Origin of the sequence: Brooklawnia cerclae, assembly GCF_011758645.1 — a bacterium.
GTDB lineage: Bacteria > Actinomycetota > Actinomycetes > Propionibacteriales > Propionibacteriaceae > Brooklawnia > Brooklawnia cerclae.
In genome coordinates this window covers 115,343-345,298 of sequence record NZ_JAAMOZ010000001.1, presented here as the reverse complement: position 1 = coordinate 345,298, position 229,956 = coordinate 115,343, and the positions used below count along the sequence as shown (strand labels likewise).

217 protein-coding genes, 1 tRNA gene, 3 pseudogenes and 1 riboswitch (2 of these 222 only partly in view) are annotated in these 229,956 nt (G+C 68.7%); of the genes and pseudogenes, 99 read left to right on the top strand and 122 right to left on the bottom strand.

Translation table 11 applies throughout. From position 1 onward, the window contains the following. The 6 genes in view from eutJ to FB473_RS01600 are tightly spaced (at most 25 nt apart) and all read left to right on the top strand, a layout consistent with a single transcriptional unit that may run on beyond the window. A protein-coding gene (gene eutJ / locus FB473_RS01625; RefSeq protein WP_167164226.1) for an ethanolamine utilization protein EutJ crosses the window boundary here: on the top strand, window positions 1–42 show its end. It extends 807 nt beyond the left edge of the window; the window shows 42 of its 849 coding nt (coding positions 808–849); its start codon lies off the left edge, out of view; the stop codon is at window positions 40–42. Further along, entirely contained in the window at window positions 29–916 is an 888-nt protein-coding gene (locus FB473_RS01620; RefSeq protein WP_167164224.1) for a flavoprotein, read from the top strand. The genes eutJ and FB473_RS01620 overlap by 14 nt, the downstream gene beginning before the upstream one ends. 1 nt (window position 917) lies before the next feature. Further along, entirely contained in the window at window positions 918–1,187 is a 270-nt protein-coding gene (locus FB473_RS01615) for a EutN/CcmL family microcompartment protein (RefSeq protein ID WP_167164222.1), read from the top strand. Between the two features lie 2 nt (window positions 1,188–1,189). Beyond that, on the top strand, window positions 1,190–2,206 hold the full coding sequence (locus FB473_RS01610) for a cob(I)yrinic acid a,c-diamide adenosyltransferase (RefSeq protein WP_167164220.1): 1,017 nt from the start codon (window positions 1,190–1,192) through the stop codon (window positions 2,204–2,206). Between the two features lie 2 nt (window positions 2,207–2,208). Next, on the top strand, window positions 2,209–3,615 hold the full coding sequence (locus FB473_RS01605) for an aldehyde dehydrogenase family protein (protein WP_167164218.1): 1,407 nt from the start codon (window positions 2,209–2,211) through the stop codon (window positions 3,613–3,615). 25 nt (window positions 3,616–3,640) lie between these two features. Continuing rightward, the gene (locus FB473_RS01600; protein WP_167164216.1) at window positions 3,641–4,621 is read left to right on the top strand and encodes a BadF/BadG/BcrA/BcrD ATPase family protein; all 981 of its coding nucleotides are present in this window, start codon (window positions 3,641–3,643) and stop codon (window positions 4,619–4,621) included. On the opposite strand, the gene pdxR is transcribed toward FB473_RS01600, so the two are convergent. Then, on the bottom strand, window positions 4,592–6,217 hold the full coding sequence (pdxR, locus tag FB473_RS01595) for a MocR-like pyridoxine biosynthesis transcription factor PdxR (RefSeq protein ID WP_167164214.1): 1,626 nt from the start codon (window positions 6,215–6,217) through the stop codon (window positions 4,592–4,594). The genes FB473_RS01600 and pdxR overlap by 30 nt on opposite strands. Window positions 6,218–6,345: 128 nt before the next feature. Between pdxR and pdxS the strand changes: the two genes are divergently transcribed. After that, window positions 6,346–7,194: a pyridoxal 5'-phosphate synthase lyase subunit PdxS gene (pdxS, locus tag FB473_RS01590; RefSeq protein ID WP_425546703.1), complete on the top strand. Its 849-nt coding sequence runs from the start codon at window positions 6,346–6,348 to the stop codon at window positions 7,192–7,194. Between the two features lie 2 nt (window positions 7,195–7,196). After that, a complete protein-coding gene (gene pdxT, locus FB473_RS01585) occupies window positions 7,197–7,796 on the top strand; it encodes a pyridoxal 5'-phosphate synthase glutaminase subunit PdxT (RefSeq protein WP_167168855.1) in 600 nt (199 codons plus the stop codon). Window positions 7,797–7,886: 90 nt separating this feature from the next. Here the strand turns inward: pdxT and FB473_RS18360 are convergent, their stop codons facing one another. After that, window positions 7,887–8,882: a DUF559 domain-containing protein gene (locus FB473_RS18360; RefSeq protein WP_167164210.1), complete on the bottom strand. Its 996-nt coding sequence runs from the start codon at window positions 8,880–8,882 to the stop codon at window positions 7,887–7,889. A 93-nt stretch (window positions 8,883–8,975) separates the two neighbouring features. Between FB473_RS18360 and FB473_RS01575 the strand changes: the two genes are divergently transcribed. The 17 genes from FB473_RS01575 to FB473_RS01495 all read left to right on the top strand — a co-directional run bounded on the left by FB473_RS01575 (window position 8,976) and on the right by FB473_RS01495 (window position 29,373). Next, complete coding sequence (locus FB473_RS01575) at window positions 8,976–10,031, top strand: LacI family DNA-binding transcriptional regulator (protein ID WP_167164208.1); 1,056 nt, start codon at window positions 8,976–8,978, stop codon at window positions 10,029–10,031. 253 nt (window positions 10,032–10,284) lie between these two features. Beyond that, complete coding sequence (gene speB, locus FB473_RS01570) at window positions 10,285–11,505, top strand: agmatinase (protein WP_167164206.1); 1,221 nt, start codon at window positions 10,285–10,287, stop codon at window positions 11,503–11,505. A 43-nt stretch (window positions 11,506–11,548) separates the two neighbouring features. Continuing rightward, window positions 11,549–12,769, top strand: a complete 1,221-nt coding sequence (speB, locus tag FB473_RS01565) for an agmatinase (protein WP_167164204.1) — start codon at window positions 11,549–11,551, stop codon at window positions 12,767–12,769. A gap of 76 nt (window positions 12,770–12,845) precedes the next feature. Then, window positions 12,846–14,414: an ABC transporter substrate-binding protein gene (locus FB473_RS01560; RefSeq protein WP_167164202.1), complete on the top strand. Its 1,569-nt coding sequence runs from the start codon at window positions 12,846–12,848 to the stop codon at window positions 14,412–14,414. Window positions 14,415–14,478: 64 nt separating this feature from the next. Beyond that, complete coding sequence (locus tag FB473_RS01555; protein ID WP_167164200.1) at window positions 14,479–15,924, top strand: MDR family MFS transporter; 1,446 nt, start codon at window positions 14,479–14,481, stop codon at window positions 15,922–15,924. Further along, complete coding sequence (locus FB473_RS01550) at window positions 15,921–17,942, top strand: dipeptide ABC transporter ATP-binding protein (RefSeq protein WP_208390396.1); 2,022 nt, start codon at window positions 15,921–15,923, stop codon at window positions 17,940–17,942. The genes FB473_RS01555 and FB473_RS01550 overlap by 4 nt, the downstream gene beginning before the upstream one ends. Then, window positions 17,942–18,817 (top strand): ABC transporter permease, encoded by an 876-nt coding sequence (locus tag FB473_RS01545; RefSeq protein ID WP_167164198.1) that lies wholly within the window; start codon window positions 17,942–17,944, stop codon window positions 18,815–18,817. Before FB473_RS01550 ends, FB473_RS01545 begins: the two co-directional genes overlap by 1 nt. A 3-nt stretch (window positions 18,818–18,820) precedes the next feature. Continuing rightward, complete coding sequence (locus tag FB473_RS01540; protein WP_167164196.1) at window positions 18,821–19,819, top strand: ABC transporter permease; 999 nt, start codon at window positions 18,821–18,823, stop codon at window positions 19,817–19,819. A gap of 36 nt (window positions 19,820–19,855) precedes the next feature. Further along, window positions 19,856–21,451, top strand: coding sequence for an ABC transporter substrate-binding protein (locus tag FB473_RS01535; RefSeq protein WP_208390395.1), 1,596 nt, complete (start codon window positions 19,856–19,858; stop codon window positions 21,449–21,451). After that, entirely contained in the window at window positions 21,448–22,479 is a 1,032-nt protein-coding gene (locus tag FB473_RS01530) for an ABC transporter permease (protein WP_167164194.1), read from the top strand. The genes FB473_RS01535 and FB473_RS01530 overlap by 4 nt, the downstream gene beginning before the upstream one ends. Continuing rightward, window positions 22,469–23,314 (top strand): ABC transporter permease subunit, encoded by an 846-nt coding sequence (locus tag FB473_RS18355; protein WP_208390394.1) that lies wholly within the window; start codon window positions 22,469–22,471, stop codon window positions 23,312–23,314. Before FB473_RS01530 ends, FB473_RS18355 begins: the two co-directional genes overlap by 11 nt. Further along, window positions 23,307–24,878 carry an ABC transporter ATP-binding protein gene (locus tag FB473_RS01520; protein ID WP_167164192.1) on the top strand — a complete coding sequence of 524 codons (1,572 nt, stop codon included), beginning with the start codon at window positions 23,307–23,309 and terminating at the stop codon, window positions 24,876–24,878. The genes FB473_RS18355 and FB473_RS01520 overlap by 8 nt, the downstream gene beginning before the upstream one ends. A gap of 9 nt (window positions 24,879–24,887) precedes the next feature. After that, window positions 24,888–25,559, top strand: coding sequence for an urease subunit gamma (locus tag FB473_RS01515; protein WP_167164191.1), 672 nt, complete (start codon window positions 24,888–24,890; stop codon window positions 25,557–25,559). 1 nt (window position 25,560) lies between these two features. Beyond that, entirely contained in the window at window positions 25,561–27,261 is a 1,701-nt protein-coding gene (locus tag FB473_RS01510) for an urease subunit alpha (RefSeq protein ID WP_167164189.1), read from the top strand. 23 nt (window positions 27,262–27,284) lie between these two features. After that, window positions 27,285–27,929 (top strand): urease accessory protein UreF, encoded by a 645-nt coding sequence (locus tag FB473_RS01505; protein ID WP_167164187.1) that lies wholly within the window; start codon window positions 27,285–27,287, stop codon window positions 27,927–27,929. Continuing rightward, the gene (gene ureG / locus FB473_RS01500; RefSeq protein WP_341770000.1) at window positions 27,922–28,671 is read left to right on the top strand and encodes an urease accessory protein UreG; all 750 of its coding nucleotides are present in this window, start codon (window positions 27,922–27,924) and stop codon (window positions 28,669–28,671) included. The genes FB473_RS01505 and ureG overlap by 8 nt, the downstream gene beginning before the upstream one ends. A 9-nt stretch (window positions 28,672–28,680) precedes the next feature. Continuing rightward, on the top strand, window positions 28,681–29,373 hold the full coding sequence (locus tag FB473_RS01495) for an urease accessory protein UreD (RefSeq protein ID WP_167164184.1): 693 nt from the start codon (window positions 28,681–28,683) through the stop codon (window positions 29,371–29,373). A gap of 297 nt (window positions 29,374–29,670) precedes the next feature. Here the strand turns inward: FB473_RS01495 and purQ are convergent, their stop codons facing one another. Both purQ and FB473_RS01480 read right to left on the bottom strand, forming a co-directional pair. Continuing rightward, window positions 29,671–30,345, bottom strand: coding sequence for a phosphoribosylformylglycinamidine synthase subunit PurQ (gene purQ, locus FB473_RS01490; protein WP_167164183.1), 675 nt, complete (start codon window positions 30,343–30,345; stop codon window positions 29,671–29,673). Continuing rightward, a pseudogene (locus FB473_RS01480) lies at window positions 30,342–31,602 on the bottom strand (phosphoribosylaminoimidazolesuccinocarboxamide synthase). Before FB473_RS01480 ends, purQ begins: the two are co-directional and overlap by 4 nt. Before the next feature lie 119 nt (window positions 31,603–31,721). On the opposite strand from FB473_RS01480, the gene FB473_RS01475 reads away from it, so the two are divergent. Next, window positions 31,722–32,759 (top strand): DUF2207 family protein, encoded by a 1,038-nt coding sequence (locus FB473_RS01475; protein WP_167164177.1) that lies wholly within the window; start codon window positions 31,722–31,724, stop codon window positions 32,757–32,759. A 287-nt stretch (window positions 32,760–33,046) separates the two neighbouring features. Here FB473_RS01475 and FB473_RS01470 read toward each other — a convergent pair whose 3' ends face one another. Continuing rightward, window positions 33,047–34,687, bottom strand: coding sequence for an FAD-binding protein (locus tag FB473_RS01470; protein WP_167164175.1), 1,641 nt, complete (start codon window positions 34,685–34,687; stop codon window positions 33,047–33,049). A gap of 54 nt (window positions 34,688–34,741) precedes the next feature. Here FB473_RS01470 and FB473_RS01465 point away from each other — a divergent pair, with 54 nt between their 5' ends. Further along, window positions 34,742–35,323: a TetR/AcrR family transcriptional regulator gene (locus FB473_RS01465; protein WP_167164173.1), complete on the top strand. Its 582-nt coding sequence runs from the start codon at window positions 34,742–34,744 to the stop codon at window positions 35,321–35,323. A gap of 7 nt (window positions 35,324–35,330) precedes the next feature. Here FB473_RS01465 and FB473_RS01460 read toward each other — a convergent pair whose 3' ends face one another. From FB473_RS01460 to FB473_RS01445, 4 genes are read right to left on the bottom strand one after another with little or no spacing between them, the layout of a single operon-like run. Next, the gene (locus FB473_RS01460; RefSeq protein ID WP_167164171.1) at window positions 35,331–36,422 is read right to left on the bottom strand and encodes a radical SAM protein; all 1,092 of its coding nucleotides are present in this window, start codon (window positions 36,420–36,422) and stop codon (window positions 35,331–35,333) included. 1 nt (window position 36,423) lies between these two features. After that, on the bottom strand, window positions 36,424–37,098 hold the full coding sequence (gene hypB, locus FB473_RS01455; protein WP_167164169.1) for a hydrogenase nickel incorporation protein HypB: 675 nt from the start codon (window positions 37,096–37,098) through the stop codon (window positions 36,424–36,426). A gap of 59 nt (window positions 37,099–37,157) precedes the next feature. Beyond that, entirely contained in the window at window positions 37,158–38,189 is a 1,032-nt protein-coding gene (locus FB473_RS18350) for a 4Fe-4S binding protein (RefSeq protein WP_167164167.1), read from the bottom strand. A gap of 11 nt (window positions 38,190–38,200) precedes the next feature. After that, window positions 38,201–38,551 carry a hydrogenase maturation nickel metallochaperone HypA gene (locus FB473_RS01445; protein ID WP_167164165.1) on the bottom strand — a complete coding sequence of 117 codons (351 nt, stop codon included), beginning with the start codon at window positions 38,549–38,551 and terminating at the stop codon, window positions 38,201–38,203. Between the two features lie 200 nt (window positions 38,552–38,751). On the opposite strand from FB473_RS01445, the gene FB473_RS01440 reads away from it, so the two are divergent. The 3 genes from FB473_RS01440 to FB473_RS17775 all read left to right on the top strand — a co-directional run bounded on the left by FB473_RS01440 (window position 38,752) and on the right by FB473_RS17775 (window position 41,211). Next, window positions 38,752–39,894 carry an FAD-binding protein gene (locus tag FB473_RS01440; protein WP_167164163.1) on the top strand — a complete coding sequence of 381 codons (1,143 nt, stop codon included), beginning with the start codon at window positions 38,752–38,754 and terminating at the stop codon, window positions 39,892–39,894. 10 nt (window positions 39,895–39,904) lie between these two features. After that, window positions 39,905–40,702 carry an SRPBCC family protein gene (locus tag FB473_RS01435; protein WP_167164161.1) on the top strand — a complete coding sequence of 266 codons (798 nt, stop codon included), beginning with the start codon at window positions 39,905–39,907 and terminating at the stop codon, window positions 40,700–40,702. A 62-nt stretch (window positions 40,703–40,764) separates the two neighbouring features. Next, complete coding sequence (locus tag FB473_RS17775) at window positions 40,765–41,211, top strand: helix-turn-helix domain-containing protein (protein ID WP_167164160.1); 447 nt, start codon at window positions 40,765–40,767, stop codon at window positions 41,209–41,211. 13 nt (window positions 41,212–41,224) lie between these two features. On the opposite strand, the gene purB is transcribed toward FB473_RS17775, so the two are convergent. The 5 genes from purB to FB473_RS01405 all read right to left on the bottom strand — a co-directional run bounded on the left by purB (window position 41,225) and on the right by FB473_RS01405 (window position 46,107). After that, the gene (purB, locus tag FB473_RS01425; RefSeq protein ID WP_167164151.1) at window positions 41,225–42,658 is read right to left on the bottom strand and encodes an adenylosuccinate lyase; all 1,434 of its coding nucleotides are present in this window, start codon (window positions 42,656–42,658) and stop codon (window positions 41,225–41,227) included. Window positions 42,659–42,669: 11 nt separating this feature from the next. After that, window positions 42,670–43,926 (bottom strand): phosphoribosylamine--glycine ligase, encoded by a 1,257-nt coding sequence (gene purD / locus FB473_RS01420; RefSeq protein ID WP_341769999.1) that lies wholly within the window; start codon window positions 43,924–43,926, stop codon window positions 42,670–42,672. A 10-nt stretch (window positions 43,927–43,936) separates the two neighbouring features. Further along, complete coding sequence (gene hepT / locus FB473_RS01415) at window positions 43,937–44,365, bottom strand: type VII toxin-antitoxin system HepT family RNase toxin (RefSeq protein ID WP_167164149.1); 429 nt, start codon at window positions 44,363–44,365, stop codon at window positions 43,937–43,939. A 77-nt stretch (window positions 44,366–44,442) separates the two neighbouring features. After that, entirely contained in the window at window positions 44,443–44,769 is a 327-nt protein-coding gene (locus FB473_RS01410; protein ID WP_167164147.1) for a nucleotidyltransferase family protein, read from the bottom strand. Between the two features lie 54 nt (window positions 44,770–44,823). Continuing rightward, window positions 44,824–46,107: an adenylosuccinate synthase gene (locus tag FB473_RS01405; protein ID WP_167164145.1), complete on the bottom strand. Its 1,284-nt coding sequence runs from the start codon at window positions 46,105–46,107 to the stop codon at window positions 44,824–44,826. Between the two features lie 426 nt (window positions 46,108–46,533). Between FB473_RS01405 and FB473_RS01400 the strand changes: the two genes are divergently transcribed. Further along, window positions 46,534–47,259: a DsbA family oxidoreductase gene (locus FB473_RS01400; protein WP_167164143.1), complete on the top strand. Its 726-nt coding sequence runs from the start codon at window positions 46,534–46,536 to the stop codon at window positions 47,257–47,259. A gap of 159 nt (window positions 47,260–47,418) precedes the next feature. On the opposite strand, the gene FB473_RS01395 is transcribed toward FB473_RS01400, so the two are convergent. The 10 genes from FB473_RS01395 to FB473_RS01350 all read right to left on the bottom strand — a co-directional run bounded on the left by FB473_RS01395 (window position 47,419) and on the right by FB473_RS01350 (window position 61,531). After that, window positions 47,419–48,105 (bottom strand): queuosine precursor transporter, encoded by a 687-nt coding sequence (locus tag FB473_RS01395; RefSeq protein ID WP_341769998.1) that lies wholly within the window; start codon window positions 48,103–48,105, stop codon window positions 47,419–47,421. A 53-nt stretch (window positions 48,106–48,158) separates the two neighbouring features. Next, window positions 48,159–50,063: an FHA domain-containing protein gene (locus FB473_RS17770; RefSeq protein ID WP_243863446.1), complete on the bottom strand. Its 1,905-nt coding sequence runs from the start codon at window positions 50,061–50,063 to the stop codon at window positions 48,159–48,161. A gap of 2 nt (window positions 50,064–50,065) precedes the next feature. Further along, window positions 50,066–51,373, bottom strand: a complete 1,308-nt coding sequence (locus FB473_RS01385) for a VWA domain-containing protein (protein WP_167164141.1) — start codon at window positions 51,371–51,373, stop codon at window positions 50,066–50,068. Between the two features lie 47 nt (window positions 51,374–51,420). Continuing rightward, window positions 51,421–52,749 (bottom strand): protein phosphatase 2C domain-containing protein, encoded by a 1,329-nt coding sequence (locus FB473_RS18165; protein ID WP_167164139.1) that lies wholly within the window; start codon window positions 52,747–52,749, stop codon window positions 51,421–51,423. Next, window positions 52,746–55,238 carry a serine/threonine-protein kinase gene (locus tag FB473_RS01375; protein ID WP_167164137.1) on the bottom strand — a complete coding sequence of 831 codons (2,493 nt, stop codon included), beginning with the start codon at window positions 55,236–55,238 and terminating at the stop codon, window positions 52,746–52,748. The genes FB473_RS18165 and FB473_RS01375 overlap by 4 nt, the downstream gene beginning before the upstream one ends. Continuing rightward, window positions 55,238–56,401: a hypothetical protein gene (locus tag FB473_RS01370; protein ID WP_167164135.1), complete on the bottom strand. Its 1,164-nt coding sequence runs from the start codon at window positions 56,399–56,401 to the stop codon at window positions 55,238–55,240. The genes FB473_RS01375 and FB473_RS01370 overlap by 1 nt, the downstream gene beginning before the upstream one ends. Further along, window positions 56,398–57,675, bottom strand: a complete 1,278-nt coding sequence (locus tag FB473_RS01365) for a hypothetical protein (protein ID WP_167164133.1) — start codon at window positions 57,673–57,675, stop codon at window positions 56,398–56,400. The genes FB473_RS01370 and FB473_RS01365 overlap by 4 nt, the downstream gene beginning before the upstream one ends. Then, complete coding sequence (locus tag FB473_RS01360) at window positions 57,675–59,465, bottom strand: AAA family ATPase (protein WP_243863445.1); 1,791 nt, start codon at window positions 59,463–59,465, stop codon at window positions 57,675–57,677. Before FB473_RS01360 ends, FB473_RS01365 begins: the two co-directional genes overlap by 1 nt. A 227-nt stretch (window positions 59,466–59,692) precedes the next feature. Next, window positions 59,693–60,232: a hypothetical protein gene (locus FB473_RS01355; RefSeq protein ID WP_167164131.1), complete on the bottom strand. Its 540-nt coding sequence runs from the start codon at window positions 60,230–60,232 to the stop codon at window positions 59,693–59,695. Window positions 60,233–60,244: 12 nt separating this feature from the next. Beyond that, a complete protein-coding gene (locus tag FB473_RS01350; protein WP_167164129.1) occupies window positions 60,245–61,531 on the bottom strand; it encodes a toxic anion resistance protein in 1,287 nt (428 codons plus the stop codon). A gap of 208 nt (window positions 61,532–61,739) precedes the next feature. Here FB473_RS01350 and FB473_RS01345 point away from each other — a divergent pair, with 208 nt between their 5' ends. Further along, the gene (locus FB473_RS01345) at window positions 61,740–61,997 is read left to right on the top strand and encodes a metal-sensitive transcriptional regulator (protein ID WP_167164127.1); all 258 of its coding nucleotides are present in this window, start codon (window positions 61,740–61,742) and stop codon (window positions 61,995–61,997) included. Between the two features lie 248 nt (window positions 61,998–62,245). Here the strand turns inward: FB473_RS01345 and FB473_RS01340 are convergent, their stop codons facing one another. Next, window positions 62,246–63,904: an FAD-dependent oxidoreductase gene (locus FB473_RS01340; RefSeq protein ID WP_167164125.1), complete on the bottom strand. Its 1,659-nt coding sequence runs from the start codon at window positions 63,902–63,904 to the stop codon at window positions 62,246–62,248. Window positions 63,905–64,016: 112 nt separating this feature from the next. On the opposite strand from FB473_RS01340, the gene FB473_RS01335 reads away from it, so the two are divergent. The 7 genes from FB473_RS01335 (at window position 64,017) to FB473_RS01305 (ending at window position 69,845) form a co-directional block, all read left to right on the top strand. Further along, a complete protein-coding gene (locus FB473_RS01335; protein WP_167164123.1) occupies window positions 64,017–64,196 on the top strand; it encodes a hypothetical protein in 180 nt (59 codons plus the stop codon). Window positions 64,197–64,366: 170 nt separating this feature from the next. Then, window positions 64,367–66,235, top strand: coding sequence for a translational GTPase TypA (typA, locus tag FB473_RS01330; RefSeq protein WP_167164121.1), 1,869 nt, complete (start codon window positions 64,367–64,369; stop codon window positions 66,233–66,235). Window positions 66,236–66,311: 76 nt separating this feature from the next. Then, the gene (locus tag FB473_RS01325; protein WP_167164119.1) at window positions 66,312–67,628 is read left to right on the top strand and encodes an MFS transporter; all 1,317 of its coding nucleotides are present in this window, start codon (window positions 66,312–66,314) and stop codon (window positions 67,626–67,628) included. Between the two features lie 176 nt (window positions 67,629–67,804). Then, entirely contained in the window at window positions 67,805–68,014 is a 210-nt protein-coding gene (locus FB473_RS01320) for a PLDc N-terminal domain-containing protein (protein ID WP_167164117.1), read from the top strand. A gap of 208 nt (window positions 68,015–68,222) precedes the next feature. Further along, entirely contained in the window at window positions 68,223–68,447 is a 225-nt protein-coding gene (locus FB473_RS01315) for a hypothetical protein (protein ID WP_167164115.1), read from the top strand. Next, complete coding sequence (locus tag FB473_RS01310) at window positions 68,441–68,887, top strand: hypothetical protein (RefSeq protein ID WP_167164113.1); 447 nt, start codon at window positions 68,441–68,443, stop codon at window positions 68,885–68,887. The genes FB473_RS01315 and FB473_RS01310 overlap by 7 nt, the downstream gene beginning before the upstream one ends. Before the next feature lie 649 nt (window positions 68,888–69,536). Continuing rightward, on the top strand, window positions 69,537–69,845 hold the full coding sequence (locus tag FB473_RS01305; RefSeq protein WP_167164111.1) for a hypothetical protein: 309 nt from the start codon (window positions 69,537–69,539) through the stop codon (window positions 69,843–69,845). Between the two features lie 1,330 nt (window positions 69,846–71,175). On the opposite strand, the gene FB473_RS01300 is transcribed toward FB473_RS01305, so the two are convergent. Next, on the bottom strand, window positions 71,176–71,829 hold the full coding sequence (locus tag FB473_RS01300; protein ID WP_167164109.1) for a hypothetical protein: 654 nt from the start codon (window positions 71,827–71,829) through the stop codon (window positions 71,176–71,178). A 484-nt stretch (window positions 71,830–72,313) separates the two neighbouring features. Here FB473_RS01300 and FB473_RS01295 point away from each other — a divergent pair, with 484 nt between their 5' ends. From FB473_RS01295 to FB473_RS01285, 3 genes are read left to right on the top strand one after another with little or no spacing between them, the layout of a single operon-like run. Further along, window positions 72,314–73,363, top strand: coding sequence for a peptidoglycan-binding domain-containing protein (locus tag FB473_RS01295; protein WP_167164107.1), 1,050 nt, complete (start codon window positions 72,314–72,316; stop codon window positions 73,361–73,363). 1 nt (window position 73,364) lies between these two features. After that, window positions 73,365–74,000, top strand: coding sequence for an ATP-binding cassette domain-containing protein (locus tag FB473_RS01290; protein WP_208390393.1), 636 nt, complete (start codon window positions 73,365–73,367; stop codon window positions 73,998–74,000). Continuing rightward, window positions 73,997–75,085 carry an ABC transporter permease gene (locus tag FB473_RS01285; protein WP_167164103.1) on the top strand — a complete coding sequence of 363 codons (1,089 nt, stop codon included), beginning with the start codon at window positions 73,997–73,999 and terminating at the stop codon, window positions 75,083–75,085. The genes FB473_RS01290 and FB473_RS01285 overlap by 4 nt, the downstream gene beginning before the upstream one ends. 243 nt (window positions 75,086–75,328) lie before the next feature. Here the strand turns inward: FB473_RS01285 and ygfZ are convergent, their stop codons facing one another. Genes ygfZ through FB473_RS18160 form a run of 3 tightly spaced genes read right to left on the bottom strand, consistent with a single transcriptional unit; the run spans window position 75,329 to window position 76,984 of the window. Continuing rightward, the gene (gene ygfZ, locus FB473_RS01280; RefSeq protein WP_167164101.1) at window positions 75,329–76,288 is read right to left on the bottom strand and encodes a CAF17-like 4Fe-4S cluster assembly/insertion protein YgfZ; all 960 of its coding nucleotides are present in this window, start codon (window positions 76,286–76,288) and stop codon (window positions 75,329–75,331) included. Further along, window positions 76,285–76,797 carry a heme-binding beta-barrel domain-containing protein gene (locus FB473_RS01275; RefSeq protein ID WP_167164099.1) on the bottom strand — a complete coding sequence of 171 codons (513 nt, stop codon included), beginning with the start codon at window positions 76,795–76,797 and terminating at the stop codon, window positions 76,285–76,287. The genes ygfZ and FB473_RS01275 overlap by 4 nt, the downstream gene beginning before the upstream one ends. Window positions 76,798–76,852: 55 nt before the next feature. After that, complete coding sequence (locus FB473_RS18160; protein WP_279588558.1) at window positions 76,853–76,984, bottom strand: hypothetical protein; 132 nt, start codon at window positions 76,982–76,984, stop codon at window positions 76,853–76,855. Window positions 76,985–77,065: 81 nt separating this feature from the next. Here FB473_RS18160 and dtd point away from each other — a divergent pair. From dtd to pstB, 9 genes and pseudogenes are all read left to right on the top strand, one after another. Continuing rightward, a pseudogene (dtd, locus tag FB473_RS01270) lies at window positions 77,066–77,497 on the top strand (D-aminoacyl-tRNA deacylase); the annotation flags it as partial. Window positions 77,498–77,582: 85 nt separating this feature from the next. Continuing rightward, window positions 77,583–78,254 carry a winged helix-turn-helix transcriptional regulator gene (locus tag FB473_RS01265; RefSeq protein WP_376837327.1) on the top strand — a complete coding sequence of 224 codons (672 nt, stop codon included), beginning with the start codon at window positions 77,583–77,585 and terminating at the stop codon, window positions 78,252–78,254. Between the two features lie 34 nt (window positions 78,255–78,288). Continuing rightward, window positions 78,289–79,206: a mycothiol synthase gene (gene mshD / locus FB473_RS01260; RefSeq protein WP_167164095.1), complete on the top strand. Its 918-nt coding sequence runs from the start codon at window positions 78,289–78,291 to the stop codon at window positions 79,204–79,206. 24 nt (window positions 79,207–79,230) lie between these two features. After that, a complete protein-coding gene (locus FB473_RS01255; protein WP_167164093.1) occupies window positions 79,231–81,330 on the top strand; it encodes an RNA degradosome polyphosphate kinase in 2,100 nt (699 codons plus the stop codon). 1 nt (window position 81,331) lies between these two features. After that, window positions 81,332–82,216, top strand: a complete 885-nt coding sequence (locus FB473_RS01250) for an NUDIX hydrolase (protein WP_167164091.1) — start codon at window positions 81,332–81,334, stop codon at window positions 82,214–82,216. Window positions 82,217–82,380: 164 nt separating this feature from the next. After that, window positions 82,381–83,481 (top strand): phosphate ABC transporter substrate-binding protein PstS, encoded by a 1,101-nt coding sequence (pstS, locus tag FB473_RS01245; protein ID WP_167164089.1) that lies wholly within the window; start codon window positions 82,381–82,383, stop codon window positions 83,479–83,481. A 119-nt stretch (window positions 83,482–83,600) separates the two neighbouring features. After that, window positions 83,601–84,596, top strand: a complete 996-nt coding sequence (pstC, locus tag FB473_RS01240) for a phosphate ABC transporter permease subunit PstC (RefSeq protein WP_167164088.1) — start codon at window positions 83,601–83,603, stop codon at window positions 84,594–84,596. Continuing rightward, window positions 84,593–85,696 (top strand): phosphate ABC transporter permease PstA, encoded by a 1,104-nt coding sequence (gene pstA, locus FB473_RS01235; protein ID WP_167164086.1) that lies wholly within the window; start codon window positions 84,593–84,595, stop codon window positions 85,694–85,696. The genes pstC and pstA overlap by 4 nt, the downstream gene beginning before the upstream one ends. Window positions 85,697–85,727: 31 nt before the next feature. Beyond that, window positions 85,728–86,507, top strand: a complete 780-nt coding sequence (gene pstB / locus FB473_RS01230; RefSeq protein WP_167164084.1) for a phosphate ABC transporter ATP-binding protein PstB — start codon at window positions 85,728–85,730, stop codon at window positions 86,505–86,507. A gap of 912 nt (window positions 86,508–87,419) precedes the next feature. Here pstB and FB473_RS01225 read toward each other — a convergent pair. The 10 genes from FB473_RS01225 to FB473_RS01180 form a co-directional block, all read right to left on the bottom strand. Next, window positions 87,420–88,622 (bottom strand): glycoside hydrolase family 3 protein, encoded by a 1,203-nt coding sequence (locus tag FB473_RS01225; protein WP_167164082.1) that lies wholly within the window; start codon window positions 88,620–88,622, stop codon window positions 87,420–87,422. Next, entirely contained in the window at window positions 88,619–90,103 is a 1,485-nt protein-coding gene (locus tag FB473_RS01220; protein WP_341769997.1) for a mycothione reductase, read from the bottom strand. Before FB473_RS01220 ends, FB473_RS01225 begins: the two co-directional genes overlap by 4 nt. A 47-nt stretch (window positions 90,104–90,150) precedes the next feature. Then, window positions 90,151–90,837, bottom strand: a complete 687-nt coding sequence (locus FB473_RS01215) for a histidine phosphatase family protein (protein WP_167164080.1) — start codon at window positions 90,835–90,837, stop codon at window positions 90,151–90,153. A gap of 206 nt (window positions 90,838–91,043) precedes the next feature. Further along, window positions 91,044–92,648: a uroporphyrinogen-III synthase gene (locus FB473_RS01210; RefSeq protein ID WP_341769996.1), complete on the bottom strand. Its 1,605-nt coding sequence runs from the start codon at window positions 92,646–92,648 to the stop codon at window positions 91,044–91,046. A gap of 111 nt (window positions 92,649–92,759) precedes the next feature. Then, window positions 92,760–92,861 carry a 30S ribosomal protein bS22 gene (locus FB473_RS01205; protein WP_084669282.1) on the bottom strand — a complete coding sequence of 34 codons (102 nt, stop codon included), beginning with the start codon at window positions 92,859–92,861 and terminating at the stop codon, window positions 92,760–92,762. A gap of 164 nt (window positions 92,862–93,025) precedes the next feature. Further along, window positions 93,026–93,841: a pyrroline-5-carboxylate reductase gene (proC, locus tag FB473_RS01200; protein ID WP_341769995.1), complete on the bottom strand. Its 816-nt coding sequence runs from the start codon at window positions 93,839–93,841 to the stop codon at window positions 93,026–93,028. A gap of 3 nt (window positions 93,842–93,844) precedes the next feature. Further along, window positions 93,845–94,876 carry an aspartate-semialdehyde dehydrogenase gene (locus FB473_RS01195; RefSeq protein WP_376837326.1) on the bottom strand — a complete coding sequence of 344 codons (1,032 nt, stop codon included), beginning with the start codon at window positions 94,874–94,876 and terminating at the stop codon, window positions 93,845–93,847. 221 nt (window positions 94,877–95,097) lie between these two features. Beyond that, window positions 95,098–95,823 (bottom strand): CPBP family intramembrane glutamic endopeptidase, encoded by a 726-nt coding sequence (locus tag FB473_RS01190; protein WP_243863626.1) that lies wholly within the window; start codon window positions 95,821–95,823, stop codon window positions 95,098–95,100. A 49-nt stretch (window positions 95,824–95,872) separates the two neighbouring features. Further along, a complete protein-coding gene (locus tag FB473_RS01185; RefSeq protein WP_167164076.1) occupies window positions 95,873–96,820 on the bottom strand; it encodes a proline dehydrogenase family protein in 948 nt (315 codons plus the stop codon). Continuing rightward, entirely contained in the window at window positions 96,817–97,692 is an 876-nt protein-coding gene (locus tag FB473_RS01180) for a sugar phosphate isomerase/epimerase family protein (RefSeq protein WP_341769994.1), read from the bottom strand. The genes FB473_RS01185 and FB473_RS01180 overlap by 4 nt, the downstream gene beginning before the upstream one ends. Before the next feature lie 139 nt (window positions 97,693–97,831). Here FB473_RS01180 and FB473_RS01175 point away from each other — a divergent pair, with 139 nt between their 5' ends. Genes FB473_RS01175 through disA form a run of 3 tightly spaced genes read left to right on the top strand, consistent with a single transcriptional unit; the run spans window position 97,832 to window position 101,002 of the window. Next, entirely contained in the window at window positions 97,832–98,470 is a 639-nt protein-coding gene (locus FB473_RS01175; RefSeq protein ID WP_167164072.1) for a VOC family protein, read from the top strand. 59 nt (window positions 98,471–98,529) lie between these two features. Next, window positions 98,530–99,930, top strand: a complete 1,401-nt coding sequence (gene radA, locus FB473_RS01170; RefSeq protein WP_167164070.1) for a DNA repair protein RadA — start codon at window positions 98,530–98,532, stop codon at window positions 99,928–99,930. 13 nt (window positions 99,931–99,943) lie between these two features. Beyond that, complete coding sequence (gene disA, locus FB473_RS01165; protein WP_341769993.1) at window positions 99,944–101,002, top strand: DNA integrity scanning diadenylate cyclase DisA; 1,059 nt, start codon at window positions 99,944–99,946, stop codon at window positions 101,000–101,002. Between the two features lie 14 nt (window positions 101,003–101,016). On the opposite strand, the gene FB473_RS01160 is transcribed toward disA, so the two are convergent. After that, window positions 101,017–101,718, bottom strand: coding sequence for a hypothetical protein (locus FB473_RS01160; protein WP_167164068.1), 702 nt, complete (start codon window positions 101,716–101,718; stop codon window positions 101,017–101,019). Window positions 101,719–101,779: 61 nt separating this feature from the next. Between FB473_RS01160 and FB473_RS01155 the strand changes: the two genes are divergently transcribed. Further along, window positions 101,780–102,643 (top strand): A/G-specific adenine glycosylase, encoded by an 864-nt coding sequence (locus FB473_RS01155; protein ID WP_167164066.1) that lies wholly within the window; start codon window positions 101,780–101,782, stop codon window positions 102,641–102,643. 33 nt (window positions 102,644–102,676) lie between these two features. Here FB473_RS01155 and FB473_RS01150 read toward each other — a convergent pair whose 3' ends face one another. Both FB473_RS01150 and FB473_RS01145 read right to left on the bottom strand, forming a co-directional pair. Beyond that, window positions 102,677–105,184: a glycoside hydrolase family 65 protein gene (locus FB473_RS01150; protein WP_167164064.1), complete on the bottom strand. Its 2,508-nt coding sequence runs from the start codon at window positions 105,182–105,184 to the stop codon at window positions 102,677–102,679. Then, a complete protein-coding gene (locus FB473_RS01145; RefSeq protein WP_167164061.1) occupies window positions 105,181–105,894 on the bottom strand; it encodes a beta-phosphoglucomutase family hydrolase in 714 nt (237 codons plus the stop codon). The genes FB473_RS01150 and FB473_RS01145 overlap by 4 nt, the downstream gene beginning before the upstream one ends. A 478-nt stretch (window positions 105,895–106,372) precedes the next feature. On the opposite strand from FB473_RS01145, the gene FB473_RS01140 reads away from it, so the two are divergent. Then, complete coding sequence (locus FB473_RS01140) at window positions 106,373–107,464, top strand: NAD(P)-dependent alcohol dehydrogenase (RefSeq protein WP_167164059.1); 1,092 nt, start codon at window positions 106,373–106,375, stop codon at window positions 107,462–107,464. A 10-nt stretch (window positions 107,465–107,474) separates the two neighbouring features. Here the strand turns inward: FB473_RS01140 and FB473_RS01135 are convergent, their stop codons facing one another. Next, window positions 107,475–109,112, bottom strand: coding sequence for a phospholipase D-like domain-containing protein (locus FB473_RS01135; protein ID WP_167164057.1), 1,638 nt, complete (start codon window positions 109,110–109,112; stop codon window positions 107,475–107,477). 288 nt (window positions 109,113–109,400) lie between these two features. Then, a riboswitch (TPP riboswitch) is annotated at window positions 109,401–109,510 on the top strand. A gap of 46 nt (window positions 109,511–109,556) precedes the next feature. Between FB473_RS01135 and FB473_RS01130 the strand changes: the two genes are divergently transcribed. The 6 genes from FB473_RS01130 (at window position 109,557) to aroD (ending at window position 114,344) form a co-directional block, all read left to right on the top strand. Continuing rightward, window positions 109,557–110,204, top strand: a complete 648-nt coding sequence (locus FB473_RS01130; protein ID WP_167164055.1) for an ECF transporter S component — start codon at window positions 109,557–109,559, stop codon at window positions 110,202–110,204. Between the two features lie 10 nt (window positions 110,205–110,214). Further along, complete coding sequence (locus FB473_RS01125) at window positions 110,215–111,699, top strand: ABC transporter ATP-binding protein (protein WP_167164053.1); 1,485 nt, start codon at window positions 110,215–110,217, stop codon at window positions 111,697–111,699. Further along, complete coding sequence (locus FB473_RS01120; RefSeq protein ID WP_167164050.1) at window positions 111,696–112,487, top strand: energy-coupling factor transporter transmembrane component T family protein; 792 nt, start codon at window positions 111,696–111,698, stop codon at window positions 112,485–112,487. The genes FB473_RS01125 and FB473_RS01120 overlap by 4 nt, the downstream gene beginning before the upstream one ends. Window position 112,488: 1 nt before the next feature. Further along, on the top strand, window positions 112,489–113,082 hold the full coding sequence (locus tag FB473_RS01115; RefSeq protein ID WP_208390391.1) for a nucleoside/nucleotide kinase family protein: 594 nt from the start codon (window positions 112,489–112,491) through the stop codon (window positions 113,080–113,082). A 184-nt stretch (window positions 113,083–113,266) separates the two neighbouring features. Then, window positions 113,267–113,503, top strand: a complete 237-nt coding sequence (locus tag FB473_RS01110) for a hypothetical protein (protein ID WP_167164048.1) — start codon at window positions 113,267–113,269, stop codon at window positions 113,501–113,503. 64 nt (window positions 113,504–113,567) lie between these two features. Then, the gene (gene aroD, locus FB473_RS01105) at window positions 113,568–114,344 is read left to right on the top strand and encodes a type I 3-dehydroquinate dehydratase (RefSeq protein ID WP_167164046.1); all 777 of its coding nucleotides are present in this window, start codon (window positions 113,568–113,570) and stop codon (window positions 114,342–114,344) included. A 41-nt stretch (window positions 114,345–114,385) separates the two neighbouring features. On the opposite strand, the gene FB473_RS01100 is transcribed toward aroD, so the two are convergent. The 19 genes from FB473_RS01100 to dacB all read right to left on the bottom strand — a co-directional run bounded on the left by FB473_RS01100 (window position 114,386) and on the right by dacB (window position 134,121). Further along, on the bottom strand, window positions 114,386–115,045 hold the full coding sequence (locus tag FB473_RS01100; RefSeq protein WP_167164044.1) for a cytidylate kinase-like family protein: 660 nt from the start codon (window positions 115,043–115,045) through the stop codon (window positions 114,386–114,388). 125 nt (window positions 115,046–115,170) lie between these two features. Beyond that, window positions 115,171–115,860, bottom strand: a complete 690-nt coding sequence (locus FB473_RS01095) for a hypothetical protein (RefSeq protein ID WP_167164042.1) — start codon at window positions 115,858–115,860, stop codon at window positions 115,171–115,173. 138 nt (window positions 115,861–115,998) lie between these two features. Next, window positions 115,999–116,874, bottom strand: a complete 876-nt coding sequence (locus tag FB473_RS17580; RefSeq protein ID WP_208390390.1) for a lytic transglycosylase domain-containing protein — start codon at window positions 116,872–116,874, stop codon at window positions 115,999–116,001. Further along, window positions 116,871–118,775 carry a protein kinase domain-containing protein gene (locus FB473_RS01085; RefSeq protein WP_167164040.1) on the bottom strand — a complete coding sequence of 635 codons (1,905 nt, stop codon included), beginning with the start codon at window positions 118,773–118,775 and terminating at the stop codon, window positions 116,871–116,873. The genes FB473_RS17580 and FB473_RS01085 overlap by 4 nt, the downstream gene beginning before the upstream one ends. Window positions 118,776–118,984: 209 nt before the next feature. After that, complete coding sequence (locus tag FB473_RS01080) at window positions 118,985–121,510, bottom strand: ATP-dependent Clp protease ATP-binding subunit (protein ID WP_167164038.1); 2,526 nt, start codon at window positions 121,508–121,510, stop codon at window positions 118,985–118,987. Window positions 121,511–121,682: 172 nt separating this feature from the next. Next, entirely contained in the window at window positions 121,683–122,003 is a 321-nt protein-coding gene (locus FB473_RS01075; protein ID WP_167164036.1) for a histone-like nucleoid-structuring protein Lsr2, read from the bottom strand. A gap of 118 nt (window positions 122,004–122,121) precedes the next feature. Then, the gene (folK, locus tag FB473_RS01070; RefSeq protein ID WP_167164034.1) at window positions 122,122–122,676 is read right to left on the bottom strand and encodes a 2-amino-4-hydroxy-6-hydroxymethyldihydropteridine diphosphokinase; all 555 of its coding nucleotides are present in this window, start codon (window positions 122,674–122,676) and stop codon (window positions 122,122–122,124) included. Next, a complete protein-coding gene (gene folB, locus FB473_RS01065; protein ID WP_243863444.1) occupies window positions 122,669–123,037 on the bottom strand; it encodes a dihydroneopterin aldolase in 369 nt (122 codons plus the stop codon). Before folB ends, folK begins: the two co-directional genes overlap by 8 nt. 50 nt (window positions 123,038–123,087) lie before the next feature. Beyond that, the gene (folP, locus tag FB473_RS01060; protein ID WP_243863443.1) at window positions 123,088–123,915 is read right to left on the bottom strand and encodes a dihydropteroate synthase; all 828 of its coding nucleotides are present in this window, start codon (window positions 123,913–123,915) and stop codon (window positions 123,088–123,090) included. Further along, window positions 123,912–124,565 carry a GTP cyclohydrolase I FolE gene (gene folE, locus FB473_RS01055; RefSeq protein WP_167164032.1) on the bottom strand — a complete coding sequence of 218 codons (654 nt, stop codon included), beginning with the start codon at window positions 124,563–124,565 and terminating at the stop codon, window positions 123,912–123,914. Before folE ends, folP begins: the two co-directional genes overlap by 4 nt. Before the next feature lie 97 nt (window positions 124,566–124,662). Next, a complete protein-coding gene (locus FB473_RS17575) occupies window positions 124,663–125,697 on the bottom strand; it encodes an LppU/SCO3897 family protein (protein ID WP_208390389.1) in 1,035 nt (344 codons plus the stop codon). Between the two features lie 203 nt (window positions 125,698–125,900). Next, on the bottom strand, window positions 125,901–126,911 hold the full coding sequence (locus tag FB473_RS01045) for a hypothetical protein (RefSeq protein WP_167164030.1): 1,011 nt from the start codon (window positions 126,909–126,911) through the stop codon (window positions 125,901–125,903). 118 nt (window positions 126,912–127,029) lie between these two features. After that, a complete protein-coding gene (locus FB473_RS01040; protein WP_167164028.1) occupies window positions 127,030–128,046 on the bottom strand; it encodes a hypothetical protein in 1,017 nt (338 codons plus the stop codon). An 83-nt stretch (window positions 128,047–128,129) separates the two neighbouring features. After that, window positions 128,130–129,122, bottom strand: a complete 993-nt coding sequence (locus tag FB473_RS01035) for a hypothetical protein (protein WP_167164026.1) — start codon at window positions 129,120–129,122, stop codon at window positions 128,130–128,132. Beyond that, window positions 129,119–129,883 (bottom strand): hypothetical protein, encoded by a 765-nt coding sequence (locus FB473_RS01030; RefSeq protein WP_167164024.1) that lies wholly within the window; start codon window positions 129,881–129,883, stop codon window positions 129,119–129,121. Before FB473_RS01030 ends, FB473_RS01035 begins: the two co-directional genes overlap by 4 nt. 104 nt (window positions 129,884–129,987) lie before the next feature. Beyond that, the gene (gene hpt, locus FB473_RS01025; protein ID WP_167164022.1) at window positions 129,988–130,539 is read right to left on the bottom strand and encodes a hypoxanthine phosphoribosyltransferase; all 552 of its coding nucleotides are present in this window, start codon (window positions 130,537–130,539) and stop codon (window positions 129,988–129,990) included. Between the two features lie 9 nt (window positions 130,540–130,548). Continuing rightward, window positions 130,549–131,541: a tRNA lysidine(34) synthetase TilS gene (gene tilS / locus FB473_RS01020; protein ID WP_167164020.1), complete on the bottom strand. Its 993-nt coding sequence runs from the start codon at window positions 131,539–131,541 to the stop codon at window positions 130,549–130,551. Beyond that, window positions 131,528–132,586: a zinc-dependent metalloprotease gene (locus tag FB473_RS01015; protein WP_167164018.1), complete on the bottom strand. Its 1,059-nt coding sequence runs from the start codon at window positions 132,584–132,586 to the stop codon at window positions 131,528–131,530. Before FB473_RS01015 ends, tilS begins: the two co-directional genes overlap by 14 nt. Window positions 132,587–132,693: 107 nt before the next feature. Then, complete coding sequence (gene dacB / locus FB473_RS01010) at window positions 132,694–134,121, bottom strand: D-alanyl-D-alanine carboxypeptidase/D-alanyl-D-alanine endopeptidase (RefSeq protein ID WP_167164016.1); 1,428 nt, start codon at window positions 134,119–134,121, stop codon at window positions 132,694–132,696. A gap of 61 nt (window positions 134,122–134,182) precedes the next feature. Here dacB and FB473_RS01005 point away from each other — a divergent pair, with 61 nt between their 5' ends. Further along, on the top strand, window positions 134,183–134,740 hold the full coding sequence (locus FB473_RS01005; protein WP_376837325.1) for an inorganic diphosphatase: 558 nt from the start codon (window positions 134,183–134,185) through the stop codon (window positions 134,738–134,740). Between the two features lie 23 nt (window positions 134,741–134,763). On the opposite strand, the gene FB473_RS01000 is transcribed toward FB473_RS01005, so the two are convergent. The 4 genes from FB473_RS01000 to FB473_RS00985 form a co-directional block, all read right to left on the bottom strand. After that, on the bottom strand, window positions 134,764–135,042 hold the full coding sequence (locus FB473_RS01000; RefSeq protein WP_167164013.1) for a hypothetical protein: 279 nt from the start codon (window positions 135,040–135,042) through the stop codon (window positions 134,764–134,766). After that, window positions 135,018–135,617: a NifU family protein gene (locus tag FB473_RS00995; protein ID WP_167164011.1), complete on the bottom strand. Its 600-nt coding sequence runs from the start codon at window positions 135,615–135,617 to the stop codon at window positions 135,018–135,020. The genes FB473_RS01000 and FB473_RS00995 overlap by 25 nt, the downstream gene beginning before the upstream one ends. Further along, a complete protein-coding gene (feoB, locus tag FB473_RS00990; protein WP_341770125.1) occupies window positions 135,617–137,491 on the bottom strand; it encodes a ferrous iron transporter B in 1,875 nt (624 codons plus the stop codon). The genes FB473_RS00995 and feoB overlap by 1 nt, the downstream gene beginning before the upstream one ends. Window positions 137,492–137,553: 62 nt before the next feature. Then, window positions 137,554–137,859, bottom strand: a complete 306-nt coding sequence (locus FB473_RS00985) for a FeoA family protein (protein WP_167164007.1) — start codon at window positions 137,857–137,859, stop codon at window positions 137,554–137,556. A gap of 195 nt (window positions 137,860–138,054) precedes the next feature. On the opposite strand from FB473_RS00985, the gene FB473_RS00980 reads away from it, so the two are divergent. Together FB473_RS00980 and FB473_RS00975 are read left to right on the top strand one after the other, a co-directional pair. Beyond that, window positions 138,055–139,083, top strand: a complete 1,029-nt coding sequence (locus FB473_RS00980) for a site-specific DNA-methyltransferase (protein WP_167164005.1) — start codon at window positions 138,055–138,057, stop codon at window positions 139,081–139,083. Then, entirely contained in the window at window positions 139,080–139,607 is a 528-nt protein-coding gene (locus FB473_RS00975; RefSeq protein WP_167164003.1) for a SixA phosphatase family protein, read from the top strand. The genes FB473_RS00980 and FB473_RS00975 overlap by 4 nt, the downstream gene beginning before the upstream one ends. Here FB473_RS00975 and FB473_RS00970 read toward each other — a convergent pair. After that, window positions 139,586–140,926, bottom strand: coding sequence for a hypothetical protein (locus FB473_RS00970; protein WP_167164001.1), 1,341 nt, complete (start codon window positions 140,924–140,926; stop codon window positions 139,586–139,588). The two genes, FB473_RS00975 and FB473_RS00970, sit on opposite strands and share 22 nt — an antisense overlap. Before the next feature lie 127 nt (window positions 140,927–141,053). On the opposite strand from FB473_RS00970, the gene FB473_RS00965 reads away from it, so the two are divergent. From FB473_RS00965 to FB473_RS00935, 7 genes are all read left to right on the top strand, one after another. Next, the gene (locus FB473_RS00965; RefSeq protein WP_167163999.1) at window positions 141,054–142,058 is read left to right on the top strand and encodes a hypothetical protein; all 1,005 of its coding nucleotides are present in this window, start codon (window positions 141,054–141,056) and stop codon (window positions 142,056–142,058) included. Between the two features lie 126 nt (window positions 142,059–142,184). Beyond that, window positions 142,185–143,546, top strand: coding sequence for an ammonium transporter (locus FB473_RS00960; protein WP_167163997.1), 1,362 nt, complete (start codon window positions 142,185–142,187; stop codon window positions 143,544–143,546). Next, window positions 143,543–143,881 (top strand): P-II family nitrogen regulator, encoded by a 339-nt coding sequence (locus FB473_RS00955; RefSeq protein ID WP_167163995.1) that lies wholly within the window; start codon window positions 143,543–143,545, stop codon window positions 143,879–143,881. Before FB473_RS00960 ends, FB473_RS00955 begins: the two co-directional genes overlap by 4 nt. 99 nt (window positions 143,882–143,980) lie before the next feature. Next, window positions 143,981–145,087, top strand: a complete 1,107-nt coding sequence (locus FB473_RS00950) for an adenosine deaminase (RefSeq protein ID WP_167163993.1) — start codon at window positions 143,981–143,983, stop codon at window positions 145,085–145,087. Window positions 145,088–145,404: 317 nt separating this feature from the next. Continuing rightward, on the top strand, window positions 145,405–146,139 hold the full coding sequence (locus FB473_RS00945) for an ABC transporter ATP-binding protein (protein ID WP_167163991.1): 735 nt from the start codon (window positions 145,405–145,407) through the stop codon (window positions 146,137–146,139). Beyond that, complete coding sequence (locus FB473_RS00940) at window positions 146,136–146,873, top strand: ABC transporter permease (protein WP_167163989.1); 738 nt, start codon at window positions 146,136–146,138, stop codon at window positions 146,871–146,873. Before FB473_RS00945 ends, FB473_RS00940 begins: the two co-directional genes overlap by 4 nt. Beyond that, window positions 146,870–147,451 carry a TetR/AcrR family transcriptional regulator gene (locus tag FB473_RS00935; protein ID WP_167163987.1) on the top strand — a complete coding sequence of 194 codons (582 nt, stop codon included), beginning with the start codon at window positions 146,870–146,872 and terminating at the stop codon, window positions 147,449–147,451. The genes FB473_RS00940 and FB473_RS00935 overlap by 4 nt, the downstream gene beginning before the upstream one ends. Before the next feature lie 62 nt (window positions 147,452–147,513). On the opposite strand, the gene FB473_RS00930 is transcribed toward FB473_RS00935, so the two are convergent. From FB473_RS00930 to FB473_RS00855, 16 genes are all read right to left on the bottom strand, one after another. Continuing rightward, a complete protein-coding gene (locus FB473_RS00930; protein ID WP_167163985.1) occupies window positions 147,514–148,857 on the bottom strand; it encodes an FAD-dependent oxidoreductase in 1,344 nt (447 codons plus the stop codon). A gap of 62 nt (window positions 148,858–148,919) precedes the next feature. Then, on the bottom strand, window positions 148,920–149,531 hold the full coding sequence (locus FB473_RS00925; protein WP_167163983.1) for a TetR/AcrR family transcriptional regulator: 612 nt from the start codon (window positions 149,529–149,531) through the stop codon (window positions 148,920–148,922). A 10-nt stretch (window positions 149,532–149,541) separates the two neighbouring features. Beyond that, window positions 149,542–152,277 carry a YhgE/Pip domain-containing protein gene (locus FB473_RS00920; RefSeq protein WP_167163981.1) on the bottom strand — a complete coding sequence of 912 codons (2,736 nt, stop codon included), beginning with the start codon at window positions 152,275–152,277 and terminating at the stop codon, window positions 149,542–149,544. A gap of 13 nt (window positions 152,278–152,290) precedes the next feature. Next, a complete protein-coding gene (locus tag FB473_RS00915; protein WP_167163979.1) occupies window positions 152,291–152,989 on the bottom strand; it encodes an ATP-binding cassette domain-containing protein in 699 nt (232 codons plus the stop codon). Window positions 152,990–153,353: 364 nt separating this feature from the next. After that, window positions 153,354–154,388 carry a ferrochelatase gene (hemH, locus tag FB473_RS00910; protein ID WP_167163977.1) on the bottom strand — a complete coding sequence of 345 codons (1,035 nt, stop codon included), beginning with the start codon at window positions 154,386–154,388 and terminating at the stop codon, window positions 153,354–153,356. 90 nt (window positions 154,389–154,478) lie between these two features. Next, window positions 154,479–155,750 carry a chloride channel protein gene (locus FB473_RS00905; RefSeq protein ID WP_167163975.1) on the bottom strand — a complete coding sequence of 424 codons (1,272 nt, stop codon included), beginning with the start codon at window positions 155,748–155,750 and terminating at the stop codon, window positions 154,479–154,481. 89 nt (window positions 155,751–155,839) lie between these two features. Further along, window positions 155,840–155,912 (bottom strand) — tRNA-Thr (locus tag FB473_RS00900). Between the two features lie 73 nt (window positions 155,913–155,985). Further along, entirely contained in the window at window positions 155,986–156,894 is a 909-nt protein-coding gene (locus FB473_RS00895) for a serine hydrolase (RefSeq protein WP_167163973.1), read from the bottom strand. A 276-nt stretch (window positions 156,895–157,170) separates the two neighbouring features. Continuing rightward, entirely contained in the window at window positions 157,171–158,814 is a 1,644-nt protein-coding gene (locus tag FB473_RS00890) for an alpha/beta fold hydrolase (protein ID WP_167163971.1), read from the bottom strand. 40 nt (window positions 158,815–158,854) lie between these two features. Continuing rightward, window positions 158,855–159,763 carry a DoxX family protein gene (locus FB473_RS00885; protein WP_167163969.1) on the bottom strand — a complete coding sequence of 303 codons (909 nt, stop codon included), beginning with the start codon at window positions 159,761–159,763 and terminating at the stop codon, window positions 158,855–158,857. A gap of 119 nt (window positions 159,764–159,882) precedes the next feature. Next, entirely contained in the window at window positions 159,883–160,815 is a 933-nt protein-coding gene (locus FB473_RS00880) for a DUF7973 family transport facilitator (RefSeq protein ID WP_167163967.1), read from the bottom strand. A 648-nt stretch (window positions 160,816–161,463) separates the two neighbouring features. After that, on the bottom strand, window positions 161,464–162,681 hold the full coding sequence (locus FB473_RS00875; protein WP_167163965.1) for a DNA polymerase III subunit delta': 1,218 nt from the start codon (window positions 162,679–162,681) through the stop codon (window positions 161,464–161,466). Then, entirely contained in the window at window positions 162,678–163,373 is a 696-nt protein-coding gene (tmk, locus tag FB473_RS00870) for a dTMP kinase (RefSeq protein WP_167163964.1), read from the bottom strand. The genes FB473_RS00875 and tmk overlap by 4 nt, the downstream gene beginning before the upstream one ends. After that, entirely contained in the window at window positions 163,366–164,823 is a 1,458-nt protein-coding gene (locus tag FB473_RS00865) for a hypothetical protein (protein ID WP_167163961.1), read from the bottom strand. The genes tmk and FB473_RS00865 overlap by 8 nt, the downstream gene beginning before the upstream one ends. Window positions 164,824–164,832: 9 nt before the next feature. Next, window positions 164,833–167,532: a type I DNA topoisomerase gene (gene topA / locus FB473_RS00860; protein ID WP_167163960.1), complete on the bottom strand. Its 2,700-nt coding sequence runs from the start codon at window positions 167,530–167,532 to the stop codon at window positions 164,833–164,835. Window positions 167,533–167,762: 230 nt separating this feature from the next. Beyond that, window positions 167,763–169,238, bottom strand: a complete 1,476-nt coding sequence (locus FB473_RS00855; protein ID WP_167163958.1) for a DUF7059 domain-containing protein — start codon at window positions 169,236–169,238, stop codon at window positions 167,763–167,765. 65 nt (window positions 169,239–169,303) lie between these two features. Here FB473_RS00855 and FB473_RS00850 point away from each other — a divergent pair, with 65 nt between their 5' ends. Genes FB473_RS00850 through FB473_RS00825 form a run of 6 tightly spaced genes read left to right on the top strand, consistent with a single transcriptional unit; the run spans window position 169,304 to window position 175,863 of the window. Then, the gene (locus tag FB473_RS00850; RefSeq protein WP_167163956.1) at window positions 169,304–170,539 is read left to right on the top strand and encodes a glutamyl-tRNA reductase; all 1,236 of its coding nucleotides are present in this window, start codon (window positions 169,304–169,306) and stop codon (window positions 170,537–170,539) included. A 41-nt stretch (window positions 170,540–170,580) separates the two neighbouring features. Continuing rightward, window positions 170,581–171,639 (top strand): uroporphyrinogen decarboxylase, encoded by a 1,059-nt coding sequence (gene hemE, locus FB473_RS00845; RefSeq protein ID WP_208390586.1) that lies wholly within the window; start codon window positions 170,581–170,583, stop codon window positions 171,637–171,639. Continuing rightward, window positions 171,632–172,753 carry a TIGR04053 family radical SAM/SPASM domain-containing protein gene (locus tag FB473_RS00840; protein WP_167163954.1) on the top strand — a complete coding sequence of 374 codons (1,122 nt, stop codon included), beginning with the start codon at window positions 171,632–171,634 and terminating at the stop codon, window positions 172,751–172,753. The genes hemE and FB473_RS00840 overlap by 8 nt, the downstream gene beginning before the upstream one ends. Further along, window positions 172,750–174,114, top strand: a complete 1,365-nt coding sequence (gene hemG, locus FB473_RS00835; protein ID WP_208390387.1) for a protoporphyrinogen oxidase — start codon at window positions 172,750–172,752, stop codon at window positions 174,112–174,114. Before FB473_RS00840 ends, hemG begins: the two co-directional genes overlap by 4 nt. 10 nt (window positions 174,115–174,124) lie before the next feature. Beyond that, window positions 174,125–174,787, top strand: a complete 663-nt coding sequence (gene hemQ, locus FB473_RS00830; RefSeq protein ID WP_167163950.1) for a hydrogen peroxide-dependent heme synthase — start codon at window positions 174,125–174,127, stop codon at window positions 174,785–174,787. After that, window positions 174,784–175,863 carry a ferrochelatase gene (locus FB473_RS00825; protein ID WP_167163948.1) on the top strand — a complete coding sequence of 360 codons (1,080 nt, stop codon included), beginning with the start codon at window positions 174,784–174,786 and terminating at the stop codon, window positions 175,861–175,863. Before hemQ ends, FB473_RS00825 begins: the two co-directional genes overlap by 4 nt. A 42-nt stretch (window positions 175,864–175,905) precedes the next feature. On the opposite strand, the gene FB473_RS00820 is transcribed toward FB473_RS00825, so the two are convergent. From FB473_RS00820 to chvE, 4 genes are all read right to left on the bottom strand, one after another. Then, window positions 175,906–176,937: a LacI family DNA-binding transcriptional regulator gene (locus FB473_RS00820; protein ID WP_208390386.1), complete on the bottom strand. Its 1,032-nt coding sequence runs from the start codon at window positions 176,935–176,937 to the stop codon at window positions 175,906–175,908. Between the two features lie 38 nt (window positions 176,938–176,975). After that, entirely contained in the window at window positions 176,976–178,151 is a 1,176-nt protein-coding gene (mmsB, locus tag FB473_RS00815; protein ID WP_167163946.1) for a multiple monosaccharide ABC transporter permease, read from the bottom strand. Then, a complete protein-coding gene (locus FB473_RS00810; RefSeq protein ID WP_167163944.1) occupies window positions 178,148–179,704 on the bottom strand; it encodes a sugar ABC transporter ATP-binding protein in 1,557 nt (518 codons plus the stop codon). Before FB473_RS00810 ends, mmsB begins: the two co-directional genes overlap by 4 nt. Before the next feature lie 84 nt (window positions 179,705–179,788). After that, window positions 179,789–180,970 carry a multiple monosaccharide ABC transporter substrate-binding protein gene (gene chvE, locus FB473_RS00805; RefSeq protein ID WP_167163942.1) on the bottom strand — a complete coding sequence of 394 codons (1,182 nt, stop codon included), beginning with the start codon at window positions 180,968–180,970 and terminating at the stop codon, window positions 179,789–179,791. A 374-nt stretch (window positions 180,971–181,344) separates the two neighbouring features. Between chvE and FB473_RS00800 the strand changes: the two genes are divergently transcribed. Beyond that, complete coding sequence (locus FB473_RS00800; RefSeq protein ID WP_167168796.1) at window positions 181,345–183,624, top strand: DEAD/DEAH box helicase; 2,280 nt, start codon at window positions 181,345–181,347, stop codon at window positions 183,622–183,624. Between the two features lie 14 nt (window positions 183,625–183,638). Here FB473_RS00800 and FB473_RS00795 read toward each other — a convergent pair whose 3' ends face one another. From FB473_RS00795 to FB473_RS00785, 3 genes are all read right to left on the bottom strand, one after another. After that, window positions 183,639–184,679, bottom strand: coding sequence for an NAD(P)-dependent oxidoreductase (locus tag FB473_RS00795; protein WP_167163940.1), 1,041 nt, complete (start codon window positions 184,677–184,679; stop codon window positions 183,639–183,641). Beyond that, window positions 184,679–185,926, bottom strand: coding sequence for an MFS transporter (locus FB473_RS00790; RefSeq protein ID WP_279588583.1), 1,248 nt, complete (start codon window positions 185,924–185,926; stop codon window positions 184,679–184,681). Before FB473_RS00790 ends, FB473_RS00795 begins: the two co-directional genes overlap by 1 nt. Before the next feature lie 167 nt (window positions 185,927–186,093). Then, a complete protein-coding gene (locus FB473_RS00785) occupies window positions 186,094–186,276 on the bottom strand; it encodes a hypothetical protein (protein ID WP_167163930.1) in 183 nt (60 codons plus the stop codon). 402 nt (window positions 186,277–186,678) lie between these two features. Here FB473_RS00785 and FB473_RS00780 point away from each other — a divergent pair, with 402 nt between their 5' ends. After that, window positions 186,679–187,380 (top strand): GntR family transcriptional regulator, encoded by a 702-nt coding sequence (locus FB473_RS00780; RefSeq protein ID WP_341769992.1) that lies wholly within the window; start codon window positions 186,679–186,681, stop codon window positions 187,378–187,380. Between the two features lie 22 nt (window positions 187,381–187,402). Here the strand turns inward: FB473_RS00780 and FB473_RS00775 are convergent, their stop codons facing one another. From FB473_RS00775 to FB473_RS00765, 3 genes are all read right to left on the bottom strand, one after another. Next, a complete protein-coding gene (locus FB473_RS00775) occupies window positions 187,403–188,383 on the bottom strand; it encodes a TIM barrel protein (protein ID WP_167163927.1) in 981 nt (326 codons plus the stop codon). Window positions 188,384–188,724: 341 nt separating this feature from the next. After that, window positions 188,725–189,900 carry an MFS transporter gene (locus FB473_RS00770; protein WP_167163925.1) on the bottom strand — a complete coding sequence of 392 codons (1,176 nt, stop codon included), beginning with the start codon at window positions 189,898–189,900 and terminating at the stop codon, window positions 188,725–188,727. A 918-nt stretch (window positions 189,901–190,818) separates the two neighbouring features. Next, a complete protein-coding gene (locus FB473_RS00765; RefSeq protein WP_167163923.1) occupies window positions 190,819–192,012 on the bottom strand; it encodes an AAA family ATPase in 1,194 nt (397 codons plus the stop codon). Between the two features lie 68 nt (window positions 192,013–192,080). Here FB473_RS00765 and FB473_RS00760 point away from each other — a divergent pair, with 68 nt between their 5' ends. The 4 genes from FB473_RS00760 to FB473_RS00745 all read left to right on the top strand — a co-directional run bounded on the left by FB473_RS00760 (window position 192,081) and on the right by FB473_RS00745 (window position 196,014). After that, a complete protein-coding gene (locus tag FB473_RS00760) occupies window positions 192,081–192,515 on the top strand; it encodes a RidA family protein (protein WP_167163921.1) in 435 nt (144 codons plus the stop codon). 119 nt (window positions 192,516–192,634) lie between these two features. Further along, window positions 192,635–194,116 (top strand): LuxR C-terminal-related transcriptional regulator, encoded by a 1,482-nt coding sequence (locus FB473_RS18345; RefSeq protein WP_208390384.1) that lies wholly within the window; start codon window positions 192,635–192,637, stop codon window positions 194,114–194,116. Window positions 194,117–194,524: 408 nt separating this feature from the next. Then, window positions 194,525–195,151: a type IV toxin-antitoxin system AbiEi family antitoxin gene (locus tag FB473_RS00750; protein WP_167163917.1), complete on the top strand. Its 627-nt coding sequence runs from the start codon at window positions 194,525–194,527 to the stop codon at window positions 195,149–195,151. After that, the gene (locus tag FB473_RS00745; protein WP_208390383.1) at window positions 195,148–196,014 is read left to right on the top strand and encodes a nucleotidyl transferase AbiEii/AbiGii toxin family protein; all 867 of its coding nucleotides are present in this window, start codon (window positions 195,148–195,150) and stop codon (window positions 196,012–196,014) included. Before FB473_RS00750 ends, FB473_RS00745 begins: the two co-directional genes overlap by 4 nt. 71 nt (window positions 196,015–196,085) lie before the next feature. Here FB473_RS00745 and FB473_RS00740 read toward each other — a convergent pair. The 6 genes from FB473_RS00740 to FB473_RS00715 form a co-directional block, all read right to left on the bottom strand. Next, window positions 196,086–197,350, bottom strand: a protein-coding gene (locus tag FB473_RS00740) for an IS3 family transposase (RefSeq protein ID WP_243863441.1) whose coding sequence is annotated in 2 segments (ribosomal slippage) — window positions 196,086–197,047 and window positions 197,047–197,350 — 1,266 coding nt in all. Because the reading frame shifts where the segments join, the coding sequence is not laid out codon by codon here. Window positions 197,351–197,450: 100 nt separating this feature from the next. Next, window positions 197,451–197,855 (bottom strand): Imm52 family immunity protein, encoded by a 405-nt coding sequence (locus FB473_RS00735; RefSeq protein ID WP_341770124.1) that lies wholly within the window; start codon window positions 197,853–197,855, stop codon window positions 197,451–197,453. 48 nt (window positions 197,856–197,903) lie between these two features. Then, window positions 197,904–199,081, bottom strand: a protein-coding gene (locus FB473_RS00730) for an IS3 family transposase (RefSeq protein ID WP_376837320.1) whose coding sequence is annotated in 2 segments (ribosomal slippage) — window positions 197,904–198,811 and window positions 198,811–199,081 — 1,179 coding nt in all. Because the reading frame shifts where the segments join, the coding sequence is not laid out codon by codon here. Window positions 199,082–199,215: 134 nt separating this feature from the next. Continuing rightward, a complete protein-coding gene (locus FB473_RS00725; protein ID WP_167163911.1) occupies window positions 199,216–199,803 on the bottom strand; it encodes an SMI1/KNR4 family protein in 588 nt (195 codons plus the stop codon). Next, a complete protein-coding gene (locus tag FB473_RS00720) occupies window positions 199,800–200,324 on the bottom strand; it encodes a NucA/NucB deoxyribonuclease domain-containing protein (protein ID WP_167163909.1) in 525 nt (174 codons plus the stop codon). The genes FB473_RS00725 and FB473_RS00720 overlap by 4 nt, the downstream gene beginning before the upstream one ends. A gap of 3 nt (window positions 200,325–200,327) precedes the next feature. Further along, window positions 200,328–200,786, bottom strand: coding sequence for a WXG100-like domain-containing protein (locus FB473_RS00715; RefSeq protein ID WP_167163907.1), 459 nt, complete (start codon window positions 200,784–200,786; stop codon window positions 200,328–200,330). A 313-nt stretch (window positions 200,787–201,099) separates the two neighbouring features. On the opposite strand from FB473_RS00715, the gene FB473_RS00710 reads away from it, so the two are divergent. The 5 genes from FB473_RS00710 to FB473_RS00690 are packed head-to-tail and all read left to right on the top strand — an operon-like array spanning window position 201,100 to window position 203,555. After that, window positions 201,100–201,351, top strand: coding sequence for a hypothetical protein (locus FB473_RS00710; RefSeq protein ID WP_167163905.1), 252 nt, complete (start codon window positions 201,100–201,102; stop codon window positions 201,349–201,351). Window positions 201,352–201,355: 4 nt separating this feature from the next. Further along, window positions 201,356–201,670, top strand: a complete 315-nt coding sequence (locus tag FB473_RS00705) for a hypothetical protein (protein ID WP_167163902.1) — start codon at window positions 201,356–201,358, stop codon at window positions 201,668–201,670. Next, on the top strand, window positions 201,670–202,152 hold the full coding sequence (locus tag FB473_RS00700) for a WXG100-like domain-containing protein (protein WP_167163900.1): 483 nt from the start codon (window positions 201,670–201,672) through the stop codon (window positions 202,150–202,152). The genes FB473_RS00705 and FB473_RS00700 overlap by 1 nt, the downstream gene beginning before the upstream one ends. Beyond that, complete coding sequence (locus FB473_RS00695) at window positions 202,149–202,661, top strand: GH-E family nuclease (RefSeq protein WP_208390382.1); 513 nt, start codon at window positions 202,149–202,151, stop codon at window positions 202,659–202,661. The genes FB473_RS00700 and FB473_RS00695 overlap by 4 nt, the downstream gene beginning before the upstream one ends. Window positions 202,662–202,673: 12 nt before the next feature. After that, window positions 202,674–203,555 (top strand): tetratricopeptide repeat protein, encoded by an 882-nt coding sequence (locus FB473_RS00690; RefSeq protein ID WP_167163898.1) that lies wholly within the window; start codon window positions 202,674–202,676, stop codon window positions 203,553–203,555. Between the two features lie 16 nt (window positions 203,556–203,571). On the opposite strand, the gene FB473_RS00685 is transcribed toward FB473_RS00690, so the two are convergent. From FB473_RS00685 to ssd, 7 genes are all read right to left on the bottom strand, one after another. Continuing rightward, window positions 203,572–203,955, bottom strand: a complete 384-nt coding sequence (locus tag FB473_RS00685) for an Rv3654c family TadE-like protein (RefSeq protein ID WP_167163897.1) — start codon at window positions 203,953–203,955, stop codon at window positions 203,572–203,574. Between the two features lie 11 nt (window positions 203,956–203,966). Beyond that, a complete protein-coding gene (locus FB473_RS00680) occupies window positions 203,967–204,278 on the bottom strand; it encodes a TadE family type IV pilus minor pilin (protein ID WP_167163895.1) in 312 nt (103 codons plus the stop codon). A 192-nt stretch (window positions 204,279–204,470) separates the two neighbouring features. Continuing rightward, the gene (locus tag FB473_RS17755; RefSeq protein ID WP_243863440.1) at window positions 204,471–204,728 is read right to left on the bottom strand and encodes a DUF4244 domain-containing protein; all 258 of its coding nucleotides are present in this window, start codon (window positions 204,726–204,728) and stop codon (window positions 204,471–204,473) included. A gap of 100 nt (window positions 204,729–204,828) precedes the next feature. After that, on the bottom strand, window positions 204,829–205,611 hold the full coding sequence (locus FB473_RS00670; protein WP_167163893.1) for a type II secretion system F family protein: 783 nt from the start codon (window positions 205,609–205,611) through the stop codon (window positions 204,829–204,831). After that, window positions 205,608–206,423 (bottom strand): type II secretion system F family protein, encoded by an 816-nt coding sequence (locus FB473_RS00665; protein ID WP_167163891.1) that lies wholly within the window; start codon window positions 206,421–206,423, stop codon window positions 205,608–205,610. Before FB473_RS00665 ends, FB473_RS00670 begins: the two co-directional genes overlap by 4 nt. Next, the gene (locus tag FB473_RS00660; RefSeq protein WP_167163889.1) at window positions 206,420–207,589 is read right to left on the bottom strand and encodes a TadA family conjugal transfer-associated ATPase; all 1,170 of its coding nucleotides are present in this window, start codon (window positions 207,587–207,589) and stop codon (window positions 206,420–206,422) included. Before FB473_RS00660 ends, FB473_RS00665 begins: the two co-directional genes overlap by 4 nt. Continuing rightward, a complete protein-coding gene (ssd, locus tag FB473_RS00655) occupies window positions 207,586–208,626 on the bottom strand; it encodes a septum site-determining protein Ssd (RefSeq protein WP_167163887.1) in 1,041 nt (346 codons plus the stop codon). Before ssd ends, FB473_RS00660 begins: the two co-directional genes overlap by 4 nt. A gap of 117 nt (window positions 208,627–208,743) precedes the next feature. Here ssd and FB473_RS00650 point away from each other — a divergent pair, with 117 nt between their 5' ends. Next, the gene (locus FB473_RS00650; protein WP_167163885.1) at window positions 208,744–209,520 is read left to right on the top strand and encodes a methyltransferase; all 777 of its coding nucleotides are present in this window, start codon (window positions 208,744–208,746) and stop codon (window positions 209,518–209,520) included. Window positions 209,521–209,658: 138 nt separating this feature from the next. Here the strand turns inward: FB473_RS00650 and FB473_RS00645 are convergent, their stop codons facing one another. Next, complete coding sequence (locus FB473_RS00645; protein ID WP_243863439.1) at window positions 209,659–210,684, bottom strand: zinc-binding alcohol dehydrogenase family protein; 1,026 nt, start codon at window positions 210,682–210,684, stop codon at window positions 209,659–209,661. 10 nt (window positions 210,685–210,694) lie between these two features. Further along, on the bottom strand, window positions 210,695–211,660 hold the full coding sequence (locus FB473_RS00640) for an EamA family transporter (RefSeq protein WP_167163883.1): 966 nt from the start codon (window positions 211,658–211,660) through the stop codon (window positions 210,695–210,697). Between the two features lie 163 nt (window positions 211,661–211,823). On the opposite strand from FB473_RS00640, the gene FB473_RS00635 reads away from it, so the two are divergent. Further along, a complete protein-coding gene (locus FB473_RS00635; protein ID WP_167163882.1) occupies window positions 211,824–212,327 on the top strand; it encodes a phage holin family protein in 504 nt (167 codons plus the stop codon). Window positions 212,328–212,551: 224 nt separating this feature from the next. Here FB473_RS00635 and FB473_RS00630 read toward each other — a convergent pair whose 3' ends face one another. The 5 genes from FB473_RS00630 to FB473_RS00610 form a co-directional block, all read right to left on the bottom strand. Then, on the bottom strand, window positions 212,552–213,202 hold the full coding sequence (locus FB473_RS00630) for an NUDIX hydrolase (RefSeq protein ID WP_167163880.1): 651 nt from the start codon (window positions 213,200–213,202) through the stop codon (window positions 212,552–212,554). Then, complete coding sequence (gene nth, locus FB473_RS00625) at window positions 213,199–213,867, bottom strand: endonuclease III (RefSeq protein WP_167163878.1); 669 nt, start codon at window positions 213,865–213,867, stop codon at window positions 213,199–213,201. Before nth ends, FB473_RS00630 begins: the two co-directional genes overlap by 4 nt. After that, entirely contained in the window at window positions 213,868–214,323 is a 456-nt protein-coding gene (locus FB473_RS00620; RefSeq protein WP_167163876.1) for an Atu1372/SO_1960 family protein, read from the bottom strand. It lies immediately after the preceding gene. Further along, the gene (gene sp36 / locus FB473_RS00615; RefSeq protein WP_167163874.1) at window positions 214,320–214,502 is read right to left on the bottom strand and encodes a Sp36 family protein; all 183 of its coding nucleotides are present in this window, start codon (window positions 214,500–214,502) and stop codon (window positions 214,320–214,322) included. The genes FB473_RS00620 and sp36 overlap by 4 nt, the downstream gene beginning before the upstream one ends. A 75-nt stretch (window positions 214,503–214,577) precedes the next feature. Continuing rightward, window positions 214,578–215,111: an Lrp/AsnC family transcriptional regulator gene (locus FB473_RS00610; RefSeq protein WP_167163872.1), complete on the bottom strand. Its 534-nt coding sequence runs from the start codon at window positions 215,109–215,111 to the stop codon at window positions 214,578–214,580. Between the two features lie 115 nt (window positions 215,112–215,226). Between FB473_RS00610 and ald the strand changes: the two genes are divergently transcribed. Next, window positions 215,227–216,324, top strand: a complete 1,098-nt coding sequence (gene ald / locus FB473_RS00605; RefSeq protein ID WP_167163870.1) for an alanine dehydrogenase — start codon at window positions 215,227–215,229, stop codon at window positions 216,322–216,324. Between the two features lie 119 nt (window positions 216,325–216,443). On the opposite strand, the gene FB473_RS00600 is transcribed toward ald, so the two are convergent. Continuing rightward, window positions 216,444–217,790, bottom strand: coding sequence for a GntP family permease (locus FB473_RS00600; RefSeq protein WP_167163868.1), 1,347 nt, complete (start codon window positions 217,788–217,790; stop codon window positions 216,444–216,446). 153 nt (window positions 217,791–217,943) lie between these two features. On the opposite strand from FB473_RS00600, the gene FB473_RS00595 reads away from it, so the two are divergent. Further along, window positions 217,944–218,693 carry an alpha/beta fold hydrolase gene (locus FB473_RS00595; RefSeq protein ID WP_167163866.1) on the top strand — a complete coding sequence of 250 codons (750 nt, stop codon included), beginning with the start codon at window positions 217,944–217,946 and terminating at the stop codon, window positions 218,691–218,693. A gap of 35 nt (window positions 218,694–218,728) precedes the next feature. On the opposite strand, the gene FB473_RS00590 is transcribed toward FB473_RS00595, so the two are convergent. Both FB473_RS00590 and FB473_RS00585 read right to left on the bottom strand, forming a co-directional pair. Further along, window positions 218,729–219,481 carry an FCD domain-containing protein gene (locus FB473_RS00590; RefSeq protein ID WP_208390381.1) on the bottom strand — a complete coding sequence of 251 codons (753 nt, stop codon included), beginning with the start codon at window positions 219,479–219,481 and terminating at the stop codon, window positions 218,729–218,731. A gap of 123 nt (window positions 219,482–219,604) precedes the next feature. Then, window positions 219,605–220,351, bottom strand: a complete 747-nt coding sequence (locus tag FB473_RS00585) for an alpha/beta hydrolase (protein WP_167163864.1) — start codon at window positions 220,349–220,351, stop codon at window positions 219,605–219,607. A gap of 60 nt (window positions 220,352–220,411) precedes the next feature. On the opposite strand from FB473_RS00585, the gene FB473_RS00580 reads away from it, so the two are divergent. Then, entirely contained in the window at window positions 220,412–221,245 is an 834-nt protein-coding gene (locus FB473_RS00580; protein ID WP_208390380.1) for a sulfurtransferase, read from the top strand. A 10-nt stretch (window positions 221,246–221,255) separates the two neighbouring features. Here FB473_RS00580 and FB473_RS00575 read toward each other — a convergent pair whose 3' ends face one another. After that, window positions 221,256–222,620 (bottom strand): FAD-dependent oxidoreductase, encoded by a 1,365-nt coding sequence (locus tag FB473_RS00575; protein WP_167163862.1) that lies wholly within the window; start codon window positions 222,618–222,620, stop codon window positions 221,256–221,258. A 61-nt stretch (window positions 222,621–222,681) separates the two neighbouring features. Continuing rightward, the gene (gene arsM / locus FB473_RS00570) at window positions 222,682–223,503 is read right to left on the bottom strand and encodes an arsenite methyltransferase (protein ID WP_341769991.1); all 822 of its coding nucleotides are present in this window, start codon (window positions 223,501–223,503) and stop codon (window positions 222,682–222,684) included. Between the two features lie 88 nt (window positions 223,504–223,591). Here arsM and FB473_RS00565 point away from each other — a divergent pair, with 88 nt between their 5' ends. Beyond that, window positions 223,592–223,954, top strand: a complete 363-nt coding sequence (locus FB473_RS00565; RefSeq protein ID WP_167163860.1) for an ArsR/SmtB family transcription factor — start codon at window positions 223,592–223,594, stop codon at window positions 223,952–223,954. A 58-nt stretch (window positions 223,955–224,012) separates the two neighbouring features. Here FB473_RS00565 and FB473_RS00560 read toward each other — a convergent pair whose 3' ends face one another. Next, window positions 224,013–224,387, bottom strand: coding sequence for a VOC family protein (locus FB473_RS00560; RefSeq protein ID WP_167163858.1), 375 nt, complete (start codon window positions 224,385–224,387; stop codon window positions 224,013–224,015). Window positions 224,388–224,465: 78 nt separating this feature from the next. Here FB473_RS00560 and FB473_RS00555 point away from each other — a divergent pair, with 78 nt between their 5' ends. Continuing rightward, window positions 224,466–224,909, top strand: a complete 444-nt coding sequence (locus tag FB473_RS00555; RefSeq protein WP_167163856.1) for a MarR family winged helix-turn-helix transcriptional regulator — start codon at window positions 224,466–224,468, stop codon at window positions 224,907–224,909. 110 nt (window positions 224,910–225,019) lie between these two features. Here FB473_RS00555 and FB473_RS00550 read toward each other — a convergent pair whose 3' ends face one another. Further along, complete coding sequence (locus tag FB473_RS00550) at window positions 225,020–225,634, bottom strand: LysE/ArgO family amino acid transporter (RefSeq protein WP_167163854.1); 615 nt, start codon at window positions 225,632–225,634, stop codon at window positions 225,020–225,022. 135 nt (window positions 225,635–225,769) lie between these two features. Here FB473_RS00550 and FB473_RS00545 point away from each other — a divergent pair, with 135 nt between their 5' ends. Next, the gene (locus FB473_RS00545) at window positions 225,770–226,207 is read left to right on the top strand and encodes an Lrp/AsnC family transcriptional regulator (protein ID WP_167163852.1); all 438 of its coding nucleotides are present in this window, start codon (window positions 225,770–225,772) and stop codon (window positions 226,205–226,207) included. Between the two features lie 137 nt (window positions 226,208–226,344). Here the strand turns inward: FB473_RS00545 and FB473_RS00540 are convergent, their stop codons facing one another. Both FB473_RS00540 and FB473_RS17750 read right to left on the bottom strand, forming a co-directional pair. Further along, window positions 226,345–226,581 (bottom strand): cold-shock protein, encoded by a 237-nt coding sequence (locus tag FB473_RS00540; RefSeq protein WP_167163849.1) that lies wholly within the window; start codon window positions 226,579–226,581, stop codon window positions 226,345–226,347. Between the two features lie 496 nt (window positions 226,582–227,077). Next, a pseudogene (locus tag FB473_RS17750) lies at window positions 227,078–227,335 on the bottom strand (WhiB family transcriptional regulator); the annotation flags it as partial. 224 nt (window positions 227,336–227,559) lie between these two features. Between FB473_RS17750 and FB473_RS00530 the strand changes: the two are divergent. After that, window positions 227,560–229,740, top strand: a complete 2,181-nt coding sequence (locus FB473_RS00530; protein WP_341769990.1) for a transglycosylase domain-containing protein — start codon at window positions 227,560–227,562, stop codon at window positions 229,738–229,740. Further along, window positions 229,737–229,956 carry the 5' end (the start) of a metallophosphoesterase gene (locus FB473_RS00525; RefSeq protein WP_167168766.1) on the top strand. 686 nt of this gene lie beyond the right edge of the window, so the window shows 220 of its 906 coding nt (coding positions 1–220); the start codon lies at window positions 229,737–229,739; its stop codon lies off the right edge, out of view. The genes FB473_RS00530 and FB473_RS00525 overlap by 4 nt, the downstream gene beginning before the upstream one ends.

The window sequence follows — 229,956 nt, the reverse complement described above, 5'->3', positions numbered from 1 at the left end:
CTGGGCATTCCAATGACGGAGTTCGCCAATGACCGAAACTGAACTGAAGACCCTGATCCGCCAAGCGATCGCCGACCTGCTGGCGCCCCGGCCACGCCGGGCGCTCGTCGTGTTCACCGGCGGCCTGCTCGGCTTCGAGGACGCTCTCGACAGCCTGCGCCGGCTGGCGTCCACCGGCGTCACGCTGGAGTACGTACAGACACCCAGCGCACGCCACGTCCTCGATCAGGACGCCATCAAGGGGCTCGGCCTGGCCGAAGCCGCCCCCCACGCCTACGGGCGCAACACGATGCTCATCGCCCCCACGCTGACCTCCAACATCGCCGCCAAGGTCGCCCACGGTGTCGCGGACTGCCTGGCCAGCAACCTGATCAGCGACTTCATCATGAACAACAGGCTGGTGGTGGCCTCGCGCACCCCGGTCTGCCCGGACGGCGCGGCCAAGCGCGCGCTGTTCCCGCAGATGCCACCGGCCTACGCCGACCTCCTGCGCGGCAACCTGACGGCGCTCGCGTCCTTCGGCGTGCACCTGTGCAACGCCGGCACGCTGTGCCGCACCGCCATCGCGGCCTGGGAGGCCCGCGACCGCGCCGATCGCGGGCCCTTGCTCGCCGCCCTCGGGACCTCGGCCGAAGGGCTCAGTGCAGCCAGGGCCCTCTCGCAGGGGGATCCGCACACCGCGCATGAACCTGTGGCCGCTTCCCCCACGTCGGCGCCCGCCGCACCCCGGAGCCCGAGCCCCGTGACCGCGGTGCCGGCCGGCGTGGTGGTCTGCGACCTCGGCCTGATCAGCCAGCAGGAGATCCGGCAGCTGGAACCCGGGGTGGAACTGCGCGTCCCGGCATCGGCCAAAGTGACCCCGCTGGCGCGCGACCTCGCGTCCCAGCGCTCGATTCGAATCTCACGGGAGGCCTGACATGTTCTTGGCGAAGGTGCGCGGGACAGTCGTCTCGACGAGCAAGGACGAGCGGCTGGTCGGCTTCAAGCTCATGGTCGTCCAGCGGATCGGGGTCGACGACGAGTTCATCGGCATGCCCGAGGTGGCCGTCGACACGGTCGGCGCCGGCATCGGTGCGACCGTGATCATCACCAAGGGCAGTTCCGCGCGGTTCGCCGCCTCCAGGTCGGACTCCCCCATCGACTCGACCATCGTCGGCATCGTCGACACCGTGGAGATCGGGCGATAGCCATGCCGAACGTCTACACGCGCACCGGCGACAAGGGCACGACAGGCCTGTTCGGCGGTTCGCGCGTCTCGAAGCAGGATGTGGCGGTGGAAGCCTACGGCACCGTGGACGAGGCCAACTCGTCCATCGGGGAGGCCAAGGCGCTGTCGCCCGACGAGGCGACCCGTGAGGCACTGCACGGCATCCAGCAGCGCCTGTTCATGCTCGCCGCCGAACTGGCGAGCGACGAAAAGGGACGCGAGCAGCTCACCGGCACCATCACCGGGGCCGACATCTCGAGCCTGGAGACCCTGATCGACCGCTGCCTGGCCGAGACAGGCCCCCAACGGGCGTTCGTCATCCCCGGCCGGGACGTGCCCTCGGCGGCACTCCACCGGGCCCGCACCGTGACGCGGCGAGCGGAGCGTCGGGTGCTGACCATGGCCGAGACGCGGCCGGTGCGTCCCGAGGTCGTCCGGTATCTCAACCGGCTGTCGGACGCCCTGTACGCGCTCGCGCGGCTGGCCGAACACCGCCATGACCTGGCCGGACTCGAACAACTCGTGCGCGAGGCGGTCACGCGGGCGCTGGGCGCGCAGGACGACGGCCCGGCCCCCGGCTACGACATCGCCCGATACGACCTCAGCGTGCTCAAGCAGATGGCCGAGGCTGCTGAAGCCAAGGCCGCCGAACTCGCCGTCCCGGTCGTCTTCGCGGGCGTGGACGCCGGAGGTCACCTGGTGCTGCTGCACCGGATGGCCGACTCGCTGCTGGGCAGCCTCGATCTCGCCATGAACAAGGCCTACACGGCGGCCGCCTTCAAGCAGCCGACCGCCGACCTCAAGGACCCGTCGACGCCGTCGGGTGAGCTCCACGGCATCCAGAACTCCAACAACGGCCGTGTGGTCGTGTTCGGGGGCGGGTTGCCGGTCTTCGTGGACGGTCGGATCGCCGGTGGGATCGGCGTCTCCGGAGGAACCGTCGAACAAGACGTCCGCATAGTCACGCACGCATTCTCCACAGTTCGGAAGGCGAGGTAGTTATGTCCACCATCAGCCCGGAGGTCGTCCGCCAGGTTGTCCAGGAAGTCGTCAAAGAGGTCGTCGGCCGCAGCCAGGCGGCGCCGACCCCGGTCGGCGACGGCATCTTCGCCGACATGGACTCGGCCGTCACCGCAGCCGACACGGCCTGGCGCACGTACCTGGAATGCTCGATGAAGGACAGGGCCCGGTTCATCCAGGCCATCCGCGACGTCACCTCACTCCCGGAGAACGTGGAGTACATGGCCCGGGCCACCGTCGAGGAGACCGGGATGGGCCGGGTGGACGACAAGATCACGAAGAACAGGGCCGCCGCGCTGTACACCCCCGGCATCGAGGACCTGATCACCGAGGCATGGTCGGGCGACGACGGACTGACCACGGTCGAGATCTCGCCGTTCGGTGTGATCGGTGCGATCACCCCCACGACCAACCCCACCGAGACCATCATCAACAACACCATCGGCATGCTCGCTGCCGGCAACGCGGTCGTGTTCAGCCCCCATCCGCGCGCCACGAAGATCTCCCACTGGCTGATCAGGAAGATCAACGCCGCGCTCGCCGAGGCCGGGGCACCCGCCAACCTGGTGGTGACGGTCGAGAAGCCCTCGATCGAGAACACCAACGCGATGATGTCCCACAAGCTCGTCCGCCTGCTGGTCGCCACGGGTGGACCCGGGATCGTGAAGACCGTGCTGTCCAGCGGTAAGAAGGCGATCGGCGCGGGCGCCGGCAACCCGCCCGCCGTGGTCGACCAGACCGCGGACATCGTCCGGGCCGCCAAGGACATCGTCGACGGTGCGAGCTTCGACAACAACCTGCTCTGCACCGCCGAGAAGGAGGTGCTGGCCGTCGAGTGCGTCGCCGACCTGCTGAAGTTCGAGATGCTCAAGCACGGTGTCTACGAGTTGAAGGATCCCGCGAAGCTGGCACAACTGGAAGCGCTCGTGGTGAACGGCTCACGTCCGGTGACCGACTGGGTCGGCAAGAACGCCACCGCGCTTCTGACCGCGGTGGGCGTCGAGGCACCGTCCGGTACGCGGTTGATCATCGCCGAGGTGCCGTTCGAGCATCCCTTCGTCCAGGTCGAGCTGATGATGCCGATCCTGCCGATCGTGCGGGTGAAGAACGTGGACGAGGCGATCGACCTGGCGGTCAAGGCCGAGCACGGCAACCGCCACACCGCGATCATGCACTCGTCCGATGTGAACGCCCTGACCAGGATGGCCAAGCGCATCCAGACGACCATCTTCGTCAAGAACGGCCCCTCGTACGCGGGCATCGGCCTGGGCGGCGAGGGCTACACGACGTTCACGATCGCGGGCCCGACCGGTGAGGGGCTGACGTCCGCACGCAGCTTCGCGCGCCGCCGCCGCTGCGTGCTCGTCGGCGGCATGAACGTGCGCTGAGAGTCCGGGCGCTAACGTTGTCCGGGTGGATGGCACGCGACGCCCACCGCGGGGCTCACGCGACACCGATCTGCTCTGTCTGGACGCCGGGCAGAGCGGTGCGCGCGCCGCGATGGCCGACGCCATCCACCCGGCTCTCGACCTTCCAGGGCTGATCACCGACCAGCCCGTCGTCCCACAGCTCGCCGAGCGCGTCCGCGCAGCCCGCGAACACGGATTGCGGGCGCAGGCGGTCGCCATCGGCTCGTCCGCCCTGCCCGCCGACGGCGGCGCCGACGAGTTGCTCGGGCTGCTCACCCCCGACGGCATCACACGTCTGTGGCTCGCCCACGACTCGGTCACCAACTACCTCGCGACCGTCGGGGACCGCCCGGGTGTCGCGGTCGCCGCGGGCACCGGAGTGGTCACACTCGCCTCCGGGCCCGGAGGCGTGGCGCGAGTCGACGGCTGGGGATATCTCATCGGTGACGCCGGATCGGGCTACTGGATCGGCCGGGCAGGCCTGGACGCCGTCATGCGCGCCGAGGACGGCCGCGGGCCCGCCACCGCGCTGACTCCCCTCGTCCGAGGCGACTTCGACAGCCTTCCCGGCGCCTACCTGGAGTTGCAGGCCGACGACGCCAAAGTCGCCCGCATCGCGTCCTACGCCAAAGTGATTACCGACCTGGCCGACCGGGACGACGTGTGTCACCGGATCTGTGCGTCCGCTGCGGCCGAACTCGCCCACTCGGCGCTCACGGGGGCCACCCGGGTCGGGCTGACGTCCGCGCCCGATGCTGTTGTGGGCATGTCAGGCAACATCTTCCGGTCGAAGGTGATCGCCGACGAGTTCGTCCGGCTCGTGTCGGCCGGGCTGCCGACCGCCCGGTTCACGCGACGCGACGCCGGGAGTCTCACGGGCGTCGCGCGTCTTTCCGGCCTCGGTGGGAGCTCGGCATTGGCGGGGTTCGTGCAGATGGCGGGCCCTTCGACAAGCTCAGGGACCGCTGATCGGCGCGACGGTTGAGTCCGTCGCAACGCCCGTTGAGCCTGTCGAAACGCCCGTTGAGCCCGTCGAAACGGTAGCTGAGCCCGTCGCAACGCCCGTTGAGCCCGTCGAAACGGTAGCTGAGCCCGTCGCAACGCCCGTTGAGCCCGTCGAAACGGTAGCTGAGCCCGTCGCAACGCCCGTTGAGCCCGTCGAAACGATGGTTGAGCCTGTCGAAGCCATCGCGGCCGCGATCAGCCTCAGCCCCCTCACCAGGTCCTCCTCGCTGACCGCGCCGAAACCGAAGACGATGCCCTGCCGGGTGCCGGTGCCCGCCCAGTACTCCGACAGCGGGCTCACCCACACCCCGGCAGCGGCGAGTTCGGCCACGACCTCGCCGGTGGGACGCGACGACTCGACGACGGCGTGCAGACCGCCGTCCATGGGGTGAACGTGCAGACCGGGGACGCCGGACAGCTCCGCGACGACGCGCGCCCGCAGCCGCCGGTAGCGATTGCGCATGCGCTGGGTGTGCAACCGCAGCGCACCGCTGCCGAGGTAGTCGGCCACCGCCCGTTGGGCGACCAGGCCGACCGGCTGCCCCAGCTCCCGACGAGTGTCCGCGACAGCCGGGACCAGCCAGTCGGGGAGCGCGAGGAAACCCACCGCAAGGGCCGGGGTGAGGATCTTCGACAGGGTCCCCAGAAGCACCACACGCCCGTCGGCGGGGTCGTCGAGTGCCGCCAGCGCCGGCAGGGGCTGGGAGGTGTAGCGCAGTTCGGAGTCGTAGTCGTCCTCGACGATCACGACCTGGTTCTGCCGGGCCCATTCGAGCAGGATCTGCCGCCGGTCGGCCGGGAGCGAGCCCCCGAGCGGGTACTGATGGCTCGGGGTGACCAGCAGCAGGTCGGGGACGTCCGGGCCCGAGGGCAGATCGTCCACGCGCAGCCCGTGATCGTCGACGGCCACCGGGACGATCGTCGCCCCGTATCGGGGAGGCACCCTTCGCAGGGAGGGGTAGCCGGGGTCCTCCACCCCCACCCGGAGCGGACGCCCTACTTGCCTGCCCAGGGCGAGCAGCAGCAGGGAAAGGCCTTCGCGGCCACCGGAGGTCACCGCTATCCGGCCGGGGTCGCATACCACCGCCCGCATTCGCCGAAGGTGCTCCGACCAGGAGTCTCTCAGCTCCGGGAGGCCCAGCGGCGGGACACTGGGAACCACCGGGAGCGCGGAGGCCCGGCGCCAGGCCGCCCGCCATGCGGGTCCGGTCACGTCACCTGTCCACGGCTGCCCGGGACGCAGGTCGAGTTCGGGGAGCGGGTCACGCGGTGCGGGCCGGGAGTGGCGGGCCGGACGCGGATGCACGCGGAGCAGTTGCGGGTTGACCACGGTGGAGCGCCCCGCCGCGGCGCTCAGGTATCCCTCGGCGAGGAGCTGATCGTAGGCCGCGACCACCGAACCCCGGGAGACGCCGAGGTAGGTCGCCAGAGCCCGGCTCGACGGCACCGCGTCCCCCGGCGCGAGCACCGCATCGGCGATCAGCGTACGGAACTGGCCGACGAGTTGGACGGGGAGCGGGTCGCGGAGGGCCGCGTCCACATGGAGCGGGACGGTGATCTCGGGAACGCTGCGCATCAGACCAGAATAGTGGTCCATCTATATCCGTCTGTTTCTGGATCTGGTGATGTACCAGTAAGGCGCACACGATGGAGCCCATGACGACAGTGACGGGCTCCCCCCTGGTCAAGCGGGGACTGGCAGACATGCTCAAGGGCGGTGTGATCATGGACGTGGTCACCCCCGAACAGGCCCGGATCGCGGAGGACGCGGGCGCGGTCGCGGTGATGGCGCTCGAGCGCGTCCCCGCCGACATCCGCGCGCAGGGGGGCGTGGCCAGGATGAGCGATCCCGACCTGATCAGCGCGATCATCGACGCGGTGTCGATCCCGGTGATGGCCAAGGCGCGCATCGGGCACTTCGTCGAGGCCCAGGTACTGGAGCACCTCAAGGTCGACTACATCGACGAGTCCGAGGTGCTCTCCCCCGCCGACTACGCACATCACATCGACAAGCATGCGTTCACCGTTCCCTTCGTCTGCGGAGCCACGAACCTCGGCGAGGCCCTGCGCCGCATCGCCGAGGGCGCCGCGATGATCCGCTCGAAGGGCGAGGCCGGCACCGGCGACGTCTCCGAGGCCACGAAGCACATCCGCACGATCCGGCACGAGATCGCCGTCCTCAAGGCCACCTGGGAGTCGCAACCGGACGAGTTGTACGTCGCAGCCAAGGAACTCCACGCCCCGTACGACCTGGTGCGCGAGGTCGCCCAGGCCGGGGCGCTGCCCGTGGTGCTGTTCACCGCGGGTGGGGTGGCGACCCCCGCGGACGCCGCGCTGATGATGCAGCTGGGCTCCGACGGTGTGTTCGTCGGATCCGGCATCTTCAAGTCGGGCAACCCGGCGGCCCGGGCCGCGGCGATCGTGAAGGCGACCGCCCTGTTCAACGATCCCGCGGCGATCGCGGAGGCCTCCCGAGGGCTCGGCGAGGCCATGGTCGGCATCAACGTCGCCGACCTCCCCGCACCCCACCGGCTGGCCGAACGGGGCTGGTGAGCATGACCACCGTCGGCGTCCTGGCGCTCCAGGGCGGGGTGCGCGAGCACGAACGCCTCCTGGAGTCGCTCGGCGTGGGCGTCGCGCCGCTGCGGACACCGTCCGACCTCACCGGGCCCGACGGGCTGCGGGTGGACGGGGTGGTGCTGCCCGGCGGGGAGTCGTCCACGATCGACAGGCTGCTGCGCACCTTCGGGCTCTTCGAGCCCCTGCGGGCGGCGATCGCCGGCGGCCTGCCGACGCTCGGCACCTGCGCCGGCCTCGTCCTGCTCGCCCGGCGTGTCCTCGACCCCGCCCCGGGGCAGCAGTCGCTCGCCGTGCTGGACGTGACCGTGCGCCGCAACGCCTTCGGGCCCCAGGTCGACTCCGCCGAGACCGATCTGGCAACCGCATACGGGTCTGCCCGGGTCGCGTTCATCCGTGCGCCGATGGTCGCCGCCCAGGGGACGGGGGTGCAGGTGCTGGCACGCCGGGGGGACGCGGTGGTGGCGGTGCGGCAGGGAGCGATCACGGGGATCGCCTTCCACCCCGAGCTCACCGGGGAACCTCTGTTCCACCGCAGGCTGCTCGACGACGTCGAGGGACGCGTCCAGGCTGCCTGACGAGGATCGGGATCTCGTCCGAGCCTTCCCCGGCGCGCCCCGCCGACGCGCCGGGGCGCGACAAAACGAGATCCCGATTCCCGTTGGCGGTCATCGTCCCAGCTGACGCGCCCTCACCTCGACGAGCGCGGCCACGGCGTCCGCGAACCCGTCAGGGTCGGCGAACACCCGGGAAGCCGCGAACCGGACGACCTGCCACCCCAGCAGGGCCAACCGCTCGTCGCGGGCACGATCGGAGACGAAGGCGTTGTCGCTGTCGTGGTATCCGCGACCGTCGATCTCGATGTCGAGCCACAGCAGCGGGAAGGCGACGTCCGCGTAGGCGACGATCCGGGACGACGATGCCGCCCTGACGGGATGGTTCGTCGCCCAGCCGTCGATTCCCCGGTCCCGCAGCGCGCGATGGGCGCGACGCTCGGCCGCCGACCAGGGGCTGTCGCGCGAGTCGAGCAGCACCTCACGCCGGACGGCGTTGCCGCGTCGGCCCGGCATCCGCTCGAAGGCCGTCCATAGTTCGCTCAGGCGCACGCCGCTGCGTAGTGCCACGTTGACGGCATCAGGCCCGCGCTCCGGAATCAACTCCACTGCGGTCAACGGCGCCGAGGTCACCGGAATGCCGTGAACCCGGCCGAGCAGCTCCGGGGGCACGTCCCGGCGTTCGAATCGGAAACCCGGACGCCGGCGCAGCACGTGGGTCGCGACGGCCACCTCGTCCGGCTGCCCGAGTGCCTCCCAGCCATGCAGCCAGGCCGCGGCCGCCCCGACGACGATCGCATCGGGGTCGCGGACGCAGGCCGCTCGCGCCCTGACATCGAGCCTTGCCGCGGCGTCGGAGGGCGCATAGACACCCGGGAGGACGGAGACCAGTTCGCCCCGCTTGCGTGCGGCGTCGATGCGTCCGGCCAGCCCGGGTTCGCAGGCGCGCATCAGCACCCCTCGACCGCGTTCGAGGGCATCGACGATGAGTGGATCCATGCCTGGATGGTGGGTGAGCGCACCCGTCGGTGCCCAGATTCCGGCAGCCTGTGGATAACCGGCGAGAGTCGGGATCTCGTCCGCGGCGTCCTCGGCGCGTCCTACCGACACGCCGGTAGCGGACAAGACGACATCCCGATTCTCGGCGACACCACCGAACTGGTGGCACCCTCGCCGTGCCCGGGGCCATCTATAGTCACAGTCATGGCCGACAAGCGGCCCGGCAGGGTCACCTTGAAGGACGTCGCCAAAGCGGCAGGCGTCTCCATCGGCACCGCGTCGGACGCCCTCGCCGGGCGCGGGCGCATGACCAAGCAGACCCGCGACCGGGTGGCCGAGACGGCCACGGAGTTGGGCTATGTCGCCAGCGCGCTGGGAAAGGGGCTGCGGACAGGGCGCACCAACGCCATCGGCGTCCATCATCAGAATGCGGTGACGGCCTTGTCGACCCCGTACTTCCGCGACTTCCTCGCCGGCGCGATCGCCATCGCGCAGCATCACGACTACGACCTGACAGTGCTGTCCAGCAACTGGGTCGAGCCCAGGCGCACCGCACCCCGCGTCGACGGGATCATCATCATCGACCCCATCGGGGACGACACCCGGGCCCGCGAACTCATGACGTACGACCTGCCCGTGGTGGCCGGCGAGCATCTGCCCGAGGGGATGCCGAAATGCGCCGTGGTCGCCGCCGACCATCGCGGGGCGGTGGAGACGATCCTCGCCACGGTGATCGAGCAGGGGGTGCACGAGCCGCTCATCATCAGCCCCGACCGCAACAGTGGCTGGGGCGACGAGCTGCGGCGTGTCTTCGACGACTGGTGCGCGCACAACGGCCTGGTGGGCAGCCTCCGGGAGGTGCGCTTCGCCGACCGCGACCCCGAGGCCTTCCGGTCGTGGGTCACCACCGAACTGAGGGCGCGTCCCGGGATCGACTTCATCCTGACAGCCTCGACCGCGGCCGCACGTGGCGCGTTGCGCGCCGTCGCCGATCAGGGACGCGTCCCCGGGCGCGACGTGCTCGTCGCCTGTTGTTCGGACGATCCCTCCCTGCTCCAGGCGGAGCCGGCGGTGACCGCGGTGGATCTGCCGGCACGCTCGCTGGGCGCGGCCTGCGCCAGGTGGCTGTTCGAGATGCTGGACGACCCCGCCGAGGCCGCGAACGCACCCGGGGCACTGCGCACGGTGCCGGCACACGTCAGTTTCCGGGCTTCGACTAGCGGAAGGACCACGGCGGGCTCCGCGATCGTCCGGCCGTAGGCGCCGAGTGTCCCCGTCCTGAGGCAGCAACACCCGTCTGACGTGGGCGTTCACAGGAACGGCACAGACGGCCGACCTGTCGTCCGCCACTGGCGGGCAAATCGACCCCCCATGTAACCGCTGTGTAAAGACCTTGTTTCTAACGTTGAAACTATATTGACGAAACGATTCGGCAGAACCTACGTTCGCTTCGACGTTGTGACATCGCCACCGACCGAGACACCTCGATGGCACATCTAGAGCAAGGACGTACATGGCCGAAAACACTCCCGAGCCGCACGAGCACGAACATGACCACGAGCACGATCACGGTCACCACCACGAGCTGTGGCCGGAGGGCTTCTGGGTGCAGCCTCCCCGGTTGGGCAAAGGCCTCGAGGGCCACGGCGCGGTCGACGACTTCAACAAGGACCGCAAACCCGGCCCGATCTATGTCAACCGCCGCGCTGAGGGAGGCTTCTCCGGCATCCAGACCTTCGCCAAGCTCCCGGTCTGCCTGACCCCCGAGGACCTCGTCGCCGGCGAGATGGACGTCGCCATCTGCGGCGTCCCGTGGGACTCCACAGCTGGTGGACGAAGCGGCACCAACCACGGCCCGCTCGCGATCCGCATGTGCGACTACGTCGGCGGGTACGGGTTCCCCCACTCGCACCTCGACGTGCGCGTCGACGCGCTGGCCGATCTGAACGTCTGCGACTACGGCGATTCCCCGATCAAGGTCGGCAACACCCCGGCCACCTTCGAGGGCATCCGCAAGTTCGTCGGCACCATCGTCGAATCCGATGCCATCCCGATCATCATGGGCGGCGACCACGCCATCACCTGGCCCTGCGCCACCGCCGTCGCCGACCACTACGGCTACGGCAAGGTCGGCATCGTCCACTTCGACGCCCACGCCGACACCGGTGACGACATGCACGGCTCGCTGGCCTCCCACGGCACCCCGATGCGCAAGCTCATCGAATCCGGTGCGGTGCCCGGCAAGAACTTCGTCCAGGTCGGCCTGCGCGGCTACTGGCCCGACCAGGAGTTGCTCAACTGGATGGACACCCAGCAGATGCGCACCCACTTCATGGCCGAGATCATCCACGACGGGTTCGACAAAGTGCTCGACCGGGCGATCGACGAGGCCCTCGACGGGGCCGACCGCCTCTACCTCTCACTCGACATCGACGTCACCGACCCCGGTTACGCTCCCGGCACCGGCACCCCGGTGGCAGGTGGCCTGACCAGCATCGACGTCCTCACCGCGGTGAGGCGACTGGCGGCCGAGGTCGGCATCGTCGCCATGGACGTCGTCGAGGTCTCGCCCCCTTACGACAACCAGGGTCAGATCACCGTCCTGCTGGCCAACCGCGCCATCCGCGAGGCGCTCACCGGAATCGCGATGCGCCGGCGCGGCCTGATCACCCCCAGGTACGCCGATCCCCGCTCGCTGTGGACCGAACCGGGCACCGAACCCCCGGCCAACTGACGACTTCTGCACACTCACGCATTCGAAAGGTCTGCACACCACGATGTCGGAACACACACACGATCACGATCACGACCACCACACCCACGAACTCTGGCCCGACGGATTCTGGGAGCAGCCGCCGCGGCTGGGCACCGGCCTGGAAGGCCACGGCGCGGTCGACGACTTCAATCAGGGACGCAAACCCGGGCCGATCTTCGTCAACCGCCGCGCTGAGGGAGGCTTCTCCGGCATCCAGACCTTCGCGAAACTGCCGGTCTGCCTGACCCCCGAGGACCTCGTCGCCGGCGAGATGGACGTCGCCATCTGCGGCGTCCCCTGGGACTCCACCGCCACGGGCCGCACCGGCACCAACCACGGCCCGCTCGCGATCCGCATGTGCGACTACAAGGGCGGATACGGACGACCGCACTTCGAGCTGGAGACCCACGTCGACGCGTTGGAAGAGCTCAACGTCTGCGACTACGGGGACGCGCCGATCAAGGTCGGCAACACCCCGGCCACCTTCGAGGGCATCCGCAAGTTCATCGGCACCATCGTCGAGTCGGACACGATCCCGATCATCATGGGTGGCGACCACGCCATCACCTGGCCCTGCGCCACCGCCGTCGCCGACCACTACGGCTACGGCAAGGTCGGCATCGTCCACTTCGACGCCCACGCCGACACCGGTGCGGACATGCCGGGGTCGCTGGCGTCCCACGGCACCCCGATGCGCAAGCTCATCGAATCCGGCGCGGTCCCCGGCAAGAACTTCGTCCAGGTCGGCCTGCGCGGCTACTGGCCGGAGCAGGAGACCCTGGACTGGATGGATGAGCAGCAGATGCGCACCCACTTCATGGCCGAGATCATCCACGACGGGTTCGACAAGGTGCTCCAACGCGCCGTCGATCAGGCCCTCGACCAGGCCGATCACCTCTACGTCTCGCTCGACGTCGACGTCACCGATCCCGCGTTCGCTCCCGGCACCGGCACCCCGGAGCCCGGCGGCCTGACCAGCATCAACGTCCTCACCGCAGTGAGGCGACTGGCGGCCGAGGTCGGCATCGTCGCCATGGACGTCGTCGAGGTCTCACCCCCCTACGACGACCGCGGGCAGATCACCTCGCTGCTGGCCAACCGCGCCATCCGCGAGACCCTCACCGGGATCGCCATGCGCCGCCAGGGGCTCACCGACCCCCACTACGCGCATCCCTACGCCCTGGGCCAGGGGCTCGACAGCCAGGGCAACCCCCGCAACCAGATCTTCCGCGACGAGAAGTAGCTCAGAAAACACGACCCGAAGGGGCTGAACAGATATGACACCCGACAACCCATCCAGGCCGCGTCGCAGGTTCCGCATGCGCGCCGCGGCACTCCTCGCCGCACTCGCGGTGGCCGTCACCGGCTGCAGCGGCGGGGGCGACGACGCCTCGACCTCACAGGCACCGACCGACGGCGTGCTGAGGCTCGGCTTCCTCAACGACCCCGGTCAGCCGCCGGACCCCGACATCTACTACGCCGGTGCCGGCCTGGCCATCACCACCAACGTCTACGAGGGCCTGGTGCGCTACGAGGCGGGCAACTCCACCGAGGCGGAGATCGTCCCGCTGCTCGCCGAGTCGTGGGAGGTGTCGGACGACAACAGCCAGTACACCTTCCACCTGCGCGAAGGAGTGACCTTCCACGACGGCACGCCGTTCACCGCCGACGCCGTCGAGGCCTCCATCCAGCGGCGCCTCGACGTCGACGGCGGCCCCGCCTACATGGTCTCCGACGTCGCCCAGGTCGACACGATCGACGACTACACCGTGACGATCACGCTGTCTGCCCCGAATTCCGCCTTCCTCGACTACCTCGCCTCCCCCTACGGCCTGCGCATGATCAGCCCCACCATCCTTTCCGAGCAGGCAGGCGACGACTACGCCCAGACCTACCTGTCCACACACGACGGCGGCACCGGCCCCTACACCCTGACCAAGGCCGAGGTCGACTCCGGCTACGAACTCCAGGCGTACGACGGCTACTGGGGCGACGAGGAGCCGACGTTCACCACGATCGACATGCCGGTCTACACCGAGGTGTCGGCCATGCAGTTGGCGCTCGAGAAGGGCGACCTGCACGCCATGCTGGGCCAGATCCCCAACGCGTCCCGTGAGGGCTACGTCAACAGCGACGCGCTGAGCGCCTACACCCTGCCCTCCTTCCAGGTCGGCGTGTTCTACATGAACCCCAACCGTGAGTTGCTGGCCGACGAGTCGGCCCGCAAGGCGCTGTTCGAGGGCATCGACTGGGCGACTCTCATCGACCAGACGGTGATGTACAGCGGCAAGCCGTCCGAGGGCAACTACCCCGAGGGCGCGCTCCCGGCCGACGTGGACAGCCGGGAACTGGTCTATGACCCGGACGCCCTGCAGGAGTGGGTCTCCTCGCTGCCGGCCGGCACCGCGATCGACATCGGCTACACGGCCGGTTCGTCCGACGCGGAGCAGATGAGCAACCTCATCGCGGCACAGCTCCAGGCCCTCGGCATGAACGCGACCGCGGCCTCACACCAGACCTCCGAGATCTACGGCAGCTTCGCCAGCGACCCGGCCAACGCGCCCGACGTCTTCGTCTCGCCGGGCACCTGGCCCGACTCGAACAACGCCTACATGCACGGGCACGTGTTCTGGGACGCCGACGGCGGCCTGAACTACCTGCAGTGCTCCTCCGAGGACGTCACCTCGCTGCTGACCGAGGCCCTGCGCACCGGCGACGCCGAGACCTACGCGCAGGCCGGTGACGCCGCCTACGAGCACATGTGCAACCCGACCTTCGCCTGGATCAGCGACTTCATGGTCGCTCAGCCCTGGCTGGCCGGGGTCGAGGATGCGCACAACATCGCGGCGCCGTACACCCTCGACTTCAACAAGTTGTCCATCGCCTGACAAAGACGCACGAACCGCGACCGCGGGTGGCGGGCCTGGTGCCCGTCACCCGCAAGGGAGATACATGACCGCCACACCCGCACGCCACACCCGGATGTCCGATCTGCCAGCCTCGTTCTGGTGGCTCTGGGCCGCCGAACTCGTCACCTGGATCGGCCGCTTCGTCGTGCCGTTCATGACGATCTTCCTGACCAAACACGTCGGGCTGACCGCGGGCGAGGCCGGCGTGGTCGTCTCCACCTACGGCATCGGGGTGGTGCTCTCGTCACTCGTCGGCGGCATCCTGGCCGATCGGCTCGGACGCAAGACGGTCCTGGCATGGAGCCTCATCCTGTCGGTGGCCGTGCTCGTGGCGATCCCCTCGGTGCAGGGCTCCCTGGTGACGGCCGCGTTCCTGTTCGTCTACGGCCTTTTCAACGGTGCGGCGGGGCCGGTCATCATCACGATGATCGGCGACATCGTGCCCGCAGCCCACCGGCGCACCGCGTACAACTACAACTACTGGGCGATCAACCTGGGATGGGCGGTCGGCCCGATGCTGGCCGGGTACCTCGCCGACAGCAACTTCTCGCTCCTGTTCTACGGCCAGGCGCTGCTGTTGGTGGCCTCCCTGGTCATCGTCCTGCTCCGCGTGCCGGAGACCCGGACCTCGATCACCGAAGGATCCTCGGACGTGGGGCCGCTGTCCTCCTCGTTGGAGGACGTGTCCGCTCCCCCGCTTCGCGCGGGCAAGGGGATCACCGCAGTGCTCCGCGACCGCGTCTTCGTGACGTTCACGCTCGTGATGTTCCTCTACTCCGTCGTCTACAACCAGTCGACCACGTCGCTGCCCCTGATCATGACCGCGCAGGGCTTCGCCAGCTCCAGCTACGGCCATCTGCTCACCCTCAACGGGCTGCTGCTGTGTCTGCTGCAGATTCCCAGCGCCCGGATCCTGGGGCGCTGGTCGCGGGAACGCGTGACCGCCGCCGCCATCGCCCTGACCGCCGTCGGGGTCGGTCTGCAGTCGGTCGCGGGGTCGATGACCGTCTACTTCCTGACCGTCGCCATCTGGACGCTGGGCGAGCTCGGTTCCCACGCCCAGGCGCAGTCGATCTCGGCTGACCTGGCACGACGCGAGCTACGCGGCCGGTACCAGGGCGTGTACTCCCTGAACTTCAACCTGGCCACCGTCGTCGGCCCGGTGGTGGGCGGCTTCGCCCTCGACCACCTGGGTGCCCGCGGGCTGTGGATCATCGCGGCCGGGGTCTGCCTGGTCGTCGCGGTGATCCTCACCCTGACCTCCGGCGCCCGCAACCAGCGGGTCGCGAGCCTCGCGGAGGACGACGAGCCCACGCCCCTCCCCCAGGACGGCGACCCCGCCGAGGACGACGTCATGCCCGTCGAGGATTCCGCGGAGGACGACGAGCCGATCGTCACCCCACTGGCCTGCGAGGTCGCAGGCCTCACCGACCCCGAACCCCAACCGGACTGGACCAGAACCGCACGAGAGCAAGGAGCATCACGATGACCATGACGTCACTCATCAGTGATCCACCGCTGGCCAGCGACCCGGCGCAGCCGGACATCCCTCCAGACGCGGTCGCGTCGCTACGGGATCTGAAGGTCTGCCTGTCCCGCCGGGGGCAGCAGTCCGAGATCCTCCACGGCATCGACCTGGATGTCGGCCGCGGCGAGATCCTCGGGATCGTCGGCGAATCGGGTTCCGGCAAGAGTGTCATGGCGATGTCGATGCTGGGCCTGCTGCCGGCCTCGTCCCATCCCCGGATCACGGGGCGGCTGAACGTCGTCGGCCTCGACATGCTCCGTGCCCCGGCCGATCAGATTCGGGCGGCGCGGCAGGAACGCCTCGGGGTCGTGTTCCAGGATCCGATGACCTCTCTCAACCCCACGATGCTGGTCGGCAAGCAGATCGTGGAGAAGGCCGGCGATCAGAAGACGGCGATCGAGCTCATGCGGTCGGTCGGCATCCCGCAGCCCGAGCGCCGGTTCACGGCCTTCCCCCACCAGCTGTCCGGCGGCCTGCGGCAGCGCATCATGATCGCGATGGCACTGGCGGGCAGGCCGGAGCTCGTGATCGCGGACGAGCCGACCACCGCCCTCGACGTCACCGTGCAGGCCCAGGTGCTGAAGCTCATCAACTCCATGCGCGACGAACTGGGCTGCAGCGTCGTCATGATCACCCACGATCTCGGCGTCGCCGCGCAGGTGGCCAATCGCATCGCCGTCATGTACCGCGGACGCATCGTCGAGATCGGCTCCACCGAGCAGGTGCTCAACCAGCCCCGCCACCCCTACACCCTCGGCCTGCTGGGGTCGCGGCTGTCGCTGACCTCCGACCGCAACCGGAAACTGTGGGCGCTTCCCATCGAGTCCACCCACCCCGCCGAGAACGGGGGCTGTCCCTTCGCCTCGCGCTGCGTCGCGGTGACCGACGACTGCCAGGCGGGAATTCCCTCGCTGGAGTCGTTCGGCGCCGGCCAGACCGGCGCCGTGGACCACCGGGTCGCCTGCTTCAAGGCGAGCACCCTCGACATCGCCGAACTGGCCAGCGAGGAACAGCCGCTGCTCGAATCGCTGCCGCCCGTCACCGCGGGCATGCCGCTGCTCACCGCGAGCGACGTGCACTGCACCTTCAAGGTGCGCGACCACAGGGGCCGCCGAGCACACCTCGCCGCCCTGCGCGGCGTGGGCCTCAACCTGCAACCGGGCGAGTCGATCGCCATCGTGGGCGAGAGTGGCTCGGGCAAGTCGACGTTGCTGCGAATCGCCGGCGGGCTGGAGAAGCAGTACACCGGCAACGTGCACGATCCCGGTGGCACGGCCATCCAGATGGTGTTCCAGGACGCGGGTTCGTCCCTCACCCCGTGGCTCACCGCGCGCGAGATGCTCTATGAACGCCTGAAGGACAAGCTCACCAAGGACGAGAAGGAAGCCCGGGCCCACGAGATCATGGACAGGGTCGGACTGCCCGACGAGATCCTCGGGGCGCGTCCCTCCGAGATGTCGGGCGGCCAGCGTCAGCGTGTCGCGCTGGCCCGCGCCACCATCGTCCCGCCGAAGATCCTGCTGTGTGACGAACCCACCAGCGCACTGGACGTCTCGGTCGCGGCCAACGTGCTCAACCTGATCAACCAGTTGCGGCGGGATCTCGGGCTCGCCGTGCTCTTCGTCACCCACGATCTCGCGGTCGCACGCATCATCTCCGACCGGATCGCCGTGATGTACCTCGGCCAGATCGTCGAGATGGGGCAGGCCACCGACGTCATCGCCAACCCACGCCACCCCTACACACGCAGCCTGGTGGACGCCGTCCCCCAACCGGGAGTCGAGGTGACCCCGCTGCAGGGCGAGCCCGCCAGTCCGCTCGAACCACCCGCGGGCTGCGCCTTCCACCCGCGCTGCCCCATCGCCACCTCCGAGTGTTCCGCATTGTCCATCAGCCCCCAGCTCACCGCGGTCAACCAGCGGTCGTCGTCCGATCCCCTGCGCCACGAGGTCGCCTGCATCCGGGAAGGAGAACGGTGATGACCGCCCTCACAGCGACCAGCGTCCAGCCCCGTTGGCGGCTTCTGGCCCGCCGTCGTCCCACCCGCACCAGCCGCAGCGCCGCCGTCGACTACGTCTTCATCGGCATCCTGCTCGCCGTCACGCTGATCGGCCTGCTGGCCCCGCTCCTGGTCCCCTACGATCCCGTGCAACCCACGGGCACACCGAAACTCACCCCCTTGTCACCCGGCCATCTGCTGGGCACCGACTCGATCGGACGCGACGTGGCCTCGCGCGTGCTCCTCGGCCTGCGCACCAGCTGGCTGATGTCCATCGTCGTCACGGGCACCGGCCTGGTCATCGGCACGATCATCGGGCTGATCGCCGGCATGTTCGGCGGTTGGGTCGACACCGTGCTGATGCGTTTCACCGAGGTCTTCCTCGCCCTGCCCTCGATGCTCGTCGCCGTCGCGGTGGCGGCCGCCCTCGGCCCCGGTCTGGTCAACACCTTCATCGCCGTGAGCATCGTGTGGTGGCCCTACTACGCACGCATCATCCGCGGCGAGACCCGGGCCCTGGCGACCCGGCCCCACGTCGAGGCGGCCCGGTTGGCGGGGGTCGGCTGGTTCCGCATCATGTGGCGCCACCTGCTGCCCGGCACGGTCCCGACCGCGATCATCAGCGCGAGCCTCGACATCGGCAACGTGGTGCTCGTCCTGTCGAGCCTGTCCTTCCTCGGGCTCGGCCAGCCGGCCCCAGCGCCCGAACTCGGCTCCGACACGTCGAGCAGCCTCACAGAGATCCTGAACGCCTGGTGGATCCCGCTCACCTACGGCATGGTCGTCATGCTCCTGAGTCTGATCTCCAACCTGGCCGGCGACGCCATCCGCAATCGATTCGCAGCCTCGAGGTGAACCATGGCAAATCTCCGATTCCTCGCCATCCGACTCGCATCCACCATCGGCCTGCTGTGGGTGCTGACCATCGTCGTCTTCACCCTGCAGGAGGTCTCCGGTGCCGACCCGGTCGCCGCCACCATCGGCAACAACGCCTCCCCTGAGGCCATCGCCGCCGCCCGGGAACGGCTCGGCCTCGACCGGCCGGTGCTCGTCCGCTACTTCAGCTACCTGAGTGGGCTCCTGCACGGCGACCTGGGCACATCCTTCCGCACCCACAACCCGGTGACCAAGGACCTGGCGTCCGCCTTCCCCGCCACCATGGAACTGGTCATGTTCGCGTTCATCGTGGCCCTCGTGCTGGGCGCCCTGTTCGCGATCTCTTCCCTGCTCAAGTGGCCGGGGGCCGGGCTCGGCCGCGGCCTGCTGTTCGTCGGGTCGACCGCACCGACCTTCCTCATCGGCATCGTCGGCCTGATCGTGTTCTACCGCGTCCTCGACGTGCTGCCCGGCCGGGGCAGAACCAGCCTGTCCGACACCGGGCCGACCGGGTTCCTGGTGCTCGACGGCATCCTGAGCGGCAATCCCGCCCTGATCGGCGATGCCCTCCAGCACCTGATCATGCCGGGCATCGCCCTGGCGGTGGGGCCCGCACTGGCCATCGGACGCGTCCTGCGCTCGAGCCTGCTGGAGACCCTGTCCACCGACTTCGTCCGCACCGCCACGGCCAAGGGCCTCACCGAGCGCAAGGTGCTGTTCCGCCATGTGCTGCGCAACTCCATCAACGGGGCACTGTCGATGAGCGCCCTGCACCTGAGGTTCATGTTCGGTGGTGTGCTGGTGGTCGAGTCGGTGTTCAGCTGGGGAGGCATGGGATCATATCTGTCGGCGAGCCTTCCGGTGTCGGACTTCCCGTCCGTCGCCGCGGTCACGCTGATCCTCGGTGGCCTCTACATCACCATCAACACCGTCGCCGATCTGCTGCAGAGTGTCGCCGACCCGAGAATTGCGGTTGCATAGAACGCGCCGCACACGCATTCGCCAAGAACAGGAAAGATGAAGGACACCATGCGCATCTCCAAGCTCCTGGCCACCGCGGTGGCGGTGCTCACCGTCACCGCGTGCCAGGCGTCCCCGTCGTCGTCACCGTCCCAGGACGGGTCGACGACTCTGAGGCTGGCCGAGACCAACGAGTACGAGACCCTGAACCCGCTGGAGTACACCTTCAGCATCACGTCGAAGTTCTACGACTCGCTCGTGGCAGTGGGAACCGACGGCCTGGAGCCCCAGCTCGCCACCGAGATGCCCACGTCCAACGCCGATCTGACCGAGTGGACGGTGACGTTGCGTGACGACGTGACCTTCAGTGACGGCTCGGTGTTCGACGCCGACGATGTCGTCGCCGCCTACGAGGCTGTGCTCGACCCTGCCACCGAGTCACCCCTGCGCGGCGACTACGAGTTGCTCACCGGCATCACCGCTACTGATCCCCACACGGTGGTGTTCACCCTGTCGGCGCCCTACGCCGCGTTCCCGAGCCGCCTCACGCTGGGCATCCCCGCGTCCGAGAAGGTCGGCGGGTCGATCCTCGACTCCTCGCTGGCCCGCGAGCCCGTCGGCACCGGCCCGTACACCCTCACGGAATGGAAACAGGGTGAGTCGATCACCCTGACAGCCCGGGACGACTACTGGCAGGGCGCACCGCTGATCGACACGATCTACATCGGCTTCGTGAGCGACGAGAACGCCCGCGCGCAGCGGCTGCTGTCCGGTGATTTCGACGGCGCCCAGCTCTCCCCGCTGGTGGCCGAGGAACTCGACGGGCAGCAGGGCCTGGAGATGTTCACCAACCCGGCCGGCGACTACCGCGGCATCACCCTGCCGCAGAGCCTGCCGTTCTTCACCGACACGAACGTCCGCGTCGCCCTGAATCTCGGCACCGACCGCCAGGCGATGGTCGATGGGATCCTCGCCGGCCACGGCACCGCGATCAGCACGCCGATCACCCCCTCGTTCGGCGATGCCTACAACGCCGACGCCTCGTTCGGCTACGACCCCGAGCAGGCCGCCTCCCTGCTCGACGAGGCCGGCTGGACGATCGGCGACGACGGTATCCGCGCGAAGGACGACCTCCGGTTCTCCTTCGACCTCATGTACTTCTCCGAGGACACGGTCCGCCGCGACCTCGCCCAGGCGTTCGCGTCCGACATGGCCAAGCTCGGCATCGAGGTGCACCTGCTCGCCGTCGACCGTCCTCAGGCCAAGGAGAAGATCGCGAACACCGCGTTCGTCCTGGGCGGGGGCGACGTGCCCTACGACCCCGACACCCAGGCGTACGGCGACCTGCACTCGTCGTTCGCGGCCTACGATCCGGACGACCCGTACTCGAACCCCAGCCAGTACTCCAACGCCACGGTCGACGAGTTGCTCGACCAGGCACGTGGTGAGGCCGACACCGAGACCCGCGACGCCGACTATCGCGAGTTGCAGACCGAACTCGTGGCCGATCCGCCGATGGTGACCGTCTTCGTCCTGGAGCACACCTACGTCGCCAGGAACCTCGATCAGTACTCCCCCATCGAGCATGTCGTTGAACCCCACGAACATGGCGTGGCATGGGGCCCATGGTGGAACGTGGCGAGTTGGCGATGAGCGCGACATCCATCGTCGTGGGTGGCCGGAGCGGGCGAACGGGCCGTCGCGGCCGGGCGTCCGCGATCGGCTGGCTCGTGGTCCGGCGGCTCGGTTGGCTGATCCCGCTGCTGGCGGCCCTCAGCCTGCTGGTCTTCGCTCTGGCCGAGCTGTCACCGGTGGACGCGACGGCAGCCTTCCTCGGCTCCCGGGACGAGTTCGTCAGTGCAGGCGGCCGGGCGAACGTGGAGCAGGCCGTCACCCAGCTTCCCTGGTGGCAGGCCTGGCTCCAGTGGATCGGGGGCATCCTCACCGGTGACCCCGGCTACTCGATGTCGGCACGCATGCCCGTGGCCGACGTGGTGTCCGCGCGACTGCCGTGGACGGTGCTGCTCATGATCACCGGCCTGGCGCTCGGCTTCGCGATCTCGATCCCGCTGGCCATGATGGCGGCGCGGCGACCCCATGGGCTGGTCTCGCAGGTGCTCGACCGGGTGATGTGGGTGATCGCGGCCGTCCCGCCGTTCCTGGTCGGCCTCACGCTCGTCGCCGTCTTCGCCCTCGGCCTGCGCCTGCTGCCGTCCGGCGGCACCTCGACCCCCGGCATGCCCGCCACGGCAACCGAGCTCGTGCGCCACATGGTGCTGCCCGCCGGTGCCGTGGCCGTCGGGCAGTTGCCGTGGATCACGCTGCACCTGCGCAAGGCGCTCATCGAGACCTCCGGCGACCCCGGGGTGCGGGCGGCGCGCCTGCGCGGCGTCCCCGAATGGCGCGTACTCGGGCGGCACATCCTGCCCGGGGCGATGATCCCCGTGCTCGCCATCACCGGCGCACGGCTGACGGAGGTGATCGCGGGGTCGGTGCTGGTCGAACAGATCTTCTCGTGGCCCGGGCTGGGGCAGTCGCTGGTGAACGCCGCTCTGGCCCAGGACTTCCCCCTGCTGGGCGTCGTCTCCATGCTTCTGGCGGCCATCGCCCTGGTGGGCGGCATCATGTCGGACGTCGCCCTCGCCCTGCTCGATCCGAGGACTGATCCCCGTGAGCTGTGAAGTCGTCCTTCCCCGCCGCCGTTCCCTGGCGCACCTGCTGCCCAGCGGGGCCCTGGCCCGCGCTGTCGCCGGTGTGGTGCTCGCGGCGCTGGTGGCGTACGCGGTCGTCGTCCCCCTGGTCAACGCGGTTCCGCTGACCGACGTCGAGTACCGCGTGGGCGCCCAGCCCCCGTCCCTCGGGCACCTGTTCGGCACCGACCTCGCCGGCCGCGACCTGTTCGTGCGGTGCGCCTACGGCCTGCGGATCTCGATACTGGTCGCCCTGGCGGGGGCCCTGGGCGCGATCGTCATCGGGACGTTGGTCGGCTCGACCTGCGCGCTGGTCGGCGGCCGGTTCGACCGATGGATCATGCGGGTGGTCGACGGCTTCAACTCACTGCCACATCTGCTGGTCGGCATCGTCATCGCCGCCACCTTCCGCGGCTCGCTGCTCGCGATCATCATGGTGGTCGGCCTCACCCACTGGCCGCAGACCGCGCGGCTGACGCGCGCCGAGCTGCTCGCCGTGGGCGTCCGCGACCACTACCGCGTCGCGATCACCCAGGGGTTCACCCGTGTCCAGTTGCTGCGGTATCACGCGCTGCCACGGCTGGCCAACCAGGTGGCGGTGGCCTTCGGGCTGCTGATTCCCCACGCCATCTGGCACGAGTCGACGCTCACCTTCCTCGGCCTGGGCCTGCCACCGCATCAGCCGTCGCTCGGCTCGTTGCTCAACCTCGGTCAGCAGGCGCTGCTCACCGGCAACTGGTGGACGCTGGCCGCCCCCGCGCTGCTGCTGATCATCACCACCATCACGATCACCACGCTGATCAATCCCAAGGAGCACCATGCCTGAGCCTGTGACGCCACACGACCCGGCGCGGTCGCCGGCCAGGCCACTGCACGGTCACGCTCAGGCCGGCATAGCGGTGCGTGACCTCCAGGTGTCCTACGGCGACCAGGTGGCGTTGGCCGGGATCGACCTCGACATCCGGCCCGGCGAGTTGCATGTACTGCTGGGGAGGTCCGGGGCCGGCAAGTCGACCCTGGTCAACGCGTTGACCGGGATGCTGCCGCCGTCCGCTCGCACCGCCGGTGAGGTCGCGCTGAGTGCCTCGGGCCGCCGCTGGGACCTGATGCACCTGTCGTCCCGGATGTTCCGCTCCCGCGTCCTCGGTCGTCTGATCGGCACCGCCACGCAAGGGTCGGCCACCGCGTTCACCGCCACGAGTAGGATCCGCACGCAGTTGCGGGAGGCGATGCGGGTGGTCTCGCCGCGCAGCGGGCTGCTGCCCGTCCACCCCCATCTGACCGCCGACGACGACCGGCAACGGATCCGCGAGCTGTGCTGGGCCGCCGGTGCCGAACTCGAGTGGCTCGACCGCTATCCGCACGAGCTGTCCGGCGGCCAGCTGAGCCGCCTGGGCATGGTGGCCGCCATGCTCAACCACCCCCCGATCCTCCTGGCCGACGAGCCGACGTCCGGGCTCGACCAGGACTCGGCCGCGACGGTCGTCGCCGCCCTGGCCAATTTCGCCCACAGCGGCCACGCGGTGCTGCTCATCACCCACGAGAACGAGTTGGCACGCGTCTACGGCGACGTCGTGTCGATCATCGCCGACGGGGTGATCACGGCCCAGGGCGATCCGAAGGCGCTGATCGCCCCCCGCACCGGCAACCAGAACCTCCGACCGCCCGTCGTGCCCCGACCGGACGAGTCCCTGGTCGCGCGCGGGGTGACCCGCGTCCTCGGCGGGCAGGAGATCGTCCGGGGCGTCGATCTGGAGGTGCCGCGCGGCGCCCTCGTCGGGTTGTCCGGGCCGTCGGGCGTGGGCAAGTCCACACTGGCGTCGATGATGGCCCTCCTGGTGAAGCCCGACGACGGTGTCGTGGAGTTGGACGGTCAGCCTCTGCACTCCGCTGGGGTCGGCCTCCCACAGGCCACCCGACGCCGTGTCGCCTGGGTGCCGCAGCAGCCGTTCACCGCCGTGGACCCTCGCTTCACCCTCGCCCGGGCGATCGAGCTGCCCGCACGGCTCGCCGGCGTCGAGGTGGACGCGGCCGAGGCCGCCGAGTGGTGCGGGCTCGCTCCCGAATTGCTGGGACGCCGCCCCAACCAGGTGTCGGGGGGTGAGCTTCAGCGCGCGTGCATCGTCCGGGCGCTCGCCCTGCAGCCCGACTACCTCGTGCTGGACGAGATCACCGCCATGCTGGACGCCCGGACGGCCGATGATGTGATGGAGCACATCCGCCGGCACGTCGACGAGCGCGGGATCGGCGTCCTCATGATCTCTCACGATCTGCCGGCACTCGAGGAGTACGCCGACATCCGATGGCGCATGGACGCGACGGCCGACGGGCCCCGGCTGCGCCCGGCCGACGACACCACAACCGCTTCGATCTGCGGACTGACCAGTTAGGAGAGCCGAATGCATCTCACCCCAGGCGACCAGGAAAGACTCATGCTGGCGCTGGCCGGCATGGTCGCCCGCGACCGGCAGGCGCGCGGGATCAAGCTCAATCACCCCGAATCCGTGGCGCTGTTGACCTCCTGGGTCATCGAACGGGCTCGTGAGGGCGCCACTGTGGCCGAGCTCATGCGCTCGGGTCGCGAGGTGCTCACCGCGGACGACGTCATGCCCGGCGTGCCCGACCTCATCACCGACGTGCAGGTGGAGGCCATGTTCCCCGACGGACGCAAACTCGTCACCCTGCATCACCCGATCGGAGCTTCCTCCGCCGAGGGACCCGGCGCGATCCGCGTCCGGCCGGGGACGGTGGAACTCAACGCCGACCGGGGCCCGGAGGAACGCATCGAGCTGACCATCACGAACACCGGTGACCGGCCGGTGCAGATCGGGTCGCATCTGCACCTGCCCGACGCGAACTCCGCCCTGGACTTCGACCGCGACAAGGCGTTAGGGTTCCGCCTCGACATTCCGGCCGGCACCTCGCACCGGTTCGAGCCGGGCGTGTCGCGCACGGTCCAGGCGGTCACCATCCGCGGCCTGCGGCGCGTCCCCGGGCTGCAACTCGGCAAGACCGACGGCGGCGAACTCGGCCCGATCGGTGTGTCCGACAACGAGTCCCAGGAGGGCTGACATGGAGATCTCCCGCGAGAAGTACGCATCGCTCTACGGACCCACGGCCGGCGACCAGGTGCGCCTGGCCGACACCGACCTGTGGATCGAGGTGGAGCAGGACCTGACCGTCGGCGGGGACGAGGCGGTCTTCGGCGGCGGCAAGTCGATCCGCGAGTCGATGCTCCAGGGCGGCACCACCAGCGCGCAGGGCGCCCCCGACACGGTCATCACCAACGCGATCGTCCTCGACTGGTGGGGCATCGTCAAGGCCGACGTCGGCATCCGCAACGGCAAGATCGTGGCCCTGGGGCGGGCTGGCAACCACGACATCAGCGACGGCACGCATCCCGACCTGCAGATCGGGCCGTCCACCGAGATCATCAGCGGCGAGGGCAAGATCCTGACGGCCGGCGGGTTCGACTCGCACGTGCACATGATCTCGCCGTCGCAGACGCTGGAGGCGCTGTCGACCGGCATCACGACGCTCGGTGGGGGCGGCACGGGGCCCGCCGAGGGGACGAAGGCGACCACCGTCACCCCAGGACCCTGGCACCTGCGGCTCATCCATCGGGCCATGGATCCGTACCCGGTGAACGTCCTGCTGCTGGGCAAGGGCAACACCGTGAGCGCCGAGGGGCTCGCCGAGCAGGCGCTCGCCGGGGCCGGCGGCTACAAGGTGCACGAGGACTGGGGCTCGACCCCCGCCGCGCTGGACGCCGCCCTGCGCGCCGCCGACGAGTGGGGTCTGCAGGTGGCCCTGCACTCCGACTCGCTCAACGAGGCCGGGTTCGTCGAGTCGACGATCCGGGCGATCGCGGGACGATCGATCCACGCGTTCCACACCGAGGGCGCAGGCGGCGGGCATGCCCCCGACATCCTCAAGCTCGCCGGCGAGCCCTATGTGCTACCGGCGTCGACGAACCCGACGCTGCCGCACACGAGGAACACCGTGGACGAGCATCTCGACATGCTGCTCGTGTGCCATCACCTCAATCCGAAGGTGCCCGAGGACCTGGCGTTCGCTGAGTCCCGCATCCGCGCGACCACGATCGCGGCCGAGGACGTGCTGCACGACATGGGTGCACTGTCGATCACCTCGTCGGACGCCCAGGCCATGGGCCGGATCGGTGAGGTCATCACCCGCACCTGGCAGGTCGCCCACGTGATGAAGGCCCGGCGGGGCTCGCTCGGCGGCTCCCTGCCCGCCGACAACGAGCGGGCCCGCCGATATGTGGCCAAGTACACGATCAACCCGGCCATCGCGCATGGCGTCGACGCGTACATCGGCTCGGTCGAGGCGGGCAAGATGGCCGACCTCGTGCTGTGGGATCCGCGCTTCTTCGCCGTGCGGCCCGAGATGGTGATCAAGGGCGGGGCCGTGGTCTGGGGCAGCCTGGGCGACCCGAACGCGTCCATCACCACCCCGCAGCCGACGCTGGAACGGCCCACGCTGGCCGCCCCGGCCGCGCCGGACCTGTCCGTCTCGTTCGTCTCGCCGTTCGCGCTGGACGCCGGCCTGGCAGACCGGCTCGGCCTGCGCCGGGAGCTGCTACCCGTGGCGAGCACCCGGGATGTGACGAAGGCGGACTTGAAGAACAACGCGACGACGCCGAAGATCGACATCGACCCGGAGACCTTCGCCATCGACATCGACGGCGTCCGGATCGAACCGGCCCCGGCCGAGGTGCTGCCGGCCGCTCAGCTGTACACGCTGTACTGATCTTCCGGCGGAAAGGAGCCACGATGTCGGGGTTGCTCCTGGCGTTCCTCGCCGACGTGCGCCTGCCCGTGGGCACGCACACCCAGTCGGCGGGGCTCGAGGCCGCTCTCCAGGCCGGGATGCCGATCAGCGACCTCGCCTCGTACGTGCGCACCCGGCTCGGCACGGTCACCGAGGTCGAGGCCGCCACCGCGGTGGTGGCCCGCGCGACCGAGCTGGCGGGCGACGATCTTGCCCGGGTGGAACGTGCCTGGGCGGCCCGCACCCCGAGCCGCGTCCTGCGTGACAACGCCCTGCAGCTCGGACGCGGGCACGGTCGCCTCCTGGCTGCCCTGTGGCCGTCGGACGACCGGCGCCCGGCCCGGCACTGCCGTGCCGTCGCCCTCGGCATGACCGCCGCGCGCGCCGGACTGTCCGGCCACGAGGTCGCCTGCCTGGTCGGGTATGACGACGTGCAGTCGGCGACCTCCGCCCTCCTCAAGCTCGAGCCCACCGATCCCGTGCAGGTGGCGGCGCTGACCAGGGACCTGATCCCGGACGTGGTCGCCATGGCCGATCGCGTGGCCGGCCTCACGGAGCCGGAGCAGATCCCCGCCCACGCCGCGCCGCACATCGAGATGTGGGCCGAGCGTCACGCCCACACGACAGAAAGGTTGTTCCGTGCCTGACCCAACAGCACCCGCCCGCGCGATGCGTCTCGGGGTGGCCGGCCCCGTCGGCACCGGCAAGAGTTCGCTCATCGCGACGATCTGCCGCCAACTGGCCGGTTCCCTCTCGCTCGCCGTGGTGACCAACGACATCTACACCGACGAGGATGCCCGTTTCCTGAAGGCGGCCGGCGTACTCGATCCCGAGCGCATCCGGCCCGTGGAGACCGGCGCCTGCCCGCACACCGCGATCCGCGACGACGTGACGGTGAACCTGCTCGCCGCCGAGGACCTGGAGGCCGACTTCGCCCCCGTGGACATCGTCCTGATCGAGTCGGGGGGCGACAACCTCACCGCGACCTTCTCCCCCGCCCTGGTCGACGTGCAGATCTTCGTCCTCGACGTCGCGGGCGGCGGCGACGTCGTCCGCAAGGGTGGGCCGGGCATCGCCCGGGCCGACCTGCTCGTCATCAACAAGACCGATCTCGGGCCGTTCGTGGACGTGGACGTCGACCGGATGATCGCCGAGGGACGCCAGGTGCGCGGGGATCGTCCCGTGCTCGGTGTCTCGCGGAAGGATCCTTCGTCCATCACCGCGCTGGAGCAGTGGGTGCGTGACTGCCTGGCGAGCTTCCGCAGTGGCCGTCACGTGCCGGTGGACCCGGGCCCGATGGCCCCGCACTCGCATTCCGACGGCACGGTCCACACCCATGCGGACGGCACCGTGCATGCCCACGGGCACGAGCACGCCCATCAGCACTGAGCCTCGGACGTGCGCACGCGCATACAGGTGACCCCCGGCCCCGATCGGCCGCAGGTCGAACTCCGGGGAGACGTGCTGGCGCCCCGGATTCTCGCCACGACACCCGACGGCGCGGAGGTCGCGATCGTCGGCACCCGTATGGTGCTGCTGGCCGGTGACAGCGTCGGCATCGACGTCGTGGTCGCGCCCGGAGGCCGGCTCCGGATCGTCGAGCCGGTCGGCACCGTGGCCTACGGGGGCCCGGGCTCCTCGCAGTGGGACGTCAGCATCGAGTTGGGTGCCGGAGCTGTGCTCGAATGGGAGTCCCAGCCCTTCGTCGTCTCGGACGGCGCCGACGTCACACGGACCACCCGCATCTCGCTCGGTGCGGACGCGCGGCTGCTGCAACGCGAGACCCTGGTGTTCGGACGCTCAGGCCAGCGCGGTGGGTCGTTGGTGACCAGGCTCGACGCCTCCGGCGTCGACGGCCCGCTGCTCGTCGAGGAGTTGGACCTGCGGCCCGATCAACGCGAACGCGTGGGGATCCTCGGGGACAACCGCGTGCTGGATTCGTTGCTCGCGCTCGGCTGGCGCCCCGGGACGCCGGCGGACCTCACGGCCTTCGAGCTGTCGGAGCCCGGCTGCCTCGTGCGCCACGTGGGTCACCAGCACGACCACCGTCCGCTGGACGTCTGCTGGTTCCGCTGGCATGGCGACCTCTGAGTTCGTGGCTCCGGAGGGCCCTTTCGACAAGCTCCCCTTCGACAAGCTCAGGGACCGGACCGCCCGTCAGAGACCCCAACCGCTCGTTGAGCCTGTCGAAACGAACCACCCCACAAACAGACCGCTCGTTGAGCCTGTCGAAACGAGCCACCCGACAAACAGACCGCTCGTTGAGCCTGTCGAAACGAGCCACCCGACAAACAGACCGCTCGTTGAGCCTGTCGAAACGAGCCTCCCCGCAAGCAGACCGCTCGTTGAGCCTGTCGAAACGAGCCACCCCACAAACCGGGGAAGCGGTCAGGCGGTCAGCGCCAGGAACCGCTGGACGGAGGAGAAGAAGGTGAGCCCATCACGTGACTCGCCCGTCAGCACCTCGACGCTGTGTTCCGGATGCGGCATCAGGCCGACGACGTTTCCTCGCTCGTTGGTGATGCCCGCGATGTCGTTGCAGCTGCCGTTGGGGTTGCCCAGGTAGCGGAACACCACCTGGTGGTTGTCCTCCAGCCGGTGGAGGGTCTCCGGGTCGGCCTGGTAGTTGCCCTCGCCGTGCTTGATGGCGATGGTGACTTCCTGGCCGGCGGTGAAATCACACGTCCACACGGTGTCGTTCGACTCGACGCGCAGCGGCTGTTGCCCGCAGACGAACCGGCGTCCCGCATTGCGCATCAATGCCCCCGGGAGCAGGTGCGACTCGCACAGCACCTGGAATCCGTTGCAGATGCCGAGCACCGGCATCCCGGCGTCGGCGGAGCGGATCACCTCGTCCATGATCGGGGCGAACCGGGCGATGGCTCCGCATCGCAGGTAGTCACCGTAGCTGAAGCCACCGGGGAGGATCACCGCGTCGACCCCGCTGAGGGAATCGGAAGCATGCCACAGCGGCACGGGCTCGGCACCCGACAGCCGCACGGCGCGCAATGCGTCCTGATCGTCGAGTGAGCCCGGGAAGGTGACGACGCCGACGCTGCTCACGCCTCGTCCTCCGGCTGCGCGGCCTCGTCCTCCACGGCCTCGACCTGCACGGTGTCCTCGACCTCCTCGTCCTCCGGCTGCACGGCGACGTCGTCCGGTGCGTCTGCGTCCGGGGCAGCTTCGACGGCGGCGGGCTGCGGATCGTCCTCCACCCGCACGTCGAACGTCTCGATCACCGTGTTGGCGAGCAGCTTCTCGGCCGCCTCACGGATCTCGGCCAGGCGGGCGTCGGTGATCTCACCGTCGACGGTGATCTCGAACCGCTTGCCCTGGCGCACCTCGATGCCGCGATGGCCGAGGCGCTGCAACGAGTTGGTGACTGCCTTGCCCTGCGGATCCAGGATCTCGGGCTTGGGCATGACATCGACGACGACACGGGTCATGACGGCAGCCTATCGCGTCTCAACCCAAGTCGAGTTCACGGCCCGTCAAGCGGCGATACGCGTCGAGGTAGCGCTGGCGGGTCGCCGCGACCACCTCGTCGGGCAGCGGCGGCGGGGGTGTCCCCCCTGATCGGTCCCATCCCGAGTCGTGGACGAGCCAGTCACGCAGGTACTGCTTGTCGAAGCTGACGAGCCGTCCGGACGCGTAGGCGTCCGCGTCCCAGAAGCGGGACGAATCGGGTGTCAGCACCTCGTCGGCGAGCACCAGGGTGCCGTCGCCGCGCAGCCCGAACTCGAACTTCGTGTCCGCCAGGACGATGCCGCGCTCCCGCGCGATGGGCTCGGCGTGCTCGTAGATCGCGATGGTGGCGTCCCGGATCTTCTCGCCCGTCTCCTCACCGACGAACTCGCACATCTGTTCGTAGGTGACGTTCTCGTCGTGTTCCCCGAGGGGCGCCTTGCGGGCGGGGGTGAAGATCGGCCTGGCAAGTCGCGATCCGTCGTGCAACCCCGCCGGCAGCGTCACTCCGCACACCGTGCCGGTCTGCTGGTACTCCGCCCACCCCGAGCCGGTCAGGTAGCCGCGAGCGACCGCCTCCACCGGCACCATGCGCAACTTCTCGACGACGACGGCCCGGCGTGTCACAGCGGCGGGCACGTCGGCCTCGACGATGTGGTTGGGAATCAGACCGGCGAGTTGGCCGAACCACCACAGTGACAGCTGGGTCAGGACGACGCCCTTGTCGGGGATGAGGGAGTCGAGGACGAAGTCGAAGGCCGACACGTTGTCGGTGGCTACCATGAGCATGCGATCGGGGTCGGGCAGCGCGTACAGTTCGCGGACTTTGCCCGCATGCAGGAGCGGCAGGTTCAAGGACGCATATTGGCTCACCAGGTAAGCCTAAACCCGCCGCTCGCGGGCAGTCGCCCACCAGCGGCGTGGCCGGATCCCGGCGTCGCACCAGGGCCGTAGAGTAGACGGTGGAGGTCGTGGTGATCGAGCTTGAGCTGATTGTGCTGATCGTCGGGTGCGTAGCGCTCTTCGGCGCGCTCCTTGCCGTGCTCTGCATCCGCGACACAAGCCATGACGCCGCTTCCGAGCCGCAGCCCGGGCTCATCGTCCCCGATCGGCCGTTCGAGCCTCCCACCGGCGTGACCCCGGGCCTCGCGGGCCCCCTGGTGGACGGCGACGTCGGCACCAAGGACGTACGGGTCACCCTGGCTCACCTGGCCTCGCGGGGCTTCCTTCGCATCACCGCCCTCACCGACGATCACGGGCGCGGCCACGACTGGGTGATCCGCCGCACCGACCGACCGGCCGACGACGACCTCCTCGACTACGAACGGACGCTGCTCACCGTCCCCTTCGGGGATGTCTCCGACGGCGCGTCGGTCCGGATGATCACGCTCAGCAGCATGGCGACCCTGCCCGAGCGTCCCCTCGAAGTGGCGCAAAGGCAGCTCGTCGACGAACTCCGCGAACGCGGCTGGTTCCACGACGACGAGCGCAACCGGCATTCCCGCTGGGGCTGGACAGGTTCGATCCTGCTCGTCATCGGGCTCCTCGCGACCGCCTACATGCTGATCGACTGGCTGGCCAGCGGCGATTTCCGTGGTGTCATCGGCGGGTTCCTGCTGGGCGCCGCCGGTATCCTGCTGGCCTCACGAGGCCGCAGGCAGACCCAGCACACCGATGCGGGGGACGACGCCCGCACCCACGTCACGCGTTTTCGTACCGCCCTGGCCGACCTGAGGCCGGAGGACATCGCTACCCGCGCCGCTTCGGCCGAGTTCGGACGCTATCTGCCCTGGGCCGTGCGATTCGGCACGGGTGCGGAACTGGCGCGTGCATTCGAGACCGAGCAGCACCGTTCGGCCAACTGGGGACGCCCCCTCGACATCGCGCTCGACTGGTACGGCCCCGACCGCGCCGAGGTCACCTGGTCCCCGTCCGAGCTGGTCGCCGAGGTCGCGGGGTTCGTCGACGGCGGGCTGCGCAGCAGGGCAGGACGCAGGCCCGTCGCCCGGTAGGACGGCCGATCCATCCGGCGTGCTGATCCCGCCACCCCGCTCGCCCCCGCTCGCAAAGGAGCGCTTTCACGCGGCCCGCCTGACCTCACGCGGGCGTCCGGACTTTCCGCGGGCCTCACAGCACCCGCGGGAGCACACGACACCCGCGGGACGGACACGCCGCCTGCGGGAACGCACGAACCATGGCCGAGCGCCCGGCGGGTTGCGATCACACGGGCCACGTAGACGCGACCGGGTCGGCACCGGACCACCAGCAGCCTCCCGACACGCGTCGGCGCCGGGCGTGGTCACGCGGACCGCGTGGCCATGTGCCGCGCCCCGCGCATCCCGAAGACGGCAGCCGGGCCGATGGTCGACCCCGGCCCGGGGTAGGTGTGGCCCATCACGGACGCCGAGTTGTTCCCGGCGGCATACAGGCCGTCGATCACCGTGCCGTCCTCCCGCAGCGCACGGGCGTCGGCGTCCGTGACGACCCCGCCCTTCGTCCCGAGATCGCCGATGACGACCTTGAACGCCGTGAACGGGCCTTTCTCGAGCGGGCCGAGGCAGGGGTTCGGGTGCACGGTGGGATCACCGTAGTAGCGGTCGTAGGCGGAGTTGCCCCGGCCGAAGTCACCGTCGACGCCGGCGCGGGCGAACCCGTTGAACCGCCGTACCGTCGATTCGAGCCGTGCGGGGTCGATGCCGAGCTTGCGGGCCAGTTCGGGGATCGAGCGCGCCGTGAACCGCAGGCCGGCGTCCGCCGATGCCTTGTTGTTCCTCGGGTCGAGGGCGAACGTGCGCAGGTAGCGGATGGCGTGCCGCACCTCGCAGATCATCCAGTAGTCGCCGTCCTTGTCATGGGCGAGCATGTGGTGCCCGAGATCGACGTACGACTCGGCCTCGTTGGCGAAGCGTTCGCCCGAGCCGTCGACGATGATCGTGTACGGCAGCGCGCGCTCTCCGACGATGAACGACGGCTGGCCGCCCGGCGCGGGGGCCACCGAGGCGCCCCACCAGGCATCGTCCATCAGTTCCAGGGCGGCGCCCACGTCCTGGGCGGCCGCGATGGGCCCCCCGAGGTTGCCCGGGTTACCCGAGGGATCGCCGTGGATCCCCTGGTATTTCTCACGCCAGGCGACGTTGTGGTCGAAGCCGCCACCTGCGAGCATGACGCCCCGCTTGGCCCTGATGGCCACAGATCGTCCCTCATGTTGGACGCGGACGCCGACGACCCGATCGTCTTCGACGACCAGCGACTCCAGAGGGCTGTCGAGCCACAGCGGCACCCGGTTGCGCAGCACCACGGCCTGCAGGAACGAGGACGCCAGCGCGACCCCGATGCCGGCCAGGCGCTGACCGCGCACCACCGATCCCAGGGTTCGGAACACCAGTTGTGCGCCCCGCCGGAAGCCGGCCGGGGTCGACCAGGCGCGCTGGATGAGCCAGACGTCGTCGGTCTTGGCGGGCATCGGCATGGCGCCACGCAGGGTGTCCCACCACTCCCCGATGACCTTCGTGTTGATCGGACGGGTCTCGATGGCTCGGCCGATCTTCCCGCCCGGCAGTTCCGGGTAGTAGTCCGGGTAGTCCGCTGCGCGCGAGAAGACCATGCCGTGCTTCTGCGCGGTCGTGACGAGATCGGCCACACCGTCGACGAAGGCCTCCTTGCGCTCACGCGACGTCGCTCGGCCGACGTCCCCGATGGTGGCCTCCATGTAGGCGAGCGCCTCCTCACGGGAGTCGGCCACGCCCGCGCGCTGCATCAGTGGGTTGTTGGGCAGCCACAGTCCGCCGCCCGACATCGCGGTACTGCCGCCCCATTTGTCCGTGCTCTCCAGCATGAGGACGCTGAGGCCGGAGTCGACCGCACCGAGCGCGGTCGCGAACCCCGCACCCCCGGTCCCCACGACGACGACATCGAAGGTGTGGTCGAAGGACTCGGACATGGCTGCTCCTTTGCTCGTACCGGACACCACTGTCCGGATTGATACACTCCCAGAATGCCTGACCCGACGCAGCGAGGCAACGGAATCAACCGAGGTCCTGCGGCCGCGGCCGCCAACCGCAGGGCGATCCTCGCGGCGGCCCGGTCGTTGTTCGCCGAGCGCGGATATCACGTCCCCCTCAACGCCATCGCCCGGAGGGCCGGGGTGGGCCAGGGGGTGCTGTACCGGCACTTCCCCACACGGCTCGATCTGGCCCTGACCGTCTTCGACGAGAACTTCAACGAGCTCGAGGCGATCGCCGCGTCCGGCGACTCCGCGACCTTCGAGCACCTGTGGCGCCGCCTGGTGGATCTGACGATCGAGGTGTCGGCCTTCATCGAGATGGCCGTGGACGCACGTGGCAGACTCGCCGCCTACGACGGGACGCAACGTCTGCGCGAACTGCTCACCGAACCGCTGGGCGCGGCACACGAGGCGGGCCTCGTCCCCGCTTCACTGACCGTCGACGAGGTACTGCTGACGCTGCGCATGGTCTACGGCGTGGTGACGACGAGCCCCGCCGATCGCGTACGGGAACACGTGAGTGGCAGCCTTCGCCTCGTGGGTTGGACGCCGGACGAGCGCGCTCCGCGATAGGCCGGGCTCATCCCTCCAGGGCGTTCACGAGATGCCGCTGCATGCGGCAGTGCCACGGGTCACGGGCCGCCGGCGATCCCCCCGCAGCCGTGCTGGCGTACATGGACGCGTTGCCGCAGAGCCCCAGGGCTGAGCACTCACGGCATTCCGCGTTGCGAGCGGGCGATCGGTCCCGCCACCGCTGGAAGGGCCCGGATGCCAGGTCGAGCGAGCCGAGCGCGACGGCACCGACACCCGCACTGAGCAGTTCGAGACTGGGCCCGGCGTTGCCGTGCACGTCCACCGCCATGGATCCGCCCCACGCGCCGTCGTCGGAATGCAGCATCGGCACGCCATCGGTCATCGCGTCGACCACGTCCGCGACGGGCGCGACACGAGTGCCCGTCGTCCGGGCCCGGTCGTGCAGCGCCACGATCAGTTCCGCCCATTCCTCCGGCCCCGGCCGCGGGACCGACCCGCCCAGCGTGGGAGGCGCCGCCGGCACCACCGACAGCGTCGCCGGGCCGAGGGCGTCGCACACCCACTCGATCCCCTGGGAAAGGCTCGCGCAGTCGCCGTCTGCGACGACCATCGAGACATCCGGCACGATGCCCTCGTCCACCAGCGAGGACGCTCCCCGGAAGGCTCGTCGCCATGATCCGATGCCGACGCTGTTGCGGCGATGCGCGTCGTGGACCTCCTGGGTGCCGTCCAACCCGACCGTCACCCGGACGCGGTTCTCGGCGAGCCATGCCGCCCGGTCGGGACGCAGAAGTGTGCCGTTGGTCAGCACACTCGCCCCCACGAGCCGAGGGCCGAGCGCTCCGGCGAAGATCTCCACGGCGCGCACGACGGAGGGCCAGCAGCTGAGGGGCTCACCCCCGGTGAGCACCACCTCGACCCCCTCGGGGGAACTGAGCGTCGAGACCGTGGCCGCGATGGCCTCAAGGAGTTCCTCGGCCATCGGTCGCGTAGTCGGCTGCTGGAGGTTCCGCGTGACGAAGCAGTAGTCACACTGCAGATTGCAGATCTGGGTCAACTCGATCTCAAGGCGGCGGAGCCCGGAGAGGGCACGCTCCCTGTCGGCCAGTTGATCCTGATCGACAACCGGGCGCCGCATGTCACAGGCCGGTCTTCGAGCCGATGAGGCGGTCGACCCAGTTCACCCAGTCGGCCATGCCCTCCCCGGTTCGTACCGAGACGGGGAACACCGCGATCCGCGGATTCAGCGCCCGCACGCGCTCGGTGAGCCGCGCGACGTCGAAGTCCGAGCCGGGGCCGTCGAGATAGTCGGTCTTCGTGACGACCAGGGCATCGCTCACGCTGAACATCAGCGGGTACTTGAGCACCTTGTCGTCCCCCTCGGGCACCGACAGCAGCATGACCCGCGCGTCGGCGCCGATGTCGAACTCCGCCGGGCAGACCAGGTTGCCGACGTTCTCGACGAACACGGCGTCCATGCCTCCCATGTCGAGTCGCGCGAGGGCCGGTTCGACCATGGGGGCGTCCAGATGGCAGGCGCCGCCGGTGCGTATCTGGACGACGGGCACGGCCCGCGACGCGAAGATCTCCGAGTCGACGAGGGAGTCGATGTCTCCCTCGATCACCCCGGCCCGCACTCCGGCAAGGCGATCCAATGTGGCCAGGATCAGGCTCGTCTTCCCGGCCCCGGGCGAGGCCATCACGTTGATCAGGCATGTCCGGGCCGCGTCGGCAGCGGCACGGACTCTGGCGGCCGCCTCGTCGTTGTCGGCGAGGATGTTCTCCTTGATGTCGATCAGGGTGATCTCACTCACAATCCGCTTCCCTTCGGTTCACGCGCGGCGGGTGGCCTCATGGCCGGGCCGGCAGGGGGTCAGTATCCGGCCTTCAGATCGAAGCCGTCCTCGGCGAGGAAGTAGTCGTGGATGGAGTCGCGCATGGGCATCGTCTGGCGGATCCTGATGCAGTCGGACGCCGGGCAGGCCGCCACGCAGTAGCCGCAGCCCATGCAGTGCTCCTGGTCGATGCTGGCAACGCCGTCCTCGTCGAAGCCGATGCACTCCTGGGGACAGGCGGGTGCGCAGGAACCGCACGCGATGCAGGCGTCCTGGTCGATGGTCGCGGTCCAGCCGCTCGGAGTCCACCGGTCCTTGATGTCGCGGGTCCCCTCGCGGCAGAACTTCATCGCCACGCAGCAGCAGGGGCAACAGAAGCACACCTCGAGGAACTGTTCCATGTCCTGGTTCTTGAGACCCCAGACATACTGTTCCAACTCGACGTGCACCGCCTCGGCGTTCAGGCCGAGGCCCTTGGCGCGTGCCACGCGTTCCAGCGCCTGCTCCGGTGTGAGCCGCTCGGCGATCCCGTTCTTGACGACGACCTCGCCGCTCCGGCCGAAGAACATGCAGGCCATGTCGTGCGGGAAGTCGCTGCACCCGAAGGTCTCCCGGCAGATGCACCGGTTCAGGCCCCCGATGTAGGTGGACGAGCGGATCGCCTGTTCGAGTAGGTCCCAGGGCACACGTTCGCTCCCCGAGTGGTCGGACAGATCGACGTCGAGCGGCAGCCAGACACCTTTGGTGTATCCGGACGGCTCGTCGACCGGGCCCACCATCATGACCCGGCGGAACAGGTTCCGGCCGATCCCCGGACGCCTCAGGAATCTCTTCATGCACCTGACCAGGAGCCGGAACGCCGCGGTGAAGAGCCCGTAGTTCACCGGCTTTGCGCCCACGCAGGACACGAGGAGATCCTTGACTCCCAGGCCACGCGGGCGGTTCCGCCGGACAGGCTTGTCGGGCTGCTCCTTGCGGTTCAGCCGCTCCTCGTCGAGGAAGAGCACGTTCCCGTTCCGGTCGACGTTCATGCGTCCCATCGGGGATTCGATGATCTCAGGGTTGTCCACGACCGCTCCGATCAGAAAGCCTGCATACCGGTGACCATCAGTTCCTTGCCCGCGAGCAGTTCGTAGTCGCGCGCGTGGCAGCGAGGGCATCGGGGGACGCGATCCCGGCGCACGTCGATGGCGAAGTCCGCCTCGCACAACCTGCAACGAAACCGCGGCGGCACCGGCACCATCGTGATGCGGGCACCTTCCGCTGCGGTTCCCCGGGCCGCGGCGCTGAAATAGCGCTGGATCCACTCCTGCTCGAAACCGTGCATCTCCCCCACCGTCAGCGTGATCCCGACCACCGAGGTCAGGCCGCGTTCGTTCGCCTCGGCGAGCACCACCTTCAGCACCGCCCGAGTCACCCCGAGTTCATGCATGGCCCGGCACCACGACGAGTATGTCGTGCATCATCGCACTCCCAACTGCTCTCACTTGCGAATATAGCCATTCCGCTATGACTCGTCAATCCGGTTACCGCGTCTCCGAACGCGTGGCCCGGAAACCTTGGGGGGTGCCGCGACGGGCCCTGGCAACGCTTGCTATGGTGCCCATACCAGAACTGCTATAGGAGGTCACCATGATCCACGACGCCGTCGTCGTTGGTGCTGGTAGTGCCGGTCTGAGTTGTGCGCACACCCTGCAGGACGGGGGCGCGGACTTCGTCCTCGTCTCCGACACGCTGGGCGGGCGCATCTGCTATTCGGCCGACGAGGGGGTGAACTTCGGCGCCTACTTCGTGATGGCCAATTACCACAACGCCGAGAAGCTGATCACCCGGCGCACTCGCATCGATCCGCTCTCGTGCCGTTTCCACGACGGGCGGGGCAAGTCGTTCCCGACGCTGAGCCTCAACACCCTGCGACGGGCGCCCGGGTTCGCCGTCTTCGGTGCGGTGATGGCGAACTTCATTCGCCACTACGAGCGGTTCAAGAAGGACTGCGAGTACATGTCGCAGCGCGAGGCGATGGAACGCGACCCCTACATCGCGCGTCTGTTCCACCAGCCGGCGGAACGGCTGATCGCCCACTATCGGCTCGGGAAGGTGGCCGAGGACTACGTCTCGAAGTTCTCCTACGCCTGCACCGGGGTCGACATGGGGACGATCACCGCGCTCGACTTCCTCAACGTCTGCCAGGGGCTGGTGCTGCCGATCCACCGGTTCTCCTTCGACGAGAAGGCCGAGCTGGGGCGCCTCGGCGACCATTTCGTCCGCGGCGTCGTCACGGGCCATTCCGTGACCGACGACGGCCTCCACACCGTGGAGCTTGCGGACGGCAGCACCGTGCAGGCCGCCAACGTCGTCTTCGCCACCCCGCCGGTGGTCACCGCCGAGTTCCTCGGCCTGGGTGAGGTCCGGCAGACCTGCCAGCTGTACGTCGTGCATGCGTGGGGCCGGTTGCGCCCGGTGTTCGCCGACCAGGAGATGAACCTGTTCCCGTTCACCTCGCCCGTCATCTTCACGGCCCGCCAGGACGACGGCTCCTTCCTGATCTACAGCCGACTGCCGGAGATCGACCTCAGCGAGTACTTCATCGAGCACGAGGTGATCAGCCGCAAGGGCTGGACGAAGGCCATGTATGTGCAAGGACGCGCGTACATCGAGCAGCAGTACGGCGACAGCACCTACGTCGCCGGCGACCACAACGGGCTCGGCCTGGAGCCCACCGCCATCACGGGTGTGTACGCCGCCCACCAGGTCCTCAACAAGCTCGCCCGGTAGGAGGCCGACCGTGTTCCATCCGACAAGACCCCGCCCCGCCCAACTGGCCAAGCTCGCCGCGTTGTGCGCGGTGGGCGTCCCGACCGCGATCTTCAGCTACTTCTGGGTGCACGGCCGCAAGGCCTGGAGCCCGAAGGACAAGCTCACCGAGCCCCTGCCGGGCGACGACCTGTTGTTCAAGGACGACCCCTTCCTGCGCCTTCAGGAGGAGATCGAGATCGACGCGCCGCGAGAGGTCGTCTGGGAGGTGCTGTCGCAACTCGGCACCCGCAAGGGCGGCTGGTACGCGTTGGCCTGGCTGGAGCGGCTGTTCACCTTCCACATCTACAACACCTTCGACTACGTCGAGGACTGGCAGGACGTGGAGGTGGGCGACTTCCTCTTCTACCACCAGGCCGGTGTCGGCTCCCAGATCATGGACGTCAAGCCGGGCGAGTACTTCACGTCGTTGTCCGACACCCGCCGGCCGCCCACGGCCCAGGGCGGCATGGCGCTGCTACCGCCGTTCGGCCTGAAGCAGTTCGCCTGGACGTGGAACTTCGTCCTCCAGGAACTGCCGAACGGCCGAACCCGCTTCGTGAACCGCTGCGACACCACCATGCGGCCCTTCAACAAGCTGATTCCCAAGGCACTCGTGGTGATCATCCTCGGAAGCCCGTCGGTGTTCATGGTCCGCAAGATGCTGGAGAAGGTCAAGCAGCTCGCCGAGGGACGCCAGCCCGCGTCGCTGGTCGACTCGGTCGTCCGCCGGATGGGGGTCTGGTCGGACGACGCGAGGCCGCGGCCGCTCGGCGCGCGGCATGCCTGACGGCACCAACGGAGCGTGACCAGACCGGTGCCGCACGGCCCGGGGCTGGATAGAGTCGCCCCGTGACCTCATCCGACCTCAGACCCGCAGGGCAACTACCGGTTCGCGCGGGGACGAGCAAACCGATGGCCCCTCGCGCGACGAGCACACCCACTCGCGCGAGGGGCCTGGTCGACAGGGCCTGCGAGCTCCAGGCGGCGCTGGGCTACCCGGTCCGGATGAAGATGATCAAGGTGCTGGGCTCCCACGGGCAGGCCCCCCTGTCGGTGACCGAGGTCGCCCAGACGCTGCGCATCAGCCAGCCGACCACCACCAAGCACCTGGGCATCCTCTACCGCGCGGGTTGGGTGAATCGCGAGCAGGTGGGCCCGCGAGTGCATTACACGCTCAACCTCGACACCGTCGACGAATACCGCCGACTGCTCGACCTGGCATTCGCGCACGCGCTCACGCCCTGCGTGAACTCGTTCGACTGCTCCACCTGCCCCTTCGAGGAGACCTGCGTCTAGCAGTGCGTCTCCCTTACAGCACCTGCCCCGGACGATAGGCCGCTGCCTGAGGGTCGGCGTCCACCAGCGGCTGGACGCGAGCGACCACACGCTCGACCTGCCGCGCGGCGGCTCCCGTGAGCTCGATGGGCGCGGACGCCAGCGCGTCCAGTTCGTCGCGGCCGAGCCCCAGCCTGGGGTCCGCGGCCAGCCGATCGAACAGGTCGTTGACGCGAGCCCCGCTCTCGCGCATGCCGAGCGCCACCGCCACGGCGTTCTGCTTGATCGCCTCGTGTGCGTCCTCGCGGCCCACACCCCTGCGCACGGCCGCCATCAGCACCTTGGTCGTGGTGAGGAACGGCAGGTAGCGGTCGAGTTCGGCGGCGATGACGGCCGGGAACGCCCCGAAGTCGGCCAGGACGGTGAGGAAGGTCTCGAACAGCCCGTCGAGGGCGAACGCGGCGTCCGGCAGGGCCACCCGGCGGACGACCGAGCAGCTGACGTCCCCCTCGTTCCACTGGTCGCCCGCGAGTTCGCCGACCATCGACACGTAGCCGCGCAGCACCACCGACAGCCCGTTGACGCGCTCACAGCTACGGGTGTTCATCTTGTGCGGCATCGCCGAGCTGCCCACCTGACCGGGTTTGAACCCCTCGGTCACCAGTTCGTTGCCGGCCATGAGCCGGATGCTCGTCGCCAGGTTGGACGGCGCCGCCGCGGTCTGGGCGAACGCCGTGACCACGTCGAAGTCGAGGGAGCGCGGGTATACCTGACCCGTCGAGTCGAGCACGTGCTCGAAGCCCAGGCCGGACGCGATGCGGCGCTCGAGTTCGTCGAGCTTCGCGAGGTCGCCGCCGAGCAGGTCGAGCATGTCCTGGCTGGTTCCCATCGGCCCCTTGATGCCGCGGGCGGGGTACCGCCCGATCAGGTCGTCGAGCCGGGCGTGGGCGACCAGCAGCTCGTCGGCCACCGTGGCGAACCGCTTCCCGAGCGTGGTGACCTGAGCAGCGACGTTGTGGCTGCGTCCGACGATCGGCTGGTCGGCATAGCGGACGGCGAGTTCGGCCAGACGGGCCAGCGTCGTGACCACCCGTGAGCGGACGAGCCGCAGCGAGTCCAGCACCTGCAGCTGCTCGACGTTCTCGGTGAGGTCACGGCTGGTCATGCCCTTGTGCACGTGCTCGTAGCCGGCCAGCGCGTTGAACTCCTCGATGCGCGCCTTCACGTCGTGCCGGGTGACCCGCTCACGGGCGGCGATGGAATCGAGGTCGATCCGGTCGAGCACCCCGCGATAAGCAGCGATGACGGCGTCGGGGTCGTCCCCACCGAACTCGACGCCGAGGTCGCGCTGGGCCTCCAGCACCGCGATCCACAGCCGCCGCTCGGCGCGGATCTTGTTCTCGGGGCTCCAGATGGCGCGCATCTGCTCGGACGCGTAGCGCGTGGCAAGGACGTTCGGAACGCTCATACGTGACTCCTTCAGATGCGGGCGGCGATGTCGGTGCGGAAGAACCCGTCCGGGAAGTCGACGGCCGCGACATGTTCATAGGCCAGCCGACGTGCCGACGGCACGTCGACACCCTGAGCGACGACGACCAGTACGCGTCCCCCGCCGGCCGTCAAACCCCCGTCGGGGCCGAGCGCGGTGCCCGCGTGGATCGTGTGCACCACCGCGGTATCGGCGGGAAGTGTGATGCGTCCTCCCTTGCGGGGCGCGACTGGGTAGCCTTTCGAGGCCAGGACGACGCACACGGCCGCCCGGTTCCCGAAGCCCAGTGGTTCGCGATCGCCGAGCGTACCCGTGGCGGCCGCCAGGAGCACCGGTGTGAGCGGCTCGTCCAGCAGCGGCAGCACGACCTCGGTCTCCGGGTCACCGAAGCGCGCGTTGAACTCGACGACGCGCGGCCCCTTCGTGGTGAGGGCGAGCCCCACGTACAGCAGCCCCTGGAAGGGCATGCCGATCTCGCGCATGTGGGCCAGCGTCGGGTCGACCACGCGGTCCATGACCGCCTCGACGGTGCCCTCCGGCAGCCACGGCAGCGGGCTGTAGGCGCCCATGCCGCCGGTGTTCGGGCCGGTGTCGGCGTCCCCGACCCGCTTGAAGTCCTGGGCGGGCTGCAGCGCCACGGCGTGCGTCCCGTCGGTGATGACGAAAAGACTGAGTTCGGGCCCGTCGAGATACTCCTCCACGACCACCTGCTCGGCCAGCACCCCGTGATCGAGCGCGGCCTGACGATCGGTGGTGACCAGGACGCCCTTGCCCGCGGCGAGCCCGTCGTGCTTGACCACGTAGGGGGCACCGAACTCGTCCAGGGCCTCGGCGATCTCGGCCGGAGTGGTACACGTGCGCGAAGCCGCGGTGGGAACTCCCGCGTCGTGCATGACCTTCTTGGCGAACGACTTCGAGCCCTCCAGTTGGGCGGCCGCCGCACTCGGGCCGAAGCAGGCGATGCCCACGGCCCGCACCGCATCGGCGACACCAGCGACCAGGGGCGCCTCTGGGCCGATGACGACCAGGTCGGCGCCGATCTCGCGAGCCAGCGCGGCCACGGCGGCACCGTCCAGAATGTCGACGGGATGGTTCTGCGCGAACCGTGCGGTGCCCGGGTTGCCGGGAGCCACGTGGACGACGGTCCCGGGGTCACGGCTGATCGCCAGTGCCAGCGCGTGCTCCCGTCCACCACCGCCGACCACGAGCACCGTCAACGATGATTGTCCGACATTCGCAGCGCTCACCGGCGACAGTCTAGTCGGTCCCGCCTCTCAGCAGCGCTCCGGCGACCTGCCGGACGTACTGGTCGTACCCCTCTAGCGCCATCGGGATGGATGAAGCCAGCCTGGTGAGATCAATCTCGACGTACTCGTGGGTCAATACGTCGCGGAGCCCAACCGACGGTTTCAGCCGGTCGGCCAGTTCCTCGGTCAGGAATCCCTCCTCTGCCATCCGATCGAAGCCCTGCCGATAGTCCTCGGGAGGCAGCCCGGTCGCCGCGGCGACATGGGCGTTGATCTCGGCAGCCAGGTTGACGAGCTGGGTGAGGACACGCTCCACCTGCAACCGGACGCCCAGATCGGCAAGTTCCGCAGCCGACGAGACGCGCAGGCCTTCGAGATGCGCCAACAGCCGCCGCATCACAGCGAGGCGACGCGCAACGACGTCCGGGTCGATGCTCATGAGGCCAGGCTCCTCAGCAGGGCGTCCCTCAACGGCCGGGTCTCGATGTAGTGGTTGATGGCGAAGATCTGCCGCTCCTAGAACGCCGCGGGGGTTCTCATGTACAGCACGCGGCAGCGCGTGAGGGCACGATGCTGGGCCACCGGCCCGGCACGATCGAGGTCCATCACGTCCACGTGGTTTCCCGGGACGAGGGTCGCCAGCGCGTCCACAAAACCGAGCAGATCGGACACCGCCCCGTGCTCGAATGCCACCGCGAGATCGATGTCACCCGGGGTCTGTGAGTCGACGGCGCTGCCGAAGAGCACGAGCACATCCACGCGATGGCGGCGGCACAGGCGCGCAAGGGCTCCGGACGCGGCCGATCCGTCCAGCGCGTCCAACTGCTCGGCGACCGTGATCATGAGATCATCGTAGGCCCCGAGGGCGCGGGCACCCGCCGATGACGACGAGCGGCCTCAGACCAGGTCGTTGATCATGACGACCTGCTCGCGGCCCGGCCCCACGCCGATGCCGCTGATCCGGCAGCCGATGAGTTCCTCGAGCCGCTTCACGTAGGCCTGGCAGGTGGCGGGCAGGTCGGCGAACGAGCGGGCGCCCGAGATGTCCTCGTCCCACCCGGGCAACAGCTCGTAGACCGGCTTGGCGGCCTGCAGTTCGGGCTGGGTCATCGGGTAGATGTCGCTGTGCGTCCCGTTGATGTCGTAGCCGACGCAGACCGGAATCTGTTTCCAGCCGGTGAGTACATCGAGCTTGGTGAGGAAGATGTCGGTGCAGCCGTTGACCTTGGAGGCCACCTCGACGACCGGTGCGTCGAACCAGCCGCAGCGGCGGGGACGACCCGTCGTCGCCCCGAACTCGCCGCCGTCGGCGCGCAGCTTGTCGCCGTCGGCGTCCAGCAGCTCCGTGGGGAACGGCCCCTCACCCACCCGGGTGGTGTAGGCCTTGGCGATGCCGATGACCCGGTCGATCCGGGTCGGGCCGACGCCGGTGCCCGTGCAGGCGCCACCCGCGGTCGGGTTGGAGCTGGTGACGAACGGATACGTGCCGTGATCGACGTCCAGATGGTGTGCCTGGGCACCCTCGAACAGGACGACCTTTTCGTCGTCCAGGGCATCGTTGAGCAGGCGCGCGGCGTCGACGATGTAGGGGCGGACGCGGTCGGCGTGCTTGAGGAGCTGCTCGGTCACCAGATCGGCGTTGATCTCACGCCGGTTGAAGATCTTCACCAGCACCTGGTTCTTCTGCTCCAGCGATGCGGTCACCTTGTCGTGCAGAAGCTCGGCGTCGAGCAGATCGGCCATCCGCAGGCCGACGCGATTCACCTTGTCGGAATAGGTGGGACCGATGCCCCGGCCGGTCGTCCCGATGCGCTTCTTGCCCGCGAACCGCTCGGTCACCTTGTCGAGGGTCTGGTGGTAGGGAGCGATGATGTGGGCGTTCGCGCTGATCAGCGGGTGCTGCACATCGACACCGCGGCTGGTGAGCCCGTCGATCTCGTGCGCCAACACCTCGAGGTCGATGACCACGCCGTTACCGATCACCGTGGTCGCGTTCCGGTTCAGGATGCCCGCGGGGAGCAGGTGCATGATGAACTTCTCGCCGCCGACCACCACGGTGTGGCCCGCGTTGTTGCCCCCGGAGTACCGGACGACGTAGTCGACCTGCTCCCCGAGCGCGTCGACCGCCTTGCCCTTGCCCTCGTCCCCCCACTGGGATCCGATCACGACGATGCCTGGCATAGTGATGCCCTTCCTCGTGGGCCCCGGGTCAACCCGGCCCGGAACACAGCGAAGCCCCCATGCGACGGGTGAGAGAACAGTGCAACGGCTGTGACGAGCAGCACGATGCCTGCGGCAAGGGGGCCCTTGCCACCCCACCCTACCGGTCGCGGTGCTGCCCGGCCAAGCACGACCTCCGATGCCCACGGGCTGGGACGCCTCCTTCCCGCGCACCTGCTCCGCTCACGCGGCCCGCCTGACCCTCCGGTCGGTGCTCCCGGCGGCCTTCACGCGGCCCGCCTGATCTCACGCGGGTGCCGCGGCTTCCCGCGGGTGGTGTACGACCCGCGGGAAGTTCGGGCACCTGCGGGAATAACACGGCACCCGCGCGAACGAAGGTGGCTTCGCATCTATCGAGGTTTGCTCAAATTTGATAGAACTTTCTACATGCGCATCGAGGTCTGGTCGGACGTCATCTGCCCCTTCTGCTACATCGGCAAAGCCGAGCTCACGAAGGCTCTGGCTACCTTCGCTCACGCCGACGAGGTCGACGTGGTCTATCGCTCGTTCGAACTCGATCCCCAGGCCCCGCGTACCGGGCAGGACCCGGTCGCCTCGCTCGCCGACAAGTACGGCATGAGCCGCGAACAAGTGGCGGCCAACAACGACCAGGTGGCGGCTCGCGCCGGGAGCGTCGGCCTGGCCTTCGACTGGGCGGCCTCGAAGCCGACGAACACCTTCGACGCCCACCGGATCGTCAAGCTCGCCGAGACCGAAAACAAGTCCACCGAGGTTGTCGACGCCCTCATGAAGGCGTACTTCGCCGAGGGCGAGCTGGTCAGCGACCACGAGGTCCTCGTCCGCATCGCGACCGATGCCGGTCTGGACGAAGCCCGCGTCCGTCAGGTGCTGGACGGCATCGAGTTCGCCGAGGACGTCCACACCGACGAGCAGGAGGCTGCCGCGTACGGCGCCACCGCCGTCCCCTTCTTCCTCTTCGACGGTCAGTGGGCCGTCACCGGCGCGCAGCCCGCGGACATGCTGGGGCAGGCGCTCGACCAGGTGTGGAGCGAGACCCACAAGCCCCGCTTCATCACGCTGGGGGCCGAGTTCGACAACGCCGGGGGCGGCTGCGGATGCGGCGGTGGCAGTTGCGGGTGCGGGGCACACTGAGCCTGAACCCAACGGACGATCCCTGAGCTTGTCGAAGGGCGTTTCGACAAGCTCAACGATCATCCCCGCAGGCTTGGCGACCATCCCCGCAAGCTCAACGAGCATCCCCGCAGGCTTGGCGACCATCCCCGCAGGCTTGGCGAGTATCCGGGCGACGACTCAGTCGGCCGCCAACCCGTACGTGGGTTCGTGCCGCTTGACCCAGCCGATCACGCGTCCGGTCACGGGTATCAGCGCGTACTGGACGAGGACCTTCCAGACGAAGCCGAAGAACGTGTAGTTCGCCCACTGCCCGAGCCCGTCGATGCCGAGGGCCGGGGATGCGACCGTGCAGAAGATGACGGTGTCGACGGCCTCTCCCACCCCGCTGGACGAGAAGAGCCGCCGGTAGAGCCTCGACTCGAGGTGACGGCGCTTGCCCGTCCACATGATCAGCGAGTTGACACTCTGCCCGGTCGCGTACCCGAGCATGCTGGCGAGCACGACCAGCCAAACCGGGCCGAGGGCGACCTCGAGCGCCCCCTGCTTCGCGACGCCGTAGTCGTCGGTGAAGCCGGGCAGCACGATGATCAGCGCATACACGAGCACCGAGAGCCCGTTGGCGCAGAAGCCGGTGACGATCGCCCGGCGGGCGGCGAGAGGCCCGTAGATCTCGGTGATCATGTCGCCGAGGATGTAGGCGACCGGGAACATGAAGAACGCCGCGTCGGTGATGACCGGCCCGAACACTACCCCCTTGGAGCCGCCGATGCCCGACAGGACGACGACGAGCACCATCGCGGACAGCATGAGTGCGTAGTTGCCGGAGCCGATGCTCGCATGACGCGGTTGTTCGTCAACAGTCACGGTTGGTCAGTCTAGGGTCTGGCGGGCCGGCCACGGCATGTGTCTGCCGTGCGCTACAGGTCGGCCTCCTGCACCAGGGCCGGGCGGACGACGATCCGCGTCCACGAGCCGACATAGATGCGGTCGAGCGGACGCAACTCGACGCGTCCCGAGATCGGCTGGGTCGGCAGGGGCTTGTCGACCTGGCCGACATAGGTGCCGTTGGCCGAGCCCATGTCCTCCAGGAACCACCGGCTCCCGTCGGTGGTGAGTGTGGCCTGTCGACGGCTGACCCCGGAATCGGTCAGGCAGTCGATGTCCGGATGCTGCCCGCCCGAACTGCGCCCGACCACGACGGTGGCGCTCCGCAGCCCGCGGATGACCGGCTGGCCAGGGGACGGGAGCTGGTCAGGCGCCTGTTGGACGCGATACCACTCCGGGTCGATCCATATCTCCGCCACCCAGCGGACGGCGCCGGCCGTCGGTTGAGCGGGCCGAGGCCGCACCGGCTCGGCGGGCTGCCGGACGGGTGGCATCTGCCCCGGAGGCGGGGTCTGCGGCGGGGGCGGCGTCTGCGGCGACGACGGAGACGTGAAGCGCTGGACCGGAACTTGTTCAGGCGCCGTCTCCCGGGCCGAGGCACCGGGGAACGGCTCCGCGACCGGGCGTGTCGGGCCGGGAGCCCGGTACGCGCCGCCGTACACCTGGGGCGAGTTCCCCTGCCCGGTTGCCGGGTGCGCACTCCGGGAGGCCGCGGGCTGCGGCGGAAGGGGGCGAGGACGCGGCGCCTCCTGCGGCACGGCACCGAACGGATCCTGGGGACGATCCCCCGGGTTCCCCCGGTCGTCCTGCGGCGCTTCCGACCAGATCGGTTGCTGGGGGGATGCCTGCCCGGTCACCGGGCGCGGGAACGAGGGCTGCTGTGCGGAGCCCCAAGGGCCTGTGGACTGCTGAGGAGCAGGCTGCTGATGAGGCGCAGGCGGCTGGGGAGCGGGTTGCTGAGGCGCGGGCTGTTGGAGAGCGGGCTGTTGGGCAGGGCGCCACTGCGACGCAGGCTGTTGGAGACGCGGCTGCTGCAACCGGGGGACCGAGATGTCGCGGAGCGAGTCGGGGTCCGGGACGTCTCGTCCCGCATCACCGAGCGAGAGCGCCTCGGCTGCCTTCGCGGCTGCTTCGGACGGCGGGGTGAAGGGCGCTGGTGAGTACTCGGCCACCAGCGGGTTCTTCCGTGGCGCGTGCGTGGGGACGTCGTCCACGATCAGCGTGGTCACGGGCGGAGCCACGGGTGGGGCGGGCACCGGGCGCGGGGGTTCCGGCTCATCGGAGGCGGGAGCCTGCGGTTCCGGCTCCGGCAGGGGTGACTGCGGCAGAGGCTCGGGCTCGCGTGTCTGGGCCGGCGGCGGCACCGGCACCTGAGCCGGCCGGAACGACGGCTGGGTCGGCTCAGGAGGCACGACCGCCGATGCGGCGGGCGGCTCGTCGGCCACGTAGGGCTCGGGAGGCACGCGTTCCGCGGCGGGAGGCGACCAGATGGGCTCCGGCTGGGGGGTTTGCGTGGATGGGAGACCCGTGGGCTCAGGAGCCGCAGGCGGAGGAATTGTGGGCTCGGGAGTCGCCGTCGGCTGCGGCGCCGGCCCGCCGGCCGCGGTCTTTGCGGAAACAGGTTCGGCAGGGACAGGCTCTGCCGGAACAGATTCGGCTGGAAGGGGTTCGGCGGCGACGGACTCGGCCGGAACCGGCTCCATGGGAACGGAATCGGCTGAGCCCATCGCGACGAGGTCAGGGATCACAGGCCCGGGACCTGTGGGCTCGTCGGGGAGGGCCTGGAGATCGTCGTCGGGCTCCGGGTCGATCAACCGGGGACGCGAACCCGTCAGGAAGTCGTAGCCGCAGGTCTCGCAGAAGTACGCGTCCAGGGGTGCGGGTGTCTGGCAGATCGGGCAGATCTGCTCGTCGGTGCCGGGAGATTCGGGAGCCATGGCTACTCCGTCGCCCCGGCCGCATCGACCCCGGCCTGCCGCGTGCGGGTCGTCTTGGTGGACGCCGTGTCGAGTGCCATCTCGTCGGCCCGCGCCACGTTGCGTCTGAGCCGCACGGTCCCGGTGCCGGGATCGACGACGTCGACGACCTTCCGCAGCTTCGTCGTCGCCTCGTGGTTGCCGGTCTCGGCAGCGAGCTGCACGGCGCGTCCGAGCTTGCTGGTGGCGGTGGACAGGTCGCCCGCCTGTTTGGCCGCGAGCCCCTCCTGAATGGCGTTCGCGAGTTCGGTCTGCCCGGTGTAGTGGGCCACCTCGTCGTTGATCTGCGCGGTCAGGTTGTCGTCGCTCGACCACACGGCCTTCACCATGCCCTGCGTGCGCGGTTGCTCGGCCACCACGAGTTGCACCCGCGCGGCCAGTTGCTCCTGCCCGATCGCCTTCGCGGGCAGCCGCACGGCCACGTGGTAATCGCGTTCCTCGTCGCCCCACGCACCGGTCGGGAAGTCCATCGTCAGCGGGTTGACCGGATGCCCCTGGCGGGTGAGGTCCTCCACCGTCGGGGAGACCTGGCGGACGAACAGCAGCTGCGCGCCTTGGGGCACCCATACGCGCAGGTCAGCGGTGGAGACCCCGCGGCTCATCGAGGTCTGCATGATGCGGGCGAACTCCGCGCCCATCATGGCGGGATCGGGAATGATGTCGAGCGTGCCCATCAGCGCCCGCGAGATCTTACGTACCTCGCTGACCACCCAGTAGGTGCCCACGCCCCGGCAGTCGCACTGGAACTGTCCCTGGCACGACCGGATGGCGGCCTCCAGCTGCTCGGGGGTCTCGTGCTCGTCCGCCCCGTCGGTCAGCAGCAGTGCGTGCTTCTGGGCGAGGATGCCTCCCATCGAGCCGAACAGCGCGAGGGTCAGCGACAGCCAGCGGCCGATCGCGGTTCCCCCGTCGGCGATCAGCCGACTGATCGCGTTCTTCGCCTCGCGGCGCGTCCGGGCAGACATCTGCACCATGCCGGGCCCCGATTGGACGACCGGATAGGCCAGGTAGGCCTCGTGCGTCCCGGACACCACAGCGAAGTAGGTGCCGTCGAGGATGTTGTCGAGCGCGACCATCGCAGCCTGACGGGCCGCCATCATGCTGCGCTGCCCCATCGAGCCCGAGCAGTCGATGATGATGATCTCGCCGGCGGCGCCGTCCGAACCCGCGCTACCCGCGTCGTTGACGCCGATACGGACGATCGCGTTGACGTCCGTGCCGCCGTCCGGCAGGTATTCGTTCTGGTAGACGGTGGAGGAGAACAGGGCCACCGGGTTTGTCCTTTCGTCGCGATGATGCAGCCGCCGACGCAGCCAGACTAGCCGGTGGACTCGACACCGGAAGCGCGCATGGCAGGCGCGGCCGAGCCGACCGGGCGGGTGCGGATGGTCTGCTGTTCCGATTCCGGGGTCGGCTCCGCCTCCACCCGTGCCAGGGCCACCGTGATGTTGTCGTGCCCGCCCTGGCTGTTGGCCCACTGGACGAGCTCACGTGCGACGCTCGCCGGGTCCGACGCCGCCGACTCCGCGAAATGCCGGACGAGAAGGGCGATCGCGTCCGGTTCCGAGGCGTAGTTCCACAGCCCGTCGCTGCAGGCGACCACCCATCCGCTCAGTTCCGGCTCCACGGTCAGGACGGCGATCGACGGGGTCGTGTCGGGGGCGTCACGGCCGAGCCAACGGGTGATCACGTGGCTGTTGGCGCCCGCCTCCGCGGTCAGCCGGTCGACCCCCTGCTCGATCTCCTCCTGTGCCATGGAGTCGTCGGTGCTGAGCAGCACAGCGGGCCTGACGTCCGGCACGAAGTAGACACGCGAGTCGCCCAAGTTGGCCGACAGCAGCTGACGTCCCGACAGCAGTGCGATGGCCAGGGTGCACGATGCGGGGCTCGGGCTGGTGAGATCCGAGTTGTCGAGCACGGCCTGATTGGCCGCCTGCGCCGCCCCGACCACCGTGTCGGAGATCCGGGACGCGTCGTCGGCTCCCAGCACCCAGTCGACGTTCGCCGTCAGATGTGCCAGGGCGGCCCTCGCCGCCGCCAGCGATGCCTGGTCGGAGTCGGTCGACGTCGATACACCGTCGCACACCACCATCACCGCGTGCCCGACGGGATCGGCTGCGGCGTCCAGCGCCATGGCGTCCTCGTTGTGCAGGTGCCGCACGCCCCGATCGCACACCCCCGCCACCCACGGCGCGGGCTGGGCCTCGAAGTGATCCCGGACGCTGGGCGCCTTGGCCCCGCACTGCTCGCAGTAGCCATCGAAGTCGATGGTCCCGCCACAGCGGGGGCAGCGCTCCACGGTCGGCACGAACGTGCGTACGGGCGCCACGACATCGGGCGGCGCCACGGCGGTGACAGGCAATGACTCCGTCTCATCGGCGGCGATCGCCGCCAGCTCGGGGTCGTGCCGCCACTCCCGGGCGTCGGTCGCCCCGAGGAGGAGCCTCGGAGCGGGGCCAGGAGGCTGCGCCCAACCGGCAGCCGCGACCGTCCCGTCGGACGGGGCCGGAGGCTGCGCCCAACCGCCGATGGCCTCCGAATCGTCCGGCTCGTCCTGAGGCTCCGCCGGGCCCGCGGGTGTGCTGCCGGTCGGCTCGTCGAGCTCGTGCGACTCTTCGGTGGGCCGCGAGGTCAGGGGGTCGGTCACAGCAGGCTCCATCTGCGAGTCGAGTCGGCCCTGGAGAGCAGCCGATTGCGTTCGTCGTCGTCCCGCGCCCACTTGGCGAGGTCGCGATATGCCTTCTCCAGCTTGGGACGCAGGTTGCGGGCGGTGGCGGGCAGCCCGTCCAGCATCACCTTCGGCGCACCGCGTTGGGCCAGGACCTGCGGGAGCGCCGCCTCGAGGATCTCCACCTCCAGCCGGGCCGTGGTCACCTGGTCGAGGCGCGCGGCGTGCACGGCTTCCATGGCGGACGCCAGGTCGGCGAGGTCGCCGCCCCTGCCCAGCAGGAGCTGGGCGTGCGCGGTACGGGCGTCCGAGTATCCCCGGCTCGTCGGCGGTACCAGGGCCAGGGCGGCCAGCGTCCCCTCGAAGTCGCCACGTGCCTGGCGCAGCCTGGCGAGGGCGAACGCCGACGGTGTGACGTAGCCGGCGTCCGTGCTGGCACAGATCGCGTAGAGCTCCTCGGCGAGGGTGGGCAGCTCCCCGCGCTCGCAGGCCACCGCCAGCGCGAACTTCGGGGCCAGTTCCCCGGGCACCTGGCCGTAGACGGTGTTGAACGGGGCCTGCGCCTCGTGCCAGGCACGCCCCTGCACCGCGACCAGTCCCTGCATCCACACGGCACGCCAGTCCCACGGGTCGGCCTTGAGAAGTTCGCGGATCACCTGGGACGCTGTGCGCCGGTCAGACATGGCCAACGCCAACTCGATCTGCTCCAGCATCACCGCGGCCGTGCGCTCCGGCGCCCGGTTGAGCGCAGCCATCTTCTGCCGGGGATCGTCCAGTGTGATCGAGGCGAGCCAGTTCGTCATCGGATCGGACGGGTCGGCCAGCAGGTGGGGAAGCTGCCGCCACTCGTCGGCATGCCCGGCGGTCATCGGCGGGCTGAACAGCGTCGAGAGCTGCGAGCCCGTCGCCGCCCCGCCCGACTCGCGGCCGACCACCTCGCGCAGCACGCCGGTCGCCTGCACCCGCAGGTCCTCCGCGCTCTGGAACCGGTCCTCCCGCACGGGCGCGCACGCGCGCTGCACGAGACGGTAGAACGAGTCGTGCTGGTCGAAGATCGGCATCTTGCTGATCGGCGGGAGCGAGTCGACGTATTCGCCCTGATAGCCGCGGAACTCGGCGGCCATCACCACCATCGCACGCCCGATCGTGTAGATGTCGCCGGCCACCGACGGCCCCAGCTCGGCCACCTCGGGGGCCTGATAGCCGTTCGTCCCGAAAATGGGCGAGTCCGCGTCGTCCTGGCGCCGCACGGCACCCAGATCGATCAGCTTCACCGAATCGCCCACCTGCATGAGGTTGTCCGGTTTGAAGTCGCAGTACAGCAGGCCGCTGTCGTGAAGGTAGGTGAAGGCCGGCAGTATCTCGATCGCGTAGGCGAGCGTCCAGTCCACCGGCAGCGGGTCGTAGGTGCCGTTGTTGGCCTGGCGCCGCTGCTTGAGCAACTGGGTGATCGAACGGCCGGGCACGTACTCCATGACGATGTAGCGCGCGTCCCCGTGCTGGACGAAGTTGTAGATCTCGACGATCAACGGGTGCTCGACCGCGGCGAGGAACTCCCGCTCCTGTTTGGCCGAGGTCGCCGCGTCCTCGTCCCCGGAATTGAGCAGGCCTTTCAGCACCACCCACCGGTCGGACACGTTGCGGTCGCGAGCAAGGTAGATCCACCCCATGCCGCCGTAGGCCAGAGCCCCCGCCACCTCGTACTGCTTCGAGACGAGTTCGCCGGGCTTGATCGCCGGGCGGAAGTCGAACGGCTTGCCGCAGGTGGCACACGCACCCTCCACCTCCCCCGGCTCGCCGGCCCGCCCACGGCCCACGGGCTCGCCGCACGACGGGCAGAATCGCCGCTCCTCAGGAACCACGGGGTTGCTCATCACTGCCGACGCCGGGTCGACGGACGGGGCCGGGGGCACGCTCGTGATGCCGGCGCCGATGCGGGTGCGAGGACGATGCGCGTCCGACCGCACCGGCGTGAGCCCGGAATCGGGGCCCACCAGCGACGATCCCATGAGAACGGTGCCCAGCTCCGAGGCCGTGGCCGTGGTCGACAGGGGCGTCCCCAGCAGTTCGGGAGCCGCCGCACGGGGCTTCGCGTCCGGCGGGTTACCGCAGTAGTTGCAGTAGCCGTCGACGATCGTGCCGGAGCAGCCGGGCTGCGGGCACGGGCCGCCGCGTTTGCCCAGCCCGGTGCCGGACGCGGAGTTCCGGGACGCTGCGGAGGGCCGCGGTGACGCCGAGACACCGGGAGAGGCTGAGACACCAGCGGACGCCGAGGCGGATGCCCGGCTCGGCCGGGGCGCGGAGGTGGGAGCCGCGGCTGCCGAACGGCCCGCCCGCGATCGTGGTGCCGGTCCCGGACCGGCCGCGGGAGCCACCACCGGGGTGGGTGTGGCAGTGGGCGGCATCCCGCAGTAGTCGCAGTAGCCGTCCACGATCGTGCCGGGACAGCCGGGCTGCTGGCACTTCATCAGCGGTCACCTTCCCCGGAGGCCAACCATGTCACCAGGGCCCGGCAGGACGCCACGAGACCCGCCAGTGCCTCGGCCGGCCGGGGGTCGAGAGCCGCGAGTTCGTCAGCGAGATCGAGCAGCCGGGAGAGCCGGTCGTCGACGATCCCCTGTTCTTGGGCCTCACTGCGCACCATGATGATCTCGTTCGCCACGACCCCGTGCTCGCGCAACGCCTCGGAGTTGGCCTGCTCGACCAGATCCATCGCCGCCGACACCCGTTCGAGCCGGGACACGTAGGCGTCGAGGCCCGCAGGATCTTCCGGCACCGGCCCGAGTGCGGTCACGTCCGGCACCGCGTACTTCGGTGGATTCGGGACGACGCCCGCGACCGTGGCCACCAGGCCCTCAAGATGCTGTCCGCGAGCGATCAGGTCGGCCCGCAGTCGGCTGGCCGTCTCGGATCGTCCGGGGGCGGTCGGCTCCGACGCCGCGACCGGGGCGTGCTGCCTGCGCATCGCCCCGCCCACGATGAGGTCGCGCTCGAACGTGGCCGACTCGGCCTCCAGAGGCCCCAGCAGCCCCCCGATGTCGCCGCCTCGTCCTGCCTTTTCGGACAGCTGTTCGAGGCGTTCGGTCAGGCCTGCCAGCTTGGTGCGGGCCTCGGCTGCCGACTGGGGTGGCTCAAGGGCGACCTGGTCGCGGAGCCGCTCCATGGTCGCACGCAGGTCGCGCAGGCGTCCCACCGCCTCGGTGCCCGCCGGATCGAGCTGCAGCCGGTTGCGTAGCTGGCCGGTGAGCGCGTCCGACATGCGGCATGCCTCGGGCAAAGACATCCCGGACGGCGCTCCGGCGAGCCCGCCCCACGCCTCGTCGTCCAGACGCCCCCATACCAGGGACGACAGCTGCTCGCGCTCCTTCGGACCCACCCGTCCGCGGTCCCACACCTGGAGCAGCCGCCGGTACCGGCTCTGGATGGACTGCCACAGCTGAAGGCCCAGGGCGATGTCGGGGGTCAGGTCGTCGGAGTGCTCGCTGGCCCGCACCGCTTCGTCGAGCGTCTCGATCTCGGCGCGGCGGGCGTCGAGCCATCCGTCGAGCGCGATGAGGTAGGTCCGCAGCTCGAGCGGGTCGACCGGTTGGCCGAGCCTGCCGGGAGCGACTGGTGCGGATTGTGTGCTCATCGATACCTCCGCAGGGGCTGACTGATACCGACTCCCGCCGCGACCGCCGCCAGCAGCATGGCGGCGGCGGTGCCACCGGTGGCGGCCCTGATGATCTGCGCATGGCTCGTGAGCTGCAGGTAGACGCCCGTCCCGATGGTCGACGCCTGATCGGGCAGCCAGTCGACGAGGGCCTCGTACGAAGTCTGGGCCGTGGACGCGGCCGCCGCCTGACCGGGGTCGTCGGCGTCCACCATCTGTGCGTGCGCGCCAGCCATCGCGTCCAGGTGGGCCACCATGCCGGCACCGTCGGCACCAGGCACATTCGCCAGCGCGCTGCGGGCGGCGTCCATCGCCGCGGTGTACTGCTCCTCGCCCTCCGCCGCTGATGCAGTGCCCAGCAGCGTCCGGGCCTCCCACGCCTTGGCCTCGGTGACCGACGCGTAGGCCTGCACCGCGGAGGTGGCCTGCACCACCTCGCCCTGCCGCGCCGCCCCGACGCTGTCGGCGCTGCGGGTGACGACCTGGGTCGTCACGACGCCCATGGCCGCTGACAGACCCAGGGCGAGGACGAGCCCCAGGTTGAGCACGCGCCGGGTGCGGCGCGCCACGGCGACGCTGGCCAGGAGCAGCACGAGCACCGGGGCCACGGCGAGCAGACCCAGCCAGCGCTGGTCGGCGATGGACCCGGACAGCCGGGCCTGGTTGAGCTCGATCTGTGCGTCCAGCCCGGGGAGGAACTCGTCGCGCAGCTGCGCGGACGCGGTTGTCATCAGCTCGGGATCCTGGGCCTCGACCGCCCGTGCCACCGAGACGGCATAGCCGGTGAGTTCCTCGTTCGCCTGCGACAGCGCGTCCTGATCCGGCACCGAGGCGGCGCTCGCCAGCGACAGCATCGAGGCAGCGTCCTGCAGCCCGGTCAGATAGGAGTCCGTCGGTTCGGCTCCGGTCTGCGCAGCGACCAGTTCGCCGGCCGCGTCCGCGTCGGCGGCCAGCACATCGCCGCGGACGAGTTGCAGGCGCATCAGCTGCTGGGCGGCGTCATTGACCTCGGTGAGCGATGCCCGGTTCTGGTTCAGCGCCAGCGGGGTGACGACCGCGACCGCCAGGCAGACCAGCACGGAGGCCGCACGCCACAGGCTGAGGACGCGCGGCGTCGGGGCCTCCGGACGCACTGTCGCCAGTTCGGCCGCCTGCCCGCCCGCCGGTGTCATCGCCGTGCCCGGAGCCTGCCGTGCCTTCGCATCGGCTCCCGGCGAAGCCGTCCCCGGACGGGCGACCTGGAACGACTGCATCAGCGGGCCTCCCCGTCGTCCGGCGCTGGGCCGTCCATCACCTGTTCCCCGCCCGCGGAGGGCTCGCGCCCGGCCCCCGCCGCCTCGACGAGCGCATCCCCGGGCTCCACCTCGTCGCCTGCCAGGACGTCGGACGACAGCAGGGTGCGCAACTGCTCGATCGTCGGTGCGGGCTCGTCACGCAGCCGCCAGGCCTGGTGGCCGATGGCCGCCTCCAGCACGTTGCGGCAATAGCGACCGTTGCCGAACGTCTCGTCCCGCACCTGGTGCGACAGGTCGAACTCGAAGGCCTCGAGCGCGCCGGGGGCGAGCTCGTAGTCGGCGCCCACCACCTGCGACCGGAAGATCTCGACCAGTTCGGCGTCTGAGTAGTCCCCGAACTGGATCGTCGTACGGAACCGGCTGGCGAGCCCGGGATTCTCGGCAATGAACGTGGTCATCGGGCCCGGATACCCGGCGACGATCACGACGAGGTCGTCCCGGTTGTCCTCCATCTCCTTGACCAGGGTGTTGATCGCCTCCTCGCCGTACTGGTCGCCCGACAGGCTGTAGGCCTCGTCGATGAACAGGACGCCACCGATCGCGGACGCGCACACCTCGGAAGTCTTGAGAGCGGTCTGACCCAGGTAACCGGCGACCAGTTCGGAGCGGTCGACCTCGACCAGTTGCCCCTTGCTCAGCAGGCCGAGCGCCTTGTAGATACCCGAGACCAGCCGGGCGACGGTCGTCTTGCCCGTGCCCGGATTGCCGACGAAGACGAGGTGACGCGTGATGGTCGGCACCTTGAGACCGGCCTCGCGGCGCAGCGCCTGGACGCGGAGCACGGCGGCCTGCCGCTTGATCTCGGCCTTCACCCCGGCCAGGCCGATCAACTCGTCCAACTCGGCGAGCAGCTCGTCGACGCTGCGCTCGGGCTGGGCCCCAGCGGCGTCCTCGGCGGCACTGGCCTCCTGCGTCCCGGGAGCCTGCTGCGCGGCCCCGACCGGGGCCTGCGCCCCACCCGTGGGCGGGGCCTCCTGAGGTGCGGGCGGCCGGGGCGAAGCGACCGGGCCGACAAGCCCGGTCTCCCGCAGTTCCCGGATGCGCTGCTGATTCACCTGCAGTTGGTCGAGCACGGACTGGAACGCCGCGTCTCCCACCCGGGTGAAGTCCTCCATGGCCTTGAGCCTGTCCTGCGACGCCTGCAGCCGGTCGAGGATTCCCGAGTTCGGGACGGTGGTGTCGCCGTCGGTCGGGTTCGCTCGTTTCGACAGGCTCAACGAGCCCTCCACCGAGCCCGTCGAAACGCCCGTTGAGCCCGTCGAAACGCCCGTCGAGCCCGCCGAGCCTGTCGAAACGCCCGTTGAGCCTGTCGAAACGAGCGAGGAGAGCGGCCCCGGCCCTCGCGTCCCGGGCCGGCGCACGGCCTCCAGTTGCGCGGCCGCTGCGGTGGCGGCCATCCCCGCCACCTGTGCCGTGGGCTCACCGAGGGTGCAAGCGGCGATCGCGATCTGCCCGAGAGCGTCGGCGTACTCCTCCGCCTGCTTGGGCCGGGTGTTCCCGAGTTGCGTCATGAGCGGGGTCGGGCTGACTCGCCAGCGGCGTCCCCGCGCGGCCGCCTCGACGAACTCCTGGGCATCGGCCTCGCGTCCCAGCTGCTCGGCCCACGCGAGGTAGGCACCCACCGCGGGCTCGGCAACCGCCGCCGCCAACTGGGTGCCCTCCTGCCGCGCCTGATCGGGATCCAGGCCGGCGCTCCGTGCGGAGTCCGCGAGCCGGTCGAGGGCGGTGCGCAGCGTGAGGCTCGTCATGGCAACTCCCTTGGTCCGGCGGCTGTTCGTCGGCATCCTCCCCTGTGGAGGCGGAAACGGAAGTCGTCGTCCGCTCGCAGTGATCCGGGTCGCCGCACGAGGCATATCGGTTCATCCAACCTAGCAGAGCGATCCACAGCAACAGCGCCCGTCAAGGGTGCGTTCAGGGTCGGCTCAGTGGTGCCGGACGCCGCGGCGAGACCGGGACGATCACCGCCGATCGCAGGTCAGGCCGGGCCGAGGTCGAGCGGATTGTTGCTGCTCCTGGTGGTCTGATCGAGGACGACCGGACGCATGCGTCCCCCGAACTTCGCGTCCAGGAACGCACCCTGGGCGACCAGGGCCGCGGCGTCCCGCCGATTGATGGCGTCGTACATGCGCCCGATCGTCAGCGACAGCAGGTCGAGCTGGTCGACGAGCAGCAGCAGCGACGACTTGCCGTTGGCCACCGGACGGGTATCGGCCCAGTCACGTGGCAAGGCCAGATAGCTCGCCAGCGACTCGGGCAGGTAGTCGGTGGCCGTCGCGACGACCGTGTAGGCGTCCTGACTGTCGAGGCCGAGCGAGGACAGACGGGGCACGATGGCCTTCACGACGGTCGTGATCCGCAGGACGCGCGCCAGCACGGGCGACGGGGCGTTGCCCTCCATCACCATGCGCTCGGCCCGAACCAGCGCCCGCTCGATGTCCACCGGGGTGGGCGGCGGAGCGGCGAGCTCCGAGGGCTCGGGTTCCTTGTCCTTGCTGAGCCAGTCGAACAGCCCCATGACGTCCTCGAATCACATACCCAGGTCGTAGTTCGGCACGATCTGCGCCTGTGCCATGCGCTCGTCCGACTGCTGGGCCCGTTCCAGATAGGCGCGCGACTTGGCCACCTCGTTCTCGAGCGTGCCGATCGTCTGACTCATGTTCGCCAGGGCGTCGAGCTTGAACCGGTCGATGGAATCCATCGTCTCGTAGATGTTTGCGAACGCCTTCTGCAGACTCTCGATGCCGATCGTCGAGTTCGCGGCCTGCTGCTGGATCGTGACCGAGTTGGTCTTCAGCATCTCACTCGTGCGTTCGATCAGGCCCGAGGTGGTCTCGTTGAGGGCCGTGATCTGGTCGAGGACGAGCTTCTGGTTGCCGAGCGCCTGTGCCGTGATCACGGCCGTGCGCAGGGCGGAGACCGTGGTGGTCGAGGCCCGGTCGACGCCCTTGATCAGTTCGACGTTGTTCTTGATGATGACGTCGATCGCGAGATAGCCCTGGATCGAGACCGCCAGCTGGGTCAGCAGGTCCTGGTGCTTCTGGCGCACGTAGAACAACACGTCCTTGCTGAGGGTGTCGGCCTTGGCAGGATCGGTCACCTGCAGTTCCGCGATCGCCGCGGACAACCGGGCGTCCAGCTGCTCGGCCAGGTACACGTACTGATTGAGGCGCTGCATCGTGTCCCACAGCTGCTGCTTCTCCATGTTGAGGCTGACGTTGTCCTTCGTCAGTTCGTCCTGCCCGGAGCGCAGGGCATGGAGGATGCCGTTGAGGTGCTGCTGGCTCGACTGATACTTGCGGAAGTAGTCCTGGATCTTGTCGCCGAACGGGAAGATGCCGAGGAACTTCTTCTGCGCCGTGCCCTGGTTGGGGTCGAGGCCCTCGACCGTACGCCGCAGTTCGACCAGGGTGTTGCTGATCTTCGAGACGTCGGTGAGACCGCCGGTCTTCATCTCGCGCAACGGCGTTTCCAACAGCCGGTTGCTGGTCTCGGCGGCCCGCCGGATGTCGGCGTCGCCCATGGCGCGCACCGCGTCGGCCTGGGACGCGAACTCGGGGCTGCCGGCCTGCTCGTTCATGATCGCGCCCATGAACTGGGCGACCTTGGCGTCCAGCACCGGCTGCTGCTCGGCGGTGACGGGCGGAGCCATCTCGGGGGCCTGGGTGGCCTGCACCACGGGCGGCGGGGCGGGGGCCTCCAACGCGAGGATCCCGGCACCGGCCGGAGGAGCCAGCCGCTGCGTGGGCGCGGGCTGTGCCGCCGCACCGGCCGGATAGGGCTGGGGCTGGAAGGCGGCTCCCGGGGTGTCGCTCATGTCTCGTCCTCCATGAATCGAGCGGGCAGTGACATCTGCGGCCGAGCCTACCCGTCGTCCTGCTCACACGGCAGGCGCCGGTGGCGGGGATTCCCCCGAGCCCGCCCTGAGTACCCCCGGCATGTCCGCGTAGCCTCGCGGAGTGGCGCTGTGGGAACGGGCTGTATCATCGAGCCAATACCCAGGGGGGTAATCGAAGGAGGGGATCATGCAATTGTCCGCCGAAGAGTTGGAGGGCGTCGTCAAGCGACTCCAGAGGGCCCAGGGCCAGCTGGGCGGAATCGTCCGCATGATCCAGGAGGGGCGCGACTGCCAGGACATCGTCACCCAGTTGGCCGCGGTCAGCAAGGCGGTCGACCGCGCGGGGTTCGCCATCATCGCCACCGGCCTCAAGGAGTGCGTCCGCACGAAGCAGGGCGCCGCCGACACCTCCGAGCTCGAGAAGCTCTTCCTCGCGTTGGCCTGACAGTCCTCCGCGATCATTGCGGAAGGTTGAGGGTCGACTATGCCCCCCAATCTTCCGCATTAGTTCATCAGGGCCGCGGTCCCTGCCCTACACTCGAAGAGACCTGCCACCAGCCGGGAACGGTTGACAGGATCAATGGCCCCGGCCTCTAGCGGCACGACAGCATGCGTCCACGAGGGCGGCATCGCCTCGCCGGGTCACGGTTGCACGCCTTGCGGGCCAGGGCTCAGCCCCGATCCGCTTCCGTTCTACGGCCTCGACGGCGACTCCGCGTACTGACCCGCGAGCCAGGTCTTCATGCCGCCGTCCAGGTTGCGCACCCGCGTCCACGAGCCCTCGCCCCGGCGCTGCTCGAGTATGCGAGTGGCCAGGTAACCCCGCAGTCCCACAGCACAGTGGACGACGACCTCACCCGACGGCACCTCGCCGAGGCGACCGCGCAGCTCGTCCAGGGGAATGAGCACCGAGCCCGGGATCGACTCGTCGCGGTGCTCTTTTTCCGTGCGGACGTCCAGCACCGTCGCCCCGGCGGCGACCGCGTCGGCGACCTCGTGCCACTGGATGGTCTCGACCAGCCCGTCGCGCATGTCGGAGGCCACCCAGCCGAGCATGTTGACCGGGTCCTTCGCGGAGGCGAACTGCGGCGCGTAGGCGAGTTCCAGTTCGGCCAGCCCGCTGGCGGGAACGTCGTTGGCCATGGCTGTCGCGATCACGTCGATGCGCTTGTCGACACCTGCCTCGCCGACGCCCTGGGCACCGAGGATCCGATCGGTGGCGGGGTCGACCAGCAGCTTCAGGGCCATCTGCACTGCTCCCGGGTAGTAACCCGCATGGTCGGCCGGATGGGTGTGGATGACCCTGTAGGACCGGCCCGCCCCGCGCAGTCGTTTCTCGTTCCATCCGGTGGCAGCCACCTGCAGCCCGAAAACGCCGACGACGGCCGTTCCGAGCACCCCACGTCCGCGCACCGGACGCCCCATGATGGCGTCGGCGACCAGGCGTCCCTGCAGGTTGGCGGTCTGCGCCAGCGGGACGAGGGCAGGCTGCCCGTCCAGCGCGTCGGACTTCTCGACCGCGTCCCCGACCGCGTGGATATGGGGATCCGAGGTGGCGAAGCGGTCGTCCACGAGGATGCCGCCCCGTTCGCCGATCCGCAGCCCGGCAGCCTTCGCCAGGCCGCTCTCGGGCCGGACGCCGATGGCAGCCACCACCAGGTCGGCGGGGAGCACGCTGCCGTCCGCCAGGGTGACGTCGTCCGAGCCGATCGAGGCCACCGCGCTCCCCAGGCGCAGGTCGACACCGCTCGCCTTGAGGCGGTCGTGCACGAGGGACGCCAACTCGGGGTCGAGGGGCGCCATGACCTGCGGCGTAGCCTCCACCAGCGCCACCCGGATCCCGCGGTGGACGAGGTTCTCGGCCAGTTCGATGCCGATGAACCCGCCCCCGACGACGACGGCCGTGTGTGCCCCCGCAACGGCCGCGACCAGCGCGTCGGCGTCCTCGACGTCACGCAGCGACAGTGCCCGTTCGATGCCGGGCAGCGGCGGACGGACGGGTCGCGCCCCGGGCGACAGCACCAGTTCGTCGTAGCCGAGCACGTAGGTGGTGTCGTCGTCCAGATCCCGCACCTCGACCGTCCTGGCCGCGGCGTCGATGCCGACCACCTCGTGGCGGACGCGCACGTCCAACCCGAAACGCGTCCTGAGCGACTCGGGGGTCTGAAGCAGCAGGGACGACCTCCGCTCGATCACCCCGCCCACGTGGTAGGGCAATCCGCAGTTCGCGAAGGAGACGTTGCCGCTCCGTTCCAGGACGACGATGTCGGCGTCCTCGTCGAGGCGCCGCAGCCGCGTGGCGGCCGACATGCCGCCCGCGACCCCTCCAACAATCACGATTCGTCGATTCATGATCGACACAATACCCCCGGGGGTATATGCTCCTGCAAGAAACCTACACTGCTCCTCGTGGCCTCGAACCATCCGGAGGCCCAGGGGCAGCGAAACCGAAGGAGCGATGAACATGTGCCGAGCAGTCACGTGCAAGGTCTGCGGTAAGACCACCTGGGCCGGTTGCGGCCAGCACATCGACGCGGTGAGAGCCACCGTGCCCGCGGGTCAGTGGTGCGACGGCAGCCACAGCGCCACCGAGAGCGCGAAGGCGTCGTCCGGCAACCCCTTCACGAGGTTCTTCGGCCGCTGACGAGCGGGGTGGGCAGGGGCGACGGTTGGGCCGAGCCACCACGGCGGCGTAGAATTGATGCCGTGTTGCTCGCCGGGCCCCCTCGGGTTCGGCGTTTTCATGTGCACACCACGCCCATCCCGGGCCCCGGCGAATCGTCCGGGCCCGGCCCCACACCCGTCGGGAGATCCATGCCCATCCGCTCTGACCTGCGCAACGTCGCGATCGTCGCCCATGTCGACCACGGCAAGACCACCCTGGTCGACGCCATGCTGTGGCAATCCGGCGCCTTCCGCGAGGGTGCCGACGTCGACAACCGGGTCATGGACTCGATGGATCTGGAACGCGAGAAGGGCATCACCATCCTCGCGAAGAACACCGCCGTCCACCACACGATGGACGACGGCTCCGACATCCTCATCAACATCATCGACACCCCTGGCCACGCCGACTTCGGCGGCGAGGTCGAGCGTGGCCTCGAGATGGTCGACGGGGTACTGCTGCTGGTGGACGCGTCCGAGGGCCCGCTGCCGCAGACGCGCTTCGTCCTGCGTAAGGCATTGGCCAAGAAGCTGCCGATCATCCTCGTGATCAACAAGGTCGACCGCCCGGACGCCCGCATCGCCGAGGTCATCGAGGAGACCTACGACCTGTTCCTCGACCTGCTGGAGGACGACGACGACCACGGGCTCGACTTCCCGGTCGTCTACGCGTCCGCCAAGGCCGGTCGCGCCTCGCTCGCCCAGCCCGCCGACGGGGGCATGCCCGACTCGGACGACCTGGAGCCGCTCTTCGAGGTGATCCGCACCTCGATCCCCGCCCCCACCTACACCGAGGGCGCCCCGTTGCAGGCCCACGTCACGAACCTGGACTCGTCGCCCTACCTCGGCCGGCTGGCGCTGTGCCGCATCGTCGAGGGCACCATCAAGCGCGGCCAGCAGGTGGCCTGGTGCCGCCGCGACGGCTCGATCACCACCGTGAAGCTGTCCGAGTTGCTGATCACCCGCGCGCTGGAGCGCGTCCCGGTCGAGCAGGCCGGTCCCGGCGACATCATCGCGGTGGCCGGCATTCCCGAGATCACGATCGGCGAGACGCTGTCCGACCCCGACGACCCGCGGCCGTTGCCTCTCATCCATGTGGACGAGCCCTCGATCTCGATGACGATCGGCATCAACACCTCACCGCTGGCCGGACGCTCGGGCAAGAACCTCACGGCCCGGCTGCTGAAGAACCGGCTCGACCAGGAGTTGATCGGCAACGTCTCGATCAAGGTGCTGCAGACCGATCGTCCCGACACCTGGGAGGTGCAGGGACGCGGCGAGCTGCAGCTGGCGATCCTGGTCGAGATGATGCGCCGCGAGAGCTTCGAGTTGACCGTCGGCAAGCCCGAGGTCGTCACCCAGATCATCGACGGCAAGGTCAACGAGCCCACCGAACGCCTGACGATCGACGTGCCCGAAGAGCATCTGGGCACGGTCACCGAACTGCTCGGCACCCGCAAGGGCATGCTCGAGCAGATGACCAATCACGGCAGCGGCTGGGTGCGCATGGAGTACGTGGTGCCCTCGCGCGGCATGATCGGGTTCCGCACCGAGTTCCTCACCGCGACGCGCGGCACCGGCATCATGAACCACGTCTTCGAGGGATACACCCCCTGGGTGGGCGAGATGCGCACCCGGAACACCGGGTCGCTGGTCGCCGACCGCAGCGGGATCGTCTCCGCCTACGCCTTGTTCAACCTCCAGGAGCGCGGGGTGCTGTTCATCTCGCCCGGCGACGAGACCTACGAGGGCATGGTCGTGGGCGAGAACGCCCGGCCCGACGACATGGACGTCAACCCCACCAAGGAGAAGCACCTCACCAACGTGCGGTCGTCCACCGGCGACGAGCTCGAACGCCTGATCCCGCCGCGCAAGATGAGCCTGGAGCAGTCGCTGGAGTACTGCGCCCCGGACGAGTGCCTGGAGGTCACTCCCTCGATCGTCCGGGTGCGCAAGGTGGCTCTCAGCGCCCACGACCGGGCGAAGGCCAGGACGCGGGCCAAGAACCCCCGGGTCTGACGACCGGCTGCCGGTCCCGAGCGTCCGGCGCGCCCAGGACTGGCCAATGTCAGGGGCTTGGTGTTGGATGGCCCGCGTGCCTGTGCCCAGCCGACTGTTCACGCTCTACAAGGAGATCCGCTCCGACCGACTGCTGTGGATCCTGTTGGCGACCTCGGCCGCGCGCTCCCTGGGCCGGGGGTTGTTCCTCGGGCTGACCACGCTGTACTTCACCCGCATGCTGGGTGTGCCCATCCAGACGGTGGGCACCGTGCTGTTCGTCGCGAGTATCGCGGGCGCGGCCTCGTCCTACCTGGGCGGGCACTTCGCCGACAGGGCTTCCGCACGTCTGCTGATCGGCGGGGCGTTCTTCGTCCAGGCGGTCGGGTTGGGCGGGTATGCCTTCGTCCCGGACGCGACGCCCCGCTCGCTGATCTGGCTCACCGCGCTCGCAGCCCTCGCCGAGGGTGCGGCCTGGTTCGGTGGCACGGCCACGCAGGCCGCCGTGGCGCGGGGCTTCTCCGGGGCCGCACGCGTGCGGGCCCAGGCACTGTGGCGCACGGTGGCGAACGCGGGCATCGCCGCCGGCAGCGGCCTGGCCGCGATCCCGCTGGCCCTCGACACCCAACTGGCCTACCGCGTGTCACTGGTGGTCGCGGCTGCCGCCTACCTCGTCGCCGGGGTCATCGGGCTACGGCTGCCCCGCTCGGCGGACGCCGGAATCGCCGGGGACGATCCCGAGGCCGATCCGGCCGAGACCGTCCGGGCCGGGACGACCGGCACCCCGCAACCGAGCGTCTCGCCGTGGCGCAACCCGCGGTTCATCGTGCTGGGGCTCGGGTCGGCCATGATGGTGATGAACTTCGCCGTCACCGACGTCGCCCACCCGCAGTGGGTGTCGGCCCACACCGCGGCCCCGCCCGCGCTGGTGTCGGCGTTGCTGCTCATCAACACCGGCGTCGTCGTCGCCCTGCAGGTGCCGAGTTCACGCCTGACCAGGGACATCCCGAGCGCCGGACGCATGATGCTGTGGTCCGGGCTCGGCTTCCTCGTGGCGGGTGTGCTGGCATGGGCGGCAGCGAAGTTCTCCGTCACGGGCGCCGTCGTCTGCATGGTGCTGGCGGCGACCGTTCACGCACTGGGCGAGGTGGTGTCGTCCTCGGCCACCTGGGCGCTCAGCTTCGGCCTCACCCCGCGCGACCGGGCGGGCGCCTATCAGGGGTTCCAGTCGTTCGCCGTGTCCGTCGGGTCGATGGCCGCGCCGTTGGTGATCACCAACACCGCCCTGCGGTTCGGCCTGCCGGGCTGGCTCGTCCTGGGTGGCGTCCTCGCCCTGGGCTGCCTGACCGCGACACTGGCGACCCGTGGCGCCCGGCCGGCCGACGAGGTGGGTGGCTCGCAGTCCGTCTTCTGACGAATGCTCCCCGACACCGCCCGGTCTGCCGGAGCGGTGACCGATCGAACCCGACGAACCGACGCTGTGCCCAATCGCCCGCTCGCGCACCGCGCCGCCGCTAGGCTCCCTGGCATCGGCCGATCGACAAGTCACGCGTCCTGCCAAGGCGGTCGGGACGCCTCGAAGGGATCCACATGAGCTTCGCAGAGGCATGGATACTGTTGCCGCAGGTGATTGTGCTCGCAGCGCTCGTGACTGTCCTGTTGCGCAGGGGGATGGCGCTCCAGGAACGGTTGCTGTGGGTGCTGGTCGTAATTGTGCTCAACATCATCGGTGCCATCGTGTGGTTCGGCTATCTCGTGAACGAACGGCGCAAGCAATTGTCGCGGCCCCTTGGCAGCTGAATTACGCGGATGATTTCCGTATCTGCGGACGAGATCTCACCCGCAAGAGCAGATTTCGTCCGCGTCTTCGAACACGGCGGGGTGGGGCACCAATAGAGTGACGGACGTCAGCACGAGCCCTACCCCGGATCGACGGCGATCCCTAAAGCCTCACATGGACGCGAGTGCCCGCCGTCGTCGATCGGGACCGAGCGAAAGCGGTACGACCATGCGATTCCGGCGAGCGGTACCTGCGACCCTGATGGTTGGTCTGTTGGGAGTCGGCCTGCTGGGAGCGTGCAGTGCGCCGCCCACGAGTGTGGAGCCGCTGCCCGCCATCGAGGACTACGTGCCGTCCGCGGCAGACCTGGAGCTTTATCACAGCCGACTCGACGAGCAGGCGACGGACCAGGGGCTGCAGGGGATGCCGGAATACGAGATCGTCCGATGGTGAACCCGGACGAGGCAAGCACGGTGCAGGTCAGCTGTCTTCGCGAGCTCGGGTTCGCCGCACACTTGAGCGCAGACGGGTGGTCGCACTCGATCACCCTCTCCGACGAGCAGGCGGATGCCTACCACAAGGCCGCATACGAGTGCTCGGCGCAATACCCTGTTCGTGCGGACATAGACCGCCCCATACAGGGCGAGGAGATCACGATGATCTACCGCCACATCCTGCACGGCTTCATCCCTTGCGCGGAAAATCTGCTCGGGATCCAGAGCATCGAGGAGCCCTCGTACACCACCTACCGGCGGTCGATCGACTACGACGGGGTGGTAGCGATCGACCGCGAGCGGATGACGGACGTACTGTTCCCCGATCTGCCCTACAGCCTCCGGCTCGAGGACGAGTGCTCGCTGCTCCCCGAGGGTTTCCGCGACTACCAGCGGTAGCGACAGCTTCGGAACACCGCGCGATCTCCAAGAGCACTCGAAGACCCCCTCCGACCCGCCAGTCCAGATAGCGCAACCTTTTCCTATGCTCTTGACGGATCCAACCGATGGTGATTGCGTTAAGAACGCGACATTGACGTTGTTTCACCCCAGAGGAGATTCTGATGTTAGCTATCAAGGATGGCCGCCGGGGTCCTGTTCGCCGTGTTAACACTATCGGGCGGGATTGTTGCGAAAAATGTTGCGGCGCAGTGACCGAGGTCTGGCTGACTACGCAAGGAGGAGTCGACATGAGCGCAAGTTCGTACTGCGTATGGGTAGGCTGACCGCAGTTGCCGCCTGCCTGATCCTGCTTGCCGGGTGCGCGGCGAATAGCTCACAGGATTCGGGCCTCTCGGCACCAGTATCTGCAGGTGCGACGACGATACTCCAGGCGGACCTGGATGCTCGAGAAGAAGCTCTTGCCCAGTTCGCCGAAGCATTTGATCTCACTGACGTGCCTGACGTCGAGATTGTTCGGTGGATTGACCCTTCCGAGCATGTTCCAGTTATCGTCGACTGCCTAAACGAAGCGGGGTACCCCGCCCAAGTTGACGAAAGCTGAGGAGGAACAGGTATAACTATCGACAATCCAGCCGGAGGATACCATTTGGCGCAATACATCTGCGAAGCGCAGTACCCGGTGTTCAATATCGGGATGCGCCCGCTCAGCAATGAGCAACTGCGCGAGCTCTACGGGTATTATGTGACTGAATCAGTTCCTTGTGTGGAAGACCATGGCTACGAGGTCGATGTGCCGTCTGAAGATGTGTTCATTGAGACATTCAATTCCCCGCAGATTTGGTCACCCACCATGCAGCTCAGCCGAGAAGTGGGGACGACACTGACTCAAGAAGAGTTGGATGCTGTTGAGGAAACCTGCGAGTCGGACGACATCTTCGAGGAGTTGTGGCGCTAGCTCATGACTTCTTCCAATGTAATTGCTCCCGAATGTCGTAGCGACTATGGATTCGACTGCGGGGCAACCGTGCCCGGTGGACCGTCGTCGCGCCTAGATGACCAGCAGGCATCAATCGCCCGTTGCCGCCGCTGCACCGAATAGAAGCATGGTGAACAGGTCGCAGACAGAATTCAGCTCGTCGTCCGAGTTTCAACGAGTGAACGGGCATATAGAAGGATTCACATCCTCGGGCATGCTGGCAGTTACCCTCCACACGCCATCTTCACCTCGACTGATCGAGACTAGATTCACCATATATGGTGCGCCCGCATACGGACCACCTCCAGCAATATCCTCGCGAGGCGCCGCCTTCGAGCTGAGACAGGCTTGAACGAACATCGAGTCCTCGGCGGCAGCAAAGTCCGGATGTGGCCTTAGCTGTACAAGATTGTCCTTGTCTACGACGGTTCGTATCCCATAGAACGTTTGAAGAGGAACAACGGGATTTGTGAACTCAGACTGATTACCGTTGTAATACTCCTTCAATTGTGCGAAGTCGTTAATATCGGTCGAATGACCCAGTTCGAATACTGTGGTCAAGAAACCGACATACGCTTCTTTGGCTCCTTCGGGGACCAAGCCCACGGTCGCGGACGATGTCGACTCAGATTGCTCAGATGAAGTTCCACAACCAAGGCATATCAGAGTCACCGATATCGAGACTACTGCACCTGTCCACCATCTCATTTAGGGTCTCTCCAAGATTCTGAATAATGACGTGCGTACAACTCGTGAGTCCAAGCGTTTTCAGAACGCCAAGAATATCGGTCGAGTGCTGCGCCCGGGGTGTGTCGATAGACGATTCACCCCGGACGCAGCTGTCGATATCCGAAGATCGCTGCTTCATCGTCAGGGACCTTCAGATCAGATCACGAGATTCAGGAAGCAACTCGGCCAGCCACGTACGCACAGTAGGTGTACGTCTGGTCCGACGAGAGCCTGTCGCCATTCGTCAGAACGTTCGAGTTGCGAATCGCACTGAAGGGTGACAGCATGCGCGAGGTCCACCACTGAAGCGGAGCAGGACGATCGAATCGCTGCTCGCGAAGCGTCCCGTTGGTAGACCACAGCTGGTGCTGCACCCAGGGTGACATCCCCATGGCCGTGACCTGGCTAGCGACGACTCGATCCGACGAGCACGTCAACTGTTGCGGGTAGATCGGATCCGCATGGCTCTCCGAAACATATCCTCCGGCCATTACCGCCATGACAGCAATGGCAAGCGATGCGATTGCCTTTTCATATTCTTTCTCCTTCCGCTGAACGTTACCGCATACCTTCACTTTTCCTACCTCTGGTAGGACCTAAACCCGGACGGCCGCAGAGGACAAGCTTCCATCAATGCTTGGAGCTCCTCATCACTGGGTTGATACTTGCGGCTGAGCTCCTCGTAGACTGGATCCACAGTTTCACCGCTCAGCGACCGGGCATAAACTTCAAATGATGGCTTCGAGAGCCCCTCGTATCCTTGATCAGATGCGCATGGCAACCACTCATCAACGAGGTGGTCATAAACAGCTTTCATCTCTAGATCACTTAGCGGGCGATCAATATCCATTCTTGTCGGATACTGAGCCGTGCACACATAGGTAGCAAGATGGACAGAGTCCTCTTGGCCCGGCGCTGCCTCCACAGTGTAGCTACTAGTATCCGTCTGCACGACATCGACACCAGCAGCCTGAAGACACTCAACCATCAACGGTATGGAATCCTCCGGATCAACCCACCGTACGATGGCAACGTCTGGAAGATCTTGTAGTTTGTATTCTGTCGCAAGACTTTCTAGGTTCGACTCATACTTAGCTATATCCCAGTCTGAGGGCACATAGTCGCTTATCGGTGGCAGCGGTTCAAGATCGGGCTGCTCAGTAGATGAGCAGGCCGTCAAGAAGTAGCAGGTGCTGACGACACTTGCAAGAGTAGCCCGGAAGACTGTAGTCAAGAACATACTTTCCTCTTTCGATATCGTTCGCAGTCTTGTCGCGCATTACACGGTTCAAAGCCGATTGCCAATCGGCCAGTCGTCGCGAGCCGTGATTTCGATCACTGAAATGGCTGCCAGCGCGGCCGTGCCCTCTGAGGTTCGCTCGTCGATGCAAAGCTCAGCTCTACGACCGGGGTCAGGACGACAGCAAGCTGGGTCGCACGGGTTCCGGATACGCAACAGTTGGCTGGAAGGGGGTGGGTTTTCATGATGCTCCTTCGTCATCATCTCCGTGATACCAACGTTAGCCCCGAACACCTCGGGACACGCTCGTTCTTGTGAAAAACCTGTGAGTCACTTTTGAGCGAGGGGAGCCTAGCCTGTTCATTCGTGGGAATACTTGGTTCAAGCCCGACTGCGGGCGGCACGAATCGACGGTGGGCTAGACTGCGGTAGTCTCAGCGTCCTCCCGGAGGGCTTCATCGACGACTGAGGAAGTGACATGCGGAATAAGGTTGCTCGGTGGGCCACCGTGGCGGCCGCCATCGCCTTGGCCTTGCTCGGCGGCTGGTGGGCGGGGCGAGCGACGCTGGCGTCCCCCGAGACCCCAACAACCGACGCCCCACAGCAGGTCACCGCTACTGTGACACAAGCGAGTGTCGGCCAAACCCTGAATTACAACGTCTCGGTTCGCCAAGAACTCACGATCATCGCCACCAATCTGCTGCAGGGTGTCGTCACGTCGGTCTCCGGGGGCGAGGTCGCCCCCGGAGACACCGTCTACTCGGTCGCGAATGTGCCCGTGCGGGTCGCGCGCGGATCGATGCCCTTCTACCGTGATCTGACCACCGCCGCCGAAGGAACCGACGTCGAGCAGGTACAGCAGATGCTCGACGACCTCGGCTATGACCAACCCGTCACTGGGGAATGGGCCGGCATCACGACGGCCAACGTCAAGGCCTGGCAAGACGATCTCGGCGAGGAACAGACCGGGATCATCCGGCTCGGAACCCTGATAGCGGTTTCCCAGCTCCCGGCGAGTGTCGCGCCCGGGGAGGCCATCACCGTCGGCGCCCAGGTCTCCGGCGGCGAGCCGGGGTTGCTGGCATACATGGGCACACCGGAGTTCGTCATCTCGCTCACCGCCGACCAAGCCCGCAACGTGCCACTGAATACCCCGGTCACGGTTGCCTTCGAAGACCGCACATGGTCTGCTCTGGTCGCGGGCTCTCAGCAGCGGGACGACGGCACGACCGACCTCGTGCTGACAGCCCCTGACGGGTCGGTCGTCTGCGGAAGCGACTGCGGGTCACTTCCGGCAGCCGAGACCACAATGCTGCCCGGGCGCGTGCAGATCGTCCCCGAGGTGTCCGGCCCGGCCGTCCCTGCTGCGGCCGTACGTACCGACGAGACCGGCGCCTCCTACGTACTGCTCCCAAACGGCTCGAAGGCTCCGGTGACGGTGCTGGCCTCCGGCGATGGACTGGCCATCGTCGAGGGACTCGACGTGGGCGATCAGATCGTTGTCCTGCAGGCCGACAGCGAGAAATGACGTGCTTGCCGTCCAGGATGTGCGCTTCGCGTATCGGCACGGCGCCGAGGAGTTGTTCGGCGGGTTGAGTTGCACCTTCACAACAGGTGCGGTGACAGCCATCACCGGCGCTTCCGGGCGCGGCAAATCGACGCTGCTCTATCTGCTCGGGCTCATGCTGCGCCCCACCAGCGGCGCGGTGCTTCTCGGCGATATCCGCGTCGATCACCTGCCCGACGCCCGGCGCGCGGAGTTGCGCGCTCAGCGCCTCGGCTTCGTCTTCCAGGACGCTGCCCTCGATCCCGCCCGCACCATCCTGGACTCCGTCGTCGAACCCGCCCTCTATGCGGGCTCGCACCGCCGCGACGTCACAGGACGTGCACGCGACCTCCTCGAGAGGCTCGGTGTGGCAGAGCGGGCGGACCATCGCCCCGGCGAGATCTCCGGCGGACAGGCTCAGCGCGTAGCTGTCGCCCGTGCGCTGATCAACAGCCCTGCCGTCGTGCTCGCCGACGAGCCCACCGGCAACCTCGACCATGACAATGCGGCCATCGTTCTCGCAGCCCTCCGGGGCGCGGCCCGAGACGGAGCGGCGACCATTATCGCGACCCACGACGACTTCGTTCTGCAGCACTGCGACCAGCGGGTGGAGCTGTGAGAATCACCGAACTGGTTCGCGAAATACTAGCCTCGGCGCGCGCCCAGAAGGTGTCCACCATCATGGTCGCTCTGCTCGCAGCAGCCATGTGCGCGACGACGCTCCTCACCGTCGGACGTGCGGCGGCCGCCGAGCAACAGGTACAGGCCCGCCTCGACGCGGCAGGTTCACGCACTTTGGCGATCACCGATTCCGCGTCAGCCGGATTCCTCACGCGCGACGTCATCGCCCAGATCGGCACCCTGGACGTCGCTGAGCGGGCGGTCGGCCTGACTAGTGCCATCGACGTCACGACAGCCACAGTCGGCAGGGGCGGCGAGCGGGTCGCGTCCTGGCAGGTCGTCGGCGACATCCCGGACGTCGCCATCCTCGTCCGCGGTCGATGGCCCCTGCCCGGAGAGGCCATCGTCTCCGCTACCGCCATGAGCGCCCTTGCCCTCGACGCCCCCGTCGGAGCAATCACCTCCACCACTGGCGTGACTTACCCCGTCGTTGGGCAGTTCACCGCGCGTGATCCCTTCACCAACATCGCCGGAGGCGTGCTCATCAACGCTTCCACCGGCACGGCCGCCCGCACCCTGCATGTCATCGCCACCACGCCGAGCGCCGTTCCCAGCCTGCAATCCGCAGTCCTGACGACCCTCGACCAACCCCTGCAGAACATCCAACTCGACTCCCCGGCAGACCTGGCCCAGCTTCAGAGCGATGTCATGGGCGACCTCACGGCTTACGGACGCGGGCTCATGCTCATGGTCCTGGGCGCCGGTGCGCTACTGACCGCCATCGTCGTGCTCGCCGACGTCCTGCTTCACCGCACCGACCTCGGACGACGCCGCGCGCTCGGCGCTCCTCGTTGGGTGATCGTCTCACTGGTCACAGGGCGAGCAGCCATCGCCGGAGCGATGGGGGCGATCCTCGGCACGACGGCCACAGCGATCGCCCTTGCCTCTGCCGGGCACGCGCCCGTCCCCACCTTCGCCGCAGGCACCGGCGTGCTCGCGGTGCTCGCCGCTGCGGTCGCCGCGTTGCCGCCGGCCGTGGCTGCCTCGCACAACGATCCTGTTCGCGTGCTACGCACACCGTGAGCGCTTCCGCTCCCGTTGCCCAACGCCATAGGTGCGGAAGCGGTACGCCCCGGCGCCTGCGTGACAAAAGTCCTTCAAATTCGCCAGCACACACCGAGGATGGACTGTGACTAGCGGAGACACTCACCAACCAGCTCGTGTTCGCCAAATTGAAGGAAATCTGTCACGCCCTCCGGGGCACTCGCTTCGACAAGCTCAACGAGCGGAAGCCGGGGAAACACAGCGAGCGGAAGTCGGGGAGACTCAACGAGCAGGCGGCCGGAAGTGCAGCCCCACCTCGGGGTCGACGAGAACCTCCTGCGACGCCGCGATGCCACCCGCGACCAGGGTCGCGTCCGCGGGCACCGACCGTTTCACCAGCCCCAGCGCCACCGGCCCGAGTTCGTGGTGCTGAGCCGCCGTCCCCACGTGGCCCACCTCGCGACCATCGAGGACGATCGCCGCCCCTTCCTCGGGCAGGGCCCCGTCCAGGAGCAACCGGACGAACCGCCGCGGCGGGCGTCCCAGATTGTGCACACGCGCCACAGTCTCCTGACCCCGGTAACATCCCTTGTCCAAGGCAGTTCCGAAGAGCCCGATCTCGTTGGGCACCGTGCGGGCGTCCGTGTCGGAGCCGATCCGGGGCACCCCGGCGGCGACGCGCAACGCCTCGAAGGCCCACTGCCCCGTGTGCCTGGCGACCGGAAGCTCGCCGTCGGCGGGGACGACGAGTTCGCGTCCGGCACCCACGAGCGACGTACGTCCGGCGAGAACGACCGTGGGCTCGTCCACCTGCTCCCCCACCCAGACCACGTGCAGGTCGTCGCGCGCGACGACCTCGGCCTTCGTCCAGAACTTCATCGACTCCAGGAAAGCCACCAGGCCTTCCCGGTCGCCGGGCTCCGTCCAGCACCAGGCGGTCGTCCCGTCATCGACGAGGACGAAGCCGTGCTCGATCTGCCCGGTGGGCGACAGCACCAACGCATCGACGCCGAGCGCGGCCTGAGGCCCGTCGATCGCCTGCGAGGTGAGCGAGTGCAGCCAACTCAACCGCTCCTCGCCGGTCACGGTGAACACCTCACGACTGGTCAGTTCGACGAGGGCCTCGCCCGCCTCCATCGCCCGCTGCTCGCCCAGGGGATCACCGAAATGCCACGCCATGCCCCGGTCGGGGCCGTCGGCGACCTCGACCCTGCCGTTCTCGTACGCCCCGTCGCCGCTCATGCCCGCTGCAACCTTGCCCACATGTACGGCTGCAACTCCACCTCGGTGGTCGCGCGGTCGAAGGCCCACATCAGATGCCCCTCGACGTTGCCGTAGAGCCGGTGCCCTCCCGTGTAGGCCGTCTGGGCGGTCTGCGTCCTGGCCACGACGTCGCTGGCCAACTCCACCTTCGCGCCGGTCACCGAGCCGATCCAGATCTCCGACCAGCCCTCGGGGGAGGCGAGCACGACCTCCAGCTTCCCGTCGGCGCCCGGACGCCAGAACCCGGTCTCCATGTCCAGCGGGCCGGCGGGCTGCCCGTCGGCATCCAGCGTCCAGGTCTGGGAGAGGTAATGCAGATAGCCCGAGCCGTTGGTGGCGAAGTCGATCTGCTGACCGAACTCGATCTCGTCGGCCCCCTGCCCGCCGCTCGCCGGCCAGGTGCGGTGACCGTTGCCCTGCCAGCGGCCGATCAGCCACGCGAGCCCCATCAGGGCGGGGTTCAGATCCTCGGGAATCTCGAAGGCCATGGGCTCCTCCAGGCAATGGTCGGGGACGACGGTGACGTGCGGTGCGCCGACCCGCTCAGCCCCTTCGGGGCTCGGAGTGCGACGTCGGTCGCGCGGCGTTCCGCAGCAGACCCACCAGGACGACCATCCCGGCGAGAGCCACCACCAAGGCAGCAACCACGAGGACGATCACCGAGAACTGGGCCACCCGGTAAGCCTACCCGCCGGGCCCCACCCGGTACCGGTAAGCTCTGACCCCAGCCAGGTGACATCGGCGAAAGGCGATTCCATGCGCGTCGTGCTCCAGCGAGCGGCCCGCGCCCACGTCGAAGTGGACGGGGAGGTGACCGGACGGCTGGCGTCCCCAGGACTGGTGGCGCTCGTCGGCATCACCCATTCCGACGACCGGGCGGTCGTCCGCCGCATGGCCGAGAAGACCTGGACGCTCCGTATCATGCCCGACGAGCGTTCGGCGGCGGACCTCGGAGCGCCGATCCTGGTGATCAGCCAGTTCACGTTGTACGCGAACACCCGCAAGGGGCGTCGTCCCACGTGGAACGCGGCGGCGCCGGGGCCGATCAGCGAGCCGTTGGTGGACGCGTACGTGGACGATCTGCGTTCCCTGGGCGCGACGGTGGGTACCGGGCGATTCGGCGCGCACATGTCGGTGAACCTGGTGAATGATGGTCCGATGACGGTCATCCTCGACTCGGCCGACTGGGCGCCGGTATCCTTGGACTCGGCCGTCACGTCGCCACATCGCTGGGACAGCGAAGCTCCGCACGACGGCCACCGGGAGACAGGAAGTGGATAGCGTGGCAGAGATCTGTTTCGTCACGCCGGCCAGCGCGTCGCAATCGCCGACCGAACCTCCTAGCGCACTGCTGTTGCTGAATCACACCGTGCGCTCGGTCGTCGGCGGCGATCAGGCCGCTGCGCAGGCGATCGGCACCGACCTCGGGATCGTGGACGCACGGTCCGACCTCGGTGCCGCGCGCGCCACCTGCCAACTCATCGCGACGGCCACCGACCGGTGGCCCATCCTGCTGCTCGTCCCGGCGGCGGGGTTGTCGGCAGTCGGCACCGACTGGCGTATCGACGACTTCATCCTGGACGACGCATCCCCCGCCGAGTTCGAGGCCCGCATCCGCTGCTGCATGCAGGGCACCACGTCGTCCAACACCCTGGTGGCCGGCCCCATCGCCATCGACGAGGACGCCTACCTGGCGACCATGGACGGTGAACCCCTCGATCTCACCTACACCGAGTTCGAACTGCTGAAGTACATGGTCGCCCATCCCGGACGCGTCCTGACGCGTGAGCTTCTGCTGAGCGAGGTATGGGGCTACGACTACTTCGGCGGCACCCGCACGGTCGATGTGCACATCCGCCGACTGCGCGCCAAGCTGGGTCCCGAGCACGACCAGTGCATCGGCACGGTGCGCAACGTGGGCTACCGGTTCTCCGCGTCGCGCTGACCCTCGCCTCGGCTCGATGGCGTAGGTTCGGGTGGTGGCCGAAAAGCTCGTTTCTCTGTCCCCCGATCAACACGCCGCCGTCCAGGCGCTGAGCGACGCGGCAACCGCACACGACGCAGTCGCACCGCTCAACGAGTCCGCCCGGTTCGCTCTGCGCGGTCTGGGCACCCATGTGGTCGATCACTGGCTGGCGACCGACGGCGAGACGCTGGTGGGCTACGGCCAGGTCGACCCCGGCGACGCGAGCGCCCAGCTGGTCGTCCACCCCGATCACCGGCGTCGCGGTCACGGACGACGCCTCGCCGATGCGATGCGGGCATCCGGCACGGTCGCCACCTGGTGGGCCTTCGGTAACCTGCCCGGCGCGCAGGGGCTCGCCGGTGCGCTCGGGCTGAGTGTCGTCCGGGGCCTGAACTTCATGACGCTGGGCCCCGACGTGGTCGCGCCCGCTGCCCGGCCGCTGCCCGACGGGCTGGTCCTCGATCACTTCCGGCCCGGCGACCTGGACGAGTTCGTCCGTGTCAACGCGGCCGCCTTCGCCCACCATCCCGAGCAGGGCGCCATGACCGCGGCGGACTTCCGGGCCCGCATGGACGAGGACTGGTATCGCGACGACGACCTGCTGATCGCGCGGGACGCGTCCACCGGTGGGATCGCCGGCTACCACTGGACGAAGCTCACCTCGCCTCAGACCGACTCCGCGGCCGGCGCGGGCGAGTTCGTCGGGGAGGTCTACGTGCTGGGCGTGTCGCCTGCGCACGCGGGCCACGGCGTTGGCAGCGCCCTGCTGGCAGCCGGTATCCTGCACATGCGTGCTCGTGGCGCGTCGACGATCGAGCTCTACGTCGAGGCGGACAATGATCACGCCCTCGCCCTGTACCGGCGGGCGGGCTTCGAGGTGGCGAGCGCCGACGTCGCCTACGGTTCGGCGACGACGGCGCAGCCGAGCTGACGGACGTTCGGGCAGGGAGAGGACATGGTCGAGCAGACGCACGACAGGAGCGGGCTGGACGAGTTGCCCACCGGTCGGTATTCCGACCGTGAGCTCAGCTGGCTCGCCTTCAACAATCGCGTGCTCGATCTGGCGAGGGACGCACAGCGCGTCCCTCTGCTGGAGCGCGCCAAGTTCCTCGCCATCTTCAGCTCGAACCTGGACGAGTTCTACATGGTGCGGGTCGCCGGCCTGAAGCGGCGCATCGACGCGGGTGTGGCCGTCTCGTCGGCGGCGGGCATGTTGCCCCGCGACCTGCACGACGCGATCCTGGCGCGCACCGCCCAGCTGATGACCGAGCAGTCCCGTATCTTCGCCACCCAGGTGCGCCCCGAACTGGAGGCCCACGGCATCCGGATCCTCACCTGGGCCGATCTGACCGCCGGCGAGCAGCACCGGATGCACGAGCTGTTCACCGAGCGCATCTTCCCGGTGCTCACGCCGCTGGCGGTCGATCCCAGCCACCCGTTCCCCTACATCTCGGGGCTGTCGATCAACCTGGCCGTGCTGCTGCGCAACCCGACGACCGGCACGCGCCAGTTCGCCCGCGTCAAGGTGCCCTCGATCCTCTCGCGGTTCATCTCGCTGGGCGAGGGCCGTTTCGTCCCACTGGAAGACCTGATCATCCAGCACCTGGACGAGATCTTCAGCGGCATGCAGGTGCTCCAGCACACGACCTTCCGCGTCACCCGCAACGAGGACGTCGAGGTCGAGGAGGACGACGCCGAGAACATCCTCGTCGCCATCGAGAAGGAACTGCTGAGCCGCAAGGTCGGCCGTCCGCCGGTTCGCCTCGAGGTCGAGGACACGATCGACGGCGAGATGCTCGAGCTGCTGCGCACCGAACTCGACGTCTCGTCCCGCGAGGTCTTCAAGCTGCCCGCCCCGCTCGACCTGACCGGCCTGTTCGCGCTGGCCGGCGTCGACCGCGAGGACCTCAGCTACCCGAACTTCCTGCCCAAGACGCACCCGGATCTGGTCAGGGGAATCGAGACCAGCGCCCCGGCCGACATCTTCAAGGCGCTGCGCAAGAAGGACGTGCTGCTCCACCACCCGTACGACTCCTTCGCCACCAGCGTCCAGCGGCTGGTGGAGCAGGCCGCGGCGGATCCCCAGGTGCTCGCCATCAAGCAGACCCTGTACCGCACCAGCGGCGACTCACCGATCGTGGACGCCCTCATCGAGGCCGCGATGTCGGGCAAGCAGGTGCTGACCCTGGTCGAGGTGAAGGCACGCTTCGACGAGCAGAACAACATCAAGTGGGCGCGCAAGCTCGAGAAGAACGGCGTCCACGTGGTGTACGGGATGGTCGGGCTCAAGACCCACTGCAAGCTGATGCTCGTCGTCCGTGACGAGCCCGACGGCCTGCGGCGCTACGCCCATATCGGCACCGGCAACTACAACCCCAAGACCGCCCGCCAGTACGAGGACATGGGGCTGCTCACCTGCAACCCCATCATCACCGACGACGTCGCACGGCTGTTCAACCACCTGTCCGGCATGACGCAGGAGACGAACTACCGGCGGCTGCTGGTGGCTCCCCAGGGCATCCGCACCGGCCTGATCGCCCGGATCAACCACGAGATCGCCCACAAGCGGGCCGGGTTGCCCGCGCGGATCCGCATCAAGGTCAACTCGATCGTCGACGAGGCCACGATCGACGCGCTCTACCGCGCGTCCCAGGCAGGTGTGCCCGTCGATCTGTGGGTGCGCGGCATCTGCGCGCTGCGCCCCGGCATACCGGGCCTGTCGGAGAACATCCGCGTCCGGTCGATCCTCGGACGTTTCCTGGAGCACTCGCGGCTCTTCTGGTTCGAGAACGCCGGACGGCCGACCGTCGGCATCGGCAGTTCCGACCTCATGCACCGCAACCTCGACCGGCGCGTCGAGGCCATCGTGTCGATCACGCACCCCGGCCACATCGCCGAGATCGGCGAGTTGTTCGACATGGCGTTCGACGAGTCGTCGGTGAGCTGGCACCTGTCCGACGAGAACTGGACGCCCGTGACGACGAACGCCGACGGAAGACCGCTGCGCGACATACAGGAGCGCCTCATCGAACGCACGGCGACTCGCAGGCACTGACATGGCCAAACGGGGGGAGATCCTGGCAGCGGGCACGGTCGTGCTGAGGGGCGAGGGCAGTGACTGCGAGGTGCTGGTCGTGCATCGTCCCGCCTACGACGACTGGAGCCTGCCGAAGGGAAAGCTGAACCCGGACGAGTACGGCCCCGTCGCCGCCGTCCGGGAGACCCTGGAGGAGACCGGGTACCGGGCCCGGCTGCTGGCACGGCTTCCGGACTCCCGTTACGAGGTCGCGGGCCGCCGCAAGACCGTCGAATGGTGGCTCGCCGCGGCCACGGACGACCCGGTCGCCGACCACGACGGCGAGGCCGACCTGATCGAATGGTGGTCGGTGGCCCAGGCCATCGCCCGGCTGTCGTATCCCGACGACGTCCGTGTCCTCACCGAGGCGCTGCGCGTCCCACCCGGCGTCCCGTTCATCATCGTCCGGCATTCGAAGGCGATGGCCCGCCGGCAGTGGAAGGGGCCCGACTGCGATCGGCGGCTGACCGAGCGGGGACGACGCCAGGCCAAAGCGCTGGCCGACGTGTTCGCCGCCTTCGGCGTCCGGCACCTGGTGAGTTCGTCGGCGACGCGGTGCGTCCGGACGCTGACGCCGTATGCCCAGCGCGCGGGCCTGGACGTGCAGACCTTCACCGAGCTCAGCGAGGAGTCCGCGGCGGCCGACCCCGATGGCGTCACCTGGGCGATGAGCCAGGTGCGGGCGATCGCGCAGGCCAGCGGCGAGCCCCTGGCGCTGTGCGGGCATCGGCCTGTGCTGCCCGCGATGCTGGATTTCCTCGGTGTCGCGCTGCACAAGACACCCAAGCCCGCGGAAGTGATCGTATTTAGCATGTCCGAACGAGGACAAGCCAGGGCAACAGCCCATATTGCTCCCAAACTGTGACCTTTGGCCAGATTGGACGACGATCACCCCCCTGATGTACATCGGGCGTTCACCAACCGTTCACCCTAGGGCTCGGTTCACGTCATAACCGGCTCGTAACTTCGAAGCCGAGGGCCTTTCGCGGGCCCGTGTTCGAAACCATCGTCCCTGGAGGGAACAAGACTGTGAAGACCTTGCGTGCGGGCGCGGCCATTGCCGCTGCGGTTGCGCTGACACTGTCGGCCTGTGCCACCAACGAGAGCGACTCCGGCTCGACTTCGAGCGACTCGGCCAGCTCGGCGGACACCCTGAGCGGCACCCTGCAGGGCACCGGCGCCAGCTCGGCGAAGGCCGCCCAGGAAGTGTGGCGCGCCGCGTTCCAGGAAGCCCACTCGGCCGTGACCGTCAACTACTCGCCGGACGGCTCGGGCGCCGGCCGCACCGCCTTCACCGACGGCGCCGCCGACTTCGCCGGCTCCGACCGGGCGCTGAAGGACGACGAGATGTCGGGCACCTTCGCCCTGTGCGCCACCGGCACCACGCCGATCAACCTGCCGATCTACATCTCCCCGATCGCCATCGTCTACAACGTCGAGGGCGTGGACGACCTCAAGCTCGACGCCGAGGTGGTCGCCAAGATCTTCAAGGGCGAGATCACCAACTGGAACGACGCCGCGATCGCCGAGCTGAACTCCGGCGCGAGCCTGCCCGACCTGGCGATCACTCCCGTGCACCGCTCCGACAACTCGGGCACCACCGAGAACTTCACCGCCACCCTGGCCAGCATCGCCCCCGAGGTGTGGACCGACGCCTCGTCCGGCGACTGGCCGGCCACGCTGGGTGGCGAGGGCGCGCAGGGCACCAGCGGTGTCATCGCCGCCGTCCAGAACGGTGCGGGCACGATCGGCTACGCGGACGAGTCCGGCGTCGAGGACGGCATGACCGTGGCGACCTACAGCCCGGACGGCACCGGCGAGTACGTCGGCCCGACCGCCGACGATGCCGCGCAGATCGTCGAGGCATCCAGCCGCGTCGAGGGCCGCGAGGACAACGACTGGGCGCTGGATCTCGACCGCACCGCGGCCGGTTACCCGTTCGTCCTGGTCTCCTACGCGATCGCCTGCCAGGAGTACGCCGATTCGGCCAAGGGTGAGCTCGTGAACGCCTACCTCACCTACATCGCCTCGGACGAGGGTCAGGAGGCCGCGCAGCCCCAGGCCGGCAACGCGCCGCTGAGCGGTGACCTCGCCACTGGCGTCCAGGAGGCCGCCGCGTCCATCAAGTGATCCGACCGGTTCACGACGTGATCGAAGTCATACGTTGACCGCCCGCCCTCCAAACGCCTAGTTTGGGGGGCGGGTGCGTGTGCACAGCCTTGTCAGCCGACTCTTACTGGAGACACCACATGTCCGCAACACGCGGGGAGGTCGCCGTGGGCGACTCGACCCCCGACCTGCCCCTCACATCGTCCGGTCACGCGGGCGACTCGGTATTCAAGGGTCTCTCGGTCGGTTCCGGGATGCTCATCATGGCCATTCTCGCGGCGGTCGCGATCTTCCTGATCGGGCAATCGGTGCCCGCGTTCCTGGGCGACGCCCACTACCCCAACCAGACCACCAATGTCTGGAGCTACGTCCTGCCCTACCTGTTCGGCACGGTCTGGGCCTCGTTCCTCGCCCTGCTGTTCGCCGTCCCGGTGGCCGTGGGCATCGCCTTGTACGTCTCCCACTACGCCCCCAAGTTCCTGGCGACCCCGGTGGCCTTCGTCATCGACCTGCTGGCCGCTGTGCCCTCGGTCGTCTTCGGCCTGTGGGGCATCAACGTGCTCGCGCCACAGATCCAGCCGCTCTACACCTGGCTCGCCGATCACCTGAGCTTCATCCCGTTCTTCGCAGGGCCGGCGTCCGGCACGGGACGCACGATGCTGACCGCCGCGCTCGTGCTCGCCATCATGGTCCTGCCGATCGTCACCTCGCTGTCGCGGGAGGTCTTCCTGCGCACCCCCGGCCTGCAGGAGGAGGCGTCCCTGGCCCTCGGCGCCACACGCTGGGAGATGATCCGGCAGGTGGTCTTCCCGTTCGGCCGCTCCGGGGTCGTCTCGGCGGCCATGCTCGGGCTCGGGCGCGCTCTCGGTGAGACCATGGCGGTGGCCATGGTGCTGTCGCCCGGCCGGTTCATGAGCGTCAATCTGGTCAGCTCCAACAACCCCAACACGATCGCGGCGAACATCGCGCTCACATTTCCCGAGGCTGACACCGCCACCGTCCCGACGTTGATCGCGACCGGCCTCGTCCTGTTCGTCATCACCTTCGTGGTCAACCTGCTGGGCCGCATGATCACCGGAGGCAGGAGAACCCGCCCGGTTGCCCGGCGCGCCGGCAAGGAGGACGCCGACCGATGAGTATCGACACCACAACGACCGGCGCCCAGCCTGAGGCCCGGATCCGCGACACGAGCCTGACGGGCGGGCAGCTGCCCAAGTACACCGACCTGGCGCTGCTCGTCGTCTCCGTCTGCGTCGCCGCCGCACTGCTGGCCCTGTTCGGGGCGTTCGGCATCGTCACCTCGCTCATCCTCGGCGTCCTGATCTTCCTGGTGAGCGTCTACGCGCTCGCCTTCGCCGTGGAGGGGCAGCGCCGGGCATCCAACCGGCTGGCCAGGTATGTGATCTTCGGCGCGTTCATCCTCGCGCTCATCCCGCTGGTCTCCCTGCTCGTCGAGGTGATCGGGCAGGGCTGGAACCGGTTCGACCTCGACTACTTCACCCAGAGCAAGCGCAACGTCGTCGGCGAGGGCGGTGGCGCATCGCACGCCATCGCGGGAACGCTCATCGTCACGGGCCTGGCGACCCTGTTCTCCGTGCCGATCGGCCTGTTCACGGCCATCTACCTCGTCGAGTACGGCAACAACGGCTTCCTCAAGCGGGCCATCACGTTCCTCGTCGACGTCATGACGGGTATTCCCTCGATCGTCGCGGGCCTGTTCGCCTATGCCCTGTTCTCCACGCTCCTGGGGCCTTCGAAGTCGGGTCTGGCCGGTGCGGTCGCCCTGTCGGTGCTGATGATCCCCTACGTCGTGCGCAACTCGGAGGAGATCATCCGGTTGGTGCCCAACAGCCTTCGCGAAGCGTCCTACGCATTGGGCGTCAAGAGGTGGCGGACCATCGTCCGGGTCGTGCTCCCGACGTCGATCTCGGGCATCGTCTCGGGTGTTATCCTGGCGATCGCCCGCATCATCGGCGAGACCGCCCCGCTGCTGGTCACCATGGGATTCACCGACTCGATGAACTACAACCCGCTGCCGACCGGCGGCAACGCCGTCAATCCCATGACCTCGCTTCCCGTGTTCGTGTACTACGAATACACGCGCCCCGGTAGACCGCAATCCGCCTACTTCGACCGCGCCTGGACCGGTGCCCTCATCCTGGTGCTGATCGTCATGATCCTGAACATCGTCGGACGCATCATCGCCAAGCGCTTCGCACCCAAGATCAACCGCTGAGCACCCTCGACCAGAAAGCAGAGCAACAACAATGGCCAAGCGTATGGAGTTGAAGAACCTCAACGTCTACTACGGCGACTTCCTCGCCGTCGAGGGTGTCGACATGGTGATCGAGCCGCGTGCGGTGACCGCGTTCATCGGCCCGTCGGGCTGCGGCAAGTCGACGGTGCTGCGCACACTCGACCGCATGCTCGAACTCACCCCGGGCGGGCACGTCTCCGGTGAGGTGCTGCTCGACGAACAGAACATCTACGCGAACAACGTCGATCCGGTGCGCGTCCGCCAGCAGGTGGGCATGGTGTTCCAGCAGCCCAACCCGTTCCCGACGATGAGCATCCGCGACAACGTGCTCGCCGGCATCAAGCTGAACGCCCGGCGCATGGCGAAGGCCCAGCAGGACGAAGTGGTGGAGCGCTCGCTGCAGGGCGCCAACCTCTGGAAGGAAGTCAAGGATCGCCTCGACGCCCCGGGCAACGGGCTGTCCGGCGGCCAGCAGCAGCGCCTGTGCATCGCCCGCGCGATCGCCATCCAGCCCGAGGTGTTGTTGATGGACGAGCCCTGCTCGGCCCTCGACCCGATCTCGACGCTGGCGATCGAGGACCTGATCCAGGAGCTCAAGGAGAACTACACGGTCGTCATCGTCACCCACAACATGCAGCAGGCATCGCGGGTGTCGGACAAGACCGGCTTCTTCAACATCGAGGGGACGGGCAAGCCGGGGCACCTCGTGGAGTTCGACCAGACCGAGAAGATCTTCACCAACCCCACCCAGAAGGACACCGAGCGCTACATCACCGGTCAGTTCGGCTGATCCTTCGATCTCGGGGGTGGGTTGGCTGCTGCCGCAGTTTCTGACCTACTGCCGCAGTTCTGACGGCGGGTGAAGGCGCGGTGGCTGATCTCCGGTCTCGGGGGGTGGGCTGGCTGCCGCTGGTGCCGGAGGGACCTCCCCCGGAACGCGCACAGCCGGGTGAGTGCGCTGGTGGCAGTGGGTTTTGACGGGGGTCTCGAAGGGATAGGTTCCGGGGGAGGTCCCTCCGGCACCAGCTTCGAGGTCACCCGAGCACCACGTAGTTGTGTCGTCGGACGCGTTCCCGACGCTATTGGCGCGTGCCGTCAGGGTGCTGTGAGGCGCTCGCTCACCGCGCTTGCCCGGACGGCTCCACCCCCGACGGGCCCAGGGACCGGCTGGCGCACCCCCAAGAACCGGCTGGCGCACCCCCGGAACCCTGGGCTTACCACCCTCCTTCACGCGGCTCGCGTGGCGCTCACGCGGACCCAAGTGCTTCCCGCGGGCCGTATACCGCCCGCGGGAAGATACAGCACCCGCGCGAGACCGGGTTCGGGCCGTAGCTGGGCCCGAGCAGCCACTGGGCGGCCGCTGGGAGGGCTCCGCCAAGGGCTGGTGCTGGAGGCTCCGCCAAGGGCTAGTGCTGGAGGCTCCGCCAAGGGCTAGTGCTGGAGGCTCCGCCAAGGGCTAGTGCTGGAGGGCTCGTCCCGGAGCCTATCTGTGAGAACCCGCCCCCCGCCCCACGAAACCCGCCTGCTCGGCCGACCACAAGGGCTCCGGGACGAGCCCTCCAGCACCAGCCCGCCCCCGACCGACCGAACCAACCTGAACCGAACCGAACCAGACCGAGAACCGAACCAGACCGAACTGAGCTGAGTTGAACCGAGTTGAACCGCAACGTAACCCCGGCCGCTGCAACCGCGACCCGCCGGATCACGCGCAGGAGAGCAGCCCGATCTCCTGCTTCAGGGCGAGGACGCGAGCGGCCTTCACGGCGAGTTCATCGGCGAACGAGGGATCGGCCTGAGCCTCGGCCAGCGTCCCGGCGATCATCGCCTGAACCGCGTCAGGATCCACCGCCACCACGAGATCGCCACCCGCACGCAGGAACATCGTCCCCCGCTGGTCGGCCGGGTAGTCCGCCACAGCGGCCGCGACGCCCAGGTCGTCCGAGATCACCACACCGTCGAAGCCCATCCGCTGCCGCAGGATGCCGGTCACGATCGTCTGCGAGAACACCGCCGGGTGGTCGGGGTCGACCTGTGTGTAGATCGCGGACGACACCATCACCGAGTTCGCACCGGCTTCGATCGCCTGCTCGAAGGAAACCAGCTCGTCGTCGGTCAGGGTGCTCACCTGGTCCCGGCCGATCGCGTCGTCCGTGTTCTCCGGCACCTGCCCGAGCCCGGGGAAGTGTTTGACACTGCTCGCCACCCCGGCGTCGCCGAGGCCCTCGACGACCTGGGTGACCTTCGCGGCGACCACCGCCGGGTCGTCCCCGTAGCCCCGCTGCAGCTGCCCGATGGCCGCGTTGTAGGGCACCTGGTCGGCCGGCACGACGTCGGCCACCGGTGCCAGGTCGATGTTCGCACCCGCCTCGCCCAGTTCGGAGCCCCACGTACGCCAGGCTGAGCCCAGGTCGGCGTCCGCCCATTGTCCCTGCTCAGCAGCGGCCGGGATGTCGCTGAACCCCTCGCCCCGGAGGCGCTGCACGGCTCCGCCTTCCTGGTCGACGGCGATGAGCAGGGGCTCACCGGGGACGGCTGCCTGAAGCTGTTCGACGAACTGAGCCGTTGCGGCCAGGCCGTCGGTGCGATCGCCCACCAGGATCACCGAGCCCGCACTGCCGGCCGCGAGGTCTTCTGCGGCCTGGTCGACCGTCACACCCGCCGCGACCCCCTCCATGTAGAGCTGGCCGACCTGGTCGGCCTGGCTGAGCTGCTGTGCCTCGGTCAGGCAGGCGACATGTGGCGTCGGGCTGGGAGTCGGGGACGACACGGTCGGGGTGACCGCCGATCCGGGGGACGTCGGCACGCCGGTCGACGGCGTCCCGCCCGGGGGCTGTGCGCAACCGGCCAGCACGAGACTCGCAGCCGCCGTGGCGGCCGCGATCCGCGCGCCCGATCCGCGGGTCATATCGCCGTGCCGGGGGCCTCTCCGGCGCGACGGTGCTCGGCGATCGCCCGATCGAGGCCGAGCAATGCGTTCTCGACCACCTCGGTGGGGGCGGGATGAATCCAGTACTGGCCGCGGGCGATGGTGGACGCGTCCTGCCCGAAACTCATGCCCTGGATGAGCGGCTGGATCAGGCTGGTGGCCTCCGGGCCGACGATGTGAGCGCCGAGCAGCCTGCCCGACTCGGGGTCGCCGAGGAGTTTCACGAAGTGGTTCTCGTCGGCGATCGCCCAGCCGTAGGCGGTCCAGCCGTACTTGTGCGTGTAGGCGACGAACGGTGTGCCGGCGCGCTCCAGCTCTGCCGCGGTCGCCCCGACGGTGGCCACCTCCGGCAGGCCGAAGACTCCCTGGGGGACGAAACGCTCGTCGCTCGCGACCAGGGCACCGCCGTCCCGCTCGGCGAGCAGGTTGCGCTTGACGACCCTCGCCTGCGCGTTGGCCAGGTGTTTCAGCATGTGCCGGTTGCAGATGTCACCGAGGGCCCAGATGTGGGCGGCGGTGGTGCGCAAGTGCTCGTCGGTGCGGACGAAGCCTTCGTCGTCCACCTCCACACCGGCCCGCTCGAGATGCAGTTGGTCACCGTTGGGAATACGACCGGCGCAGACCAGCACGGCATCGGCCGCATAGCTGTACTCGATGCCGTCCGGGTCCTGGGTCGTCAGCACCACGCCGCCGTCGTCGTCGGGTTCGAGGCCCGTCGCCTGCTGGTTGAGCCGCAGCACGACGCGCTCCCCCAGCGCGGCCGTCACGGCCGCGGCGACATCGGGATCGAAGGCCCGCAGCAGCGAATCCCGGCGGGCGATGATCGCGACCTGGCTTCCCAACCCCGAGAAGATATGCCCGAACTCCACCGCCTCGGTGCCGCCGCCGATGATGATCAGCCGCTTGGGCAGTTGCGGCACACGCATGATCGACTCAGACGTGTGGACGAAGGCCCCCAGATAGGGCTCGTCGAAGCCGGGCGCGTCCAGCAGACGGGGACGCGACCCGGCTGCCAGGACGATGCGATCGGCCGTGAAGGTCTGGCCCGCGACGTGCAGGGTGTGCGCGTCGATGAAGGTGGCTGCGCCGTGGAGGACGCTCACGTTGGGGCGTGCCACGAGACCAGCCAGCCCGGAGGCGGCGATGGCGTCCGTGCGACCGAAGACGCGGGCCTGCAGCGCGGCGAAGTCGGCGCCCCGGAAGCTCAGGTTCACGTCGACCGCACGGGCCTGAGCCGGGGCCACGGCATACCGAGCGGGCATCGCGAGCATTTTCGTCGGGATACAGCCGGCATTGAGGCAGGTGCCGCCGAACGCATCCGTCGGCCCGACGCCGTTGTCGATCAGCGCGATGCGCCAGCCGTCGATGTCGTCGTCGATGAGGCTGAGGCCCGAGCCGGACCCGATGATGGCGAGATCGACATGCCCGACCCGGTTGCCCTCCCGCGCCGAAGTGCCCACTGGTGTCCTCCTTCTCCTGGGGCTCGTCCCGCTGGAACGACCCATCGTCATGTGCCGGACGAGAACGCCCGATGCGGCTTGTCACGGAGCAGGTCCCGAGCGGGCTCCGCGTAGGTGACACCAACCAGCCTGCCACCGGCGAACCGGAACGTGGTGACGCTGCCGAGCGTGCACTGGCGTTTCCTGGGATCGTGGGCGAGCCTGCGGCCTTCGGCGTAGAGCCGCAGCGACCAGATCGGCAGTTGGTGGCTGACGAGCACCGCCTGCTCACCTGGGGCCAGGCGCCGGCCCACCTCGGTGACCGCCTCGGCCATCCGGCTCGCGATGTCGGCATACGGTTCGCCCCACGACGGCCGCAGTGGGTTCACGTAGTAGCGAAGGTTCCTCGGGTCGAACAGAGCACGGCTGTGCCTGCCGAACACCTGACCGGCAAGGCGGTTGTCCGCCTCGATGAGCCGATCGTCCAGTGTCACGGGCGTCTCGGGGTGAAGGCCTGCGATCGGCTCCATCGTCTCTTGGGCGCGTTCGAGAGGGCTGGTCCTCAGCTCGGCCAGGGGGATGTTCGCGAACCATTCGCCGAGCCGGGTGGCCATGGCACGCCCGTTGTCCGACAGGTGGTAGCCGGGCAGGCGCCCGTAGAGGATTCCGGTGGGGTTGCGCACCTCTCCGTGCCGGACGAGATGCACCTGGCTGACGGGAGGACTCGCGGGGGCGGCGGTTTCGTTGGGCTCCACTCTGGCAGCTTACCCAGAGCCCGCGGCAGCCCGCCAAGCACACGGGGCCCGATGCCGACTCGTGACCATCCTTCCCGGAACCGCGCCGAAGTCGGTCCTGACCACAGCGGCACTGAGATCACGAGGAAGATCACCCCAGGCTTGCGGAAGTTCTGTCACGACCGAGGCAGCAGACCTCCACGGATACCGGCCTCGGTCGGGGAGGACTACTTGTGCCGACGCGCGCGACGCTGTGAGGGACGTCGAACGGGCTCACCACGAGCGACGAGATCATCGCGGCGGTGGGCCGCGAAGTCGGCGAGGGCATCGACGAGATCGATCATGCCCGGACGCTCGCTCACCGCGTCCACTCGCAGGCCGTGCTCCTCGCATGCCGCGACCGTGGCCGGGCCGATGGCCGCGATGATCGTGTCGGGGTGCGGCTTGCCCGCGATACCGACCATGTTCCGCACCGTGCTCGCGCTGCTGAAGACGACGGCGTCGAATCGTCCACCTTTGATGCCTTCGCGCACGTCGGCCGGAGGGGGCGCGGCGCGCACGGTGCGGTAGGCGGTCACGTCCTCGACCTCCCAGCCGAGTTCGTTGAGACTCGATGCCAGGGCCTCGACGGCGATGTCGGCCCTCGGGAGGAAGATGCGGTTGATGGGGTCGAGCACCTCGTCGAACGCGGGGAACTCAGCAGCCAGCGCCTCACTGCGCTGTTCGCCCTCGGGCACCAGATCGGGGATGATGCCCCAGCTCTTGAGCGCGTACCGGGTCTGGCTGCCCACCGACGCGATGCGCAGACCCGAGAAGGCCCGCGCGTCCAGCCCGAAAGCGGCCAGCCGCTCCGTGACGGCGCGCACGGCATTGGCGGAGTTGAAGATGATCCACTGGAACCTGCCGTCGACCAGCCCTTGGATGGCCCGTTCCATCGGCTGCGGGTTGCGCGGCGGCTCGACCGAGATGGTCGGCACCTGCACCGGTGTGGCGCCGTGCTGTTCCAGCCGCCGCTCCAGCACACCCGACAGGCCCTTCGTCCGGGGGACGAGGACGCGCCATCCGAACAGGGGTTTCGACTCGAACCAGTTGAGCGCCGGGTCGCGGTGTGCGGCGGGCCCGATCACGACTGCCGCGTTGGAGTCGTCCGCATCCGCGGCGGCTTCCGGAAGATGCGCGAGGGTCGTCTCGATGGATCGTTGCGCCCTCGACGCGTAGCCGAGGGTCAGCAGGGTCGGTTCCTCGGGTGACCAACCGGAGCCGAGGGCGCGATCGGTAAGCTCCTCGAGCTGGTCCGTGGTGACGAGCGCGACGACCGACTGATTGGCGTGCACCGCCCCCGGAGCCGAGGAGAGAAGGCTTTCCGGTCCCAGTTGGACGCCGGCCAACGTCGTCGCCAGCGTCGCACGAGCCAGGCCCGGCACCATGTCGATACTGCAGCCGAGATCTCGCAGGGCCGCCGCCAGCGGGGCCGCCTCACCATCGACCAGCGGGTCACCCGTGACGAGCCAGACGACCGTGCTCCCGCTCTTGGCGAAGCCGGCCACCTTCTCGAGGTCGGGGCGTTCGTCGGCGGTCAACACGAGGGTGCGAGGACGCACCGTGACCTCGGGCTCGGACAGGAGCCCCTCGTCCACGCCGGGATTGCAGACCAGGACGTCGGCCTCGGCGATCACCTTGACCGCCGCCAAGGTGAGCTGGAGCGGCCCACCCATACCGACTCCGACGAAGACGACGTAGCCGGATGCCGGACGCCTCGGGCCACCGTCCAGCGGGTCCAACGCGGACTCATCACACTCGGCCAGCGCTACGGCCGGTTGGTGGTGGCTCACGACATCTCCTTCAGGCAACCATCGACGAACGACTACGGCCCCCCGAACCAGCACATGGGACGGCACGACCCGCTCTCATCCATTTGCGAGGAATGGATCAACCCTGGAGGGTCAGCGCCCTGCGCGGCGACGCTGAATACGCGTCTTCTTCAAAAGCTTGCGGTGCTTCTTCTTCGCCATGCGCTTGCGGCGCTTCTTGATGACCGATCCCACCTGTGAACCTCTCGAACTCTTGATAACCCGCAGATGAATACGGGACGACGAACGTGCGGCATGACCGCAACTCGGTTAGTTTAGCGCCGGACTGATTGATAGGGAAACCGACGATGACACGCGGATACGGCCCCGCGGACGATCGATCTGTGCTTCGGCCGCACTCATCCGCGACTGACGTCGTGGGCTGCCTGGATCGCATCGGCGACCGCCGCACGCGTCGCGTGGGCGTCCAACTGGCGGATCGCGGCCGCGGTGGTCCCTCCCGGCGAGGTGACTCGTTCCCGGAGCACCGTCGGATGCTCGCCGAGCGCTAGCAACTGCGCCGACCCGAGGATCGTCTGCACGACCATCTCCGTGGACTCGGCGCGAGTCAGCCCCAGCTGCACCCCGGCCTCGATCATCGCCTCGGCCAGGTAGAAGACGTAGGCCGGGCCCGATCCCGAGACCGCGGTCGCGGCGTCCTGAAGGGTCTCCGGCAGCACGACGGTGCGTCCCACGGCCTCCAGCAGGCGGTTCGCGAGGGCGAGCTGATCGTCCGAGACATCCGGCCCCGGCGAGACCGCGGTCATGCCCTGCCCGATCTGGGCGGGCGTGTTCGGGATGACCCGGATGGCCGGGATCCCGGCGGGAAGGTGGGACGCCAGGCGTGCGAGCGTGACGCCGGCGCATATCGAGATGAGCAGGGCCCCGTCGGCCAGCAAGGGGGCCAGGCCGTCCAGGGCGCCGTCGGCGTCCTTCGGCTTCACGGCCAGCACCACCACGCGGGCGCGCGGGACCGCGTCGGCGACCTCACCGGTCACCCGCAACCCCGGCTCGGACGCCAGCTGCTCCCGACGAGTCGCCATCCGCTCGACCACCGCTACGTCGACCCAGCCCTGGGCGACCAGGCCGGAGGCGATGGCCGAGCCCATCACGCCACCGCCGACGATCGCGACGGGCGTGGCGAGCACCTGCCCAGAACCTGTCTCGTTGCCCACGGCTCAGGCCTCGCTCACGACGAGTTCGGCGATCTGGATCGCGTTGAGAGCGGCGCCCTTGCGCAGGTTGTCGGAGGCGATGAACAACACGAGCCCTCTGCCGTCCGGCAGCGAGCGGTCCTGACGGATACGGCCGACGAGACTCACATCGATGCCCGCGGCGTCCCGCGGCGTCGGCACCTCGGCGAGCTGCACGCCGGGGGCGTCAGCGAGGATGGCCGTCGCCTCGTTCACATCGATCTCACGACCGAACTCGGCGTGGACGACCAGCGAATGCCCCGTGAACACGGGGACGCGGACGCAGGTGCCCGCGACGAGCAACTCCGGCAGGTGCAGGATCTTTCGCGACTCGTTGCGCAGCTTCTGCTCTTCGTCGGTCTCGAGGAGGCCGTCGTCCACGAGCGAGCCCGCCCACGGCACGGCGTTGAAGGCGATCGGCGCGACGTACGGCCCCAGATCGGCCGGCGCGAGCGCGCCGCCGTCGAAGGCCAGCCGCGCGAAGTCCTGCTGCGTGGCCGCCAGCACCTGGTCACGCAGGGTGGCCACACCCGCCAACCCGGAGCCGGAGGTGGCCTGATAGGTGGCGACCGTGAGCCGCTGCAGCCCGGCGGCGTCGTGCAGCGCCTTCATCGCGGGCATCGCAGCCATGGTGGTGCAGTTCGGGTTGGCGATGATGCCTTTGGGCGGGTTCTTGACATCGGCCGGGTTGACCTCGCTGACGACCAGCGGCACTGCCGGATCCATGCGCCAGCACGACGAGTTGTCGACCACCGTGGCCCCGGCGGCCGCCACCTTCGGGGCGAACTCGTGGGACGCCTGCTTGCCGGCGCTGAAGATCGCGACGTCGAGCCCGCTGAAGTCGGCTGTCGCCATGTCCTCGACGACAACGTCGGAGCCGTCCCACGGCAGCTTTCGGCCCGCGGACCGCTCGGAGGCGAAGTAACGGATGTCGTCCACGGGGAAGCTCCGCTCGGCAAGCAGCGTGCGCATCACGCCGCCGACCTGGCCGGTGGCCCCGAATACCCCAACTCGCATGGGCGCCAGCCTACCGCCGGTCGATCGAACGGGCCGCGGCTGCCCATCAGCCCTGCTGCGAAAAGCGGCCGAGCACCGCGATCCGCAGGAGAATCTGACGCCAGTTGACCAAGAAGGCCGTTTCCGGCTCGGACAGGGAATCCAGAGTCAGATTTTCTTGTGGTATTCGTCGTGGTCCCCACACGGGCAGACCTGTCACCCCGGGCGACAGCACCGAGGACCTACAACCAGCCCACGACTCCCGCGAGCAACGAGTAGCCGACGAAAGCGGCCACGTCCAGCAGTGTGTGAGCGATGATCAGCGGCCACAGTCGGCCGGTCTTCTTGTAGAACCACCCCATGGCAAGCCCCATCACGAGGTTGCCGATGAACCCACCGAACCCCTGGTAGAGGTGGTAGCTCCCGCGCACCAGCGCGCTGACGACGATGATCGACTCGATCCGCCAGCCGCACTGCTTCCAGCGGGCGAACAGGTAGCCGATCATGACCACCTCTTCGAGCACGCCGTTCATGAACGCCGCGAGGCAGTACATCGGGATCGTCCACCACACCTCGGTGAGGTTGGCCGGGACGACGTTGGTGTTGATGCCGATCGAGCGGGCGAACAGGTAGAACGCCAGCCCCGGGATACCGATGGCGGCTGCCAGCCCAACCCCCCAGGCGACGTCCCGTCCGCGACGGCTGCCGTCGATGCCGAGCGAGGCCCAGGGCGAGGGCTTCGGCGGGCAGATGCGCCACACCAGGTAGAGGCACAGGATCGGGTAGGCGAAGGGGAACAGGTTTTCGGCCAACTGGTAGGCGAAGTCGAGCCACGGCCGGTCGGGGGTCACCGAACTGTTCATGGTCGACGTCTGGTCGCTCAGGCGTGTCTCGCGGGTGAGCCGCTCGATGATGCTCAGCACCGAGTACACGGCCGAGCGCCCCAGGGACAGGGCCAGGACGATCATGGTCTCGGCGAACAGACGGCGCCGGTCGGCACGTGCGGTGGCCGGCACCTCAGCGCTTCCCCAGCATCGAGCGAATGAAAAGCGCCGTGTTGGCCGGGCGTTCCGCGAGGTTGCGGACGTAGTAGTCGTACCAGCCGGGGCCGAAGGGCACATAGACCCGGGCGGTGTGGCCGATGTCGACCAGCCGGCGCTGCTCGAGCGGCCGGATGCCGTACAGCATCTGGAACTCGTAGCTGTCGGCGGCGCGGCCGGTGCGTCTGATCAGTTCCTCGGATATGGCCACCAGCCGGGGATCATGGGTGGCCACCAGGGGCACGGCCTGGCTCGACATCAGCATCCTCAGGGTGCGGACGAAGGCCAGGTCGACATCGTGCTTCCCACGATGGGCCACCGACCTCGGCGCCCTGAAGGATCCCTTGCACAACCGGACGCGGACACCCGGCATCGCGATCTCGCGCGCGTCGTCCTCGGTGCGCCGCAGCGCGGCCTGCAGCGTGATCCCGGTGCCCGGCAGATCCTGATGCAGTTCGCGCCAGATGGCCAGCGTCCCGTCCACCAACTCGTGGTGGGACATGTCGATCGTGACGAAGGCGCCGGCGTTGCTGCTCGCCCGGCACACCAGCCGCGCGTAGGCGAGCGCCAGTTCACCACCGGTGCGCCCGCCGTCCAGCACCTCGTCCCTCAACTCCTGACCGAGCCAGCCCAGCCGAACCGACAGCTCCGCTCCCGGGGCGATGCCCTCGTCCCTCAGACGCTGGACCAGGTCGAGATAGCCCTGCAGGTTCCGGGCGGCGTCCGCGGGCACCTCGACGGGCACGCCCAGGTACTCGACGCTGAAGCGCAGGCCCCTGCTCGCCAGCAGGCGCAGCACGGGCACGAGGTCGTCCAGCGTCTGCCCGGCGACGTACCGGTTCACCAGATCGCGCGCCGCGGGAGCCGACATGGCCGCCTCGCGGACGGCGTCCCTGGCCGCCCAGTGCACCAGGAGGCTGGTCATCTCCTCCGCCCCGCCTTCGCGGCCTCGAGCCGGCCGGCCGCCAGCTGATGCCGGGTCTCGGCCAGGCACTCCCCGAGTTGGAGCTCGCGTTCGTCCCGGGTGAGCCGTCGAGTGTTGATCTCATGGATGACGTGCCCGGTGAACCCGTGCGCGGCCAGCGTCCGGACGACCTCCCAGGCGTCCTGCGCGCCCTGACCGGGGAAGAGGTGCTCGTCCTTGACCGACCCCAGCCCATCGGTGAGGTGCACGTGACGCAACCTCGGGCCCCAGGCGTCGACGTAGTCGAGGGCGCGGACGCGCGCGGTCGCCGCGTGGGACAGATCGAGGGTGAGGTCGTCGAAATCCTGATCGGTGGGATCCCAGCCGGGCAGATATGCCTGCAGGCTCGCACCGGGGCCACGCCACGGATACATGTTCTCGACCGCGATGGTCACACCGGTCTCGGCGGCCAGTTCCCGCACGCCGGCGACGAAGGTGCGCGCGTACTCGCGCTGCCAGCGGAACGGCGGGTGGACGACGACCAGGTCTGCCCCGAGGGTGACCGCCGCATGGCACGACATGCGCAGCCGTTGCCAGGGGTCGGGGCTCCAGACGTTCTGTGTGATCACCAGGCAGGGGCTGTGGACGCTCAGGACGGCCACCTGGTGGTAGTCCTGCAACTTGTGTACGTAGTCGATGTCGGTGCTCGGGGGATCGATGCCCACCATCAACTCGACGCCGTCGTAGCCGAGCTCCGCGGCGAGCTCGAAGGCACTCGCCGTCGTCTCCGGGTAGACCGTCGAGGTTCCCAGGCCGACCAGCGAGCGGGGACGCGGGCGCGGGACGCCCCGGGCGTCACCGTCCGGACTGTCGGCGCGACGATCTGGCTGCACACGTCCACCGTACTTGCATACGCGACCGGTTCGCCCACCGTGTGAACGGCGGACCCACACGACACGCCCCGAAGCCCCCGCGAAGGGTGCAACACTCCCGATTGGCTTCGGAGAGGCACTGCTTGCCACAATGGGCTGCATGCACGTCAGCCACCTGACCTTCGTCGCCGGACCCAAGGGCCTTCCCTCCGCCGTGGACGGGCTCAGCGCGGCGCTCGGACGCAAGTTCAAAGATGGTGGGTACCACCCCAGATTCGGTACCCGCAACAACATCCTGCCGCTCGCCGAGGGACGCTACCTCGAGGCGGTCGAGGTACTCGATCATCTGGCGGCTGACAAGGCCGTCTATGGCCAGGCCGTGCGTGCCCGCCAGGAGAACGGCGGCGGGTGGCTGGGCTGGGTGATCTCGGTCGACGACCTGGCCCCCTACGAGACGCGCCTGGGCCGCAAGGCCGTGCCCGGATCGCGTCAGTTCCCCGACGGACGCCGTCTCGAGTGGGAGCAGATCGGCATCACCGGGCTCATCACCGACCCGCAGCTGCCCTACTTCCTCAAGTGGGAGTCGCCCGCCGACGTCCTGCCGTCGGCACTGGCTGGCGATGTGCGTATCGACACCATCGAGATCGGCGGATCGCGCGACCGCGTGGAGGACTGGATCGGGTCGCCCATCGGCGAGACGTTCGACGGCATCACGATCGCGTTCAGCACACCCAATGGTCACCCCGGTGTCGACGCCGTCACCTTCGACGTGCCCGGCATCGGCATGGTGCGCATCTGAGGACGCCTCCGCGCCCGGCGGCACCGGATTGTGTCGGTGGCAGGCCGTAGTCTGCGACCGTGGCCACGAAGATCGACGCGTATCAGTGCACCGAATGCGGGTGGACGACCAACCGCTGGGTAGGACGCTGCGGCGAGTGCCAGACATGGGGCAGTGTCGCGGAACGGGGTGCGCCCAAGCTCCGGTCGGTCAGCGTCTCGGCACCCACCGAGCGTGCCGTGCCGATCGCCCAGGTGGACGTTCACGAGGCCGATCGCCGGCTGACCGGCATCGGCGAGCTCGACCGGGTGCTCGGCGGTGGGCTGGTGCCGGGGGCCGTCGTCCTGCTCGCCGGTGAGCCGGGGGTGGGCAAGTCGACTCTCCTGCTCGAGGTGGCGTCCCGCTGGGCACGAGGCGGCCAGACGACCCTGTACGTGACCGGCGAGGAATCCGCCGCCCAGGTGCGCCTGCGAGCCGGGCGGACGCGCGCTCTGGCCGATCAGCTCTACCTCGCCGCCGAGACCGATCTGGGCACTCTGCTGGGGCACGTGGAGCAGGTCGACCCGAGCCTGCTCGTCGTCGACTCCGTGCAGACGATCGGCACCGCCGACGCCGACGGCTCCCCCGGCGGTGTCAGCCAGGTGCGTGAGGTCACCGCGGCGCTCGTCCGGGTGGCCAAGCGCCGCGGGATGGCGGTGGTCATCGTGGGCCACGTGACCAAGGAGGGCTCCATCGCGGGGCCACGTCTGCTGGAACATCTGGTCGACGTCGTGCTGGCGTTCGAGGGCGACCGGCATTCGGGGTTCCGTATGGTGCGGGCGACCAAGAACCGGTTCGGCCCCTCGGACGAGGTCGGCTGCTTCGAGATGGGCGATGCCGGCATCGTCGAGGTGCCCGATCCCTCGGGCCTGTTCACCAGCCAGGCGAGCGAGCCCATCCCCGGCACGTGCGTCACCGTGACGATGGAGGGCACCCGTCCGATGCTGGCCGAGGTGCAGGCTCTGGTCGCGGCCGTTCCCAACGAGACACCGCCGCGCCGCGTGACCCACGGCGTCGACGGCTCCAGGGTGGCGATGATCCTGGCCGTCTTGCAGCGCAAAGCACATTTTCCCTTGTCGCGGCGAGATGTCTATGTGTCGACCGTCGGCGGGGCCCGTATCGGAGACCCGGCTGCCGACCTGGCCATGGCCATCGCGGTCGCCTCGGCGACGGTGGACGCGAACTACCACAAGCGCGTCATCGCGCTCGGCGAGGTGGGTCTCGCCGGAGACCTGCGACGCGTCCCCGGGCTGGAACGGCGGGTGGGCGAGGCCGCACGGCTGGGGTTCGAACTGGCTGTCGTCCCCGCCAACAACCGCGACCCGCACAGCCGGCTCCCCGACATGCACGGCCTGAAGGTGGTCGAGGTCGCCACCATCGCCGAGGCCATCGGGGCACTCGGCCTCAGCAGGGCCGGACGCAGTGACCCGGATGCCCGATGACTAGACTCAACGCGTGAGCAAACAACGCGTCCTGGGCCACGACGAGGAACGATACCGTCGCTACCGCGCGCAGCTCGCTCCCGGGACCCCCCTTCGGGAGGGTCTGGAGCGCATCCGTGCCGGGCACACGGGCGCACTGGTCGTCCTCGGGACGAACAAGGTGGTCGAGCAGATCTCGACCGGTGGGTTCATCGTCGACACCGACTTCACCGCCACGGCCCTGCGCGAGTTAGCCAAGATGGACGGCGGGATAGTCGTCAGCACCGACCTCGGGACGATCATCTCGGCCGGGGTCCATTTCACCCCGTCGGGTGAGTTGCCGACGATCGAGACCGGCACCCGGCACCGCACCGCTGATCGCATCGCCCTGCAGAGCAACATCCCGGTGGTCACGGTGTCGGCATCCATGTCGACGATCGCCCTGTTCATGTCGGGGTTGCGCTACCCCATCGAGTCGTCGGAGCAGATCTTCGTGCGCGCCGAGCAGGCCCTGGCGGCTCTGTCGCGTTACCGCGATCGCCTCGACGCCGTCACGCGCGAGCTCTCGGGCCTCGAGATCAACCGGCTCGTCACCGTGGGCGACCTGGTCAAGGCCGTGCAGCCGTTGGCGATGGTCCGCCGGCTGGACGAGGAACTGCAGGGCTACGTGGAGGCTCTGGGCGTCGACGGACGGCTGCTGCAACTGCAACTGTTCGAGCTGACGTCGGGGATCGACCAGCTCGCCACACTGCTGGAGATCGACTACCGACCGGACGACCGCTCGGACTTCAACCTCGACGTGCTGCGCCATCTGCCCACCGGCGACCTGCTCGACCTCCAGACCGTCGCGACGGCCATCGGGCTACCCGGCGACCTCGATCATCACCTCGAGAGCCGCGGGTACCGGCTGGTGTCGCAGACCGCGCAGATGGGCACCGCGATGGCAGGGACGCTGCTCGATCATTTCGGGTCGCTGCAGGCGATGTTCGGCGCCTCGCGCGATGATCTGGCCTCGGTGCCGGGTGTGGACAAGGCGCAGGCCCTCGCGATCCGCGACGGCCTCGCAAGGTTGTCCGAGCAGATCGGACGCTGAGCGGCTCGTCCGCCTCAGGCCGCCTGCACCTGCATGACGAAACGTCCGCTGGCCGACCCGACGCTGGCGGTCGCCACATAGGTGCCCGCTCCCAGTGCCGTGGAGGCCAGCTCGCATCCGGACGCCCGCTGGACCGGCCACGTCACCTCGAAGGGCACCTCCTGGTCCTTGAGGACGTCGAGCGTGCCCTGGGGATGCCAGTCGGGACAGTCACCCGTGGCCCAGATGTGGTCGGCTCCCGAGGCGACGACCAGTTGCGCATCGGTCGCCGCGAGGTCGACCGTGCAGTGCTCCTCACTGGTGGTGAGCACCACGCTGAGGGCGACGGGCTCGCCCGACCGCACGGGGCTCTGGCCGTCCACGCGCACCGTGAGGGCCGCGGGTTCGCAGGCCGCGACCACGGGCTCGGCAGGCGTCGACTCCGCCTCCGATTCCGCGGCTGCGGGCTCCTGCGGAGTGGTTTCCTCCGACGCCGGTGGCACCGGCTCGGATTCGCTGACGGCGGTCTCGTCCACCGCCGTGACAGGAACCGAGGCATCGGCGGAGACGCTGTTCGAAGTCGTGGGCGTCCCCACGACGGCCCGGTCGCCCCGGAGACGTGAAACCCCCACGCCGACGAGCACGGCCAAGGCGACGACCAACACGCCCACGAGCACGCGGCGCGTCCAGTAGGCGGAAGCCGGCAAAGGTCCGATCGGGTCGAGCCAACCCTGCATGGCGACATGCTATGGGGTGACGTATCCTCGCGCGCGTCTCCCACGCGGGTACGCTTCCGGAATGCACGCCGACCGCCAAGCCGCCATCGCGTCGGTGACCGGTTGGTTCGCCGTCAACACCCGCGACCTACCCTGGCGGCACAGCACGCCGTGGGGCGTTCTGGTGAGCGAGTTCATGCTGCAGCAGACTCCGGTCTCCCGCGTCCTGGACGTCTGGGCGTACTGGCTGGGCCGATGGCCGAACCCTGCCGCATTGGCGGCCGAGCCGTCGTCCGCCGCCGTCGCCGCGTGGGGACGCCTGGGCTACCCGCGGCGCGCCCTCCGGCTGCACGCCGCGGCCACGGCGATCGTCGGCGAGCACGGCGGTGAGGTGCCGCGCGACCATGACGCCCTGCTGGGGCTGCCCGGCGTCGGTGCGTACACGGCCGCGGCCGTGGCCAGCTTCGCGTTCGGCGATGCCTACCCCGTGCTGGACACGAACGTGCGCCGCGTGCTGGCGCGGCTGGAGTCGGGGACGCAGTTCCCGCCGCCGCATCCGTCAGCCGCCGAGCGCGTCCGGGCCACGGAATGGACGACTCAGGCCGGCCCGCGCGCCGCACTCTGGGCCGCCGCCGTCATGGAACTGGGCGCGCTGGTGTGCACGAGCCGCCGTCCCGATTGTGGCGCGTGCCCGGTGGCGGAATCGTGCGCCTGGCACGCAGCCGGCCATCCCCCCGGCCGGACGCGACCGCGCGCGCAGGCATGGGCCGGGACGAACCGGCAATGCCGCGGCGTCCTGCTCGACGTCGTCCGCCGGTCGCCCGATGGCGTCGACGTGACGCACCTGCTGGCGGCCTGGGACGACCGCGACCAGGCTGTCACCGCGCTCGACGGGCTCGTGGCCGACGGCCTGGTGGCACTCGACGGGCATCTCGTGCGGCTGTGACGAGCACCGGCCGCCCGCATCCGGCACGCGCCGTCAGACGGCCGTGATCTGCTCGGTGCGAGCGTCCTGGTCGGGAACCTCCGGCACCTCGGCGGTGATGAGCGTCCCGTCGGCACGGCGCCCCCCGACCACCGGGTGGGAACTGGCCAGCGGGGGCAGGTAGACCCCCTGGTTCTCGAGTTCCACCTCGACCGTCTCGTCACCGATCGTGTACTCGGTGCCGCGCACGCGCACGATCACGGGCTCGCCGGACTCGAGGCGGAAACGAATGTGCCGATGCGTCAGGAAGACCCGGATGCGGCTGCCGCGATACGTCAGCGGGAACCGCAGGTGATGCCACCTGATCGGCAGCCTCGGGTCGAAGCTGAGCACGTCGCCGTCGTCCCGCAGACCACCGAAACCGCTCACCAGAGCGCGCCAGGTGCCGGCTGCGGACGCCACGTGGACGCCGTCCGCGGTGTTCTGGTGTGTGTCGCCGATGTCGACGTACAGCCCGTTGTAGAAGTAGTCGAGTGCCATCTGCTGGTGGCCGACCTCCGCCGCGATGATCGCCTGCATGACCGCGCTGAGGCTCGAGTCCCCGGTGGTGATCGGGTCGTAGTACTCGAAATCGGCACGCTTCTGCTCGCTGGTGAACTCACCGCTGCGCAGGAACAGGGCCAGCACAACATCGGCCTGCTTCAGCACCTGGAACCGGTAGATGACCAGCGGGTGATAGTGCAACAGCAGCGGGTAGCTCTCGGGCGGGGTGTTCTCCAGATCCCACAGTTCCTTCAGCAGGAAGGCGTCGTCCTGCGGGTGGATGCCCAGGCGGTCGTCGAAGGGGATCCTCATGCCGCAGGCGCAGCGCTCCCACTCCGACACCTCGGTGTCGGTCAGCCCCACGGCGTGGACGAGGCGGTTGTAGGCCTCCGGATCCCGGTCGCGCATGAGCCGGACCATCCGTGCGGCCAGCCGCAGGTTCCAGCGGGCCATGACGTTGGTGTAGGTGTTGTTGTTCACCACGGTGGTGTACTCGTCCGGGCCGGTCACCCCGTGGATCTCGAACACGGCCTCGGCGTTGACCCGCCAGAACCCGAGATCGGCCCACATCCGGGCGCTCTCGACGAGCAGCCAGGCCCCCTCACCGAACATGAATTCGTCGTCGCCGGTCATGGCCCCGTAGTGCCCCACGGCGTAGGCGACGTCGGCGTCGATGTGGTACTGCGCGGTGCCCGCGGCGTAGTACGCGGACGCCTCCTCGCCGTTGATCGTCCGCCACGGGAAGAGCGCACCCTTCACCGACACCTCGCGCGCCCGGTCGCGGGCCTGCGCCAGGTGCGTCGAACGGAACCGCAGCGCGTTGCGGGCCTGTTCAGGGCTGGTGAGGGTCAGGAAGGGCACCATGTACACCTCGGTGTCCCAGAAGTAGTGACCCTCGTAGCCGTCACCGGTGAGCCCCTTCGCGGGCACACCGGAGCCGTCGGCACGGGCCGCCGCCTGGGCGAGTTGGAAGATGCACCAGCGCACGGCCTGCTGGACGCGCGGCTCGGCTCCGACCTCGACGTCGCTGCGCCGCCAGAAGTCGGCGAGGTAGTCCTGCTGCTCGGCGTGGTAGTGGGCGAAGCCCGCCTCCCGCACCCGGTCGAGGGTGCGGCGGACGCGGTCGCTGAGCTCGCGCACGGGCACGCCCCGCGAGGTGTGATAGGCGACGGCCTTCGTGATGAGGATCGGCTTGCCCTGCTGCGCCGAGATGCGATAGATCTTCCGCCCCATGTCGGGGGTGGTGTCGTCCAGTTGCTCGTAGACGTTGTCGGTCGTGATCGCGTGGTCGGCGCCCACGGCGAGCGTCATGCCGGAGTTGGCCGACCGATACCCGAGGATCATCCGCCGCGGGCTGTGCCAGTCCATCTGCGGCACCAGCACACGGTGGTCGAGCGACCGGTTCTTGCGCGGGTCGGCGGTGCCGCGCTTGTCGGTCCGCTGCCCGGCGAACTCGTCGTAGTCCTCCTTGTTGACGATCTGGGACGAGATCGCCACCGGCGCGTTGCCGTCGAGCAACGTCACTTCGAAGGTCATGAGTGCCAGGTGCCGTTCGGTGAAGCTCACCATGCGCGTCGAGCGGACGCGCACCCGCTTGCCCGCGGGGGTACGCCAGACCAGGTCGCGCCGCAGGATGCCCTCACGGAAGTCGATCGACCTCTCGTATGCCTGGAGGTCGGCGACGCTCAGCAGCAGCGGCTCGTCGTCCACGTACAGCTTCAACATGGTGGACGACGGCGCGTTGATCATCGTCTGCCCGGTCTTGGCGAAGCCGTACGCGCTCTCGGCGTGGCGGATGTCCCAGGTCTCGTGGAACCCGTTGATGAAGGTGCCGGTGAAGTAGGAGTCACGGCCCTCCTCGGGGTTGCCCCGGAAGCCCATGTAGCCGTTGCCCACAGAGAACAGCGTCTCCAGCTTGCCCAGGTCGTCCGGGCGTGGGTATCGCTCGATCAATCGCCACGGATCCGCCGGAAAACGGTGGTCGTCCAGCGGGTCCCCCTCGATCCTCTCCCTGATCACGGCAGCAGTTCCTCACAGTCCTCGACGACGAGGTCCGCCCCCGCCGCGCGCAAGGCATCGGCACCGGCGCCGCGATCGACCCCGACGACCAGCCCGAAGTCTCCCGCGTGCCCGGCTGCGACACCTGACAAGGCATCCTCCAGCACGACGGCCTGCGCCGGTTCGACGCCCAGTATGCGAGCCGCGTGCAGGAATGTGTCGGGCGCGGGCTTGCCCTTCAACCCCAGGTCGCGGCTCACGTTGCCGTCGACCACGGTGACGAACAGGTCGCGGATGCCGGCCGCGCCCAGCACCGCCTCCGCGTTGCGGGACGAGCTCACCACTGCCATCGGCAGCCCGAGGTCGCGGAGCGCGTGCAGGAGGTGCAACGATCCCGGGTAAGGCGCGATGCCGTCGCGTGCCAGCACCTGGTTGAAGTACTCGTTCTTCCGGTTGCCGAGCCCGGCGATCGTCTCGGCCGTGGGCGCGTCCGACGAGTCGCCCAGAGGCAGGTTGATGTGCCTGCTCGACAGGAAGCAGGCGACGCCCTCGTAGCGCGGCCTGCCGTCGACGTACGCGAAGTAGTCGTCGTCGGTGTACGGATCGTCCGTCCCCCGGGCATGCAGATAGTCGTTGAACATCTGCGCCCACGCCCGCATGTGTATGTCGGTGGTGGGGGTGAGGACGCCGTCGAGGTCGAACAGCGCCGCGCGATAGTTGGTCCAGGCCACCCCACAAGCGTAGGGACGAGGGGCCGGACCTTCCAACGGCAGCCGGATTCTGACGGCGCCGGATTCGCTACCGGCTTACACCGCTGCGCCGGACCACGGTGCCCGTTTCTGCTCCGGCGACCCGGCCACCGGGCGGAAACGGTTCTTCCGGCCGGCTGCGGGTGATTCCCGTCACCCGATTCATCTGCGGGACGAGGCACTCGGATGACACGTGTCGTCATTCCGCCATCAAAATGGCATTCATCGAACACTAATGCCGTATCAATGTCAGCCATTGAAATTCATGACGACTAGCAAAAACAGCGTTTTAATCATCAACCAGTGACACGTGTCGTCATAACGGATGACGATGCGAAAATATTTGCTTGTTCCCGAGTCTTCACAGACGAGATGACGACCCTTTAATCTTGTGGTGGGTCGACCTACGAAAGTGCAATGGAGCAATACGTGGAGCGCTACTCCACCAGGAAGAGGAACCATGCAGACACAAGCAGCACTGGTCGCCCGGAAGGGTGCCCCCTACGAGATCGAAGACGTCGACATCGCTCCCCTGCGTCCGGACGAGGTGCTCGTGGAGGTGGCAGCCTGTGGCGTCTGTCACACCGACGACGTGGTGAAACACCAGCTCATACCCGTTCCGTTGCCGGCTGTGCTCGGCCATGAGGGCAGCGGCACCGTGCTCGAGGTCGGAGCCGGGGTCGACGACCTGCGGCCCGGCGATCACGTCTGCTTCTCGTACGGCTCGTGCGGACGCTGCCCCGAGTGCCTGGCGGCGCGACCGTTCCAGTGCGAGCGGTTCAACGCCATCAACTTCGGGGGCACGATGCCCGACGGGACGACCCGCCTGTCCCACGGGGGCGGGCCGGTCTCCAGCTTCTTCGCACAGTCGGCCTTCGCCCGCCACGCGGTGGTGCACCGCAACGGTCTGGTCCGGCTGGATCCTGACGTCGACCTCCATCTCGCCGCGCCATTGGGCTGCGGCATCCAGACCGGAGCCGGAGCCGTGCTGAACCGGCTGCGCCCGACCGTGGGCTCGTCCATCGCCGTGTTCGGCTGTGGCACCGTGGGCATGAGCGCCATCATGGCCGCGAGACTGGCCGGCTGCGCCCAGATCGTGGCCGTCGGTGGGAACCCCGCCAGTCTGGAACTCGCCGAGGAACTGGGGGCGACCGCGACGGTCAACCGTCACGAGCACCCCGACACCGCCGCGCGGGTCAAGCAACTGACCGGTGGCGTCCACTACGCCATCGACACCAGCGGCGTGTCCTCCATGGTCAGGAGCGCCCTGGCAAGTTGTCGTCCGGGAGGCACCGCCGTGGTTCTGGGTGCCACGGGCGACCTCACCATCAATGTCCAGGCCGAGCTCATGGGCGACAACAAGAGCCTCATCGGCATCGTCGAAGGTGAGGCCGTGCCCGCATTGTTCATACCGATCCTGCTCGAATACCACCGTCAGGGCCGATTCCCCTTCGACCGGCTGATCAGGTTCTACTCCTTCGACCAGATCAACCAGGCCGTGGACGACTCGGCCTCGGGCAAGGTGATCAAGGCCGTACTCACGATGTGCTGACGAGCCGGGCTCACATCAACGGCGAGAACGTCCGCAACGCCAACCAGATCGCCCGGCGCCACCAGGGGGCCGCCCGTACCTCGGCCAGAGTGACGCGACGCGAGACGGCGATCGTCGCGTCGAAGTCTGCACTCATCGCCGCGATCGCCTCCGTACGATACATCCACACGGCGTTCTCCTGGTGCAGGTAGAAACTGCGGAAATCAAAGTTGATCGTCCCGATGATGGCGAGTTCGCCGTCCACCACCATCTGCTTGGCGTGCAGGAATCCGGGCGTGTACTCGTACACCTCGACGCCCGCCTCGACCAGCGGACGATAGTTCGACCTGGTGACGGCGTAGACGTACTTCTTGTCGGGGATGCCCGGGGTGATGATTCGTACCCTGACCCCCGACGAGGCCAGCGACGCCAGCACGTTGATCATCTCGTTGGTGGGGACGAGGTACGGGGTCATCAGGTCGACCCGCTGGTCGGCGCGGCCCAGCAGGTTGCGGTAGGCCGCCCAGCCGAGCGAGACGTCGTCGAACGGGGTGTCGTCGTAACTGACCACGATGCCCGAGCCCGACGCCAGCGCGGCGACCTCGTCCTCCGGCGGGCTCAGCGCCGCCAGGTCGGTGTGCTCGCCGGTCACGAGGTCCCAGACGGTGAAGAACAACGCGGCCAGCCCCCATGCGCCGGGGCCCGCGAGCCGGATCGTCGTGTCCTTCCAGTGCCCGAACCGCTCACGCTGATTGATGTACTCGTCGGCGATGTTGATGCCGCCGGTGAACCCCACCAAGCCGTCGACGACGAGGATCTTGCGGTGGTCACGATTGTTGTAGCGCAACGTGAGGCCCGGCCCGAACTTGTTGACCGGCTGGACACGGATGCCCGCCCTCGTGAGATCGCGGACGAACCCGGAGGGCAGGTTCCAGATCGAGCCGAGGTCATCGTACATGAACCGCACGTCGACGCCCTCGGCGGCCTTGCGCCTGAGCACGTCGAGGGTACGGCGCCACATGACCCCCTCGGAGACGATGAAATACTCACAGACGATCCACCGCTCGGCCCGCTCGAGCGCCTCCAAGATCGCCTCGAACGCCTCCTCACCCACGGGATAGTAGGTCGTCCGCGTACCCTCGTACGGCACGAAAGGCCCTACGTTGGACAGGAAGGCGATCTGCCTGGCCGCGTCGGGCTCCACGCTGACGACCGGTGCGAGCTCGTCGCCTCCGGGCATCTCGCGAGGTTCCTGGCCCTCGCGCCCCGGCAGCACCAGCAGCCTGCCGGGTGCGCTCACCTGGTCGATCTGGGCGAGATCCTGCAGCGCCCGGTAGCGGGCGAGCTGCCGGCGGGTGCCCGTGCGCGAGCCGAAGAGCAGGTAGAAGACCCCTCCCACCAGCGGCACCAGCATGATCGGGATGGCCCAGGCGAGCTTGTACTCGATCTGCATGCGGGAGTTGAGGATGAACACCAGCACACCGAGGCTGATAAGGAGAGACACCGTGCCCACCCAGGGCGCCGACTCGGCGCCGGTCAGGAGGACGAAGGCGAAGACGAAGATCTGTGCCGCGAGCGCCAGAGCCGTGATCGCCACCCTGGCCCAGACAGCGAGAAAACGCTGACCCGCGTGGTGGGGGCGGGGGCTCGCCAGCTCGGTCGACGGCATGTCGCCCAGTATCCCGCAGGCGGGCGGCCCCGCGCGGTTGGACGCGGCGGTGACCGGGGCTCGTCCGGGTTTTCGTGGTCGGCACCCGGGGCACGCAAGCGATTCCGTCCCTCACGCGGCCCGCCTGACCTCGCGCGGGCGTCGTCGCTTCCCGCGGGCCGTACACCACCCGCGGGAGCACACGGCACTCGCGTGAATGACACCGCACCCGCGGGAGCACACACCGCAGCGAGGCGGCACCCGGGGCACACGAAGCACCTGGCCGGGCGCCCCCGCTTCGGCTAACATGTCCACAGACACGGGAGCCCGGTGAACCGGGCTGAGAGGAGGGCTTCCAGCCCTCGACCGTCAAACCTGATCTGGGTCATGCCAGCGCAGGGAGACTCTCTTCGGGGTCGTTGGTCGACTCCAAACCCGTGCCCGGATCCTTGAGGAGGGCACACAATGACAACGAATACACCGGCGACGAACACGGACGAGAGCACACCGCTCACGTCGAACCGCTCCTGGCGAGTGGTCGACATCGTCGTCGCAGCCGTGCTCGGCGTAGCCACCGGCCTGATCTTCTTCGGCTGGAACACCGTCGGGTACGCCTGGTTCCAGGCCATGGACGCGATCACCCCGGGCCTCGGCGGGATCGCCGCGGGCATCTGGTTCCTCGGCGGGCCGCTCGGCATGCTCGTGATCCGCAAGCCGGGGGCCGCGATCTTCGTCGAACTGGTCGGCGCCGTCACATCAGCGCTCATCGGCAATGTGTGGGGCATCAGCACGCTCTACTCGGGCCTGGCACAGGGGATCGGCGCCGAGATCGTCTTCCTGGCCTTCGCCTACCGCAACTACCGCCTGCCCGTCGCCCTGCTGTCCGGTGCCCTTGCGGGCGTCGGAGCCTGGACCCTGGAGCTGTTCACCAGCCCCAACCTGCCCAAGGGCTTCACCTTCAACGCGATCTACCTCGTGTGCACCGCGGTCTCGGGTGTCGTCCTGGCAGGGCTCGTGGGCTGGCTGGTCGTCCGGGCGCTGGCTCGTACCGGCGTGCTGAGCCGTTTCGCGTCCGGGCGGGACGAGCAGGCCCGGGCCGAGACCGCCGCCTGATCGTCGTCGCATGATCACTGCGGACGACTGGGGCTGGCGCTATGCCGGGCGTTCCTCGTGGGCCGTCCGCGGAGCGAGCCTCCACATCGCCGACGGGGAGCGGGTGCTCCTGCTCGGGGCGAGCGGGTCGGGCAAGTCGACCCTGCTCGCCGCGCTCGCCGGCGTCCTCGGGGGCGCCGACGAGGGAACGGAGACGGGCAGGCTTCTCATCGACGGAAAGCATCCCTCCCGCCTGAGGGGCCGGGTCGGCCTGGTCATGCAGGACCCGGAGTCGCAGGTCGTGCTCGCCCGGGTCGGCGACGACGTCGCGTTCGGCTGCGAGAACCTCGGCATGTCACCCGAACAGATCTGGCCGCGGGTGCACCAGGCCCTCGACGCGGTGAACCTGCCGCTGTCGCTGGAACATCCCACGGGCGCGCTGTCGGGCGGCCAGAAGCAACGGCTCGCCATCGCCGCCGCGCTCGCGATGCAACCGGCGCCCGGCGATCCCGGGGGAAGCACGCCCATCCTCTGTCTGGACGAGCCCACGGCGAACCTCGACCCACAGGGCATCCGGGAGGTCCGGGACGCGATCGGGCGCGTCGTGGCCGACCGGCGGACGACCCTGGTCGTCGTCGAGCACCGTATCGATCTGTGGGCCGACCTGGTCGATCGGATCATCGTGCTCGGTCCGGGAGAGGTGATCGCCGATGGTCCCGCGGCCCAGGTGCTCCGCGATCAGACCGAGACGCTGCTGGCCGCCGGGGTATGGGTGCCGGGCGTCCCCACAGGCCTTGACCCGCGAACGACCCCGGCGTCCCCGGGACCGGTGCTGGTCACCGAGCACCTGCGAACCGGCTACGAGGCCTCCCACCCGGTGAGCGACGATCTGCGAGTCGCCGTCCCCGAGGGCCTGAGCACCGTGATCACCGGCCCCAACGGCGCCGGCAAGTCGACCCTGGCACTCACACTGGCGGGGCTGCTCCGGCCACTCGGTGGGAAGGTGATCGCGGGCCCCTCGCTGCGTCCCACCCATCGGGGACGACACCTGGTCCCCGCCGACCCCCACACCTGGACGAGCCGAGACCTCCTCACCCGCCTCGGCACGGTCTTCCAGCAGCCGGAGCACCAGTTCGTCGAGCGCAGCGTCCGGGCCGAACTGGCCGTCGGGCTGCGAGCGCTCGGCTGGGACACCGGGCGCGCCCAGGCCAGGGTGGACGAGCTGCTGAGCGTCCTGCACCTCGAAGCACATGCGGACGCCAACCCCTTCACCTTGTCGGGTGGCGAACAGCGCCGGCTCAGCGTCGGCACGGTGCTGGCCACGAGTCCGCAGGTGATCGTGCTGGACGAGCCGACGTTCGGCCAGGATCGCAACACCTGGAGCGATCTGGTCGGGCTCGTGCGGGGCATCCTCGACGAGGGCCGGACGATCGTGTCGGTCACCCACGACCGGGACTACCTGGACGTCCTCGGCGAGCACGAGATCTCCCTCACGGCCGAACGGATCGCGGCATGACCGTGGACCCGGCCCCGCACCTGCGGCAGCCCACCCGACTCGACCGGCTCAACCCCGTCACCCGGCTCGCGCTGGCGATTCTGGCGTCCGTGCCGATCCTAGCCACCCTTGACCTAGTCAGCGCCGGGACGATGCTCGTCTGTCAGCTGATCGCCTTCCTCGCCTGCGGGGTACCTGCCCGACGGCTGGCCCGCAGGCTCGCGCCGCTGCTGCTGATCGCCCCGATCGGCGCGATCAGCATGGCGCTGTACGGCAAGCCCGGCGGGCGTATCTGGGCCCATTGGTGGCTGCTGACCGTCAGCGACGACTCGCTGGTCATGGCCGGAGCGGTCTTCCTGCGCATCCTCGTGCTCGGCACCGCCGCGATCGTCCTGGTCGGTGGCGCCGACCCCACCCGGATGGCCGACGGCATGGCCCAGATCGTCCGCCTGCCGGAGCGTTTCGTGCTCGGGACGCTGGCCGGGGTGCGCATGATCGGCCTGTTCGCCGAGGACTGGCGGACGATGACGCTGGCCCGCAGGGCCCGCGGCCTGGGTGATGCCGGACGCGTCCGCAGATTCGCGACCATGGCGTTCGCGCTGCTGGTGTTCGCGATCCGGCGCGGCACGAAACTCGCCACCGCGATGGAAGCCCGCGGCTTCGGCGGCAAGCAGAAACGCACCTGGGCGCGCCCATCCTCGCTAGGCCTGCCCGACCTGGTGGGGCTGCTGGTCACGCTGGCGATATGCGCGCTGTCGATCGGGTTGGCAGTGCGCATGGGCACGTTCTGGTTCGTCGGGTGGTCGTGACATGCCCGAGACGACCGATGCGAGGACGATCGAGCTTCCCGGCGACTGGCCGCTGCTGGTGGACGATGTGCTCACCGCCGCGGCCGACCGCCGGCCGGTCGTCCTGCTCGACGGGGGCTCCGGCTCGGGCAAGACCACGCTCGCCCGGGCGCTGCGCCGCGAACTGGCCGCACGCCTGGGCCCCGTACAACTCGTCAGCCTGGACGACTGCTACCCCGGTTGGCACGGCTTGGCGCTGGCGTCCCAGTGGGTCTGGCAGACGATCCTGGCCCCCGACGAGCCCGGGCATCCCACATGGGACTGGCGCCACGACGAGGTGTCGGGCTGGGTGCCGCTCGATCCCGAGCGGCCGATCATCGTCGAAGGTTGCGGGGCGATCAGCATCCGCAGCGCACCGCTGGCCTCCTCCCGCCTGTGGTACGAGGTGTCGGCGGACGAGCGGAAGCGCCGCGCCCTCGGCCGCGGCGACGGCGACGGCTTCCGGCCCTGGTGGGACGACTGGGCTGAGCAGGAGGCGGCGCTGTGGTCGGTGAACCGACCCTGGCGGCTGGCCGACTGGGTGGTGCACGGCGACCTGGAGGCATCTCCCGATTAGGGAAACGCTGATCAACGATCCCTGAGCCTGTCGAAGGGTCGTGAAACTGCCGTCCGGCAACGGGCTTCGACAGGCTCAGCCAGCGTTGCCCGCATTGATCAGCGTTTCCCTGATTCGCAACGGAGTTATCCACAGGTTTGAGCTGCCCCTTTCGAGCGAGCGCTTCACCCGGAAGGCTTGGCCCATGCACCCCCGCAAGCGAATCCCGGCCGAGCTGCTGATGCTCGCCGACCAGCAGGCTCACTACCACCTGGTGCGAGGCCGGGTCACCCTGCGCTACGGCTGGATGGACTGCACGGAGCGGTCGTGCGAGGCGGCCCACCAAGTGGCGCTGGTGCTGCGGCGCTGCGGTTGGGACGAACCGTATCGCGGTTGCCCCGACTGCGCCCTCGCAATCAGTGTGGAAGATTGTGGTGCGTAGTCGCACCACAATCTTCCACACTGACGGGTTTCGTCTTCGCCGGTCACTCGCTAACCTGTCGGGCATGAGCGCGTCACGTCAGGGCCCCACCCTCACAGTGCGAGGCGTCGTCCTGGGGCAGGGACGCCCCAAGGTCATCGTCCCGTTGACCGACGCGCACGAGGCCGGCCTGATCGCGGCAGCGAGACGCATCGCCGCCAGCCCCGTCGACATGGTGGAGTGGCGTGTGGATCGCTTCGACGGCCGGGGCAACCGGGAACGCGTCCGCCGTGTCGCCGCCAGGCTCAGGGAGACGATCGGTGACCGGCCCCTGCTGTTCACTCCCCGCACTCAGGACGAGGGCGGCGAGTGGGCTCCGTCACCCGACGCCTATCGCGACGTGGTGGCCGACGCATGCGCCGGCGGCGACATCGACCTCGTCGACGTGCAGTACCTGCACCCAGCGGCCCGTCGCTGCATCGAGACGGCGCATGCCCATCACGTGCCCGTGATCGCGTCGAGCCACGACTTCCAGGCGACCCCGGCTCTACCTGCGATCATGGATCAGCTGGAAGCGATGCAGTCGGCCGGCGCCGACGTGTGCAAGATCGCTGTGATGCCGCACAAGCCCGAGGACGTCGCCACCTTGCTGGCTGCGACCGCACGCGCACACGAGACCGCCCGCGTGCCGCTGCTCACCATGTCCATGGGAGCTCTCGGGGGCATCAGCCGCCTGGCGGGGCAGGTGTTCGGCTCGTGCGCCACGTTCGCCACGCTCGGGGACGAGGGCTCGGCGCCCGGCCAGATGCCGCTGGACGAGGTGCTGGCGTCCCTCGATCTCATCGGGCGCGGGCTGGCCTGACGGACGAGGCAACCGCCAAGATCGTCGTCGCCCGACCAGGCTCAGCCTCGCGAGGGCTGGGCCGGTCCGTCGCCGGCCAGGTTGTCCGTTGCACACAGGGCCGACGCGATCACCCGCGAAGCCTGCTCGACGTCCAGCCTGCAGGTGTTCACCACCAGGTCGTAGTGCTCGAGCCCGCGCGGATCGTAGCCGTAGGCGAAGACGGCCAGCCGGGTGCGCACATCGTCCTCGAGTTGCATGCGCAGCGCCTCGCGTTCGGCGGCGTAGTCGGACGCCTCGGACGCCCGGTTGACCCGCTCGGCCCATGAGCCGTCGAGCATCACGTGGAAGGCGTTCGGCCAGTCCCGCAGGATGAAGGCGGCGTTGCGTCCCAGGATGACGCCACCCGCACGCGCCGCGTTGCGCACGGTTCGCGTGTTGTGGTCGATCCGGGTGGCTACGGCATCGAGGTCCGCGTTCGACAGAGCGGCGTCCACCACGGCGTCCGGCCCCAGGTTCTGCAGCAGCCGCTCGAAGGCGTCGTTGGTACCGGCCTCGGGATCGAGGGCCAGGGCGACGGCGTCCGGGGTCAGCGACGGCCCCACAACCGGCACTCCGAGCAACTCGCCCAGCCGGAGCCCGATCCGGTCCATGAGGGAACCGCTGGTTTCGAACAGTGTGACGACGGGGCCCACGCCTGCCGGGGCATCCGATCCGGTCATGATGTTCCTCCCCTAGGATACGACCACTCTAGGAGGGCGACCACCCGCCGTGACGAGTGCGGCGAGAAGATCGTGGAAGATTGTGGTGCGACTACGCGCCACAATCTTCCACACTGATCACCCGGCTACGACTCCCCCGGCGTCGACGAGGGGGATGCGTCCACGGGAACGAGGACGACCAGCCTCACGTGAGCCCCGTCTGGATAGCAGGTCTGCAGAAGCACCGTGGCGACCAGCCCGGCGGTGGCCTCGGCGGCATCCTGGCCGGGACGCGCGTCTCGGCTTCCCGCCACCACGTATCGACCGTCGAGCCCCTGCCCGGCCAGATCGACCCGGTCCCCGGTGAGCAGATCGAGCACCACGCTCCCGCCGCAGTAGTCGTGCGCGGCGACGATCGGCGCGACCGCGCCGAGGTCCATACGCACCCACTGACAACGATCGATCTCCGCCTGGTAACCGGTCGCGCCGACCTCGATCCGAAGTTCACGCGGTACCGCCGGGCCGGTGGCCATTCCGCTGCCCGCCTGTGACTGCGTCGGGTTCGGTGCCTCCGAGACCTCCAGCGACGGCAGGGGCTGCGACTCGTTCGCCGGGTCCACCGATCCAGCAGACCCGGTGGACGGCGGCAACTCGTCCGATTCGCCCGGCTGCGCCGACCCGGTCGGGCTGTCCCCGGCCTGGCCCGGCACGGCCGGGGCAGCCGATGGAGGTGCCGTGATCCCGCCGGGCGGCCCGGTCGGCGCGGGAACCGCACCCGAAGCCATACCGGGCAGCACCCCCGCGAACGCCGCCAGCGCGACGACACCGGCCAACATACCGAGGGTTCTGGCGGCCCGGCTACGCCGTTCGTGGGCATGCACGGCGCGGAACGCGTCAGCCTGCGAACCTCCGGGGGAGTCCGCCCACAGCACGGCGGAGTCGGACGACCGGCTCCGAGACGCCCGGGCCACCGGTCAGCCCGCCTGCCGCGCGTACTGGTTCGCGGTGGCCGCGACCTCGTTCGCGTACTCGTCCGACTGGTTGTACGACAGCACCGCGGCTCGCCATCCCTGTGACGTGGTCATGGGTCCCGACGCGCACAGGTACCGGGCGGCAGCCAGTGCCGCGTCGTCGATCTGGTTGGGATCGGCCACTCCGTCACCGTTGCCGTCGGCGCCCCACCTCGCCCAGGTGCTCGGAATGAACTGCATCGGGCCCACCGCACGGTCCCAGTCCGCATCGGCGTCCCACACACCGCCGTCGGTGTCGGGGATCGCCGCCACCCCTTCGCCGTTCAGCACCGGCCCCACGATCGCCCGGGTCGGGTAGCCGTCGTCGCGCAGCACGGCACCCCCGTGCCTGCCGTGATCCGACTCGATCGAGCCGATTCCCGCCAGCGTGTTCCACCCGAGGCCGCAGCCGGGATTCTCCCGGTCGACCAGCAGATCGGCCGCGGCGTACGCCTCCATGGCGCGCCAGGGTATTCCCGCCGCTCCGGCGACCCGGTCCACCCAGTCGGGGTCCGGGCGCACCGACCGCAGGGCCTGATCCGAGCCGGTCTCCTGCCCCGTGCCGGTCTCCTGCCCCGAGCCGGACGACTGGGCCGGGTCCACACCGGCTTGGGCGGTCGGCCACTGCGCTCCGACGACGGGCGGTGCCGCCTCCACGACCGCGGGCTCCGAGTCACCGATCTGCAGCCGCGCCGCGTTGATCCCGAACACCGTGGCGATCGCCACGGTGACCACGCCCACCACCACGGTCGCTCCGAAGGCGACCGATCCGCCCCGCGCGTACTCCCCCTCGGGGTAGCGGCCCTCGGGGTAGTAGCCCTCGTCCACAGGCTCGCTCATGCGTCCCCCAATCGCGGGCTCGGCGTGTTCGTGGGCGTGGTCGTCGGGGTGACGATCTGCGTGGCTATCGTCAGCGTCACCGTCACGCCCACCCGCAGCGCCTCCCCGCTAGCCGGACGCGTCCGTGTGACCAGCGAGGACGCCGACGCGTAGGCGGGATCGCGGGCCACCTGGAAACCTGCCGACTCCACCAGCGCCGACGCGGTCGCCGCGTCCAGTCCGACGACGTCGGGCACCGAGTTCGACCCCGAGGCGACCACCACGTCGATCACGCTCCCCGGCGCCACCGGCGTCCCCGCGGCCGGGCTCTGGGACAGCACCCGATCCGCCTGCTCGGGCGAGTCGATCCGTTCGACCGCACCGAGCGCCAGACCGGCCTGACCCAACGCCGCCTGAGCATCGGCCAGGGTGCCCCACAGCGGCGGGACGGCCACCTGCTCGACCGGCGTCTGGCTCGGGGTCTGGGTGGGGGTCGTCGGCGGAGGCTCGACTGGCGAATCGGCCGGTTCCGTGGGCACCGCCTCACTGGTCGGTCCCGACGGTTCCGCGGATGGGCTGTCCACGGTCGGCGGGACCACCTGCGTGTCCCAGGAGCCCGACGTCGTCGACCACACCAACCCCACTCCGAGGAACGCCACGACCAGGAAGACGATCACGGCCACGATTCCGCCGGACGACGACCCCCCGGACGAAGGATCGGCGACCGAGCCGAGGTCGGCGTCCACCGGGTCCAGATAGTCCAACGACGGGGTCTCCACCTGCTGGGGAATCACCCTCGTCACCGACGGCTCAGCCGGCGCCGCCGGTGCATGCGGGGCGACGACCGCCGTCACAGCCTCGCTCGGCGCCACCTCGGCCGACGCGGCGCCGTCCGGGGACGCCTCGCTCAGCGGGGTGTCGCCCGCCGCGGCCGGGCCCGCGAGGCCCTCGTTCAGCGCCGCCGGCCCGAGCATCCCCGCACCCGGGGCGAGGCCCGGCTCACCCGATGCAGGCCCTCGGGTGGCCGCGACGAGGGCTGCGCGGAACGCGTCCGCGTCACGGAACCTGCGCACAGGTGTCTTCGCCATCGCGAGCGTCACGACGCGGTCGAGCGGACGGGCGGCGGGTGCCAGCGCCGATGGAACCGGTGGCGGCGCGTTCACGTGGGCGGCCATGGCCTCCTGGCCGGTCGCGCGGGGGAACGGCGGACTCCCGGTCACCGCGAAATACAGACACCCGCCCGCCTGGTACAGGTCGGACGCGGCACGAACCGGGAAACCCTGTGCCAGCTCCGGCGACATGTAGAAGGGGTTGCCTGCGACGAGCCCGTCGCCCGATTGGATCGAGCCGGTGAACAGCATGCCCGCGCCGCGCGTGTCGTGGCCGCTCGCGTCGGCCAGACCGAAGTCCAGCAGCCGGGCCGTCGTCGGCGTGATGGCTTCGCCTGCGGCGACATCGGTCAGGACGATGTTGCGCGGCGACACGTCGCGATGCACGATCCCGGCGGCATGCGCGGCCCCGAGCCCCGCCAGCACGCCATCGAACAGCCGGATCGCATCGTCCACGCCCATCGGCCCACGCGTGGAGACCCACTCGGCCAGGCTCGGCCCTCGCACCAGGTCCATCGCGATCCACGGCTGCAGCACGCCCCCGGCGTCGTGCAGCCCCGATCCCCGCACGCGCACGATGTTCGGGTGGACGAGCCCATGGACGCGACCCGCCTCACGCAGGAAGGCCTCCCTCGCCGAGTCGTCGGCGCACAGATGCGCGTGCAGGATCTTGACCGCGGCCTCGGTGTCGTCACGCAGATCGCGGACCTCGTACACCGAAGCCGAACCGCCCACGCCGAGCAGTTCGCCCAGCAGGAACCGCCCGCCCAGCACAAGCCCCTGGGCGGATGGTCCCTCGTCCACGTCGCTCATCGCGGCAGCCGTCGCCGTCCGCTCGCTCGTGGCTCGGTCGTTCCCTGTGGCCTGGGCATCACGACAAACCAGCTTTATGGCCGGGGGCTGCGAAACGCCAGTCCCGGCGCGGCGAACTCTCGGTGAACTCTGAGGGGCTCTCCCGGGCACACAAACGGGTGGGACCCCTGAAGGGCCCCACCCGTTTGGAGGGTATCGATGCGGGACGATCAGCCCTGCTGCTCACCGACCTCCGCGAACGGAGGGACGTCGGGCAGGTCCGACTTGGGCGTCCCCGTGAAGGTGAACGCGTCGGACGATGTCTCGGTCGCGTCCTTGGCTGCGTCCACCAGCACGATGGAGCCGGGGAGCAGATTGCCGAACAGGATCTGCTCGGCCACCGGATCCTCGATGTCGCGCTGGATCGCGCGGCGCAACGGCCGGGCGCCGAGAACCGGGTCGTACCCGCGCTTGGCGATCAGGGCCTTGGCCGCGGGCGTGAGCTCGATGCCCATGTCACGATCGGCCAGACGGTGCTCGATCTCCGCAACCATCAGGTCGACGATGTGCTCGATGTCGGCCGGCGTCAGCTGGTGGAAGACGATCGTCTCGTCCACGCGGTTGAGGAACTCGGGGCGGAAGTGCTGCTTCAGTTCCTCGTTCACCTTCGACTTCATCGACTCGTAGCTGGTCTCGGCATCGCCCGCACGGGAGAACCCGAGCGAGACGCCCTTCGAGATGTCGCGGCTGCCGAGGTTGGTCGTCATGACGATGACCGTGTTCTTGAAGTCGACCACGCGGCCCTGGGCGTCGGTCAGACGGCCCTCGTCCAGGATCTGCAGCAACGAGTTGAAGATGTCGGGGTGCGCCTTCTCGATCTCGTCGAACAGGATGACGCTGAACGGCTTGCGGCGCACCTTCTCGGTGAGCTGGCCGCCCTCTTCGTATCCGACGTAGCCGGGCGGGCTGCCGAACATCCGCGACGCGGTGTGCTTCTCGGAGTACTCGGACATGTCGAGCGTGATGAGCGCGTCCTCGTCCCCGAACAGGAACTCGGCCAGTGCCTTGGTGAGCTCGGTCTTGCCGACGCCCGAGGGGCCGGCGAAGATGAACGAACCGGACGGGCGCTTCGGGTCCTTCAACCCGGCACGCGTGCGGCGGATCGACCGTGCGAGGGCCTTGACGGCCTCCTCCTGGCCGACGTAGCGCTTGTGCAGCTCGTCCTCCATGCGCAGCAGCCGCGTCGACTCCTCCTCGGTCAGCCGCGCGACGGGCACGCCGGTGGAACTGGCGAGCACCTCGGCGATCTGCTCCTCACCGACCACGGCCGGGGTGTCGGAGTCGCCCTCCTTCCAGGCCTTCTCGCGCTCGGCGCGGGCGGTCAGCAGGCGCTTCTCCTGGTCGCGGAGCCCCGCGGCACGCTCGAAGTCCTGCGAGTCGATCGCCGCCTCCTTCTCGATGCGGACGCCGGCGATCTTCTCGTCGAACTCGCGCAGGTCGGGCGGGGCGGTCATCCGCTGGATGCGCATGCGGGCGCCGGCCTCGTCGATCAGGTCGATCGCCTTGTCGGGCAGGAAACGATCCTGCACGTAGCGATCAGCCATGTTGGCCGCGGCGGTCAGTGCCTCGTCGGTGATGGTGACGCGGTGGTGAGCCTCGTAGCGGTCGCGCAGACCCTTGAGGATGTCGATCGTCATGGCGATCGACGGCTCGGCGACCTGGATCGGCTGGAACCGGCGCTCCAGAGCGGCGTCCTTCTCGATGTACTTGCGGTACTCCTCGAGGGTCGTCGCCCCGATGGTCTGCAGTTCGCCACGGGCCAGCATCGGCTTCAGGATGGACGCCGCGTCGATCGCGCCCTCGGCGGCACCCGCACCCACCAGGGTGTGGATCTCGTCGATGAACAGCATGATGTCGCCGCGGTTCTTGATCTCCTTCAGCACCTTCTTCAGGCGTTCCTCGAAGTCGCCGCGGTAGCGGGAGCCCGCCACCAGCGCACCGAGATCGAGGGTGTAGATCTGCTTGTCGCGCAGGGTCTCAGGCACGTCGCCACGGACGATGCGCTGAGCGAGGCCCTCGACGATGGCGGTCTTGCCGACGCCGGGCTCCCCGATCAGGACCGGGTTGTTCTTCGTCCGGCGGGAGAGCACCGTCATGACGCGCTCGATCTCGGTCTGCCGCCCGATCACCGGGTCGAGCCGGTTCTCGCGAGCGGCCTGGGTCAGATTGCGGCCGAACTGGTCGAGCACCGTGGCCGCACCGCGGGACGATTCCATCTCAGGGGCTCCTGACGTGATCGGCTGGCCCTCCTGGTTGCCCTGGTAGCCGCTCAGCAGCTGCAGGACGGTGTTGCGGACGCGATTGAGGTCGGCGCCCAGCTTGATGAGCACCTGCGCCGCGACGCCCTCACCCTCACGGATGAGACCGAGCAGGATGTGCTCCGTGCCGATGTAGCTGTGGTTCATCTGGAGCGCCTCGCGCAGCGAGAGCTCCAGGACCTTCTTGGCCCGCGGCGTGAAGGGGATGTGCCCCGTCGGCTGCGACTGGCCGTGACCGATGATCTCCTCGACCTGCTCGCGTACAGCCTCCAGTGATATCCCCATCTGCTCAAGGGCCTTTGCGGCGACACCCTCACCCTCGTGGATGAGGCCGAGCAGAATGTGTTCCGTGCCGATGTAGTTGTGGTTGAGCATCTTGGCCTCGTCCTGGGCCAAGACCACCACCCGGCGCGCCCGATCAGTGAAACGCTCGAACATTCGACTCCTCAAGTTGGCTCGGATGAGCCTCAGGGTGCCCCGCAGTTGGACTCTGCCGGACTTACGACAAGTCTAGTAACCCACCCCGAGGAGCGGTTGTTCCGGGCGTTCGCTGGTGGCTGATGGTCGGGGCCGGGCGCTCGCCCCGGAGGACGGCGCCCAGACCCTGATCTCAGGCGTGGGCGCGCTCGTAAGCCGCCCGGATATTGGCAGGGACGCGACCGCGTGCGCTGACGTCGAATCCGTTGTCTGCCGCCCAGGCCCTGATCTGCGTCGCCGTGGGCGCCTTGGTGGACGCTGCCGCGCGGGCCCGACGTCCGCCATTGCGGCGAGCCGAACCGATATAGCCCGCCAGTCCCTCACGCAGTCGGGCTGCATTCGCGCTTGAAAGATCGATCTCATAGTTGACACCGTCGAGTGAGAAACGAACCGTCTCGTCGGCGGCGGTCTGGTCGAGATCGTCTACAAGAATGTACTCGACACGCTGAGCCATGAATTTCCTCCCGTCTTTGCAATCAAGCCATTTCGTCGATTGCGAAACCATTGTGCCGCAAAGAAGGCTTTCCGCAAAGCCGAACAGTGCATGATTGCCAATGATTTTTTCGGGTCTCTCACGGTTTCATGATTCGTGCATCATCCAGTCGGCGAACACCAGAGGTGTCCATGGTGGCCACGAGATCGTCCACACGTCCCTGCGGAAGACTTGCCCGCGGATCGATGTCGAGCCACGGGACGAGGACGAAAGCGCGTTCGTGTGCACGCGGATGAGGCAACTTCAATGCCTCCGTGTCACTGGTGCGCTGCCCGACCACGATGAGGTCGATATCCAGTGTGCGGGGCCCGCCGGGATTTCCTGGATCGCGATAGCGGCCGTATGCCTGCTCGATGGCATTCGCACGTTCCAGCAGCGTCGTCGGTTCGAGAGTGGAGTCGGCGATCAGCACGGCGTTGTAGAAATCAGGCTGGTCGACATTGCCGACAGGCTTGGTCAGATAGACCGGCGATACGTCGACGACGATCAGGTTCGGGGTTTCTGCGAGCCGATCGACAGCGGCCTGCAGGATGTCCACGGAATCTCCCTGGTTGGAGCCCAGGCTGAACACAACCTGGTTCAGGGGCTTGAGATTGCCGAGGGTATCGACGTCGATGGGGAATGCGTCACTCATGATTGCTCCTCGAAATAGTCACCGACACGTCCCTGAAATCAGCTGCGATCGGGGCTGCGGGCTTGTGCACAGTCACCTCGACAGTCCTGATTCGTGAATCCTCGAGCACCCGATCGGCGATCATCGCCGCCAGGGTCTCGATCAGGTCGACGGGACGACCCTCGACGATGCCCACCACTTCGGTGGCCAACGCCGAATAGTCGACGGTCTGCCCGAGATCGTCGTCAACGGGCATCGGCACCTCCACCGACACGTCCACGACGAACGGCTGCCCCTGCTCGCGCTCACTGGGAAGCACACCGTGCCGCCCTATCGCCTCGAGCCCCAATAGTCTGATGGTGCCCATTGTCCCGTCGCCCATGTGGCGAGGCTACCCGCCCCGGGGACGACCACATCGGCGGCGGGGTCGATTCACAGCCCCCTGGCCCGTTTGAGGCGCTCCACAACGGCAATCGCGTCCCGCTGCGCCCGAACCTCATGGGTTCTGACCGCCCACACGCCGTTCTGTGCGCACACCACCGAGACGGCTGCGGTGGCTGCGTCGCGACCCAGGGGCTCGCGTCCGCCCAGCACTCCGCCCAGGAATCGCTTGCGGGACGCCCCCACCAGCACCCGGTGCCCCAGGGAGACGAACTCGTCCAGGTGCGCGAGGATGAGCCAGTCGTGCTCGGCGGCCTTCGCGAAGCCCAGCCCGGGATCGATGACGACCCGGCCCGGGTCGATCCCGGCGTCCGCACAGGCCCGGGCGCGCGCCGTGAGTTCAACCAGTACCTCGGCGACGACATCCTGATAGGTCGCCAAGCGGTTCATCACCGCCCCGTGCCCCCGCCAGTGTTGGCAGATGTAGTCGACCCCGCTGCTCGCGACCAACGAGAGCATCCCGGGATCGGCCAACCCGCCCGACACGTCGTTGACGATGGTCGCCCCGGCGTCGATGGCCTGCCTGGCCACCTCGGCCCGCATCGTGTCGATGCTGAGCGGCACGGTGCCCGCGAGGTCGCGGACCACGCTCAGCACCCGGCGGAGTTCTTCGTCCTGGGAGGGACGCGTGGCGCCCGGGCGCGTCGACTCGCCTCCGATGTCGAGCATGTCGGCGCCCTGGTTCAACAGCTCGTGGCCGTGCGCCACGGCGTCATGATGGCTGAACCAGCGTCCCCCGTCGGAGAACGAGTCGGGCGTGACGTTGACCACGCCCATCACGAGCATCCTGCCGGTGTTTTCGGCAGCGTCCGTCGTCATGGGCGTGAGGCGATCAGACTCATCGCCTCCGCGCGGGTGGCCGGATTGCGCAGTTGCCCACGGACCGCCGAGGTGACGGTCCTGCTGCCCGGCTTACGGACACCCCTCATCGTCATGCACAGATGCTCGCACTCGATCACGACCAGCACCCCACGGGCACCCAGGTACTCGACGAGCGCGTCTGCGACCTCGGTGGTCAGACGTTCCTGCACCTGGGGGCGCTTGGCGTAGACGTCCACCAACCTGGCTATCTTGCTCAGCCCGGTCACGCGTCCCGAGGGCGGCGGGATGTAGGCCACATGGGCCACCCCCTGGAAAGGAAGCAGATGGTGCTCGCAGAAGCTCTGCACGGAGATGTCGCGAATGATGACCATCTCGTCGTGCGACATGTCGAAGGTCGTCTCGAGCAGCGTCCGTCCGTCCTTGCCGAGGCCCGCGAACAACTCGCCGCAAGCCCGTGCCACGCGACGGGGCGTGTTGCGAAGCCCGTCACGATCCGGATCCTCACCGATACCGATGAGGAACTCGCGTACCGCGGCCTCGATGCGATCGGGGTCGTAGCCGGACGGCGGATCGAAGCCTGGCCTGTCGTCCGACTGCTCCTCTTCCGATCCGGCCGCTTCCAGGCCGGGCCGTTCCGATTCGAGCATGAGTTCCTTCCCCTCGCGACCGTTGAGCCTCCGTCCATCCTAGGGACGCACCGCGCATCGGCGCGGGAACGCGGTGCTCAGGCTCGCTGACCGCGTGTCACGACACCTCGACGACGCAGTAGACCCTGCCGGGGGCAGGCTCCGGCACGATGTAGTTGTAGTCGGCCTCCGGGTAGGGGCATGTCGACGAGTCGGTGCCGGCAAGGACGCCGCCGATCTTGAAGGCCGCGTTCGCGTCGGTGCATGCGACGTCCACGAAATACTCGGTGTCGTCATAGGCGTAGCAATGGGCGTCCTCGAACACAGGTCCCACGCACAGCGTCAGGACGCGGCCGTTGCCGAACAGGCTCGGCTGGTAGTACGTCGCGTAGTCGCCCGCCGAGCATGTCTCGGTGCCGTCGGTGATGAGACCCACCTGGAACTTGAACTGTCCCGACGAGCCGCAGTCGACGACGCGATGGTCGACATCGATGTCGCCGTTGGCATCCGTGGTCGCCCCGGGCACCTCGACGAATTGGATGCACTGACCGACCTCGAGTTCGTCGATGGCCGTGCCGCCTGAGGTGGGCTCGGTGGTGGTCTGGGTGTCGGTGGCCGAAGTCGTCTCCGTGCCGGTGGTCGAGGAGGAGTCGGCGGTGGGGGAATCACCGGCGCGCGTGAATCCCCAGATGACACCGGCGATCACGGCAACGGCGACGATCAGGATCGCGATCAGCGGCCCTTTCCCCTTCTTGCTGGGGGGAGGCGTCTGCCCGTTGTACGGGGTGCTGAACTGCGCGGCGGCCGGGTTGTATCCGGCCGCGGGCTGGGCGCCATAGGGCCCTGGCTGCTGCCCGTACTGGCCCGACTGCCCATATTGACCGGATTGACCGTACTGACCTGCTTGAGCTCCGTACTGACCCGGTTGACCGGCCTGCTGCCCGTACTGCCCCGTCTGCCCGCCGTAGGGCCCCGGCTGCTGCCCGTAGGGACCGGACTGACCCTGTTGCCCGGGTTGCTGCCCGTACTGCCCCGGCTGAGCACCATAGCCCGGCTGAGCACCGTACTGCCCCGGCTGCTGGCCGTACTGGCCCGGCTGCTGGCCCTGGCCGTCTTGGCCCGGCGAATAGGGGTCGTGATTCTGGTTCGACATGGCTCCCTTTCTCCTACTGTTTCGGCCCTACGGCCAGTCGTCACCGATGCCTGACACTCAGGCTAGCCTCGGCTTTCCTCATCTTCGCCGTCCGACGACACGATTCCCGGCGCGCATGACCGGACGTCTGCCGTCCCGACCGACCTGGCGCACGTGCGGACGCCACCGGCCGAGGGCAATGCGGCGTCGACGCCCCGGCCGCGTCAGCTCGCGGCAATCGTGGTCTCCCAGCCATCGTCCCCCGGATCATTGGGACTCGCCCGAACAATCAGCATGCGACCGTCCGAACTGAAGAAATGCAGACCCGACATGTCCTCGGTCGCAAACCCGGCCTCATTCATCGCCGACCACACACCAGCCAGCCCAGCCGGATCGAACGACGCCAGATCAAACACCGTGAGCGACGAATCCGGCGGATAATCCGCCACCCCACACGAAGAGATGACCGGCACGGCCACCTCACCGGTATCGGTGTACGAACTGGTCACCGACAGAGTCGGCGTGCACTCCATGTCATCGATCGGCATACCAGTCACCAGAGTCGACACGTTGTTGTTCCCTGCCTCCAGCACAGGTGTGCCCTGCACCACATCGAGCACCGATGTCGTCCCATACACACGCCGGACCACATCCACCAGACTCGCGACACCCTCAGCGCTGGTCGGGTCATAGACGTCCGGCACCGTCTCACCGTCCAACGTGGCCGTCCCGGGAACGTACTGGTCCAACCCGTTCTTGCGGCACCGGGCCCAGCGTGCTGTCGCGCCGGAGGGAACCGTGGACACGTAGACCGTCGCGTCATCGCACTCGCTCTCGGTCTCGTGCAACTCGCGCGCGGAGGCAACCATGCCCTCGACATCAAGCTCGTCGACCGGAACCCCGGGACCAGCGAACGAGAAGGCCGAGTCCGGCTCACTCGACACCCCGTCGCTGCCCACGCGCCAGTTCACGGTCTCGCCACCGATCTGCGTATAGACCACGGCAGACTCCCACAGCGCATCCGCCCCACTGGGATCGGGCGATACGTTCACCCAGACCTGACCGACCGTCGAGGCCCCTGTCGCCGCCACGATCGCCTGCACCTGTGCCACCGCACCGTCCGGAGACGTCGTCTCCGGCGAATCCGCCGAATCAGGCACCACATCACAACCGGCCAGCAGCAGCACCGGCATCAGGCACAACGACACGACAGCAACCGCCCGACGACAACCCATAGCATCACCTCGTCCTCACGAAACCCAACTACGCGATCTCACGCACGCAGGCGCGAGCAGTTCGCATCGTCCCCATAGTTGCCATTCGACGCCGCCGACCCTCATGGCCCCGACGGCGTCAACTCGCGGCAATCGTGGTCTCCCAGCCCTCGTCCCCCGGATCATTGGGACTCGTCCGAACAATCAGCATGCGACCGTCCGAACTGAAGAAATGCAAACCCGACATGTCCTCGGTCGCAAACCCGGCCTCATTCATCGCCGACCACACACCAGCCAGCCCAGCCGGATCGAACGACCCCAGATCAAACGCCACCAAGCCCTTATCCGGCGGATAGTCCGCCACCCCACACGAAGGGCTCACCGGCACCACCACCTCACCGGTATCCGAATACGAACTGGTCACCGAAAACACCGGCGTGCACTCCATGTCATCGATCGGCATACCAGTCACCAGAATCGACACATTGTTCTCCCCGGCCCCCAACACAGGTGTGCCCTGCACCATGTCGAGCACCGACGTCGTCCCATACACACGCCGGACCACATCCACCAGACTCGCGACACCCTCAGCGCTCGCAGGATCGAAAACATCGGGCACGACCTCACCGTCCAACGTGGCCGTCCCAGGCACATACTGCGACAGCCCCCCATCACTGCACGAAGCCCAACGCGCCACCGCACCAGAAGGAACCGACGACAACTCCACCGTCGCCTCATCACACCCATCAACGGTCTCCCGCAGTTCCCGCGCGGAGGCAACCATGCCCTCGACATCGAGCGCATCGACCGGAACCCCGGGACCCGCGAACGTTCGCACCGACTCCGGCTCACTCGACACGCCATCACTGTCCGCCGACCACACCGCGATCTCGTTGCCAGTGCCTGTGTAAACCTGCAAGAACTCGTACAGGCCGTTCTCGTACATCGGATCGGCCGACACCGAGAGCAACACCCCGGCTACCACCGAAACCCCCGCTTCGGCCACGATCGCCTCAACATCAGCCACCGCATCATCCGCAGGCAACAAAGGCTCCTGCGAATTCCCTCCATCGGGCACAAGCAGCCCGCACCCAGCCAACAGCACCGAAATCATCAGGCCCGACAACACGATCGAGACCGGCTGACCACGTTTCATGACACATCCTGTTCTCAGGGAACCAGCCTCGCGAGCATGCCCGCGTCCCGCGGTCACGCGCACAGCCGCGTCTTTCCCGACCGCTATCCGAGATCCACAGAATCGCCGGCTTCCATCGCCACACCGGTGCGCAGGCTGAAGTCGCGCTCCTGCACCTCGGTGAGCACGGGCTGCTCCTCGGCCTGTTGCCCGCCATCCCCGATTCCGGGCCATTGCCCGCCGATCGCGGCCGACACGTCGCTGACGGTCGCCGCCAGGTCGATCGACAGGAAGACCGAGGGCCACACCCAGGTCTGCCGTGCGCCGTTGTCGAGCCATGTCTTGAGCGTCGTGAGTGTCTCCCGCGCGGTCAGCGTCCCGTGGTACAACTGCCCGCTGCTGCTCTGTGCGACACTGATCGCCCCGTGGATCGCGATGAACTGTTCGCTGCCCATCAGCGTGGCCTTCGCCGACGCGTAGATGGCCCCTTGAAGCGTCGCCACCCCGGCGGTCACCGTCTTGTTGTTCGCGGCCAGACCCTGGAGCCCTTCGAGGGCACGCAGCTGCGGTTCGACAGCGGCCGCATAGCTGGCGCTGCTCACAGCAGCCTGCCATGACGGCGACGTCCCGTAGGTGTTGATCTCCTCACGGAGCGCAGCCGTGTCCTGGCTGATCGTGTTCCACCGGTCGGACAATCGATCGAACGTGGTCGGCGTGTCGCGGCCGATCCTGTAATCGCTGCTCAGGATTCCATCGATCTCCACGAGCAGCCCCGCGACAGACGCGTCCGCGGTGTGGCCTGCGGTAGCGGCTTCACCTGTCTCCTCCGAGAACTCACGCTGCGCAGCCTTCCTGCGCGCCAGGACGATCCCCGACACGATCACTGCCCCGGACGCCAGCGGGTTCGGGACCCCCGCCGCGACCCGGGCCACGTCGTAGATCCTCTGAGCCGTGGACACGCCCGCTGCGAGCTTGGCGGCCTGCTCGCGCATGTAGGCCTGCGCAGCGTCCTCATCTCGTTTCCGCACCGCGTCGACGGTGTCCCGCAGGGCTTCCCATGCGGCCCAGACGCCGGGCCAGGTCGCTGTGGTGCTCATCGGTTCTCCTCCGCCATCACGGCCGCCACTTCCTCAGGGCTGGCCTGCCGCACGCCGGCGATCCCACGTGCTGCGGCCTGCTCTATCCGTCTGCTTATCGAGAACAGCTCATCGGTTATGTGTGCCCGCTCACCCGCGCGGATCACCGGAGGGACGAATCCGCCCCGTGCGTCCCGGTGGGCCTCGATGACCGCCCGGCACACGACGGCGGTGGACGCGTCCTTCAGCCACTTCGGGTCGAACGCGACAGAGTCGAGGGTGCCGGCCACGGTGAGGCGCAGGCGCACCCTGCCGTCTTCGGCGCTTCCCTCGCATCCCTGGCCCTCGACGACCGGATAGCCCTCGCCGGTCTCGTCGAGTTGCTTGAGGCGTTCGGCCAGTTCGGCCATCCGGGAGTTGCATTCGGCAACCAGTTCGCGGGACAGCAGCTCGTCGGACGGGGGAAGCCGGGGGTCGGGAGGGCTCGCGGCATCCGATCCGAGCAGGATGTTGATCTGCATGAAGACGTCGGCGAACATCGCCTCGAGCGGGACGCGCTGAACCTGGTCACGCCAGTAGCGGGCCAACTGCACACGCTCCGGATTGCCGTCGACATCGGTCCAGACGCGGACCGTTCCGGTCTCGTCGTGGAAACCCGTCTCGAGACTCCACGCGATGTCGTCGTCCGGCTCCTGACCGTCGACGACGTCGACCACCTCGACCTCCGCGAACACGGGCGGGGCGGTCGGGTCGAGCTCGTCGTGGGGCGACGGATCCGGCATGGCGACTCCTCGGCAATCTGTGGGCCCACTTTCTCATGGGCCAGGGTCATGCGAGTGAGTACCCGGACCGACCGGCGACGACGCGCGGAGCGCCGTGATCGTCCCTATTTGTAGACGTGCGGTGCCAGCGTCGCGACATCGCGGAGGTTGCGGTACCGGCCCGCGAAGTCGAGCCCGTAACCGACGACGAACTCGTTGGGAATGTCGAAACCGACGTAGCGGACGTCGACGCTGGTCGTCAGCGCGTCGGGCTTGCGGAACATGGTGAGGATCTCGAGGCTGGCGGGCTCGCGCGACTTGAGGTTCTGCACGAGGTAGCTGAGGGTGAGGCCGGTGTCGACGATGTCCTCCACGATGAGGACGTCGCGCTGGGAGATGTCTGTGGTGAGGTCCTTGAGGATACGGACGACGCCGGAACTCCTCGTCCCCGACCCGTAGGACGAGATGGCCATCCAGTCGACCGTGCAGTGCGACTTCATCGCACGCATGAGATCGGACATCACCATCATGGCGCCGTTGAGGACGCCCACCATGAGCAGATCGCGTCCCGCGTAGTCCGTGTCGACCTGCTGCGCGAGCTCACCCACCCGGGTCGCGACCTCGTCCGAGGTCTTCAGCACGTGTTCGAGGTCCTGCGAGATATCCGCTGCATCCACAGGCACACCTTACCCATCATCCCGAGGTCCCTGCCGCAGCACCCCACGCTCCCGGACGATCCGGATCCCGCCCGGCAGATCGACCCCCGCCTGTCCGTGCCAGTCGGTGACCAGTGCCCGCACCGCGCGGACATGGCCGAAGGACGGCTCGGGAACGCCCAGACCGATGAGCCAGCGGCGCAGCACACGGCCGCCGATGGCCTCGGGCAGCCCGCTCAGGGACGGCACCGGCAACTCCTGCGGCGTACCGTCGCGCGAGCCGACGACACGCGCCGCCACGGCGTCGAGCTCGTCGGCGTCCGCCCTGGCCAGTTCGGCGGTCCGGGCGAGCGCCTCGGCGACACCCGGCCCCAGCTCCGCCTCCAGCACGGGCATCACCCGTTCCCGCACGCGGACGCGGGCGAAGCGGCATTCCAGGTTCTGCGGATCATGCCAGGCGGGCAGACCCCACTCCGCGCAGGCATCCGCGGTGGTGGCGCGCCGCAGCCCGAGCAGGGGCCGGACGAGCAGGGCGCCGGACGCCAGGGCGACGCCGGGGGCCATACCCGCCAAGGACCGCGTCCCCGATCCCCTCGCCAGCCCCAGGAGCACGGTCTCGGCCTGATCGTCCAGCGTATGACCCAGCAGGACGACGTCCCCGTCCACCAGACCGGTGGACAGCGCCGCGTACCGGGCGGTGCGCGCGGCGGCCTCGAGGCCCGCCGGGTCGGCACGATCGACGGTGACGGCGGCGACGCGCGTGGGCAGCCCGAGATCGTCCAGGCGCCGGGCGACATCGTCGGCCACCCGGGCCGAGCCGGCCTGCAAGCCATGGTCGACGGTCAGTGCCTCGGCCCGCAAGGCCAACGAGGCATCCCTGCCCGCGAGGTGCGCGACCGCCGCGGCGAGCGCCAGCGAATCCGGGCCGCCCGAGCAGGCCACCCGTACGCGGCCGGAGCGCGTCCACGGCTCGACCGCCTGGACGACGGCCAGGCCGGCCGGGCCGAGCTCACGCCTGGCCATCGCCGGCCGCCGTGGACGCCCTCGGGTGGACGCGCGCCAGCCATTGCTCGGGGTGCAACAGTTCGGGAAGGGACGGCAGACGCGACGCCGAGGAGAACGCACTGTTCAGCCCCTCCACCCCGACCGCGTCGATGACCCGCCGGCAGAACTCGGCACCGTCGGAGTACTGGGCCAGTTTGGCGTCGAGCCCCAGCAGCCGGTTGATCAGGCCCGTGATGCCGCCCTGGGAACGCCGCTGGTCGAAACGAGCACGAATGGTGCGCACCGTGGGGATCACCGAGGGACCCGCACGGTCCATCATGACGTCGGCGTGCCCTTCCACGAGCGACATCACCGCGGTCATGTCGTCCATCGCCGCGACGGTCTGCGAGGACGACACCGCGTCCATCACGCGCAGGCTGAAGGGGCGGCCTTCCTCACGATCGCGGCGGATGCCCGCGAGGCGGGAGGCCAGCTCGTTCCAGAACGGCTCCGACTCGGCCTCGGCCAGGACGACCCGCCGGACGAGCCCCACCACGTGGTCACGCAGCCAGGGTGCGTTGGCGAACTGCACCCGATGGGTCTGCTCGTGCAGGACGACCCACATGCGGAAATCACGCGGCACGACGCCGAGATGGCGTTCGACGGCCAGGATCGTCGGCGCCGACAACATGAGCACGGGCCGGGGGGCGAACGGGTCGTACTGGCCCAGCACCCGCGAGCCGAGCACCGCCAGAGCCGCGCCCACGGTCGCCCCGCGCCCCCGGCCGGCTATCCGTTCGAGGGTTCCCGGTCTGTCCCCCTGGTCGAGTTCGGCGAGCATGGCCCGCCCGGTGCGGACGTTGGCGCGCACGAGGGTGCGCCTGTCGACGACCAGCTCCGAAGCATCGCTCGTCTCCGGCAGTCCCGAGACCCGCGCGATGACGCGGGTCGCACGGGACGCGTCCCTCCTGAGCTCGGCCACCACCGCGTCCATCTCGCCGCGTTCGGCCTTCGGCCCCGGCGGCACCAGGGCGGCACCCACTCGTTCGGCGGCGTCCCAGTCGATCCACGGCAGCGCTCCCATGCCCACAGCCTACGCAGCGCCCATGGCGCGGGGCCTTCCCGGTCGGGCCGCGGAGCCGGCGAGCGGGAAGGCGTCCGGGACGGGGAACGGTCACGTCCGGCCGGGGCTCAGGCGGCGCAGTCGCAGTCGGCCAGGGCGGAGGCCACGTGATCGAGCCAGGGACGAGCGTCCTGATCACTCGGTATGCCGTTTCCTATGAACGCGAAGGCCACGAGCCCGCCGTCGCTCGTCGGGGTGTATCCGGCCAGCGACGCCACCTGATCGAGGGTGCCGGTCTTCGCGCGCACGATGCCCCGCCCGGCGGTGCTCTGGTCGTCGGTGAACCGGTTGACGAGCGTGCCGGTGGCGCACCCGACGGGCAGGGCGGCCAGGATGTCGGCGAGATCGTCGCGGGACGCCGCGAGCTGCAGCGCACTCACCAGCGCCTGCGTGGTGAGCCGGTCGTTCGCCGACAGCCCCGAACCGTCGACGATCACCTGGCCCTCGCGCCACAGGCCGAGTTCCTCCAACGAGGCCACGAGTGCGCTCGCTCCGCCGTCGAAGCTCCCCGCTTCACCTGCGGCGAGCGCGACCTGGCGCAGCAGCACCTCGGCGATGTAGTTGTCCGAGTGCGTCAGCATCTCCTGGACGAGGAGCGACAGCGGCGCCGAGGCCACCTGCGCCAGTTGTTCCCCGCCGGCCGCCGATGCGGGCACCGGATCACCGTCGACCTCGATCCCCGCGGCGCGCAACTGGTCCGCGAACACCTCGGCGGCCGCCGACGACGGGGAGTCGAGGCCGGGCGAGGACGCGCCCTCGTCCACCACGAGCGCCGTCACGGGTGCGATGAACTCCCGGTCGTCCTCGGGCCAGTCGGTGTGCCAGGTGTCGCCGGTGAACAGCGAGTCGTCGTAGCCGAGGGTCACCTGCGCCACGCCCTGGGCCTTCAGGGCGTCGGCGGTCGCCTGTGCGAGCTGCTGGGTCGAAGGAAGATCGATCGTCGAGGAACTGGCGTAGCTGGTGGGCGTCGACGACAGCAGCGGGTCGCCACCGCCCTCGAGCACGATCATGCCGGTCTGTGTGCTCACCACGGTGGTCGCGAACGTGTGCTGGGGCCCCAACGCGTCCAGCACCGCGACCGCGGTCATGATCTTGAGCGTGGACGCGGGGATGAGCGGCTGGGTGGCCGACAGGTCGTAGTCGAGGTCGCCGCCGGCGAGGTCGGCTACGGCGCCCGAGTAGTCCCCGGACAGTTCGGGGGGATTCGCGGCCATCGCCTGCTGGACGTCGCTCGCGCTCGCGGACGTGTATGCGGGCTCGGCAGCCGTACCCGCGACCCCGGCGCCGAGACGTTCGGGCTCGGGCTGCAGGCGCTCGACGATCTCGGGAGCGATCGTGGACGACCCCCCGTCCACCAGCCACCCCTGCTGCCGGGCCAGCGGCCCCGACGCGGCGAGGACTCCGGCGGCGAGCAGGGCAACCGCACACCCCCAGGCGGCCCATCCCGCCCGCAGGCGCCACCGTCCGATAGGGCGCCTCGGCGCACGAGATTCCACTCGTCCCCTCCCAAGCGGATAGCCTGTTGTGTCAGTAGTTCACATCCTAAGGACGGTTCCTGTGATCGACGACTTCCGCAAGGTCGAGGACGCCCCGAATGCGGGCATCACATTCGACATGACAGTGGAGATCCCCCGCGGCACGAAGAACAAGTACGAGATGGATCACAACACCGGTCGCATCCGCCTGGACCGCACGCTGTTCACCTCCACTCAATACCCGTACGACTACGGGTTCATCGAGGGCACCCTCGGTGAGGACGGTGACCCGCTCGATGCGATGGTGATCGTGGCCGAGCCCACCTTCCCCGGCTGTCTCATCGAGTGCCGCGCGGTGGCCATGTTCCAGATGCAGGACGAGATGGGCGGCGACGACAAGGTGCTGTGCATCCCGACCGCCGACACGCGTCGCAACCATCTGGACGACCTCGACAAGATCCCGCAGTACATGCTGCTGGAGATCGAGCACTTCTTCACGGTCTACAAGGACCTGGAGCCCGGCAAGAGCGTCGAGGGCGCCTCCTGGGTCGGGCGCGAGGCGGCCGAGCAGGAGATCCGCGCGTCCGTCGAGCGCGCCAAGGGCACCCCGTACGAGCACCACAAGGTCGACCTGCAGTAGGCGGCGGCGTCCCTTCGACAAGCTCAGGGACCGGGTGGGGGCGCCCGCAGAGCCCGTCCGAAGCGCCCGTTGAGCCTGTCGAAACGCCCGTTGAGCCCGTCGAAACGCCCGTTGAGCCTGTCGAAACGACTCTCTGCCCTGTCGAAACGCCCGTTGAGCCTGTCGAAACGCCCGTTGAGCCCGTCGAAACGCCCGTTGAGCCCGCCGAAACGCCCGTTGAGCCTGTCGAAACGAGCCCCTGCCCTGTCGAAACGCCCGTTGAGCTTGTCGAAACGACTCAGCGGCGCAGGAGCCGCGGCCACCGGACGACGCGACCGGCGAGCCCGCCGTCCAGCCCGGTGGCATTGACCGTGACGGGATGCCCCATACGCTGCCCGATCACCGTCTGGATGCGACCGTGGATCGTCAGGCCGGCCGCGGGGCAGTGGACGCAGGTCCCTTCCAGCTTCACGTTCACGACGTCGCGTGCCGCGTCCGTCAGTGTGATGTGCCCGCCGTGCGAGGCGATCCAGGGGCCGAGCGCACGTTCGACGACATCCCGGGAGACCAGGGTGAGCACCTCGTCGTCCGCGGGTTCGATGCGCCACTGGGCAGGCACCCGCGCGGCGTCCGCGATCGCGTCGCGGACGATGGGCCCGCGCTCGGGCCAGCGTGGTTCGCCCAGCCACGTCCACAGGACGCCGGGCTCGACCACGGCGCGGACGATCACCCGCCTGCGCAGCAGCCCGCCCAGCACGCCTGGTGCGTCCAGGAGGCGACCGGAGGCGAGCCGACCGTCCGCCATCACCCAGCGCATCGCGAACTCGTCGCCCGGTACCGACTCGGCGTGCAACGCGACCACGGTGCCCGCGCCCTGCTCGGCGTCCAGCGCTGTCATCAGCCGACCGCCGCCTCCACGACCAGTTTGACGACCAACGCGCTCACCCAGGCCAGTGCCGTCAGGTAGACGAAGGCGATCACCGGCCACTTCCAGCCGCCGGACTCCTGCTTCAGCACCGCGATCGTCGAGGTGCACTGCAACGCGAAGGCGAAGTAGACCAGCAGTGCGGCCGCCACCCCCGGCGTGAACAGTTTCTGCCCCGCGTGGGGGCCGGAGATCCAGGTCATCTCCTGGAGGGCCGAACCCGGGTCGTCCGGGTTGTCGGCCGAGACCATCTGACCCATCGTCGCCACGAACGTCTCGCGCGCACCCATGGCACTCAGGAGGCCGACGGTGATACGCCAGTCGAAGCCCAGCGGTTCGAAGACCGGCTGGATGGTCTTACCGACGGCCGCCGCCGCGGAGTTGTCGATCTGGTACTCGGCCACCGCGACCTCGTCGGTGGGATCGACACCGGCGGTCGCGAGATCCTGGTCGGAGGCGACCGGAAGGCTCAGCAACGCCCAGATGGCGATGGTCAGGACGAGGATGATGCGCCCGACCCGCATCACGAAGTGCGCGCAGGCGTCCCAGACGGCGTGCCCGATGTCGGACAGCCGGGGCGCCTGGTAGGAGGGCATCTCCATGTAGAACGGCAGCGCCGGGCCCTTGCCGCGCAGCACGTACTTGAACACCCACGCCGCCCCCATGGCGCTCACCGCGCCGAGCAGGTACATCGCGAACATCACGAGGCCCTGGAGGCCCAGGGGACCCAGGCGCGCATCGGAGGGGACGAGCATCGCGATCAGCATGGTGTAGACCGGCAGCCGGGCCGAACAGGTCATGAGCGGGGCGGTCATCATCGTCGCGATCCGGTCACGCGCCGAGGGCAGCGACCGGGTGGCCATGATGCCGGGCACCGCACAGGCCACGGACGACAGCATCGCGACGAAGGCACGGCCCTCCAGGCCGGCCCGTCCCATGACGCGGTCCATGAGGAACGCCACCCGCGACATGTAGCCGCTGCTCTCGAGCACCGCGATCATCGCGAACAGCAACGCGATCTGCGGGAGGAAGACGAGCACGCTGCCCACGCCCCCGATGATCCCGTCGGCGAGCAGACCGGAGAGCCAGCCGACGGTGACGTACTCGTCGACGAGTGTCGCGAGCCATCCGAAGAGGGTCTCTATCCAACCCTGGATGGGCGCGGCCACGGTGAAGATCACCTGGAAGAAGACGACCATCGCGACGAGGAAGATGACGGTGCCCCACACGGGGTGCAGGAGCACGGAGTCGATGCGGCGGGTGCGGGCGTCCACCTGCGGGATGCGGAAACCGGCCGCGGTGAGCACGGAGTCGACCCAGCCGGTGACCTGCGCCGGGTCGGTGGGAGCGGGGACGGCGGGGACACGCCAGCAGCAGGGATCGTCCAACTGCGCGATCAGATCGTGCAACTGGTTGCGGTTGCCCGCCGTGACCGGCACCACCTGGTTGCCGACCGCGTCCGACAGCGCGGCGAGGTCGATGCCTCCGCCACGGCGAGCCAACTCGTCGGTGAAGGTCAGCACGACGAGCGTCGGCAGACCGGTCTGCTGCACCTGGGCGAGCAGGCCGAGCGAACGGCGCAGCGAGGTGGCGTCGAGGACGACGACCACGCCGTCGGGCGACTCGCCCTCGTGGCCCTCGATCACCCTCGCGACGATCTGCTCGTCCGGGCTGATGGGATCGAGGGAATAGGTGCCCGGCAGGTCCTCGACGACGACGCGCTGGTCGCCGACTGCCACGGAGCCCACGGACCGGGAGACCGTGACGCCGGGATAGTTGGCCACCTTCGCGGACAGGCCTGTCAGAGCGTTGAACAGGGTCGACTTGCCGGCGTTGGGGTTGCCCACCAGCGCGATCCTGCGGGCACCCACCTCGACGACGGCGGTTCCACCGCCGTGATGGTGGGCGCTCATGCCACCCGTACCACGACGAGATCGGCCTCCGACCGGCGCAGCAGCATGTCGCTGTTGCCGACACGGAACATGAGGGGGTCGCCGAGGGGTGCCCGGCGGATGAGTTCCACCTCGACGCCCTTGGCGAACCCCAGGTCGAACAGTCGTCGACTCACGGTCATGTCGTCGACGCCCTGGAAGCCGGCCACCGTGCCGCACTGGCCGCGCCCGAGCTGACCCATCGCCACACAATCGCCCTGCGCGTCGCAGGACTCGACCACGTCAAGGCAGCGGTCGCACAAGCGGTCAACAACAGTGCTCATGTCGTTGAGGGTAGCAATGCCTAATCTGCCATGGACGGGGGGTACCCCATTTGGTCAGTGCGCGTCCTCCCGCGGGGCGCGAGGGGCCAGGACCAGCACGGCTATCGCGGCTCCGTAGCAGACCAGGGCAACCTTGAGGAGGGTCTTGTTTCCCACGTCCACAGGGTAACCGACGGTGCGTGCCAGGATGGACGCGTGCCCGCCTACCTGACGCTGCTCGCCTCGTCCGCCAACCGCGTCTACCAGCACAGCGCTCCGGCGCTCGCCGCCGCGGAGCTGGCCGTCACCGCCCCCTGGGCCTCCGGGATCCGCGCGAGCGACCTGTGCGGGGCCGGCGCCGTGCGCTTCGACGCCGACGATCTGGACGAGCTCGCCCTGGCCGCCCAGTCGTCCGGCCTGGTCACCTTCGAGCTCGTGGGCGACCTCCTGCGCCCGGTCGGGCTCCCGAGCATCGAGGCGATGGACGACGACCTGCTGACGATTCCCAAGTACCAGGGCAAGACCAACGAGTCGTTCACCCGCCTGCTGCTGCACGTCACCTTGTCGCAGGTGTCACGGCCTGGCCCGCTGGACGTCCTGGACCCACTGGCCGGACGCGGTACCACGCTGCTGGCGGCCTGGGTGGCCGGCCACAACGGGTACGGCGTCGAGGCCGACGACAAGGCCGTGGACGCCCTGGCCGCGTTCATCAAGACGTACCTGCGCACCAAGCGCCTCAAGCACTCGGCCGGTGTGACGCCGGTCCGACGGGAGGGGCGGACGGTGGGACGCCGCCTCGACGCCGAGGTACGCCTCGCCGAGCCGACCCACGACCGGCCGGCGCACCCCGGCCTGCCCACGCTGCGGCTCACGGTCTTCACGGGCGACACCCGCACCTCGGCGGAGCTCTACGGCAAGAGGCAGTTCGACGCGATCGTGACCGATGCCCCCTACGGCGTCGTCCACGGCGCGCGGCGCGGCTCGGAGTCGTCGCGCTCGGCCGCCGCACTGCTGGCGGAGGCCGTACCCGTGTGGGCACGCCAACTCCGGCCGGGCGGAGCCATGGGCATCTCGTGGAACACACTCTCGCTCGGGCGTGCCGATCTCGTCGGGATGCTGGCGGACGCGGGACTCGAGGTGCGCGACGAGGAGCCCTGGCGCGCCTTCGGGCATCGCGTCGACCAGGCGATCGTCCGCGATCTGGTGGTGGCCGTTCGGCCGCTGCAGGTACCGTCGGGGGTATGAACAGGACGCTGGTGCTCATGCGCCACGCCAAGGCACTCGCGCACAGTGCGCTGGGTGATCGGGGCCGCGAGCTCGCCCCCCGCGGCTGGCAGGAGGCCCAGCAGGCCGGGCGGGAGCTGGCCGGTCACGGGATCCAATCCGTGCTGTGCTCGGCATCGGCCCGGACGCGCCAGACGGTCGAGGCACTCGGGCTGCGGGTTCCCGGAGACGGCCCCGTTCCCGTCGAGTACCTGGACGATCTGTACCTGGGCACGGCCGACGCCATCCGCCGACGGATCGGGGAGGTCGACGACGACATCACAGGCCTGCTGGTGGTCGGGCACTCCCCCGGCATCCCGACGGTCGCGGCCGACCTCGCCTGGGCGTCGAAACCCCAGGACGCCGACACCATCCAGCGATGGTTCCCGACGGCGTCCTACTCACAGTTCCGGATCGACGGCCCCTGGGCCGGGCTACGGGACTCGGACGAGGGGGTCCGCCTGACCGCGATCGGACGTCCGGGTCAGACCACGATCCAGACGTAGACGCCGTCCACGCCGTCGAGCCCGGTGCAGGTGATGCCCCGGTCGGCCACGCATTCGAGCTTGTAGGTGCGGTTGGACGAGGTGCTGAACGCCTCGACCTCGGCCGAGCCGGTCATGGTCGTGTCGACCTCGGCGGCGACCGCGCCGGCCAGCACGCACGACGTCTGCGGCCCGGCCCACACACCCGGGTCGCACTCCTTGGCCCCGGCGAGCATCGAGGGGGTGCCTCGCACCGGTGAGGCGGTGGTCGTCGTCCCGGCCGTGGACGAGTCGTCGGAGGTCGTCGCCGACCCGGACGATTCCTCGACCGCGACGGTCGCGGTGTCCGACGGCGTGGGCGTGTCCTCCACGATCACGAACGCGTCCATGGTGAGCAGGCGCCCCATCAGGGTCACGAGCAGCACCACCGTGGCCACCAGGACCACGGTGAACCCCAGAACCTTGGCGGTCGGCCTGGCGGTGATGCCGAACAGCTGCCTGGCCTGCTCACGCGGGCTGGCCGTGCGGTCCACCCGCGGCCCACGCCCCAGCTCACTGACGCCGTAGTCGTCCCACAGGCTCAGGTCGTCCCCGGCGTCCCCGCGCCCGGTGCGGGGCAGTTCGGAGGTGAGCACGGTGCCTATGGCCGCCTCGTCCTCGCCGGTGGTCGATCCGGCCCCGGGGCCGGGCACCATGCCCGGACGACGCACCGCGCCGAGGTCGTCGGCCGACGGTCCGTCCGCGCTCACGGCCGCCACGGCGGCGGCGCGTCGTCGTGCGAGTTCCCGGCGCGCGTCGCCCGCGCGGCGGCCGAGGTCGAGCGCACGGGCCTTGGCGCCCGTCCACCAGCCGGGTCCTGTGACCGCCGGCCCCGTTTCCCCGGCGCTACCGGCCACAGCCGTCACCGGCGGGGCGTCGAAGGCAGGAGGCGAGTCCACCACCGCCGGGGAAGGAGCCGATGGCACGGTCGGGGGTACCTCGTCCTCGGACTCGGTGGACGTGTCGTCCGAAGCCGCCGCTTCCGGCGTGGGCAGACCGGGGGCAGGGAGGTCCGGTGTGGGAACAGTTGGTTCGGTGACCTCCGGTGACGAGGTCTCGTCCGGGGCGAGGACGGCGTCCGCCACGGCATCGCCACCGGTGGCCTGCACGGCCATGGACCCTCCCAGGAGGTCGACGGGCCTGCCGTCCACCCCTCGCGGGATGCTGCGCGGATCAGTGAGGCGCACCGAGCCGGGGGCGGTCAGATCGGCCCCGCAGTCCCGGCAGGTGCGATCGTGAGTCCCCACCGGCGCCCAGCAGTGTGCGCAGAACATGTCGTCAGCCCCCTTACCCCGCTGCACCAGTTTTACTGTTCACGGCCATACTTGGAGGAAGGCGCGTGATGCTCCCGCCATTTTGTCCGGGTCGGTATGCCGGTGGGTGCGCACGCTCCCGCCGATATCCGTCAGGGCCGAGCAGGAGGTCACGTTGAGCATCCCCCCCTCCCCGGCCGACGGCCCCAAGGCTAGCGCGCGGAGTCGCGCGGCCCGCGTCCGGTCGAGGCTGAGATGGTGGTGGCACGCGCCCATCGGCCTGCTCGTGATCGGCATCGTCATCATCCTGATAACCACGATCGCGTTCGGGGCCACCCGTCCCGATACGGGTAACCCGCCGGCTCCCACCAGCCAGAGCCCGCGAGCCGAGGTTCCCACCCTGCACAGCCCGCTCGCCTCGCCGCCCGCGCTCTCGGCGGCCCCCGCCCTGCCCGAACTCGACGAGGAGATCGCCCGCATCGAGGAGAAGTACGACGTGCTGCTGGGCATCACCCTCAACCAGGCGACGAACCCGTACACGCGCCAGCAGGAGACCTGGTACGGCGGCACCCTGCGTGGTGGCGAGGCGTTCGAGACCATCGACGTGCCCATCGCCCTGGCGGTGCTCAACGAGCCGAACCAGCCCCAGCAACTCGACTACATGTTCACCCGGGCGCTCGCCGACAACTCGCAAGCGGGCGACGAGGCCCTGTGGGCCTACCTCGGCACCGCCGACGAGGCGGCCTCGAAGACGACCCAGGCGCTCCGCGCGTACGGCGACTTCCACACCACAGTGGACGCCTCGTCGGAGCAGGAGCAGACCCCGCCCTACGACACCACCTGGTCACTCGAGGACCAGTCGCTCCTCATGGGCGTGCTCACCTGCAAGTACGCCGACACCTACAAGGCGCTCAGCAAGCTCAACGACCAGTCGGACGACCCCTGGGGGCTCCAGACCCTCCCGCTGACCTACTCCCGGGGCGCATGGGGCCAGACGGCCAACGGCGACCTGCTCGTCCGCCAGTTCGGCCTGATCCGGTTGTCGGACGGCACCCAGGTGGGAATCGCCATGGCGGCTTCCAGCACCTCGGACGATTCATCCGCCGGTCAGGCCGCGATCACCGAACTTGCCAACTCCGTTCGTCGTCTGGCAACGGGTTTCGACAGCCCGCAGTGCTGATCGATCAGGTCTGGTGATCCGACAGTTTCCAATCTGTAACACAGCTGTAATATTCGGTAGAAATCGCTTACATTCCCGTAACACACGCACAACCTTGTTGCAATCCCGTACCGGCACGCTCGTCACATGACAATCCTTGAAATCAGTGCAGGCGATACTGCCTGGGTACTGATCAGCGCCGCGCTCGTGCTGTTCATGACCCCCGCGCTGGCCTTCTTCTACGGCGGCATGGTCCGCAGCAAGAGCGTGCTGAACATGATGATGATGTCGGTGATCACCACGGGGATTGTCGGCGTCCTGTGGGTGCTGTACGGATTCTCGATGGCCTTCGGCAACTCGATCGGCGGCGTCGTCGGGAACCCGGGCGAGTACCTCGGACTCAAGGGGCTGCTGGATGCCGAGTTCGGAACCATCCCCGGCTACGCCTTCGTCGGGTTCCAGGCGGCGTTCGCGATCATCGCCGTCGCCCTGATCGCAGGCGCGGTGGCCGACCGTATGAAGTTCGGGGCCTGGTGCGCCTTCGTGGTCCTGTGGTCCACGCTCGTCTACTTCCCCGCCGCCCACTGGGTGTTCTCCTTCGACGGATTCACCGCTGAGAAGGGTGGCTTCATCGCCAACACGATCCAGGCCTTCGACTTCGCCGGTGGCACGGCCATCCACATCAACGCAGGTGCCGGAGCCCTGGCCCTGGTGCTCGTGCTCGGCAAGCGCATCGGATTCGGCCGCGTGCCCATGCGCCCGCACAACCTGACGCTGGTCATGCTCGGCGCCATCATGCTGTGGTTCGGCTGGTTCGGCTTCAACGCGGGCTCCGCGCTGGGCGCCAACGGCACCGCCGCGCTGGCATGGGTCAACACCATGGTCGCCGCCGGTGTCGCGATGCTCGCCTGGGTGCTCACCGAGCGCCTGCGCGACGGACACCCGACCTCGCTCGGCGCTGCCTCCGGCATCGTCGCGGGCCTGGTCGCCATCACCCCCGCCTGCGCGACGGTCAACCCGATCGGCGCGATCTTCATCGGCATCCTCGCCGGCGTCGGCTGCTGCTACGCGGTCACCATCAAGTTCAAGTGGGGTTACGACGACTCGCTCGACGTCGTCGGCGTCCACCTGGTCGGCGGCCTCATCGGCACGCTCGCGATCGGCCTGTTCGGCGACCCGGCGCTCACCGGTGGCACCGACACCGCCGGCCTGTTCTACGGCGGCGGCCTGTCACAGCTCGGCCGTCAGGCGCTCGGCGCCCTGTCCGTGCTCGTCTACTCCTTCGTGGTCTCGTACCTGATCGCCCTGCTCCTCAAGCACACCATGGGGATTCGCGTCTCCTCGGCTGTCGAGACCAGCGGCATCGACCTCGCGGAGCACGCTGAGATCGGCTACGACCTGTCGAAGGTGCAGTACTCGTCCTACAACATCAAGCGCATGCTCATCGTCCCCAAGGACGAGGGAACCGCCACGGACGGCAACAACACGAACGAGGGAGTCAAGGCATGAAGCTCATCACCGCAGTCCTCCGTGAGGAGGCCGTGGACGACGTGCAGATCGCGCTCGCACGGTTGGGCATCAGCGGCATGACCGTGACCGAGGTCAGCGGGTACGCCCGCCAGCGCGGCCACACGGAGGTCTACCGAGGCGAAGAGTTCGAGATCGACTTCGTCACCAAGATCCGGATCGACATGGTCGTGACGGACGAGGACGCCGACAGCATCGTCGACACCATCTGCCAGGCCGCACGCTCGGGAAACATCGGCGACGGCAAGGTCTGGGTCGTGCCGGTCGAGGAGGTCGTCCGCGTCCGCACCGGTGAGAGGGGTGAGGCCGCTATCTGAGTCTGCATACTCCCGGTGGAGCGGGGTGGTGACATCGGTCACCGCCCCGCTTCCGCGTTCCGGCGCAGGTTTGCGTCCCGGTGTTAGGGTGCCTGCAAGATGGAAGCCGGTATCGATGTGCCGCTGGACGACCGGTCCGGCGAACAGGGCGTCGCGGTGGACCGCCGCGACCTGTCGATGCTGCCCAAGGCCCATCTCCACCTGCACTTCACCGGCTCGATGAGTCACCGCACCCTCCTGCAGGTTGCCGAGGCCTGTGGTGAGCCGGTCGACGCGGTCGCCGGTGCCCCCGCCTTCGCGACAGACGCGACCACGGCGCGCGGCTGGGCCCGCTTCCAGCGCCGCTACGACCTCGCGCGGCGTGTCGTGCGGAGCGAGGCCGCCATGCGCACGATCGTCCGGTGCGCGGCCGTCGACGAGGCGGCCGAGGGGTCGCGGCGGCTGGAGATCCAGGTCGATCCCACCTCGTACGCGCCGTGGGTCGGCGGGCTCCAGGCAGCCCTCGAGATCGTCCTGGACGAGGCCCGCGCCGCCAGCCGGGACACCGGGGTCCAGATCGGGGTGATCGTTGCGGCCTCGCGCATGCGCCATCCGCTCGACGCCCGGACGCTGGCACGCCTCGCGTCGCGCTACGCCGGACAGGGCCCGGGTGAGGTCGTCGCCTTCGGCCTCAACGCGGACGAGCACCACGGCGACACGACACGGTTCGAGGGCGCGTTCCGCATCGCCGACAGGGCCGGCCTCCCGTCGGTTCCCCACGGCGGGGAACTGCGCGGCCCCGAGCACATCCGCACCGTGCTCGACTACCTGCACCCCACGCGACTCGGGCACGGGGTCCGGGCCGCCGAGGATCCCGTCCTGCTCGACCTGCTCGTCGAACGGAGCGTCGCCCTGGAGGTCTGCCCGGTGTCCAACGTCCAGCTCGGCGTCTACTGCACCACCGGCGACGTGCCGCTGCGCACACTGGTGGACGCGGGTGCCCAGGTCGCGCTCGGCGCCGACGACCCCTTGCTGTTCGGCGCGCGGCTCGTCGACCAGTACCGTGTCGCGCGGGACGTGCTCGGATTCACCGACGCGGAGCTCGCCGGCCTGGCCCGGGCGAGCCTGCGGGCCAGCACGGCCCCGGAAGCCGACAAGCAACGCTGGCTGGCGGAGGTGGACGATTGGCTCGCCGCCCCGGCGTCCCGGGAGTTGCTGGCCAGCTGACGTCGTAGGATCACCGACGAACGACCCGCTTCACTGCCCCGTGGGCAGACGCGTGCGGTGCGCGATCGCCGTTGACCACGCACCGCCCGTTCAGGCTACTTCCCGAACGGGCCGGGCGCACCCCCGCCGGCCGATCACTTTCGCCCGTCGGCGCGACGGCGTCGGACGAGCGATCCGGCCGCACACGGGCGCGGCGGTGGTCACGCTCACCGATAATTCCCCACCCGCTTGCCGATCCGGCGTCGATAAGCACCATGATGCGTCCCGACAATTCCCCATCGCTTGAGCGATTCGTCGCGGAAAGTCACCATGAGCGTATGGACTCCATACCAGCGATCAGCGTTGACCACCTGCGGGTGGTGCGGGGCGACCGGATCGTCCTGCCCGAACTGACGTGTTCGGTGCCACCCGGACGCGTCACCGGGCTGCTCGGCCCGTCCGGGTCGGGGAAGACCACCCTCATGCGGGCCGTCGTCGGCGTGCAGCGGACCTCCGGGGGACGCATCACCGTGCTGGGAGAACCGGCCGGGTCGGCGTCCCTGCGGCATCGTGTCGCCTACATGACCCAGGCCGCGTCGGTGTACAAGGACATCTCGGTGCGCGAGAACGTCACCTACTTCGCACGCCTGGTCGGCGCCCCCCGCTCTCGCACCGACGAGGTGATCGACCAGGTCGGGCTCGCCGCCCACGCCCGGCAGCTGACCGGCACCCTGTCGGGTGGGCAGTTGTCGCGGGTCTCGCTCGCGTGCGCGCTGGTCGGGGATCCCGAGATGCTCGTCCTGGACGAGCCCACCGTGGGACAGGACCCGGTGCTGCGCCGGGAACTGTGGACGGATTTCCGGGCCAGGGCCGCCGCCGGGACGACGATCCTGGTGTCGTCCCACGTGATGGACGAGGCTGCCCGCTGTGACGAACTGCTGCTGCTCCGCGAGGGCCGTCTCGTCGCCCAGGACACCCCTGCCGGTATCCTCGCCGCCACCGGGTGCGAGGACTTCGACGCCGCTTTCCTCGCCCTCATCGAGGCCGACCAGACGGCGGGGGCCGGGGCATGAACCCGCGCACCCTGTTCGCCACCGTGGGGCGGATCCTCGGCCAGATGCGGCACGATCCCCGGACGATGGCCATCGTGACCGTGATCCCGCTCGTGGTCGTCACCCTCCTGCACTACCTGTTCGACGAGCGCGAGCCGGTGGTCTCGTTCATCGAGGCCGTGATGCTGGTGGTCTTCCCCATCGTGGTCATGTTCCTGCTCACCGCGGTGGCGACCGTCCGCGAGCGCACCTCCGGCACCCTGGAGCGGCTGATGACCACCCCGATCCGCAAGGCCGACATCCTGTTCGGGTACGCGATCGCCTTCGGCCTGCTCGCGACCGTCCTCGCCGCGGTGGCGGCGGTCTTCGTCTACCAGGTGCTCGACATGCAGGTCGCCGGACCGGTCTGGGCGGTGCTCCTGACCGCGGTGGTCTCCGCCCAGTTGGGTGTCGCCTTCGGCCTGCTGGCCTCCGCCGTGTCGCGCAGCGAGTTCCAGGCGGTCCAGCTCTTCCCGGTGCTGGCGGTGCCGCAGCTGCTGCTGTGCGGCTTGTTCGTGTCACGCGACCAGATGGCCGACTGGCTACGGGTCCTGTCCGACCTGATGCCGATGACCTACGGCGTCGAGGCCATGACGGAGGTGCTGGGCTCGGCCGAGCCCACCACCCGTTACTGGCGCGACCTCGGGATCGTCGCCGGGTGCGTCGTGGCGCTGCTCGCCATCGCGTCCGCCACCCTGCGCAGGCGAACGCCATGAGCCCGCGCGGACGCCGGCCCGGCGGTCCGGACACCCGGTCGGCCATCCTCGACGTGGCGCAGCGCCACTTCGCCGAGCACGGCTTCGACGGCGCGTCCGTGCGCGCGATCGCGCGCGAGGCGGGAGTCGATCCGGCGCTCGTCCGGCACTACTTCGGCGACAAGACCTCGCTGTTCCTGCAGACCACGCGCATCGCACTCGACCCGCGGGCACTGGTGGCCCGCATCGTCTCCGCCGGCCGTCGAGACCTGGGAGAGCGCATCCTGCGGGTCGCGCTGCCGATATGGGAGTCGGTCGCGGGGGCTAGCCTGGTCGCGGCGGCACAGCGCAATCCGCGTGTGTTCCAGGCATTCGCGGCCGTCATCAGCACCTCGGTCTCGCAAGCCTCCGACCGCGTGCTCGGCGATCTGCCCGCTCCGGAGCGCCAGGTGCGGGTGGCCATGGTGGAGACGACGATGAGCGGCCTGTTCGTGACCCGCTACCTCTTCCGCATGGAACCCATCGCCTCGCTGCCACGAGAGACCGTCATCCGCAGGTGGGCGCCGCTGCTGCAGCGGGTGATCGACGGGAACCTCTGAGGCCGTCGGAGCAACGGCGCGGCTCCGAGACGCGGCCCGGGGTCACCGCTCCGGGCTGAGCCTCAGGCGAGCTCGCGCAGGATGGCCCTGGCCTCGTCGCGGCCCGACCGCACCGCGCCCTCGAGGTAGCCGTTGAACCGTGCCGCGTACTCGGCACCGGCGAAATGGACGAGTCCCTGCGGCTCGGCCAGCAGCTGCCCGTTGACGCTCCAGACCCCCGGGGAGAAGTGCGCCCCGTGGCAGCCGCGGCTGAACTCCTCCGCGGCCCAATCACGGTCGATGTACACGTGGGGACGATGGGCATCGTCCCCGAACACGGCCGCGAGATCGTCGACGAACGCACGCTCCCGCAGGGTCGACGTGCGTTTGCTGAGGGTGACGGCCTCGATGCCCTCGAAGAAGCCGGTGAGAACGCCGGGGCCGTCCGGGTCGGAGACGTCGAAGGTGACGCGGACATGCCCCTCGTCCGCGCTCATCTGGCCGCTGAGCCCGGAGGCCCGCCACCAGGGCTCCGAGTAGATGACCATCGCCTTGATCACGTTGCCCGGGGAGGTGCGGCGGACGACGTCCTCGCGCCACGACGGGAGGGGCGGGTCGTATTCCAGGCGCTGCCCGAGCCACGGCGGCAGCGCCACCAGCACGGCGCGAGCCGGGAACGCGTCCCCACCCGCGGTGTGGACGACGACGCTGTGCTCGTCGTGCTCGATACGCGTGACGACGGTCCCGAGCCTGAGGGACTCACCCAACTGGGCCGCCATGTACGCGCCGACCTGTGCGAGGCCTCCCACGACGCGGCGCTGTTGCAGACCGCCGCTGACCGCGAAGAGGGACTCCAGATCGGTGCCGTTCGTGTTCATGGCCAGTGCCTGCGAGAGCGTGGGATGCTCGATGCCGTCGCCCTGCGCGGCGCGCAGCACCGAGCCGAACGCCTCCTGGGCCGCGGGCGTCCGCAGATTGGCCTTGACCCACCGGATGAGCGGCTGCGCCAGCCAGACGCCGTTGGCCAGCGCCCAGGCGCCGTCGTTGACCACGCGATCGGCGAGCCGCCGAAACCGCAACACACCCTGACCGAGGTCGGCCATCTCGAACGGGGACAACGACGGCCCCCTGTCGGGGGCCTGTTCGCTACGGTAGACGGTTCCTTGCGACCGGATCAGCAGGACGCCGTCGGCAGGGCCGGTGAGCTCGAGCCCCGCCTGCTGGACGAGATCGAGCATCGCGTCGTTCCCCGGGCTGAGCCATTGGCCGCCCAACTCGATCACCTGGTCGTCGTGCAGAACGCTCTCGACGCGCCCGCCGACCCTCTCCCGGGCTTCGAGGACGACGACCTGCTTGCCGCGCCCCACAAGCTCGAGCGCCGCCGACAGGCCGGCGAGGCCCGCTCCCACAACGACACAATCCAACACGTCGAACAATCTACCGATCCCCTCTGCCTGCCGGCAGGCGGGGTGGGTCGGCGGGTGCGGAGCTACCGGTCGCCCGGCTCGCCGAGGCCGAGGGTCTGCTCGACCGCGTCGAGCACACGCTCGTAGTCCAGTTCAGGGTTGAAGACGAGCCAGTTCAACCCGGCGACCAGAGTGGCACCGATCATGGCGGCGGCCCTCAGCGAGGTGGACGCCCGATCGGCCTCGGGGTCGGCGTCCAGCATCGCGTCCAGCATCGTTCGCAGACCGACCTGCCGCCATCGCTCGATGCCGGCCAGCCAGGTGCGATCGGTGCGGAACATCTCCGACAGGAGCACACGAGCGGCGTCGGTGTGCTCCTCGAGGCTGCGCAGCAGCGTGGCGACGACCGCGCGGAGCGCCGCGGACCCGGTCAAGCCGACCGTGGCCTCGTTCAGGGCGTTCTCCAGACGGTTCGCGTAGTCGTCGATGAGCTCGCTCACCAGCCCGTGCTTGGAACCGAAGTTGTAGAAGATGCTCCCCTTGGCGATGCCCGCTGCTGCGGCGACGTCGTCGAGAGAGGTCGCGCTGATGCCGTTCGCGGCGAACAGTCTCGTCGCGGCCGCCAGGATCGCGGCCCGCGTGTCGACGCGGCGCGCGGACCTGCCGTCGACCGGCGAGGGCTGCTGGGCGATCATGGCGTTCACCCTACAGCGACAGGGCCGGATGCAGACGGCTCATCGTCCACGTGCGCTTATACGCGGCCACGAGGGACGACCCGAGCAGGGACAACGCGAAGACGCTGGCCAGCACGACGACTCCGGTGAACGCCCGGCCGTCCACCCCGCCGGTGATGGTCTCGCGCAGCCCCTCCACCGCGTAGGTCATCGGCATGTAGGGGCTGATGGCCTGCAGGAACCCGGGTTCCACCTCGATCGGATAGGTGCCTCCGGACGAGGCCAACTGCAGCATCAGGACGGTGATGATGACCACCTTGCCCGCGGCGGTGCCGAGCGTCACCTGAAGGAACTGCTGCAGTGCCATGAACGCGAAGACGGTCAACAGGGCGAGCCCCACCGTCGCGGGGACGTCCTTCGGGTCCAGGCCGACGGCGAAATGCATCACCGACAGCATGATGAGCACCTGGCCGACACCCAGCGCGAGCGCGGCGTTCAACTGACCCCAGGCCATGCGGAACCCGTTGACCGAGGTCATCAGCGCGCGCGACGACAGCGGTCGCAGCAGCAGCCAGGTGATCAGCGACCCGACCCACAGCGCGAGCGAGATGAAGAACGGCGCGAATCCCTCGCCCCACGACTCGGCCTGCCAGATGTGGGTCTCGCTCAGGCCTACGGGCTCGGCCACGGCCGAGCTCCGCTCGTCGGTGGACTGCGTCACCGTCTCCGGGATCTGTTCCTGTCCGCTCTGGAGCTCTCCGGCGAGCGTGGACGCGCCGTCGGCGGCCTGATCGAGCCCGGACGACAGGTCGGGGAGGCTTCCGGCCAGTGTCCCGGAGCCGTCGGCGAGTTCGCCCGCCCCCTGGTCCACCTGCTGGGCGCCGGAGTCGACCTGCTGGATGCCCGACACGAGGTCGGGGACCTGCTCGTCCAACTGGCTGGTGCCGTCGGCGAGCTGACCGGCACCGTCGTCGAGCTGCTGGACACCGGCCGCGAGACCGGAGCTGCCCGATTCGAGCTGTGCGGCACCGTCGCGAAGCGCGTCCGCACCGTCGTCGACGGCGTGCACCCCCGCCTGGACGGCCTGCGCCCCGGCCACGATCCCCGAGTTCGGGTCGGGGTCGGTGAACGCGGTCGCCAGTTGGGCGGCACCGCTCTGCAGGGCGGGTATGCCCGTCTCGGGGTCGGATGCCTTCGTACTCATCTCGGTGATGCCGGACGACAGCCGCGTGGCGCCCTGGGCCACCTGGGCGGCGCCGGCGGCCAGGGCACCGTCGCCCGATGTGGCAGCCGATGCCCCGTCGACCCAGCTGCTGGCGCCGGACGCGAAGCCGGTGGCCCCCGTGGCGTACGCGGTCGCCCCGCTGCTGAGTGCCCCGTACTGTGCCTGGAGCGTCGCCGCTCCGGTCGCGAGCTCACCGGCCTGCGCCTGGGCCTCGGAGCCGGTGTCCGCCTGCACCTGGCTCAGCAGGGCCGCAGCGGTGGCCGTGTCACCGGCCTGCAGGGCGGCCTGCGCGGCGGTCGTGGCCGCGTTGATCTGCTGCAGGCTGGTCGGCACGCTCGCCGTCCCCGCCGCGAGCTGGTCGATCTGGGGCTGCGCCGCGGCCAGTTGCTGCGCACCGCTCGTCAGCGCCTGGCTGGACGCGACCAGCCCGGTTCCGCCGTGGACGCCGCTGTAGAGGGCGCCGCCGGAGGCGACCGCCTGGTTGAGCTGCCCGATGCCGGCCTGCACCTGCGCAGCCCCGGAGGCCAGCGCCGGGGCCCCGGTGGAGGCATCCGCCGCCTGGGCGAGGCCCTGCTGCAGGGCGGTCAGGTTCTGCGTCCCGTCCGAGAGCTGCTGGGCTCCCTGGGCGGCGGTCGAGACGCCCGTGACGTAGGCGTCCTGGCCGTCGGCAAGGGTTCCCGTGCCGTCGGCGAGCGTCTGGGCGCCCGCCGACAGGTCCGAGACGCCACTGGTGAGGCTGGGTGTGGTGCCCAGGAGCTCGTCCAGACCCGCGTTGAGCTGCTGGGCGCCGATCGCGAGCTGGTCGGCGGCGTCCGGCAACGCAGCGGTCCGGGACGCGAGCTCCCCGGTTCCGGACGCGAGGTCTCCGGTGCCGGATGCCAGGGCCTGCGCCCCGGCGGCGAGTTCGTCCGCGCCGACCTGGAGCTGGTCGGTGCCGTCCTGGGCGTCCGCCAGGCCGTCGGCGAGCAGGAATGCCCCGTCGGAGGCCTGACCCAAGCCGTCGCGCGCGTCGCCGAGGCCGATGAGCAGCTTGCTGACCGCCTCCGGGCCGCTCACCTCGTCGACGGCGAGCTGCACCTGCACCATGGCCGAATGGCCGAGGGTGGAGGCCAGGAACGAGTTCGCGTCGTTGTAGGTGACGTCGATCTGCGCGGGGTGGGGGTCGTCGCCCTCCAGGGAGGCGATACCGGCCGAGTAGTCCTCCGGGATGACCACCGCGAAGTAGTACGTGCCGTCGCGGACGCCGTCCAGCGCGGTCTGCTCGTCCACCTCGTCCCAGCCGAGCGGCCGCTGGTCGAGGAGTTGCTCGGCGGTCTGGTCCCCGGCGTCGAGCCGGGTGCCGTCGTCGAGTGTCGCGGGGACGTCCTTGTTGACGAGGGCCACCGGAAGCTCGTCCAGCTTGTCGGTCGGATCCCAGAAGGCCCAGACGTACATCGCGCCGTACAGCAGGGGGATCAGCAGCATCACCGCGACGGCGGCTCGGGTGATGGGCTGGCGGAAGAAGCGCTTGAGCTCGGTTCCGTGCGAGGTCCAGGCGAACATTCGGTTGCTCGATTCAGAAAGCGGGGGCTGGTTCGGGAAGTTGGATGCGCGCGGGGAGCTCGTCCCACCCCATGTGGCGCAGGTCGGAGAACCCGCTGGTCGCGGCGACGACCGTGACCCCGCCGGCCGTGAGCGCCCGCAGGCGTTCCCAGACCAGGGCCCGCGAATCCAGGTCGTGCAGCTGATCGACGTCGTCGACCGCGATCAGCTCGGGGCCCGACAGCATCGCGAGCGCGATACGCCACAACAGGTCACTGGCCTCGTCGAGATCGTGGACGACCGTACGCGCGGTGGGCACCGGGAGATCGCCGAAGACGGGCGCGCATGCCCGCGCCACGGCGGCGTCGTCCGATCGCGGGACGATGCGGTACCAGGGGGCGAGCCAGGCCTGGCGTTCCCGCAGGCTGGCGCCCACGGTGGTCTCGCCGTCCAGATCGTCGAGCCCGGCGACACCGACGATCGAGCTGCGGTGCTGCACTCCCAGGGCGCGACGCGGCAGGTCGCGGCCCAGCACGGTGAGCCGGCTCCCCCGGTCCGGGCGCATGCGCCCGACCAGTGTGAGCAGCAGCGAGGTCTTGCCGCTGCCGGCCCGGCCGGTGACGACGGTGAGGCTGCCCGCGTCCATGTCGAGGTTCACGGGTCCGTAGACCCTGCCTCGCTGGCCCGTCTTCGACAGCTCCTGGGCGACGACTGCTGGGGTCCGCTCTGCCATGGACGGCATGCCTCCTGCTCCGGATCGGGTGTTGACCGCGCTCCAGGGTAGTCATACTGACCGGTCAGTACAAGTTTTTTTCGGAGAGGATTTCCACGGATGCCGAGAGGCCGGGCACGCGGTTCACGCCGTTCACGCGGACGCCCCGTATCTCACGCGGGCGCCCGGTTTTCCCGCGGGCCGTATGACACCCGCGGGAGATCACGGCGCCCGCGCCAAGGTCACGCGGGCCGCGTGAACGACCAAGAAACCCGTGTGCGGCGCGCGATGCGGCCCACCCGAGGACAGGAAGGACGCGCACGCGGGCCGCATGCGCGAGCGCGGCGCGTGCGAGAACGACCGGAGGACGAGTCGGCGCCGGCGGTCAGGACCCGGCTGGGCCGGCTGGGGTCGCCCAGTCGGCCCAGCCGGCCAGCCCGCGGCTGACCTGCTCGATCAGGGTTGCCACGCAGCCCGGGGAATCGTTGCCCCACGGGACGTAGTGGAACTCCGATCCACCCGCCTCCAGGAACGTGGCCCGGTTGAGGATGTCGATCTCCTCCAGTGTCTCGAGACAGTCGGCCATGAAGCCCGGGCAGATCACGTCCACCCGGCGGGTGCCGGAGCGCGCGAGCTCGTCCATCGTGTCGATCGTCTTCGGCCCCAGCCATTCGGCGCGTCCGAACACCGACTGGAACCGCAGGCAGACGTCATCGGCGCCGAGCCCCAGCCGTTCGCGCAGCAGCGCCACGGTGGTCTCGCACTCGGCGCGGTAGGGATCACCGGCCTCGTGCATGGCGACAGGGATGGAATGGAAGCTGGTGACCAGCTTGTCGCCGGAGGCGAAGTCGGGACGCCCCGTGGTCTCCCACGAGCGCTCGAGCGCGGTGGCGAGGGCCTCTATGTAGGCGGGCGAGCGGGGAAAGGCCCGCGACACGCGCACCTCGTGCTGGTCGCGCGAACCGAGCATCCAGCGGGCCACCTCGTCGAACACCGTGCCGGCGCAACTCGCCGAGTACTGCGGATACATCGGGACGACCAGCACCCGCCGCACACCGGAACCGTGGAGCCTCGTGAGGACGTCGCCGACCGACGGGCTGCCGTAGCGCATCGCGACATGCACCTCGGCCCGGCCGTCGAGCGCCGCCGCCAGCTTGTCGCGCTGCCGCTGCGACCAGTACATCAGGGGCGAACCCTCCGGGCGCCAGATGGACGCGTACTTGCGAGCGGAGCGCTGCGGCCGCACCCGCAGGATGATGCCCTCCAGAATCGGGTACCACACCAGCCGCGGGGTCTCGACCACACGGTGGTCGGACAGGAACTCGCGAAGGAACGTGCGCACCGCCCCCGGCGTCGGCTCATCGGGGGTGCCCAGGTTCACAAGGACGACCGCGTTTGCCGGGTTGTGCTGTTCCGTCACTCGTTCGACACTATCCGGCGCTGTCGCGGGTGTCGACGGATCGCCCGAACGCTGGACCCGGTCCCAGGCACGAAGCAGCGTCCGTCCTCGTCACGGATCCTGGGTCCCGGCGCCGTACCCCCGCCGGAGGGCCAGGCGGCGGACGAGTTCGCCCGTCGCCACCGCCCCGGCGACCGCGATCAGTGTCGGGACGAGCACGGTGCCACCCTGGTGGGTGAGCTCGACGACCAGCATCACCGACGTGGCCGGAGCGCGCTGGGTGGTGGCGAGGAACGCGGCCGCACCCACGAAGGCGAAGGCGGCCGCACCCGACCCCGGCCACAGGCTCGACCACGCCAGGCCGAGGCCTGCACCGATGCCGGCCCCGATGGCGATGCTCGGGTTGAGGGTGCCACCCCAGGTACCGGCGCGGATCGTGGCGAGCGTGGTCACGGCCTTCAACCCCGCCAGCACCAGGATCGGCGCGACCGCGCGTCCGTCGAACGCGGCCTGGGCCACGGACTGACCGTTGCCGAGCACCTCCGGCCACGCGACCGACACCGCCCCGACCCCGGCGAAGACGAGGGGCATGGCGACGAACAGGCGCCAGTCGCGGGGACGCGACGACTCGAAGCGCGCGGCGAGCACGGCGAACACGCCCGCCACGAGCCCGATGACCAGCCCGGCGGGCAGCGACCACACGACGAGCGAGGCCGAGCCGTCGAGGGGCGACACGTCGTAGAACGGGGCTCCCCCGCGCGGGCCCTGGGCGATGAGCACCGCGATCCCCGTGACCGCAGTGGCGCAGACCGCCGAGCGGATGGTGATCTCGACCAGCAGGATCTCCAGCGCGAACAGGACGCCGGAGACCGGCACGGAGTAGATGGCCGCGAGCCCCGCACCGGCACCGCAGCCGAGGAGCAGGCGAACGTCGGTGGCAGGCAGCCGGAGCTGCCGCCCGATCCACGAGGCGAGAGCGCCGGACAGCTCCCGCGGGGCCGCCTCCCGTCCGATGGATGCGCCGAGCCCGACGAGCACGACCTGCACACCGGCATGGATCGTGGTGGTGAGCACGGACATCCGCTCACCCGCGACGGCGCGCGCGAGCGGGACGATGGGCCGGGCCCACCGGTAGAGGGCGAACCACGCGGCAGCGCCGATCACCCCGGCACCGAGCAGGACGAGCACCCGCATTCCGGGGGACGCGGTCTCGACCCCCGCCAACAGGGACACCGTGGCGGCAGAGCCCCAGGCCACACGTTCCACGAGACGCAGCAGGTGTGACAGCGCGAGGCTCACCAGCCCGGCCGACGCCCCGGCCGCGACCACCCCGATCGCGAACCGCAGCGCCCGGTGCTCACCCGACCCACCAGCAGCAACCACAATGCGTTCCTCGTCAGGTCGGTCGTACGGGCCGATGTGCGAACAAGAAGATTCGAGACCGCTGCGAGTCTATCGGCATCCCCCCACGGAGCCACCTGCGAGAATCGAACTCGCGACCTACGCTTTACGAGAGCGTCGCTCTACCGACTGAGCTAAGGTGGCGCGTCGCCCCTCGTCCCGGGGCAACCACGCAAACTATACCGATCACACCCCGCTCAGGAAAACCGGTGATCCCTCACTGGTTCAAGGACGCGTAGACGTACGCCGACAGGTCGGCGATCTCGCTCTCCAGGGCATCGTCCGAGCCGAGCACTGTCAGCACGTACACCGTGCCGGTGCCCCAGACGATGGCGGCGTCGCTCTCCGTCCAGCCGGTCTCGGTCTCCAACCATCCCGGCTTGTCCGCGACCTCCGCCTCGTCCGGCAGACCCGCCGGGATCCGCTCGCGCCAGACCTGGTCGCGCATGTGGTCGAGGAGCAGCTCGGTCGAGTCGGCCGACAGCGCGGTCCCGGCCTCCAGCCGCTCCAGGAGCAGCGCCTGATCGTCGGTCGTGGTCACCTTGCCCACGTACTCGTCGTCCGCGTCCAGCAGCACCTCGGTTCCCGTGTACCCGGCGGCCTGCCACATGGCGTTGATGCGTTCGTCACCGACGAGCTCGCGCAGGTACACCGAGCAGTCGTTGTCGGACTGCTCGATCATGTCGGCCATGCAGCTCGACACGGTCTGGCCGTAGCCGACCGACTCGTTCAGGGAGACCTCGCCCTCGTCGTACAGTTGCAGCACGGCCCAGGCGATGAACAGCTTGATGGTGCTCGCGGGCTCCTTCTGTTCGTCCCCGTCGATGGAGACGTCGACCCCCCACTCCGTGAGCTCACGGACGGTGACCGAGTAGGTGCCCTGGTAGCCGGCCAGCAGATCGAGGATCCCGGCCTCCAACTCGTCGGAGGCCTGATCGGCCGCCATCGAGGCGGCGTTCACCGTGGGGGTGACCGACGGTTTGGAGGATCCGAGTCCCGCGGACAGGCGTGATCCCACCTGCTCCTCCGCCTGGTTGAGCACCAGCCATGCGGGAATGAGGCTCAGCAGGACCAGCACCGTCGCCACCAGGAGACGGCGCTTGCGATAGATTCCTCGTCTGCCCACGAGTCCGGGACGCTACGCGTCCCAGCTGTGCCGAAACTGTGCGTATCGTTCGGTGATGCTGTGCCCTGGTCGTCAGGGAACCGCTGATCAATGTGGGCAACGCCGGTTGAGCCTGTCGAAGCCCGGCGCCGGACGGCAGTTCCACGACCCTTCGACAGGCCCACGACCCTTCGACAAGCTCAGGGACCTTCGACAGGCTCAGGGATCGTTGCTCAAGTTCCACGGCCCTTCGACAGGCTCACGACCCTTCGACAAGCTCAGGGACCCTTCGACGGGCTACCCGTCGGTGCAGCGCGTTCCCTCGTCGGGGACGGTTCCGTCGGTGAAGTAGTCGACCACGATCGAGTCCATGCACGCGCTGCCCGATCCGTAGGCGCCGTGCCCGGCGGCCTCACGGACGACGAGCGTCGCCGATTCGAGCTCGTCGGCCATGATCTCGGCCTGGTGGAACGGCGTCGCCGAATCGCCGGTGTTCTGGATGACCAGCAACGGCGGCGCACCGGCGCCGCTGAAATCGATCTGCGCGGCGGGCTCGGCCGTCCACAGCGGGCACACCAGATCAGGCCCGAAGCGCTCGCCGAAGATGGGCGCCACCTGCGAGTCGTGGCCGGTCCACTGGTCGAAGGCGTCCTGCACCCCCTTGTCGGCCTCGTCCGCGCACCGGATCGCCGGGAACGAATAGGTGAGGTCGCCGTAGCTGCCGTCCGACGAGCGGTCGTTCAGCAGGTCCGCGGCCTCCAGCAGGTACTGGCCGTCGCCGCTGCTGATCGTGTACGCGATCAGATCATCCAGGGCGCTGTACGCCTCGGAGCCGTAATAGAAGTAGAGGACGATGCCGGTCACCGCGAGGCTCTGGGTGAGTTGCCGCTCGCCGTCCCCGGGCAGCGGAGACGCGTCCAGCCCGTCGATGAAGCCGGTGATCGTGTCGACGACCTCCTGCTCGGTGGTGCCGAGGCTGCCGTCGTTCGCGGCCGACCACGCCGCGAACGCGCGCAGGCTGAGGTCGAACCCTTCCGCCTGGATGACGTCGTCGTCGGGAGTGAGGTTCACCGCCGAGTCGAGCACCATGCGTCCCACGTTGTGCGGGAACAACTCCGCGTAGACGGCCCCGAGGAACGTCCCGTAGCTCACGCCGTAGAAGTTCAGCTTCTCCTCGCCCATGAGGTACCTGGCCAGGTCGTAGTCGTAGATCGTCTCGATCGTGCTGATGTGGTCGAGCAGCGTCCCCGAGTTCTGCCTGCACTGGTCGTTGAACGCCTCCTGTGCGGCCACCAGAGCATCGCGCTCCGCCTGGTCGTCGGGTGTGGCGTCCACGCCGTAGTAGGCGTCGGTCTGCTCGGGCGTCCCACACACCACCGGGGTCGACTCGCCCGAACCGCGCGAGTCGAGGCCGATGATGTCATAACCCTCCAGCCCCGTGGCGGTGAAGCTGCCGACGTAGTCCTGGGCCGAGGCTCCCGGCCCGCCGGGGTTGATCAGCAGAACGCCGAGCCGCTCGGAGGCCGTCGCCGGCGCCTTCTTCATCGCGATCGTGATGGCCTGCCCGTCGGGATCCGTCCAGTCGAGGGGGGCCGAGAACGTGGTGCACAGGTAGTCGCCGCACGGCTTCCAGACGAGTTCCTGCGAGTAGTACCGGGCGAGGCCCTCCCCCTCGGGTGGGTCGACGAAACCCGGGGGTGTCGCGTCCGACTCCTCTATCTGACGATCCGGCGAGTCGAGCCCCGAGTACACGTTCTCGGGAACCGGCAACTCGGTGGGCACCTGGTCACCGATCGTCGTCGCGGAGGTGGGCGACGCGGTCGAGGAGTCGTCCCCACCGAAGGGCCACGTCCCGATCGGCGGAGCAAGACACGACGACAGCAGGGCGCAGGAAAGGACCGCCACGACGAGCACGCGGCCCGCCCGAGTCACAGGGCTCACCCCATCGACGGTATCGCGGCCGACCGACCGGCCGGGGAGGTCACTCCTCCTCCCGGCCCGCCTCGCGGCTGTGCCGGATGCGGGCGTCCAGGCTCCAGCCGCCGGCCCCGACGAGGACGAAGAGCAGGGCGATGATCGCGATGAACAGTTCCCGATCACCGTAGAAACCGAACTGACCCTCGATGAACGGGCTGAACGGCCCGAAGCGGAAGAACGCGAGGAACACGGCCGTGGCGATCAGGACGAGGCCCGCGACGATGCGCGTCCCCAACCCGACGAGCAGGAACACGGCCACGACGATGAGCCCCACCCCGACCACCGGGCCGAGCCGGTCGACGACGGACTCCGGCAGACCGACCGTGACCAGGGCATCGGACACCGCGGGACGATCGACCATCGTCTGCCATCCGACGATCCCGATGAAGGCGGCCAGCAGCAGACGCAGCAGGAAGAGGCCGAAGGCCCCGGCGAACTTGTCGGTGCTGCGCCGCACGACCGTGACCACCTCGGGTTCCACCTCGGTGGCGACGGTGTGGACGGTGCCCAGGCGCTGGTCGCGGACGGCACGGGCCTGCGCCCGGACCGCCTCGGCCTCGCTGAGCTGCTGCTCCTGTTCCATGCGGACCTGGAGCGCCGCGGCGCGGGCCTTCGCCCGGGCCTCCTCACGGGCGGCCTCCAACTCGGCCTTCGACTTGTCGGCGGCGGCCTTCGCGGCGGCAGCGCGTGCCACGGCGTCGTCCGCGGCGGCCTTGGCGGCCGCAGCCTCGTCCGCAGCCGCACGTGCCTCGTATTCGGCCTTCTCGGCCGCCAGCAGACGCGGATCTCGCGGCACCGCGGGACTCGCACCGGAGTAGCCCCGGGCGGGTCCCGGCGTCGTCGGCGTCACGCTGGAGGGCGCGCCCGGTTCGTCCGTTGTCCCGCCCCTCACATCCCTGATGACGCTGCTCACAACCGTCCCTCGCTGTCCTCGTACGGGCCTGATACGTCGTATCAATCTTGAGGCAGACAGGTGGTCATTCGCCGCACTGACACGCGGGGACGTCCCGACCGCGCCGGGATCGTGTCCGATCAGAACAGGGCGGCGACCCCCAGCACCAGGGTGGTCATCGGCCAGATGGCGCTGGCCGGAGGATCGATGTGGGTGTCGCCCCGGATCAGCCAGAGACGGGAGAACGCCTCGCCCACGAGCGCGGACAGGGTGCCGAACCCGATGCCGATCAGCACCGCTGCGACATCGTTGCCCGTGACGGCCTGGAAGTGGAACGCAGCGATCGCCGCGATCAGCGTGATGTGGTGGGTGACCGGGATCGCGGCCCCGAGGGTGAGGAACGCCAGCGACGTGGCCGAGACCGCGAAACCGAGCAGAACCACGGTGGAGGCGGCATCGGGGTAGGCGGCCGACAACGCGATCGCCGCCCAAGCCGAGATGGCGCTGCACCCGACGCCGAGCACGGCGGCGTTCGGCCACGATTCCTGGTAGCGCACCCAGTTGTGCTCCTGCGTGGGCCGGAACCGGGCCACACCGGTCAGCCCCTCGCTGTGCTTGCCGATGATCCCGCTCTTGCCGAAGATCAGGCGCGCGGCCACCCCGGAGATCACGACCGTGATGCCGGGTAGGTCGGTGTTGGCGCCGAGCCAGGGGATCAGCGTGACGAGTTGGCTGATGACGAGCCCCGCGACGCCGAAGAGACCACCGACCACGAGCACGATCGGCTTGGCCAGGCTGACCAGCGGGGTCGCGATGTCGCGTCCGTTCTGCAACCAGCCCCGGCTGCCGGCGAACGCCGAGGCCCCCACTCCCCCGGCGAACGAGATGTGCGGGCCGAAGAACGGCCCGAAGGCCACGTCGGTGACAAAGGCGGCGTTACCGGTGGCGATGACGGCCACGATGCCCGCCAGCAGCACGATCCCTGTGAACGCGAACGCGAAGAGCGCCCCGAAGGTGGCTCCCAGGAAGCCGCCCCCGAAAGCGGCCACATACAGTAGAAAATCGCTCGACACGACAACTCCTTAGCGAACAAGACCGAAAAAGGCACTGAGCAAAGGACAAGGTCCTGCGTTCGGGGTCGCAAATAGGAATACGCATTTCCACGGGAATGCCGCCACCATGCGACAGCGATCAAAGGAAGCCGGGCCCGAGTCGTCCAACGCATTCCGCCGAATGCGCGTCCCTGTCGTTACGGTCGATCCGACATCCTCGTCGCTCGCACACCTCGCCCAAATCGGGATCATGGTTCACGAACATGCTCGTCAAACCGACATTACCTGCTAAAGGGACACGACGAACCCCTGGTATATCCCTCCCAAACCGAATTCTTTCCGATCGCTTCCTCGCGAAACGCAATCTGCACGGGACCACGTCCCCCCGGAATAGCGCCGCCGTGATGAGGCACTGATCCGATGAAGCACCGCTGTCCTGCGCAGGACAGTAGCAATACGCATATATCGGGCGCCATCGCACATCGCGCATTCGCCGGATTTGTGAACCTGTCGATCACATTCATGCCCGCACGGGGACCCCGCGAGCACACGAGGGGGACGATTCGGTCGAACCGGCACGATTCCTACCCCTCGGCAGCACTTTTCTGTCCCGGGTCACGCCCGCGGAGACGAGCCCGCGGGCTGTGAGGGCCCCGCTCCCGGCGCCGCTCAGTCGGGGTCGGCCAGGCTGAGCAGCAGTGCTTCCATCGCCAGCAGCGGCGCGACACTGTGCTCGAGGGCCTGGCGGGCAGCGAGGATGGCGTCCACGCGCCGGATCGTGCGTTGCGGGGTGCTCGCATGCGCAGCCGCGGTCACCCGGTCGCGCAACTCGGCATTGATGAGCCCGGCACCGGACGCCGAGTCTGCGGGATCGGCCGCGTCGACGGCGCCGAGCTGCACCGCCAGCACGTCGCGGTACCAGGTGGTGAGCTCGGTCAGGACGCGGTCGAGTTCGTCACGCTGCAGGCGCTTGGCCCGCATCTTCTGCTGGTCCTCCAGCTCCCTGATCGCGGCCTGCGCCTGCCTGGGCCGGGCTCCCCGGGAACCGAATCCCAGCGCCTCCTTGAGCTCGGCGAGCTCCCGGGAGTCCAACTCGCCGGTACGGCGCTTCGCCTCCTGGGACGCCGCCCCGACGAGCGCCTCCGCGGCCTGCAGACACGCGGCCACGCTCGTCAGCTGTCCAGGAACCGTCAGCACGGCGTGCCGGGCGTCGCGCACCCGCTCATCCCGCGCCAGGGCCCGTGCACGTCCCACGTGCCCCTGGGCCGCCCTCGCGGCGAGCATCGCCATCCCCGGGTCGACGCCGTCGCGCTCGATGAGCAGCCGGGTCACGTCCTCGTCCGTCGGGGTGCGGAGGTTGACCTGCCGGGTGCGCGACCGGATCGTGACGATCACATCGTCGGCTGTGGGCGCGCACAGCACCCACACCGTGCGGGCCGGGGGTTCCTCCAGCGACTTCAGCAGCGCGTCCGCGCCCCGGTCGGTGATGCGATCGGAGTCCTCCACGACGATCACCTGGAAATCGCCCACGGTGGGGCTCATGGCGGCACGCAGGACCAGACCGCGCACCTCCTCCACGCCGATGGACAGCAGCTCGGTGCGGACGATCGTCACGTCGGGATGCGCGCCCGACAGCACCGTCCTGCAGGTCGGGCACTCACCGCAGCCGCCGCGCTCGCACAGGAGGGCGGCGGCGAAGGCCCGGGCGGCATTGCTGCGGCCGGATCCGGGGGGGCCGGTCACCAGCCACGCATGGGTCATCGCGTGGCGCCGTGCCGCATCACCCGACCTGGCCGCCCTGGCGGCTGCGCCGAGGACGGCGACGGCCCGCTGCTGCCCGACGAGGTCGGCCCACACGCCCGCGAGGGCCGTCCCGGTGGCGTTCATGCGCCACCCTCCCGATCGTCCTGGTCGCCCCAGTCGGCACCGTCCGGCTCGGGAAGCTCAGGGACGGCCAGCTCGCGACCCAGCAGGTGGCCGACCGCGCCGCGCACCGTCGCCGCGATCCCGTTCAGGGAGGTGAGGGCCTCGCAGACGAGGTAACGCTCGGGGTGCGCGGCCGCGAGCCGCAGGAAGCCCTCCCGTACGCGCGCATGGAACTCGTCCCCCGCCCCCTCGAGGCGGTCCTTGTCGACGATGCGGGCCACGGCCTTCGAGGGATCCGCGTCGAGCAGCACGGTCAGGTCGGGACGCAGCCCCCGCGTCGCCCAGGCGGCGATCGCCTCAAGGTCGTCTGCGGCGAGGTCGCGTCCCGCGCCTTGGTAGGCCAGCATCGAGTCGATGTACCGGTCGCACACGACCACTCCGCCTGCCGCGAGCGCCGGGGCCACCACCTCATGGATGTGCTGCGCCTTGTCGGCGGCGTAGAGCAGGGCCTCACAGCGATCGTCCAGCCGACTCGCGGGATCGAGCAGCATGGCACGGATCCGTCGTCCCACCTCGGTGTCGCCCGGCTCGTGCGTGACCACATGGTCGACGCCCGAGACGGCCAGCGCGGCCGCGAGCGCCGCCACCTGGGTGGACTTGCCCACCCGGTCACCGCCCTCGAAGACGACGAACAGCCCACGCGGCTCAGGCATCCTCGCCCACCTGCGCGTCCGTGGTCCCGGGGCCGACTGCGAGGATCCGCTCCTGCGCCTCCGGCCAGGTCTCCAGGAACGCGCTCCGCGAGCCCGCCCACACCTGGATCAGCCGGGCACGTTCGCCGATCACCTCGTCGAGGCCCCGTTGATAAGTGCGCCCCGCCTCGTACGCCTCCTGCGGCGTCCAGGACGCGAGATCCTGGTCGTCGGGCTGCGCGACCTGGTTGAGGCTCGCCTCCAGCGAGCGCACCAGCCGGCCGGTCTTGCGAGCACGGCGGTTCATCTTGCCGAGCACGGCCTCTCCCGCGCTCAGGACGCAGACCAACTGGTCGGCGAGCCCCTTGGCCGCGATCCACTCCGCCTCCGGCGACGACTCCGTCAGCGCGTCGAGGGCCCGTGCCAGCCGTGTCACCTGGACGACCGCATCGGCGCGCAGGACATCCCTGGCCGACGGGGCGGAGCCGTCCCTGCCCTCGTCGTCGGGGGTCGTGGTGCGCAGCCTCGGCGCCCGCGCCCCGGTCGCCAGGGCGTCCAGCACGTCGTAGTACAGGTCGCCCAACGCATCCGGCCGGGGTTCGGCGCTCAACCGTGCGAGCCGGTCGAGCCGCCAGCCGATCTCACGTGCCCAGGTGACGTCGACGTGCGGCTCGACACCACGGATCACGTCGGCCAGCTCCCCCAGCTCCGCGAGGACGATCGTGGTGTCGGCCACCTGCCCGGCGCGGACCCGCAGATCGGCACGGATGACGCGCCGCAACCTGGTCGCGAACAACCACGCCAGGAAGTCCTCCAGGCTGATCGAACCCGGCTCGGGCAGCTCGTCGGGCACATCCTGCGGGCGCATGAGCCCGGCCAGCCGGTCCGCGGGCTCGGGGAAGGCGGGCACCCTTGCGCCCCCCGCCTCGGTGAGCCGCTGCACCACCAGGGTGCGCTGCGCCGCCGTCATGACGGGCCCGGGCTCGAAGGTCACCTCCCGGTTCCGCGCGATGGCCAAGCCGCCACGCCGCGCGGTGATGCGATCGTCGATCACCTGGCCGAGTTCCTCGCCATCGGCGTCCAGGAGGCCGTACGCCGCCTGTTCGACCGTGATGCCGGCCACGGGGCCCAGCGCGGCCCTCCGACGGAAGGGACGCAGCAACTCGGCGATGTCGTCCGGCACCTCGTCGTCCTCGTCGAGGGGTTCGATGCGCTCGGCCGGCAGCCAGGGCTCCCACGACGGGGCCCTGAGCAGCCAGTGCCCCGTCTCCCCCGCCACCTGGTGGGCGAGCAGGACGCCAGCCCAGCCGAGCCGCTCGTCCGGCGTGTCGAGCAGGGTCTGTGTCGCCGTCCTGCAGTCGTGCTGCCCCCGCAGCAGCACCCGGTCGATGCCAACGGTCTCGTCGGTGAGAACCGGGGCATCCACCTGATAGGGCATCTCGAAGCGGTAGCTCCTGGCGCGTTTGGCCATGTCGCACTCCTATGTCTTGCGGGTCGTCGCCTTCTTGGTGCTCGCCTTCCTGGCCGTCGACGTGCCCGTCGTCTTCCGGGGCCGCTTGGCGGGGGCCGGGCCCTTGGCCCGCTTGGCGGCCATCAGTTCCGCGGCATCGGTGAGCGTGAGCGACTCGACCTGCTGCGACCGCGGGACGGTGGCGTTGTACTCGCCGTCGGTGACGTACGGGCCGAATCGCCCGTCCTTGACGACGAGCGGTTTGCCGGTCGCGGGATCGGCGCCGAGTTCGCGCAGCGGCGCGGCAGCGGCCCGGCGGCCCCGGGTGCGGGGCTCGGCGAGCAGCTTGAGAGCCTCGTCGAGCGTGACCGTGAACAGCGACTCCTCGTCCGGCAGCGTCCGCGAGTCGTCACCGCGCTTGATGTAGGGGCCGTAGCGACCGTTGTGCGCCGAGATCTCCTCACCGTCCGCGTCGGCGCCCACGACACGGGGCAGGTCGAGCAGCCGCAGGGCGTCGTCCAGCGTGATCGTCTCCAACGTCATCGTCTTGAACAACGACGCCGTGCGCGGCTTGGGCCGCTTCGACTTGGGAACCGACTCGTCGACGGCGAGCACCTCGGTGACGTACGGGCCGTAGCGCCCCGTGCGGGCCACGATCTCGTGCCCGGTGGCGGGATCGGTGCCGAGCTCGCGTTCCTCGCCGTTGGGCGTGGCGAGGAGCTCGCGGGCCTTCTCCAGGGTCAGCTCGTCGGGCGGGAGGTCCTCGGGCACGTTGGCACGGTTCTGCTGTGCGTCCTCCACGTAGGTGCCGTAGCGGCCCACGCGCACGTTGATGCCGGCCTCCGGATCGCCGATCGGGAATGTCGACAACCCCTTGGCGTCGATGTCACCCAGGTTGGTCACCATGTCCTGCAGACCGGCGTGCGGATTGTCCTGCGGACCGAAGAAGAAGGTGCCCAGCACCTCCAGGCGCTTGGCATCGCCGTTGGCGATCTCGTCGAGCCGATCCTCCAGCTCCGCGGTGAACGTGTAGTCGACCAACCGCGGGAAATGCTCGACGAGCAGCCGGGTGACCGCGAACGCGAGCCACGTCGGCACCAGCGCGGTGCCCTTCTTGTACACGTAGTCGCGGGCGGTGATCGTCCGGATGATCGAGGCGTAGGTGGACGGTCGCCCGATCTGCATCTCCTCGAGCTTGGCGATCAGCGAAGGCTCGGTGTAGCGGGCCGGCGGCTTCGTCCGATGGTCCTCCGGCCGGGTGTCGGCCAGGTCGAGCGCCTGCTCCGGCTCCAGCTTCGGCAGCTTCGCCTGGTTCTCGTCCTGGTCGTCGGAGACCTCCTCGGCGTAGGCCTTCATGAAACCCGGGAACGTGATCGTGCGCCCCGAGGCGGTGAACGTCGCGGTGCGCACCGGCGTCGAGGTGACGTCGTCCGACAGTGTGAGTCGCTGCGCCAGCTCGGCGGACACGCGCACCGTCATGGTCTGCCCGTGGGCGTCCGCCATCTGCGAGGCGAGCGTGCGCTGCCACACCAGCTCGTACAACCGGTAGCCGTCGCCCGACAGACCGGTCTGCTTCGGCGTGCGGAACGTGTCGCCCGCGGGGCGGATCGCCTCGTGCGCCTCCTGCGCGCTCTTCACCTTGGACGCGTACTGGCGCGGTGCGGCGGGCACGTACTCGTCCCCGTAGAGCGAACGCGCCTGGGTGCGTGCCGCGGCGACGGCCTGATCGGACAGCGCCACCGAGTCGGTACGCATATAGGTGATGAAGCCCGACTCGTAGAGTTCCTGGGCCACCCGCATCGTGCGGTCGGTGGTGAACCCGAGCTTGCGACCTGCCTCCTGCTGGAGGGTGGTGGTGCGGAACGGCGCGGACGGCCGGCGGGTGTAGGGCTTGGCCTCGACCGATCCGACCGCGAACGCGGCCGCGGGCAGAGCGGCGGCCAGCGCACGAGCGCCCGATTCGTTCAGCACGAAGGCGTCGTTGACCAACTGCCCCGACGCATCGAAGTCCTGACCGCGGGCGACGCGCCATTCGTCCAGGCCGGTGAGACGCGCGTCGAACAGGCGTGGGCTGGCACCGGAACCGGCGTCCAACGTGGCGATCAGGTCCCAGTAGACGGCCGACCGGAAGGCAATCCGTTCTCGTTCCCGATCGACCACCAGCCGGGTGGCCACCGACTGCACACGCCCCGCGGACAGCCGCGGCATGACCTTCTTCCACAGCACCGGCGAGACCTCGTAGCCGTAGAGACGGTCGAGGATGCGCCGGGTCTCCTGCGCGTCGACCAGGTCGAGGTCGAGATCGCGGGGGCTCTCGACGGCCTTGCGGATCGCGTCGCGGGTGATCTCGTGGAAGACCATGCGCTTGACCGGAACCTTGGGCTTGAGTTCCTGCAGCAGATGCCAGGCGATCGCCTCGCCCTCGCGGTCCTCGTCAGTTGCCAGATAGAGCTCGTCCGAGTCGGCCAGCAGTTCTTTCAGCCTGCGGATCGTCGCCTTCTTGTCGGGGCTGACGACGTACAGCGGCGCGAAGTCGTCGTCGACGTTCACGCCCGTGCGGGCCCACGACTGCCCCTTGTACTTCGCGGGGACCTCGGCGGCATTGGTCGGCAGGTCTCGCACGTGTCCCCTGCTCGACTCCACGACATAGCCGTCGCCGAGGTATCCGGCGATGCTGTTCGCCTTGGTCGGCGATTCGACGATCACCAGTCGGCGGGTGGTAGTGGGCACGATGTCGTCCTTCAGGTGGGAGGTGGCGAACACGTCCGGTGCGGACAGTGGGAATGGTAGCGCCCTGTCAAGCCTGATCGGGCGCTGGCGCTCACCGCCGCTGCCCGACCAGGTTCCTCGCGACGCGCTTCCCGGGGAAAGTACGAGAGAATCTGACGCTCGTTGACGACATAGCCGTTTTCCCGGCCCGAAATCGAATCCGCCGTCAGATTCTCCGGCTCTCAACCGGGTCAGGAACGGTCGAGGTAGCCCTCCTCGATCGCCACGCGGATGCGCGGGAGCACCCGTCCGGTCAGCGAGGCCGCATCCTCGTCCAGCAGCTGGGCCACCGCCCCGATGATCGCGCCGAGCGGAAGCGTGCCGTCGCAGGCGCCCATCACCCCGCCGAAGGCGGTGTCGACCCGCATGGCGCGCTTGAGCCCGGCGCCCTGGCGCAGGATGACGTACTCGGGATCGGCCGCACCGGGTCGGCCGAACGTCTCCTGGACGACGTCGTCGCGCAGCACCCACCGCGCGGCCAGCAGATCGCGGTCCGGGGCCGCCGCTTGCCCGGTCGCCCGGCGGTGAGCCGACAGCGCCGGTCCCACCGGCTGGGCGACCTCGTGCGGCCACGACTCGATGACCACACGCGGGTCGGTCCTTTCCGCGTTCACCACGGTGATCCAGCCCATCCCGATCCCGCGCACGCCGAGTTCGCCGAAGTAGTCGAGCCACTCGCGATAGCGGTCGTCCCAGCTCGGGTGGCCGGCGAGCCCGGCGTCGGCGAGCCACATCTCGATGTAGGCGAACGGATCGAGCCGCTCACGCTCGATCACCCACAGGTCGCAGCCGGGCGGGGCCCACCCCGCCAGCCGCTCCTCCCACGGCTCGTCGGTGACGATCCAGTTGGCCAGCACCTGCAGGGTGCCACCGGGGTTCAGGCGGGCCGGGGCACCTTCGACCACCGCCCGCACGAGGTCGTCGCCCCGGAACCCGCCCTCGCGGTACATCAGACGGCCCGCATCGGTCGAGGGCGGGCTGACCACATACGGAGGGTTCGTGACGATGAGGTCGAACCGGTCCGCGGCCACGGGCTCGTACAAGCTTCCCTTCCGCAGGTCGACATCGAGCCCGTTGAGGCCGGTGGTGAGCCGCGCGAGGTCGAGCGCGCGCTGGTTGACGTCGGTGGCTGTCACCCGTGAGGCGTGTGTCGCCAGGTGCACGCTCTGGACTCCACAGCCCGTACCGAGATCGAGCGCCGAGGCGACCTCGTCCGGGATGGACAGCTGCGCCAGGGTCGTGGACGCGGGGCTCGCACCCAGCACGTAGTCGGGGCGCATGGGCGTGCGATCGTGATCGAGGCCCGGGGTGTGGTCGGAGACGAGCCATCGGCTGACCGGCCCGCCGGAGGTCTCGAAGCCGTAGGGGCGGATGTCGACCGTCGCGTGTGCCCGGCCGTCCCCCTCGACCGCGAGCAGCCCCAGGGCGACCGACTCGTCCACCGGGAGGGCGGCCCTGACATCAGCCATCGGGACGCCGCGGTGCAGCGGGAAGAGCCGGATCAACGTGGCCAGCGGGTCACGATCATCTCCGAGGGCCACCAGCGCGGGCGTGGTCGAGTTCCTCAGCAAACCCTCTTGTCCGGCGTCCGTGATGCGCTCCAGGACGGCGTCCACGGTGTACCCGGCGGAGTCGAGCCGCTCACGCAGTAGATCGATCATCGTCATCCCTCCACTGTGGCAGGACCCGAGTCGCCGGGGTCCACCGGCGGTCGCTTTGGTAGACTCCTGCGGTGTCGCTGTTCGCCGCTGGCGTAAGCCATCATCATGTTCCGTCCGACTCGATCTCCGCTCTCGCCTGCCGCGCGGATGAGATCGTGTCGCAGTTGCGGCAGCCCGATTCGGGGATCAGTGGGGTGGTCGCACTCGCCACCTGCAACCGCTTCGAGCTGTACGTCGACGCCGACGGGTTCCACTCGACGGTCGATCGCATCATGGCGGCGATCCGCCAGACGGTGCCGGGGCTCGATCCGGCCGCCACGGACGCGTTCGTCGTCTACGCCGGCCAGACCGTGGTGGAGCACCTTTTCGAGGTGACCGGCGGCCTGGACTCCATGGTCGTCGGAGAGGTGGAGATCATCGGCCAGGTGCGCGACGCCCTCGCCGGGTCGACCACCGTGAGTCCCCCGCTGCGCCGCCTCTTCCAGCACGCGCTCACCACCTCGAAGGCGATCGCCTCGCACACCGACCTCGGCTCCGCGGGACGTTCCCTGGCGTCCGTGGGTCTCGACCTGGCGTGCACCCGGCTCGGCACCTGGGACCAGGTGAACGCGTTGGTGCTCGGCACCGGAAGCTATGCGCGCGTCGTGGTGGCCGATCTGGTTCGGCGTGGCGCCGGCAGTATCTCCGTGCATTCCCGGACGGGGCAGGCGGGACGATTCGCCGAGAGCCATCCCGTCCATCCTGTCGAGCCCGCCGGGCTGGCCGCCGCCGTCGCTGCCGCAGACCTCGTGGTGGCCTGCAGCGGTCAGGCGGGCGAGATCCTCACGGCCGACCTGGTGGCGGCCACGCGAGCCCCGGAGGCGACGATCCTCCCGGTCGTCGACCTCAGCGGAGGCATCGACGTCGCCTCCGATCTGGGACGCGTCCCGCAGGTCGACCTCGTCACCCTCGACCGGATCGGCGCCTCGATGCCCGCCGAGCAGACGAACGCCGTCGCCGACGCCCACGACATCGTCACGAGGGCTGTGGCCACCTATCTTCATGTCGAGGAGGGACGCGTCGCCAGCCCCGCGGTGACGGCGATCCGGTCCCACGTCTCGCAGATCATCGAGCAGGAGATCGAGAACGCCTCGAAGCAGTACTCCCCCGAGACCGCCGAGGCGATCGCCCGCTCGTTGCGCAGGGTCTCCAACGCGCTGCTGCACACGCCGTCGGTACGGGCGGCAGAGCTGGCCCGTACGGGCGAGCTGGACGACTTCCGCCACGCCCTGCACACCCTCTTCGGAATCACGGTCGAGGCCCCGTGACCATTCCCGGTGACCCGGTGATCCTGCCCGCGGACCATCCCCTGGTCAGCGGCGTGACCGCCGATGCCCCGCTGCTGCAGGCCTACCGCGGCAGGCGTGTACGGCATCGTCCGGTCTGGTTCATGCGTCAGGCGGGGCGCTCGCTGCCGGAGTACCGGGCGCTCCGGGTCGGCACGTCGATGCTGGACGCCTGCCTCGATCCGGGCCTGGCGGCCGAGATCACCTGTCAGCCCGTCCGGCGCCACGGGGTCGACGCCGCCATCTTCTTCTCCGACATCATGGTCCCGGTGAGGCTGGCCGGTCTGGGCGTCCGCATCGTCCCCGGCGTCGGCCCGGTGCTGGACGCGCCGGTGCGCACGGCCGCCGACGTCGACGCACTGCCCGAGCTGGAGCCCGAGGCGCTCGATCCGATCACCTCCGGCGTGCACCTGGCAGCGGCCGAGCTGGGCGACACCCCGCTGATCGGCTTCTGCGGGGCGCCGTTCACCGTGGCCTCCTACCTCGTCGAAGGAGGGCCCAGCCGCGACCACGCCCGCACCCTGGCCCTGCTCGACGCCGACCCGGGGCTCTGGCACGCCCTGCTCGGCTGGGTGGCCCGCACGACCGCGGCTTTCCTGCGGGCCCAGGTGCTGGCCGGGGCCTCGGCCGTGCAGCTCTTCGACTCGTGGGTCGGTGCGCTCACCCCCGAGCAGTACCGCGCCGCCGCGCAACCGCACTCGGCCGCCGTGCTCGCCTCGGTCGCCGGGCTGGGCGTCCCCCGGGTGCATTTCGGCACCCGCAGCCGCGTCCACCTGGTGGCCATGCGCGATGCCGGAGCCGACGTGATGGGCGTCGACGCGTCCACCTCGCTGGCGGACGCCAACCACCTGCTGGGCGGAGCGACGCCGCTGCAGGGCAACCTCGATCCCGCGTTGCTCGCGGGCGGCTGGGAAGAACTCGCCGCCGCGCTGCGCCGCGTGCTGGACGACGGCCGGGCAGCCCCCGGCCACGTGGTCAACCTCGGCCACGGCGTCCCGCCGCAAGCCGATCCCGGGACACTGACCCGGCTGGTCGACCTCGTCCATTCCCTTCCCGACGACCAGGAGTCCCACCATGACTGAACAACCGAAGCACGCACACGGGATCGGCGCCGTACGTCCCGTCGGGTGGGTGTACGCCCGCTCGCCGATGATCGTGTACTGGGAGCTCACCAACGCCTGCGGGCTGGCCTGCCGCCACTGCCGGGCGACCGCGATGCCCGATCCCGCTCCCGGAGAGCTCTCCACCGACCAGGCTCTGGCCCTGCTGGACGACATCGCGGGCTTCGGCGACCCGCTGCCGCACATCGTGTTCACGGGCGGCGACCCGCTGCGGCGCCACGACCTCGACCTGCTGCTCGCCGAGGCGGGCGCCCGGGGCATCGGGGTCTCGCTGGCGCCCGCGGTCACCCCGCTGCTGACCCGTGAGCGCCTCGTCGAGGTGAAGCAGGCAGGCGTCCAGGCGATCTCGCTGAGCCTCGACGGCTCCTGTCCGGCCCTGCACGACGGCGTCCGTGGCGTCGCGGGCACGTTCGACGCCACGCTGGAGGCCCTCGGCTGGGCGGAGGAACTGGGGATCCCCGTCCAGATCAACACGCTGGTCACCGACACCACCGCCGCCGACCTCCCCGCGGTCTACGACCTGCTGTCGACCCGGAAGCTGATGCGCTGGAGCCTGTTCTTCCTGATCAGCATCGGACGCGGCACCCAGCTCACCGAGCTCGCGCCGGAGAAGGCCGAGCAGCTCATGACGTGGCTGGGGAACCTGAACCGCACCGCACCCTTCCAGGTGAAGACGACCGAGGCGATGCAGTACCGCCGGATCGCCGCCCGCGCGGCACGTCGCCGCGGGCTCACCGACGAGCAGATCGAGGCCTCCCCGATGGCGCGCGGCTTCGGCATCCGCGACGGGAACGGGATCATCTTCGTCTCGCACCTCGGCGACGTCACCCCGTCGGGCTTCCTGCCGCTGGCGCTGGGCAACGTCAAGGAGTCGTCACTGGTCGAGCTCTATCGTGACGATCCGACCCTGCGGGCGCTGCGCGATCCGAAGGGGTTCAAGGGACGGTGCGGGCGCTGCGAGTTCAACCTGTGGTGCGGGGGCTCGCGGGCGCGGGCCTACGCCTGGACGGGCGACGTCCTCGAATCCGACCCGCTGTGCCCCTACGTACCTTCCGGGACGCCGGTGAACGCGTGAGGTGCCTGGTCGTCGGCGGCGGCGTCACCGGGCTGGCCGCCGCCTGGGAGGCCTGCCGGGCGGGCGCCGAGGTCACCGTCCTCGAGGCCTCCGACCGCTTCGGCGGGAAGGTGTTCACCGAGCGTGCCGACGGCTTCACCATCGAGCACGGCCCCGACTCCTTCGTCGCCTATCGGCCCGCCGCGCTGCAGCTGATCGGTGAGCTCGGGCTGGACGACCAGGTGCAGGCGAGCGCAGGGAGGCGAACCGTGTTCCTCCGCGCGGGGGGACGGCTGCGCCCGATGCCCCAGGGAATGGGCATGGTGCTCCCGACCAGGCTCGGACCGTTCCTGTCCACACGCATCCTGTCGTGGCCTGACAAGCTGAGGGCCGCGCTCGACCTGGTGACGCCCAGGCTGCTGGACGACTCTGACGTCGCCATCGGCGCCTTCCTGCGCCGCAGGTTGGGTGGGGGAATCGTGACCAAGCTCGCCGATCCCCTGGTCGGGGGCATCTACGGCGCCAGCGTGGACGAGCTCAGCCTGGACGCCGTGCTGCCGAGCCTGCGTGTCAACGAGGCGGAGCACCGCAGCCTCATCCTCGCCGGCCTCGCCCAGGGACGTGCGACCGCTGGTTCCGGCGGCTCGTCGCGGGGGCCGTCGTCCCCCTTCCGCACGCTGTCGGGCGGGCTCGGAACGCTGGTGGACGCGCTGGTGGCGTCCTTGCGCGAGGCGGGCGCGACTCTGCTCACCGATCAGCCCGTCGAGTCGCTGGACGACCACGACGCGGACGCGGTCGTGCTCGCGGGCGGGGCGGCGAGTTCCGCCCGGCTCCTGGCCCGCCGGGCGCCCGCTGCCGCACAGGCACTGGCCGGCGTCCCGATGTCGAGTTCGACCGTCGTGACGCTCGCGTACCCTGCCGAGGCATTCGGCACCGCCCCCACCCACCACGGGTGGCTGGAGTCCGAGCCGGCCCCCGTGAGCGGGATCACCGTGTCGTCGGCGAAGTGGACGGACAGGGCTCCCGCGGGAGTCGTGCTGCTGCGGGCGTTCGTCCCCGCCCGGTTGGGACTGATCGCCGAGGCACCTGACGACGAGTTGGTGGACGCCGTGACGGCCCATGTCGGTGCCGTGATGGGGGTGGACGGTGACCCGGTCCTCACCCGGATCAGCCGGTGGAGCCGGGTCATGCCCTCGTACACGGTGGGGCATCCGGGCAGGGTGGCCGCGGTCGAGGAGGCCCTGGCCGACCAGCCCCGCCTCCGGGTCGCGGGCTCGGCCCTGCACGGGGTCGGTGTCCCCGACTGCATCGCCGACGGCCGCAGGCAGGCCGCCGCGGCCCTGGCGCATCCGGCGGTCGCCCAGCGTCCGACCGTCGTCTAGGGTGTCAGGTATGCCTAACCTCACCGAGGAGATCAACGCGTCGATCCACTACACGTGCTGGGCCGTGTACGCCCGCACCGGCTCGGGCGAGGCGACCCTGGACGGGTTCGCCGAGCAGGTCGCCGACGACGGGATCGTCGTCCGCGGATACTACGACCTGTCCGCGATGCGCGCGGACGCCGACCTGATGGTGTGGTTCCACGGGCCCGACCCGGTCGCCTTGCAGGCAGCGGCCCGGGTGCTGCGCCGGCGGCTGGAACCGGCCGGACGCCCCGTGTGGTCGGGCGTCGGCATCCACCGCCCCGCGGAGTTCAACCGGCGCCACGTGCCCGCCTTCCTCACCGGCAGGAAGCCCGAAGCCTGGCTGACCGTCTACCCGTTCGTGAGGTCGCTGGACTGGTATCTGCTGCCCGAGGACGAACGCGGCGCCATGCTGCGCGAGCACGGTGAGATGGGACGTGCCTACCCGCAGGTGATCGCCAACACAGTCTCGGCGTTCGCGCTGGGTGACTACGAGTGGATCATCGCCCTGGAGTCCGCCGAACTGCACGACCTGGTCGACCTCATGCGTCACCTGCGGTACGCCGAGGCCCGCCGCCACGTGCGGCTCGAGGTGCCCTTCTACACCGGGCGGCGGATCGGGGCGAGCGAAGCCGGGGAACTCCTTCGATGACCGACGACGCGGCGCTCTACGACGCGGTGGTGATGCTCGGATTCGGCGGGCCGGAGCATCCCGACGACGTCCTCGGGTTCCTCGAACGGGTGACCGCGGGACGCGGGATCCCTCCCGAACGGCTGGCCGAGGTCGGGCGGCACTACTTCATCCGGGGCGGGACCAGCCCGATCAACGCCCAGAACCGGGCGATGCGCGACGCGCTGGCCGAGCGCCTGGCCGCCCGCGGCGTCGGCATCGACCTGGTGCTGGCCAACCGGAACTCGCCCCCGTTCGTCGCCGACGTGCTCGCCGACCTCGCCCGCCAGGGCCGGACGCGCCTGCTCGCCTGGGCCACCGCCGCCTATTCGTCCTATTCGAGTTGCCGCCAGTACCGCGAGGATCTCGGCATGGCGGTCGAGCAGTTGGACGGCACCCACGTGGACGTGGTCAAGATGCCGCCGTTCCCCGACCTGCCCGGGCTCGTGGAGGCCAACATCGATCTGCTGGCCGAGGTGCTGCGGCAGACCTCCGGAAGCCGCGAGCTCCTGGTTCTGGCCACGACGCACTCGCTGCCGACCGCCCTGGCCGCGACCGCCGGACCTGAAGCGGGACGTTCGGGCGGCGACTTGTACACCGCTCAGCAGCGAGCGCTCGTCGAACGCGTCGTCCCGGAGGCGGCGGCGCGGGCCGGGCTGGCCGTCGTCCCGGAATGGAGGCTGGTGTACCAGTCGCGCAGCGGCGCCCCGCACGTGCCCTGGCTGGAGCCGGACGTCAACGACGCCATCGGCGAGGCGGCCGGCGCCGGGGTCACCGACGTGGTGATCCTGCCGGTCGGTTTCCTCACCGACCACGTCGAGGTCTCGTGGGACCTCGACACCCAGGCACGTCAGACCGCCGAGGGCCTCGGAGTCACCACCCACCGCGTCCCGACCGTGGGCGCCCACCCCGCGTTCCTGGACTCACTGGCAGACCTGCTCGCCGCGTACGCGACGAACGCGGGACGCGCACCCGGCCCAGGGGAACTGTGCCGCGGTGACTGCTGCCTGAACCCGCGCATCCAACGTCCCGTCGCCGATGCGGTGCACCTGCCCTGAGGCCGAGGCCGCGTCCCGGCGGCGAGTGACCCGGACGGATCGCTACGGCCGGGGCGGCGCCGTCGACGCACGCACGACGAGGCGCGTCGGGAGCACCAGGGCCTCGCTCGGCGCCTCGCCCTCGATCGCCGTCATCAGGGTGCGGATGACGTAGGCGCCCAGCTTGGAGAAGTCCTGGCGCACGGTGGTGAGGGGCGGACGATAGAACGCCGCCGAGAGTTCGTCGTCGAATCCGACGACGGAGACATCGTCGGGAACCCTCAGCCCCGACCGGTCGAATGCCTGGACGACACCCAGCGCCAGCTGGTCGTTGGCCGCGAAGACCGCGGTCGGCACGGGGCCGCCGGCGAGGGCCAGGCCGGCCTGGAAACCCTGTTCGGCTCCCCATCCGTCGGCCGCGATCTCCCTCAGGGGCAAGTGTGCGGCTTCCATCTCCGCTCGCCACGCCGATCGGCGGGCGGCGGCCTCGTACCAGCCCTTGGGGCCCGACACATGGACGATGTCACGGTGCCCGAGATCGATCAGGTGGCGCACGGCCTGACGAGCTCCCCCGAAGTGGTCCTCGCTGACCGCGAGTACTCCCGAGGCCCGCCCGATCTCCGCCGAGGTGACGGCGACCACCGGCACCGGGATATGGACCGAGGCCAGCGCGTCACTGGCCTCGGCCAGCGGGGCGATGATGACGACACCCTCGACAGCCAGACCCAAGAAGTGATCGAGGGCGTTGGTGATCGCGTCCGGTGTGAACTGCTCCAGGGGCGCCACGCTGGTGAAATATCCCGCGTTGCGCCGCGCCGCCAGTTCGACGGCGAGCAGGATCGAACTCGGGCCGTAGAGCGCCGACGTCGTGGTGATCACGCCGACGATGCCCGACTTGCGGGTCACCAGCGCCCGTGCCACGGAATTGCGCCGGTAGCCGAGTTCGGCGATCGCCCGCAGGACGCGTTCCCGTGTCTCCGGGGCGACGCGATCGGTCTCGTTGATCACCCGGGACACCGTCTGGTGCGACACGCCGGCGGCCGCCGCGACGTCCATCATCCCGGGCGGGCGACCACTCGCCGATCTGCGTGCCAACTCCGACTCCTGTTCCGGGCTCCCGCTACGGCACCGGCTCACAGACCCCCGGCACGCCGCTTGTTGTAGATGTCGAAGGCCACCGCCAGCAGTACCACCAGACCTTTGACGATCTGCTGGGTCGATGTGGAGGCACCCATCAACTGCATGCCGTTCGACATGACAGCCATGATGAGGCCGCCGATCAAAGCCCCGGAGATCCGCCCTATGCCGCCGGACACGGACGCACCGCCGATGAAGCACGCCGCGATGGCGTCCAACTCGAACATGTTGCCTGCACTCGGCTGCGCCCCGTTCATACGGGCCGAATATGCGACGCCGGCAATCGAGGCCAAGAACCCCATATGAACGTACACCCAGAACGAGACTCGACGGACGTTCACACCCGAAAGGCGCGCCGCGGAGATATTGCCACCGATCGCATAGACATTGCGTCCGAACTCCGTACGCTGCGACAGAATGCCGTAGACGAACACGAGGACGCCCAGCAGGATCAGCACCACCGGCAGGCCCCGACTGACCGACAACTGGTAGGCGAACCACATCACGATCGCACTGATGACCACGATCCTCGCCACGAACGCCCACATCGCCTCGACCGTCTGGCTGTACTGGATGCGAGCCTGGCGGTTGCGCCACTGCACTACGGCGAATCCGGCGACACCGATCCCGAAGATCAGCAGGGTGAGCAGGTCGAACCCCTGGCCGCCAAGAAGCCCGTTGAGGAAGCCATTCGCGATGTTGTAGTAGGGGCGTGGGAACGGCGAGAGCGAGACATTCGCCAGCACGTTGTAGGTCAGGCCCCTGAAGAGCAACATGCCGGCCAAGGTGACGATGAAGCCCGGGATGCCGACGAAGGCGACCCAGAATCCTTGCCAGGCACCGATCAGCAGTCCGGTGACGAGTGCCGCCAGAACGCCTGCCCACCACGGCATCCCTTGGCGGATCACGAGGACGGCGGAGACCGCGCCCGTGAGCGCCACCACGGATCCCACGGACAGATCGATCTGGCCGAGCACGATGACGAACAGCATGCCGATCGCCAGGATCAGGATGTAGGAGTACTGGAGGACGATGTTCGTGATGTTCCCCGGACTCAGGAAATTGGGATTCAGCAGCGCGAAAAGAATCACGATCGCGACGAAAGCGACCATGATGCCGCTCTGCCGCAGGTTTCCGCTCAACAGTTCCTTGAGATTGACCCGCTCGCTCACTTTGATGGCTCCCTTGCCGGTTCGATGGTCATGAGTTCCATGAGGTGCTCCTGGGTGGCCCCGGCCACCGGCACCTCGCCGGTGATCCGGCCGTAGGCCAGTGTGTAGATGCGGTCGCATATCCCGAGCAGTTCACCCAGTTCCGAGGAGATGGCGACCACGGCCTTGCCCGACTCGACCATCTGGTTGATCAGGGTGTAGATCTCGAACTTCGCGCCGACGTCGATACCGCGCGTGGGCTCGTCCAGGATGAGGATGTCCGCGTCGGTGTACAGCCACTTCGACAGGACGACCTTCTGCTGGTTCCCGCCGGACAGCGAGCCGGTCAACTGCAGCACCGACTGCGCCCGGATGTTCATGACGTCGCGATAGCGCACGGCTACCGCCAGTTCCTCGTTCGCGTTGACGAATCCGTGCTTGACCAGCTTGAAGAGGCCCGCCGAGGCGGTGTTGTGGCGGATGTCGTCGATGAGGTTGAGGCCGTAGGTCTTGCGGTCCTCGGTCGCGTACGCGATCCCGTGCGAGATCGCCTCGGTGACCGAGCCGACCGTTATCTCCCGGCCGTCCTTGTAGACGCGTCCCGAGATCTGGGAGCCGTAGCTGTGCCCGAACAGGCTCATCGCGAGTTCGGTTCGGCCCGCCCCCATGAGGCCGGCGATGCCGACAACCTCCCCGTGCCGCACGTTGAAGGACGCACCGGAGACGACCACCCGATCGCGCTGCGTCGGGTGGTGGACGGTCCAGTCCTCGACGCGCAGCGCCTCCTCGCCGATGCGGTGCTCGCGTTCCGGGTAGAGCTGCGAGAGCTCGCGGCCGACCATGAGCTTGATCAGCCGGTCCTGCGTCGAGGACGGATCGCGCATGTCGAGGGTCTCGACCGCATGCCCGTCCCGCAGGACCGTCGTCCGGTCGGCCACGAGAGCGATCTCGTTCAGCTTGTGCGAGATGAGGATGATCGTCATCCCCGAGTCGCGCAGTTGCCGCACCAGTTCCAGCAGGCGTTCGGAGTCGGCATCGTTCAGTGCCGCCGTCGGCTCGTCCAGGATGAGCAGGCTCACATTCTTGTTCAGTGCCTTGGCGATCTCGACCAGTTGCTGCTTGCCGACGCCGAGTTGGCCCACCGGTGTCGTGACGTTCTCCTTCAGGCCGACCCGGGCCAGAAGTTGGCTGGCGGCCTGGTTGACCTCATGCCAGTTGATGAGGGGGCCCGAGCCCCGAGCGAGCGAGCCGATGAAGAGGTTCTCGGCCACCGAGAGGTAGGGGACGAGGGCCAACTCCTGATGGATGATGCCGATCCCGTGTGTCTCGGAATCCGTGATCGACGTGAACTCCACTTCCTCCCCGTCGAGGACGATCGACCCGGCGTACTGCCCGTGCGGGTAGACCCCCGACAGGATCTTCATGAGCGTCGACTTCCCCGCACCGTTCTCACCGCAGAGGGCATGGATCTCGCCCCTGCGCACGGTCAGGTTGACGTCGTGCAGCACCGTGACACCCGAGAAGTCCTTGTGGATGCCGTGCATTTCCAGAATGTTCGTAGTCTTGTCAGCCATGTTCGCCTCGTTCATGCGATGTGGGAACGGGGGCGACGGTGCCGGGCCCGGGCATCCGGTCGGCACCGTCGCCGCGCGGGACCGCTACTTGACGACGCCTTCCTCGACCTCTGTCTGTGTGTAGTAACCGGAGTCGATCAGCTTCGACTTGATGTCGTCCTTGTAGATCGTCTCCACAGGCAGCAGGTAGGAAGGCACCACCTTCACGCCGTTGTCGTAGGTCGTGGTGTCGTTGGCCTCGGGCTCCTCGCCCGCAGCGATCGACTCGACGACCTTGACCGCCTGGGCAGCCAGGGTGCGGGTGTCCTTGAAGATGGTCGATTGCTGGACGCCCTCGTTGATGAGCTTGACGGACGCGACCTCGGCGTCCTGACCGGTCACGACCGGCAGCCCGTCGGCGATGGTCGACCCGTAGCCCGCGTTCTGGAGCGCCGTGATGATCCCGCGTGACAGGCCGTCGAAGGGTGACAGCACACCGGCGAGGGGCACGGTGCCGCCGCCGTAGGTGGAGGTCACCAGATCCTCCATGCGCTTCTGGGCACCCTCCTGCGACCACCGCAGGATGGCGACCTGGTCGAAATCGGTCTGGGTCGACTTCACGACCAGGGTGCCGTCGTCCAGGTACGGCTTCAGGGTGTCCATGGCGCCGTCGAAGAAGAAGCCGGCGTTGTTGTCGTCCGGAGAGCCCGCGAACAATTCGATGTTGAGCGGGCCCGTGGGACGACCGGACAGTTCGTCGCCGTCGGCGTCGGTGATGCCGAGGCCGGACAACAGTGCGGTGGCCTGTGCGACGCCGACCTTGTAGTTGTCGAAAGAGACGTAGAAGTCGACGTTCTCGTTGTCACGGATCAGCCGGTCGTACGAGATGACGGGGATGCCTGCTGCCCCGGCCGCGTCGAGCTGACTGGACAACGCCGTGCCATCGATGGCGGCGACGACGAGCACCTGGGCACCGTTGGTGATCATCTGGTCGATCTGCTGCGTCTGGGTGGGGATGTCGTCGTTGGCGAACTGGAGATCGACGGTGTGACCCGCCGCTTCGAGTTCCTCCTTGACGGCGTCTCCGTCGGCGATCCAGCGTTCGGAGGTCTGGGTCGGCATCGACACACCGACCTTGACGACCCCCTCGCTGTCACCGCCGGCGGCGCCGGACTGATTCCCACCACCTGCACCCCCACCCGAGCACCCGGTGAGCAGGAGCGTGCCGGCTACCAGTGCCACTCCCGATACGCGTATTCCGCGAGCAAGAAAGCTGCGTGATTTCATGATGTCTCCTCATTGAGCCGTCTTCGCGACCATGCGAAGCGAGACGGGAAGAAGGACCCCTCGTCTTGATGTGAACGTTAACACAGGTGCCTATTGGCTGCCAATCCCGAGATTGTCTCGTTTGGATAACAAACGCGGGGACGATCCGTCCGCCGGCGCACAGGCCTGTCATGCAAGCATCCACACCAACGGGCGAAGCCCGCGTGATCGGTTCTGCGCGTACGCGGGTGAGGCAAACGCTGCATCAGAAGTGCAGGGGACGCACGCCACCCGCGGTCAGATTCGGCAAGCCCGTGGGCGACTCGGGAGCTCTGGACACCCACACCCGCGAAACGGGCAGCGGCTCGTCCGCAGCTCTTCCCCGTGACAGTGGCATGGTGGGAGTCGTGACGATTCCCCGGTGGCTGGCCGACGACCCGCGCACGGTCGTCGTCCGGCATCGCGATCGCCTGGACGGCCGGGTCGGCGAATGGCCTGAATGGCTGCCCGAGCCCGTGTCACGCTCCCTCGTGGGCTCCGGCATCGAACGCCCCTGGTGTCATCAGCGGGAGGCGGCCGACCTCGCCTGGTCGGGGCACCATGTGGCGATCTCGACGCCCACCGCCTCGGGCAAGTCGCTGGCCTATCTACTTCCGGTGATGGCCGCCACCGCCGTTCCCGCGAGCCTGGCGAGCCTGGGAGTGCCCACGGACGACCTGCGCTCCAGGCTCGGCGTCGCCCGGCACACCGCGCTGTACCTGGCCCCCACCAAGGCCCTCGCCCACGACCAGCGGCAGGCCGCCCGTGCGCTGGGGCCGCACGGCTGGCAGGTGGCGACCCTCGACGGCGACTCTGGCCCTGCCGAGCGTCAGTTCGCACGCGACCACGCCGGATTCGTCCTGTCGAACCCCGACATGCTGCATCGGTCGGTGCTGCCCGACCATGCGCGATGGGCGGGCTTCCTGGGTTCGTTGCGCTACGTCGTCGTGGACGAGGCACACCGCTACCGCGGCGTCTTCGGCGCACAGGTGTCCGGGGTGCTGCGGCGGCTGAGGAGACTGTGCGCCGCGTACGGGGCGCATCCGGTCTTCGTCCTCGCCTCGGCCACTGCCACCGCGGCCGGGGTCTCGGGGGCGAAGCTGATCGGGGAGGACGCGCCGCTGGCCGAAGTCTGTGACGATGCCTCACCCCACGCCGCCCGCGACGTGGTGCTGTGGAAGCCCGACGAGGACGCACCCCACGACGCCACCGAGCTGCTCGCCCGCCTGGTGGACGACGGTGAGCAGGTGATCGCCTTCATCCCGAGCCGCTCGCAGGCCGAGCTCGTCGCATTGCGTGCGTCCGACCGCATCGGCTCGGGACGCCGGGTGGCAAGCTACCGATCGGGATATCTCGCCGACGACCGGCGCAGGCTGGAAGCGGCGCTGCGCTGCGGCGATCTGGCCGGGGTGGCGTCCACCAATGCGCTCGAACTCGGGATCGACATCGCCGGGCTGGACGCGGTGGTGGTGACCGGCTTCCCGGGGACGCTCGGATCGTTCTGGCAGCAGGCAGGGCGCGCGGGCCGCGGTGAGCGGGATGCCCTGGTCGTCCTCATCGCCAGGGACGACCCGCTGGACGCCCACCTGTTCGCCCACCCGGAGCTGATCTTCGACCGGCCGGTCGAGGCCACCGTGCTGCACCCGCAAAACCCGTACGTGCTGGGCCCACACCTGGCCGCGGCCGCGCAAGAAGCCCCTTTGACGGCCGCGGACGCCCGTTGGTTCGGTGCGGGTCTCGGCGCGCTGGCCGACGGGCTCACCGCCCAGGGCCTGCTGCGCAGGCGATCGTCCGGATGGTACTGGACGCGTCCCGAGCGCGCGGTGGACGCGATCGACCTGCGCGGGGCGGGTGGCCGTCCTGTCGAGATCATCGAGGCGTCGTCGGGACGCGTCATCGGCAGCGTCGACCGTGCGGCGGCCGACCGCACGGTGCACGAGGGCGCCGTGTACCTGCACCAGGGCGAACAATGGCGAGTGGACGCGTACCTCCCCGCCGACGGGATCGCCATGGTGGCCTCGGTGGAGCTGCCCTACTACACCCAGCCCCGATCGGTGTCCGATGTGCGCATCATCACCGAGCAGGAGCGGCGTCGTTGTGGTCGCGGCTGGGTGTGCCGGGGCGAGGTGGAGTTGGCCGGCCAGGTGCAGGCGTACCTGCGGCGGGACGCGGTCACCGGCGACGTATGGGACGAGACGCCCCTCGACCTGCCGGTGCGGCGCATGCGCACCCAGTCGATGTGGTGGCTGGTGCCGGACGACGTGGTCGCCGGGCTCGCATACTCAGCCGTGCGACTGGGCTCGGCTGCCCACGCCGCGGAACACACGGCAATCGGGCTGCTGCCCGCGTTCGCTCCCTGCGACCGCTGGGACATCGGCGGCCTTTCGACCGTGATGCACCCCGACACCGGGATGTGCACGATCTTCGTCCACGACGGAGCTCCCGGCGGTGCCGGCTTCGCCGACCGTGGCTTCGAACTGGCCGACGAGTGGCTCGCTGCCACACTCGACCGTCTTGAGCACTGTGGGTGCGAGTCCGGCTGCCCCATGTGCGTCGTCTCACCCAAATGCGGAAACGGGAACCAGATGCTCGACAAGTCGTCGGCCGCCGAACTGGTCGGTGCCCTCATCGGGTGAAGACCTCGACCCGGTCAGGCCCCGACCGTCACCGCACCCCGCCAGTTCACGGGGTCCAGCGCATCCCGGGCCAGGGCAGAGGCCGGGATCGTCCCCTGCGAAACCGTGATCACCGCTTCCATCACGAGAGCTGACACGTCCCTGGTGAAGTCCTCGGTCCACGAGAGCGCGTGCGGCGTGCAGATCACGTTTTCCATGGCCAGCAACGGATCATCGGCCGCCGGGGGTTCCGGATCGAAGACGTCGAGGCCCGCACCAGCGATGCCTCCCCGCGCGAGCGCGTCCCGCAGCGCCTCGTAGTCGGCCAGGCCGCCCCGCGAGATATTGATGAAATACGCGTGGGGCTGCATCGCGGCGAAGAACGCGGCATCGATCATCCCCCGGTTCTGGTCTGTCAGGGACGCCGTCACGACGACGAAATCCGAGCGCTCGGCGAGCGTCAGCGGGTCGACCACTTCCACACCCGCCGATCGCGCGCGGCTGTTCCCGGCAGACCTGCTGGCAGCGATGATCGTGGCACCAAGCGGGCCGAGCATCTCGGCGAGCCGTGACCCGATCGACCCGAAGCCCAGGATTCCGACTGTGCGGCCCTGGATGCCGATGCCTCGACGCTTGCCCCGCAACTCGTTCCACTGACCGCGAGTGGTGATCAGGTGGTTCTCGAGCAGTCGGTTGGCGCAGGCGAGAATCATCGTCAGCCCGGTGAGAGCCACCGGGCTGCGAAGCCCCGTGGGCGTCGTGGTGAGCACAACGCCCTCGTTCGCCAGGGCCACCGGATCAATCCCGTCGTATCCCGCGCCGAACCGGGCGATGTGGCGAAGCCGTGGGACTTGCCGCACCAGCGAGGCGTTGAACGGGATGTGGCCGAGAGAGATGACCGCGTCCACGCCATCGAGCGCTGACGGCGGGATCGGCCCGTGTGGGGGGATCGCCGGCAGTAGACGCCACGTGAGGCCCGCAGCCGTCAACCTTTCGAGCCCGATGTCGCCGAAGTCCGTCGACCCGTCTGGCTCCGCGGCGTCCGAGGTCAAGCCCACGACGTAGTCACGATTCATCAGAGCGCCTGATTCCCGGTCTCGGCGACGATCGGCTTGCGGACGAGGACGGCGTAGAAGAGCGCGCCGAGCGCCGCGATCCCCCCGGCCACGATGAAGGTCGGCGTGTACGAGCCCGTGCGGTCATAGATCAGGCCGGTGACAACGGGCGCGAGAGCGCCTCCGAAGTAGCCACCGAAATTCATGATTCCGCCGAACTGGGCAACGTGCGTGTCCGGGACGATATCGCTGGTCAACGCCCACGATTGGGATTGAATCGCCGCCACCAGGCCGAGCGCCAGACACAAGATGACGACCGCCACGACGAGGTTGTGAGCGAACGGAACAACGACCAGGAGAACACCCAATCCGATGCATGCGGTGATCAGCACACTCTTCTTGGAACGAATCGAGGTCATTCCCCGGTCGCGAGCGAGTTTCAGCGTGATGCGTCCCGAGTAGATCCCCGAGATCGCGGCGACAAAGTACGGGACTGCTGCGACCCAACCGGTCGACGCGACCGAGACTCCGAGGGTGTCCTGGAGGAAAAGGGGCAGGAAGGTGATGAAGATATTCCAGATCCAGATGGAGGTGAAGAACCCGAGCATCATGCCCCAGGTCTGACGGTACGTGAAGAATCTCGCCCACGGGAGGTGCTGCTTGGGCTTCGTGACGTCGTCACGACCGGCGAGAATGTGACGGTACTCCTCGTCGGACAGACGCTTCGATTCTTCCGGCGACCGGTAGAACGCCCAGAAACCGACGGCCAGGCACAAGCCGAGAACACCGATGATGAGGAACATCGCACGCCAGCCGAGCGCCAGAGACAAGACCGTCAGCAGTGGCGGAGCGACGGCCGACCCCCACTTGGAGCCCGAATCCCAGATGCCCGAGGCCTGTCCACGTTCCTCGCGCGGAAACCACTCGGTGGTGATCTTGCTGCTGTTGGGCGAGTTGGGAGATTCCCCGACGCCCAGCAGGAACCGGAAACTGAGGAACTGACCCATGTTGTGACCCACCGACATGAGTGCGGTCGCGATGGACCACACCCCGACGGCGAAGAAGTACATCCGCTTGGCACCGATCTTGTCGATGATGTAACCCGCCGGCAGCTGGCAGATCGCGTACGTCCACGAGAAGACTGTCCCCATGAGACCGATATCGGTGCGGGTGATACCCAACTCTTCGATCATGTGCGGAGCAGCGATGGATACCGACGAGCGATCCATATAATTCAGGAGGCCCGCGAGGAGCAGCCAAGAAAGCATCCAATAGCGCAGGTTCTTGACTTTCTTGGCATCCGATTTACGGCGGATCTCATCTGGCGTGTGCGCCTCAATTACCATGACACTCCTTCGTGTGATCGATGAAGCCATCGTCATTCATCAACAGATCGTTGCAATTACGGGGGTCGTCCGAATCGGACTCGATTACCTCACAACTCTTCGGCCAGCGACATCCGGGTGGTGATCATGAACAGGCCCAGCCACTTCCCTGCCGGGCTCACAAAATTACTCATTCTCACTCGATGGCTGCCGTAGCCGCTCCTCATTCCTGGCATCACGAATGCCGACGCCGACCTCGCGATGATCTTCGAGCCGATCCGGGAATACAGCACGCGCGGACCGTGAATCCAAACGGTGTTTCGGCAACAGTGCCCATGTACGTCGTTGCACTCTCCTCATCCGTGAGGATTCATCTATCATGTACGTAACAGCCAAGATGCTATAGGAAGTCGCTCAGCTGAGTCAACTGCCGCAGCGTGCGTCTTGCGCTGAGCAACCGGATGCGAGGTCCGAGGGCCCGGCGCGCGAGATCCGGAACGATGAGTGGGCCCTGCCGACAGCGGTGGGCGCGGCCGCGTCGACGGCCACGGCTCTTCGGAGCGAGTGATCACCCCGGTGTCGCCGTGCGGACGGCGTAGCGATTCACCGAAGCATCCCACCCGGAATCGGAACCGGACATATCCGAGCTCGTGGGTTATCCGAGCCCTCGGCACTGCACTCGCTAGTATCACCTTGTGAAGAAATCCGCTGGCGGCGCCGCGCATTCATTGGGCCCAATCCGCGCGAAAGCGCTACCCGATGATGTCTACGATCTACTGCTCGACATGCTCACCTGGGGAACGCTGGAGCCGGATGCGCCGCTGTCGATCGATCGTCTGGCGCAGTCCTTGGGGATCTCGCCGACTCCCGTACGCGAGGCATTGGCCCGCTTGGAGCACACAGGACTGGTACGCCGTACCGTTCATCGTGGTTATCGGGTGTCCCCACCCATGTCGCAGGCCCAGATGTACGAGCTCGCCGACGCGCGGCTCGTCCTGGAAACCGGAGCGATGGAACGAGCGATGCGCAATGTGGAGGAACTTCTTCCCGATCTGGAGGAGGCGTACGAGAATCATGCGCACTCCGCCCACGAATTACTGAAATCCGGCAACTCCGGCAAACATGACCTGCTCCGGAAGTATTTCGAGGACGACTGGTCTTTTCACGAAGCGATACTGGCCCATTGCGGTAACCGCTACATCGCTCAATCCGTCGATTCCCTGTCGTTCAGGGTGCACCGGATGCGCCAGGCAGTCGGCATGGGTACCACCGACGCGACCGTCGCGGTCCCCGAGCATCTGGCCATTCTGGAGGCCGTGCGCAAACACGACACCGCAGAGGCGATCGAGCAAGTACGCGACCACCTCACCAAGCTCGGAACGCGGGTCGCCGACTGACGTCGGCGCCCGCGTTCGCACATCACCCGACGATCGACGAGAGTTCCCGGTCCGCCTCCTGCGGCTCGTCCGTCCTGGACTCGATCAACGTGCGCGCCCCACGCAGCACCTCGCGGATGTAGCGGGCGTTCACCGCGCCGACCCCCAGCCAGTCGCTTCCGTAGTGCTCGGTCATGAAGGGGCCCGAATAGCCGAGACGTAGGGCCCGGCGGATGACGGAGCGGTAATCGATGACGCCGTATTCCAACGGTGCCGGCGCCGAGAAATAGGCACCTGTGGCCGGATCCTCGTCACGCAGGTAGTTCTTGATGTGCCAATAGTTCGAGTAGGGCAGCACCTGCTCGTACATGGCCTCTCCCTTGACCATCGGCCGGTGCAACCGGATCAGGTTGCCGATGTCGGGGTTGAGCCCTACCGAGGCGTGATCGACGTCCTTGAGGAACGACACGGCGTCCTCGGCGGTTCCCAGATAGGTGTCCTCGTACATCTCGAGGCTGATCTCGAGACCGAGTTGGCGGGCGTGGTCGCCCAGTTCGCGCACCCGCTCGACGGCCAGTGGGCGCAAGGCGGGATCGTCGTGGTGCCCGTCGGCCAGCCAGAACCACGTCGCCCGCTTCTGTGGCTCGGTGAGCGCCTGCTGGAAGCCGATGTTGACGATCGACGCGCCGAGTTCGGCCGCACGATCGATGAGGGCATGAACCGTCCCCAGGTTGCGGGTTCCGTTCTCCCGGTCGACCACGCTGTTGCGTCCGATCGAGATCGCGGTCACACGCAGGCCCAGCTTGTCCAGCAACCCGCGGAACTCCTCGAACCGCTCGGCGGACAGCTCGGCGATCGGGACCCAGTCGTCCATGGGATCGATCTCGGTGAACCCCAGTTCGGCGACCTGGGTGAGCTGTTCCTCCCACGTGCTGACCGGAGCGGTGCCGATCGGCGAACCGTCCTCGGCGCGTGAGCCGAAGTTCATCTTGCAGGCGATCGGCCAGTTCTCAGCCGTATACACGCGTTCTCCTTTTCAGTTTGTTCGCGATGGCACACCACGCCTGGGCTCACACGGGGCCGGGACTCGGTTCGGAGGGAAGTCGACCGATTTGGTCATCGCATTCTCCTCACCCATGAGGACGTTACTCACCTATGAGATAGGAGAGATTTTATAGGATTGACGATAATGGGTCAAGGTCGCGGCACGGTCGGTGCCGCTGTCGCCCGCGGATGACAGTGGGCCGGTGCGATCCATCACAGATCGCACCGGCCCACTGCGTCCCTCCCGGCCGGACCCGGATGACGCCGAAATTCAGCGTCCCAGCCGGGACGAGTCCCGGTTCGCCGTCCAGCCGCTGTGCATCAGGCCTCCGACACCGACACCGAACGGGCTGTGCGGACCGTCTCCTTGATACGCGCCAGCGGAATGAAACCGAGGAGCAGGATGACGACCATCACGATGTAGTGAGCTCCCCAGCCCAGGTTGTCGATGACCATGCCCGCGACAGTCGCCGCGAAGATTCCCGAGATACCGAGCGCGGAACCGATCATGACACCCATGGCCGAGCCGGACGCCTTCGGCACCGAATCGCTGAGGATGGCGTAGATGACGGGGAAGGGCGAGTTCCTGAACAGGCCCCAGAACAGCAGGATGAGCCATCCGGTCGTGGCGGTGCTGATGAAGAACATCGTCCCCACCGAGATCGCCCAACCGGTCAGGATGATCCCCAGCGACAGCTTCCGCCCGATGTGGTCGGACAGCGTGCCCCACACGATCTGCCCGATCCAACCGGTGAGGCCGGACGCACCGGCGATCACGACTGCCTGGCTCGTCGAGATGCCCCGCTCGGTCAACTGGATGGTGAGGAAGGACGTCGCGCCGGCCTCGGCCCACAGCATCACGAAGCCCACCAGCATCGCCCGACGGGCGTTCGGCACCCGGAAAGCGGTCAGGAACTGGTCCCACACGCTTTCCTTCACCTTGACCGACAGGTCGGGGGCGGGCCGCGTCTGGCCGTGCGCGTCGATGTAGTCGTACACCGCGCGCTGGTGCTTCTCGGTTCCCAGGAACGACTGCGCGGCGATGACCACCAGGCCCAGGAGCGGGATGATCAGGAACGCCTCCCGCCAACCGCCGCCGAACGCGGCGATCCCGACCAGGAGCGGACCGACGAGGAACTGGCCCCAGGGGAAGCCGGCATGGTGGACGCCGAGGGCGAATCCACGATGCTCCTTCGGCCACCATTCCGAGACGATCGCCACATTGACCGGCTCCGATCCGCCTCGGCTGATGCCCATCGGCAAGCGCCACAGGAGGAACGCGATGAAGCTACCACTCGCGCCGAAGGTGAGGGCGCCACCGACGATCGCGAAGAGCATGGCGACGTTCCATGTCCAGGTGCGACGCCATCCCGTCCCGATTCGATCGGAGACGATACCGAACACATAGGCGCCGAGGATGAATCCGATGAAGAACACCGCATTGAGCCAGCCGATGTGCGTATTGCTGAGGTTGAATTCCTCTTTGACCATCGACATCGTGCGCTCCATCAAGCCCCCGTCGATAGAGGTCATGAGGATCGCCGACGTCGTCACTACCAGAGTTGCCCATGAGTATGGGTGCGCCAGGATCTTCCATCCCCGAGCACCTGGAGAACCCCACTCACTTGCTGCGGCACGAGCTTCTTCCTCGCTCCTGACCGCAGCCTCGGCATCGTTTCGTGCTTCCACTTCGTCTCCACATCATGTTGAGTTGCCAGGTACCACCCGGGACCGAGAGTTCGTCATCGACGTCAGCGGACCCCGGGGTACCTGACCTTTCCTCTTCGGCGCATGCGCGTGCCCGTTCGTTCGAACCTCTGCGTTCGGAGCACTTCTCATTGCGCGATCGTCTGCTGCCGAAAAGGACTGGACAGAATCCAGCGCCTGTGTTTGGTGCGAGGAGCCAGCTGCATCATCCCTGTCGCTGATTGCGCTCTCGCCCGCGCTGGAACAAGATCGCAGCAGCATGACCCTGCGATCCGATTCGTCCGGCCGGGGCATTACCGGTCGAACGGCGTCTCTGGTTCTTCTGCGGACTCACCTCCCCGTCGTTCGTGCCGATAACTCCGGGATATGGGGACGCGCGCCGATCGCGCGTCCGACCGGTCTCGAGTGGGGGTAGTAGGCCGGTTCCCGCTGTCACACCTCGGACGTCCAGAGTCGAATGCCTCGCCCGTCATGATTTCGATTGTCGACACGCTCATACAGCGTCCGGCTACGGCGAATGGTATGGATGTCGCAGCCGGGACGACCCCGGGACCGCGAACCGAATCTTCCATCGCACTCTCCTCGACTCTGAGGACCTCACACACCTGATGAGATATCAGGGATTTTATAGGATTTTGGAAGTAGGTCAAGCCCGCGGCCCACGATGAGACAGGGACGGGGCCGAACCTCTCCGGCCCCGTACGAGTGCTACCGCTTCCCCCAGTTCCATGCGGGACGGTCCAGCACCTTCTGACCGACGATCTCGGTGCTACCCGCATGCTTGACGAGTTCGTGGGCGACCACGCCGGACGCCCCTGCGCCTGTGATCGCCTCGACGAGAGCCGCGGAATGCGAGACGACGACCACCTGGGTCGCCCGGGCCGCCCGCAGGATCAGGCGGGCCAGTGCGGGCAACACCCCCGGATACAGACTGGCCTCAGGTTCGTTGAGGACGAGCAGGCCGGGTGGACGAGGGCTGAGAAGAGCTGTTGCGACGAGCAGGAAGCGCAGAGTCCCCTCGGACAGCTCTGCGGCAGACATCGACCTCAGCAGGCCCGGCTGATGCACAACGACCTGGAACAGCGTCGCTTCCCGGGACGGATCCCCCGGCAGACGCAACTGAGCGACGTCGGGCCGGGCACCGTCGAAAGCGTCCGCCACCGCGTCGAGCAGTAGCGAGGCGTTGCCGGATTCGAAGATCGTCTGCATAGCCGAGGCGAGGTCGGAGCCGTCACCGGACAGCACAGGCGTCCATGTACCCACCTGGGCGGCTCGGGCGGGAGCGGCATCGTCCACCCGGAACGAGTCGTAGAAACGCCACGACCGCAGCATCCGGCGCACCGCGTGCAACTCGGGGTGGACGACCGGGTCGGCGAGTTCACCGACGATGCTCTCCCGGTCGGCCAGGCCGGCGGCGGCCTCGGCGCGGCGGCCCGCGTCCTGCCGGAACACGCTTCCGCCGCGGCGTTCGACGAGCAACGATGCGGGACGCAGAACCGGCCCCGCGAATACGTGCTCGCGCTTGATCACCGGATCGAGGTGGAACGCGGTGCCCGACGGGGTCGGATAGCCCACGTCGATGAGGTAACTGAAGCCGTCGGACGCGAACCCGAGCATCAGGCCGACCGGCCCGGTGCGCCGGCTCGTCCCCTGGATCTCAAGCCCTCGGCGTGCGGCTCCCGACGGGTTCTCCGGCCCGGCCCACAACACCTGCGGTAGCCCACCGGAGCGCGCCAACGACCCGATCAGCTGACCGGAAGCCGCGTCCGCAAGCAGCCTCAGCGCGCGGTAGACGCTGGACTTGCCGGTGCCGTTGGCGCCGGTGATCACGGTCAGGGGGCCGAGAGGTACCACCAGATCGGCCAGCGATCGATACCCATGCACAGCGACGCAAGTGATCACCGCCCCAGGCTACGAGCGTGGTCGGACAGATCGGGACAACGCCGGGAACGGTCCGGTAGACATGGACCATGGACAAGCGCAGTGTTCCCTTCGGCGACGCCATGGGAATGGAGGTGGCGTTCTCGAACGCGATCGAGGTGCCGATCTCGCCCGACACCAGCCTGATCTGGGTCGCCGGGCAGATCGCCTTCGATGAGGCCGGCCACCTGGTGGGCGTCGGCGACATCGCCGCACAGACCGAGCAGGCGATCGCGAACATCCGCGCGATCCTCGCCCGATTCGGCGGAGATCTGTCCGACGTCACCAATGTGCTGGTGTTCGTCACGACTCTGGAGGGCCTGGCCGAGGTGCACCGCGTGCGGCTCGCCCACTTCTCCGAGCCCTTCCCCGCCAGCACTCTCGTGCAGGTCGGCGCATTGGTGCATCCCGACGCCTTGATCGAGATCCAGGCTCAGGCCGTCGTACGCCGGGATCCCGCAGTCGGCAGGCAGCACCCCGACTGAGCTCGTGAACTGCTGCTCGGGAAACCGCGACACAGGCGGCCGGAGCTTCGCGAACCCGTGAGACGCCCACGCGGCTGCCACGAAATCGTCCGATTCGGATTCTCGGTACGCTCGGACTCGTGGAAGACGAGCGTGTCCTTCGGGATGGACCCAGCCAGCGTGTCGCACCAAAGTCGGTGGCACAGGCGGTGGCCGCCGTTCTGGAATCAATATTGCCGTATGGGCCGACGGCACCGCGATGGGCAGTTGACAAGGTATTCGGTGCCGCTCTGGGGGGTGATGGCAGGACCGGGGCGAAAGCGACGCCGGAATTTCGGGCCGCGCTGTCGTGGTCACTGCTTCGTGCGGGCCGCTTCGATGACGCACTGAAGCTATCCGAGGGCAGAGGTCTGACGGTGCTCTCTCAGGCTGCTGGCGAGGTTCCGGACACCATGCAGTCGGTCTGCTACTCGGTGACGGCCGAGACCTTCCTGCTGAACGGACGCCTGTCCGACGCCGCAGCCACGGCCAGAATCGCGGCCGACTACGCCACAGAGAGTCAACCGCATCGATTCCGGGCGTTGTCGCTGCTGGCCGCCACGCTGGCTCTGAGCGGCGAGGTCGCACCAGCGGCTGGGGCGATCGGGTCTGCTTGGGAACTCGACGGCGGCCGGGGCTGGGTGGGCGCCTCATGGCCCCTGGTGCTGGCAACCACTCAGATCGGATTCTGGCAGTCCGATGCTGACGGAATCCAAGAAGCCCTGGATACGTTCAGTCGGGTTGCCGATCCCGACGCGGTCGAACGCGCCGTCGCGAACACCGCTGTGCTCGGTCTTCACATGGTCCGCGAGGACTACCACAGCGCCGTCGCGACCGCCGCAACCCTCACCAAGAGCGTGGATGCGAAGCTGTGCCCACCGCTGCTCGCGAACGGGGCAATCAGCTCCGAGGCGCTCGCGCTGGTGCACCTGGGCGACCCAGGCGCCGCGCTCAAAGCCCTTGGGCATCGGGTCTCTCCCCCCGCACACACAACCTGTTTCGAACTGCTCCGGGCCGGCATCCACCTCCAACTCGGGGAACCACGCAAGGCACTCGCCGTCACTGAGGTCTGCGTGCGGAACACACCCGATCACAGCCCCCTGTCTCTCCCGTCTGTTCTGCTACGCCGCGCCATCGCCCACGAGGTCTTAGGCCATCACAGCCTTGCGGACGCCGACTTCTCGCGATCAGCCCACCTGTCGGCGGAGTTCGCCGGTATCCGGGCCGCGATCGGGCTTCCACTCGACGTGATCGAGACGCTGTACTGGCGCCTCGCCGCTAACGAGCCCGAATTCCGCCCGAAGCTCACCCAGGAGCTCCCACCGCAGGATGTCTACCCGGACCGCGAGCCACTCGGATTCGATCTTCCTGACCATCTGACCGAACGGGAACGAGTGCTCGCTGGGTGGCTCACCACCGACATGACGATTCAGGCGATCGCCGAGCAGCTGTGCGTGTCGACCAATACCGTCAAGACCCAGACGAAGTCGCTGTACCGCAAGCTGGGGGTCAGCTCCCGCCGCGAAGCCATCGAACGGCTGGAGGCCACCGGCATCGTCAGAACCAACCCAAGTGCCAACTGACACCCAACCCGAAACAGCAGCAGGAGGCCCTGCGCCGCCAGCAGGCCGCCGAGGCCAGCGCCTTGCATAACAAGCTCACTGACATCGAGGTATCTACCGATGTTGTGTCGAGTGTGCTGCGGCGGCAGTCATAATCCGAGCTGCTGATCGTGTTCGTCCCGCCGGACGAGGAAAGAGAAACGGCCCGGCGCAGTCCCCTGGAAAGTCACGCCGGGCCGTATGAGCCTGCCCATCCGGGCAGCCCCTGGCACATCCACGAGAAGAGTATCCGGGGCGGATGCCTGCGAGCAAAGGGACCACACGGTCGTAGGCAGGATCGGTGGCCGGAAGACGGTCAGAGCAGGAATTGTTCGAAATACTACCAACTTGGTAGTATTTAGTGTTCCGGTAGAGATGGAGGTGGAGGTGATGGCAGTCAAGGGGGTCCCCACTCAGATTGCAGCCGCACCGCTGAGGACCGTGCGTCCCCTGATGCTGCGTGCCGTGTACGCGGACCCCGAGAAAGAACTCGTGCGGATGCGCAGGGACGGCCGCCTGGTTCGCATTGCCCCAGGCACGTACACAGCCAGACCCGACGACATCGCCACCGACGCGGACTGGTTCCCGAACTTCGAAGAGGCCGCGATGGCCTACGCCACCGGCCAGTACGGACCGCGGGTCCCGGTCCTGGCCGGAATAGGCGCCGCACGGTTCCATCACGCGATTCCCAGGGCGATCGGCGTCACTGTGATCGCCGTCCCGCAGAGGCATCGCCCGGTGACTCTGGCGAACGGAGGCAAGGTGATCTTCACGTGCGCCGAGGTCGTCCGGCTGGATGCCCGCCTGGAGACCGGCGGCCTGGGCGCATTCATGGTGGCCACTCCCGAGCAGACTTTCGTCGATCTCCTCGCCAAGCCCAGCCTTGGAGGGCTGCCCGCAGAGGCGCAAGCAGCGGCAGCAGCACTCGCGCACAGCATCGACGCCGACCGTGCAAGAAGAGTCGCCGCTCAGTTCCCGGTGGAGGTCCGACGACGCGTCGAGGCGGCCCTGCGATGATGGCCCAGCAGCCACGAGACCGCCGAGGGCGCTGGAGGGCGTCTCCAGGAGACGAGGCCGACCTGCGCTTGACCTCGGTCTACGAACTCAGCGAGGACGACATCGTGGCCCAGCAGAGGCATTTCGGCGTGTCGCGCGACCAAGTGAAACACGACTTCGCCGTCTCCCATCTACTGGATGCCATCTCGAACGTGTCGGACAAGTTCATCTTCTACGGAGGCACCGCACTGAGCCGGACCGTCCTCAACGGCCTGCGTCTTAGCGAGGACGTTGACCTCTTGTCCGTCGGCCCAAGGCAGGTCGCCGCCGTTGCTCTGGACGGAGCGATCAGAGGCTCGCTGGAGCGTAACTTCGGCTTGGTTGAAGCGAACCCCAGACTCGATCAGGTGCGGACGGACACCGACGCCTGCCTGTACCGAATTGGCCGGGTCACAGTCAGGGTTCAGCTCATCAACGGTGAGCACTACGCCTCATGGCCCACACAGTCGTCCACCGTCTCCATGCGTTACTCGGGGATGATCGGCAGGGGGATGACCACCTTCACCCCAAGCGGATTCGCTTGCGCGAAGTTGTCGGCGTGGTGCGACACCACCCGAGATGCCCCACGCGACCTCTACGACCTGTGGGCGATGGCGCAGCAAGGCATGATCAACGCCGACGCCGCTGTGACATTCAGGAGACTCGGCCCGAGCGGAGGCTATCCGAGAAGATGGATGTTCCCGGAGAAGGCGCCGACTCAGAATCAATGGCACGACTCGATCGGGCATCAATGCACCCCGCAGGTTGGTCCCGCCGAAGCTTACGAACGCGTCGTTGCCGCTTGGGTGACAGCAGTATCCGCCGCCGAGAGGGGCCACCGCTGACATGGCGGTCCCGCGTATGCGAAACCGGGCACAGCAAGAATGAAGCGCCCTGAGTTTGATGGAGACTCGCGCTATTTGATTCCGACCAGTCGTTCGCGGTCGGCTTGGACAGCATAGAACGCGTTCTCGAACTCGGCGGGTGGGACGTCGCCGAGGTAGCCGTGGAGGCGCTGGGTGTTGTGCCAGTGCACCCAGCCGAGCGTCGCGAGCTCGAGATCCTCGACGCTCTTCCATGGCCCGGATCGGGCGGGTCCGCGGACGAGTTCGGCCTTGTAGTAGCCGTTCACCGTCTCGGCCAGGGCATTGTCATACGAATCGCCGACGGTCCCGATCGACGGTGCGGCGCCGATTTCCGCGAGGCGTTCGCCGTAGCGGATCGACGTGAATTGAGATCCTGCGTCGCTGTGACATCGCAGGTCGGGGTGGTGGTGGCCTCGGGACCAGCGAGCCATCTCGATCGCATCGAGCACCATCTCGGTGCGCATGTGTGATGCGACCCTCCACCCGACGATCATGCGGGAGAACGCGTCCACGATGAAGCACACATAGGCGACCCCGGCCCAGGTCGGCACGAACGTCAGATCGGTGGCCCAGAGCCGGTTCGGCGCGGTCGCGGTGAACTTCCGCTGCACGAGGTCTGGGTGTCGCACCGACGCCGGATCCGGCCTGGTCGTCTTGACCCGCTTCGACCGCCGCGCGCCCTCGATCTCCGCGGCGCGCATCAGCCTCGCGGTTTGATCTCGGCCGATCATGGTCCCCGCCCGTCGGGCGGCTTTCCAGAGCTTGCGGACCCCGTAGACCCGGTAGTTGATCTCCCAGAGCTCAACCAGTTGCGGGATCAGCTCCTCGTCCCGCAGCGTCCGACCCGAGGGCGCGCGCGTCTTTGCGGCGTAATAGCTGCTCGCAGACACCTGCAGCAGTCTGCAGATGAACTCGACTCCGAGCCGGCGACCGTCCACGACGTCGTCCTTGTTCGCGTCGATGAACGCGACTACTTCCGGTAGTGGCGGTCGAGCTCCGCCCCGAAGAAAGACGCCGCCCGCTTGAGCACTTCGTTGGCGCGGCGAAGTTCCCGATTCTCTTGCTCGAGTTCCCGAACTCGTCGGGCTTCGGTGCTACTCACCCCAGCCGTGACGCCGTCGTCGATGTCGGCCTGCTTCACCCACATCCGCACCGACTCGACCCCGTAACCGAGCTGCGTCGCGACCCGCTGCACCGTCCCTTGTGTGACGCCGAGTTCGGCGCGCAACGTCCTCACCATCCGCACCGCGGCGACCTTCTCCTCAACCGAGTACCGACGCGTCGTCGGCTTCCCATTCGCCAGTTCCTTCGGCATAACTCCATCCTCGTTTCCAAGGTCAGGAACCTCTAACAAACCCAGGGCGCTTCAAGAGGACCGTTCAAAACTGTTTTGCCGTTTGGTGGGTTTGTGCTGGTCAGGTGGCTGGTTGGAGGGCTGACTGGGATCGCAGGGCGTCGCGGGTCGCCACGACGGTGTCGGCGGTGACGTCAGCGAATTCGGGTGCGGCCTGGATGAGTGTGCCGTCGGCGAACCGGCGCGCGGCTCCTGCGGGCAGGCTGGTCACGGTGACACCACGGATATAGGTGAACCAGCCGACCACCAGCTCGCCGGGTTGACGTCCCTGGTTGTTCCGCATGGTTGGGGTCACCCAGGTCGCCCAGTCCGGCTCCCAGGCCAAGACCACCGCCTGGATGATCGTGCTGGCGGTCTCGGGGCGGTAGAGCCGATCCGCGTGCTCTCCGTCCTCGTTTGGTGAGGGGAAGTCAAGCAGGAAGCTGTTGACGATCATGGGGGCATAGGCGCCCGCAGTGACAGACAGGCCTGCTTCCGGGTGGGGCGTGAGGAACGAACTGGTGACAGTTTCGGTTTAGGCCGCGAGTGTGAGCGGCTCGGCTAGCTTGGCCTCGAACTCGATGGGCGTCAACCCGCCGAGTGCGTCCTGGGCTCGTTGACGGTGGTACTTCCGCTCGATCCAGACGACGACGGCCAGGCGCAGCTCCTGACGCGTGGCCCATCGTTGCTGGTTCAGCACGTTCGTCTGCAGAAGCGACCAGAACGATTCCATGGCGGCGTTGTCTCCGGCTGCGCCGACTCGTCCCATCGAGCCGACCATGTCGTGGCGGCGTAGTTCGCGTGCCATGGCACGGCTTCGGAACTGGCTGCCTCTGTCGGCGTGCAGAATGCATCCGGCGACGTCGCCTCGGCGGGTGACGGCGTTGCGGACGGCGTCGACGGCGAGCTTCGCGGTCATCCGGTCCGAGATTGAGTAGCCGACGATCCGGTTGGAGAACACGTCCTTGATCGCGCAGCAGTAGAGCTTGCCCTCACTCGTCCGATGCTCCGTGATGTCCGTGAGCCAGAGCCTGTTCGGGGCATCGGCGCGGAAGACCCGCTTCACATGGTCATCGAACACCGGCGGGCCCGCCTTCTTCCCCTTCCCACGCCGGCGGCGCTGCGCGGACGAGAGAATCCCCGCCTGCGAGCACAGCTTCCATGCCGTCCGTCGGCTCATTCGCCACCCAGCCCGCCGGGCCTCGTCGGCCAGGTATCGGTATCCGAATGTCGGGTCGTCGTGGTGCGCGTCATGCAGTGCGTTGAGGCGGTGCGCGCGGAGAATATCCGCGTCCCGAATCGGAGCGTTGCGCCACCGGTAATAGGGCTGTCTTGCGAGCTTGAGGACCCGGCACGACACCGTGACGGGGATCCCCGCTTTGGCGAGCTCAGATACGAGCGGGTATGTCATTTTGGGGAGCCACCGAGTTTCAGATTCGCCTACGACAGATACGCCGCAGCCCTCCTGAGCACCTCGTTCTCCTGCTCGAGCAGCCGGATCCGCTTCTTCAACTCACGGGCTTCGGCCGCATCCGCCGCAGTCTGACCGGGACGGTTGCCTTCTTCGACGTCGGCCTGGCGGAGCCAGTTCTGCAGAGTCGCTTCGCTGATACCGAAGTCCGTGGCGACCTGTTTGATGGTGACGCCGCTCTCGCGGCTGCGAGCGACCGCGACAACATCCTCGCGGAACTCTCTGGGATAAGGACCAGGCATGATGACATCCTCCCCGCCAGCGCCCCTCAGCGCTAACGATCAGTTGTCACCAGTTCGTTCCTCACGCCCGTTTGTGACACACCGTCAACGCTGCACAAGCAGCGAGTACGTAAAGCCCCTTATGAGAAGCGCTACTAGACGTCTTCTGTCCACCATTTGATGTCTGGGTTCAGCTCGGCGGCGACCTTCTCGAAGTCGAGGCTGTCCATCTCCAGGTATCCGTGTTCGTCGTTGACGAACACACCACGCTCGTAGCCTTGGCCGATGGTGTTGAGCATCGCTGTTATCGACCCGAACTCGATCGGAGCCTCATCCTCATCGATCCAGAAGAGCCGAACAGGATTCGGTGAGGGCGCGGTGAAGTCCACCACATAGAAGTCGCCACCCCCGTCGGCGAAGACGGGAAGCCACCCGGTCGTCCACCGCCGGTCACCGACGAACGCCTTGTAGTTGGCGACCGCGTCCTCTAGCGACAGGAGGTAGTACCCCGGAAGCAGGTAGATGCTCCCGAGCTTGACGCCTGGCGGCGTCGCGGTGCCATCGTGCCATCCATACAGGGCCTCCAGCTCGGGTGCGGAAGGCAGATCGACGCTGGCCAGGGTCGTCCGGATCGTCTCGGCCGACAGCCCGGGTTGCAGGTTGCGCAGCAGGATGTCGCGCCTGAGGCGTCGTATCCCGTCCTCGACCGTCGCGAGGTGCGCGGGGATGGAGGTGGCGGTCACGGGTCAAACCTAACAACGTACTGGTCACCGGGCTCGATGCCGTACTTCTTGTAGAAGGCGCTCAACGTGCCGCCCTGATAGTTCTGCTCGCCCACAGGCACCGCGCGCACAAAAGCACCAGAACCGCCCTCGACCGAACTCGCGAATGGATACTCGTCAAGAGATTGCCCTGCCGGGGCAGCCTCTTGCCCCTTGAGCGCCGCACGCCTGTTGTCCTTTGCCGTCCTCGTACCCGCACGGGTCAGGGTTGTTGGCTTGCCGTTGGCCACAGCGTCATCGAAGTTGTCAGCGATCCCGGGCGCCCGGTCCCGGCTGAACGCCACCGTGGGAGGCTGACCCGCACTCGATGTCGCACTACCCGCCGGGGTGACTGCGCCGCTGCGCACATCAGGTGCCTGTCGGGCAGCTCGTTCGGCCACGTCGTCAGCCTGGTGCTCGACATAGCCGAACAGGTCTCCGGCGAGCCTCTTGAACAGGCCTGCGCCTGCCATATCGGCCACGTGTTTGCTGACCTTGGGCACGGGTCAGCCCGCCAGGATCTGTTCGACCGCCAGGTTGATCGCCGCCTCGATCAGCCGTTTGGCGACCTGTCGGGCCGCCAGGGCGACCCCGGCGGCCAGACCACCGGTGGCGATCACCGACGCGATCGCCACCGCCAGGGTGACCAGTTGGGCGATCACCGCCAGCTTCATCGTCAACACGATCCCCGCCGCAACCCGGCAACCCGTGGCGACCGCCGTCGTCCCGGTGGCAAGGTTCCCGACCCAATGCAGGTTCGTCTGGTCACCGGCCATGTGGGCGGCGAACGCGTCGGCTCCCGGGCCCTGGTTGTTGCCGGAGACGTGCGCGACCGCCGCCCGCGCATCAGATTGGATCGTCTGTGCTGTGGCCGACAAGGACTCCCACTGACCCGCCCACGTCTCCAGGACCGATTCGTCGGTGGCCGGCCAGTCATAGCCCGCATACTCCAGACCCTGGCGCAACCAGAATGCCCGTTCACCGCATACTCCACGAAACGACAAGCCAAAACAGCCCGCGACGCCGGGCTCGGTGTCATGGTTCGGGTGCCGATGTCTGCCGGCGCCGGGTGACCAGGCGGGTGAGGTACGGAATGACTCCGTGGCTCGCCGTCGTGCCTGAACCTGTCCGGCCCTAGCGTGGTGCCTGAACCCACCCTCGGGACACCGATCGTTGCCGGGATGGCGCTCGTGCCCTGCCAGGTTCTGGGCTGAGGCCACCGGATGCGCGGCAGTCCCGGTTGTTGTGGAGCGGTCATCGGGCGATGGGTCGTTGTCGGTGAGGGTCACCGATGGCCGCCTGAGCGTGTTGTCGGTGGATCAGCAGGCGCTGGAGGAACGCTCGTTCCGGTCCATCGCCGCGGATCTGATCGAGCTGGTCAACTCCGCGTTGGAGGAATATGAGCGCCTGAACCTGGCCGAGTTGAGCCGCGTGAACGCCGGCTTCGGCGCCGTCCTGGGCTCGCTGGGGCAGTTGCAGGCCGATCTGCACGCGGCCTACCGCAACGACATCCGCCGGCTGGGAGGCTAGGGCAGTGGTGATCTTCACCCCGGATTCATGGCGGCATGCCGGGCAGGCGGTGAAAGAGGCTAGTGATGCCTTCAGGTCGGGTGTGACAGGACGGCTCGGCGGCCTGGCGAACACGGGTGCCGATGGCGGCATGAGCATGGTCGACGGCTTGATCGCGGGGATCCTTCCCGCAGTGATGGAAGCAGTCGAGGACACGATCGACGGGATCTCCACGAACCTGGCCGCCGAGGGTGAGGCATTGATCGCGACCGGGGACGCCTACGCCGAGGTCGAGGACGCCGCCACCGAGATCGGCAGCTTCATGGACGGGGAGTACTGATGGCGATCATCCTGCCCGCCGAGCTCGTGACGGCTCTGCAATACCTCGGCTACGAGTGGCCCTCGTCGAACGAGGACGTGCTGAACGCCAACGCCGACGCGTTCACCCAAGCCCGGACGGTGGCCGCCACCGCAGCCGACGATGTGGAGGCCGCGATCGCCTACGTGGCGCGGTCCAACTCCGGGGAGGCGTGCAATGTGTTCGTCAGCTACATGCTCGGCGACGAGTCGAACCTGTCATCCCTGCGGGACTTCGACGAAGCCTCGGGCCTGATCGCTGACGGCTTCCACGTGATCGCGGGTGTGGTGGTCGTGCTGAAGAGCGTCGTGATCGCCGAGCTGATCATCCTGGCAGCCGCGATCGCCGCCGCAGTCGGATCCGGTGGCCTGGCAGCCGGAGCTGTGGTGCTCGCCCGCGAGGCCGCGAAACGGCTGGTCGACATGGCAATCGGGGTCGCGATCGAACAGGTGCTGGGCGGATGAGCAAGAAAGCCCGTGTGATCGGGCAAGCCGGAGGCATGATCGCACGAAAAGTCGGGAAGCAGCTCAACATCGGCGACTTCGCCGGCAGCACCGCCCACACCATCCGCGAAGACACCGGCGAAATCGTCAAACGCGTCCGCCGGGTCTCCAAACGCCGCAAATACCTCGGCAGCACCCCCGGCAAAAACTCACGCACCGGCCGCGAAGTCATCGAACGCCTCAAAAACACCGACCCACCACAAGTCGTCACAGAGCGTGGGGTCGAGAAGCTTGTGTGGACCGATCCGCTCACTGGTGAAGAGAGCAGAGTCCCATTGGACCGGTGCGATATGGGTCATTCGCCGGTTGATGCGGTGACGCATTGGAACACTGAGGGCTACCAGTACGGTAAGCGTTCGGCGGAGGCGCGCGCGTGGATGCTTGACCCGGACAACTACACGCTGCAACCCTCATCGTGGAACCGTTCACAAGGCGCCCGCTCCACCGAAACCTACCGAGACCCCGCCTAAAGGACAACCGTCATGACTCAGACATCGCCAGATGAGCCCTACGATCAGGCCGACTACGACCGTGTGAGCGCGATTCGGGAAGAGGCCTTCAAAGCCTGGGACACAGGCCGCCGGGCGGACGCGATCCGGCTGAGCGACCAATGGTGGGACGCGATCCCCGGAGCCAAGCTCGGCCACATGGCCGAGGAGCAAGCGGCACTTGAGATGGCCCGGGCGGCCGCGGAGGCCGGGGACACGGTGGAGGCCCGCAGATGGCTGGCCCGGGGACGCGAGGCGTATGGCGACGGCGATATCGGACGTGAACTGTGCGGGTTTGTGGAGGGGATCGTCTGCTACGCCGAGGGCGACTTGGACAAGGCGTACGCCTGGTTCAAGGCCTCCTACGACTTCATGGGCCGCAGAACATTCTCCGACAAACGCGACCAAACCTACTGGAACTTCTTCGCCGACCGTGCACACCTGCCCCGCACAGCCAAGAAAGCCTCCAAGAAAACCCTGGAAAAGCTCGCCGACGAGGGCGACCAGCAGCAAGCCGCCGGGAACCTCGACGACGCGATCGCCACCTGGCGCCAAGCCATCGACATGCTCGACGACACCCCCACCGACCACCCCATGGCCATGTGGTTCTACGCCTCCATTGGCGACGCCCTCACCGAAGCCCGCCGCTGGGACGAAGCCGACCAAGCCCTCAACCAAGCACTAGCAGCCGGAGGAACCGGCAACGCATTCGTCTGGCTCCGCAAAGGCCAAGCACTCGCCGAACTCGGCAACCAGAAGGCCGCCCTCGACGCCCTCACCAGCGCCTACATGCTCGACGGCGACGAGATCTTCGACGACGAAGACCCCAAATACCGCCAGCTACTCATCGACGCAGGCGTCATCCACCAACCCTGACACCACCCACACACCCTCAGCCCACGTCAGCGACGATCCCGGCACGCGCACCAGCGACAGCAGCCCCTGGGGCTCCCGGCACCTGCGGCACCACCCGCACCGACACGGTCACATCGACCACGAACTCGCCATAACCAGTAGTCACCTCACACTCCTCCAACCGGGCCCCGTTGCCCTCCGCCGTCCCACCAGCCACCTCACACCCATCCCGGCCCTCCTGCTGGGCATGCGCGGCCGACAAAGCCACAAGATCAGCCACCGCCCGCGCTCTGCGGCCAGACCCGAGCCACGACACCTGCCAGACCCCCACACCCGCCACCAACACCAACACCAGAACCACCGCCACCGTGAGCACAGAACCACCCCCGCGCACACTGCTCGCCCACCACCGCCCTCCCATCCCCAACGCCCTCACCGACCCTCACGCGGCATCTGCGCACTCCCCCGCACCTCGACCTGCCCCATAGCCCCGAACCGTGCATCCACCGTGACCACCACCGACACGACGTCCGCGCCCTCGTCGACGGCCAACTCCGCCCCGCGAGGCCCCCGGCCGAACGCCTCCTGCGCAGCAACCTGATCGTCCCTGGCAAGCTGCCGAGCCACCTGCGCCGCAGTGTCGGAACACCGCCCCTGCAACACCACCAAACCGATCGTCCACGCGAGCACCCCAGTCAGGAACGTCGCCGACAACACACCCACGGCAAGCTCGAACGTCACCATGCCACGCCCCACGCGGCCCACAGACCCACGCACCAGACCAGACGCCCGCCCACCAGACACCCGCCCACCAGACACCACGCACCCCGGCACCAACCCGACCCCGTCACCCATCTCTTCCCTCTCAGCCCGAAGCACCGCGGCCGGGACGACGATCCACCAACCACCGCCCCGGCCCGGCACACCCACATCCGGTCAGGGCAACATCCCCGACGCCTTACCGATCAGACCCACCACGAACTTCAGCAACGTGCTGAAGAAATCGTTGTTCGTGAAGATCTTCAACAACACAAGCGCCAGAGCAACAGCAGCGAGAATGCCCACCGCGTACTCGGCTGTGGCCATCCCGCGCTGCCACGCACGCGTGACGGACCTCGCCACACGTCGCACAGGTGCTTTGGGGCCGGCTACGGGGACGACCACCTGGGTCGGATGGAGTCGGTTGACGATCATGACGGATTCCCTTCGGTTCGATGCCCCGGATCTCGGGTGCATGGTGACTATGGGTGTGCCGGGCAGAGACGGATCATCCGGACAACACCCTGTGGACAACTCACGGGTGCAGAAACGAATCGAGCGTGGCAGCGATGATCGGGACGACCCCCACCAAGACGAATGCGGGAAGGAAGCACATCACCAGAGGCAGCACGGAACGAACGCCCACGGCCCTCGTCCGGGCCTCGCGTTGGGCATTTCGTCCGGCTCTCGCCTCTGCCGCGTGTACCCCGAGAACCTCGGAGACCGCCGCCCCCGAGTCCGCGCAGCGCGCCAGGTCGCGAGCCACCGCTCCCCACACTGGGTCGTCCCCGAGGGTCTGCCAGGACTGGGCGTCTGATCGTCCGATATCCAGGTGACCGAGCACCCCGCGCAGTAGGTCGCCGCTGGGCTCGGGGGCCAACGCGGCCACGTGCCGCACGGCGGCCCGCAAGGGCACACCGGCGTCCAGCGCCGCAGCCAGCAGGTCGAGACATCCCGGCAGCTGGGCGACGAGCAGGGCTCGCCGACGTCGCTCGGGCCCGCTTTCCAGCCGTGCACACACCGCCACCGTCCCCAGCCCCACGACGGCTGCGGCCACCCAGCCACCCCAGCCGCCACCCGCCGTCAGCCAGGCGACGACACCGGCGGCAGCACCGAGCCGCATGTGACCGCCTGACGGCATCCGTGTGCGCGAGCGCTGGTCCGCGGACGAGGGCCAGAGGCGATGCCACCAGGCATCCTTCGGACAGACCCGTACAGGCGAGGCCCGGTCACGCAGCGCCCCCGTCCGCGGACCGTCGATGAGCAGGGCACCAGCCAGTGCACATGTGACGACCGCGATCCACGTCTCGGCAGTCATGAACACGCTCCCTCGTCCAAGGGAGGCACACGCGCGAGGACCGTCGTCCATATCAACCCCGTGCAGCACAAGCACACCGCGGCGGCCAGGCACACGCGCCCGGGCATCGTCCCCACGAGGAAGGCGACCGGGTCTCCCCCGCCTGCGAAGCCGAGCCCCAGCCCGAGTGCGGGTAGAAACGCGAGCAACCGTCCGGTCGCACGAGCCGAGGCCAGCTCGCCTGCCACCCGGCGCTCGGCATCCATGTCGGCGCGCAGCGAATTCGCGACCCTGGTCGCCGCCTCGGCCACCCGGGCGCCGGTCAACTCGCACAGACGCCACGAGCGCGCCAGGGCCGCGAGACCACCACAACCCGGGCGCCGAGCCTGCGCCCGCAGAGACGCTGCCACGTCCCCACCGATCGCCTGTGCGGCGGCGACCGGCCGAAGCACCTCGCAGTCCGCGGCGACGACGGCAAGGGCCCGTGCTGGCACATCGCCCACGCGCAACTGACCGGCGAGGGCCTGGCACGCGCGCATCACCTCGTCCTGCGCGATTTCGCGTGCGCGCTCCCGATGCCCGTTCCCGGCGATCCACCCCACGGTCCCGACCAGCGCGATCGCGGGCACCGCCCATACGATCGCCCCCGGTGCAGCCAGGCCGACTGCCAGTAGTACCCCTGCCACCAGGACGAGACGCCCTGACCAGCTGGGCAGGCGCGTGCCGCCCGGCGATTCCCGGCCCCCGCATCGGGCGGTGAACCCGGGCGAGGGATCGGGCGGGACGAACGCCACCAGCGCCCAGAGCAATGCCAGGCAGGCCACCGCGATCATGCCCCACCCACCGACGCCGGGGGAACGCCGACGACGGCCGCCAGCTGTTCCCAAGCCTCCCCCGCCAGCAGCCTGCGGCCATCCGGGCAGGTCAGGCCGAGCGAGATCCGCACCTCTCCCGCATCCTCCCGATGTACGACACCGACCTGCGACACGGTGCGCCGGCCATCGGCCAGGCGGCTCACCTGCACCACCACTCGCAGGGCGGACGCCACCTGCGCGTGACAGGCATGCCGGTCCATGCCGCCGAGCGCCGCGAGCGCCTCCAGCCGGGCGGGCACATCGGTCACGGAGTTGGCGTGCACCGTGCCGCAGCCGCCCTCGTGACCCGTGTTGAGCGCTCGAAGCAGATCACACAGTTCGGCCCCGCGCACCTCGCCCAGGACCAGCCGGTCAGGTCGCATGCGCAGGGCCTGACGCACGAGATCGGTCATGGTGATCGCCCCCGCCCCCTCGGAGTTGGCGGCACGGCCCTCCAACCTGACGCAATGGGGATGATCGGGCGCAAGTTCGCGTGAGTCCTCCACGATCAGCAGGCGCTGGTCGTGGGGAACCAACCCCAGCAGACCGGCGAGCAGTGTCGTCTTACCCGACCCCGTCCCGCCACTCACCAGGAACGCGGCTCGCGAGTCGACCAGTGCACGCAGCACGTCGGCCATGCCCACGGGGATCGATCCGTTGGACACCCAGTCGTCCAGGCTGAACGACCTTCTCGCGGGCACGCGCAACGACAGGCAAGTGCCTGGATCGGCCAGCGTCCCGAGGATCGCGTGCACACGGGTGCCGTCGGCCAACCTCGCGTCCACGAAAGGACAGGCATCGTCCAGACGCCGCCCCACCGACGCCGCGAGCCGGGACGCGAGCCGCCGGACCTCGTCGTCCGAACCGAACGAGACATCGGTGATCTCGAGCCCCCGCCCGCGGTCGATCACCACCTGACCAGGGCCGTTCACGAGCACATCCGTGACACCTGGCATGCGCAGCAGCGGCTCGAGTCGCCCGGCCCCCACGCTGCCACGCCTCAGCCCCTCGATCGTCGACAACACCATGGCGTCGCTGACCACCAGTCCCACGGCCCGCAACGCCTCGGCGACGTCGGAGGGCACCCATGCTCGTCCGAGACCGGCGAGTTCCATCCGGACGCGCTCCAACTCGTCCTCGGTCATGCCAGTGCCTCCGCCAGGATGCGATCGCATTCGCGACTGAACCTTCGCCGCCCCAGTCCCGGCGGCTCCCCGGACTCCAGGGCCTGCGGGAGCCAGCCCGCATGGCCGACCGTGCCACACAACGGCATGCCCAGGGTGTCGGCCACCAACGCGGGGTCCAGGCGGCGGCCAGGCCCCGTGCGGACGACGAGCTGTGCCCCCGACAACCGGAGGGCGATCGCCCTTGCCCGTGCGGCCACGACGGCCTTGACCTCGGCGCCGACCACGAGAAGCGTCTGGGCCTGAGCGGCGAACGACGGGTCGGGGTGGGTTCCCGCGTCGAGGACGACCAACTCGCGCCCGCGGACGAGGCCCGCCAAGACCGCGTGGACGGCCTCGGGACGGGGCAGTCCCGGCTCACCGGAGCCGCCCGAATCGTCGGGCAGGGCGGGGCGGCCCATCGAGACGATGTCCACCCCGCTGACGTTGGGCAGTTGCCCCTTGAGATCACCGACGTGTCCGGCAGCCGAGGAGAGGTCGGGCCACCGCCACCCCGGGGCCTGCTCGGCGCCGAAGAGCAGGTCGATCCCCCCACCCAGGGGGTCCAGCTCGACCAGGGCGGCGTCCAAGCCCCGCCGCTGTGCCCGCTGTGCGAGGCCCGCGGCCAGCGTCGTGGTCCCCAACCCTCCCGAACCCCCCACGAGCCGCAGGACGGCTGCCCCGTTCGACCGCAGTTCATCGCGTCCCACCAGCAGCGAACTGAGGAAGCCGCTCTGTTCGGGCAGCACCATCGCAGGGGCCTCGAGCGGCACCGACCAGGCGAGCAGGGAATCGGCGTCCGGCCCACAGACGTGCACCCCGCGCCGCGGCGGAAGCCCGAGCCCGACGACGGTCGCCGCCAGATCGACCCCGACCAGCACGAGGTCGGCCCCCGGCCAGGCGCGGCGGATGGCCTCCGTGTCGCGAGCGATCACGGGCTCGACCCGCACGGCCGCAGCTGAGGCGAGGACGGCATCGGCCAGGGAAGGGTCGCGCGATATGAGCAACGGTGTGGGCATACCCGAACCATGGGTGAGTGGGACGCCTGCTGCCCAAAATCGCGTCCACCTGTGGATAACTCGCGACATCCGTGGCGTCGCGGACGCCCGGCACCGCCGCCCACCTACAGTTGACCCATGCCCGCCCAGCAGCGTCTCGACCTGCCGCCCGCCGCCCTGGCGTGGCTGCTCGGCGACCGGCCGTGCCGGGTGCTCGCGCTCAACCCGCCACGCTCGATCGTCCGGCGTCTGCTCACGACGTCCCACGAAGTGATCGCGGTGGACGCCGATCCGGCACGAGCGGCCCTCCTCGTCCAGCGCATGCCGCCCGGCTCAGCACTGTTCAGCCTTGCCGGACGTGCTGACGAGCTTCCTGTGCAACCCTGCTCGGCTCACGTGGTCCTGCTCGGCTCCGCCCTGCGCGCCCGCCCCGGTGATCGTCCCCTCGACCTCCACGAGATGCACACCGAGATCAGCAGGGCCCTCACACCGACCGGTTGGGCGGCCGGCTGGCAGATCGTCCGGGACGACACCGTGCCCTGGGTACGCCGCCTCATCGCGCTCATGCGCAGCGTCGATGCCTCGGCCATGGCAGGCCAGGAGTCGGCCGAGCACGAGGAGCTCCTCGCCAGCAAGTACTTCCCGTGCCAGGACCGCCGCGACTTCCGCCTGTGGATGCCGATGTCGCGGGACGACATGATCGCCCTGGTGGCGGCCCAGCATGCGGTGGCGGTGCTGGGCGAGTCCGCCCGGAGAAGACTCCTGACGGAGGCCGGTGCCATCTTCGACAACGCCTGCGGCAACGGCGACTTGAGCCTGCCCTATCAGCTGCGCTGTTGGCGCGCGCACGTCGACCACGCGGAACTCACGCAGCCGATCACCCTCACCGACGGAGCCCTGACGATCCCGATCTAGGGATGCGCTGATCAACGATCCCTGAGCCTGTCGAAGGGTCGTAGAACTGCCGTCCGGCAACAGGCTTCGACAGATTCAGCCAACGTTGCCCGCATTGATCAACGATCCCCTAGCCCCGAGGAACCCGGCGGGCGTCCGTCACCGGACGACCACGACCTTCCCGATGCTGCGGCCCGTCTCGATGAGCCGGTGCGCCTCGCGCAGGGTGGCCGCGTCGAGGCCCTCGAGCCGTCTGCCGAGCGTCGTACGCAGCCCGCCGGCGTCCAGCAACTCGGCCACCCGGGCCAGGATCTCGCCCTGACGGCCCATGTCGGGGGTCTTGAAGGTCGACCGGGTGAACATCGACTCCCAGTGGATCGCGATCGACTTCACCTTGAACACCCGGGCGTCGAACGTCTCGGGATCGTCGATGAGCAGGAAGTGCGACTGGGGCGCCATGGCCTGGGCGATGTCGGCCTCGCGTCCCTGCGTGTGGGTCGAGTACACGTACTGCGCGCCTCCCGGATCGATGGCCAGCACCTGCTCGGCCAACGGGAGCGAATGGTCGACGACGTAGTGGGCGCCCATGCCGAGGCACCACTCGCGCGATTCGGGACGCGACGCCGTCGCGACGACGGTCAGCGAGGTGAGCCGGCGGGCCAACTGCATCACGAGCGAGCCGACCCCACCGGCCGCGCCGACGACCAGCAGTGTGCCGGACGCACCCTCGGCGACCCCCAACCGGTCGAACAATCCCTCCCAAGCGGTCAACGCGGTGAGGGGAACCGCCGCGGCCCTGGCATCGTCCAGCGACGACGGCGCACGGGCCACGAGTCGTTCGTCCACCAGGTGGTACTCGGCGTCCGTGCCCGGGCGCGTGAGATCACCGGCATAGAACACACGATCGCCGACGCCGAAACCGGCCACGTCGGCCCCGAGCGCACGGACGGTGCCCACCGCGTCCCATCCCAGGATCCGGGGCGGGTCCTGCGGCCCCCACTGAGTGCGGCGCTTGATGTCGACCGGATTCACGGACACGGCCGCGACCTCGACGAGCAGATCGCGCGGGCCCGGCTGGGGAACGGGGCGCACGTCGTCGACAAGACTGCGCGGATCTTCGATGGGCAACGAGTCCGGCATGCCGACGACCCGCATGGTCGCAGGCAGGGAAACGGTATCGGTCATGACGACGACGCTAGTCCGCCACGGCCTCCGACACCGGCTCGACGGGCAGGTCCGCGGGACTCCTCTCACCGGCCTTGACCAGCACGGTGCCGACCACCACCAGCCCCGCCCCCACGAACTGGGCCGGGGTCAGCATCTGGCCCACCAGCAGCGCCGAGAACGCGGTGGCGAACAGCACTTCGGCCAGCCCCACGAAGGATGCCAGGCGTGACCCCAGCAGACGGACCCCGGTGATACCGAGCACGTAGGGCAGGCCGGCCGTCACGACGCCGAGCACCAGTATCGGCACCCACCACGGCACCTCGACACCCATGTACTCGGCGGGCGCAGTGGTGGCTGCGACGGGGAGCAGCCCCGACACGGCCACCAGAGCCATGAAAACGCTCCCCACAGCGAGCCCGCTCCCGGCCAGCACCAGGGGTGGCAGGCCGTTCGAAGAACGCGCCGACAAGAGGAAATAGACCACCGCGCCGACCAACGACAACAGTGCCCAGGCGACGCCGCGCAGATCCAGCCCACTGAGTCCGTCCGCGGCGTTGAGCACGAGCATCAGGCCTGCCATCGCGCCCAGTGCCCCCACGGCCGACAGGCGCGTGGGTCTGTGCCCCTTCACGAGCCACAACAGCAGCATGATCGCCACAGGTGACTGGTACTCGATCATCAGGGCCTGGGCGACCGGCAGATAGGACACCGCCACGAAGTAGGCCAGCTGGGCGCCCGCGACGGCCAGCACGCCGTACACGACGATCATCACCCAGTTGCGGCGGATGAGGTCCCAACGGCCGTTCAGGGCACGCAGCGCGGGGACGAGCAGCACCACCGCGCCCAGGCAGGCCCGCACCAACACCGCGGCCAACGGAGACCACCCGGAGCGCAACAGCCCCGTGGCCAACGGGCCGGACAGGCCGAAGGCAGCGGCGGACGCCAACGCGAGGGTCAACCCGCGAGCGAGGTCACTGGAGCGGCCGGCAGACATGCCCTCACCGTATCCGGCACCAACCGGGTGGAGCGAATCGCCGACCAACCGGCGGACGGCCTTTCGTCCACCCGCTACATCGCGATTCGCCGCAGTGGCACTAGGCTGTCCACGGGCTCATCGACGACCAGCATCGACTGGCTCGCTTCAGGAGGGAACCGACATGGCTGAACGACCGACGGCCGCCGACTACCTGCGGACATTGAAGACCGCGGTGCCGACCATGGTCAGCCAGATCAGCGAACTGGCCAAGGCCGAGATCAAGCCGAGCCTCAAGCACGGCAGCATCGGGACGGGCTTGTTCGGCGCGGCAGGCGTCATCGGTGCGACCGTGATCGCCTTCTTCATGCTCACAGGTGGATTCCTGTTCTCCATGATCTACGCCGAGGTGCTCGAACGGCACCCGCTCACCGCACTGACCCTCGGCTTCCTGACGATGTCGGTCATCGGGCTGCTCATCATCGCCGTCCTGGTGTTCATCGGCTGGCGGCAGTTCAAGCGGGTGAAGGCACCCGAGGCGACCATCGCCGAGACGAAGGCCAGCCTCGCGGCCATCGAGAGCGCCATCGAATCCGGTATCACCGACGTCTCGCAGCAACGCCTTCCCGTCGTCTCCCCCGATTTCCTGGCGCCCCGTGCCACGGTGACCGACGACGACCAGCACTAGACCCATCAACGATCCCTGAGCCTGTCGAAGGGTCGTAGAACTACCGTCCGGCAACAGGCTTCGACAGGCTCAGCCAGCGGTGACCGACGACGACCAGCACTAGACCCATCAACGATCCCCGAGCCTGTCGAAGGGTCGTAGAACTACCGTCCGGCAACAGGCTTCGACAGGCTCAGCCAGCGGTGACCGACGACGACCAGCAAGCCCGGGATACGGTCTGAAGATCAGGCGATCGGGTGCCCCCGGTCGACCAGGAAACGGGCGGGCACATCGACGACCCGCGTGTGGTCCCACGGCTGTTCCCAGCCGCCCAGCCTGAGCAGTTCATCGGTCAGGTACGCGGTGAAACCCCAGAGGAACAGGTCACCGAACTGCCATGCCGGGCCGATCTGCCCGCGCGGGTGACGGCTCATGAGGCGGAACTCGGGGCTCGCCAAGTCGCGGATGGTCCACCGGTGGATCGCGGCTACTTCCCTGGCGCTCGCCACCCGTATCGGGGCGTCCCCGTTCCAGGTGGCGACCACCGGGGCGACGTCGAAACGGCTCACCGGCAGCCGGGTGGCCGGCAGCTCGCCGAGGACGCTCACGGCCGCCGGGTCGAGGCCGATCTCCTCGTGGGCCTCTCGCAGCGCGGCGGCGCTCGCCCCGGCGTCGCCCTTCTCCAACCCGCCGCCCGGGAATGAGATCTGCCCGGCGTGCTTGCGCAAGTCGTTCGCCCGCTCGGTGAAGACGAGGTCGGGCTCGTCGCTGTCGGACAACAGGATCAGCACGGCCGCTTGCGCCGCACCGACCGGGCGGCGCTCGTCGGACAACGCGTCCGCCAACGCCGGATCGGCGAGCCGATGTGCCAGCTCACCGAAACGCCCGTCGCTCATCTCTTGACCAGTTTCGCCGCGTCGGCCGGGTCGGTCACTCCCACCCCATAGCTGGGACACAGCGCGTCGACGGGGCAGGCGCCGCAGGCCGCCTTCTTCGCATGGCAGCAACGACGGCCGTGGAAGATCAGGGTGTCGCTGACCTTCGTCCACACCGAAGGGTCGAAGAGGTCGCCGACCTGCTGCTCCACGACCTCCGGGTTCTTCGACGACGACCAGCCCAGCCGGGCCGAGACCCGCAGCACATGAGTGTCGGTCGTGATCGCCGGGAGCCCGAACGCGTGACCCCGTACGACGTTGGCGGTCTTGCGCCCCACGCCGGGAAGGGCGACCAGGGCGTCCATGTCGACGGGGACGACTCCGTCGTGTTCGTCCGCGACAGCCCGGCTGAGTCCCAACAGCGACGTCGCCTTGTTGTGGAAGAAGCCCGTGGAACGGATCAGGTCCTCGAGTTCGTCCCGCTCAGCACCGGCCATCGCCTCGGGAGTCGGGTAGCGGGCGAACAGTGCGGGGGTCACCATGTTGACGCGCACGTCCGTCGACTGCGCCGACAGCACGGTGGCGACGAGCAACTGGAACGGGTCGGCGAAGTCGAGTTCGCAGTCGGCGTCGGGATAGGTCGCGGCGAGGCGCTCGAAGACCTCACCAGCCTGCGCGCGGTCCATCTAGACCCCGACGACCAACTCGACCTCGACCGCCGCGTTCTTCGGCAGGGCCGCCACCCCGACCGCGCTGCGGACGTGGCGTCCGGCGTCGCCGAACACCTCGCCGAGCAGCTCGGAGGCTCCGTTGGCCACCAGAGCCTGATCGGTGAACCCGGGCGCGGAGTTCACGAAGACCATCACGCGGACGACCTCGTGCACGGCGTCCAGCCCACCGGCCACCGACGCGGCGGCGGCAAGCGCATTCAGGACGGCGATGCGAGCGGCGCGCTGACCGTCGGCCACCTCCAGGTCTTCACCGAGCCGCCCGGCCACGAGCTGCCCGACCGCATCGATCGGCAGCTGCCCCGACGTCAGCACCTGGCCGGCGGACGCCTTCGCCGGCACGTAGGCGCCGATCGGCGTGACGACCGGCGGCAACTCGATGCCCAGCGCCGCGAGACGCTCCGAGGCGCTCACTGCGCGTCCTCGGCGGGCCGCTTGAAATAGCCGACCAGCGTGTCCGGGTTGGGCCCGGGCGCAAGCTGGATGAGCTCCCAGCCCTCGGATCCGAAGTTGTTGAGAATCTGTTGCGCCACGTGGCTGAGGACGGGCGCGGTGAAGTACTCCCACTTGGTGCGCTTGGGTGCATCGGTCATGCCAGCAGCCTACGGCCTGGCGCACGAGTCGTCCGTGTGGCGACCCATGTCGGTCCCGGGCTCGGCCGAGCGTGGTCAGGTGATGGGGTCGCGCATCTCGTCGAAGCCGGACGCGCGGGTCCGGTGGTCGAGGCTGCGCACCCAGTCGAAGACGATCTGGGTCTCGGTGGAGGCGACCGCGGGATCGACGCTCAGCCGCAGGGCGACGAAATCGCGCAACTGACTCGGGGAGGTCGCGACGACGTGGACGAGGAAGTCGGTCTGGCCGCCCAAGAAGTAGATGTTGAGCACATTAGGCAGCCGGATGATCTTGTCCGCGTAGCTCCTGATCGACGCCCGGGCCTGTGCCCGCAGCTTCACGGCGACGATGGCCTGCAGCGGCAGGCCGAGAGCCCCGTAGTCGACATCGGCGTGCGCGGTGCCCAGCACGCCGGCTGCGCGCAATGCCTTCACCCTTGCCAGAGTGGTGGACGGTGAGACATGAAGCCTCTCCGCGAGCGCGGCGTTGGTGATGTCCGCGTCCCGGCCGAGTTCCCAGAGGATCCGCTCGTCCAGGTCGTCGAGATGCATTTTCTGCGGCGCACCACCGCCGGATTCCCTGGTGGTCATATTTTGTTCTCCATTTACGACAATTGGCGAACATGACGCGGCCTGAAGCTTACTCGCAAAATTACCTTCATACTTTGTGCTCACTCACGTACCAACCCCCCTGAAGGAGGACGTCATGCGAATCGGAGTACCCACAGAGATCAAGAACCACGAGTATCGCGTCGCCATCACACCGGCCGGAGTCCACGAACTGGTCCGGCACGGGCATCAGATCGTGGTGCAGGCCGGCGCCGGGTTGGGCAGTGCCATCACCGATGACGAATACCGCTCGGCCGGCGCAGTCATCGGCACCGTCGACGACGCATGGGGAGCCCAGCTCGTCCTCAAGGTGAAGGAGCCTGTGGCCAGCGAGTACGGATACCTGCGCGACGACCTGGTGCTGTTCACCTATCTGCATCTGGCGGCCAACGAGCCGCTCCTGGACGCTCTTCTCGGCAGCGGGACGACGGCCATCGCCTACGAGACCGTGCAGCTGCCGGGCGGCGCGCTTCCTCTGCTGGCCCCCATGAGCGAGGTGGCCGGGCGGCTCGCGGTGCTGGTCGGCGGCTATCACCTGCTCGGCAGCAACGGTGGACGCGCAGTCCTGCTCCCGGGAGTCCCCGGCGTTCGCCCGGGCAAGGTCACCGTCATCGGAGGCGGAATGGCGGGCAGCAACGCCGTCGCACAGGCCGTGGGCCAGGGCGCCGACGTCACCGTGATCGACATCTCGGTGCCGCGGTTGCGGGAACTCGACGACCGTTACCGTGGCACGGTCACGACGGTTGCGTCGAGCGCGTACGAGATCGAGCGCGCGGTGCTCGACGCCGACCTCGTCGTCGGCTCGGTGCTCGTCCCCGGGGATCGGACACCCAAGCTCATCGGCCATGACCTGGTCATGGGCATGAAGCCGGGGAGCGTGCTGGTCGACATCGCCATCGACCAGGGCGGCTGCTTCGAGGACTCGCATGCCACGACGCACGACGACCCCGTCTTCACCGTGGGCAATTCGATCTTCTACTGCGTGGCCAACATGCCGGGAACAGCGGCCGCCACCTCGACCCCCGCGCTGACCAACGCAACGCTGCCGTACAGCATCGCCATCGCCGACAAGGGCTGGGAGCAGGCTGTGGCAGATGACCCCGCGCTCGCGCTCGGCCTCAGCACCGTCGGCCACAAGCTCGCCAACTCGGCTGTCGCCCACGCGTTCCCGGCCAAGCCGGTGCTCGCGGCCTGACCAGACCACGGCGGCGTCCCGCGACGATCATCGGGGTTGATCACAGGTCGAGTTCGACCCACGATCAACCCCGATGATCATGCCGGTGGCGGCGCCACCGGGCCCAGGGCCCGTTGAGCTCAGACCACCGCCCACAGGATGGCGACCAGCCCCAGACCGACCACGGGCAGGATGACGGTGAGAAGGCTCCAGGTCTTGAACGTCTGCCCGATGGTGAGGCCGAAGAATTCCTTGACCATCCAGAATCCCGCGTCGTTGACGTGGGAGAGGAAGCCCGAGCCGAGCCCGACGGCGAGCACCATCAAGGCGGCATGGGGTGTGTCGAGCCCCGCCACGAGTGGCGAGACCAGGCCGGCGGCGGTCAGTGCCGCGACCGTGGCCGAGCCGGTGGCGGCACGGATGAGCGCCGCGATCACCCACGCGACCAGCATCGGGCTCAGGGCCAGGGACGTCGACACCGACGCGACGACGTTGCCGACCCCGATGTCGACCAGGGTCTGCTTGAAGCCACCGCCCGCGCCGACGATGAGCAGGACGCTGGCGATCGACCCGAACGACCCGGAGACGATCGAACCGATCGACTCCATCTTGAGGCCTGCGCCGAAGCCGAGCGTGACGATCGCGAGCAGAACCGTGAGGGTGAGGGCGACGATCGGCGTGCCGAGGAAGACCAGCACCTGAAGCGCCCCACTGTCCTCGGGGAGGGCGAGTTCGCCGACGGTGCGGCCGAGCATGAGCACCACGGGAAGCACGATGGTCGCGACCGTCCACCCGAAGCGGGGCTGACGCGCACCGGTCTGCGCGGACGCGTCGCCGGCCTGCCCCGCAGCTTCGTCGTCGGGAGCCATCACGGGCACCCAGCGAGCGAAGAACGGTGCCACGAGCGCGCCGACGGCAGTGATCGGGATGGCGACCAGGAACCCGAAGAACATCGTCGTGCCGAGGTCGGCGCCCAGCGCGTCGATGACCGCCAGAGGCCCGGGATGCGGGGGCACGAGCGCGTGCATCTGGCCGAGTCCGACCAGCATGGGGATGCCGACGAGCAGTACCGGCACCTTCGCGCGGCGCGCGATCAGCATGATGAGCGGGATGAGCAGCACCACGCCCGTCTCGAAGAACATCGGGATCCCGACGATGGCGGCGACCAGCGCGACCGCCCACGGGAGCAGGCGGACGGAACTGGTGGACAGGAGTTTGTCCACCAGCGAGTTCGCACCTCCGCTCTTGAGCAGGAGGGCTCCGATGATCGCGCCCAGTGCGATGAGGGCCCCGACGCCCCCGAGGGTGCTCCCGAAACCGGTGGTGAAGCTGTTGAGCAACTCGGACGGACCGACGCCCGCGACGGCGGCGACGACGCCGGACGACACGAGCAGCGAGATGAACGGGTTGAGCTTGGCGAAAACGATCAGCGCGACGATCAGTGCGATCCCGATCGCCGCAGCGATGACGATCTGCGTCGTACCCATATGTGTGTGGACTCCTTCGGCCTGCGGGGCGGCGCCCCGTGTGAACTACAAAAGTAATACGATATGGTGCATATGGTTATACCATAAACTCCAGGAAAGAGATCCGCGATGACGCCTGCTCCTGTTCGAACCCTTGTCGGCCCGCTTTCGGCGGTGGACTGGCCCGGCGACGGCCGTCCACTCGTCCTGCTGCACGGGGTGTTCGACTCGGCGGAGTGCTGGACCGGTGTGGCACAGCAGCTACCGTGCCGCGTCACCGCCTTCGACCTCGACGCACACGGCCACACGCCGCTGTTCGACGGCGACTTCACCATGCGGGCGATGACCGAGCACGTGATCCAGGCACTTGAGGCCTACGGTGCGGGGCCCGTGAGCCTTGGTGGCCATTCGATGGGCGGGCTCGTCGCCCACGAGGTGGCGCTGACCCGTCCCGATCTGGTCGCCGCACTTTGGCTGGAGGACCCCGCATGGGTCGCAGCCACCGAGCCACTCGGCGCGGCGACCCATTTCGTCACCGACCGCGCCGCGCAGTTGAGGTCATGGACGCCGGACCAGGTGCTCGCCCAGGGGCGTGCGGATCATCCGCGCTGGAGCGACGACGAATTCGGCACCTGGCTTCAGGCGAAGCAGGACGTCGACCTCGACTTCGTCGACCGCCGGCAGGACTGGACCGCCGCGGCCTCGGCTTCGTCCTGCGCCGATCTGGACATGAACACCTGGCTGCTGACGGCCAACCCGGCCATGGGGGCCGTCGTCGACGAGGCATCGGCGATCACCGCGATGGAGGGTCTGGGTGAGCGCGGCACCCGCCGTCATTTCCCGGACTGTGGGCACGACATCCGCAAGGACGACCGGGCGGCTTACGTGTCGGTGCTCGACGAGTTCCTGCTCGCCACCGCCTGAGAGGCGACGCCTTCCGGAGCCGCAGCGCCCCGAAGTCAGTCGGCCTCGGGCGGCTCGCCGTCGAGCAGAGAGCCCCGCAGCTCCACCAGCAGTTCGGACATCGCCGCCTCGGCGCGCGTCGGCTGATCGCGCAGGATGGCCTCGGCGAGCGCCACGTGCGTGTTGAGCGCCGCGGTCACCGGCGCGTCGGGGACGAGCCCCAACTCGATGCGCCCCGCGAGTATCGCCGAGACCGCGGTCGTCAGCGCCCCGAACATCTCGTTGCCCGACGACTCGAGCAGGAGCGAGTGGAACTCGATGTCGGCGTCGAGGTACCCGGCGCCGTCGCCCGCCAGCAGCAGCGACCGCAGGCTCTGGGCCAGTGTGACGAGACGAAGACGTGCCTCCGGCGACGCCCGGCGCGCCGCGCTCGCCGCCGCCATGGGCTCGACGGCCATTCGCAATTCGATGAGGGAACGAAGCTGGAGCTCACGCTGCGGTCCACGCAACCGCCAGCGGATCACGTTGGGATCGAAGAGGTTCCAGTGCCGCTGAGGAAGCACGACGATTCCCACACGCCGCTTGGACATCACCATGTTCATCGATTCGAGGCTGTGGACGATCTCCCGCGCCACCGTTCGCGACACCCCGAACCTGTCCTGGATCGTCTCGAGAGTGAGCACCGTCCCTGCGGGAAGCACGCCGTCGACGATCTCCTGCCCCAGCGTGTCGGAATGCGACTCGTGCAACACCGGTGCGGGTTGCACCACATCGTCCCTGCTCTGGGACCTGTCGTCCGCCCTGGCCACACCCGCTCCTCATCCGCCGAATCCCCGGCGTCACCGGCGATGGGACACAGGGGTAGCTGGATTCTACGCGGACCCCGTGCCGCCCCGCTTGTGAGGAAGCCTGCGGACCCCCGACGTGGCGGCTCAGGCCACCGGGAACAGCCGTCCGAGCCAGGCGACGGCGAGCGCCACCCAGCCGGCGAAGGCGGGCTCGACCATCTCCGGCCGACCCGTCGAGGTGAACGGGGTGCCCAGGGCCAGGCCGTGGGCACCGTGCGGGAAGACATGCAACTCGAACGGGACGCCGGCTCGGGCGAGCGCCGCACAGAACGTGAGCGAGTCCGTGACCGGCACGCTGGCGTCGGTGGCGGTGTGGAAGCAGAAGGTGGGCGGGGTGCGCGGGTCGACGGCCGCGATGACGTCGGGCGCCGCATGCGAGGCGGGATGACAGATCTTCAGGGTGCCTGCGGTCGTCACCGCGTATCCCAGCATCAGAGCGGCGGGACGCATGCGTCCGTGCGTAGCCAGTGACGCCGCCAGGTGACCACCGGCGGAGAACCCGAGGACGGCGACCCGGTCGGGATCCACACCCCACTCGCGAGCGTGCCCCGCGATCAGCCCCAGAGCGTTCTCGGCCTCGGTGAGCGGGTTGGGCCACGCAGCCGCGCCCCCGACCGAGTACCGCAGGACGAACACCTGATACCCGGCACCGAAGAACTCCAGCGCCACGGGCTCACCCTCGCGGTCGGAGACGTGCTCGTAGGCCCCGCCCGGTATCACGAGCACGGCCGGACGCACCTCGACGTTCGCCAGCTTCGGCGACCGCGCGTGCAGGTAAGTGGTGAGGGTCGCGTCCGGATTGCCGGAAAGCGGGACGACCTCTGTGATCATGCCCTGAGCCTACGCTGCGGGGTGTGGGACGCTGGAAGCCCATAGCCCAAGGAGCAAGCGATGAGCGACAGACGAGACGTGCTGATCACGGTGGACGAGTTGAAGGACGCGCTGGCGGGGGGCGAAGCCGTTCAGGTGCTGGACGTGCGGTGGGGCCTCGGGGCGGAGGCGAGCGCGGGACGGGCCGCCTACCTGGAGGGCCACATCCCCGGCGCTCGCTACTGCGACCTGGAGACGGTGCTGACCGGCCCGACGGCCGATCCTGCCCTCGGACGTCATCCGCTGCCGGGCGCTGATCAGCTGGCGGCCGGGCTCGGTGCACTGGGCATCCATTCCGGGTTGCCCGTCGTCGTCTACGACGAACCGGGCTCGTTCGCTGCCGGTCGAGCCTGGTGGACGCTGCGCTGGGCCGGGCTCGACGCCCGTGTGCTCGACGGTGGGCTGCCCGCCTGGGTGGTCTCCGGGGGCGAACTGGAAACCGGCGAGGTTCCGGTCGAACCCACCACGCTTGCGCTGACCACCGGTCACATGCCGACCATCACCGCCGACGAGGCCGAGCAGTTCCCCGGCACGCTGATCGACGCGCGCACCGCAGATCGGTTCCAAGGCTTGTCGGAGCCCATCGACCCAATGGCCGGACACATCCCCGGCGCCGTGAATCGTCCGGTGCCGGGTTTCTTCGCCGCCGACGGGACGCTTCCGGACGAGCAGACCGTGCGCAACCTGCTGGCTCTGCCCTCGGACGAGCCCGTCGCTGTCTACTGCGGGTCGGGCGTATCGGCATGCCAGCTCGTCCTGGCCCTCGCCAGTGTCGGTGTCGACGCCGCGCTGTATCCGCCGTCGTGGTCGGGGTGGTCGAGCGACCTGTCGCGGCCCGTCGCCGTCGGCGACTGAGGCACGGTCGCTACTGCCACAGCTGCGCGGCTGCCTGGATGGCGTCCCAGGGCGCAGCCAGCGGCGGTGTGTAGGCCAGATCGAGGTCGCACAGTTCGGAAACGGCGAGCCCTGCGTGAATGGCCGCGGCGAGGACGTCGGCGCGCTTGGCGACCTCGGTGCCGTACGTGCCGACCAGTTGCGCGCCGAGCAGCCGACCTGTGACCGCATCGCCGGTGAGGCGGACGGTGATGGGGTGTGCGGTCGGGTAGTACGCCTTGTGATCGTCCGGAACGGCAGTGACCGAACGAGGCTGGGCGCCTGCGCGGGTCGCCTCGCTGGCACGCAGGCCGGTGCGGGCTGCGACTAGGTCGAACACCTTGACGACCTGGGTGCCGAGGATGCCCGCGAACACCGCGTCGCCGCCGGTCGCGTTCTCTCCGGCGATCCGGCCCTGCTTGTGGGCGGTGGTTCCCAGGGGCAGGTAGACCTCACCGAGGAGCCGATGCGCAGTGACGACACCATCACCGGCAGCGAATACATCGGGTAGACCGGTGCACATGTGGTCGTCGACGGCGATGGCCCCAGCGGGGCCGGTGGACGCGCCGGCTTCAACGAGCAGGCGCGTGTTGGGCCGCACGCCTGTGACGGCAAGCACGAGATCGGCCTCGACGCGGTACTCGTCGGTTCCTCTCCGGCCGATGACGACCGGCCCGTTCGACCCACGCTCTATGCAGCGGACAGCAGCTCCCGTGACGACCCGGACGCCGCAGCGGTCGAGTTCGTCGTGGACCAGTCGACCGAGGTCGGGATCGAGGGTCGGGAGCACTTCGGGCCCGCGCTGAACCAGCGTGACCGCGAGTCCTCGCCGGGTGAGTGCCTCGGCCATCTCGAGGCCGATGTATCCCGCCCCGACGATGGCCGCGGTCCCTGGCCTGCGTGCGGCGAGATCGCGTTGGACCGCATGCAGGTGATCCATCGTGTGCAGTTGGTGAACGCCGTCGTCCGGGCCGAGCGCACCGGGGCCGTCGAGGCCCACGATGCCCGCCGAAGCCGGGCCCGCCCCGGTGGCGACGACGAGCCGGTCGTAGCCGATCGTCTCGAAACCTCCGTCGGCGGTGCGTACCGTGACGGCGTGGGCACCGGGGTCGATGTGGGTGGCGAGTGTGTTCAGACGCAGGCTCAGCCCAGCCGCCTCCAGATCCGCTTGCGTACGGTGTGCAAGGCTGTGCCAGTCGGCCACATCACCCGCCACGTGGTACGGGATTCCGCAGATGGAGTAGTTGGGGTAGGCGTCGGCCACGACCAGGGTCACCTCGCAGGTGGGGTCGAACTGGCGGGCACGCAGGCCGGCCGAGATACCGGCGTCCGAGCCGCCGATGATGAGCAGATGCATGGAAGGTCCGTTCGGTTCGGGCCGTCCCGCCGGTGGCCACCGAGCGGGACGGCACACGCGATCAGCGCCGCGCCGCCGTGCTGTCGTGCTCCGGCTTGGTCGCCTTGATGATCGCCCCGTGCATGCCGGGTGCGACCTCATGGGTGAACTCGACGCTCGTCCCTGTGAAACCGGCCTCGGCCAGCCCGTCCAGGTACTCGGTGCGAGACAACGCCCCGGCGATGCAACCGACGTGGGAGCCGCGTTCGGCTCGCTCGGCCGGAGTCACATCGTCCTCGGCCACGACGTCGGCGATCCCGATGCGGCCACCGGGAGTAAGCAGGCGGAACATCTCGGCCAGCACTTTCGGCTTGTCGGCCGACAGGTTGATGACGCAGTTCGAGATCACGGCGTCCACCGACGCGTCGGGCAGGGGCACGTCCTCGATCGTTCCCTTCACGAACTCGACGTTGTTCGCATCGGCCTTGGCCGCGTTGGCACGGGCGAGGGCCAGCATCTCGTCGGTCATGTCCACGCCGTAGGCGAATCCGGACGGGCCGACCCTGCGGGCCGACAGCAACACGTCGATGCCACCACCCGACCCCAGATCGAGCACCCGATCACCGGGACGAAGCTCAGCCACGGCGGTCGGGTTGCCGCAGCCGAGGCTCGCCGCCAAGGCTTCGGCAGGGACGTCGGCAGCATCCCCCGCGCCGTACAGTCCGGCGCCGAACCGTTCGTCGACCTCGAACGCCTCTGAACCCGCCGGGCTGCAACAGGTGCTACCCGCGCAACAGTCCCCGACTTCGAGCAGCAGTTCGCGTCCACCCGTGCTGACGGCTCGGGCCGCCTGGGCGTATCGATCCCGTACCTGTTCCCGGATCCGCAATGCGTCGTCGTCCACCACAGTCTCCTCACATAGACACTCATCTATCGGATACATCATGGTTTGATCCATCGATGGATGTCAATGCGTGTGGCAGAATACGTCCATGCCGATCGCGCTGCCCACACCTGTGACGAAGCAGGACGCCGTGTGCTGCGACTCATCGCCGTACATGGTCCCCGACCCCGCGGCAAGCCGCGATCTCGCCCTCCGACTCAAGGCCCTCTCCGACCCGACCCGGCTTCAGTTGCTCGAACTCGTCGCAGCGCATCCCGGCGGCCGAGCGTGCATCTGCGATCTCACCGAGCCCCTCGGCGTCACCCAGCCCACGGTCTCCCACCACATGAAGCTCCTGGCCGAGGCGGGCTTCGTCACGCGCGAGCAACGCGGCAAGTGGGCCTACTACACGATTCAGCCCCAGGCGCTCGCCGATGTCGGACGACATGTCGCCGGGCTCGGTGGCGTGTGAGGCGACGTCTGGTCACTCATCTGGACCGCACCCCGTGCCGTACTCCCGTCGGCGCACCTCAGCCCTTGGAGTGAATGGTGACCACATACCCGTCGGGGTCGCGGAAGGCGAACTGCAGTCCGAACGGGCCCTCGAACGGCTCCTGCACGATCGGCACGCCGCTGTCCACCAGACGCGCATGAAGCCCCGCCGCGTCCTCGCTGTGGAACCACACCCCGATACCCGCGCCGAGTTGGCCCACCTCATCGAGACCCGCCCCTGGGATCCGGTCACGCACCGCGAACGCGGTGCCACCTGCGGAGAAAACCGCTGCAGCCGGGTTGGCGCCGGGAAGCCGGGTCAGCCCGACCACATCCTCGTAGAACCGCGCGGACGCCTCGCGGTCGCGCACCTGGAAGGACACGAAATCGGGTCCACTCGTCGTGATCGTCATGGGACTGCTCCTGTTCTCATGCGTCTTTCTTAGTGTCAATACACTGACACTTATATGAGCGTATGTCAAACTATTGACATGACACACGTGGATCACCGAACCCTGCCGGAAGAGCTGGGCGTCCTGATCAAGGAGACGCAGGCGATCCTGCACCAACGAATGGACGAGAGATTGCGGCCGCTCGGCCTCAGCGTGGCTCAATACGCATGCCTGCAAGCACTGCTCGACACACCGGGCATCACCGGATCGGAGCTCGCCAGGCGCACCTTCGTGTCACGCCAGTCCATGAACGTCCTTCTGCAGGGGCTGGAGAAGCGCGGGTTGATCGAGCGGTCCGACGAGCCCGGGCCGAGACGCGAACGCGCCACGACACCCACATCCGCAGCCGTGGAACTGACGCATCGTGCACGCGCCGACGTCGCCGCAGTCGTGGGAACGATGACCGGCCAGCTCAGCACCACCGACCTCGACCGGCTCACCGCACTCCTGGCCGCCTGCCGCGACGCGCTGCTCGCGTCCTGACCAGCGTCCGGTCGCTCTCGGACGACGCAACCGTCTCGCGCTGTCCGGCGGCCCTTGCGGCCAGCAGCGTGACGAACGGATGCGCCCAGAGCCGTGACGACACCCCGAACCTAGGCCCCGAGCGCGGTCCTGACAGCGAGCAGGATCACGACCGATCCTCCGGCCACGGCCGTCCAGCGGCGCCCACGCGGGCTGGTGAGATACCTGCCGAGCACAGCCCCGCCGAGAGCCAGCGTCGTCTGCCAGGATGCCGAGGCAATGAACGCGCCGACCACGAAGAGCGCCCGATTCGCCGTGTCGTCCAGCACGGTGTATGCCGAGCCCGCGACGAGTGCGGCGAAGTAGATCACGGTAGCGGGGTTGACGATCGTCATACCGAGAACCGCGGCATAGGAGCGGACCGGTGACCGCTGGGGAGCGCCGGGAACGCCCTCGCTCTCTCGCCGCGCCTGGACGATCATGCTCACCCCGAGGAGCACGAGCACTCCCGCCGCCACCCAGCGCAAGGGATTGGCGACCGCCTCGATCAGCGGTGACAACGAGGCTCCCACGGTGATCGCGACCGCCGCGTACAGCCCGTCGGCCGTGGCCGCCCCGAGCCCCGCCGCGACACCGACCCGCCAACCGTGTTGCGCCGCCGCGACGATGATCAACGTCGCGATCGCCCCCACGGGTATCGCGATCGCATAACCGGCGATCAGGCCCGCAATCGCCGCCTCGCCCATCACTACCCCCTGTTCAGCACGAGGACGCGGCCTCGACCGACATCGCGATCTCTGTGCGATCTCACGTCCACAAGCATCGGCCACCCCATCCCCGATGGCAGACAAACATCACGTAGTTATGGGACGATCAACCACATGGATGCTTTGGACGGAGAGATTCTCACCATTTTGCGCACCGATGGCCGCGCATCGTTCAGCGATATCGGACGACGGGTCGGGTTGAGCACCAATGCCACAGCTGCCAGAGTGCATCGTCTCGAACGTCTCGGCATCATCCTCAGCTATCGGGCCGTTCTTGCCGAGGACGAGCCCGATCCGGTGGCGGGCCTGGAGGCGTTCATCGACGTCCGCCTCCGCCTCGACCAGGACTCCGAGGATTTCCTGGCCTGGACCGGCCGCAACACGCAGATCCAGGACGCCGTCCACGTCACAGGCGCATACGACTACCTGCTGCACGTACGCGTCCCCGACACGGCCACGCTCGACCGGCTTCTCCGCAGACTCAAGAACGAGGCAGGAGCCGCGCAGACCCAGACCTCGCTCGCGCTTCGCCCCGGTGCACGCACGGCATAGGGGCAAGCCGAGCAGCAGCGCCACAGGACGCGCGAGCTAACCGCTGAGCGAACCTGTCGAAGAGCTGAAGCTCACTGACGCAGACATCGCTGAAGGACGCGAGCAGAACGCGGACAATCAGCAGTGAGCTCTGACTCCTACTCGCGGTGGACGGTCTGGGCGATCCACGCGCACCTGTCATCCTCGACCGGGTAGTTCGCCGGCCTGCGTTCGAATTCTCCAGCGACCCGCTGCCCCGGGGCCAGCGCACGGAACCCAGAGCCGCGGATCATCGAGAAGTGTGCCCACGCCCGCTCGCCGTTACCCAGCAACAGAACTCCCCAGCCCTCGTCACGGTTCCAGGATTCGACAATCGCCTCGCCAGCCCATGTCATTCTCGTCTCCTATCGTCACGGCGCACCAGACCGAGCGACGACGCCGAGGCCCTACGGAACCCACGCGCCGACCCAGCGCGAAACGAGCCAGGGCCTGAGGGCGCGCCACGCGCGCAAGGAACCTTGTCCGCGACCGATTCGCGAAATGGGCACACCACAGATTCTGTCGGCCCAGCGGCCGGTCACGCGTCCCTCGGGGTACGCAACCGGACAAGCCAGAACCCGGAGCGGCACCGTGCGGGAAGAGTCCGCCGAGACGAATCACAGAGACAAGCCGGAACAACGAATCGGCAGCACGCACAAACCAGCACAGCACGGCCCGCTAAGGGCCGGCCTCCAGGACGCCTGGTGGCTACTTCGTCGACACCGTCTGTTTGCGCGCAGGGCTTTCGAGCTCCGCGGCACCGGCTTGCGCCGGTCGTCCCGGCTCGGGCCGGGACTCAGGGATGTCGAACGTCGAATCCACGACGCGGACGGTGGCGGAGGACGAGATCGCCGCGTTGAGCACGACGGACCACGACTTCACATCGGGGCGTTGGCGCAGCAACTGACGCCGCTCCCGCTCCGTCATGCCGCCCCACACCCCCCACTCAATCCGGTTGTCGAGGGCTTCGGCCAGACAATGCGCGCGCACGGGGCAACCCATGCATATCGTTTTCGCACGTTTCTGGTCTTTACCCTCGGGGAACAGGGCATCATTCATTCCTCGGCATTTGGCCCGCAGCGGCCAGTCTTCGGGGTCAGGGACGGCCATCGAGCGCTCCTTCCTTGGGCGGTTGGAGTAAACCTACACCTCAAGCAAAGCTGTGGGAACCTCCTTGTGGCATTGACTTGGGCTTCCGCTGTCGGCGTACGGAAAAGGGCCGGGCACCCGCCTTCGGCATCATCCCGAATACCCGCATTCAACGACTGTGAATCGAGCTGTGAATCGGCGCCCTGGGGGTCAGTTGTCTCGGGCCCGTCACGTAGGCTGAGGGGGTGAGCGCGAAGACTGTGAGCAACAAGACCTATTCGGTGCTGATGTTCCTCGCTGTCAGCGTCCTGTCAGGGGTGCTTGTGGCGGGGTTGGGCGTCCCCCTGGTCGCGCTGGCGGCCGGCACGACGCGCGCCTCGGCGGAGGCACTGCAGAATCTGCCTGCCGATCTCGCGGTGCCGGAGCAGAACGAGGCGTCCGAGATGCTCATGGCCGACGGCTCGCTGCTGGCACGGTTCTTCGACGAGGATCGCGAGTACGTGACCCTCGACCAGATCTCCTCCGAGATGCAGCAGGCACAGGTGGCCATCGAGGACCACCGCTTCTACGAGCACGGCGCCATCGATTTCCAGTCGGTCGTCCGCGCGGCTCTCGGCAACGCAGCCGGCGGCGGGGTCAGCGGAGGCGGCTCGACGCTCACCCAGCAGTACGTGAAGCTCGTACGCATCCAGTTGTGCGACGGCGAGCAGGAATGTGTCTCGGAAGCCCAGGCACAGACCATGGAGCGCAAGATGCTCGAGATGCGCTACGCGATCGCCCTCGAACAGAGCCTGACGAAGGACGAGATCCTCGAGCGCTACCTCAACATCGCCTACTACGGCGACGGCGCCTACGGCGTCCAGGCCGCTGCGAAGCACTACTTCAACAAGAACGCGTCCGAGTTGGACGTCGCCGAGTCGGCGATGCTCGCCGGCCTGGTGCAGAACCCCAGCGGCACCGATCCGGTCAACAACCTGGACGCTGCCCTCGAGCGGCGCGCGGCGGTGCTCGACGCCCAGGTGCGCTACCAGGGCATGCCCCAGGACGTCGCCGATGCCGCGGCCGCTGTGCCCTTCGACGCCGGCCAGGTGCAGGAGATGAGCAACGGATGCCCGGACAGCCGCTACCCGTTCATCTGCGACTACGCCACGCGCGTGCTCACCAGTGACGAGATGTCGTCGCTGGGAGCCACCTACGAGGAGCGGTTGAACACGTTGCGGCGAGCGGGACTCACGATAACGCTCCACATCGACCCGGCGACACAGGACGCTGCCCAGAACGCCGTCAGCTCGGTGGTCGGCCCGACCGATGCGGTGATCGGCGTGCTCGACGCGGTGGACCCGAAGACCGGGCGCATCCTCGCCATGGCCCAGTCACGGCCGACCTGGGGCGACGGCGAGGGCGAGACGAACTGGAACTACTCGGTCACCCATGACATGGGCGGCACCGAAGGGTACTTCTTCGGGTCGACGTTCAAACCGTTCACGGCCGCGGCGGCCGTGCAACAAGGACACTTCCCCGACACCACCTATTACAACGTCCAGAAGACCATGCAGTGGCAGAACAAGACCTTCCGGGGCTGCGGGGACGACACCTTCAGGCTCGGTGACACGTACTCGACGACCAATGCGGTCTCCGGCGAGGACACCGGCAACTTCAACATGGTGACCGGCATGATGTGGTCGGTCAACAACTACTTCATCTCGCTCGAACAGACCGTGGGCCCGTGCCAGGCGGCCGACATGGCCGAGCGGGCGGGCGTCGAGATCTCGTACCCCGAACTCGACGAGAACGGTGACGGCCAGGCCGACACCCTCTCCGACTGGGGGCAGATCCCGTCGTTCACCCTCGGCTCGGTGAAGGTGTCGCCGCTGTCGATGGCCGTGGCCTACGGCACCTTCGCCAACCGCGGCATCCGCTGCAACCCGATCATCCTGGCATCGGTGACGACCGACGACGGCACCGACGTGCCCGTCCCGAGCGCCGACTGCCAGCAGACGATCGACCCGCAGGTGGCCGACGCCATCAACTACGTACTGCAGAGAACCCAGACGTCGGGTCTGTCGTCGACCATGTACATCAACAACGGCATCGCCCAGGCGTCCAAGACCGGTACTTCAGACAACTCCGCGTCGTCGTCGGCCTTCGTGGGTTACACCCCCGACATCTCGGCGTCGGCGATCATCGCGGGTGACAACACCGACGCATCGTGGGCCGACACCCCCGAGCAGTCGCGCAACGTGGCGCGAATCGCGCTCACACCGCTCGGAAGTTCCCTGGGCAATCAGCACTCCGGCATCATGTGGAAGCCCTTCATGGAGACCGTCATGCAGGGCATGCCCGCGTCCCAGTTCACCCAGTGGGTGGCTCCGGCCGCACCTTCGGGGTCGAGCAACTCCTCGCCGACCAGCCAGACGACCCGATGAGTGCCGGACGCCGCCTCGGCGGCGCTCTCGCCGCCGTCACGGGTCTGGGCGCCACGGTCACCTTCGGCGCCTGGGTGGAGGCCCGCGCGTTCATCGTCCGCCGGGTCGAGGTGCCGGTGCTACCCGCCGGGCAGCGTGAGCTCCGGGTGCTGCACATCTCCGACATGCACCTCATGCCCTACCAGCACCGCAAGATCGACTTCCTCGCCGACCTCG

What these genes read in the sequence shown, in the direction of transcription:
- FB473_RS00825 (WP_167163948.1), top strand. Translation starts at nt 174,784, where the DNA reads ATGACCGACGACGCGGCGCTCTACGACGCGGTGGTGATGCTCGGATTC.
- FB473_RS01365 (WP_167164133.1), bottom strand. Translation starts at nt 57,675, where the DNA reads ATGCAGTCGTTCCAGGTCGCCCGTCCGGGGACGGCTTCGCCGGGAGCC.
- hepT (WP_167164149.1), bottom strand. Translation starts at nt 44,365, where the DNA reads ATGAGCATCGACCCGGACGTCGTTGCGCGTCGCCTCGCTGTGATGCGG.
- FB473_RS01400 (WP_167164143.1), top strand. Translation starts at nt 46,534, where the DNA reads ATGCGCATCGAGGTCTGGTCGGACGTCATCTGCCCCTTCTGCTACATC.
- FB473_RS01225 (WP_167164082.1), bottom strand. Translation starts at nt 88,622, where the DNA reads ATGACCCGCGGATCGGGCGCGCGGATCGCGGCCGCCACGGCGGCTGCG.
- FB473_RS00700 (WP_167163900.1), top strand. Translation starts at nt 201,670, where the DNA reads ATGGCGATCATCCTGCCCGCCGAGCTCGTGACGGCTCTGCAATACCTC.
- FB473_RS00865 (WP_167163961.1), bottom strand. Translation starts at nt 164,823, where the DNA reads ATGGCCAAACGCGCCAGGAGCTACCGCTTCGAGATGCCCTATCAGGTG.
- FB473_RS01075 (WP_167164036.1), bottom strand. Translation starts at nt 122,003, where the DNA reads ATGGCTCAGCGTGTCGAGTACATTCTTGTAGACGATCTCGACCAGACC.
- ald (WP_167163870.1), top strand. Translation starts at nt 215,227, where the DNA reads ATGCGAATCGGAGTACCCACAGAGATCAAGAACCACGAGTATCGCGTC.
- folE (WP_167164032.1), bottom strand. Translation starts at nt 124,565, where the DNA reads ATGCTCGAATCGGAACGGCCCGGCCTGGAAGCGGCCGGATCGGAAGAG.
- pstC (WP_167164088.1), top strand. Translation starts at nt 83,601, where the DNA reads ATGTCCGCAACACGCGGGGAGGTCGCCGTGGGCGACTCGACCCCCGAC.
- FB473_RS00640 (WP_167163883.1), bottom strand. Translation starts at nt 211,660, where the DNA reads ATGTCTGCCGGCCGCTCCAGTGACCTCGCTCGCGGGTTGACCCTCGCG.
- FB473_RS01045 (WP_167164030.1), bottom strand. Translation starts at nt 126,911, where the DNA reads ATGGGTTGTCGTCGGGCGGTTGCTGTCGTGTCGTTGTGCCTGATGCCG.
- FB473_RS01540 (WP_167164196.1), top strand. Translation starts at nt 18,821, where the DNA reads ATGGCAAATCTCCGATTCCTCGCCATCCGACTCGCATCCACCATCGGC.
- hemQ (WP_167163950.1), top strand. Translation starts at nt 174,125, where the DNA reads ATGCCTAACCTCACCGAGGAGATCAACGCGTCGATCCACTACACGTGC.
- FB473_RS01410 (WP_167164147.1), bottom strand. Translation starts at nt 44,769, where the DNA reads ATGATCACGGTCGCCGAGCAGTTGGACGCGCTGGACGGATCGGCCGCG.
- purB (WP_167164151.1), bottom strand. Translation starts at nt 42,658, where the DNA reads ATGAGCGTTCCGAACGTCCTTGCCACGCGCTACGCGTCCGAGCAGATG.
- FB473_RS00635 (WP_167163882.1), top strand. Translation starts at nt 211,824, where the DNA reads ATGGCTGAACGACCGACGGCCGCCGACTACCTGCGGACATTGAAGACC.
- FB473_RS01530 (WP_167164194.1), top strand. Translation starts at nt 21,448, where the DNA reads ATGAGCGCGACATCCATCGTCGTGGGTGGCCGGAGCGGGCGAACGGGC.
- FB473_RS01335 (WP_167164123.1), top strand. Translation starts at nt 64,017, where the DNA reads ATGTGCCGAGCAGTCACGTGCAAGGTCTGCGGTAAGACCACCTGGGCC.
- FB473_RS00925 (WP_167163983.1), bottom strand. Translation starts at nt 149,531, where the DNA reads ATGATCGCCCAGCAGCCCTCGCCGGTCGACGGCAGGTCCGCGCGCCGC.
- FB473_RS01140 (WP_167164059.1), top strand. Translation starts at nt 106,373, where the DNA reads ATGCAGACACAAGCAGCACTGGTCGCCCGGAAGGGTGCCCCCTACGAG.
- FB473_RS01360 (WP_243863445.1), bottom strand. Translation starts at nt 59,465, where the DNA reads ATGACGAGCCTCACGCTGCGCACCGCCCTCGACCGGCTCGCGGACTCC.
- FB473_RS01190 (WP_243863626.1), bottom strand. Translation starts at nt 95,823, where the DNA reads ATGATCGTCCTGGCCCTGTCCCTGGGGCGCTCGGCCGTGTACTCGGTG.
- FB473_RS01445 (WP_167164165.1), bottom strand. Translation starts at nt 38,551, where the DNA reads ATGCATGAACTCGGGGTGACTCGGGCGGTGCTGAAGGTGGTGCTCGCC.
- ygfZ (WP_167164101.1), bottom strand. Translation starts at nt 76,288, where the DNA reads ATGAGCGGCGACGGGGCGTACGAGAACGGCAGGGTCGAGGTCGCCGAC.
- FB473_RS00600 (WP_167163868.1), bottom strand. Translation starts at nt 217,790, where the DNA reads ATGGGTACGACGCAGATCGTCATCGCTGCGGCGATCGGGATCGCACTG.
- FB473_RS00660 (WP_167163889.1), bottom strand. Translation starts at nt 207,589, where the DNA reads ATGACCGAGGACGAGTTGGAGCGCGTCCGGATGGAACTCGCCGGTCTC.
- FB473_RS00955 (WP_167163995.1), top strand. Translation starts at nt 143,543, where the DNA reads ATGAAGCTCATCACCGCAGTCCTCCGTGAGGAGGCCGTGGACGACGTG.
- speB (WP_167164204.1), top strand. Translation starts at nt 11,549, where the DNA reads ATGTCGGAACACACACACGATCACGATCACGACCACCACACCCACGAA.
- FB473_RS00950 (WP_167163993.1), top strand. Translation starts at nt 143,981, where the DNA reads ATGGAAGCCGGTATCGATGTGCCGCTGGACGACCGGTCCGGCGAACAG.
- FB473_RS00645 (WP_243863439.1), bottom strand. Translation starts at nt 210,684, where the DNA reads ATGACCGATACCGTTTCCCTGCCTGCGACCATGCGGGTCGTCGGCATG.
- FB473_RS01545 (WP_167164198.1), top strand. Translation starts at nt 17,942, where the DNA reads ATGACCGCCCTCACAGCGACCAGCGTCCAGCCCCGTTGGCGGCTTCTG.
- FB473_RS01535 (WP_208390395.1), top strand. Translation starts at nt 19,856, where the DNA reads ATGAAGGACACCATGCGCATCTCCAAGCTCCTGGCCACCGCGGTGGCG.
- FB473_RS01030 (WP_167164024.1), bottom strand. Translation starts at nt 129,883, where the DNA reads ATGCCGGATCCGTCGCCCCACGACGAGCTCGACCCGACCGCCCCGCCC.
- FB473_RS00580 (WP_208390380.1), top strand. Translation starts at nt 220,412, where the DNA reads ATGAGCGACAGACGAGACGTGCTGATCACGGTGGACGAGTTGAAGGAC.
- FB473_RS00575 (WP_167163862.1), bottom strand. Translation starts at nt 222,620, where the DNA reads ATGCATCTGCTCATCATCGGCGGCTCGGACGCCGGTATCTCGGCCGGC.
- FB473_RS00800 (WP_167168796.1), top strand. Translation starts at nt 181,345, where the DNA reads ATGGTGGGAGTCGTGACGATTCCCCGGTGGCTGGCCGACGACCCGCGC.
- FB473_RS01255 (WP_167164093.1), top strand. Translation starts at nt 79,231, where the DNA reads ATGGTCGAGCAGACGCACGACAGGAGCGGGCTGGACGAGTTGCCCACC.
- FB473_RS00685 (WP_167163897.1), bottom strand. Translation starts at nt 203,955, where the DNA reads ATGGGAGGGCGGTGGTGGGCGAGCAGTGTGCGCGGGGGTGGTTCTGTG.
- tilS (WP_167164020.1), bottom strand. Translation starts at nt 131,541, where the DNA reads ATGGCCAGGCGTGAGCTCGGCCCGGCCGGCCTGGCCGTCGTCCAGGCG.
- FB473_RS00995 (WP_167164011.1), bottom strand. Translation starts at nt 135,617, where the DNA reads ATGACAGCGCTGGACGCCGAGCAGGGCGCGGGCACCGTGGTCGCGTTG.
- FB473_RS01095 (WP_167164042.1), bottom strand. Translation starts at nt 115,860, where the DNA reads ATGTTGGCCGGTGTCGTCGCGCTGGCGGCGTTCGCGGGGGTGCTGCCC.
- FB473_RS00840 (WP_167163954.1), top strand. Translation starts at nt 171,632, where the DNA reads ATGACTGAACAACCGAAGCACGCACACGGGATCGGCGCCGTACGTCCC.
- FB473_RS00960 (WP_167163997.1), top strand. Translation starts at nt 142,185, where the DNA reads ATGACAATCCTTGAAATCAGTGCAGGCGATACTGCCTGGGTACTGATC.
- nth (WP_167163878.1), bottom strand. Translation starts at nt 213,867, where the DNA reads ATGGACCGCGCGCAGGCTGGTGAGGTCTTCGAGCGCCTCGCCGCGACC.
- pstA (WP_167164086.1), top strand. Translation starts at nt 84,593, where the DNA reads ATGAGTATCGACACCACAACGACCGGCGCCCAGCCTGAGGCCCGGATC.
- FB473_RS00610 (WP_167163872.1), bottom strand. Translation starts at nt 215,111, where the DNA reads ATGACCACCAGGGAATCCGGCGGTGGTGCGCCGCAGAAAATGCATCTC.
- FB473_RS00695 (WP_208390382.1), top strand. Translation starts at nt 202,149, where the DNA reads ATGAGCAAGAAAGCCCGTGTGATCGGGCAAGCCGGAGGCATGATCGCA.
- FB473_RS00650 (WP_167163885.1), top strand. Translation starts at nt 208,744, where the DNA reads ATGCCCGCCCAGCAGCGTCTCGACCTGCCGCCCGCCGCCCTGGCGTGG.
- FB473_RS01605 (WP_167164218.1), top strand. Translation starts at nt 2,209, where the DNA reads ATGTCCACCATCAGCCCGGAGGTCGTCCGCCAGGTTGTCCAGGAAGTC.
- FB473_RS00745 (WP_208390383.1), top strand. Translation starts at nt 195,148, where the DNA reads ATGATGGCCCAGCAGCCACGAGACCGCCGAGGGCGCTGGAGGGCGTCT.
- FB473_RS00630 (WP_167163880.1), bottom strand. Translation starts at nt 213,202, where the DNA reads ATGAGCGACGGGCGTTTCGGTGAGCTGGCACATCGGCTCGCCGATCCG.
- FB473_RS17770 (WP_243863446.1), bottom strand. Translation starts at nt 50,063, where the DNA reads ATGGCTCCCGAATCTCCCGGCACCGACGAGCAGATCTGCCCGATCTGC.
- ssd (WP_167163887.1), bottom strand. Translation starts at nt 208,626, where the DNA reads ATGCCCACACCGTTGCTCATATCGCGCGACCCTTCCCTGGCCGATGCC.
- FB473_RS01515 (WP_167164191.1), top strand. Translation starts at nt 24,888, where the DNA reads ATGCATCTCACCCCAGGCGACCAGGAAAGACTCATGCTGGCGCTGGCC.
- FB473_RS01610 (WP_167164220.1), top strand. Translation starts at nt 1,190, where the DNA reads ATGCCGAACGTCTACACGCGCACCGGCGACAAGGGCACGACAGGCCTG.
- FB473_RS01505 (WP_167164187.1), top strand. Translation starts at nt 27,285, where the DNA reads ATGTCGGGGTTGCTCCTGGCGTTCCTCGCCGACGTGCGCCTGCCCGTG.
- FB473_RS01370 (WP_167164135.1), bottom strand. Translation starts at nt 56,401, where the DNA reads ATGAGCACACAATCCGCACCAGTCGCTCCCGGCAGGCTCGGCCAACCG.
- folK (WP_167164034.1), bottom strand. Translation starts at nt 122,676, where the DNA reads ATGAGTGACGCATTCCCCATCGACGTCGATACCCTCGGCAATCTCAAG.
- FB473_RS17580 (WP_208390390.1), bottom strand. Translation starts at nt 116,874, where the DNA reads ATGAGCGAGCCTGTGGACGAGGGCTACTACCCCGAGGGCCGCTACCCC.
- FB473_RS01555 (WP_167164200.1), top strand. Translation starts at nt 14,479, where the DNA reads ATGACCGCCACACCCGCACGCCACACCCGGATGTCCGATCTGCCAGCC.
- FB473_RS01355 (WP_167164131.1), bottom strand. Translation starts at nt 60,232, where the DNA reads ATGGGGCTGTTCGACTGGCTCAGCAAGGACAAGGAACCCGAGCCCTCG.
- FB473_RS01160 (WP_167164068.1), bottom strand. Translation starts at nt 101,718, where the DNA reads ATGCAGGGTTGGCTCGACCCGATCGGACCTTTGCCGGCTTCCGCCTAC.
- FB473_RS01345 (WP_167164127.1), top strand. Translation starts at nt 61,740, where the DNA reads ATGCAATTGTCCGCCGAAGAGTTGGAGGGCGTCGTCAAGCGACTCCAG.
- FB473_RS00810 (WP_167163944.1), bottom strand. Translation starts at nt 179,704, where the DNA reads ATGGCTGACAAGACTACGAACATTCTGGAAATGCACGGCATCCACAAG.
- FB473_RS01320 (WP_167164117.1), top strand. Translation starts at nt 67,805, where the DNA reads ATGAGCTTCGCAGAGGCATGGATACTGTTGCCGCAGGTGATTGTGCTC.
- FB473_RS01135 (WP_167164057.1), bottom strand. Translation starts at nt 109,112, where the DNA reads ATGCCGTCGACCGAGCTGGCGAGCCCCCGCCCCCACCACGCGGGTCAG.
- FB473_RS01315 (WP_167164115.1), top strand. Translation starts at nt 68,223, where the DNA reads ATGCGATTCCGGCGAGCGGTACCTGCGACCCTGATGGTTGGTCTGTTG.
- FB473_RS01080 (WP_167164038.1), bottom strand. Translation starts at nt 121,510, where the DNA reads ATGTTCGAGCGTTTCACTGATCGGGCGCGCCGGGTGGTGGTCTTGGCC.
- FB473_RS01040 (WP_167164028.1), bottom strand. Translation starts at nt 128,046, where the DNA reads ATGAAACGTGGTCAGCCGGTCTCGATCGTGTTGTCGGGCCTGATGATT.
- aroD (WP_167164046.1), top strand. Translation starts at nt 113,568, where the DNA reads ATGAGCGCGTCACGTCAGGGCCCCACCCTCACAGTGCGAGGCGTCGTC.
- FB473_RS00550 (WP_167163854.1), bottom strand. Translation starts at nt 225,634, where the DNA reads ATGGGCGAGGCGGCGATTGCGGGCCTGATCGCCGGTTATGCGATCGCG.
- FB473_RS00855 (WP_167163958.1), bottom strand. Translation starts at nt 169,238, where the DNA reads ATGACGATGATCGATCTACTGCGTGAGCGGCTCGACTCCGCCGGGTAC.
- FB473_RS00790 (WP_279588583.1), bottom strand. Translation starts at nt 185,926, where the DNA reads ATGCTTTCTTGGCTGCTCCTCGCGGGCCTCCTGAATTATATGGATCGC.
- FB473_RS17755 (WP_243863440.1), bottom strand. Translation starts at nt 204,728, where the DNA reads ATGATCGTCAACCGACTCCATCCGACCCAGGTGGTCGTCCCCGTAGCC.
- FB473_RS00975 (WP_167164003.1), top strand. Translation starts at nt 139,080, where the DNA reads ATGAACAGGACGCTGGTGCTCATGCGCCACGCCAAGGCACTCGCGCAC.
- FB473_RS01130 (WP_167164055.1), top strand. Translation starts at nt 109,557, where the DNA reads ATGACAACGAATACACCGGCGACGAACACGGACGAGAGCACACCGCTC.
- pdxR (WP_167164214.1), bottom strand. Translation starts at nt 6,217, where the DNA reads ATGCGCAGCGTTCCCGAGATCACCGTCCCGCTCCATGTGGACGCGGCC.
- FB473_RS01175 (WP_167164072.1), top strand. Translation starts at nt 97,832, where the DNA reads ATGCACGTCAGCCACCTGACCTTCGTCGCCGGACCCAAGGGCCTTCCC.
- typA (WP_167164121.1), top strand. Translation starts at nt 64,367, where the DNA reads ATGCCCATCCGCTCTGACCTGCGCAACGTCGCGATCGTCGCCCATGTC.
- FB473_RS01110 (WP_167164048.1), top strand. Translation starts at nt 113,267, where the DNA reads ATGCACCCCCGCAAGCGAATCCCGGCCGAGCTGCTGATGCTCGCCGAC.
- FB473_RS01250 (WP_167164091.1), top strand. Translation starts at nt 81,332, where the DNA reads ATGGCCAAACGGGGGGAGATCCTGGCAGCGGGCACGGTCGTGCTGAGG.
- FB473_RS00680 (WP_167163895.1), bottom strand. Translation starts at nt 204,278, where the DNA reads ATGGTGACGTTCGAGCTTGCCGTGGGTGTGTTGTCGGCGACGTTCCTG.
- FB473_RS00945 (WP_167163991.1), top strand. Translation starts at nt 145,405, where the DNA reads ATGGACTCCATACCAGCGATCAGCGTTGACCACCTGCGGGTGGTGCGG.
- FB473_RS00565 (WP_167163860.1), top strand. Translation starts at nt 223,592, where the DNA reads ATGCCGATCGCGCTGCCCACACCTGTGACGAAGCAGGACGCCGTGTGC.
- FB473_RS00920 (WP_167163981.1), bottom strand. Translation starts at nt 152,277, where the DNA reads ATGTTCGCCTGGACCTCGCACGGAACCGAGCTCAAGCGCTTCTTCCGC.
- FB473_RS01340 (WP_167164125.1), bottom strand. Translation starts at nt 63,904, where the DNA reads ATGAATCGACGAATCGTGATTGTTGGAGGGGTCGCGGGCGGCATGTCG.
- FB473_RS01520 (WP_167164192.1), top strand. Translation starts at nt 23,307, where the DNA reads ATGCCTGAGCCTGTGACGCCACACGACCCGGCGCGGTCGCCGGCCAGG.
- FB473_RS17575 (WP_208390389.1), bottom strand. Translation starts at nt 125,697, where the DNA reads ATGTCGAACCAGAATCACGACCCCTATTCGCCGGGCCAAGACGGCCAG.
- FB473_RS01035 (WP_167164026.1), bottom strand. Translation starts at nt 129,122, where the DNA reads ATGAGCACCACAGCGACCTGGCCCGGCGTCTGGGCCGCATGGGAAGCC.
- FB473_RS01620 (WP_167164224.1), top strand. Translation starts at nt 29, where the DNA reads ATGACCGAAACTGAACTGAAGACCCTGATCCGCCAAGCGATCGCCGAC.
- pdxT (WP_167168855.1), top strand. Translation starts at nt 7,197, where the DNA reads ATGACCACCGTCGGCGTCCTGGCGCTCCAGGGCGGGGTGCGCGAGCAC.
- FB473_RS01295 (WP_167164107.1), top strand. Translation starts at nt 72,314, where the DNA reads ATGCGGAATAAGGTTGCTCGGTGGGCCACCGTGGCGGCCGCCATCGCC.
- FB473_RS00750 (WP_167163917.1), top strand. Translation starts at nt 194,525, where the DNA reads ATGGCAGTCAAGGGGGTCCCCACTCAGATTGCAGCCGCACCGCTGAGG.
- FB473_RS01015 (WP_167164018.1), bottom strand. Translation starts at nt 132,586, where the DNA reads ATGGGAGCGCTGCCGTGGATCGACTGGGACGCCGCCGAACGAGTGGGT.
- FB473_RS01375 (WP_167164137.1), bottom strand. Translation starts at nt 55,238, where the DNA reads ATGAAGTGCCAGCAGCCCGGCTGTCCCGGCACGATCGTGGACGGCTAC.
- FB473_RS00935 (WP_167163987.1), top strand. Translation starts at nt 146,870, where the DNA reads ATGAGCCCGCGCGGACGCCGGCCCGGCGGTCCGGACACCCGGTCGGCC.
- FB473_RS01115 (WP_208390391.1), top strand. Translation starts at nt 112,489, where the DNA reads ATGCCCGAGACGACCGATGCGAGGACGATCGAGCTTCCCGGCGACTGG.
- FB473_RS01510 (WP_167164189.1), top strand. Translation starts at nt 25,561, where the DNA reads ATGGAGATCTCCCGCGAGAAGTACGCATCGCTCTACGGACCCACGGCC.
- FB473_RS00555 (WP_167163856.1), top strand. Translation starts at nt 224,466, where the DNA reads ATGACACACGTGGATCACCGAACCCTGCCGGAAGAGCTGGGCGTCCTG.
- FB473_RS00560 (WP_167163858.1), bottom strand. Translation starts at nt 224,387, where the DNA reads ATGACGATCACGACGAGTGGACCCGATTTCGTGTCCTTCCAGGTGCGC.
- pstB (WP_167164084.1), top strand. Translation starts at nt 85,728, where the DNA reads ATGGCCAAGCGTATGGAGTTGAAGAACCTCAACGTCTACTACGGCGAC.
- FB473_RS01550 (WP_208390396.1), top strand. Translation starts at nt 15,921, where the DNA reads ATGACCATGACGTCACTCATCAGTGATCCACCGCTGGCCAGCGACCCG.
- FB473_RS00540 (WP_167163849.1), bottom strand. Translation starts at nt 226,581, where the DNA reads ATGACATGGGCTGGCGAGGCGATTGTCGAATCCTGGAACCGTGACGAG.
- FB473_RS00670 (WP_167163893.1), bottom strand. Translation starts at nt 205,611, where the DNA reads ATGACTGCCGAGACGTGGATCGCGGTCGTCACATGTGCACTGGCTGGT.
- FB473_RS00795 (WP_167163940.1), bottom strand. Translation starts at nt 184,679, where the DNA reads ATGAATCGTGACTACGTCGTGGGCTTGACCTCGGACGCCGCGGAGCCA.
- folP (WP_243863443.1), bottom strand. Translation starts at nt 123,915, where the DNA reads ATGACGACGGACGCTGCCGAAAACACCGGCAGGATGCTCGTGATGGGC.
- FB473_RS00665 (WP_167163891.1), bottom strand. Translation starts at nt 206,423, where the DNA reads ATGATCGCGGTGGCCTGCCTGGCATTGCTCTGGGCGCTGGTGGCGTTC.
- FB473_RS00760 (WP_167163921.1), top strand. Translation starts at nt 192,081, where the DNA reads ATGGACAAGCGCAGTGTTCCCTTCGGCGACGCCATGGGAATGGAGGTG.
- FB473_RS01575 (WP_167164208.1), top strand. Translation starts at nt 8,976, where the DNA reads ATGGCCGACAAGCGGCCCGGCAGGGTCACCTTGAAGGACGTCGCCAAA.
- FB473_RS01615 (WP_167164222.1), top strand. Translation starts at nt 918, where the DNA reads ATGTTCTTGGCGAAGGTGCGCGGGACAGTCGTCTCGACGAGCAAGGAC.
- FB473_RS00770 (WP_167163925.1), bottom strand. Translation starts at nt 189,900, where the DNA reads ATGTCGATGGTCAAAGAGGAATTCAACCTCAGCAATACGCACATCGGC.
- FB473_RS00690 (WP_167163898.1), top strand. Translation starts at nt 202,674, where the DNA reads ATGACTCAGACATCGCCAGATGAGCCCTACGATCAGGCCGACTACGAC.
- FB473_RS00915 (WP_167163979.1), bottom strand. Translation starts at nt 152,989, where the DNA reads ATGGCAGAGCGGACCCCAGCAGTCGTCGCCCAGGAGCTGTCGAAGACG.
- FB473_RS01085 (WP_167164040.1), bottom strand. Translation starts at nt 118,775, where the DNA reads ATGAGCGACGTGGACGAGGGACCATCCGCCCAGGGGCTTGTGCTGGGC.
- FB473_RS01100 (WP_167164044.1), bottom strand. Translation starts at nt 115,045, where the DNA reads ATGACCGGATCGGATGCCCCGGCAGGCGTGGGCCCCGTCGTCACACTG.
- FB473_RS01125 (WP_167164053.1), top strand. Translation starts at nt 110,215, where the DNA reads ATGATCACTGCGGACGACTGGGGCTGGCGCTATGCCGGGCGTTCCTCG.
- sp36 (WP_167163874.1), bottom strand. Translation starts at nt 214,502, where the DNA reads ATGACCGATGCACCCAAGCGCACCAAGTGGGAGTACTTCACCGCGCCC.
- folB (WP_243863444.1), bottom strand. Translation starts at nt 123,037, where the DNA reads ATGGGCGACGGGACAATGGGCACCATCAGACTATTGGGGCTCGAGGCG.
- FB473_RS01460 (WP_167164171.1), bottom strand. Translation starts at nt 36,422, where the DNA reads ATGCGGCGCCCGGTTGTCGATCAGGATCAACTGGCCGACAGGGAGCGT.
- FB473_RS00875 (WP_167163965.1), bottom strand. Translation starts at nt 162,681, where the DNA reads ATGAACGCCACCGGGACGGCCCTCGCGGGCGTGTGGGCCGACCTCGTC.
- FB473_RS01465 (WP_167164173.1), top strand. Translation starts at nt 34,742, where the DNA reads ATGCCTGACCCGACGCAGCGAGGCAACGGAATCAACCGAGGTCCTGCG.
- FB473_RS01120 (WP_167164050.1), top strand. Translation starts at nt 111,696, where the DNA reads ATGACCGTGGACCCGGCCCCGCACCTGCGGCAGCCCACCCGACTCGAC.
- FB473_RS01275 (WP_167164099.1), bottom strand. Translation starts at nt 76,797, where the DNA reads ATGGCCTTCGAGATTCCCGAGGATCTGAACCCCGCCCTGATGGGGCTC.
- pdxS (WP_425546703.1), top strand. Translation starts at nt 6,346, where the DNA reads ATGCTCAAGGGCGGTGTGATCATGGACGTGGTCACCCCCGAACAGGCC.
- FB473_RS00985 (WP_167164007.1), bottom strand. Translation starts at nt 137,859, where the DNA reads ATGAGCACTGTTGTTGACCGCTTGTGCGACCGCTGCCTTGACGTGGTC.
- FB473_RS01195 (WP_376837326.1), bottom strand. Translation starts at nt 94,876, where the DNA reads ATGCGAGTTGGGGTATTCGGGGCCACCGGCCAGGTCGGCGGCGTGATG.
- FB473_RS01350 (WP_167164129.1), bottom strand. Translation starts at nt 61,531, where the DNA reads ATGAGCGACACCCCGGGAGCCGCCTTCCAGCCCCAGCCCTATCCGGCC.
- speB (WP_167164206.1), top strand. Translation starts at nt 10,285, where the DNA reads ATGGCCGAAAACACTCCCGAGCCGCACGAGCACGAACATGACCACGAG.
- FB473_RS01405 (WP_167164145.1), bottom strand. Translation starts at nt 46,107, where the DNA reads ATGCCAGGCATCGTCGTGATCGGATCCCAGTGGGGGGACGAGGGCAAG.
- FB473_RS01470 (WP_167164175.1), bottom strand. Translation starts at nt 34,687, where the DNA reads ATGTCCGAGTCCTTCGACCACACCTTCGATGTCGTCGTCGTGGGGACC.
- FB473_RS01560 (WP_167164202.1), top strand. Translation starts at nt 12,846, where the DNA reads ATGCGCGCCGCGGCACTCCTCGCCGCACTCGCGGTGGCCGTCACCGGC.
- FB473_RS00545 (WP_167163852.1), top strand. Translation starts at nt 225,770, where the DNA reads ATGGATGCTTTGGACGGAGAGATTCTCACCATTTTGCGCACCGATGGC.
- FB473_RS01185 (WP_167164076.1), bottom strand. Translation starts at nt 96,820, where the DNA reads ATGACCAGCCTCCTGGTGCACTGGGCGGCCAGGGACGCCGTCCGCGAG.
- FB473_RS00585 (WP_167163864.1), bottom strand. Translation starts at nt 220,351, where the DNA reads ATGATCACAGAGGTCGTCCCGCTTTCCGGCAATCCGGACGCGACCCTC.
- FB473_RS01440 (WP_167164163.1), top strand. Translation starts at nt 38,752, where the DNA reads ATGATCCACGACGCCGTCGTCGTTGGTGCTGGTAGTGCCGGTCTGAGT.
- chvE (WP_167163942.1), bottom strand. Translation starts at nt 180,970, where the DNA reads ATGAAATCACGCAGCTTTCTTGCTCGCGGAATACGCGTATCGGGAGTG.
- FB473_RS00940 (WP_167163989.1), top strand. Translation starts at nt 146,136, where the DNA reads ATGAACCCGCGCACCCTGTTCGCCACCGTGGGGCGGATCCTCGGCCAG.
- tmk (WP_167163964.1), bottom strand. Translation starts at nt 163,373, where the DNA reads ATGCCTGAGCCGCGTGGGCTGTTCGTCGTCTTCGAGGGCGGTGACCGG.
- FB473_RS01155 (WP_167164066.1), top strand. Translation starts at nt 101,780, where the DNA reads ATGCACGCCGACCGCCAAGCCGCCATCGCGTCGGTGACCGGTTGGTTC.
- FB473_RS01310 (WP_167164113.1), top strand. Translation starts at nt 68,441, where the DNA reads ATGGTGAACCCGGACGAGGCAAGCACGGTGCAGGTCAGCTGTCTTCGC.